Here is a 196647-nt window from a genome sequence, read left to right on the forward strand (position 1 = left end):
GCTGTAGCTCAGTTGGATAGAGTACTTGGCTACGAACCAAGGGGTCGTGGGTTCGAATCCTGCCAGCCGCGCCACCTCAGAAGGGCCTTCCTCCGGGAAGGCCCTTTTTTCTTTTCCGCCCCCCCCTCTTTTGTTCGGCCACCGCCCGCTCGAGTCGGGTTGCCACTTCATGACATCGCCCGACGCGCTGCACACATGAAAACGGCGGCCCGTGGCCGCCGTCGCATCCCGCCGCAAACCACCGCGCGACGTCAGTAATCCTGCCGCTCGCGCTCGATGCGCATGCCGCCGTCGTGACGCGCATGCACGCTGTCGTCGGTCGAGCGCTCGCGCATGATCCGCATCACGTCCGGATTGGTCCGCACGCGCCGCATCACGTTCGCGAGATGCACGCGATCGCTGACCTGGATCACGAACCGCAGCACCGTCGATTCGTGCGTCAGATCCTCGTCCATCGCGATGTGAACGATGTTCGCGTCGGCCGACGTGATGTCCGCCGCGACGCGCGCGAAGATGCCCTTCGTGTTCTTCACGAGCGCCTTCACCGCGACGTCGAACAGACGACCCGGCTGCGGCGCCCACTCGACGTCGATCCAGCGGCCCGGATCGCGACGATGGATGCGCTGCGCGACCCGGCAATCGGTCGTATGAATCGCCATCCCGAGGCCGATGCCGATATAGCCCATGATCGCATCGCCCGGAATCGGCCGGCAGCACGCCGACAGTTGCACGGACATCCCTTCGGTGCCGGTGATCACGACCGGCGGCGCATTGTGCGCGGGATGCCGCTCGGACTTCGGCAGATCGTCGTCCGCATCGCGGCCGGTCATCAGCACCTCGATGCGCTTGGCCATCACCGCGGCGACGCGGCGGCCGAGGCCGATGTCCGCGAAGATTTCCTGGCGGCTCTTGTTGCCCGTCCACTGAACGAGCTTCTCCCACACCTCCGGCGCGACATCGGCGAGCGCGAGCCCGTAACCCTTCAGGCTCTGATCGACGAGCCGCTCGCCGAGCTGCACCGACTCGTTCAGGCGCATCGTCTTCAGGTAGTGACGAATCGCCGAACGCGCCTTGCCGGTGCGCACGAAACCGAGCCACGCGGGGTTCGGCTTCGAATACGGCGCGGTGATGACCTCGACGATGTCGCCGCTCTTCAGCTCGGTGCGCAGCGGCAGCAACTCGTTGTTGATCTTCACGGCCACGCACTGGTTGCCGAGATCGCTATGGATCGAATACGCGAAATCGAGCGCCGTCGCGCCGCGCGGCAACGCCATGATCTTCGACTTCGGCGTGAACACGTAGACCGCATCCGGGAACAGGTCGATCTTCACGTGCTCGAGGAATTCGCTCGAATCGCCGGCTTCGCTCTGGATGTCGAGCAGCGACTTCAGCCACTGATGCGCGCGCTTCTGCACGTCGTTCAGATCCGCGCCGCCGTTCTTGTACAGCCAGTGCGCGGCCACGCCGGCCTCGGCGATCTCGTGCATCTTGCGCGTGCGCACCTGGAACTCGATCGGCGCGCCGAACGGGCCGACGAGCGTCGTGTGCAGCGACTGATAGCCGTTGATCTTCGGGATCGCGATGTAGTCCTTGAACTTGCCGGGCACGGGCTTGTACAACGCGTGCAACGCACCGATGCATGTGTAGCAGTCGAGCGGACTCTCGACGACGACGCGAAAGCCGTATACGTCGAGCACCTGCGAGAACGATAGCTGCTTGTCGCGCATCTTGCGATAGATGCTGTAGATCGTCTTCTCGCGGCCGGTGATCTCCGCGTCGAGCTTCGCGTCGCTCATCGCGCGCTGAGCAGCCTCGAGGATCTTGCTGATCACTTCGCGGCGGTTGCCGCGCGCAGCCTTCACGGCCTTCTCGAGCGTCGCGTAGCGATGCGGGTTGAAGTTCGCGAAGCTCATGTCCTGCAGCTCGCGATACGTGTTGTTCAACCCGAGGCGGTGCGCGATCGGCGCGTAGATGTCGAGCGTCTCGCGTGCGACGCGCCGGCGCTTTTCCATCGGCACCGCGCCGAGCGTGCGCATGTTGTGCAGACGGTCGGCGAGCTTGACGAGGATGACCCGCACGTCGCGCGCCATCGCGAGCAGCATCTTGCGGAAGTTTTCCGCCTGCGCTTCCTCGCGGCTGCGGAACTCCATCTTGTCGAGCTTGGACAGGCCGTCGACCAGTTCGGCGACCTTCGGGCCGAACCGTTCGGCCAGTTCGCTCTTGGTCACGCCCTGGTCTTCCATCACGTCGTGCAGGAGCGCGGCCATCACCGCTTGCGCGTCGAGCTTCCAGCCGGCACAGATTTCCGCGACGGCGACGGGATGGGTGATGTAGGGTTCGCCGCTCTGGCGATATTGACCGAGGTGGGCTTCGTCACTGAAGTGGAACGCCGCCTTGACCTCTTTGATTTCTTCCGGAGGGAGATACTCGGCAAGCGCGGCCGTCAGTTTCGCGATCGAAACGACGCCGTGCTTGCGCGGCTGCTCCGGCGTGGCGGTCGGCCCGAACAGATGCCGGAAGGACTGTTCGAGGACCGCGTCGATGTACTGGCGCGCAGGCGACTGGGCCGTGGCTTCGGTGGTCGAATCCGCGGAGGCGGACGATGGGGTGGTGCTCATATTCGCCTCCAGGTCGAGTCGTTGCGCGCGTGGACTACATGGCTGGAACGGGCCGGATGCGCGTTACACCGGCACCTTCTTCAGCATCTCGACGCCGACCTGGCCGGCAGCGATCTCGCGCAGCGCGACGACGGTCGGCTTGTCGCGGCTCTCGATCTTCGGCGTATGGCCTTGCGCGAGCTGCCGCGCGCGGTAAGTGGCGGCGAGCGCCAGTTCGAAGCGGTTGGGGATTTGCTTCAGGCAGTCTTCGACGGTAATGCGAGCCATGTTGGTAATTCCTTCTGAATATAGTCCCTATTCTACCTTATGTCCCTCTACCCCCGCGTCATTCCGCGTGGGGCAAATGGATGCCGAGCTCGATGAACAGCTCGGTATGTCGCGCGTACTGCGAAGCAAAGCGCAGGCGCGTCGCCGCGACGATGCATTCGAGCTCGGCCAGTGCACGATCGAAATTTTCGTTGATCACCACGTATTCCGCTTCCGACGCGTGCGCCATCTCGCTGCCCGCGGCGAGCAGGCGTCGCGTGATCACGTTCGGCTCGTCCTGGCCGCGCTTCTTCAGACGTTCCTCGAGCGCGTCGAGCGACGGCGGCAGAATGAAGATGCCGACCGCGTTGCGGAACTGCTTCTTCACCTGCTGCGCGCCCTGCCAGTCGATCTCGAGCAGCACGTCGTGGCCGCTCATCATCTGCTCCTCGATCCAGACGCGCGACGTACCGTAGTAGTTGCCGTGCACTTCCGCGCTTTCGAGGAATTCGTGCGCGGCGTGGCGCGCGCGGAAATCCTCGACGGTCGTGAAGTGGTAGTGCTGGCCGTCCTGCTCGCCCGGGCGCGGCTTGCGCGTCGTGTACGAAATCGACAGGCAGATGTCGCTGTCCTTCGACAGCAGCGCGTTCACGAGCGTCGACTTGCCGGCGCCCGACGGCGCGATGACCATGAACAGGTTGCCGGGATAGACGCCGCCGTGCAGCGCATGCGACGCGTGGCCGTCGTGAGTGGGATGGGTCATGTTGCGTTACTCCAGGTTTTGCACTTGCTCACGCATCTGCTCGATCAACAGCTTGAGCGCCATCGATGCGTCGGCCAGTTCCTTCGCCGCCGCCTTCGAGCCGAGCGTGTTTGCTTCTCGATTCAGTTCTTGCATCATGAAGTCGAGACGCTTGCCGACGCGGCCGCCCTTCTCGATCACGTGACGCGTTTCGTTCAGGTGCGCGGTGAGTCGCGACAGCTCTTCCGCGATGTCGATCCGGATCCCGTACATCGTCACTTCCTGACGAATGCGTTCCGCGGCTTCCTCGCGCGTGACGATCGGCGCGCTGCCTTCGGGCGCCGCGATGCCGAGCGCCTCCTGCAGCCTCTCGACGATCTTCTGCTGATGCTTCGCGATCAGCTCCGGCACGAGCGGCGTGATGCGCGCGACGATCGCCTCCATCTCGGTGACGTTCGACAGCAGCATCGTCGCCAGCTGCGCGCCTTCGCGCGAACGCACGACGACGAGTTCACCGATCGCTTCCTTGCCGCACGCGAGCACCGCGTCGCGGATCGCTTCCGCCGACACGCCGCTCTCGGCGAGCACGCCTGGCCAGCGCAGGATCTCGCCCGCACGCAGGCGACCGACACCCGGGAACGAATCGAGCACCGAGCGCTCGAGCTCGGCAAGCTGGCCGAGCGCCGTCTGGTTCAGCGCACCGGCACCGATGCTCTGCTCGCCGCGCTGCAGGTTGATGCGCACGTCGACCTTGCCGCGCGACAGCTTGTTCATCAGCATTTCGCGCAGCGCGGGCTCGCACGCGCGCACGTCGTCCGGCATGCGGAAATTCAGGTCGAGGAAGCGCGAGTTCACGGTGCGCAGTTCGACCGACACGCTGGTGCCGCCGTTGCCGGTGCCCGTCGCGAGTTCGCGCGTCGCGCTCGCGTAGCCCGTCATGCTGTAGATCATGGTTCGTCTCGCCGTCTGGGTGCCCTTCTCGGGCGGGAATATGTCGAGGCGCCCGGCGCATTGCAAGGCGCGGGGCGGGAAGCGCGCATTATCCCATTTTTGCGCCCCACCCCGCCGGGCAACGCAGCCGTTCGGCGCTAAAATCGGGGTTTCCTCTTCCGTCCACGATTCCCCCATGACGTCTTCCCTGTCCCGCCCGAGCGGCCGCCGCGCCGACGAACTGCGCAAGGTCGCCCTCACGCGCCATTACACGAAACACGCCGAAGGCTCGGTACTCGTCGAATTCGGCGATACCAAGGTGATCTGCACCGCGAGCGTCGCCGAACGCGTGCCCGAATTCCTGCGCGATCGCGGCCAGGGCTGGCTGACGGCGGAATACGGGATGCTGCCGCGCGCGACGCACACGCGCAGCGACCGTGAAGCCGCGCGCGGCAAGCAGACGGGCCGCACGCAGGAAATTCAGCGCCTGATCGGCCGCGCGCTGCGCGCGGTGTTCGATCTCGAAGCGCTCGGCCCGCGCACGATCCACATCGACTGCGACGTGATCCAGGCCGACGGCGGCACGCGCACGGCCAGCATCACCGGCGCCTTCGTCGCCGCGCACGACGCCGTGTCGAAGCTGATCGCGGCCGGCAAGCTCGCGCGCTCGCCGATCACCGACCACGTCGCCGCGATCTCGGTCGGCGTGTACGAAGGCGCACCCGTGCTCGACCTCGACTACGCGGAAGATTCGCGCTGCGACACCGACATGAACGTCGTGATGACGGGCGCCGGCGGCTTCGTCGAAGTCCAGGGCACCGCCGAAGGCGTGCCGTTCTCGCGCGCCGAGATGAACGCGCTGCTCGACCTCGCGCAAAGCGGGATCGGCCAGCTCGTGCAGTTGCAGAAGGACGTGCTGGGCGCCGGCCATGTCTGACGATCGCACCCTCGCGCCGCTGTCGCGCATCGTGCTCGCGTCGAACAACGCCGGCAAGCTGCGCGAGTTCACCGCGCTGTTTTCGACGGTCGGCATCGAGATCGTGCCGCAGGGCGACCTGGCCGTGCCGGAGGCGGACGAGCCGTTCAGCACGTTCATCGAGAACGCGCTGACGAAAGCACGGCACGCGTCGCGGCTCACCGGCCTACCGGCGATCGCCGACGATTCGGGCCTGTGCGTGCGCGCGCTGCGCGGCGCACCGGGCGTCTATTCCGCACGCTACGCGCAGCGCGCGGGCGGCGACAAGGGCGACGCGGCGAACAATGCGTACCTCGTCGAGCAGCTGCGCGGCGTCGCCGACCGGCGCGCATACTATTGCTGCGTGCTCGCGCTGGTGCGCCACGCGGACGATCCCGAGCCGCTGTTCGCCGAAGGTCGCTGGGAAGGCGAGATCGTCGACACGCCGCGCGGCGAGCACGGATTCGGCTACGACCCGTATTTCCACCTGCCGTCGCTCGGCGCGACGGCGGCCGAACTCGAGCCGGCCGTGAAGAACACGCACAGCCATCGCGCGCTCGCGCTGAAGGCACTGCTCGCGCGGCTCGCGGAGGAACCGGCATGATCGTCTTCGTCACGCATTCGCAACCGGAGGCCGCATGAGCCAGGCGGCGGAAACCGGCGCGCGCGTCGTCGCGGCCTTCACGTCGCCCGGGCAGGTGCGGCTCACGTCGCTGCCGCCGCTCGCGCTGTACGTGCATTTTCCGTGGTGCGTGCGCAAGTGCCCGTACTGCGATTTCAACTCGCACGAGTGGAAGGGCGAGCGGTTTCCGGAAACCGAGTACCTCGACGCGCTGCGCGCCGATCTCGAACAGGCGCTGCCGCTCGTCTGGGGCCGGCAGGTGCATACGGTGTTCATCGGCGGCGGCACGCCGAGCCTGCTGTCCGCGGCCGGCCTCGACCGGCTGCTGTCCGACGTGCGCGCGCTGCTGCCGCTCGATGCCGACGCCGAGATCACGCTCGAGGCGAACCCGGGCACGTTCGAGGCCGCGAAGTTCGCGCAGTTTCGCGCGAGCGGCGTGAACCGCCTGTCCGTCGGCATCCAGAGCTTCAACGAAGGCCATCTGAAAGCGCTCGGCCGCATTCACGACACCGCGCAGGCGCGCGCGGCCGTCGAGATCGCCGCGAAGACGTTCGACAACTTCAACCTCGACCTGATGTTCGCGCTGCCGAACCAGACGCTCGACGAATGCCGGGCCGACATCGAGACCGCGCTGTCGTTCGCGCCGCCGCATCTGTCGCTGTATCACCTGACGCTCGAACCGAACACGCTGTTCGCGAAGTTTCCGCCCGTGGTACCCGACGACGACGCGTCGGCCGACATGCAGGAATGGATCCACGCGCGCACGGCCGAGGCCGGTTACGGCCGCTACGAAGTGTCCGCTTACGCGAAGCCGAATCATCAGTGCAAGCACAACCTGAACTACTGGCGCTTCGGCGACTATCTCGGGATCGGCGCGGGCGCGCACACGAAGCTGTCGTTCCCGAACCGGATCCTGCGGCAGGCACGCTACAAGCATCCGGCTACCTTCATCGAACAGGCGATGGCCGGCACGCCGGTGCAGGAAGAACGTGAAGTCGGCGCGCGCGACCTGCCGTTCGAGTTCATGCTGAACACGCTGCGGCTCGTCGAGGGCTTCCCCGTGCACAGCTTCGTCGAACGCACGGGTTTGCCGATCGGCACGATCGAGCAGGCACTCAAGGATGCGGAGCAGCGCGGACTGATCACGCGCGATTTTGCGCAGATCGCGCCGACGCCGCTTGGTCAACGGTTCCTCAACGACCTGCAGGAATTGTTCCTGCGCGACGATTGAGGCGGAACGAGGCGGCATTTCGGTTACAATGCCGCCTCGTGTGGAAGCGTGGCCGAGCGGTTTAAGGCACCGGTCTTGAAAACCGGCGACGGGAAACTGTCCGTGAGTTCGAATCTCACCGCTTCCGCCAGGAAGTTCGCCAAACCCCGTCCATTCATCGAATGACGGGGTTTTTGTTTGTTCGACGCGCGCCGCGCACGGTGCCCGCCCCGCGTGCCGACGCATCTCGCCCGATGCCGTTACAATCCGGCGCTCCGATTCGCGAAACGGGAAACCACGTCATGAAGTCCTTCATCGCCTCGTCGCTCGTCGCCCTGGCCGCCGTCGGCACGCACGCCGCGGCCGCCGATTCCGCCTCCGGCACCGACGCGCAAACGCCGTCATGCGCGATTGCGTACGTGAAGGGTGTCGGCGGCTCGCCGCGCAGCCTGCGCGAATATCTCGCGAGCCCGACGCCGTACAACTATCTGAAGGAAAACGAGATCCAGTGCAAGGTGTCGGATGACGGGCGCGCATCGAACTGCACCGGCGTGACCTATATCCGCAACGAACAGGTCAGCGTGTACGAGGATTCCGACCCGGCGACGCTGACGGTCGTCGCGCCGGTGGAACTCGAGCACGGCCAGAAGTATCCCGTGATCCTCGTGGTGCAGCGCAAGGACGCGCGCTGCACGCGGTAACGCGCGCCACGGCACGCCCGCCGTCCGCCGACGACGCGCGCGAGCCTCACGGGCCGGGCCGCCATCACCTAGAATTCGATCAGCACGGCGACACGACCGCCGCCGCGACTCGATGCCGCCCGCGCCATCCGTGCGTGCGGCCCAGGGAGACCGCCATGACCGAATTGTCGACAGCGACGGATCACGTCGATTACGAAGGCTTCGAGATCCATGTGGTGCCGGGCATCGCCCCGGGCAGCGACACGCGTTACACCTACACCGGCTATGTCTGCCATCCTGGCGCGAATCCCGCGCTGCCCGATCATGCGGTGCCCTTCCACGCGGACGGCGAGGAAAGCTTCGCGAGCGTCGACGAAGCGGTTCGGGAAGCCGTGCACATCGGCAAGAGCATCATCGACGGCACGCATCCGGACCTGTCCGTTCTGTCGCTCGTAACACACGGCTACTAAGCGGGCAGATCGGGCCACGCCCACCGCCACTGCGTGCGACGCGCGTGCGCATATCGCGCCCGCGCCGTCACATGTCACGTCACATCGGAACACATGCCGGTCGGCCCGCCGATCGCCATCATCCGCGAATCGCTACGTCGCGCTTCGCGCACTATGCGTTTCTCCCGATAACAGGTCGCGGCCGGACGCCTATCATTTTTTTATCGTCACCCTCCGGCAGTCCGCCATGTCTCATCTTCCCCACCCGGGCGCCAGCCGGCTGCGTGTTCCCTGGCTGGTCGCCGCCTCGTTGCTTGCCGCCTGCACGATCACGCCGCCGCCATCGCTGCGCTCGGTGCAGACGATCCCGTCCGTCATCCGCAACGCGAATCGCGACCAGTACCGCGTGGAAGTCGCGCGGTGCGTCACCGAGCACAATCCGTCCGGCGTCGCGCGCGGGACGCCGCAGGCGATGCTGCGCTCGCTCGTCGTCGTCGCGTTCACCGTCGATGGCAGCGGCCGCCTCGTCAACGCATCCGTTTATCGCAGCAACGGCGACAGCGAAGCGGAAGGGCTCGCGCTCGCGTCGCTGCGTCGCTCGGCGCCGCTGCCGCCACCACCGTCGAAACTGCTGGACGGCAATGGCCGGCTCGAGATGATGGAAGGCTGGCTGTTCAACGACGACGGACGTTTCCAGTTGCAAAGCACCGCATCCGCACAGGCGCAATCGCTCGACTGAGCCCGCGCCGGCCCGCGATTGCCGCTATGTCGCGGCGCTGGCTATAATTTTCCGCAATCGCGCGGCCACCCTCCCGCGCGCGTTCGCGCGCCGCACCCGGCATGCGAGCCGACCATGCCGGCACTGGGCGGCGGCGACCTATCCGTCTCCATCGTCGACCGGCGGGTGACGTCAGCGCCACGACGCGCGTTCACGCCGCTACCGCATCATCCGCCCGGCTGCGCTCTCCCGGCAGGCGTCCACCTGCCTGCCCGAGCGCACGCTCAGGCGAATGCCCCAACGACAAAACGGAGACATCCATGTCCGCATCTCCCCCGGCCGTTGCACACGCAACCGGTTCGGCCGGCGCCGTCAGCCACCGGCGCATCGTGTTCGCGAGCTTCATCGGCACCGCGATCGAGTTCTACGACTTCTACGTCTACGCGACTGCCGCCGCACTCGTCATCGGCCCCGTGTTCTTTCCGCACGGCTCCGCGACCGCACAGGCGCTGTCCGCATTCGTCACGTTCGGCATCGCATTCATCGCGCGGCCGATCGGCTCGTTCCTGTTCGGCCACTTCGGTGACCGCATCGGTCGCAAGTCGACGCTCGTCGCGTCGCTGCTCGTCATGGGCGTGTCCACCACCGCGATCGGCTTCGTGCCCGGCTACGACAAGATCGGCACACTCGCGCCGGTGCTGCTGTGCGTGCTGCGCTTCGGCCAGGGGATCGGCCTCGGCGGCGAATGGGGCGGCGCGGCGCTGCTCGCGACCGAGCACGCGCCGCAAGGCAAGCGCGGCTGGTTCGGGATGTTCCCGCAGCTGGGCCCGTCGGTGGGCTTCCTGATGTCGAACGGGCTGTTCTTCGCACTCGCGCTGTCGCTGTCCGACGAACAATTCCGCAGCTGGGGCTGGCGCATCCCGTTCCTCGTCAGCGCGGTGCTCGTCGCGCTCGGCCTGTACGTGCGGCTGAAGATCACCGAGACGCCGGCGTTCCAGGCCGCACTCGACCGCAACGAACGCGTGCGCGTGCCGGTCGCGACGCTCGTCTCGCAACATTGGCGCCCAACATTGCTCGGCGCACTCGCGATGGTGGTCTGCTACACGCTGTTCTATATCTCGACGGTGTTCTCGCTGTCGTATGGCGTGTCGACGCTGCACATTCCGCGTCAGAGCTTCCTCGGCCTGTTGTGCTTCGCTGTCGTGTTCATGGGGCTCGCCACGCCGCTGTCGGCGTGGGCGTCGGATCGCTTCGGCCGCAAGCCGGTGCTGGTCGTCGGCGCGATCGCCGCACTGCTGTCCGGCTTCGCGATGGAGCCGCTGCTCGGCAGCGGCTCGATGCCGCTCGTCGCGTTGTTCCTGACGCTCGAGCTGTTCCTGATGGGCGTGACGTTCGCGCCGATGGGCGCGCTGCTGCCCGAGTTGTTCCCGACCAACGTCCGCTATACGGGCGCGGGCGTCGCGTACAACCTCGGCGGGATCCTCGGCGCGTCGATCGCGCCGTACATCGCGCAGTTGCTCGCCGCGCGCGGCGGCCTGTCGTGGGTCGGCGGCTACGTGTCGGTCGCGGCAGCGATCAGCCTGATCGGCGTGCTGCTGATGCGCGAAACCCGCGACGCATCGCTCGTCTGAGCCTCAGGGGCGCCTCGGGTTGTGTGGCGGGCGGCGCTGACTATACTCGATCCGGGGGCGCCGTCGCGCGCCCCCGGATCCTCGAAGGAGCCGCCGCGATGAACATCCGCCTCGACAACGCCGACCTCGTCCTGATCCTGGCGCTCGCGCTGGGTGGCGCCCTGCTGCTCGCGGCACGCTTCCGGCCGAAAACCTGGCGCGGCCTCCTGTTCGAGGCGCTGCTCGCCAACCTGGCCGCCGTCGCCGCGGTGCTCACGGTCGAAGCACTGCTCGCCTGAACCGGCCGGCCCCGTTTCCGCGGCGCCCATTCACGACGATAGCGGCCCTGTGCAGGCCCTAGGCCGTCAGCCGCTCGCGCTGGGCGCCGTAGGCCGACCCGACCGCATCGATCGCATCGAGTGCCTGCGCCACCGACGGCGGCGCGCCGGGCTCGCCGATCGACAGTGCATTCGGTGCGCCGCCGATGCCGCAATGGTGGCGCGAGGTCGCGACGAAAATCATCACGGTCGGCCGCTGCAGCGCATGCGCCATGTGCACGAACCCGGTATCGACCCCCACCACGAGCGCAGCCCGGCCGATGGCCGCGCCCAGTTCGCGCACCGACATCGCGGGCAGCACGACCGCGCCCGGCGCGCGCGCGGCGATGTCCTGCGCGTCGTCGTGCTCGGCGGCCGATCCCCACGGCAACAACACGCGCACGCCACGCGCCATCATCCGGGTGGCTAGCGCGGCCCAGTCGTCGGCCGGCCATTTCTTGTCCGGATTGGACGTCGCGTGGAACAGCAGCATGAACGGCGCGCCGTCGGTCACGGCGGGCGGCAGGCTCGCATCCTGCGGCGGGACGATTCCGTACTCGGCGATGCCTTCGGGGACATAGCCGAGCGCCTCGCCGGCGCTCACGCGCATCCCGTGCCACGCGTCGCAATCCGGCCGCGGGCCGAAGCGATGCGAGTACGCGAAACGGGCGCCCGTCTCGCCAAGATCCTGCGTCTGGTAGCCGACACGGCGTGCGGCGCGCGCGAGTGCCGAGATGATCGCGCTCTTGTAGACGCCGTGCAGATCGATGACGGCATCGTAGCGGTGCGCGCGCAGCGCGCCGATCGACGCGGAGATCGCCTTCAGGTCACCGCCGTTGCGGAGCTTCTTGAACCGCCGCAGCGGCGCGCAGAGCACGTTGCTTACGCCCGGGTGCCAGCGCACGACCTCCGCGCACGATTCATCCACGGCCCAATCGACCCTCACGCCCGGGAAGGCGCGATGGAGGTCCGCGACGACGGGCAGCGTCTGGACGACGTCGCCGAGCGACGTCACTTTCACGATGAGGATGCGTTTCACGTTCGTTATGAGGAATGGCTGGCCATTTCGCCATGCTATCGACGCTTGCGGTGCGCGGATATTACACCGACATTACATTTGCAACAAAATGCGACGCATTTGTGAATATTTGTCGAGCCCCGCCGCATCGGGTTCTTTTTATAATGCGTTCTTTGCCCTCCCGGCCCGCCGCCGATGCAACGCCCCGCCCTTCCTGCCCTGTTCCCTGCCCTCACCCGCCGCTCGCTGCGGATCTGGCGCCAGTACGGCGTGTTCTGGCTCGGCGCGATCGCCGTCGGCCTCGCGGCCGTGCTGTACGCGCGGCTGATCGACTGGGGCTACGACACCTTCCGCACGATGCGCGACCACGCCGCGTGGCTGCCGCTGCTGCTGACGCCGTCGATCGCCGCCGCGTCGGCATGGCTCACGCGCCGCTTCTTCCGCGGCGCGGAGGGCAGCGGGATCCCGCAAGTCATTGCGACACTGCACGCGAGCCCGAGCGCATTCGGTGCGCGGCTGCTGACGCTGCGCATCCTGTTCGGCAAGGTCCTGATCTCGTTCCTGGGAATCCTCGGCGGCTTCACGATCGGCCGCGAAGGCCCGACCGTGCAGGTCGGCGCGGCGCTGATGTTCAACCTGCGGCGCTTCTACCCGCGCTCGAACGCGCAGATCGAACGGCAACTGGTGCTCGCCGGCGCGGCGGCCGGCCTGTCGGCGGCATTCAATACGCCGCTCGCCGGGATCGTGTTCGCGATCGAGGAGCTGACCCGCAGTTTCTCCGCCCGCGCAAGCGGCGTGCTCATCACCGCGATCATCCTCGCCGGTGTCGTCGCATTGGGACTGAACGGCAACTACACGTACTTCGGCACGATCGACGCCGGCCAGCATTTTCCGAAGATGCTTGCCGTCGCCGTGCTCGTCACCGCGATCGTGACGGGCATCGCGGGCGGTCTTTTCAGCTGGCTGCTGCTCAATACGGGCCGCTGGCTGCCCGCGCGCCTGCTCGGCCTGTATCGCGAGCGCCCGATCGCGTTCGCGGCGCTGTGCGGCTTCGTGATCGCGGTCGTCGGCCTCGTGTCGGGCGGGACGACGTTCGGCAGCGGCTATGCCGAGGCACGCGGCCTGCTCGACGGCCATGAACGGCTGTCGGTGCTGTATCCGTTCCTGAAGATGGTGTCGATGGTCGCGTCGTACCTGCCCGGCATCCCGGGCGGGATCTTCGCGCCTTCGCTGTCGATCGGCGCCGGGTTCGGCAACCTGCTGCACATCGTGTTCGGCAACATGAGCCTGCCGATGCTGATCGCGCTCGCGATGGTCGGCTACCTCGCGGCGGTCACGCAGTCGCCGATCACGTCGTTCGTGATCGTGATGGAGATGATCAACGGTCACGCGCTCGTGATTTCGCTGATGGCGACCGCGCTGGTATCGAGCCGCATGGCGCGCTTCTTCGCACCGCCCCTCTACGAAACGCTCGCCGAGCGCTATCTCGCGCCGCCCGCGGCCACCGCGGAACCCGCCGCGGCACCGGCGGCTGCGGCCGCGGTCGTCGAGCCGCAGGATGCGGCCGCCGCGCCCGCCGATCCGCTCGACACGCTGCGCGAGCAGGACGGTGGCGAGCCGGAGGCCCCAGTGGCCGCCAACGTCGCCACGCACACGCCGGCGACGTCGCACGAGCCCGGCCCGTCCGCATCCGGTGCGAGCGGCCCGGCGCCGGCGGACCCGCGTGACCCTCAGTAGATCACCACCGGCGCCGGCCGATAGTAGACGGGCCGGGCCGGCACGACGATACAGCCGGCGAGCGTGATCGCGACGAGCGCGATGGCAATGGCGGTTCGTTTCATCGCATGCCCCCGTCAGGCCCAGTGGCCGCGGGTCCAGAACCAGTTCGGGCCGCGCTGATCCCAGTGGCCCGGCACCCAGTGCATGCCGATGCGCTCGGTTTCCCAGTGGCCGCCGATCCAGACGTAGCGGCCATGGTCCCAGTGCCAGTGCCCGCGCTCCCACACATAGCCGACGCGCGCGTCGGGCACGACTTCGTAGCGCACGGGCGGCGGCGCGTTCGGCGCGACGACGACGATTTCCTCGACGGGCGCGGCCACCGGTTCGGCGACGACCATCCGGCCCGACTGCACCATTACCGGGGCACCGACGAGGATTTCGTCCGCGCGCGCGGCGAGCGGCGCGGCGATGGCTGACAGGCCCGCGGCGAACAGCGCGAGCGAAACGATACGACGTCGAACGGTAGAGACAGCCATGACAACCTCCTGATTAACAAATGACGCGAGCGTATTCGTTCAATGCGGGAGGTCGACCAACGGCCGACAGACGCCGTGTTACGGCGAGCCCGAAAGTGCAACAGGGCGTAAGACGCGCACGACGGCATGCGCCGCCGTGCGGGGGGACATGCAAGCGTCAGGCTTGCGGGATCTCGATCTTCACTTCGAGGACCTCGAGATCGTCCTGGCGCTCGAGGCTCACGCGGATGTCATCGTTCGAAATATGGACGTACTTCGAGATGACCGCGACCAGCTCCTTCTGCAGCGCCGGCAGGTAATCGGCCGGCGGCCGGCCGCCAACCCGCTCGTGCGCGATGATGAGCTGAAGGCGCTCCTTCGCGACCGATGCGGACTTCTTCTTCTCGCCGAGGAGAAACGAAAGGATGGACATGGGCGGCCTCCGTTACTTGCTGCCGAAGAGGCGCTGCAGCAGGCCCGGCTTCTGATAATCGGTGAAGCGCAGCGGCTTGTCCTCGCCGAGGAAGCGAGCGACGACGTCCTTGTACGCTTCGGCAACGTCGGTACCGTCGATATGCACCGCCGGCAGACCCTGGTTCGATGCGTGCAGCACGGCTTCCGATTCCGGAACCACGCCGATCAGCTTGATGCGCAGGATCTCGCTGATGTCCTCGAGGGACAGCATTTCGCCTTCGCTCACGCGCTTCGGGCTGTAGCGCGTGATCAGCAGGTGTTCCTTGATCGGATCCTTGCCCTCGGTCGCGCGCTTCGTCTTCGACGACAGGATGCCGAGAATGCGGTCCGAGTCGCGCACCGACGACACTTCCGGGTTCGTGACGATCAGCGCTTCGTCCGCGAAGTACATCGCGTGCAGCGCGCCCGCCTCGATACCGGCCGGCGAATCGCAGACGATGTATTCGAAGTCCATCGCGACCAGGTCGTTCAGCACCTTCTCGACGCCGTCACGCGTGAGCGCATCCTTGTCGCGCGTCTGCGACGCCGGCAGGATGAACAGGTTCTCGCACTTCTTGTCCTTGATCAGCGCCTGGTTCAGGTTCGCTTCGCCCTGGATCACGTTGACGAGGTCATACACCACGCGACGCTCGCAGCCCATGATGAGATCGAGGTTGCGCAGGCCGACGTCGAAGTCGATCACGGCCGTCTTGTGGCCGCGCAGTGCGATACCGGACGCAAAGCTCGCGCTCGTCGTCGTCTTGCCCACGCCGCCCTTGCCCGAGGTCACCACGATGATTTTTGCCATTTACCCAATACCCTGTGTTCGTCAATGAGAGCCGATCGATCCGGCGTGCGCCGCGTGAATCACGTCAGGCGCAGCGGTTCGATCATCAGTTTTTCCTCTTCGAGCCGGATCTGCACCGATTTGCCCAGTATGTCGGCGGGCAACGGGTTCTCGGTCGTTCGATAGATACCCGCGATCGAAATCAGTTCCGGCTCCAGACACGTGCAGAAAATGCGCGCGTCGTGATTACCGTGCACGCCCGCCAGTGCGCGGCCGCGCAACGGCGCGTAGATGTGGATGTTGCCTTCCGCGATGATCTCGGCGCCGTGACTGACCGGCGCAAGCACCACGAGGTCCCCTTTCGCGTAAATCTGCTGTCCCGAACGCAGCGGCCGATCGATCACCAGCGTCTGGCCGCCCGCCGGAATCGGCGTCGGGCCAGGCTCCGGCGCCGGTTCGGCCGCCACGGCAGCCGCCGCGGCAACGACAGGCGCCGGCTCCGCTTCCTCGGCCGGCTTCGCGGTCGACACGCGGCGGTCGCGCGCCTCGAGCAGCGGCAGGCCGGCTTCCCCCGCCCAACCCTGCGTGGCGAGCGCCACGACGCCCACCGGGCGCATCCGCACGTCGTTCAGCATCTGGCGGATGTCGGCAAGCGCGACGCGTTCGCCGTCCGCGAGGCGGCGAACGTCGATCACGACGACATCATCGGCGAAAAACTCGGGAGTCGCTTCGAAGCGCTTGACCAGTTCGGTACGCAACGCATCGAGATCGGTCGTCTTCACGGTGAACAGCAACGTATCGACCGATCCGCTGCGCAGCTCGAAGAATGGCGATTTTTTAAGCGACATGGACACTCTGCAAAAAATTTTTGCGTATTTTACAGGCGTCCACGCGTGCGGCCATTATTTTTGGGGAACCGGGCGGCGACGGTCGCGGCGAGCGCGCAACCGGCAAGCCGGTAGTCGGACGGGCGGCCGGGCCTTCATCGCACCGTGCGGCCCGCGCATTCATGCGTCAGGGCGTGTTGAAGTGCGACACGAACAACGACTTCATCGCGCCGGGCATCCGCGCGATCGGCGCATGCTCGCCCGTGTTGGCGAAACCCGCGCGTTCGTAGAAACGAATCGCGTTACGGTTCGCATCGGCGATCCATGCGTAGACGTCCTGCGCACCGCGTTCGGCCAGCCACGCGGTGGCCGTTTCGAGCAACAGCACGCCGCCGCGCAGGTGGCGGACCGCGTGCGCGACCCACAGCTCGCTGACGAACGCGCGCCGCTCGGGCGTGTTGTCGAAATACGCGCCAATCATGCCGGCCGGATGACCTTCGGTATACAGCAGGAAAGTCGTCGACTCGTCGGACGCGGCGCGCAGCGCGGCGACGGCCGCCGCCGCGTCGGAATCGACGTTCAGCAATTCGGCCTCCGGCGCTTCACCGGGCGCGTAGGGCTCGCGCAGCGATGCGGCGCGGAGTTCGCGATACACGCGGCCTTGGTCGGCAGCGATACGACGAACGGTCAAGGTCGAACTCATGCAGGCACAGCCCCCTTCGGACAGCAAGCTATTAGCTTCAACCGAAAGCGGGGCATGAGTCAAATCGTAATTTTCAAACGGCAGCGCCGATCGAAAGGCAACAGATGTCGCGCACACGCCGGTGTGCAGGTGCAGCATCGATGCGTCGACGCGCGGCAACGCATGAAACCCGAACTGCGGGACCGGAAGTGTCGCCTCGCTCGCCTTGTCATGCATGGCACGCATGCGGCGAGCGTCCGGCATTTCATCATCGATGCCGTAATGATTCGTTACATGTGTATGCAAAAGAACCGCGCAGCCGGGCGACGTCGCGCCAGACCTGCTGCATCGCAACATTCGTTGCGGACTTCGCCGATGGATGCACGTATGCGTCACGCCAGGCATTCATCTGACAAGAACGCCGGTCGCGCCAGCGGATCGGCCCAAGACTGCGTGTTTCAATCACCCCGTGCCGGCCCTTCCCGACCGTCGTCATGCACGGCCCACCGTTTGGAGTTGCGCGCCTAGCGCCAGGGTTTGGAAAGCGTGCGTGACGGTCGTATAACTGGCACAACCGGACGACCGATCCGGTGCCGCGGACCCGCGACGATTCGAACGACGACAAACGCGTCACTCGGCCGCTGCTCCCGCACACGCGGGAGCCGGCCCCACAAGGAGGGAGACAATGGCAATGACCGACACATCGGCCTCGGGCTGGTCGGATGGCAAACGTTATCTATGGCTGCTCGGCGCGGTGACGATCACGCTGCCCATCCTCTCGGCCCAGCTCGCACTGTCGACGGGCCTTCACGTGTTCTGGTGGTTTGGCCCGCTGTTCGCGTTCGGCGTGATCCCGGTCCTCGACACCCTGATTGGCGACGATCGCGACAATCCGCCCGAAGCCGCCGTCCCGCACCTCGAACGCGAGCGCTACTACCGCTACATCGTCTATCTCGCGACACTGGTCGAATACATCGCGTTCTTCATGTGCGTATGGATCGTCGGTACGCATGCGCTCGCGTGGTACGACTACGTCGGCTTCGCGCTGTCGCTCGGCGCCGCGACGGGCATCTCGATCAACACCGCGCACGAACTCGGGCACAAGACCAACCGCTTCGAGCGCTGGCTCGCGAAAGTCACGCTCGCGCCGGTCGCGTACGGGCACTTCTTCGTCGAACACAATCGCGGCCATCACGTGCGCGTCGCGACGGCCGAGGATCCGGCGAGCGCGCGCTACGGCGAATCGTTCTGGGCATTCCTGCCGCGCACCGTGACGGGCAGCATCCGCTCGGCGTGGCGGCTCGAGACGACGCGCCTCGAGCGCCTCGGGCATTCGCCGTGGACCTGGCGCAACGAGGTGCTGCACGCGTGGGCGATGACCGTCGTCGTGTGGGGCATCGCGATCGCGATGGCCGGCAAGGTCGTGATTCCGTTCCTCGTGATCCAGGCCGTGTACGGCGCGTCGCTGCTCGAAGTCGTCAACTACGTCGAACACTACGGGCTCGGCCGCCGCAAGCTGCCGAGCGGCCGCTACGAACGCTGCACGCCGCAGCATTCGTGGAACAGCAATCACGTCGTCACGAACCTGTTCCTGTATCAGTTGCAGCGGCACGCCGACCATCACGCGAACCCGACGCGCTCGTACCAGGCGCTGCGCCACTTCGACGACTCGCCGCAACTGCCGGCCGGCTATGCGACGATGATCCTGTTCGCGTACGTGCCGCCGCTCTGGTTTCGCGTGATGAATCCGCGTGTCGTCGCGCACTATGGCGGCAACATGGCGCAGTCGAACATCAAGCCGTCAATCCGCGCTCGCGTGCTCGCGCAGTATTCGACCGCGGCCTGATACGCGACGGTGTGGTCCGTTCGCGATCGGCAATATCGTCACGCGGCCTGCGGCAGCCTGAACACGGCGACCGCGTGTCGCAGCGCGCTCGCCTGCTCGGCCAGCGCCTGCGTCGCGGCAGACGCCTGTTCGACCAGCGCCGCGTTGCGCTGCGTCGCCTCGTCCATCTGCGTGACCGCGACGTTCACCTGCTGGATGCCGCCGCTCTGCTCCTGCGATGCCGACGAGATCTCGCCGACGATCGACGTGACTCGCTGAACCGCGCCGACGATCTCGTGGATCGATTCGCCCGCGCGGCCGATCAACACCGCGCCCTCGTCGACCCGCCGCGTCGATTGCTCGATCAGCACTTTGATCTCCTTCGCGGCGGCCGCGCTGCGCTGCGCGAGCATGCGTACTTCCGACGCGACGACCGCGAAGCCGCGCCCCTGCTCGCCCGCGCGCGCCGCCTCGACGGCCGCGTTCAGCGCGAGGATGTTGGTCTGGAACGCAATGCCGTCGATGACCGCGATGATCTCGCCGACCTTCGCCGCGCTGGCGGCAATCCCGCTCATCGTGTCGACGGCGTCGGACATCACGCCACCGCCGGCGGACGCAATGTCCGATGCGTCCCGCGCCAGCTGCGCCGCGTGCTGCGCGTGTTCGGCCGACTGGCGCACGATGCCCGTCAGTTCGGTCATGCTGGCGGCGGTTTCCTCGAGCGACGCAGCTTGCGCCTCGGTTCGCGACGACAGGTCGTGATTGCCCGCCGCGATCTGCGCGCTCGCGGACGCGACCGCTTCGGCGTGCGTCCGTACCTCGAGCACGACGCCCGACAGGCTTGCCTGCATCGTCCGCAACGCGCGCAGCAGATCGGCGATCTCGTCGCGACCGACCGCATCGACGTGGCGCGTCAGGTCGCCGTCGGCCACCGCCTGCGCACAGGCGACGGCGCGATCGAGCGGCCGCAGGATCGCGCGGCTGAACAGGTACGCACCGATCATCGCGATGCCGAGCACGATCAGCATCAGCACGACGCTCGCCGCGGTGGCGTGGCTCGCATCGCGGCTCGCTTGCGCTGACACGGCGGCGCTCTCGTCGGCAATCGCCTTCGCCGCGCGCTCGAGCAGCGCGGCGGGTGCACGGTCGACGCCCGCGACGGCCGCATCCCCGGCCGTCGGCTCGAAGCCAGCGGCCTTGAATGCGTCGAACCCGCGCCGGTAGCCGTCACCCATCGCCGCATGCGCGCGCATGAACTGCTCGACGAGCGTGCGGCTCTCGCCGGGCGGCAACTGGTTCACGAGCTGCGCGGCGAGCGTATCGACCGTGCGCTCGCGCGTCTGGAATGCCTGCCAGTACTTGTCGAGCTTGTCGGGCTGCTTGCCGCGCAGCAGTGTGTCCTTCCATTCCTGGACCTGCAGCTTGAACTGCACGAGTGTCGCCGACACGAGCCGCTCGTCGGCGACCCGGGTCTGCACGTCGTTCGCGAACGTATCGATCGAGCGATTGAGAATGCGGATGCCGTACAGCGCGCCGCAGAACATCAGCAGCAGCGCAATGGCGAATGCGAAGGGAATCTTGTAGCTCAGCTTCATTGGACCTTGAATCGACGGGAAACGGCGACGATGCAAAAGACGCTTGCCGCCGCCCTCTGTTAACGGCACGCGAAGCCAAGGCTGAAGCAGGACATCGACAGCGGGAATCCGGTGCACCGGCCGCGAGGAAGACGGCGATCCGGCGACAGTGAGAACCGGGCCGCCTGCAAGCGAGGGAGCATTGCGACTCTGGCGTCGCGCGATCAGGTCGGGCTTGCCGCGTGCGGTCCGGCCGCCTCGATCGCGTGTCGACCGGCCATCCAGCGCCGTACTGCGGCGATCGACAGCGCGCCGCACACGATCCCGGCGATCGCGTCGGCGAGATAGTGACCGCCCTGCGTCGGCGTCGGCGTCGACGCGATCATCACCGCATTCAGCACGATCGCAGCCGGAAACACGTAGCGAACATGCCGCACCGCATACGCGAACAGCAGCGCCAGCATCACGTGAAACGACGGCAACGACACGAGCCCCTGCGCGTCGGCCAGATTCAGTTGACGGAGCTGCCCGCTGCGCAACAGGTCGTAGTGCGTCACCGTCGATGCGGTGCCCGGGTCGGTGATGCCGAAATGGATGAATGCGCTGGCGGCGGGGAGCGGCACGGAGACGAGCACGACCACGATCACCGCGAACATGAACTGCGCGATGAACTCGGCAAGATCGTCGACGCGGCGGACCGCCGCGAGGATGAACGGCACCGCAAACAGTTGCGGCATGCCGCTGCGATAGGCGAGGTCGAGCATACGGTGCAGGCCGGCGTGCGCCGTCACCCATCGGTACAGGTCCGGCCAATGGAAACCGAGCATCGCATCGAAGCGAACGAGATGGTTTTCGATCGACGGCGGGGCGATCGCCACGCAAAGATAGTCGAGCACGGCGACGGCCGCGCTGAGCGTTGCGAGCAGTGCCACGCTCAGTAGCGCGAATGCGAATTCGCGACAGCGCAGCGTTCGCGTGATGTCGCGATAGCGGCGCACACGAGACAGCACGGCAAGGAACGCGCTTGCGGCGAACCCGAGCGCGACGTGCTGCGCGAACTCGACGATGCTGCCAGGATTCACGACCCAATCCGCGTGCATGACGCACAGGCCGGCGGCAAGCACCGTCAGCAATACCGCGCCGGTCAGCATCCCCCAGATTCGCGTGCTCGCTCTCATCGTGGCTTTTGTGTGGTTCGTGTGGCCGGCCCGCACGCCTGCGCGCTATCGTACACCGCCATCGACGCAGCGTTCACTCACGCGCGACCCAAACGAAAAACCCCGCGATCCTTTCGGATCACGGGGCTTCGTATTTTGGCGGAGAGGGTGGGATTCGAACCCACGGTACGGGGAAACCGTACGCCTGATTTCGAGTCAGGTACATTCGACCACTCTGCCACCTCTCCTTCCTTGCTGCTTCATTCCCGGTTGGTCGTGTCCGGGAAAGAAAAGATTATAGAACGATCTCTTTGAAACTCACAAGCCCTTTTTGCAAATTTTTTTCGGGCCTTCGAAGACCGATCGCGGAGCGATCTCACGACGCCTGCACAGGTGCTTCGATTCGCTCCATGCCGCCCATGTACGGACGCAGTGCCTCCGGCACCGTGACCGAACCGTCGGCATTCTGGTAGTTCTCCAGCACGGCGACGAGCGTGCGGCCGACCGCGAGGCCGGAACCGTTCAGCGTATGCACGAGTTCCGGCTTGCCCTGCGCGTTGCGGAAACGTGCCTGCATGCGGCGCGCCTGGAACGCCTCGGTGTTCGAGCAGCTCGAGATCTCGCGATAGGTGTTCTGCGCGGGCAGCCACACTTCGAGGTCGAACGTCTTCGCAGCCGAGAAGCCCATGTCGCCCGTGCAAAGCGTGATCACGCGGTACGGCAGGCCAAGCTTCTGCAGGATCGCTTCCGCGTGGCCGACCATCTCGTCGAGTGCCGCGTAAGAAGTGTCCGGCGCGACCACCTGCACCATCTCGACCTTGTCGAACTGGTGCTGACGGATCATGCCGCGCGTGTCGCGGCCGTACGAACCGGCTTCCGAACGGAAGCACGGCGAATGCGCGGTCAGCTTGATCGGCAGCGCGGCGCCTTCGACGATCGATTCGCGCACGGTGTTCGTCAGCGAAATCTCGGACGTGGAGATCAGGTACTGCGTGATCGTGTTTTCGGCGCCGCCCTTCTCGACGCGGAACATGTCGTCGGCGAACTTCGGCAGCTGGCCCGTGCCGTAAAGGATTTCGGGGTTCACGATGTACGGCGTGTACGTCTCGCTGTAGCCGTGCTGCAGCGTGTGCGTGTCGATCATGAACTGTGCGAGCGCGCGGTGCAGCCGTGCGATCGAGCCGCGCAGCATCGTGAAACGCGCACCGGCGAGCTTCGCGCCGGTTTCGAAATCGAGGCCGAGCGGCGTGCCGACGTCGACGTGATCCTTCACCTCGAAGTCGAACTCGCGCGGCGTGCCCCAGCGGCGCACCTCGACGTTGTCGGCCTCGTCCTTGCCGACCGGCACGCTTTCGTGCGCGATGTTCGGCATGCCCAGCATCAGGTCGGACAGGCGCGCCTGAATCTCGCCGAGCTTGGCCTCCGACGCTTTCATCTCGTCGCCGATCCCGCCGACTTCGGCCATGACGGCCGACGTGTCCTCGCCCTTCCCCTTCATCGCGCCGATCTGCTTCGACAGGCTGTTACGGCGCGCCTGGAGCTCTTCGGTACGGGTCTGGATCGCACGGCGTTCCGCTTCGAGCGCGGAGAACGCGGCGACGTCGAGGGTGTAGCCGCGATCGGCGAGGCGCTTCGCGACGCCGTCGAGGTCTTTGCGCAGCAACTGGATGTCGAGCATGGGAGGACTTGGAAAATCGTTGTGTAAGACCGGAATTCTAACGCACCGCAGGGCCGCCACGGCACTGGCCGGATGGACAGTGCCGCAAACGCGCGACGGGCGCAGGCATGTCGCTTCGCCGGCTGCGCGTGTGCAGCCGGCAATGCGCGTTGCGCGGCGCCGCTGCGCGGCTTGCGGCGGCAGCCCCCGCAAGCGCTGACGCGCCCCCGGGCCGCGCGCAGCCGGTCAGTCCTTCTTGCCGGCCTCGCGATCGAGTTCGCGCAGCCACGCGAGCTTGTCGGCGATCTTCGATTCGAGCCCGCGCGGCACCGGCTTGTACCAGCGCGGCTCGCGCATCCCTTCCGGCAGGTACGACTCGCCGGCCGCATAGGCATTCGGCTCGTCGTGCGCGTAGCGATACGCGTGACCGTAGCCGAGTTCCTTCATCAGCTTGGTCGGCGCATTGCGCAGATGCACGGGGACCTCGCGCGACTTGTCCTGCTTCACGAACGCCATCGCCTGGTTGAACGCGTTGTAGCCCGCGTTGCTCTTCGCCGCGCACGCGAGATAGATCACCGCCTGCCCGAGCGCCAGCTCGCCTTCCGGCGAGCCGAGCCGCTCGTAGGTCTCGGCCGCGTCGTTCGCCACCTGCAGCGCGCGCGGGTCGGCGAGGCCGATGTCTTCCCACGCCATCCGCACGATCCGGCGCGCGAGATATTTCGGATCCGCGCCGCCGTCGATCATCCGGCAGAACCAGTACAGCGCGCCGTCCGGGCTCGAACCGCGCACCGACTTGTGCAGCGCCGAGATCTGGTCATAGAAGTTGTCGCCGCCCTTGTCGAAGCGCCGCGCGTTCAGCGTCATCGCGCTGCTGACGAAATCGGCATCGATGGTCGTGACTCTGGCGGACGATGCGGCCGTCTGCGCCTGCTCGAGCAGGTTCAGGAAACGCCGCGCGTCGCCGTCCGCATAACCAATGAGCGTGTCGATCGCCTTGTCGTCGAACGCGAGGCCGTCGAGCGCGATTTCCTGCGCGCGCTTGAGCAGCTGACGCATCTCGTCGTCGCTCAGCGACTGCAGCACGTACACTTGCGCCCGCGACAGCAGCGCCGAGTTGACTTCGAAACTCGGGTTTTCGGTCGTCGCGCCAATGAAGGTCACGAGCCCCGACTCGACGAACGGCAGCAGCGCATCCTGCTGCCCCTTGTTGAAGCGGTGAATTTCGTCGACGAACAGGATCGTGTGGCGACCGGTGCGGTTCAGCGTGTCCCTCGCCTGCTCCATCGACTCGCGGATGTCCTTCACGCCGCCGAGCACCGCGGACAGCGCGATGAACTCGCAGTCGAACGCGAGCGCGGTGAGGCGAGCGAGCGTCGTCTTGCCGACGCCGGGCGGCCCCCACAGGATCATCGAATGCGGCTTGCCGGATTCGAACGCGAGCCGCAGCGGCTTGCCTTCGCCCAGCAGATGCGTCTGGCCGATCACCTCGGCGAGCGTTTTCGGCCGCAGCGCCTCGGCGAGCGGCCGGCGCGGCTCGACTTGAAACAGGTCGGACATGAACCCTCGCTCCAGATCAAACGATGGCGGCCGAACCGGCCGCCGGACCCGACATTATGACAGCCGCACGACGGCACCGCCGGGCCCGGTGCCCGCGCCGGATGCCCGCACGGGGTGCACGCGCCGGGTGCCCGCGCCGGAAAACAAAACGGGCCTGCCGTCGCCGGCAGGCCCGTGTCGGGAAAAGGGCGCGGTGCCGTTCAGCCCGCGATCACGTCCGCGCCCTTCGGCACGACGAACTTGAATGCATCGCTCTTCAGCGGCGGGTTCGTCTGGATGTTCGTGAAGGTGAGCAGCGTGACGTTGCCGAACACGTCATGCAGCTCCATCGCGGCGAGCGTGCCATTGCGAAAACCAATGCCGATCCGCTGGAACTGCGTGTCCTGCGCCTTCGGCAGCATCTCCAGCCACTCGATGCCGCCCTTCTCGCCGGCGTCGCGCAGCGTGTAGTTCTTGTCGAGATCGTTGCTGCCGAACAGGATCGCGGCCGGGCTCGCGCCCAGCGCGCCGTTCAGCTTGCGCTCGGTGACCTGGTTCAGGTCGTGGTCGTACACGTAGAGCTTGTCGCCGTCGGCCTGCAGCACCTGCTGGTACGGCTTCTGGTACGTCCAGATGAACTTGCCCGGACGCGAGAACACGAACGTGCCGCTCGAGTTGTCATTCGGCTTCGGCGCGGCCTGTGCGGCGCTCGCGCCCTTGGCCGGCGCCTTGACGATCTGCTGCGTGAAATCGCCTTTCGCCGAATGCACCTGCGACACGAAAGCCTTCAGTTGCTCGGTGCCGCCCGCGAACGCGTGCGTCGCCGCGAGCATCAGCGATGCACCTGCGAGCGCCGCGCCGAGCCAGCGCCGCGTCGAACGAAGGGAAGGGACGAACGAAAGTTGCTGCATGTTGCGGTTTTCTCCCTGGGTGGCCGGCGCTGCGTGCGCCGCGGACTCATTCCGCGTCGCGCGCCGGCACAAGAATTTCGCGGTTGCCGCTCGACGACATCGCCGACACGAGCCCCGACTGTTCCATCTGCTCGAGCAGCCGCGCCGCGCGGTTGTAGCCGATCCGCAAATGGCGCTGCACGAGCGAAATCGACGCGCGGTGGTTCTTGATGACGATCTCGACCGCCTGGTCGTACAGCGGATCAGACTCGCCGCCGCCTTCGCCGGTTCCCGCGCCGGCCGAACCCTCGTCGCCGTCGGCGGTGCCGCCCTCGAGCAGCCCTTCGACGTAGTTCGGCTCGCCCTGCTCCTTGAGCTTCTCGACGACGCGATGCACTTCGTCGTCGGCGACGAACGCGCCGTGCACGCGCACCGGCAGCCCGGAGCCCGGCGGCAGGTACAGCATGTCGCCCATCCCGAGCAGCGATTCGGCGCCCATCTGGTCGAGAATCGTGCGCGAATCGATCTTCGACGACACCTGGAACGCGATCCGCGTCGGCACGTTCGCCTTGATCAGGCCCGTGATCACGTCGACGGACGGACGCTGCGTCGCGAGGATCAGGTGGATGCCGGCCGCGCGCGCTTTCTGCGCGATCCGCGCGATCAGCTCCTCGACCTTCTTGCCGACGACCATCATCAGGTCGGCCAGCTCGTCGATCACGACGACGATGTTCGGCAGGCGGCCGAGCGGTTCGGGATCGTCCGGCGTCAGGCTGAACGGATTCGGGATCTTTTCCTCGCGCTTTGCCGCTTCGTCGATCTTGTTGTTGTAGCCCGCCAGGTTGCGCACACCGAGCTTGCTCATCAGCTTGTAGCGGCGTTCCATCTCGGCGACCGTCCAGTTCAGCGCATGGCCGGCCTGGCGCATGTCGGTGACGACCGGGCACAGCAGGTGCGGAATGCCCTCGTAGACGCTCATTTCGAGCATCTTCGGATCGATCAGGATCAGGCGCACCTGCTCGGCGGTGGCCTTGTAGAGCAGCGACAGGATCATCGCGTTGATCCCGACCGACTTGCCGGACCCGGTCGTGCCGGCCACCAGCAGGTGCGGCATCTTCGCGAGATCCGCGCACACCGGCTTGCCGCCGATGTCCTTGCCGAGGCTCAGCGTCAGCGCCGACGACGCGGCCGCATAGACTTCCGAGCCGATGATCTCGGACAGGTGGACCGTCTGGCGGCGCTGGTTCGGCAGTTCGAGCGCCATGTAGTTCTTGCCGGGGATCGTCTCGACCACGCGGATCGACACGAGCGACAGCGAGCGAGCAAGATCCTTCGCGAGGTTGACGATCTGGCTGCCCTTCACGCCGGTGGCCGGCTCGATCTCATAGCGCGTGACGACCGGGCCCGGATACGCGGCGACGACGCTCGCCTCGACGCCGAAGTCCTTCAGCTTCTTCTCGATCAGGCGCGACGTGAATTCGAGCGTATCGGCGGAAATCGCTTCCTGTGTCTGCGGCGCCGGATCGAGCAGCGACACAGGCGGCAGCGTCGAATCGCCCGGCAGGTCGGTGAACAGCGGCACCTGGCGCTCACGCTCGACGCGCTCGGACTTCGCCGGCGTGACGACCGGCGGCACGATCGTCACGGGCTCGTGATCCTCGATGCGCACGCGCTCCTCTTCGACCTTCCCCTCGCGGCGCACGGCCGCGGCCTCGCCGAGCTTGCGGTCGCGTTCGGCCTCGCGGCGCAGCTTCGCGACGTTCACGGCGGACAGGATCGCGCCGCCGACGCGCTCGGCGACCGACAGCCACGAGAAGCGGAAATACAGCGACAGGCCGATCGCGAGCAGGATCAGGAGCAGCAGCGTGCCGCCGGTGAAGCCGAACGCGTGCGACATCGCGCCCGCCACGGCCTCGCCGATCACACCGCCCGGCGCGCGCGGCAGTTGCACCTTCAGCGACCACATCCTCAGCGCCTCGATGCCGTCGCACGCGAGCACGACGAGCACGAACGCGAAGATCTCGGTGAGCCAGCCGATCGGCCGCTCCGGTTCGTCGGCGACGGCCTCGTGACGCGTGATGCGCCGGTAGTTGACCGCGATGCGCCGCCCGAGCGGCACGATCAGCCAGTAGGCCGACAGGCCGAACAGCAGCAGGATGATGTCGGCCGTCCACGCACCGACGCGGCCGGCCCAGTTCGAGATGTGGTCCACCTGCGCGGCGTGCGTCCAGCTCGGATCGTGCCGGCTGTAGCTCAACAGGGCCATCACCAGAAAAGCGCAGAGCGCGACCTGGAGAATCCAGCGGATCTCCGTGAGGAGCTTCGACATCCGGTGCGGCAACGCCTGTGCCTGGGCGGAATAAGGAGCTTTTGCCATGAATCCGTATAAAGAGGACGGGCCGCGCGCCCGCCTGTCGTTCGATCGCGCTTATTGTAAACGCTGCATCGGGCCGCCAAGTGTAAATGACGGTTACATAACAGGGACGGGGTGCCAAACCGGGCGCCTCAAGCGACCGCAAGCCGGACGGACGCGCCCTTGCCGGGGCCTGCGACATCGCGCCGCCGCCCGCCCGGCCCGCCGCGCCGGCACGGGAGGCGCGCCGCGAAACGCTATCGCCACGATTGAAACTCTCGTTCGGCAGCGCAGCAACGGGGCCTTTATAATGCGCGTCTGATACCCATCTATGACGGCATCCCGGTCAACCCGGATCGTACGGCGGGGCCTACCCCACCCGCCGCAGCCGCCTTTTACGGATTCGCACATGTCCACGCCCAAACACGCCAAAGTCCTGATTCTCGGTTCCGGCCCCGCCGGCTACACGGCTGCCGTCTACGCGGCACGCGCCAACCTGTCCCCGGTGCTGATCACCGGCATCGCGCAGGGCGGCCAGCTGATGACCACGACCGACGTCGAAAACTGGCCGGCGGACGCGAAGGGCGTGCAAGGCCCGGAACTGATGGCACGCTTCCAGGAGCACGCCGAGCGCTTCAACACCGAAATCGTATTCGACCACATCCACACCGCGAAACTGCACGAAAAGCCGATCCGGCTGATCGGCGACTCGGGCGAATACACGTGCGACTCGCTGATCATCGCGACCGGCGCGTCCGCGCAGTATCTCGGCCTGGCTTCCGAGGAAGCGTTCATGGGCAAGGGCGTGTCGGCCTGCGCGACCTGCGACGGCTTCTTCTATCGCAACCAGGAAGTCGCGGTGATCGGCGGCGGCAACACGGCCGTCGAGGAAGCGCTCTACCTGACGGGCATCGCGAAGAAGGTCACGGTGATCCACCGCCGCGACAAGTTCCGCGCCGAGCCGATCCTGATCGACCGCCTGCTGGAGAAGCAAAAGGAAGGCGTCGTCGACATCAAGTGGGATCACGTGCTCGACGAGGTGACGGGCGAGGAGTCGGGCGTCACGGGCCTGCGCATCAAGAACGTGAAGACCGGCGCGACGGAAGACCTGCACGTGCAAGGCGTGTTCGTCGCGATCGGCCACAAGCCGAACACCGACCTGTTCCAGGGCCAGCTGGAGATGAAGGACGGCTACATCCTGACGAAGAGCGGCCTGCACGGCAACGCGACGTCGACGAGCGTGCCGGGCGTGTTCGCCGCGGGCGACGTGCAGGACAACGTGTACCGCCAGGCGATCACCAGCGCGGGCACGGGCTGCATGGCCGCGCTCGACGCGCAGCGCTACCTCGAAAGCCTGCACGACAAGAAGTAAGCCGGGAGCCTTGCCGCGGCGGGCGCTACAATGGCGTCCGCTGCCGCGAAGCGGGCTCGACCGGAAAGCCGCTGCCGCCGCGCAGCGGCTTTTTTGTGCCCGCGCGCCCGAACGCGCCTGCCCTGTTACCGAATCATGGCAAAGAACCAGCCCCATCCGAGCGATCCCGCGAAGCGGCAGGTCGCCGCCCGTCCCGCGAACCCCGCGCCCGCCGCGCCGCCGCCCGCGCCCGATCCCGCCGCGTTGCGCGGCCAGGGGCTCGCCGGCCTCGGCGCACTGCGCAAGTCGCTGCAAGGCGAAGCCGATCGCCGCGACCGCGAGCGCATCGAAACGGCCAAGGCCGAGCGCAAGGCGGAAGCCGACGCGAACCTGTTCCGCAACGAGATCGGCGCCGTCCGGCCGCTGAACGCACCGCCGCGCGCGGCGGCCGGCCGCACGCCGCCCGATCCGGTGCCGAAGCAGACGCAGCGCGACGAGGAAGCCGTGCTGAACGCGACGCTGTCCGACGAGTTCGATCCCGAGACGCTGCTCGACAGCGATGACTCGCTGTACTACCACCGCCCCGGCATCAGCCGCGACGTCGTGCGCAAGCTGAGGAGCGGCGCGTGGATCGTCCAGGCGCAGATCGACCTGCACGGCATGCGGCGCGACGAAGCGCGCGATGCGCTCGCCGAATTCATCCGCGAAGCCGGCAAGAAAGGGCTGCGCTGCCTGCGCGTGATCCACGGCAAGGGGCTCGGCTCGATCGGCAAGGAGCCGGTGCTGAAAGGCAAGGTCCGTGCGTGGCTCGTCCAGAAGGAAGAAGTGATCGCATTCTGCGAGGCGCGCGGCCACGACGGCGGCGCGGGCGCGGTGCTGGTGCTGCTGCAGCCGTTCGCGGCGCCGGGCGACCGGGGGCCGCGTGCCGCATCCTAGGCTGACGCTCGCGATCGCGATACTGGAGGCAATCGCCACGCTGGCCTTTGCGATCTCGGGCTTCATCGAGGCGCGCAAGAACCGCCTCGACTCGGTCGGCACGTTCGTGGTGGCGCTCGCCACTGCGTTCGGCGGCGGCACGCTGCGCGACATCCTGCTCGAGCGCCGGCCGTTCTACTGGGTCGTGCACGACGACTACGTGATCGCGATCTTCGTGCTCGCGCTGTTCGCGCCGTTCGTGCTGCGCATGCTGTCGCGGCTGTCGGCCGAGCGGTTGCTGCTCGTCGCCGATGCGATCGGGCTCGGCATCTTCAGCATCTCGGGCACGTCGATCGCGCTCGACGCCGAGATGCCGCGCTTCATCGCGGTGATGATGGGCGTGATTACGGGCGTGGTCGGCGGGATCGTCCGCGACGTGCTGTGCAACGACATCCCGCTGATCCTGCGCGATTCGCGGCCGTACGCGACCTGCGCGTTCGTCGGTTGCTGGTTCTATCTGCTGCTCGTGTGGCTGCAGTTCGATTCGGTGTACAGCGTGCTGCTCGCGACCGGCTTCATCCTCGTCGCACGGCTCGCGACGTTCAAGTTCGACGTGCGGTTGCCGCACTGACGCCGCCGTGCCGCCGCGCCGCAATGCCGTGCCTGGCCGGGACGCCAGAACAAAAGGGGCCGTTCAAGACGGCCCCTTCACGTTCGTTCAGCGCATTCGCGTCCTCACGCGATCCGCTCTTCCGACACCGGATCGAACAGCACCGCCTTCGACACGTCGAACAGCAGCGACTGCGTCTGCCCCGGCTGCGGATTCGCGGCCGGATGCACGCGGCTCACGATCCGCTTGCCGTTGACCTGCGCGAACACGTGCGTGTCCGGCCCGGTCGGCTCCGTCACGTCGACGCGCACGTCGATCGGCTGCAGCTGCGACGTCTCGCCGTGGTGCGCGTTGCGCACGTCGGTGATGCGCTCCGGGCGCAGGCCGAGGATCACCTCGCGGCCGATATGACCGTTCATTCGCTTCGCGTCGAACGGCAGGTTCAGCGCGCCGCGCGCGAGGCCCGTGTCGATTTCGAGCGCGATCCCGCTGCCCTGCTCGACCAGCTTGCCGTTGATGAAGTTCATCGGCGGCGCGCCGATGAAGCCCGCGACGAACAGGTTCGACGGCGAATCGTAGATCTCCTGCGGCGCGCCGAACTGCTGGACCACGCCGTCCTTCATCACCGCGATCCGGTCGCCGAGCGTCATTGCCTCAATCTGGTCGTGCGTCACGTAGACGATCGTCGTGCCGAGGCGCTGGTGCAGCAGCTTGATTTCCGCGCGCATCTCGATGCGCAGCTTCGCGTCGAGGTTCGACAGCGGTTCGTCGAACAGGAACAGCGACGGATCGCGTGCGAGCGCACGGCCCATCGCGACGCGCTGGCGCTGGCCGCCCGACAGCTGGCCCGGCTTGCGGTCAAGCAGATGCTGGATCTGCAGCATCGCCGACACGCGCTCGACGATCTGCTGCTGCTCGCTCTTCGGCACCTTGCGGATGTTCAGGCCGAACGAGATGTTCTCGCGCACCGTCATCGACGGATACAGCGCGTACGACTGGAACACCATCGCGATGTCGCGATCCTTCGGCGACAGGTCGTTCACGACCTTGCCGTCGATGCAGATCTCGCCGCTCGTCACGGTTTCGAGCCCGGCAATCATGTTGAGCAGCGTCGACTTCCCGCAGCCCGACCCGCCGACCAGGATCAGGAACTGTCCGTCCTCGATCTCGATGTCGACACCCTTCAGGACCGGCACCCCGTTCGGGTAGGTCTTGTACACGTCACGGATGGAAAGGCTTGCCATGCTGTGAATCCTCTGTCTCGTCTCGCGCGGCGCACTGCGGCGCCGCGTCGGGTTCGTTTCGATGCGCCGCGCGTCGTGCGCGGCCGGTTCGTCGTTTCGGATGAAACCGCGCTTACCCCTTCACCGCGCCCGCCGTCAGCCCGCGCACGAAGTAGCGGCCGGCGACCACGTAGACGAGCAGCGTCGGCAGCGCGGCGATGATCGCGCCGGCCATGTCGACGTTGTATTCCTTCACGCCCGTCGACGTGTTGACGAGGTTGTTCAGCGCGACCGTGATCGGCATCGAATCGACGCCGGAGAACACGATGCCGAACAGGAAGTCGTTCCAGATCTGCGTGAATTGCCAGATCAGGCACACCATGAAGATCGGCAGCGACACGGGCATCAGGATCTTCGTGAAGATCGTGAAGAAGCCCGCGCCGTCGATGCGCGCGGCCTTCACGAGCTCGGCCGGCACGCTCACATAGAAGTTGCGGAAGAACATCGTCGTGAACGCGATCCCGTACACGACGTGCACGAACACGAGGCCCGGAATCGTGTTGGCGAGGCCGAACATCCCCTGCACGCGCGCCATCGGCAGCAGGATCACCTGGAACGGAATGAAGCAGCCGACCAGCATCATCGTGAACAGCGCATCCGCGCCGCGAAAGCGCCAGTGCGTGAGCACGTAGCCGTTGAACGCGCCGATCAGCGACGAGATCAGCACGGCCGGGATCACCATCTGCAGCGAGTTCAGGAAGAACGGCTTCATGCCGTCGCAGCGCACGCCGGTACACGCGCCGCTCCACGCCTTCACCCACGGATCGATGGTCCAGTGCGTCGGCGGCGTCAGCAGGTTGCCGGTGCGCAGTTGGTCGAGATCCTTGAAGGACGTCGACAGCATCACGTAGATCGGGAACAGGAAATACAGCGCGAACAGGATCAGCGCCGCATAGATCACTGCCCGGCTGATCGTCATCTTAGGCTGCATTGCGGGTGCTCCTCGATTCCATATACATCAGCGGCACCAGCACGGCGACCACGGTCGCGAGCATCATCACCGACGACGCCGCGCCGAGCCCGAGCTGGCCGCGGTTGAACGAAAACGTGTACATGAACATGGCCGGCAGCGACGACGACGTGCCGGGGCCGCCCGCCGTCAACGCGACCACCAGGTCGAAGGTCTTGATCGTGATGTGGCAGAGAATCAGCAGCACCGAGAAGAACACCGGGCGCATGCTCGGGATCACGATCTTGCGGTAGATGGTCGGCAGCGTCGCGCCGTCGACCTGCGCGGCCTTGAAGATCTCGGCGTCGACGCCGCGCAACCCGGCGAGGAACAGCGCCATCACGAAGCCGGTCGACTGCCACACGGCGGCGATCACGATACAGAAGATCGCCTTGTCCGGATCGTCGAGCCAGCCGAACGAGAAGCTCGTCCAGCCCCAGTCGTGCATCACTTTCTCCAGGCCGAGGCCCGGGTTCAGGATCCACTGCCATGCGGTACCCGTGACGATGAACGACAGCGCCATCGGATACAGGAAGATCGCGCGCAGCGCGCCTTCGTTGCGGATCCGCTGGTCGAGCAGGATCGCGAGGAACAGCCCGAGCGCGACGCAGATCGCGATGAACGGTATCCCGAACCAGCCGAGGTTCGCGGCGGAGGTCCACCACACGTCGTTCTGGAACAGGTCCGTGTAACGGCCGAAGCCGTCGAATTCGTAGTTCGGCAACAGCCGCGAGTTGGTCAGCGACAGATAGCCGGTGATCAGAATGAAGCCGTAGATGAACACCACGGCGATCGCGAGGCTCGGCGCGAGCACGAGCTTCGGGATCCAGCGATCGGCGAAGGCCGACATCGGCGACGTGCGCCGTGCGGCGGCAGCGCCGGATCCGTTTCCGCTAAGAGGGGCAGCCACTTGATTCGACTCCTGGAACGAGGGTGACGCAGGCCGGGCCGGCGCCGGGTACGGCACGGGCTTCGCGGGCGAGCCCGTTTGCTGCACTTGCAAAAACGCCCGGCCGGCGAAGTGCTTCCGGCCGGGCGCCTATCGCGTTTTACTTCACCTTCGCGGCTTTCGCGAGCGCGGCGACCGCGCTCTTCGAATCCTGCTGCGAGTTCATGAACTTCGTCACGACGTCGGTGATCGCGCCGGCCGTTGCGTCGCCCTGCGCCATCCCGTGCGCGAGCGACGGCACGAAGCCGCCCGACTTGATCGCGGTCTGCTCGTCGGCGTACGACTTCTTCGCGCAGTCGTCGAACTTGTCCATCTTCACGCCGAGACGCACCGGCACCGAACCCTTCAGCAGGCTGAACTGCTCCTGGAAGGCCGGCGTCATGATCGTCTTCGCGAGTGCGAGCTGGCCCGGCGTCGCTTCCTTCTGGCCCTTCTGCTGGAAGAACACGAACGAGTCGACGTTGAACGTGTACGAATTCGCCGTACCCGGCACCGCCGCGCAGATGTAGTCCTTGCCCGCCTTCTTGCCCGCGTTCTCGAACTCGCCCTTCGCCCAGTCGCCCATGAACTGCATGCCGGCCTTGCCGTTGATGACCATCGCGGTCGCGAGGTTCCAGTCGCGGCCGTTACGGCCGGTATCGAAGTAGCCCTGGATCTTGCGCACCGTGTCGAACACGGACAGCATCTGCGGCGAGGTCAGCGTCGCCTGATCGAGATCCACCAGCGCCTTCTTGTAGAACGCCGGGCCCTGCGACAGCACGACGTCTTCCCACAGCGTCAGGTCCTGCCACGGCTGGCCGCCCATCGCGACCGGCTGGATGCCCGCGGCCTTCAGCTTGTCGGCGACCGCGAAGAATTCCGGCCAGGTGGTCGGCACCTTCGCGCCGACCTTGTCGAGCGCGGCCTTGTTGATATAGAGCCAGTTCACGCGGTGCACCGAGAACGGCGCCGCGACGGTGTGGCCCTTGTACTTGATGATCTTGTCGATTTCCGGCGGCAGGTTCTGCTTCCAGTCGCCAGCGGCGGAATCGATGTTGACGAGCACGCCCTGGTCGGCCCAGTCCTGGATCAGCGGGCCCTTGATCTGCGCGGCCGACGGTGCGTCGCCGCTGATCACCTTGGTCTTCAGCGCGGTCATCGCCGCGGCGCCGGCGCCGCCCGCGACCGCGAAATCCTTCCACACGTAGCCCTGCTTCTGCAAGTCGTCCTTCAGCACGCCGACGGCCTTCGACTCGCCGCCCGAGGTCCACCAGTGCAGCACGGTTACATTCTCGGCCGCCTGCGCCGCCACGGCGCCAGCCATCAGACCCGCGGCGCAGAGCGCGCCCATGATCGAGCGAACTTTCATTACTTATCTCCTCCAGACTGAATCAACTCGTGAGGTTCCCCGACGGGGAACCGGCTTCTTGATAAACGACGGGGAAATCGAGCCGCGGGACGCATGCAGCGTACGGGGCCGATGACCGGCCGGGCTCTTACAGAAAGCGTGAATCGAGATTCAACGGCGTGTCTCCTCTTTGTGTTTCTGGCCCGCCGCGATGCCGCGGCGCGAGCCCGGGGGCGACGGCGCGCGGACGATGCGCACCGTCAATGTCCGATAACATTCGGCACAAGGCGTTCCCGAAGGCGAAGCTCGCGCAGTTCATCGACCGCACTTCTTTTTTTCTTCACCCAGGTGCTACCCCTTGCGGCGGATTGTAGTTAAACTACAATTCAGTGTCAAAAATATTTTTATCGCACTACGGATCGCTTCCCAGCACCCCAACCGGCGGAGACACATGCATACCGATTCCAGCTTTACCTTCGTACTTTTCGGCGGCACCGGCGACCTGTCGATGCGCAAGATCCTGCCCGCGCTGTTCGAAGCGCACCGCGGCAACATGCTCGCGGAAAGCGGCCGGATCGTTGCCGTCGCGCGGCACGAATCGGATCGGGCCGGCTATCTCGAGTGGGTCGACACGCACGTGAAGCCGCACGCGGCGAAAGCCGCCGGCAAGGCCTTCGACGAAACCGCGTGGAAATCCTTCCTCGAACGCATCGAATACGTAAAGCTCGACCTCGGTCGCGCGGAGGACTACGTCGTGCTGCGCGACGCGGTCGCGCAGCTTCCCGGCATCCGCGTGTTCTATCTCGCGACGGGGCCGTCGCTGTTCGTGCCGATCTGCAAGGCACTCGCGTCGGTCGGCCTGAACGAAGGCGCGCGCATCGTGCTCGAGAAGCCGCTCGGCTACGACTTGCGCTCGTCGAACGCGATCAACGACGCGGTCGGCGAGATCTTCGCGGAAGACCAGATCTACCGGATCGACCACTACCTCGGGAAGGAGCCGGTGCAGAACCTGCTCGCGCTGCGCTTCGGCAATGCGCTGTTCGAGCCGCTGTGGCGCCGCGAATGGGTCGAGAGCATCCAGATCACGATCGCCGAGGAGCTCGGCGTCGAGGCGCGCGGCGATTTCTACGACAATACGGGCGCGCTGCGCGACATGGTGCAGAACCACCTGCTGCAGCTGCTGTCGATCGTCGCCATGGAGCCGCCGCACTCGATGGACTCCGACTCGGTGCGCGACGAAAAGCTGCGCGTGCTGCGCGCGCTGAAACCCGTCGATTCGCGCGACATCGGCAAGGTCGCGGTGCGCGGCCAGTATCATGCGGGCGTGATCAAGGGCGCGCAGGTCCCGGCCTACGCGACCGAGCCTGGCGTGAAGCCGGACAGCCCGACCGAAACCTTCGTCGCGCTGAAGGTCGAGATCGAAAACTGGCGCTGGGCCGGCGTGCCGTTCTTCCTGCGCACCGGCAAGCGTCTCGCCGATCGCGTCGCGGAGATCGTCGTCAACTTCCGGCCGGTGCCGCACTCGGCCCTCGGGCCGACCGCGCTGCGCGCCGGATCGAACCGCCTCGTGATCCGGCTGCAGCCGAACGAGACGATTCGCCTGTACTGCCTCGCGAAGCAGCCCGGCGAAGGGATGAACCTCGCGAGCGTGCACCTCGACCTCGCGTTCGACCGTTTCTTCAAGGAAGGGCAGATGGAGGCGTATCAGCGCCTCTTACTCGACGTGATCAACGGCCGCCTCGCCCTGTTCGTGCGTCGCGACGAACAGGAAGCCGCGTGGCGCTGGGTCGAGCCGATCCTGAACGAATGGGCCCGCTCGCTGAAGCCGCCGAAGCCGTATGCGGCAGGCACGTGGGGGCCGGCCGCGGCGAGCGCGATGCTTGCGCAGCACGGCACCTGCTGGCTCGAAGAAGAAAACTGATGCAAACCGTTGCCGTGTGCACACGACAACGTGCCCCATGATTCGCACGAATTGAACAGACAAAGCAGTCCGGAGGAGATGTGATCGAGATTCACGCTTTCGACACCCAGGAAGCGCAAAGCGAAGCGCTCGCGCGCGCCGTCGGCGATGCGCTGCGCGCCGCGCTCGGCGGCCCCGCGCGCCCGACGCTCGCGGTGTCCGGCGGCACGAGCCCGCGCCCGTTCCTGCAAACGCTGTCGCACGCGGCGCTCGACTGGGCCGGCGTCGACGTCACGCTGGTCGACGACCGCTGGGTGCCGGAAGACGACGCGGCCAGCAACGCGCAGCTCGTGCGCGACGCGCTGCTGCAGCACGCGGCGGCCCCTGCCCGCTTCCTGCCGCTCGTCGACACGCGCGCGGCGCTCGACGCGCACGTCGCTTCCCTCAACGCGAACGCCGACTACCGCGTGCCGACCGTCGCCGTGCTCGGCATGGGCGAGGACGGCCACACCGCGTCGATCTTCGCCGATGCGCCCGAATGGGATCGCGCGATCACGACGCCCGAGCGCTTCGTCGCCGTGCATCCCGGTGCCGCGCCGCATGCGCGTGTGAGCTTCTCGCTCGATGCGCTCAAGCGCGTCGAGCGGCTGTTCCTGCTGATCGCGGGCGAACGCAAGCGCGCGGTGCTCGACGCAGCAGCCGCATCGCTGCAGAAGAACGCGATTTCCCAACTGGCCAACGACAAGGGGACCAAGCTCGATGTCTACTGGTGCGCAAAGTAAGGCTGTCGTCGCGGCCCAGCATGCCGACGGCCCGCGCCTGCTCGCGGACGTCGGCGGCACCAACGCGCGTTTCGCGCTGGAAACCGGCCCCGGCGAGATCACGCAGATCCGCGTCTACCCCGGCGCCGACTATCCGACGCTCACCGACGCGATCCGCAAGTATCTGAAGGACGTGAAGATCAGCCGCGTGAACCACGCGGCGATCGCGATCGCGAACCCGGTCGACGGCGACCAGATCACGATGACCAATCACGACTGGAGCTTCTCGATCGAGGCCACGCGCCGCGCGCTCGGCTTCGACACGCTGCTCGTCGTGAACGACTTCACCGCGCTCGCGATGGCGCTGCCGGGCCTGACCGATGCGCAGCGCGTGCAGATCGGTGGCGGCACGCGCCGCCAGAACAGCGTGATCGGGCTGCTCGGGCCCGGCACCGGGCTCGGGGTCTCCGGCCTGATTCCCGCGGACGACCGCTGGATCGCGCTCGGCAGCGAAGGCGGTCACGCATCGTTCGCGCCGCAGGACGAGCGCGAGGATCTCGTGCTGCAGTACGCGCGCAAGAAGTTTCCGCACGTGTCCTTCGAACGCGTGTGCGCGGGACCGGGCATCGAGGTCATCTACCGCGCGCTCGCCGCGCGCGACAAGAAGCGCGTGGCCGCGACCGTCGACACGGCGGACATCGTCGAGCGCGCGCATGCGGGCGACGATCTCGCCCTCGAGGCGGTCGAATGCTTCTGCGGCATCCTCGGCTCGTTCGCGGGCAGCCTCGCGCTGACGCTCGGCGCGCTCGGCGGCGTGTACATTGGCGGCGGCGTCGCGCTGAAGCTCGGCGATCTGTTCACGCGCTCGTCGTTCCGCGCGCGCTTCGAGGCGAAGGGCCGCTTCACGCAGTATCTCCAGAACATCCCGACCTACCTGATCACCGCCGAATATCCGGCCTTCCTCGGCGTGTCGGCGATCCTCGCGGAGCAGTTGTCGAACCGGTCGGGCGGCGCATCGTCGGCCGTGTTCGAGCGGATCCGCCAGATGCGCGACGCGCTGACGCCGGCCGAGCGCCGCGTCGCCGATCTCGCGCTGAACCATCCGCGCTCGATCATCAACGACCCGATCGTCGACATCGCACGCAAGGCGGACGTGAGCCAGCCGACGGTGATCCGCTTCTGCCGCTCGCTCGGCTGCCAGGGGCTGTCGGATTTCAAGCTGAAGCTCGCGACCGGCCTCACAGGCACGATTCCGATGAGCCACAGCCAGGTGCATCTCGGCGACACCGCCACCGACTTCGGCGCGAAGGTGCTCGACAACACGGTGTCCGCGATCCTGCAGTTGCGCGAACACCTGAACTTCGAGCACGTCGAGAACGCGATCGAGATCCTGAACGGCGCGCGCCGCATCGAGTTCTACGGGCTCGGCAACTCGAACATCGTCGCGCAGGACGCGCATTACAAGTTCTTCCGCTTCGGGATTCCGACGATCGCGTACGGCGACCTGTACATGCAGGCCGCATCGGCCGCGCTGCTCGGCAAGGGCGACGTGATCGTCGCGGTGTCGAAATCGGGACGCGCGCCGGAATTGCTGCGCGTGCTCGAGGTCGCGATGCAGGCTGGCGCGAAGGTGATCGCGATCACGTCGAGCAACACGCCGCTCGCGAAGCGCGCGACCGTCGCGCTCGAGACCGACCACATCGAGATGCGCGAATCGCAGCTGTCGATGATCTCGCGGGTCCTGCATCTGCTGATGATCGACGTCCTCGCGGTCGGCGTCGCGATTCGTCGCGCGTCCACCAACGGCGAACTGCCGGAGGCCGTCGCGCAGGCGCGCGCACGGGCGAGCGACGACGAGACGGCCGACGTGCTCGACTGGCTGAGCCACGGCGCCTCGCCGGCGGCGAAGGACGTCGCGCGGGACTGACGCCCGACACGGCACGGCGACCGCTTTCCGCCCGCCCGAAAAAAACGCCACCGACGCATCGCGCGGTGGCGTTTTTTCATGCCGGGGCGGCGGCTGCCGCGCCGGCTCAGGCGCCCGCTTTCACCGGCCGGCCATGCCAGCGCAGCACGAGGGAGCGGCCGACGAAACACAGCACGCCGGTGACGCCGATCGTCACGCCCATCGCGAACGGCGTGCCGTCCGCGAGTGCGCCGATCGCAACGCTCGCGATCGCGCCAAGCGCGAGCTGCATCGCGCCGAACACGGCCGCCGACGCGCCCGCATTGTGCGGATAGCGATGCATCAGGTCGGTCGTGCAGTTCGCGGACAGGATCCCGACCACGCCGACCACGAAGAACAGGCACACGACGATCGACCACAACCCGCCCCACCCGGTCAGCGCGACGAGCGCGACCGCCAGCGACGCGATGCAGCTCACGAGCGACGCGGCCGAGATGATGCGCAGCGATCCGATGCGGCCGACGAGCCGCGTGTTCGCGAAGTTACCGATCATGATCCCGACGACGTTCAGGCCGAACAGCAGCCCGTAGTGCTGCGGCGACACGTGGAAATACTCGATGTACACGAACGGCGTCGCGGTGATGTACGAGAACATCGACGCGAACGCCATCCCGCCGCACAGCATGTGCCCCCACGCGACCGGATCGGACAGGATGCGCCCGTACGATGCGAACGACGCGAGCACGGCCGCGCTCTTGCGCCGCTCCTTCGGCCAGGTTTCCGGCACGCGCAGGTACGCGGTCGCCGCGCACACCGCGCCGAACACGGCGAGCACGACGAACACGCCGCGCCAGCCCGAGAAGCGCAGGATCTGCCCGCCGATCAGCGGCGCGAGCAGCGGCCCGACCGCAGTGACGATCGCAACCATCGACAGCACCTTCGCCGCATCGGTCGGCTCGTGCGCATCGCGCGCGATCGCACGCGACAGCACCGACGCCGCGCCGGCGCCGAGCGCCTGCAGGAACCGCACGAGGATCAGCATGTCGATCGAGTTCGACACGAAGCAGCCGACGCTCGCGAGCGTGAACAGCGCGATGCCACCGAGCAGCACGGGCCGGCGGCCCCACGTGTCGGACATCGGACCGTACAGCAGCATGCCGATCGAGAAGCCAGCCATGAAGCTCGTCAGCGTGCGCTGCGCGGCGCCGGGGCTGACGGAAAAGCCGTCGGCAATCGACGGCAGGCTCGGCAGGTACATGTCGGTGGCGATCGGCCCGCAGGCCGCGAGCGCGCCGAGCAACAGGATCAGCCGGGCATCGGGCCGGCGTCGGATGACGTGAGACATGGGTATCCGGAATGGAGGCCCGCGCGCATCGGGGCGCGCGTGGCGGTGAAGACGGGAGGCCGCGCCGCGAACGGCGCGCCCAGGCCCATGATTGTACGCGCAACTTTTTTACGTGCTGGCGGCCGAGTGGGCGGCTGGCGGGAAAACACCGGCGCGACGCCCACCGCGCGGGATCGAGCGCCGGGATTCGATTAAGCTTGCAACTCCTCGCCCCTCTTGTCTGACCAATACGACACACGATCGAACCGATGACCGCCTTCCTGTTGATCTGGAGCCCCAAGAAATGGCCGTGGCCCGAACTGCCCGACGTCGCCGCGCGCGTGAAAGCCGGCGAGGCCGTGCATGACGTGTGGGGCTGCGGCTTCGCGCGCGGCATCCTGCCGGGCGATCGTGTGTTCCTGCACCGCGTCGCGAAGGAGCCGAAGGGCGTGTTCGGCTCGGGCTACGTGACGCGCGCGCCGTACGAGGTGCACGATCCGTCGACGAAGCGCGGCTACCGGCTATGCATCGACTTCGTGTACGACTGGCTGGTCGACGCCCACCAGGACGTCGTGATCCCGCGCGACGCGCTGCGCGTCCATCCGTACTCGGTGCAGACCTGGGACGCGCAGAGCTCCGGCACGGTGATCAAGCCGATGGTCGAAGGCCCGCTCGAGAAGCGCTGGGCCGAGCTGACCGGCAAGCGCAAGCCGCCACCGTTGCCGGATCGATAACGGGGCCGAATCACACCCTCGTCCCGCCCGGCCCGCGCCATCCCTCACGCGCCGAAAGGCCGCAGACCGCCCGGCGGGCCCGTCATGCGCGTCTCCGGTACAATCAGACGATCGTTCCGCCCAGGCGCCGCGGCCCGTGCACAGGCCCCCGCGCCCTTCTCTCGCAGGTTTCGTCCATGTCCAACAATCAGATCCTCTTCGAACGCGCCCAGAAGACCATTCCGGGCGGCGTCAACTCGCCGGTGCGCGCCTTCCGTTCGGTCGGCGGCACGCCGCGTTTCGTCTCGCGCGCGCAGGGCCCGTACTTCTGGGATGCCGACGGCAAGCAGTACATCGACTACATCGGCTCATGGGGCCCGATGATCGTCGGCCACGTCCATCCGGAAGTGCTGTCGGCCGTGCAGAACGTGCTCGCCGACGGCTTCTCGTTCGGCGCGCCGACCGAAGCCGAGATCGAAATCGCCGAGGAAATCTGCAAGCTCGTCCCGTCGATCGAGCAAGTGCGGATGGTATCGAGCGGCACCGAGGCCACGATGAGCGCGCTGCGTCTCGCGCGCGGCTTCACGGGCCGCAGCCGCATCGTCAAGTTCGAGGGCTGCTATCACGGTCACGCGGACAGCCTGCTGGTCAAGGCCGGCTCCGGCCTGCTGACGTTCGGCAACCCGACGTCGGCCGGCGTGCCGGCCGACATCGCGAAACACACGACCGTCCTGGAATACAACAACGTCGCCGCGCTCGAAGAAGCGTTCGGCGCGTTCGGCGACGAGATCGCCGCGGTGATCGTCGAGCCCGTCGCGGGCAACATGAACCTCGTGCGCGGCACGCCCGAATTCCTGAACGCGCTGCGCGCGCTGTGCACGAAGCACGGCGCCGTGCTGATCTTCGACGAAGTGATGTGCGGCTTCCGCGTCGCGCTCGGCGGCGCGCAGGCGTACTACGGGATCACGGCCGACCTCACCTGCCTCGGCAAGGTGATTGGCGGCGGGATGCCGGCCGCCGCGTTCGGCGGCCGCCGCGACATCATGGCCCACCTCGCGCCGCTCGGCGGCGTCTATCAGGCCGGCACGCTGTCGGGCAACCCGATCGCGGTCGCCGCGGGCCTGAAGACGCTGCAACTGATCCAGGCGCCCGGCTTCTACGACGCGCTCACCGCGCAGACGAAACGCCTCGCCGACGGCCTCGCGGCCGAAGCGCGCGCGGCCGGCGTGCCGTTCGCCGCCGACTCGATCGGCGCGATGTTCGGCCTCTACTTCGCGGAGCGTGTGCCGACCAGCTTCGCGGAAGTCACGAAGAGCGATACCGAGCGCTTCAACCGCTTCTTCCACCTGATGCTCGACGAGGGCGTGTATTTCGCGCCGTCCGCGTACGAGGCCGGCTTCGTGTCGAGCACGCACGACGACGCGGTGATCGACGCGACGCTCGCGGCCGCACGCCGCGCATTCGCAGCCCTTGCCGCCTGACCCGGGTCCGCACGCATGTTCTCGGATACCGATTTCGCCCACATGCAGCGCGCGCTGACGCTCGCGGCGCGCGGCATGTATACGACCGCGCCGAACCCGCGCGTCGGCTGCGTGATCGTCAAGGACGGCGACGTGATCGGCGAAGGCTTCACGCAGCCGGCCGGCCAGGACCACGCGGAAGTGCAGGCGCTGAAGGACGCGCGTGCGCGCGGCCATGACGTCGCCGGCTCCACCGTGTACGTGACGCTCGAGCCGTGCAGCCACTTCGGCCGCACGCCGCCGTGCGCGAACGCGCTGATCGACGCGCGCGTCGCGAAGGTCGTCGCCGCGATGGAAGACCCGAATCCGCAGGTGTCGGGGCGCGGCCTCGGAATGCTGCGCGACGCGGGCATCGACGTGCGCTGCGGGCTGCTCGCGAACGAAGCGGGTGAACTGAACATCGGCTTCGTGTCGCGGATGACGCGCGGCCGCCCATGGGTGCGGATGAAGACGGCCGCGTCGCTCGATGCACGCACGGCGCTGCCGTCCGGCGAAAGCCAGTGGATCACCGGCGAGGCCGCGCGCCTCGACGGCCACGCCTGGCGCGCGCGCGCGTGCGCGATCCTCACCGGGATCGGCACCGTGCGCGAGGACAACCCGCTCCTGACCGTTCGCGGCATCGACACGCCGCGCCAGCCGCAGCGCGTGCTGGTCGACAGCCGCCTCGACCTGCCGCTCGATGCGCGCCTGCTCGAAGGCGCGCCGCTGCTGATCTTCTGCGGCCGGCTCGATGCCGCCGGCGAAGTGCGCGCGAACGTGCTGAAGTCGCGCGGCGCGGAAATCGTGCCGCTCGCGAATGCGTACGGCAAGGTCGACCTGCCCGCGATGCTGGCGGCGCTCGGCGCGCGCGGCGTCAACGAGTTGCACGTCGAGGCCGGCCACAAGCTGAACGGCTCGCTGCTGCGCGAGCAGTGCGTCGACGAGTTGCTGGTCTATCTCGCGCCGAGCCTGCTCGGCAGCGACGCGGCCGGCATGTTCGACCTCGCCGCGCCGGCGAGCCTCGACGCCCGCGTGCGGCTCGCGTTCCACAGCGTCGAGCGGATCGGCGACGATCTGCGAATCCTGGCGCGTGTCGCGCCGCCCCCCGCCACTCTTTGAACGGAGCCGTCAGGATGTTTACCGGAATTGTCGCGGCCGTCGGCCGCATCGAGGCGATCAACCCGCTCGGCGCGTCGCCCGAGGCGGGCGTGCGGCTGACCGTGCAGGCCGGCGGGCTCGACCTTGCCGATGTCGCGCTCGGCGACAGCATCGCGATCCAGGGCGCGTGCATGACGGTGATCGAAAAGACCGACACTGGTTTCGACGTCGACGTGTCTCGCGAAAGCCTGAACCGCACGGTCGGTCTCGCGCAGCCGGGCGAAGTGAACCTCGAGAAGGCGCTGCGCGCGCACGACCGCCTCGGCGGGCACATCGTGTCGGGCCACGTCGACGGCCTCGGCACCGTGACGCGCTTCGCGCCGGTCGGCGAATCGCACGAGTTGCGGATCGTCGCGCCGCGCGAGCTCGGCCGCTATCTCGCGTACAAGGGCTCGATCACGGTCAACGGCGTGAGCCTGACCGTCAACACGGTCGACGATCGCGCCGACGGCTGCGAGTTCTCGATCAACCTGATCCCGCATACGGTCGAGGTCACGACACTGCGTCACGTGAAGGCCGGCGACAAGGTCAATCTCGAAATCGACATGATCGCGCGGTATGTGGAGCGGATGATGTCGGCATCGCAGGGCGTGCATCAGAACTGACCAGACTGTTCCGCCCCCTGGATGGTAAATGGCAGCCGCCGGTGCGGCCAGGCACCTGACCTGATGGCCAACGACGCGCACGGGTCATCCCGTCGCGCTAAGATGCAACGGCAGCGGTTTCGGCGCCGCGACGCACGGTGCGCCGCGTACCGGCTGCCCCCTTTTCCTCCAGGAGTCGTCCCATGTCCATCTCGATGTACCAGGCTTCGCTGCCCGTCCTGATCCGCGGCCTCACCAACCTGCAGCACATCCTCGGCAAGGCGCAGGCGCATGCGGCCGAGAAGCAGATCGACCCGTCGGTGTTCATCGGCGCACGCCTCTATCCGGACATGCTGCCGCTCGTCCGCCAGGTGTATATCGCGACCGACACGGCCAAGGGCTGCGCCGCGCGGCTCGCCGGCGTCGACATCCCGAGCTATCCCGACGTCGAGCAGACATTCGACGAACTGCACGCGCGCATCCAGAAGACGATCGACTATCTGAAAGGCTTCGACGCCGCGCAGATCGATGGCAGCGAAGCGCGCCAGGTCGTGCTCAAGATGCGCGTCGGCCCGATCGAGTTCACCGGCCAATCGTATCTGCTGAACTTCGTGCTGCCCAACTTCTTCTTCCACGTGACGACGGCATACGACATCCTGCGCCACAGCGGCGTCGAACTTGGCAAGCTCGATTACCTCGGCGGCCGTAACGAACAAGCGTGACGCACGGCCGGGGCTCGGCCGGCCTGCGGTGGCCCGTCTTCGGGCGGGCCGCGACGGCCCGGGCAGGCCCGGCCCGACGGCCGGTCGCACCGCTTTCCGGCGCGCTCGCCGGCCGCGCGCAGCCGGTGCCAGCCGAAACGTCGCCCGGCTGGCGTAAAATACGCACTTTCCTCTTTCTCGCCCCCTTATGACGCTCGCCTCCACGCTCGACATCATCGCGGAGTTGAAAGCCGGCCGGATGGTGATCCTGGTCGACGAAGAAGACCGCGAAAATGAAGGCGACCTCGTGATCGCCGCCGAATTCGTCACGCCGGAAGCGATCAACTTCATGGCCAAGTACGGCCGCGGCCTGGTTTGTCTGACGTTGACGCAGGAACGCTGCAAGCAGCTGCACCTGCCGCTGATGACCTACCGCAACGGCACGCAGTACGGCACCGCGTTCACGGTCAGCATCGAAGCGGCCGAAGGCGTGACGACCGGCATCTCGGCCGCCGACCGCGCGCACACGATCGCCACGGCGGTCGCGCACGACGTCCGCCCCGAGCACATCGTTCAGCCGGGGCACGTGTTCCCGATCATGGCGCAGCCGGGCGGCGTGCTCGTGCGCGCCGGCCACACCGAGGCCGGCTGCGACTTCACCGCGCTCGCGGGCCTCACGCCGGCCGCGGTGATCTGCGAGATCATCAAGGACGACGGCACGATGGCGCGCCTGCCCGACCTGATCGAATTCGCGAAGGAACACGGTCTGAAGATCGGCACGATCGCCGACCTGATCCACTATCGCAGCCGCACCGAATCGATCATCGAGCGGATCGCCGAGCGCACGATGCAGACCGCGCACGGCACGTTCCGCGCGGTGCTGTACCGCGACCAGCCGAGCGGCTCGCCGCACATCGCGCTGGTGCGCGGCACGCCGTCGCCCGACGTCGATACGCCCGTGCGCGTGCACGAGCCGCTGTCGGTCCTCGATCTGCTCGAGACGAGCATCTCGACGCACTCGTGGACGCTCGACGCGGCGATGCGCGAGATCGCGGAACGCGACCTCGGCGTGATCGTGCTGCTCAACTGCGGCGACACGAAGGAACATCTGATCGACGTCTTCAAGGCGTTCGACGAGGAAGAAAAGGCCGCTGCGCTGAAGCGCCGGCCGGTCGATTTCAAGACGTTCGGCATCGGCGCGCAGATCCTGCGCGATGTCGGCGTCAGCAAGATGCAGGTGCTGTCGAATCCGCGCAAGCTGGGCAGCATGTCCGGCTACGGCCTCGAAGTCACGGGCTTCATTCCGATGCCCGGCGGCGAAGCCAAGTCCTGCCCGGCGTCCCACGCGTAACCCGCCACGACGCTTTCGCCCTATAACCGTTCATCCACACCACGGACCAGATCATGGAAATCGGACAATACCAACCGAATCTCGAAGGCGACGGCCTGCGTATCGGCATCGTGCAATCCCGCTTCAACGAACCCGTCTGCAACGGCCTCGCCGATGCGTGCGTCGAGGAACTCGAGCGCCTCGGCGTCTCCGGTGAAGATGTGCTGCTCGTGTCGGTGCCCGGCGCGCTGGAAATCCCGCTCGCGCTGCAGAAACTCGCGGAAAGCGGCCAGTTCGACGCGCTGATCGCGCTCGGCGCGGTGATCCGTGGCGAGACATACCACTTCGAACTCGTGTCGAACGAAAGCGGCGCGGGCATCACCCGCATCGGCCTCGACTTCAACCTGCCGATCGCCAACGCGGTCCTGACGACCGAAAACGACGAGCAGGCCGTCGCGCGCATGACCGAAAAGGGTCGTGACGCCGCGCGCGTCGCAGTCGAGATGGCCAACCTGACGATGGCACTCGACCAGCTCGGCGACGACGACGAGGACGACGAAGAGGAAGAAGACGAAGAGGAGCGCGCATGAAGAAGAGCGCCCGCCGACAATCGCGCGAGCTGGCGACGCAGGGCCTGTATCAGTGGCTGCTGTCGAACGCGGCCTCCGGCGAGATCGACGCGCAGCTGCGCGGCGCGCTCGGTTACGACAAGGCTGACAAGGAACTGCTCGAAGCCATCCTGCACGGCGTGATCCGCGAGCACGCGACGCTCGTCGAAGCGCTGACGCCGTCGCTGGACCGCCCGATCGACCAGTTGTCGCCGGTCGAACGCGCGGTGCTGCTGATCGCGACGTTCGAGCTCACGCACCATGTCGAAACGCCGTACCGCGTGATCATCAACGAAGCGGTCGAACTCGCGAAGACGTTCGGCGGCTCCGACGGCTACAAGTACGTCAACGGCGTGCTCGACAAGCTCGCCGCGAAACTGCGCCCCGCCGAAACGCAGGCGCGCCGCAACGGCTGATACCGTTTGTTTGTCCACGGGCGCGCAAGCGCCCGTTTTTCATTCTCTCCCCCGCCCCGCCCGACCGATGAATACCACCGCCGATTCGCTCGTCACGCTCGCCGCACGCGTCGACGCGATCCAGCCCTTCTACGTGATGGAACTGATGAAGGAGGCACAGCGGCTCGAGTCCTCCGGGCGCGATGTTATCCACATGGGCATCGGCGAACCGGATTTCACCGCGCCGGAGCCCGTCGTCGAGGCGGCCGCTGCCGCGTTGCGCCGCGGCGTCACGCAGTACACGAGCGCGCTCGGCATCGCGCCGCTGCGTGAAGCGATCGCCGCGCACTATGCGCGCGCCTACGGCCTCACGATCAGCCCCGAGCGGATCGTCGTGACGGCCGGCGCCTCCGCCGCGCTGCTGCTCGCGTGCCTCGCGCTCGTCGGCCGTGACGACGAGGTGCTGATGCCCGACCCGTCGTATCCGTGCAACCGACACTTCGTCGCGGCGGCCGAAGGTCGGCCGGTGCTCGTGCCGAGCGGCCCGGAAGCGCGCTTCCAGCTCACCGCGGACGACGTCCGCACGCGCTGGGGCAGCCACACGCGCGGCGTGCTGCTCGCGTCGCCGTCGAACCCGACCGGCACGTCGCTCGAGCCGGACGAACTGAAGCGGATCGTCGAAGCCGTGCGCGCACGCGGCGGCTTCACGATCGTCGACGAAATCTACCAGGGGCTCAGCTACGACGCGGCGCCCGTGTCGGCGCTGTCGTTCGGCGACGATGTCGTCACCGTGAACAGCTTCTCGAAGTACTTCAGCATGACCGGCTGGCGGCTCGGCTGGCTCGTCGTGCCGCCCGCGCTCGTCGGCACCTTCGAAAAGCTGTCGCAGAACCTGTTCATCTGTCCGTCCGCGCTCGCGCAGCACGCGGCGCTCGCATGCTTCGAACCGGCAGCACTCGACATCTACGAGGCGCGCCGCCTCGAATTCAAGCGTCGCCGCGATTTCATCGCGCCAGCGCTCGAGAAGCTCGGCTTCACGGTGCCCGTGATGCCGGACGGCGCGTTCTACGTATATGCGCACTGCGGCGGCGTCGCCCATCCCGCGGCCGGCGACAGCGCGGCGCTCACGCACGCGATGCTGCACGATGCGGGCGTCGTGCTGGTGCCGGGCATGGATTTCGGCGTGCATGCGCCGCGCGACTATATCCGGCTGTCCTATGCGACCGCCTACTCGCGCCTCGAAGAGGCCGTCGAGCGGCTCGCGGCACTGTTTGGCCAGCACTGACCGCCGATCCGCCGATCCGCTTTCCCGGCCGGCACACCGGCCGTTGCCCCGCGCAAAAAAAGAAAAAGGCACCCGAATCGGGTGCCTTTTTGCTGGAGTCTGGCCGGAGCCGCGGGACGTTACGCGCCGAGTTCCGAGTGGTCGCCGTGCGACTGCTTCGCGGTGTCGACGCTTGCGTCGTCCTGCTGCGGTGCGCCCTTCGGCGCGGCAGCCGCTTTCGCGGTGATCGGCTGCGCGCCGTCGAGCGTCGCATGCACGCGCTTGGCGCCGCCGGCTGCCGCCGTCACGGCCGCGGTCACGATCGGCTTCGACGGCTGAGCCGGCGCCTGCGGCGCATTGACCGGCACGCTGCGGCCATGCGCGACATCGCGCAGGCGGCCGCGCTCGGCCATGACCTTCGAGCCGTAGGCGGTGTCGTCCGGGTTGGTCGAGCCGTTGTACAGACGCAGCCCGTTCGCGAGCGAGCCTCCGCGGGCGATGCAGTCCTTCAGCACGAGCGCGCCGACTTGCAGGTTCGCGAGCGGTTGCAGCGCGGTGTCCGTGCCGCCGAAATACTCGAACTTGTCGGAATGAACCTTCGACATGACCTGCATCAGGCCTTGCGCGCCGACACCGCTTTCCGCGTACGGGTTGAAGCCCGATTCGATCGCCATCACGGACAGCAGCAGCAGCGGATCGAGGCCGACGTCGCGGCCGGTCTGGAACGCAGCCTTGACGAGCTGGCCGAGCGGCTCCTGCGCGACCCTGTAACGGCGCGACAGGTAGGTGGCGACGAGCGCCTGTTCGCGGTTCGACGCGAGCGCACGATCGTCGCGCGCATCGGCCGGGACCCGCTGGGTCGGGATCAGTTTCGCCAGCGCGACGGGCGACGGGCCGCTACGGGACGGATCGGACGCATCGTTCTGCGCCGCGGTTTCCGGCGTGACGTCGAGACCGACGGCGAGCGCATCCGTTTCCGGGGCGTCTTCCTGCTGCGGCTGCGCGCCAGCGGGCGCGAAGTTCGGCAGCGGATGGCCGGTCAGCAGACGGGCCGGACCGGCCTGCACGGCCGCGGATACGACCGGCATCAGCTTCGCGGCGAGATTCCCGCGCACGGTCGGCAGCAACCACAGGGCAAGTGCGACCGCGACAGCGAGACAGCCGACAACGCTGAATAGATGGTGACTGACACGCGTCCCGCGACGCAGCATGTTGCGCACGATTTGTGCATGCTGCTCACTAGGACGCCACGATAACCAAGCGTTCATTCAGATCATCTCCCATGAACATGACTCGTGCGGCTCGCTCAGCTCGATGGCGAGACGGAAAACGCGCCGCGGAATCACGACGCCGCACGCCTTGGTTGGGACGCGCAAGCATCGGGGAAACGGTATAAGTACCGTTCGAGGCCACGGTGTAAGAGGGCCGGCACCTTCGCACAATGGGCGAGGCGGGCATACGCGGTGGCACCCACGCAAAAAAACCAGCGTCTCGTGGCGCTGGCTGGGACTACGACAAAGGCCGTCGAATACGCCGTGCAGGTTTCGGCGGACGGTGACGCGCTGCGTCAAAGATCGGTGATTGGCGGCTCGAAGCCTTTTACCCTGCAACCAATGTGAGCGGATTCTAGCAGGGTTTTATAGATCGTCAACACTATAAAACCGCAAAATCATAACAAAAAGTAATTTTGAGCCGCCCTTCAGATCGCAAGCCCGCTGCCGTAGGGGCTCTGCGCGCCGTCGACTTTTTTCTCCGCCGGGCGTGCGAGCGGCCGCCCGGGTAAAATCGTCGGTCGATTCGGGGCCGCAGCCGGCCGCTGCGCCCGCCCATCGCTGCCCGCTTTGCGGGTGGCTCGGACCTTCTTCATGAAATACAAAGACTTACGCGATTTCATCCAGCGCCTCGAGGCGCTCGGCGAGCTGCGGCGCGTCACGCAGCCCGTGTCGCCCGTGCTCGAAATGACCGAACTGTGCGACCGCGTCCTGCGCGCCGGCGGCCCGGCGCTGCTGTTCGCAGCGCCGCCCGGCAATGCGTTCCCGGTGCTCGGCAACCTGTTCGGCACGCCGCGCCGCGTGGCGCTCGGGATGGGTGTCGATGCGGGCGACGACGCCGCGCTCGGCTCGCTGCGCGACCTCGGGCGGCTGCTGTCCGCGCTGAAGGAGCCGGATCCGCCGAAGAGCCTGAAGGACGCCGGCAAGCTGCTGTCGCTCGCGAAGGCCGTATGGGACATGGCGCCGAAATCGGTGTCGTCGCCGCCGTGCCAGGAGATCGTCTGGGAAGGTGCCGACGTCGACCTGAACAAGCTGCCGATCCAGACCTGCTGGCCCGGCGACGCAGGGCCGCTCGTCACGTGGGGCCTCACGGTCACGCGCGGGCCGAACAAGCCACGCCAGAACCTCGGCATCTACCGCCAGCAACTGATCAGCCGCAACAAGCTGATCATGCGCTGGCTCGCGCATCGCGGCGGTGCGCTGGACTTCCGCGAATTCGCGCTGAAGAACCCCGGCAAGCCGTATCCGGTCGCGGTCGTGCTCGGCGCCGATCCGGCCACGACGCTCGGCGCGGTGACGCCCGTGCCCGATTCACTGTCCGAGTATCAGTTCGCCGGCCTGCTGCGCGGCAGCCGCACCGAGCTCGCGAAATGCCTGACGCCCGGCGTCGATACGCTGCAGGTGCCCGCCCGCGCGGAGATCGTGCTCGAAGGCTTCATCCATCCGCAGGAAGGCGCACCCGCCCCTGCCCCGGCCGGCGCGCCGCCGCGGCCGGCCGGCAACGCGGCCGCCGCATACGAACACGCGCTCGAAGGCCCGTACGGCGACCACACCGGCTACTACAACGAGCAGGAGTGGTTTCCGGTGTTCACCGTCGAGCGGATCACGATGCGCCGCGACGCGATCTATCACTCGACCTATACGGGCAAGCCGCCCGACGAGCCGGCCGTGCTCGGCGTCGCGCTCAACGAGGTGTTCGTGCCGCTGCTGCAGAAGCAGTTCACCGAGATCACCGACTTCTACCTGCCGCCGGAAGGCTGCAGCTACCGGATGGCCATCGTCCAGATGAAGAAGAGCTACGCCGGCCATGCGAAGCGCGTGATGTTCGGCGTGTGGAGTTTCCTGCGACAGTTCATGTATACGAAGTTCATCGTGGTCGTCGACGAGGACGTCAACATCCGCGACTGGAACGAGGTGATCTGGGCGATCACGACGCGCGTCGACCCCGTGCGCGACACCGTGATGGTCGACAGCACGCCGATCGACTATCTCGATTTCGCGTCGCCCGTCGCGGGCCTCGGCTCGAAGATGGGGCTCGACGCGACCAACAAGTGGCCGGGCGAGACGAACCGCGAATGGGGTCGCCCGATCGAGATGGATGCGGCCGTGAAGGCGCGTGTCGACCGTCTCTGGCAGGAAATCGGACTGTAAGTCCGCGCCTTGAACGCACCCGACAAGAACGACGATGAGCTTTCCCCCCACCTCGATGCTGTCCGACGGGTTCTTCCTGTCGCTGTCGCTGTGTCTCGACATCGGCCTCGTCAACGTCGCGATGCTGTCGCTGACGCTGTCGCACGGCTTCCGGCCGGGCTTCTGGCTCGGCGTCGGCTCGTGCGTCGGCGATCTCGTCTACGCGGCGCTCGCACTCGCGGGCATGGCCGTGCTGCTGCAGTTCGAGGCCGTGCGCTGGATCGTCTGGATCGGCGGCGGTGCGGTGCTGCTGTTCCTCACGTGGAAGATGGCGCGTGAAGCGCTCGCGCCGGCCGGCAGCGGCCACGACGGCACGGCGGACGACACGCCGCAGCCGCGTGCCAGCGCGCGGCGCAGCTTCGTGCGCGGAATGCTGCTGGCGATGTCGTCGCCGAGTGCGATTCTGTGGTTCGCGGCGGTCGGCGGCGCGCTGATCGCGAAAGCCGGTGCGACCACGCCGGCGACGGCGTCGGTGTTCCTGTCCGGCTTCTTCCTCGGCGGCCTCGCGTGGACGCTCTTCATGTGCACGCTCGCGAGCCAGGGCCGCAAGCGCGCGGGCGCCGGGATGATGCGCGCGTGCCACGTCGCGTCGGCGCTGCTGTTCGCGTATTTCTCGTACAGCGTGATCGTCGGCGGCTACCGCGACCTGATTGCCCACGCGGCGTAACCGCCGCACGCACACCCGCGCCCCAAATGAAAAACGGCGCAACGCCCCGCGAGGGACGTTGCGCCGTTTTGCCGCGCGCGGTCAGGCCGCCGCGCGGAATTCGTCAACGACGCCAGCCGTGGTGACCCCAGCCGCCGTAGCCGTGACGCCAGTACGGACGGCCGTAGTAGCCGCCGTAGCCGCCGACGACCACGGCGGGCGGTGCATAGTAGGCCGGCGCCGGCGCGTAATACACCGGCGGGGGCGGTGCGTAATAAACGGGCGGAGGCGGTGCATACACGGGATACGCAGGTGCGATCGGGACCCCGATGCCGACCCCGATCGACACGTGAGCCTGAGCGGCGCTTGCGGCCCCCAGGGCCAGCGCGGCGGCGGCGATGAACGGAATGAGCTTTTTCACTTCGATTCTCCTGCTGGAGCGGTAATTTGTACGCTCCTGTCGGCAACGGCGGGCATGCACGTCGCATGGATGCAATGTAGCGAAAACCCACCGCTCGCGTATGGCGCATTTGTTGCAAATTGCAATTCCACGCGGCGGCGGCGACCGTGCAGCAGGGCGCCGAGGCCCGGCAATCCCCCTCGCGAGTCCCGCGATTCCGTCCGAGCAGCCAAACCGCGACGCGCCGGCCGGTCAGTCTTACCGGATCCGGTAAGCGCGGCCGGCACGCTTCCGTAATGAACGATTACAAATTTGAAACAGGACGCCGACAATCCAGGCGGGGACACAGCTCCCGCGCGATTTGGGGCCTGATTAGGCCATCTTCGACGGAGGCGAAACCGCGGCGCGAATTTACCTTGTCCGCACCGAACGCTGCCGTCCAGGCCGTCCCCGTTCGGCATCGCCGCCGATCCGCGACCGCCCCGTCATTCCTGCGATACTGACGTCTGCTCCGTTTTCGCTGCGTGACCCGCCATGCCCCTCCCCGCTCTCCCCCGCCTCGGCTTCATCGGCGCCGGCCGCCTGGCGCGCTGCCTCGCCCTGCGCTTCGCGGCGGCCGGCTTTCCGGTCATCGCGATCGCGAGTCGCACGACGGCATCGGCCGCGGCACTTGCCGCGCGCATCGACGGCTGCCGGGCGGTCGACACGCCGCAGCAGGTTGTCGACGCCGCCGACCTGATCTTCCTGACCGTGCCCGACGACCATCTCGCATCGACCGCCGCCGCGCTGCGGTTCGACGCGGCGCGCGCGGCAGGCCAGGCGCTCGTCCACTGCAGCGGCGCGTCGGCGGTCGAGTTGCTCGATCCGGCAAAGCGCCAAGGCGCGGCCACGGGCGGCTTCCACCCGCTCTACCTGTTCGGCGGCACGGACGCCGATCTCTCCCGCATCGACGGCTGCTCGGTCACGCTCGAAGCCGACGGCGCGCTGCACGCGACGCTGCTGCGACTTGCTGCCGCACTCGGTTGCCATCCGCTGTCGATTCCGGCCGGCGGCCGAATGCTGTATCACGCGGCCGCGCATTACGCGGCGAGCTTCGCGCTGTGCGGGCTGTCGGAAGCGGTCGAGCTGTGGCGCGGCCTCGGCTTCGACGAGGAAGCGGCGTTGCGCGCGCTGCTGCCGATGCTCGCCGGCACGATCGCCACCGCGCGCGACAAGGGCCTCGCGAACGCACTGGCAGGCCCGGTGTCGCGCGGCGACACCGGCATCGTCAAGCGTCAGCTCGCGCTGCTCGAAGCGCGCGGCGGCGACCACGCGACCCTGTATGCGCTGATGACCCGCCGCGCAGTCGCGCTCGCGGCGAAGCGCGCGGCGCCGCCGGCCGCGCTGCCGGCGCTTGCGCAGGCCGTCGAAACGTCGCTCGAGCGCACGACCGGGCACCCCTCCCCGCCGCGAGACGAGGCGTGATAAGGTGTCGGCCGATGCGCCGCCATCCGGCGTTGGCGGCCGCACGCTACCCGACTGTATAAAAAGGATGCCAACGATGTTCGGCGAGATCGCCCGTTTTCTGCTCAATACCGTCTTCACACTGTTCGGCGCGGCGCTGATTCTGCGCGTCTGGATGCAGGCCGTCCGCGTGCCGCCGTACAACCCCGTCACGCAGGCCGTGCTGCAGGCGACCAACTGGCTCGTGCTGCCGTTGCGCCGCGTGATCGCGGGCGTGCGCGGCATCGACTGGGCAAGCGTCGTCGCCGCCCTCCTCACCGCGCTCGTCTATGTGGTGCTGATGGTCGTGATGGCCGGCCTGGATCCGGCCTCGGTGATCGCGACGCTCGTCGTGGTCGCGCTGCTCACCGTCGTGAAGTGGGCGCTCAATCTCGTGATCTGGATGACGATCCTGATGGCGCTGCTGTCGTGGCTCAATCCGCGCTCGCCGGCGATGCCGATCCTCTACCAGCTCACCGCGCCGTTCCTGAACCCGCTGCGCCGCGTGATCCCGAACCTGGGCGGCATCGACCTGTCGCCGATCCTGCTGTTCGTGATCGTGCAGGTGCTGCTGATGATCGTCACGCGCGCCGCCGTGTCGCTGACGATGTTCGGCATCTGACGCGTTGCGCTATGCTGCCGGCCCCTGCGCCGGCGACACCTCGAGCGTGTCGATCACCCCGAAGCGCGCGGGAATCATCGCGTAGCACACGCGCACCTTCTCGCGCGCAAGCCGCTCGAGCAGTTGCTGCGCCTCGTCCTCGGTGACGATGAACTCGACCTCGATCGCGAGCGAGCCCTGCAGCTCGAAAAAGCGGTCCTCGTGCAGCACCCGATGCCGGCCGAAGCCGGCCATCGCCCGAAACGCGGAACCGCCCGCGACGCCCATCCGGTTTCCTTCCTCCAGCAACCACTCCCACAGCGGCTTCCAGTGCAGCCGGTGCTGCTCGTGCACGTAGAAGCGCAAGAAAACCCTGTCCATCGCGTCCTCCCGATGCCGGCGCGCTCAGGCAGCCGCGAACCACACGCGCGCGGTCCACATGCCGAGCGCCGTCAGCGTGAACGATCCAGTCAAGTGTAGGGCAGCCACCGCGAACGCCCATCCCAATTCGCCCTGCACCGCGTGCGTCATCACTTCGACCGAATAGGTCGAGAACGTCGTCAGGCCGCCGAGGAAGCCCGTGATCACGAACAGCCGCCACTCGGGCGGCAGCCCGACGCGGGTGGTAAACGCGACGGCCGCGATGCCGATCACGTAGCCGCCGATCAGGTTTGCGGCGAGCGTACCGAGCGGCACGGCGGGAAAGAACGCGTTGAGCGCAAGGCTCAGGAACCAGCGCAGCAATGCGCCGAGCCCGGCGCCGACGAAGATCGCGACGATCGAATAGAACAAGGGAGCTCCTCGCTGACGAGGCCGCATCGCGGGCGCGGCCTACGCCGAACTGTATGCGGAATCGCGCCGCGACGGCAATGCCGGCCGGCACCCCAGCGCGCACCGGATGGTGTCGCGCCGGAATCGTGCATTTCATTATTTCCACGCACCGCCGAGCTCGATATTTTCCAATGCATTACGCAGGTCATTACAAATCGCCGGAAACGAATCGATTATTCATCAGATTTTCCAGAATTCGAAAAGTCAGCCCCGCGCCAGCCATGTAAGCCTTTCTTCATGGGCATTTCGCGTGTTTTCCCTAATCCAGACATTCCCGAATCGGGTCGATATTCAATGCAATTCGCTCTGCTGATTTCGTAAAATCATTTCGCTCCCCCACTCCATCGACATGGAAGCTCGAAAAATGAACAATTACCGCCTGTCATCCATGTTGATTCCGGCACTGTGCGCGTCGCTGCTCGCGTCGAGCGTCGCGCTCGCCGAGGACAACGGCCCCCCGTCCTACGTCGAAGGCAACCGCGCGCCGAAAGGCTATGCGCGCCCGCCTTTCCACACGAAACAGCGCGCAAGCACGGCCACGGTGGCCGGCCTCACACCCGTGCTCGTACGCCATGCGTACGGGTTCGATTCGATCGCCAACCAGGGCGACGGGATGGTCGTCGCGATCGTCGACGCGTACGACGATCCGAAGATCGAAGCCGATCTCGGCGTGTTCAGCAACGCGTTCTCGCTGCCGGCATGCACTTCGTCGAACGGCTGCTTCTCCAAGGTCTACGCGCGCGGCACGCGGCCCAAGACCGACGCAGGCTGGTCGCTCGAGATGTCGCTCGACGTCGAATGGGTGCATGCGATCGCACCGAAGGCGAAGATCGTGCTCGTCGAGGCCGCGTCGGCCAGCTTCAGTGACCTGATGGCCGCGGTCGACGTAGCGGTCAAGCGCGGCGCATCGGTCGTGTCGATGAGCTTCGGCGGCAACGAGTTCGGCAGCGAGACCGGCTTCGACAGCCATTTCAACGCATCGGGCGTCACGTTCGTCGCGTCGTCCGGCGACAGCGGCACCGGCACCGAGTACCCGGCGGCGTCGCCGTACGTGGTGGCGGTGGGCGGCACGACGTTGTCCACCGACGCATCCGGCACTTACGTCAGCGAGGCCGCGTGGAGCGGCAGCGGCGGCGGCGTCAGCTCGATCGAGGCCGAGCCGGCCGGGCAGACCGGCTGGCCGGTGCCGGTGGCCGGCAAGCGCGGCGTGCCCGACGTCAGCTACGACGCGAATCCGTCAAGCGGCTTCGCGGTGTACGACTCCGTCACCTATCAGGGGCAGGCCGGCTGGTTCCAGGTCGGCGGCACGAGCGCGGGCGCGCCGCAATGGTCGGCGCTCGTCGCCATCGCGAATTCGCTGCGCACGGCGGCCGGCAAACACGCGCTGAGCGGCACCTACGACACGCTCTATACGATCGGGAAAAACGCCTACGGCAGCGACTATCACGACGTCACGACCGGATCCAACGGCACTTGCGGCAGCATCTGCAATGCAGCGGGCGGCTACGACTACGTGACGGGCCTCGGCTCGCCGATCGCGCCGGCGCTCGTCCAGGCGCTCGTCGCACAGCCGTGATCGCGCGGCCGCGGCCGGCCGATTCGTCCCGCGCCGCTCAGCTGCCGTGCCATGCACGGTCGAGCGCCACGAGCGTCGCGAGCGCGCTGCCCTTCAGCCCGATCACGTCCGCGCGGCGGGCATGGGCCTCGCGTGCATTGATGCGGATCACGTCGGCACCGAGCCGTTCGCTTGAGAGACGCACGGTCGGAATCGCGGTGCCCGCGCCGATCTCGACGACGGTCACCCATCCCGCCTGCGCGATCCAGTCCTGCAGGGCCCGCTCCTGCGCGTCGTAGCGTTCGCCGAGCCAGCCGTTGTCGCCGAACATCAGGATGTTCGGTCGCGCGAGGCCGCCGCAACGCGGGCAGCGCGGCAGCTCGCCGACCAGCCGGCACGCGGCCGCGTCGACATCGGGCGTGAACGGCGCGGCGTCCCACGTGTCGTCCGAGCAGGGTCGCAGGCACTGCATCGAATGAATCGAACCGTGAATCTCGGCGACACGCGCCGGATCGAAACCGGCCTTCTGAAACTGGCCGTCGACGTTGCTCGTCAGCACGAAGCCGCCGTTCGGCATCGCGTCCATCCAGCGCCGCAGGATCGCGAAGCCCGCGTGCGGCACCGTCTGCCGGTAGAGTCCGAGACGGTGTCCGTAAAAGCCCCACGCAAGCTGCGGATGTGCGCGGAACGCCTGCGGCGAGGCGATCTCGTGGAATTCGAAACGCTCGTGGCGCAGCGCCGGGTACGCGCGCCAGAAGCCGTCCGTGCCGCGGAAATCGGGCAGCCCCGAATCGACGCCGATGCCCGCGCCGGCCGTCACGAGCAGCGCATCGGCGCGCGCGAGCGCCTCGACGGCGGACGCGACCAGATGAGCCGGCAGTGGCTCGGCAGCGGCGCTGGAATCGGTGGAATCAGTGGAATCGGACGAGTCGGAAATCGGCATGATGGAGCAGCGGAAGCGTCGAACGGTGCGCGAGTGGCGTCGCGCGATCATACGCCGGTTCGGGCGCCGTGCCGCGACATCACGCAGCCGCGGCGCGCACGCCCGCGGGTTCCCGCAGCGCGACGTACTGCAGCAGCATGATCGTCTTCGCGTCGACGATCTCGCCACGCTCGACGGCATCCAGCGCCGCGTGCAGCGGCATCTCGACGACCTCGAGATCCTCGCCCTCCTCCGCGATGCCGCCGCCGTCGCCCGTGCGCAGCGACGCATCGTATTCGCCGACGAAGAAATGCAGCTTTTCCGTCACCGAGCCGGGACTCATGAACGCCTCGAACACCTTGCGCACGCCGCGCACGCGATAGCCGGTTTCCTCTTCGGCCTCCGCGCGAATGCGTGCATCGGGCGTCGCGTCGTCGAGCAGGCCGGCGGCGGCTTCGAGCAGCATCCCGTCGTGTCCGTTGACGAACGCCGGCATCCGGAACTGCCGCGTGAGCAGCACGTCGCCCGTCGTCGCGTTGCGCAGCAGGATGGTCGCGCCGTTGCCGCGGTCGTACGTTTCGCGGCTCAGGCGCTGCCACGTGCCGTCGCGGCGCAGGAAATCGAACGTCACCTTCTTCAGCACATACCAGTCATTGGACAGCACCGTCGTATCGACGATACGGACGCGGTCCCGCGTTGCGGCCATGGTGGTCTCCCATTCGACAAGTGACGGCACTCATGGTAGCGTGCATGTTCGTGCAATTTCAAGAAATTTCGTGCAAACCCGATGCTGACGACCCAACGCAAGAAAGCGATCCTCGACGCGCTCGCCCGCGACGGCCAGGTGCTGGCCGTCGAACTGAGCGCGCAATTCGGCGTGTCCGAGGACACGATCCGGCGCGACCTGCGCGAACTGGCGGCCGAGGGCCTGCTGCAGCGCGTGCACGGCGGCGCGCTGCCGGCGTCGCCGGCGGTCGCGCCGTTCGCGCAGCGCGAGCTGCTCGAAACCGCGGAGAAACGGCGCATCGCGCGCCGGGCCGCGCAGATGATCGCGCCCGGACAGGTCGCGATCGTCGACGGTGGCACGACGTCGGCACTGCTCGTCAGCGAGCTGCCGCCCGACCTGCGCGCGACGATCGTCACGCACAGCCCGAGCGTCGCCGTCGCACTGGCCGCGCATCCGTCGATCGACGTGATCCTGATCGGCGGACGGCTGTACAAGCATTCGATCGTCGCGGTGGGCGCCGCGGCGATGGAAAGCATCTCGCGCATCCACGCGGACCTGTATTTCATGGGTGTGACCGGCGTTCATCCAGTCGCGGGGCTGAGCACCGGCGACTTCGAGGAAGCGGCGATCAAGCGCGCACTCGCGGGGCGCGCCGGCGAGACGATCGTGCTGGCTTCGCAATCCAAGCTGCGAGCGGCGTCGCAGTTCGCGATCGGCGAACTCACGCTCGCACAAGCGATCGTGGTCGAACGGGAAACCGATGCAGCGCTGACCGAGCCGATCGAGGCCGCGGGCGTGACGGTCGTGCGCGCGTAGCCGAGCCGCGGCTTCGACGTCTGCACGTCGGTGGGGCGGCACCGACATCGTCGTCGGCGCGATGTCAGCGTGCCGACAGGTGCCGCTTGCTACGATGGGCGACTGCCCACCCGCCGCGCCCCGTCCGCCCGATGTCTTCACCCTGCAACCCGATCACACCCGCGCCATCCGACGGCCCTGCCCCGCCGCCCGGCGTCCTCGCACTGTTCATCGCGTTCGCGCAGATCGGCCTGACCAGCTTCGGCGGCGGGCTGAGCGGGCGCATGATGCGCGACTTCGTTCACGAGCGGCGCTGGCTCGACGAGGAAGCGTTCCTCAACGGCCTTGCGCTGTCGCAGGCGCTGCCGGGCGTCAACGTGAAGAACCTCGCGATCTGGATCGGCTACCGGCTGGCCGGATGGCGCGGCGCGGTGGCTGGCTTCACCGGCATCATCGCGCCGCCGGCCGTGCTGATCGTGCTGTTCGGCGTCGCGTTCTCGACGCTGACGCGCTTCACGCTCACGCACGTCGCGCTCGCGGGCGCGGCCGCCGCGGCGATCGGGCTGTCGATCTCGATGGCGATCACCGCGGTGCGCCGGCTGCCGCGCCGCGCGCTGCCGTTCGCGGTGGCGGCGCTCACGTTCGTGTCGGTGGCGGTGCTGCACTGGCCGCTCGTATGGACCGTACTTATCGCCGGCGCGCTGAGCGTCGCGCTCGAATACCGGCGCGCGGCCGCATCCATCGTCGGGAGCGACGAACGATGACTGCCTCGTCACGCTACGCCGCCCTGTTCGGCGTATTCGCACCGCTGTCGATCGCGACGATCGGCGGTGGTCAGGCGATCATCGCGGACATCCAGCGGCAGGTCGTCGACGTGCATCGCTGGATGACGGCCTCGCAGTTCGTGAACGACTTCGCGATCGCGCGAATGGCGCCGGGCCCCGGCTCGCTGCTCGCGACGCTGATCGGCTGGCAGGTGGCGGGCTTCTGGGGCGCGGTCATCGCGACGCTCGCGCTGTTCGGGCCGACCGCGTTCCTGATCTACGGCGCAGCGCATCTGTGGCGGCGCCACCAGGGCGCACGCTGGCAGGTCGCGCTGGAGGCAGGCCTGCGCCCGGTCGCGGCCGGCATGATCCTCGCGTCCGTCTGGGTGCTGCTGCAGGCGCTCGACGGCGGCTGGCCCGCGCGGGCGATCGCGGTCGTGTCGACGATATGCGTGATGGTCACGCGCATTCACACGCTGCTGCTGATCGTCGTCGGCGCGTTGCTGCTGGTCGGCGCGCACGCGATCGGGTGACGGCGGCTCGCCCATGGCGTACGGGCATGCCGCACATTGTTCGACCGCGTGCTCACGTAGTGTGTGCGCGAACGGTTCGTCGCCGCGATGATGCTCGGGTTCGCGGTCCGCTTCGCGATCGACGCGCGCCGAGACCGGCCGCGCAGTTCACAAGCCGGCTACCGCGCGAAACGTGCGGTACGCATCGGCATGACGCTCGAAGCCGATGCCCGGCGCCTGTGGCACGGCCGCGTAGCCGGCGTCGACCGATTCGCCGTCCGCCAGCCCGTTGAACGGGCGGAACGCGAACGGGCTCACTTCGGCGCCGCCGAGCCCGAGCGCCGACACGACGTGCAACGAGAACAGATGACCACCGTGCGGCCAGAACGCATCGCGCCGCCAGCCGTTCGACACGAAATGGTCGACGATCTGCAGATAGCCCGGCAGGCCATAGCAATGCACCGGATCGAACACAAGGACGTCGCGGTCCGGGCGCAGGCCGCCGTAGCGTTCGATCAGCTTCGCTTCCGCGAGCGAGAACAACGCCTCACCGGCCGCGACCGGCGGCGCGTATTGCGCGGTCAGGTCCGCATGAAGCGGCAGGTCAAGCGGATCGCAAAGGTCCTCGAACCACCAGAGTTTGAACGGTGCCAGCATCGCGACGGCTGCGCGGCCGCTCGTCGCGTCGTACGTGTTCATCGCATCGACCGCGAGATGCGAACTGTCGGCCAGACACGCCGCGGCCGCTTCGATGCGTCTTTTGTCGTCATCGACATCCGCGCCGCCGATCTTGATCTTCGCGTGCGTGTAGCCGAGATCGGCGATGCGGCGCATCTCGTCCGACAGGTGCGCGAGATCGTCGTGCGGATAGCGGTAACCGCCGCCCGCATAGACACGCACGCGAGGTACCACGTTGCGCGCGAGCCCATCGGCGACGAAGCGATGGAGGGGCAGCCCCGCGATCTTCGCGGCGGCATCCCAGATCGCCATGTCGAGCACGCCGACCGCGACACAGCGTTCGCCGTGCCCGCCGGGCTTCTCGCCTGCCATCATCGCGCGCCATGCGCGAAACGGATCGAGGTTCGTGCCGGCGTCGTCGGCGATGGCGTCCGCGGCGGCCAGCAGACGCGGCGCGAACCGTTCGCGAATCAGCCCGCCCTGTGCATGACGACCGACCGAAGCGTAGCCATAACCCGTGATCGGCCGGCCATCGCGCACGACATCGGTGACGATCGCGACGACGCTCGTCGTCAGGTCGCCCGACGGAAGCGCCGGATCTGCATGGCGGGAAACGGGGATCGCCTGCTCGCGGATGTCGATGATGCGCATGGTCGGGGTTCCGGGAAAACGTTCGGCGTTTGCGGACCATGCGCGCATTTCGGGACAGCGCGAATGGCGAATCGCTGCATCATAGGCGCCTGCGCGATGTCGTGCAGACGCGCGACCGTCGCGATGCGGCGAAGGGATCCGACTCGCTCGACATCACCCGAATCGCGCCGTGCCGCGTCGACGTGCGGACGACCGCCGCATCACGTGCGAGGCGCGTCGCGAGCCTCGACGCCGATCATCGCACCCCACTGGCACGGCCGCGAATTAGATAGACATCCAACGCGAAGCGCGTATGATGATTTTTGTCCGAGCCCGCGTCACTCCACTCGCCGCTCGCCCCGCCGTCTACCCTCTCGCTGCGTCGCGCCGTTACCCTCCGTTACCCGCGCGCATTGCTGTCCTTTTCACCCCACCCGTCACACCGCGCCGCGGTGATACCGGTCGGATGCGTTCGTCCACGCGATTTGTCGCGCCCGAACCCAGGAGTTCATCATGAGCATGCATCTCTATCGTGGCTTCGAAATCTATCCGCTGATCTACCCGCACACTCCGTCGCTGAACGGTAATACGCACAACTACGACGCCGGCTTCGACGCGGCCGTGAAGATCTGCCTGCGCGGCACCACCGACACGCTGACCCGCAGCGAAACATTCCGGCTGATCGACAACGCACCGTTCGAATCGGCGGGCGAAGCGCGCCGCGCGTCCGTTCGCTACGCGGAGCAGATCATCGACGGCAATCGCGACAAGCAGCCGCTCTTCGCTGATTCCCATTGACGCTTCCTGTCGCGGCAGCGCGGCCGCACCCTGATTCGGATGACGAAATGATTATCGATGAACTCCTCCGCCTGATCGAACGGCGAGAGATTTCCACTACCGACGCAGTCCCGCACGACGGCCTCGCCGGTTCTGCGTTGCGTCACCAACCCGAGTTGCAGATGTTCGCTGCAGTGCGCGCGTTGACGATCAGCGCCGGATATTCCGAATTCGAATCCGACGAGATCGCGAGTGCCGTCATGACCCGGCTCGGCTAGTGTTCCGCCACGCGTGTCTTGAAACAGCACCTGCAGACGACGATCATCCGCAAGCCCGACGAACCTGTCGATGTCGCGCTCCGGCGCTTCCGGTGAAACATCGAGAAGATGGGCCTGATCCGCGAGTTGCGTGGTCGCACCGGCTATGAAAAGCCAACTACCGAGCGCAAGCGCAAGAATGCCAGCGCCGTCGCGAGACAGCGCCTGCTCGCGAAACGCATGCTGCCGCCTCGCAAGCTCTATTAGGAGAACGCCGTGTATCAGCCGACCGTCGAGGACCCTCCATTCTTCCCGTTGACGAAGTGCGAGGTCGATTTCGATCGACAGAAGGATGCGATCACGCTTCTGCCTAGCTTCTACGCGTTCGGCTGCGAGTACACCAGTCGCGGCCTCCTGATCGGCCGAGACGATGCATTCAGATTGATTGCCGCAATCGAAAAAGCCCTGAGCATCGAGCAGTGAACGTCGCCCCGACGTTGTCGAATCGCGTCGTGCCGGGCGGTGCTGCGCGGACATCGCGATGCACGCGAGCGCTCTGATCGACTCCGGACTGGCCGCGCTTCTTTGCCCATCGCCTAACCCCCGCAAGGCCGTTCGCCCCCCCCCCCGATCACCACCGTTCTGCCGCGGATCACGAAACGATTGATCTACTCGCGGGACATGCTCGCGGAACGACGGCTGTTCAAGGAAGCGCCCGGCAGCATGGATGCTGATGTATCCGGACAAGAGCATTTTGGAGATCGCGTCGACCTGCCGATTTGCCCATGCGTCGCACCTCGGGCGCGCGCTTCGGCGGGCGTACGGGATGGCGCCGAGCGCCTATCGTGAGCGGCAGACACCCCGCGCGATCGGTGAGATCGACGGGATAGCGGAACCGGCCGAGCGTGCGGCCACGCTCGGCGAGTTGTTTCCGAACCGGAGCGAGTTTGTTGAGCCGGAATCCCCTGCTTGCGATCCCGACTGAACCCTTGCTCGTCGGCACGGGTGCGTTTCAACGCATCGATTCAACCGGCGCTGGTACGCGAGTCGAATCGACAGGCCCGCTCAGGCAAACACGAAGTACTTGCGCACCGTCTCCACCACTTCCCACGTCCCTTTCATGCCGGGTTCGATCACGAACACGTCGCCGGCCTTCAGGTGCACCGGCTCCTCGCCTTCCGGCGTGATGATGCAGTAGCCGTCGAGAAAGTGGCAGTACTCCCATTTCTCGTAGTTCACTTCGAACTTGCCCGGCGTGCAGATCCAGGTGCCCATGATCTTGCTGCCATCCTTCGAGAGGTAGGCGTTGAGGTTCACGGTGTGCGGATCGCCGCCGATGCGCTTCCACTTGGTCGCGTCGACGACCGGGGTCGGGCAGGTTTTGCGCAGAACGGTGATGAAATCGGACATGTCGGCTCCAGACTAACGATCGGGTAGAAGGTCTGTCACGTTAGTTCGAAAGCTTCACCCGGGCTTGTATGCGTCCGACACCGACTCGTCTATTTTCGACACGGGCTTGCGTGCTGGCGCGCCGCCTGCGTGTTCCGGTCGGCCTTGCGATGACCGACCGCTTCCGGCCGATCCTTGACGCCCGTTCCCGGCGATCCGTCGCCCAACCACCGAGCCCATGCGTGCTTCGAGGCAGGCGGCCAAAAACGCCTTGCTTGCAACATCTGGGCCAAACCCTGTAGAATTACGCGTTCTGCGGGCGTCGTATAATGGCCATTACCTCAGCTTCCCAAGCTGATGACGTGGGTTCGATTCCCATCGCCCGCTCCACCTTCGGCTGCTCGGCAGCCTGCGCAAGAGCCGCCTCGTCGAAGGCGGCTTTTTTGTACCGTCTGCCGGTTCATCTGGCAGCACCGTTGCGCATGACGGGCCCGCGCCCGAACCAAGCCTTTCTCTGTCACCGATGATGCACGACGATCCGAACGAAGCCGGCCTGCCGCCGGACGACGCCGCCCTTCCCGACGATGCCGCCGACGGCGCCGACGAAGTCAACCCGCTGCACCGCCGCCGCATCCGCAGCTTCGTGACGCGCGCCGGCCGCGTGTCGACCGGCCAGCGCCGCGCGCTCGACGATCTCGGCCCGCGCTTCGTCGTCCCGTACGCGGCGGAAATCCCGGACTGGGACGCCGTGTTCGGCCGCCGCGCGCCGCGCATCCTGGAGATCGGCTTCGGGATGGGCGCATCGACCGCGGAAATCGCCGCGCACCGCCCGGGCGACGACTTCCTCGGCGTCGAAGTGCACGAACCGGGTGTCGGCGCGCTGCTGAAACTGATCGGCGAGCAGGACCTGCCGAACATCCGCATCATCCAGCACGACGCGGTGGAGGTGCTCGAGCACATGCTCGCGCCGGAAAGCCTCGACGGCGTGCACATCTTCTTCCCCGATCCGTGGCACAAGGCGCGCCATCACAAGCGCCGACTGATCCAGCCGCCGCTCGTCGCGCACCTCGCATCGCGCCTGAAGCCCGGCGCGTACCTGCACTGCGCGACCGACTGGCAAAACTACGCGGAACAGATGCTGGAAGTGCTCGGCGCCGAACCGACGCTCGAAAACACGGCTGCCGACTACGCGCCGCGCCCCGACTACCGCCCCGTCACGAAGTTCGAACGGCGCGGGCTGCGGCTCGGCCACGGCGTGTGGGACCTGGTGTTCCGCAAACGCGCCGGCTGAACACAACGCGCGGCGCGCGCAACGCACGCTGCGCGTCGCGCAATGACAAACGGCCCGACCGGCATCTGCTACCGGTCGGGCCGTTCTCTATTGGATGCGCCCTCGCCCCCGCACGGGCATCACGCCCAGTTCAGCCACCCGCTATACCCCACCAACAGCACGAACAGGCCGAACGCGATCCGGTACCACGCGAACACGGTGAAGTCGTGCGTCGCGACGAAACGCAGCAGCCAGCGCACGCACACGAACGCGCTGACGAAGGCGGCAACGAGCCCGAGCGCGAACAGGCCGAGCGAATCGACCGTGAACGCCTGCCAGTCCTTGACGGTTTCATAGAGCGTCGCGCCGAAGATGATCGGAATCGCGAGGAAGAACGAGAATTCGGTCGCGACGCGCCGGTCGAGGCCGAACAGCATCCCGCCGATGATCGTCGAGCCCGAGCGCGACATGCCCGGCACCAGCGCGAAACATTGCGCGATGCCGACCTTCAGCGCGTCGAGCGGCGTGAGCGCATCGACCGACTGCACGCGCGGCGGCTCGAGGCGTTCGCGCTGCCGCGCCTCGGCCCACAGGATGATCGCGCCGCCGACGACGAGTGCGAACGCGACCGGCACCGGCGAGAACAGCACGGCCTTGATCTTCTTCTCGAACAGCAGGCCGAGCGCGATCGCGGGAATCGTCGCGATCACGACGTTCAGTGTGAAGCGCTGCGCGTCGGGCCGGCTCGGCAGCCCGGACACGATGGAGACGATCCGCTGCCGGTATTCCCAGCAGACCGCGAGGATCGCGCCGAACTGGATCACGACGTCGAAGGTCTTCGCGTGCGCGTCGTTGAAATTCAGGAAGCTGCCCGCGACGATCAGGTGGCCGGTGCTCGACACCGGGAGGAATTCCGTCAGCCCCTCGACGACGCCGAGGATCAATGCCTTGCAGATCAGGATCCAGTCCATCCGTGGCCCAACTCCGAAGTAGTCGAAAGAAAGGGCCGCGTCACCGTCGCGGCCCGCCCGGCCGCGCGCGGTGCGCCGTCACTTTTCGACGATCGCTACGCGTATGCCGTTTGTAAGAATCGTAATTGTACCGGGTTCGTAGTTCACGCCGGCAAATTGCAGTTGTTCGGGCTTGAACGTGTAGATCGGATAGTTGGTCAGCACCTGCGTCGCGAGCAGGCCGGCGGCCGCGCCGACCTGTTGCGCGTACATCTGCGCGTTGCCGTCGAGCACGAGGCTGTCGACGGCCGGCGCCTTCAGCACGACCGAGCGGCTCGGCGCGTCGTAAGCCAGCTGGCCCGACACGATGAACTTGCCGCTCACCGGTTCGCTCAGGAACGGACTCGCGAAATGCGCGTCCAGCTGCACGGCGACGCGGTTCTGGTCGGGCAGCAGGTTGACGGCCGGATTGGCGAGCGACACGTCGACGACCTGCGCGACCGTCTTCTGGTACGGAAACTTGCGCGCGACGGCTTTCTGCACATCGCCGCGCGAGAACGTGTAGTGATCGGGGATGAACGGGAAAGTCGACGCGCAGGCGGCGAGCGATACCGACACGCCGATGGCGCCGGCGCAAGCGGCGAGGAAGCGGCGCCGGCCGGGCGTGCAAGATGCGGTCATGCTGAACAATCTCCTGTATCGGGCGAAGCGTCCGTCGGGTTACCGGCTCGGCCGCAAGCAGGGCCGTGGACCGAAGTTAGTGCTTCGGCGGATGTCGCCGGTTCCATGCGCGTGCCGGTGACGGGCAGCGCGGGCAATGCGTCAGCGGGCCGCGCCGGCGCCCGGCGCCGGCTGCGTCGCGACCTCGAGGCGCGTCAGCCACGCGAGCGCGTCGTCGCGCGACGCACCGCACATCTCGGCGGACGGCTGCAGTCCGGAACAGCACGCGGGACGCTCGGGCCGGCCGAAGATCCGGCAGCGCAGGTCGTCGCCGAGCTGCACGCAACGCACGCCGGCCGGCTTGCCGTCGGGCATCCCCGGAATCGGCGAGGAAATCGACGGCGCGATGCAGCATGCGCCGCACCCCTCGCGGCACGCATGCGGCGGCGGGACATCGGCGGGCGCCGGACGGACAGGCATTTCGACGGACACTCGGCTCTCTCACGAACAACAAAAAACGGTGCGGCAACCGGACGCAGCGTGCGGCAGCCCACTGCGCATTGTGCCACCGCCGGCTGCGACGTTATTACACAATGCAGCCGAAACGCGCGTTTATATACTCGAAAGCATCTAAAAAGCGCGAGACCATCATGAGTTCCGGTTCTGCCGACACAATGTTCCGTCCCGATTTGCTCGCGAAGTACGGCGCGAACGGGCCGCGCTATACGTCCTACCCCACCGCGCTGCAATTCCGCGACGATTTCGACCCGGCCGACTACGTGCGCGCCGCGGGCGATCCCGGCGCGTCGTCGAGCGACCTGTCGCTGTACTTCCACATCCCGTTCTGCAACACGGCCTGCTTCTACTGCGGCTGCAACAAGATCGCGACCAACAACCGCCGCCGCGCGCGCCCGTATCTCGAGCAACTGAAGCGCGAGCTGGCGCTGCAGGCCGCGCTGTTCGATCCCGCGCGCCCGGTCACGCAGCTGCACTGGGGCGGCGGCACGCCGACCTTCCTGTCCGACGACGAAACGGCCGAGCTGATGGTGGCCACCCGCGAACACTTCGCGCTTGCGCCGGACGCCGACGCGGAGTTCTCGATCGAGATCGACCCGCGCACGGTCACGCCCGCGACGCTCGTCCACCTGCGCAACATCGGCTTCAACCGGCTGAGCCTGGGCGTGCAGGATTTCGATCCGATCGTGCAGCAGGCGATCAACCGGATCCAGCCGCTCGCGATGACGGCCGACCTGCTGTCGGCAGCACGCACGACGGGCTTCCATTCGGTCAGCGTCGACCTGATCTACGGACTGCCGCACCAGACGGTCGCCGTATTCGCGCGCACGCTCGAGACAATCATCGAACTCGCGCCCGACCGCCTCTCGGTATTCGGCTACGCGCACATGCCGCACCTGTTCAAGATGCAGCGGCAGATCGACGACGCGACGCTGCCGCCGCCCGCAACGCGCGTCGCGCTGCTCGGCCTCGCGATCGACATGCTGACTCAGGCCGGCTACGTGTACATCGGGATGGATCACTTCGCGCGGCCGACCGACGAGCTCGTGCGCGCGCAGCGCAACGGCACGCTGCAGCGCAATTTCCAGGGCTACAGCACGCGTGCGGATACCGATCTGGTCGGCTTCGGTGTGTCGTCGATCGGGAAGGTCGGCGACGTCTACGCGCAGAACGCGAAGGACCTGCCGGCCTATGGCGCCGCGCTCGACGCGGGCCGGCTGCCGATCACGCGCGGCGTGCGGATCACGCCCGACGACCGGCTGCGCCGGGACGTGATCACCCAGCTGATGTGCAACCTCGAACTGCCGTTCTCGCATATCGAGGCCGCGCACGGGATCCGCTTCGCCGATCACTTCGCGCGCGAGCTCGACGCGCTGCGCACGTTCGAGCAGGACGGGTTGCTGACCATCGCCGGCGACCGCCTGACGATCCACCCGGCCGGCCGGATGGTCGTGCGCAACATCGCGATGGCGTTCGACGCCTACCTCGGCCAGACGCCGCGGCAACGCTACTCGCGCACCGTCTGACGCTGCACGGCCGCATGCGGGCGGCCGGTTTGATAAAGTACGGGGCTCAACGCCCCTGCAAGAATCCGCACGATGCGCACCACCAAAGCAACCAACGCGGTCGAACGCCTGAAAACGCGTTCCGGCAATCCGCAGTTCGCGGCCGTCGCGATGGCGGGCGGCCTGTTCTATCTGGTCGACCGCTCCGGCGGCACCGCCGAGAAGCGCAGCGAGCCGCTGCCGCTCGACGAATTCGTCAGGTTCGTCGACGACTTCGGCCCCAAAAAGCCGCGCAAGGCGAGCAAGCTCGACCTCGCATTCGAGGCGCAGATCAAGAAGAGCAAGGGATAAAGGTCTGTTGCAGGCCGTCTGAAGGCTTAGCGGCCGCCCCCTTTGGTACAATCACGAAGTTTCTCTATCCCCGCTGATGGCCGACCTGGCTGCGTGACCACACCATGAATATCGAAAACGCGCGTTTCAACATGATCGAACAACAGATCCGGCCGTGGGATGTGCTGGATCTGGACGTCCTGGGCCTGCTGTCGATCGTCAAGCGTGAAAACTACGTGTTGCCCGAACACCGCGATCTCGCGTTCGCCGACCTCGAGCTGCCGCTGCCCGGCGGCACCAGCAAGATGCTGTTCCCGCGCGTCGAAGCGCGCGTGCTGCAGGAACTGTCGGTCAAGAAGCACGAGAACGTGCTCGTGATCGGCGCGGGTTCGGGCTACCTGGCCGCACTGTTCGCGCATCGCGCACAGCACGTGACGGCTGTCGATATCGATCCGACCATCGCAAAGTTCGCGGCGGACAACCTGCGCAACGACGGCGTGACGAACGCGGAAGTCGTGCTCGGCGACGGCTCGCTCGGCTGGCCCGACAAGGCGCCGTATGACGTGATCTGCGTCGCGGGCGGCCTGCCGGTCGTGCCGCAGCAGATGCTCGAACAGCTGAAGATCGGCGGCCGCCTGTCGGCGTTCGTCGGCGGCCGTCCGGTGATGAAGGCGCAGATCATCACGCGCATCGACGACAAGCAGTACCGTGTCGCCGACGTGTTCGAAACCTACGTCAATCACCTCGTCAACGCGATGGAGCCGTCGCGCTTCAAGTTCTGAGCGGCGGAGCTTCCATGCAGATCCTGACACCCGCGATGCTCGCGGAATGGCTTCGCGATCCGGCGCGTCCCGCGCCGCTCGTGCTCGACGTGCGCGAGCCCTGGGAAATCTCGACCGCGCAGATCGCCGGCAGCGTGTCGATCCCGATGCAACAGATCCCCGCGCGCAGCGAGGAGCTCGACGACGAAGCGGAAATCGTCTGCGTGTGCCATCACGGGATGCGCAGCGCCCAGGTCGCGATGTTCCTCGAATCGCGCGGCTTCACGAAGCTGTACAACCTGCAGGGCGGGATCGACGCGTGGTCGCGTGACGTCGATCCGTCCGTGCCGCGTTACTGAGTGACTGACCTTCCCGGCGGCGCATCGCGCGCCGCCACGGCGACCGGCACGTTGCAGCCGATCGCCCCGATCCGCCGAACGGGCGCGCATGGCGCGCCCGTTTGCATTTCCGCTTCTGTGTTCCCCCTCCCCCGATCGCTTCAGCCCGTCGGCTATCCGCGTCCGTTCGATGTCGAACGGCGGCGAGCACCCGAGCATGGCACCCGTCGAACGGATCGCTTCGCGCTTCCCGTCGTACTCCACTTCCCCCCCGTGCACTGCGACGCCGACACGACACGACGCGGCTGAATGCATGCGCATCGATCACGTTCCGCACGTCCCTCAACGCGTGACGTGCGCGCTCGCACACGGGCGCACGCCGTGCACCATTTGCGCCCGCGCGACTGCACCGCAACGGATCGCGCATGCTGCACGACGCGTCACGCGCACCACGCCGACGCCCCACGCCACCCCGCACAGGCACGCCCGGCGTGCATCCGTGCGACTGGCACATGCCTTGCGTTAGTCGGATGCCGGCGCCGTCATGGCGCACGCCTACCAAACACGTCAAGGGGAACTCGATGAAACGTCGCAGTCTGCTGAAGTTCGGTTCGATGGCCGGTGCACTCGCGCTGGCGGGCAAGAGTCCGTTTGCGCACGCGGCCGATGCGGGCACGGGTCCGATCAAGGTCGGTATCCTGCATTCGCTGTCGGGCACGATGGCGATCTCCGAAACGTCGCTGAAGGACACGGCGCTGATGACGATCGCCGACATCAACAAGAGCGGCGGCGTGATGGGCCGCAAGCTCGAGCCCGTGGTCGTCGACCCCGCATCGAACTGGCCGCTGTTCGCGGAGAAGGCGCGCCAGCTGCTCACGCAGGACAAGGTCGCATGCGTGTTCGGCTGCTGGACGTCGGTGTCGCGCAAGTCGGTGCTGCCGGTGTTCGAGGAACTGAACGGCCTGCTCTACTACCCGGTGCAATATGAAGGCGAGGAAATGTCGCGCAACGTGTTCTACACGGGCGCCGCGCCGAATCAGCAGGCGATCCCCGCCGTCGAGTACCTGATGAGCGCGGAAGGCGGCGGCGCCAAACGATTCTTCCTGCTCGGCACCGACTATGTGTATCCGCGCACGACCAACAAGATCCTGCGCGCGTTCCTGAAATCGAAAGGCGTCAAGGACGCCGACATTCAGGAGGTCTACACGCCGTTCGGACACAGCGACTACCAGACGATCGTCGCGAACATCAAGAACTTCGCGCAGGGCGGCAAGACGACCGTGGTCTCGACGATCAACGGCGATTCGAACGTGCCGTTCTACAAGGAGCTCGGCAACCAGGGGATCAAGGCGACCGACGTGCCGGTGGTCGCGTTCTCGGTCGGCGAGGAAGAGCTGCGCGGGATCGACACGAAGCCGCTCGTCGGCCATCTCGCCGCCTGGAACTACTTCATGTCGGTGAAGAACCCGACGAACACGAAGTTCAAGGACCAGTTCGCCGCGTGGGTGAAGGCGAACAATCTGCCAGGCGGCGCGAAGCGCGTGACCAACGATCCGATGGAAGCGACCTACGTCGGCATCCACATGTGGAAGCAGGCGGTCGAGAAGGCGAAGAGCACCGACGTCGACAAGGTGCGCGTCGCGATGATCGGACAGACGGTTGCCGCGCCGTCGGGCTTCACGCTCTCGATGGACGGCAACCATCACCTGCACAAGCCGGTGATGATCGGCGAGATCCGCGGCGACGGGCAGTTCAACGTCGTGTGGAAGACGAAGACGGTCGTGCGCGCGCAGCCGTGGAGCCCGTTCATCGCGGGCAACCAGGGCAAGCCGGACATCGTCAGCTCGATCCCGGCGTTCCTGCGCCGGCAGCGCGCGGCGCTCGCCTGATGCGATGCGGAGCGCCGCGCACCGGCGTGGCGCTCCGTTCGCAGGCCGGTGCAGGCACGCCGCCGCGATTGCGGTAACGCGCCGCACTCGCTCGCGCGCCGCCGCACGCGTTCGCTTTCCCACGCCCGACAGGATTTCTCGATGCCTACACGCTTTCGCCGCGCCGCCGTCGCGGTCGTCGCCTGTGCCGCGCTGACGGGCGCGCTGCCGCACGCCGCGTTCGCCCTGACGGCGGCCGATACCGCCGCGCTTGCCGGCGACGACTTCGACGCGAAAACGGCCGCGATCGAACATCTCGCCGCCGATGCCGATCCGCGCGCCGTCGCGTTGCTCAATGCGCTGTCGACCGGCGACGCGCTCGCGACCGGCGACGGACACCTGCTGATCCAGACCGGCGACACCGCGCACGACGCGCTCACGCAGGCCGCGACGCCGGCCGGCGACGCGCAGCCCGTGATGCTGAACAACCTGCTGCGCACGAAGATCGCGGGCGCGCTGTCGGGTCTCGCTCTCGCGTCGCCGGATGTCGCCGCGCGCCGCGACGCGATCGACGCGCTGCTGAAGTCGCCCGACCCGGCGCTCAAGCCGATGATCGAGCGCGCCCGCGCCAAGGAAACCGATCCGGCATTGAAACGCCGTCTCGACGCACTGTGGGCGATCGCCGCGCTGCACGACGCCGATCCGGCGAAGCGTCTCGAAGCCGTGCAGGTGGTGGCCGCGCGCCACGATCTCGACATGATCGAGCAATTGCGCCCGCTCGTCGCGCAGAACGCCGACGGCAGCCATGCGGAGCCCGACGCGCGCGTGCGCGACGCCGCGCAGCAAGGACTCGATGCATTGCACACGCTGCAGCGCCGCGGCGAGATCGCGGGCACCGTGTTCGCGGGCCTGTCGCTCGGCAGCGTGCTGCTGCTCGCGGCGCTCGGCCTCGCGATCACGTACGGGCTGATCGGCGTGATCAACATGGCGCACGGCGAATTCCTGATGATCGGTGCGTACGCAACCTATGTCGTGCAGACGCTGATCCAGCGCTATGCGCCGGCCGCGTTCGACTGGTATCCGCTCGTTGCGGTGCCGGTGTCGTTCGCGGCGGCGGCGCTGGTGGGCATCGTGCTCGAGCGGCTCGTGCTGCGGCACCTGTACGGCCGCCCGCTCGAGACGCTGCTCGCGACGTTCGGCGTGAGCCTGATCCTGATCCAGGCCACGCGCATGCTGTTCGGCGCGCAGAACGTGCAGGTCGTGAACCCGTCGTGGATGAGCGGCGGCGTGACCGTGATGCAGAACCTGATCCTGCCGTACAACCGGCTCGCGATCCTCGCGTTCGCGCTCGCGGTCGTGTGCGTCGCCTGGGGCGTGCTGACGAAGACCCGGCTCGGCCTGTTCGTGCGCGCGGTCACGCAGAACCGCCGGATGGCCGCGTGCGTCGGCGTGAAGACCGCTCGCGTCGACGCGTATGCGTTCGCGTTCGGCGCGGGCATCGCGGGCCTCGGCGGGTGCGCGCTGTCGCAGATCGGCAACGTGGGCCCGGACCTCGGGCAAAACTACATCATCGATTCGTTCATGGCGGTCGTGCTCGGCGGCGTCGGCCAGATCGCCGGCACCGTGCTCGGCGGCTTCGGGCTCGGCCTCGTCAGCAAGGCGATCGAGCCGTTCTGGGGCGCGGTGCTCGCGAAGATCGCGGTGCTCGTGATGATCGTGCTGTTCATCCAGAAACGTCCGCAGGGCATGTTCGCCCCGAAGGGACGCAGCGCGGAGGCCTGACATGACTTCAATCACCGATTCGTTGTCGAATCCGGTCGCCGGCGCGCCGAAGCCCGCCGCAACCGCGCGTGCCGAGGACGGTTTCGCGCTCGGCCTGCCGCCCCGCCCCGCGCTGCTGTCGCGCCGCGCATGGCTTGCGCTCGTCGCGCTGTGCATCGCGATCGGCATCGGCGTGCCGCTCGCCGCGCTGGTCGCGCCCGAGTCGAGCGCGTTCCACCTGTCCGCGTATGCGATGACGCTCGCCGGCAAGCTGATGTGCTACGCGATCGCCGCGCTCGCGCTCGATCTCGTGTGGGGCTACTGCGGAATCCTGAGCCTCGGCCATGGCCTGTTCTTCGCGCTCGGCGGTTATGCGATCGGCATGTACCTGATGCGCGAGATCGGCCGCGACGGCAAATACGGCAGCGACCTGCCCGACTTCATGGTGTTCCTCGACTGGCATCAGCTGCCCTGGTACTGGAGCGGCACGCAGCATCTCGCGTGGGCGCTCGCGCTGGTCGTGCTCGTGCCGGCCGTGCTCGCATGGGTGTTCGGCTTCTTCACGTTCCGCTCGCGCGTGAAGGGCGTGTACCTGTCGATCATCACGCAAGCGCTGACGTTCGCCGCGATGCTGCTGTTCTTTCGCAACGAGACGGGCTTCGGCGGCAACAACGGCTTCACCGACTTCAAGCGCATCGCAGGCTTTTCCGTCACGTCGCCCGGCACGCGCACGGTGCTGTTGCTGCTGACCTTCGCGACGCTCGTACTCGCGTTCATCGCCGCGCGCGCGATCGTCACCAGCAAGCTCGGACGCGTGGTCACCGCGGTGCGCGACGGCGAGACGCGGCTGATGTTCCTCGGTTACAGCCCGCTCGCGTACAAACTGTTCGTATGGACGCTGTCGGCCGTGCTGTGCGGTATCGCGGGCGCGTTGTACGTGCCGCAGGTCGGCATCATCAACCCCGGCGAGATGTCGCCCGGCAACTCGATCGAAATGGCGATCTGGGTCGCGGTGGGCGGGCGCGGCACGCTGATCGGTCCGATCGTCGGCGCTTTCGCGGTGAACGGCGCGAAGAGCCTCTTTACCGCGTACTTCGCCGAATACTGGCTGTTCTTTCTCGGGCTGATCTTCGTGCTCGTGCCGCTCTTGCTGCCGCGCGGCATCATGGGCCTCGTGGACACGCTGCTCGCAAAGGGGAAACGCGCATGAACGGCACGGCCCTCTACCAGTTCACGCCACCGGCCGAGGACGAGCTGCTGGCCGTCAGCGGCACCGCATCGATGGGCCGCGTGGTGCCGCCCGGCATCGACACGTCGCACGGCACGATCCTCTATCTCGAGGACATCGAGGTGAGCTTCGACGGCTTTCGCGCGCTGAACAAGCTGTCGCTCGCGATCGACGCGGGCGAACTGCGCTGCGTGATCGGCCCGAACGGCGCGGGCAAGACGACGATGATGGACGTGATCACCGGCAAGACGCGCCCCGATGCGGGCAAGGTTTTTCTCGGCCAGACCATCGACCTCGCGAGGATGAACGAACCCGAGATCGCACGTGCGGGGATCGGCCGCAAGTTCCAGAAGCCGACCGTGTTCGAACAGCATCCGGTGTGGGAAAACCTCGAACTGGCGGTGCAGACCGACAAGGGCTGGCTCGCGTCGCTGCGCGCGCGGCTCGATCGCACCGCACAGGCGAAGATCGAGGAGACGCTCGCGCTGATCGGCCTCGAAAGCGACGCGTATCGCGCGGCCGGCGAGCTGTCGCACGGGCAGAAGCAGCGGCTCGAGATCGGCATGCTGCTGATGCAGCGCCCGGCTCTGTTGCTGCTCGACGAGCCGGCCGCCGGGATGACCGACCACGAGACGATGGAACTCGCGAAGCTGCTGAACACGCTGCGCGGCACCTGCTCGATGATGGTCGTCGAACACGACATGGAATTCGTCGCGGCGCTCGCGGGCGACACGGGCCGCGTGACGGTGATGTCCGAAGGCGCGGTGCTCGCGCAAGGCACGCTCGACCAGGTCAAGCGCGACGACGCGGTGATCGAGTCCTACCTCGGACGGTAATCCAATGCTGAAGATCGATGCACTGAACCAGTACTACGGCGGCAGCCATATCCTGCGCAACGTGACGCTGGCCGCCGACGACGGCAAGCTCACCGTGCTGCTCGGCCGCAACGGCGTCGGCAAGAGCACGCTGCTGCGCTGCCTGATGGGCGTGGTCGCCGCGAAAAGCGGCAGCGTGTCGTGGCGCGGCACGGCGCTCGGCACGCTGCCGCCGTATGCGCGCGTCGCGGCTGGCCTCGCGTACGTGCCGCAGGGTCGCGACATCTTTCCGCGGCTGACCGTCGAGGAAAACCTGCTCGTCGGCGCGGCGAGCCGCAAGGCGCCGTCGAAAGTGCCCGACCGCATCTACGACCTGTTCCCGGTGCTGAAGGACATGCGCGCACGACGCGGCGGCGACCTGTCGGGCGGCCAGCAGCAGCAGCTCGCGATCGGCCGCGCGCTGATGAGCGAGCCGCAACTGCTGATCCTCGACGAGCCGACCGAGGGCATCCAGCCGTCGATCATCCAGGACATCGGCCGCACGCTGCGCCAGCTCGTCGACGAATCGAAAATGACCGTGCTGCTCGTCGAGCAGTATTACGACTTCGCGCGCTCGATCGCGGACCATTACTGGGTGATGAGCCGCGGCGAGGTCATCGCGGGCGGCGATGCGCGCGACATGGAAACGAACGGTGTCCGCGAACTGATCGCGGTGTGAGCGGCGGCACGGCAGCGCGCACGGGCGGCCGGTTCGCGGTGCGGCCGCACGCCGCGCTTCCAACGAACGCGGCATCTGCATTATTGTTCCGGTAGCATCCACGTTCTTCGCGCCCGTTTCCGTCGTTTCCCGCTCGCCGCCGATGTCCGCCCTCGACTCCCACGCCCCGCTGTCCCGCCCCGCCATCGCCAAGTCGTGGCGCGGCCGTCTCGAACTCGGCTTCGAACGGTACCGCGCGCGCACGACGCTCGTCCACCGGCTGCACGACGGCCCGTTGCGCGTCCAGCGGCCGCTGTATCCGGAGGGCGACGCGATCTGTCACGCGGTCATCGTTCACCCGCCGGGCGGCGTCGCGGGCGGCGACCGACTCGACATCGACATCACACTCGGCGACGGCACGCACGCGGTGCTGACGACACCCGGCGCGACCAAGTGGTACAAGTCGAACGGGCTCGACGCGACGCAGCGCATCGGCATCACGGTCGGCGAGCACGCGAAGCTCGACTGGCTGCCGCAGAACAACCTGTTCTTCGACGCGGCCCACGCCGCGCTCGACTTCACGGTAACGCTCGGCGCCGGCGCGAGCGCGATCGGCTGGGACGCGACGCAGCTCGGCCGGCAGGCGGCCGGCGAAACGTGGTCGGCGGGCCGCATCGCATCGGGTTCGGCACTCGTCGATGCCGATGGACGGCCGCTATGGACCGAGCGCGGGCTGCTCGACGCGCACGATCCGCTGCGCAGCGCACTGCAGGGTCTCGCCGGCTTTCCCGTGTACGGCACGCTGTGGGCGGTTGGCACCGCGTGCGATGCCGCGCTCGCCGAAGCGCTCGCCGTGCGGATGCCGTTCGACGACACCCTGCGCGCGGGCGCGACCTGCGTGACGCCGGGCGTCGTGCTGGTGCGCGCGGTATCGACGTCGATGGAAGCACTGCAGCATCACTTCGCCGACTGCTGGCTTTACCTGCGGCCGCTCGTGCACGGCGTCGACGCACGGCCGCTGCGCCTCTGGCAGACCTGAGCGCCCGGCCCGGCACGCACCGTTTCGGCGCAGTCGCGCCGCCCACCCTGCCCACGATTCATGCATCGCGCACCACGATCGCGCATCGAGACGCGTTCCATCGACATGGCACGCGCCTTGCTGCTTACATAACGGCTACACAACGCACGAAAAGTGGCGCGGTGCTACGATGACCCGCGCCCCGGCCGGAACCCCGCGCACCGATAAAAATTACGTTTTCCTGAACGATTGCCTTCATGAAACTGACTCCCCGAGAAAAGGACAAGCTGCTGATCTTCACGGCGGCGCTGCTGGCCGAGCGCCGCCGCGCGCGCGGGCTGAAGCTCAACTATCCGGAAGCGGTCGCGTTCATCACCGCCGCGTTGATGGAAGCCGCGCGCGACGGCAAGACCGTCGCCGAGGTGATGCACTACGGCACGACGCTGCTCACGCGCGACGACGTGATGGAAGGCGTGCCGGAGATGATCCCCGACATCCAGGTCGAGGCGACCTTCCCCGACGGCACCAAGCTCGTCACCGTCCACCACCCGATTCCGTGACCGAGGTAGCACGCATGATCCCCGGCGAAATCCTCACCGACGACGGCGAGCACGAACTGAATGCAGGCCGCGCGACGCGCTCGCTCGTCATCGCGAACACCGGCGACCGCCCGGTCCAGGTCGGCTCGCATTACCACTTCTTCGAAGTCAACGACGCGCTGTCGTTCGACCGCGCGGCCGCGCGCGGCTTCCGGCTCAACATCGCAGCCGGCACCGCCGTGCGCTTCGAGCCGGGCCAGACGCGCACCGTCGAGCTGGTCGAGCTGGCCGGCGAACGCGCCGTCTACGGTTTTCAGGGCAAGGTGATGGGGCCGCTGTAAGCCGCGCCCCGCTCTTCAGGAACAGCACATGACATTACGCTTGAGCCGCCGCGCATACGCGGAAATGTTCGGGCCGACGACGGGCGACCGCGTGCGGCTCGCCGATACCGAACTGCTGATCGAGATCGAACGCGACTTCACGACCTACGGCGAGGAAGTGAAATTCGGCGGCGGGAAGGTGATCCGCGACGGCATGGGCCAGTCGCAGCGCGTGGCCGCCGACGTGCCCGACACGATCATCACGAACGCGGTGATCCTCGATCATTGGGGCATCGTGAAGGCCGACATCGCGATCAAGCACGGCCGCATCGCCGCGATCGGCAAGGCCGGCAATCCGGACATCCAGCCGGGCGTGACGATCGCCATTGGCGCGGCGACCGAAGTGATCGCCGGCGAAGGGCTGATCGTGACCGCGGGCGGCATCGACACGCACATTCACTTCATCAGCCCGCAGCAGATCGACGAGGCGCTCGCGTCGGGCGTCACGACGATGCTCGGCGGCGGCACGGGGCCGGCCACCGGCACCAATGCGACGACCTGCACGCCGGGCCCGTGGCACATGGAGCGGATGCTGCAGGCCGCCGACGGCTGGCCGATCAACCTCGGCTTTCTCGGCAAGGGCAACGCGAGCCTGCCGCAGCCGCTCGTCGAACAGATCGCAGCCGGCGCGATCGGGCTGAAGCTGCACGAGGACTGGGGCACGACGCCCGCCGCGATCGACAACTGCCTTTCCGTCGCCGACGACACCGACACGCAGGTCGCGATCCACACCGACACGCTGAACGAAGCCGGCTTCGTCGAATCGACGGTCGCCGCGTTCAAGGGCCGCACGATCCACACGTATCACACCGAAGGCGCGGGCGGCGGCCATGCGCCCGACATCCTGAAGGTGTGCGGCGAGGCGAACGTGCTGCCGTCGTCGACCAACCCGACGCGCCCGTACACGATCAACACGCTCGACGAGCATCTCGACATGCTGATGGTATGCCATCACCTCGATCCGTCGATCGCCGAGGATCTCGCGTTCGCGGAATCGCGGATCCGCCGCGAGACGATCGCGGCCGAGGACATCCTGCACGATCTCGGCGCGCTGTCGATGCTGTCGTCCGATTCGCAGGCGATGGGCCGCGTCGGCGAAGTGATCATCCGCACCTGGCAGACCGCGCACAAGATGAAAGTGCAGCGCGGCGCGCTGCCCGAAGACGGCGCGCGCAACGACAACTTCCGCGCGAAGCGCTACGTCGCGAAATACACGATCAACCCGGCGATCACGCACGGGATCGCGCATGAAGTCGGTTCGATCGAGCCCGGCAAGTGGGCCGACCTCGTGCTGTGGGAGCCGGCGTTCTTCGGGATCAAGCCGTCGATGATCCTGAAGGGCGGGATGATCGCGGTCGCGCAGATGGGCGACCCGAACGCGTCGATCCCGACGCCGCAGCCCGTCCATTATCGCGAGATGTTCGCGACGCGTGGCGGCGCACTCGCGCGCACGTCGCTGACCTTCGTGTCGCAGATGGCCGCCGATGCCGGCATCGCCGAACGCTACGGACTCGCGAAGCGCATCGTGCCGGTGCGCAACTGCCGCAACGTGACGAAGGCCGACATGATCCACAACGCGTGGCGTCCGTCGATCAGCGTCGATCCCGAAACCTACGACGTGATCGCCGACGGCCAGCTGCTCACCTGCGAGCCGGCGTCGGTGCTGCCGATGGCGCAGCGCTATTTCCTGTTCTGATTTCCGGTTTTCGCTCCATGCGCACCCTCGACAAACGCATTGCCCCGAACGTGAAGCTTGCCGCGTCGCTCGTCGCGCGTGCGCCGACGCTCACGCTCGCCTATGACGCCCGCTGCAAGAGCCGCCTCGCGGCGACGCTCGACACGGGCGAGGACGTCGCGGTCCTGCTGCCGCGCGGCACCGTGCTGCGCGACGGCGACGTGCTCGTCGCCGACGACGGCGCGCTCGTGCGAATCGCCGCGGCGCCCGAGACCGTGCTGCTCGTGCGCGCGGCCGACCCGCTCACGCTGATGCGCGCCGCGTATCACCTCGGCAATCGTCACACGCCGGTCGAGATCGGCGACGGCTATCTGAAGCTCGAAGCCGATCCGGTGCTCGCCGACATGCTGCGCCGGCTCGGCACGCAGGTCGACGAAGCGAGCGCACCGTTCCAGCCGGAAGCCGGTGCGTACGGCGGCGGCCACAAGCACGGGCACGATGCCACGTTCGCCGAGGATTACGCGCTCGCGCAGCAGGTATTCGGCGAACACCACGGCCACCCGCACGATCACGATCACGATCACCAGCATGGTCCGGGCTGCTCGCACGGCCACCACGGTCATGACCACCACTGAACTCGTCGCGCTGCTGCATCTCGCGTCGCCCGCGCTGCCGATCGGTGCGTACAGCTATTCGCAGGGACTCGAAGCCGCGCTCGACGCGAACCTGATCCGCGACGCCGACACCGCGCGCGACTGGATCGCCAGCGGGCTGACCGACGTGCTCGCGCACGGCGAGCTGCCGTTCCTCGCACATCAGCTCGCGCGCTGGCAGGCGCACGACGCCGACGCGCTCGCGCGCGAAAACGCATGGTTCGTCGCGAGCCGCGAATCGGCGGAATTGCGCCGCGAGACCGAGCAGATGGGCTGGTCGCTCGGGCAGCTTTGCGCGTCGCTCGAATGGGGCGATGCCGCGCGCCGCGCGACGCTCGCGTCGCTGTCGCCGGTCGCACTGCCGACCGCGTTCGCCTACGCGGCCGCCGCGCACGACGCCGGTGCCGACGCCACGCTCGCCGCGTACGCATTCGGCTGGGTCGAGAACCAGACGTCGGCCGCGCTGAAGGCCGTGCCGCTCGGCCAGCTCGCGGGCCAGCGCATCATCGTCGCGCTGCGCGGCGCGATCGACGCGGCCGTACGCCGCGCGCTCGCGACACCACCCGACGCCATCAACACGTTCGCGCCGCAGCTCGGCATCCTGTCCGCGCGGCACGAAACCCAGTATTCGCGGTTGTTCCGCTCCTGAACCCGATCCACACCATGAACGCACCCGCTCCCTCCTCCGCCCGCCGCACGAAGAAACTGCCGCCGCTGCGCGTCGGCATCGGCGGCCCCGTCGGCTCCGGCAAGACCACACTGCTCGAAATGCTGTGCAAGGCGATGCGCGAGCGCTACGACCTCGTCGCGATCACGAACGACATCTATACGAAGGAAGACCAGCGCCTGCTGACGGTCGCGGGCGCGCTGCCCGAGGAACGCATCATGGGCGTCGAGACGGGCGGCTGCCCGCATACGGCGATCCGCGAGGATGCGTCGATCAACCTCGAGGCCGTCGACCGCATGCTGTCGCGCTTTCCGGACGCCGACATCGTGTTCATCGAGTCGGGCGGCGACAATCTCGCGGCGACGTTCAGCCCCGAGTTGTCGGACCTGACGATCTACGTGATCGACGTCGCCGGCGGCGAGAAGATTCCGCGCAAGGGCGGCCCCGGCATCACGAAATCCGACCTGCTCGTGATCAACAAGACCGATCTCGCGCCGCTCGTCGGGGCGAACCTCGACGTGATGGCCTCGGACACGAAGAAGATGCGTGGCGAGCGGCCTTACGTGATGACGAACCTGAAGGCGCTCGAAGGCCTCGCGGACGTCGTCGCGTTCATCGAGAAGAAGGGATTGTTGACGGTGTGAACGGCGGCGCGGCGGCCCGCTGCCGCCTCGCCTGCCTTGGGCGGCCTTGCGCCGCCCGCTCAGTCGCCGGATGCTTCCGACGCGTCGGTTGCGCCGGGCATCGCGCCGCTGCCGCGCTCGGCCGGCGGCAACAACGCCGCGAGCACGTCGACCGAGCGCGCGGTCGCGCCGCGATGACGCGACGCGAACGCGGCACCGGCCGCGCCCATCGCGATACGGCGCGCGTAATCGGCGAACAGCGCGTCGAGCACATGCGCGAGATCGAGCGGATCGGCGACCTGCATCGCCGCGCCGGCCGCGACCGCATCGGCGGTCGCCTGCGTGAAGTTGAACACGTGCGGGCCGATCAGCACCGGCACGCCGACCGCACACGCCTCGATGAGATTCTGCCCGCCGAGCGGCAGCAGGCTGCCGCCAATGAACGCGACGTCGCTGGCCGCGTAGTACGCGCCGAGTTCACCCATCGAATCGCCGAGCAGCACCGTCACGTCGGCCGGCAGCGGTTCCGCCGCGGCGGGCCGGCCGGCCGCGAGCGCCACCGCGTCCGCGCCCCACACCGAACGCCGCACGCACTTGAATCCGTTGCGCGCGACGAGCGCCTCGACTTCGGCGAAACGCTGCGGATGACGCGGCACGAGAATCAGCAGCGCACCGGGCGTCTTCATCGCCGCGAATGCCTGCAGCACCAGCGCCTCTTCGTTCTCGCGCGTGCTTGCTGCGACCCACACGGGCCGCGTGCCGATCGCGTCGCGCCATGCGTGGCCGCGCGCCGCCAGCTCCGGCGGCGTCGTCATGTCGAACTTCAGGTTGCCCAGCACCGTCACGTTACGCGCGCCGAGCGACGTCAGCCGCTCCGCGTCGGCCGGGCTCTGCGCGAGCACGCGCGAGAAACCGCCGAACACGTCGCGCGTCGCCGCGCCGAACTTCGCCGCGCGCCGATGCGAGCGCGCGGACATCCGCGCGTTGGTCAGCACGAGCGGCACGTCCGCGCGGCGGCACTCGTCGATCAGCGTCGGCCACACCTCGGTTTCCATCACGAGGCCGAGCGTCGGCCGCCATGCACGCAGGAAGCGCCGCACCGCGCCCGGCATGTCGTACGGCAGGTAGCAGCGCAGCACGCGGTCGCCGAAGATCTGCTCGCCGGTCGCCCGGCCGCTCGGCGTCATGTGCGTGAGCAGGATGCGCGCGTCGGGACGTGCGCGCATCAGCGCGTCGATCAGCGGCTGCGCGGCGCGCGTCTCGCCGACCGACACCGCATGCACCCAGATCAGCGGCGCGCGATCGTCCGGTGAACGGCCGGCGACGCAGCCGAAGCGCTCGCCGATGTGCTCGCGATAGCCGCGCTCCTTGCGCGAGCGCACGCAGAGCCGGATGACCGCGATCGGTGCGACGAGCCACCACAGCGCGCGATAGATCGCCCTCAGCATGAGCGGACTCCGTCACCGCGGAGGATGCGGTGCGCGCTCAAACCAGCGCCCTGCCCTGCAGGCGCTCGAGAATCCCGAGCGGCGCGCATTCGCGACGCACCATCGCGTCGACCGGCAGGAAGAAGGTCTGCTCGAGCATGAACTGGCCGGACATCACAGCGTGCGAAGTCTGATCCGAGAAACATATCCACACGCTGCCCGGCGGAAACGGCATCGTCTGCTGCGGGCACGTCTTCTGGTAGTCGAGATCGGCCTTCATGCTGTCGTGCAGGTTCAGCATCAGGTGGTCGTACGCGCTGCGCGGCGACTTCGTCACGTGCAGCAGGTTCAGCAGCCACGCCGAACCCGGGAACTGCGGCCGGATCTTCGGCAGGAAGCGCTTCGCGACGTCCTCGAACGGCTCGCCGACGCGCCATACGCGCGGCTGGCCGGCCGGGTTCACGTTCGTGAACACGCGCAGGATCCGCTCGCCGTAGTTCGGCCGCGACGGGAACGCGTCGACGTGCAGCCGGCTGTCGTCCTTGCGCCACGACGTCTGGCGCGTCTCGACCTGCATCAGCCGCAGGCTCGTCGGCGCGACGCGCAGCTTGCCGCGATATTCGGGAAAGAGGCCGTCGACGAGCGTGCCGGCCTGCTGCTGGAAGCGCGCGACCAGCGCGCGTACGGCCGACTGCGTGACACTGTCGCCGAGCACGCCGGCGAGCGCACCGCCGTTCGGCGCGAGGCTGATGTTCTTGCGTTTGGGATCGGCGAGCGCCGGATCGAGCAGCGCTTCCTCGCCGCCTTCGATCGCGAAGCGCAGGTGCGGGAAATACAGCACCTTGCCTTCCTCGACCGCGGCGAGCAGTTGCTCGCGCGGCGCCGACAGGTTGTATCCGCTCCAGTCGGCGGACGGGACTTCGATGATCTGGGATTCGCTCATGATCGGTTCGCGTGCGTGACGGGCAGGGCAGGCATGACGGGCATCACAGCAGACCGAAGCCCGCGAGCACCGCCTTCACCTGCGAGATCGACGGCGGCTGCCCCGCCGTGCCGAGATTGACGACGTTCGGCGACCAGTAACCGCCGGTGCGCCAGGCCGTCGCGAAATTGTACAGTTCGACCGTCGGACGCTTCAGCGCGGCCGCGATGTGAACCAGACCTGTATCAACCCCGACCGTCGCGGCTGCGCCGTCGATCAGGCCGACGACGGCCGGCAGCGACAGTTTCGGCGGCACGATCGCCGCCGCGCCGAACTCCTTCGCGAGCCGCTCGCTCGTCGCGCGCTCCGCGTCGTTGCCCCACGGCAGCACGAGCGACGCGCCGCGCCGCACGAGCGCCTGGCCGAGCTCGATCCAGGCGGCGTCCGGCCACTGCTTGTCGGCGCGCGACGTCGCATGCACGAACACCACGTACGGCACCGGCAGGTTCAGGCCGAGCGCCGCGACCGCGAGCGCCGCCGCACGCGTATCGAGGCCGAAGTCGACCGGATCCGCCGGCGTCGGCGCCGGGTCGCCCAGCGCGGCCGCGACCAGCTGGCGCGAACGTTCGACCACGTGCGTGCGCGGTGCGATCGGCACGCGCTTGCGATAGAAGAAGCGCACCGGCCATTCGTAGCCCGCGCCGTCGGTGCGGTTGCCGAGGCCCGCGAGCGGGCCGCGCGCCCAGCTCGCGACCCAGGCCGTCTTGATGAGACCCTGGCAGTCGATCACGAGGTCGTACTGCTCGGCCGCGAGGCGCTTGCGGAACGCGCGGATCTCGCGCCACGTCGCACCCGAGAGCGGCTTCTTGCGCCAGCGGCGCAGCGAGAACGGCAGCACGTCGCGCACGCCGTCGACGAGCCGCACGAGGTCGACGAAGCTCTCCTCGACGAGCCAGTCGATCTGCGCGTCGGGGTGGCGGCGCCGGATATCGGCGATCACGGGCATGTTGTGCACGACGTCGCCCAGCGACGACACGCGCACGATCAGAATCTTTTGCACGCTGAAAAAACGCCGGCGGACGGCCGGCGACAGGCATAAAGACGCGATTTTATCGCGCCCGGGGGACCACACAGGCAAAAAGCGGCCGCACGCCGTCGGCGTGCGCCGCTTTTCGGGAATGGCGCGACGATCCTTCGACCCTCATCGCGCCGGCGGCGGCCCGCAGGCCGCCCAGGCTCAGAACGGCAGCTTGACGTCCGGCTTCGCGGCCGTCAGCACGCGGCGGAAGTCCGCCTGGATGCGCGCGAGCCCTTCCTGCGTCTCCGATTCGAAACGCATCACGACGACCGGCGTCGTGTTCGACGAACGCGCGAGGCCGAAGCCGTCCGGGTACTCGACACGCAGGCCGTCGATCGTCACGACTTCGTCGGCGCCGTCGAACTTCGCTTCCTTCTGCAGCTTCTCGATCAGGCGGAAGTTCTCGCCTTCGTCGAGCCAGAGCTGCAGCTCCGGCGTGCTCATCGCATCCGGCAGCGCGTTCAGCACCGCGCTCGGATCGGCCGTCTTCGCGAGGATCTCGAGCAGGCGCGCGCCCGTGTAGAGACCGTCGTCGAAGCCGTACCAGCGATCCTTGAAGAACACGTGGCCGCTCATCTCGCCCGCGAGCGGTGCGCCCGTCTCGCGCAGCTTCGCCTTGACCAGCGAATGGCCCGTCTTCCACATCAGCGGCTCGCCGCCCTTCGCCTTCACCCACTGCGCGAGATGGCGCGTGCACTTCACGTCGTAGATGATCTGCGCGCCCGGGTTGCGCGACAGCACTTCTTCCGCGAACAGCATCAGCTGGCGGTCCGGGAAAATGATCTGGCCGTCCTTCGTGACGACGCCCAGGCGGTCGCCGTCGCCGTCGAACGCGAAGCCGAGCTCGGCGTCGGTGTCCTTCAGCGCCTGGATCACGTCCTGCAGGTTTTCCGGGTGCGCCGGATCGGGATGGTGGTTCGGGAACGTGCCGTCGATGTCGGTGAAGCGCTCGACGAGCGTGCAGCCGAGCGCCTTGAACAGGCGCGTCGCGAGCGGGCCGGCGACGCCGTTGCCGGCGTCGACGACGAGCTTCAGCGGGCGCGCGAGCTTCACGTCGCCGACGATGCGCTCGATGTACTGGTCGGCGACGTCGAATGCCTCGTACGAGCCGCTGCCCGTCTCATAGCGCTCGTCCACGATGCGACGGTACAGCGCCTGGATCTGCTCGCCGTAGATCGCCGCGCCGCGCAGCACCATCTTGAAGCCGTTGTAGTCGGGCGGGTTGTGGCTGCCCGTGACGACGATGCACGAATCGACGCGACGCTCGCCGCCCTTCAGCGGAAGCGGCACGCTCGCCGCGAAATAGCCGACCGGCGTGGGCACCATGCCGACGTCGACGACGTCGACGCCCGCCGCACGCAGGCCATCGGCGAGTGCGCCGACGAGCTCGGGCCCCGACAGGCGGCCGTCGCGCGCGACGACGACCGCGTCACCGCCCTGTGCGCGCACTTCGCTGCCGAATGCCCGGCCGATCCCGCGCGCCGTGTCGGCGTCGAGCGTCTTGCCGACCACACCGCGAATGTCATATGCCTTGAAGATGGATTGGGAGATCATCGATTCTCTCTCGGTTGCGTGCATGGAAAATAATCTGGCCGCCTTTCGCGCATGCCCGGCATCATACATGCGGGCCCGGCGCTGCAAGGAACGGGACGGCTGGAGCGGCCCCGATCCAACTTATAATCGCGGGTTTTGATGACGCGGATTCCGTCCATTTTAATGCCTAGCCGTTCCGCCGCCGCCACCCTGCCGCCTCCGGGCGCCCTGCCGGCCGCCTCGCGCGCGCGCGGCTGCCCCGCATGCTGAAGCGATTCGGCAACCCGGACGTCGCGAAGGCCGTCGCGAATCTCGTCTGGCTGGGGCTCGAGCGGCTCACGCAGATCGGCGTCGCGATCGCGATCAGCGGTCTTCTGGCCCGTTATTTCGGGCCGGACGTGTTCGGCAAATGGCAGTATGCGAATACGCTTCTCCTCGTACTGGCACCGCTCACCTGGGTGTGCGGCGCCGAAATCCTGGTTCCGACCATCGTCCACCGACCGCCCGCGCAACTCGGCGCGGTGCTCGGCAGCGCATTCGCGCTGCGCATCGGCGTGTCCGCCGCAGCGCTCGTCGCGACCTGGATCGCGATCGGCGCCGGTGCGTTCGACCCGCTCGTCGGCGCGATGCTCGCGGGCCTCGCGGTCACGATGGTGTTCCGCGAGCCGTTCGTCGGCGTGATCAACGCGTGGCTGCAGAGCATGACCTACAGCAAGCCGCAGCTCGTGACCAGCATGCTCACCGCGCTGGCGAAGGCGCTGCTCGTCTGGCTGCTGGTCCGCGCGGCCGCCGGCCCCGCCCGCTTCGCATGGCTGTGGGCGCTGGAGGCCGCCGCGATCGGCTTCGCGCTGCTGCTCTACTACCGCCATCGTAACGGCGGCACGCTCGGCTGGACGTTCGACAAACCGCTGTTCGGGCACTTTGCCACCGCCGGCACCGTGTTCTGGCTCGGCCTGATCTGCATGTATCTGTTCCTGAAGCTCGACCGCCTGATGCTCGAGCGTCACGTGTCGTTCGCCGACCTCGGCCGCTATTCCGCGGCCCAGCAGCTCAACGAGAACTGGATCACGCTCGCACTGATGCTCGCGCAGACCATCGCGCCCGCGTTCGTGTACCGCGTGCAGGACATCGCGCGGCTGCGCCGCAACATCGTCCGGCTGATCGCGATGACCGCCGGCCTGATGACGGCCGGCGCGCTGGTGCTGGACGCAGCCGCGCCGCTCATCGTCGGCAAGGTGTTCGGCCGCGGCTACGAGGCGTCGGTCGACATCTTCCGCTGGGCCGTCTGGCTGTCCGTGCCGGCCGGCATCGAGGCGATAGGCAATCTTATCGTTCTCAAATATCAAGCAAAATTCGTGTTGCTGGCGAAATGGGTGCTCGCGCTCGCGATCGCCGCGCTCGTCAACGTGTTCGCGATCCCCCGGCTCGGCCTGTACGGCGCGCTCGTCGGGCTGGCGGCCGGCTATGTTGCCGCCGCCGCCGTTAATTTTTATTACATTCGTTTCAAGCTGCGCCCATGACGCCTCCCGCTTGCCCGCCCCCGCTCGACGACGTGGCCGTGCTGATGCCGGCCTACAACGGCCACGACGACGTCGTCCGCACCCTCGCGTCGTTTCGCGAGGACGCGCCGGTGCACGTGCTGATCGTCGACGACGGCAGCACGCCGCCGATCGCGGCGCCCGACCTGCCCGGCCTCGTGGTCGAGGTGCTGCGCATGCCGCAGAACGGCGGCATCGAGCGCGCGCTCGAGGCCGGCATCGACGCGCTCGCGGCGCGCGGCTTCCGCTATGCCGCACGGATCGACGCCGGCGACCTCGCCGCGCCGCAGCGCCTCGCCAAAGAGCGCGCCTATCTCGATGCGCATCCGCGCGTGGCCTGCGTCGGCATGTGGACGCAGGTCGTGTCGCGTGCCGGCGAGCCGCGCTTCATGCTGACGCCGCCCGCCGATCCGCGCACGCTGCGCCGCACGCGCTTCCTGCGCTCGCCACTCGTGCATCCATCGGTCATGTTGCGCATCGACGCGGTGCGCGAAGTCGGCAACTATCGGGCGAAGTACCGCGCGGCCGAGGATCTCGATCTTTTTTTACGGTTAATGCAACGCTACGATTGCGCGAACCTGCCCGAGCTCGGCCTCTATTACGAGCTCAACGAGGGCGGGATCAGCGCGACCAAGCGCCGCCGCCAGCTGATATCGACGCTTTCGCTGCTGCTGCGACACTTCAACGTTCTGAACCCGTACGACTGGGCCGGCCTCGCCAAGAACCTGCTGCATTTCGTGACGCCGTACCGTACGTTGCAGCGGATCAAGCGGACGCTGTTCGCGGCGCGCCCGTCCGCCTAGCCCGCATCCGGCATTTTCGACGCTTTATTTTTTCTTTTTTTTCATGTCCGCTACCTCCTCGCTGCGCATCGCGCTCGTCTGCAACACGGCCTGGGCGATCTACACGTACCGCCACGGGCTGATCCGTGCGCTCGTCGCGCGCGGCGCCGAGGTCATCGTGATCGCGCCGCACGACCGCACGGTGCCGCTGCTCGAGCAGATGGGCTGCCGCTACGTCGCGCTCGCCGTCGCGTCGAAAGGCACGAGCCCGCGCGAGGATCTCGGCACGCTTGCCGCGCTGGTGCGCCATTACCGCGCGCTCAAGCCCGATCTCGTGTTCCATTACACGATCAAGCCGAACATCTACGGGTCGATCGCGGCGTGGCTCGCGCGCGTGCCGTCGATCGCGGTCACCACGGGCCTCGGCTACGTGTTCATCCAGAAAAGCCGCGCGGCCAGTGTCGCGAAGCGCCTGTACCGGTTCGCGTTCCGCTTTCCGCGTGAAGTCTGGTTCCTGAACCGCGACGACCTCGCGACCTTCACCGACGAGCAACTGCTTGCGCACCCCGACCGGGCGCGGCTGCTGCACGGCGAAGGCGTCGACCTCGAACAGTTCGCACCGGCTCCGCTGCCCGCCGGCCGTGGCCCGGTGTTCATCCTGATCGGCCGGCTGCTGTGGGACAAGGGCGTGCGCGAATATGTCGAGGCCGCGCGCGTCGTGCGGGCCCGCTACCCGGACGCGCGCTTCCAGTTGCTCGGGCCGCTCGGCGTCGACAATCCGAGCGCGATCGGCCGCGCGGACGTCGACGCGTGGGTCGGCGAAGGCGTCGTCGAGTATCTCGGCGAGGCGCACGACGTGCGCCCGCACATCGCGGCGGCCGACTGCGTCGTGCTGCCGTCGTACCGCGAGGGCGTGCCGCGCACGCTGATGGAAGCGTCCGCGATGGGCCGCCCGATCGTCGCGACCGACGTGCCGGGCTGCCGCGACGTCGTGGCCGATGGCGAAACGGGCTTCCTGTGCCGCGTGCGCGACAGCGCGAGCCTCGCCGAGCAGCTGATCCGCATGATCGAACTCGGGACTGCCGGGCGCGATGCGATGGGCACGCACGGCCGCCGCAAGGTGGCCGCTGAATTCGACGAGCAGCAGGTCGTCGAACGCTACCGGCAGACCATTCATACATTGACCGGCATCACACTCTGAAGGAGCGCATCAGCATGACCGCTAAAGGCACCATCCTCGTTACCGGCGGTGCGGGCTACATCGGCTCGCACACGGCCGTCGAGCTGCTCGACAACGGCTACGATGTCGTGATCGTCGACAACCTCGTCAACAGCAAGGCCGAGTCCGTGCGGCGCATCGAGCGGATCACGGGCAGGACGCCGGCGTTCCACCAGGTCGACGTGTGCGACGAAGCCGCGCTCGCGAAGGTGTTCGACGCGCATCCGATCACGGGCACGATCCATTTCGCGGCGCTCAAGGCGGTCGGCGAATCGGTCGCGAAGCCGCTCGAGTACTACCAGAACAACCTCGGCGGGCTGCTCGCCGTGCTCAAGATCATGCGCGAGCGCAACGTCCGGCAGTTCGTGTTCAGCTCGTCGGCAACCGTGTACGGCGTGCCGGAGCGCTCGCCGATCGACGAATCGTTCCCGCTGTCCGCGACCAACCCATACGGCCAGTCCAAGCTGATCGCCGAGCAGATCCTTCGCGATCTCGAGGTATCGGACCCGTCGTGGCGCATCGCGACGCTGCGCTACTTCAACCCGGTCGGCGCGCATGCGAGCGGGCTGATCGGCGAGGATCCGGCCGGCATCCCGAACAACCTGATGCCGTACGTCGCGCAGGTGGCGGTCGGCAAGCTCGAGAAGCTGCGCGTGTTCGGCTCCGACTACCCGACGCCGGACGGCACCGGCGTGCGCGACTACATCCACGTCGTCGATCTCGCGAAGGGGCACATCGCCGCGCTCGACGCGCTCGCGAAGCGCGATGCGAGCTTCGTCGTCAACCTCGGCACGGGCCAGGGCTACAGCGTGCTGGAGGTCGTGCGCGCGTTCGAGAAGGCGTCGGGCCGCCCGGTGCCGTACGAACTCGTCGCGCGCCGCCCCGGCGACATCGCCGAGTGCTACGCGAATCCGCAGGCCGCCGCCGACCTGATCGGCTGGCGTGCGACGCTCGGGATCGAGGAGATGTGCGCCGACCACTGGAAATGGCAGGAGGGGAACCCCCGCGGTTTTGTATAATCCGCTGTCCATTTTTCGAGCGATCCCATGCTCAGCTTCGCATCCGGCTTCATCGTCTCCCTGCTCGTCACCTTGTTCATCGTGCGCTATGCGCATCTGCACGAGAAATTCTCGATCGACAGCGACCTGGCCGGCGTGCAGAAATTCCACGTGCGGCCGGTGCCGCGCGTCGGGGGCATCGGGATCCTCGCCGGCGTCGTCATTGCCGCGCTGCTCCTGACCCGGCGCTATCCGACGATCGCCGGCAGCATTCTCGGCATCGTGGCCTGCGGGCTGCCGGCGTTCCTGTCCGGGCTCGTCGAGGACCTGACCAAGCGCGTGTCGCCGCGCGCGCGGCTGCTGTGCACGATGGGCGCGGCCGCGCTGGCGTTCTGGCTGCTGAACATCGCGGTCACGCGCATCAGTGTGCCGCCGCTCGACTTCCTGCTCCACTACGTGGCCATTTCGGCGTTCATCACGGTGCTCGCCGTCGCGGCACTGGCCAACGCGATCAACATCATCGACGGCTTCAACGGCCTCGCGTCGATGGTCAGCTTCATGATGTTCGCGTCGCTCGCCTACGTCGCATTCCACGTCAACGACCCGGTCGTGATGTCCGCGTCGATCATCATGATGGGCGCCGTGCTCGGCTTCTTCCTGTGGAATTTCCCGGCCGGCCTGATCTTCCTCGGCGACGGCGGCGCGTATTTCATCGGCTTCATGCTCGCCGAACTCGCGATCATGCTGGTGATGCGCAATCACGAGGTGTCGGCGTGGTACCCGGTACTGCTGTTCATGTATCCGATCTTCGAGACCTGCTTCTCGATCTACCGGAAGAAGTTCATCCGCGGGATGTCGCCGGGGATTCCGGACGGCGTGCACCTGCACATGCTCGTGTACAAGCGGCTGATGCGATGGGCCGTCGGGACGAAACATGCGCATGACCTCACGCGGCGGAATTCGCTGACGTCGCCGTATCTGTGGCTGCTTTGCCTCGTCGCGGTGATTCCGGCGACGCTGTTCTGGCGGCACACGGTGCACCTGTTCGTGTTCGTGGTGCTGTTCGCGCTGACCTATGTTTGGCTGTATATCAGCATCGTCAGGTTCAGGGCGCCGAGGTGGATGGTGGTGAGGAAGGAAAAGCGGGGGCGTTGAGGGGCGCGGGTCGGCCAACGTGTCACCGAGTCGCACAGCCCGCCGTTGGTGACGGGGCCGTGACGACGCGACCGTGAATCGACGAGCGGAATACTAGGTCCCGGCTGTATTCGTGCTCCAACGCGGCAGTTGCGTATAGATCACGACGTTACCGTCGTCCTGAACGTAAGCGACTGCACCGGGATACCCACTCGTGCGGGAATACCAGAGCGGCACCCATGTCGAACTGTAGACGACCAAATTGCCGTCCGTTTGCATCACCGCAACGGCGCCCGGATGATTGTAGGTACCCGAACTCCACTGCGCAACGCCTTGGCGGAGCAGCACCAAATTCCCGTCTCCCTGCATGACCAGCACGTTCGCGCCATTGCCTGAAGTAAAGCTTTGGCCGCTGCTGAGGGTGACGCCGCCATTCCAGACTGCCGGGCCGCTCGTGGAGTTCGTATATCCGCTGGTAGCGGTCGATGTGAAAAATACCGGGACGGACGATCCGTAGATCACCATGTTGCCGTCGTCCTGCACGGCAAAATACTGGCTGTAGGACGCGCCGTTGGTCGCCGAGTACCACAGCGCGTTGCCGCTCGCGCTGTAGACCACGAAGTTGCCATCGGTCTGAAACACGGCATACGCCCCAGCGTTTCCGTGCGTGCGGGAATTCCACACCGCGGCACCATTGGTCGTGTTGTAAAGCACGAGGTTGCCATCATTCTGCATGACCAGCGCATGGCTTTTGGAAGCCGAATACACGATTTGCCCCGGCTTGAGCGTCGTACCCTCGTTGATCACGCCGCCGTAGATCGGGGCCGCCGGAACGCATATCGCGGAATACAGCACGCTGACGTTCGGCGTGCCCCAGCCGGTCACGAAATCCCATCCCGAACCCGCACTGTATGCGCCATTCGAACCGTTGGTGATATCGCGAAAGATCGATGGGGTCGTGGCTTTAGCGCTATACAGTGTGGGCGCCGCGAAACCGAGATTCGTCGCGCAGGCACCGGACAGCATGCGCGCCCAGGTCGCGGCAAACAGCGGCGCGGACAGGCTCGTCCCGCCTACTATCTCGAGTTGTCCTCCCACGATGACTGCTTCGCCGCTGTTCGGATCGGCATCGAACGCAAGATCCGGCAGGCCCCGGAACGCCCGCCCCTTGAGCGCCGGAACGTTCGACTGCCACGATGGAATCGGCTCGATGCCACTGATGCCGCCCCCGCTGGAGTCCCAGGCCGTCTCACCCGCGTAGCTGCCGTTCCCGTTCGTATAGAGCGTGGTGCCCCCAACGGCCACGACATACGGGGACGTCGCTGGGTATTGCACCGACGTGCCGGTGCAACCGTATGCCACGCTGCCTGAATCCCCGGAACTGACCGCGAAAGTCTGCCCCTGCGCGACGGCGAGCTGGAACAGCGTGTCGATGGCCGCCGTCGGTGCCCAGTTCTCGCAACCGCCGATCGACATGTTGATGACCCGGGCGGTGTTGTCGATCACGGCGCGATTGATTGCAAGCGCCATATCGCTCCAGGCAAGCGATGACGCAACGTAGAAATTGAGCTGCTTGACGCCGCCGGACATCCCGATGATGGTCTGGCTATCGAGCGACCATTCGACGTTCGCGCTCGTGTCCGCGCTCGGCAGTCCGGATTGGATTACCGAAACGGGTACGGCGGGCAGATGGTTGTTGCTCTCGAACGTCGCCAAGTCGATGACAGGCTGCGTCACGTCTCCTTCGGCAATGATGCCGACCGTGACGTTCGCCGCCGTCGGGGTGCTGCCGACAGAATAGATGCCGGGAAAGTCCGTCGGGTTGTGACCCACCGTGACTGCGGAAGTAGTCGGCGACGCATTTGCGGTCGGCGCAGCGCCGGCATTGGAAGCGCGCACGAAATTCGGATGCAGGCGGGTCGCGGTATCGAGCCCGAGAATCCCTTGAACGACCCCGCTGATCGCATCGGGCATCGTCTCCGGGGCGGTATTGATATGCGTGCTGGTGCCGTCCGCCATCGCTACCGGGACGAGCGACGTCTGGAACACGCCGGATATCACGCCGGCCGGGGCATCGGCTTCAACGATCATGTTGTTGTCGGCGACCTTGATGTTCGTGAAGCCCTTACTTCCCAAATAGGCCTTCACGGTGGCGACCTGGCCTGCGGTGGGCGCGTACTGCGCGGCAATCTGCGCCGGCGTCAGCACGACCCCGAAGCTGGCGCTGCCGGGCGTTCGCGCTTGCTGCAGAAAGCGGCTCAACCCGGCTTCGTCATTCAGTTTGAGCACCAGTGCAACATGGACCGGCGCCGTTGCGCTCATCGGCGCCGCGCTCACCGCGTTGCCTGTGGCTCGCAGCGCCAACAGTTTGCCGGCCTGCGCCATAGCCACCGCCGGACTTGCGTCGTCGCCGCCGCAGCCTGCAAGCGCGAGCACCATGAGTGCCGCGCTCATTCCCCTAGCAATATGTTCCGCTTTCATCGGATTGGTATCGAACGTAGATTTTTTATTCAGTTTTTTCACATCGTTCTTTACGGCAATCACACGGCTATCTTGAGGAAACCATATGCAGAAATCGGCCGACAGTCAAATGACGCTGACGTATCGAGCCATGCGCCCGTTCAGCGCGGCGCGCGTCCGACCACACCCGATAGACGCCACATTGTTATAAAACTGAAAGCATTACACTCGGCATTCGCCGCGCTCAAACCCGACTTTGTTCGTGGCGATTCCACCAATAAAAATGCCGTTCAGTACGCTACTGAACGGCATGAATTTCGCGATCGTCTGTTATCTCAGCGCCATCAACCGACGGCCCGATTACTCGCTGGCAACGGCCCGTCTCGACACGCTCTGCAGCACCGGTGCAATCGCTGTCTGATATTCCGGCACCCAGCGCCGCAAATCGCGCCGCACCTCGTCGTCGGACAGCACGCGGTGCTGCATCAGCCACGGCAGCAATTCATCGAGCAGGTTGTCCGGCACTTCGCGCGCCCGCGCGATCCGCAGTTTCGGATGAGGCGTGCGCGTCGTCGCCTCGTCGTCCGCCAGCAGCTCCTCGTAGAGCTTCTCGCCGGGCCGCAGCCCAGTGAACTCGATACGGATCTGTTCTCCCGAGAAACCATACAGGCGGATCAGGTCGCGCGCGAGATCGACGATCTTCACCGGTTCGCCCATGTCGAGAATGAAGATCTCGCCGCCGTGCCCCATGCTCGACGCCTGCAGCACGAGCTGCGACGCTTCCGGGATCGTCATGAAGAAACGCGTGATCTCCGGGTGCGTAACCGTCACCGGGCCGCCCTTCGCGATCTGCTGCTGGAACTTCGGGATCACGCTGCCCGCGCTACCGAGCACGTTGCCGAAGCGCACGGTCTCGAACTGCGTGCGCCCGCTCGTCTGCTGCAACGCCTGGCATGCCATTTCGGCCAGGCGCTTGCTCGCGCCCATCACGTTGGTCGGATTGACGGCCTTGTCAGTCGAAATCAGCACGAAGTGACGCACGTCGTGGCGGATCGCCGCGCGGGCTACGCGATACGTGCCGAGCACGTTGTTGCGCAGCGCCTGCCAGGCGTTGTGCTCCTCCATCAGCGGCACGTGCTTGTAGGCGGCTGCATGGAACACGATATGCGGTGCATGGCGCGACATCACCTGGTCGAGCAGCAGCGCATCCTTCGCGTCGCCGATAATTGGCAGGACCGGCAGGTCGGGGAAGCGTTCCCGCAGCTCCTCGGTCAGCCGGTACATCGCGTACTCGGACAGGTCGAACGCGACAAGCTGCGCCGGCGCGAAGCGCAGGATCTGCCGGCACAGCTCGGAGCCGATCGAGCCGCCCGCGCCCGTCACCATCACGACGCGGCCGCGCAGCAGCGCCTCGACGTGCGGCGTGTCGATCGTCACGGCGTCGCGGCCGAGGAGGTCTTCGAGGTCGATCTGGCGAATGTGCGACAGGAAACCTTGGCCGGGCGGCAATTCGGTCAACGACGGCAGCACCATTGCCCGCACGCCAGCGCGAACACAAAGGGTTGCAGCGCGACGCTGTGCCTCGACCGGAGCTGACGGAATCGCGATGATTGCATACTCGATCTTCAGCGCCGCAGCGAAATGAGACAGTTCATCGATACTGCCAAGCACTTTGTATCCGTAGACCTCCCTTGCCCGCTTGGCAGGGTCATCGTCGAGCAAGCCTACCAACCGCCATTTCCCGGAACGCGACAACTCACGCGCCAAGCTAGCCCCCGCAGTGCCAGCGCCCAAGACTAGGACGGGTCTGCCTTGACCGACCAGGCCGCCATATAGATAGAACTCCTTGACTGCTCGATACAGCGCACGCGCACCTCCCATCGTCACGAACAACAACAATGGGGACAGCAACAGTACGGAACGAGGAATGATCGGCGTCGGCTGCAACATGACGGCGCCAACCATTACGATCACACCGCCGCAACTCACGGCCTTAGATATCCGAAGCAGATCAGGTAGGCTCGCGAATACCCAAAGTCCTCGATAAAGTCCGAAAACATGGAACATCAGGCCGTAGATGGTGAGCACCCAGGTGAGCGCAAGGAGACCGCCCATCCAGAACTCCGTCGGTACGGAACCGTTGAATCTAATCACGTACGCGACCAGCCACGCACATGCGACCGCCATCAGATCATAGAAGAATGCGCTCAACGACAGCCACGAACCCTTCGGCTTGAACATGGGTGTCATGCCTCATCCTTTTCGGTTGTAAGTTTCAGGAATCGTTGCCATCGCACATCAATTGCACCACCTACGCATATGAGTATGCAGGCCCACACGGCAACGACAATCCATTGAATCAACGGTGAACGATCGAGCCCCCACAACGCTACGCCGGCGCCGATGGCCATCACGAAGTACCATGAAACCGCGGTCAACGCGTGTCCCAGCCCGGAACGAACCATTCTTTGATAGTAATGTTCACGATGAGCTTGCCAGAACTTCTCCCCTCGAAGAAGCCGCTTGAACAGCGTCGCGGATGCATCTGCGATGAACGGAGAAAAAATTAAGGGCGGGAACCACAAAGGCCATACTCCGCGAATCCACCCCCAATACCCCATTGCCCCAGCCAGAAAACCCAGCGATATGGACCCGGCATCACCAAGAAAAATTCGTGCCGGATGAAAATTGAATATCAGAAACCCGAGGCTGGCCCCCGCTACAGTCGCGGCTGCGATAGCCAACGACGGTGATGGATGAGCGCTGATGACAGCTCCCGCGGCATAAGCCGAAAAGCCGAACAGCGTCATACCGCCTGCCAGCCCGTCCGCGCCATCCATGAAGTTATACAAGTTGATCAGCCACACCAGCACGAAGGCGATCACGAGGAATACCCACCATGGCTGAACACTCGGATAGAGACTCAGGAGCACGGCAACGGCAGCGACATGGGCGCTGAAGCGCACTCGTGCCGGCAACCCGCGTCGGTCGTCTACTAGGGACACAATGGCCAGAAAGGCCACGAGTGCCACGATCCAGTGAAATTCGGAGTCCGCCATCCATATGCCAACCCCGGCAACCGGAACCACTCCCCAAGCCCCCGCCCTTGGCGTGGGCAACGTATGCAAAGAACGATCGTTCGGAACATCCGTCGCAAGTTGCCATGCGAGACCGGTTTTTAGCAGTCCCCAGAGAATCGCCGCGCAAGCCAACGCGGCACATAGCGCCCAACTTGCCGCGACGAGGAAAGGACTAGATGTAATCGTACTGGTCAACATTGCATTTACTGCGTGGAGCGATACCAAATCGCCGTTTGTCTCAACCCGTCTTCTACGTCGTGCGGAGGGCACCAGTCGAGCACCTCTCGAATCCGACGAGTGTCGAGTTGCAGCGGCCCGACAAGTCGCTCGACCTCAGGGAGGCGCCCTGTCAGCCGCCCCGCGATACGCAGCCAGGTCGCAGGCACTGGAAGCAGTCGAGCGGGAGCATCCAGGTACGTGGCCAAGCTACGCGCCAACTCGGTCACAGTAAGATCCCGGCCATCGGCGACGTGAAAAACCTGCCCGGCGGCGCGGGAATCGCTCGCACACACCAACAGCGCATTCGCAAGATTCTCAACGTAGATCAAGCTGCGGCGCGCCGAAATCGCCCCGATAGGCAAAGGGATTTGCTTGGATAACGCTCGCATCAGGCTTTGGAAATTGGCACGCACGCCTGGACCATATACCAGCGGTGGCCTGACGATCACAATTTCCATCCCCGATTCGCGTCCGAATGCGACAAGTCCCCTTTCCGCCTCCAGTTTGGATATGCCGTACGGGTCTAGCGGAGTCGGCTCGTCGACTTCGCCAAGTGGCGCGCGGCCAGCACTGCTTTCCCCTACGGCCTTGATGCTGCTCACGTAAACAAACCGACGTGCGCCGATCGCATGCGCTGCTCGAGCCACGCGAAGCGTGCCCTCCACATTGGTTTCACGGTATGCAGCCGCAGGATCCACCGCCGAGTCGCGCATGACATGAACCCGCGCGGCGAGGTGAATTACGGAATCGCATCGTACCCAGTCGGGCCACATTTGCTCGATGCCGGCGAAATCCGCCTGATCGTGCACCCATTCGGGGCCGAGGTCAGGTTGACCAGTCGGGCGCCGGACCAGCCTGACGACGCGCTCCCCACGCTCCAGCAACGCGCGACACGTCACTTGGCCCACGAACCCGCTGGCTCCTGTTACTAGAATCATTCGATAGATTTCATCGTGAATCCGCCGTCCGGACCAAACACGTCTGTGCAGCCTTGTCGGCAGGTATTGTCGGTGGGTCGGATCGTCGTCTTGGCAGCAGGCATTCTATCAGGCAGCCGATTACCAAGCTCGTATCGAACATTCGTGTAGCAAGGCTGTTCATCCGGTCGCCTCACCATTTCTAGTGGATCGTGCCACCCGTCAAGCACGCGCAGCGCCGACGTCCCGACGGCATCAGAAACGAAAGCGCCGGTACGCGTTCAGCCAGCGGCCTGCGCACGGCGCCAAGCAAGCGTGCGCCCTCCCCGAAACCGCGTTACGCCACGATCTGCTGATACAACTCGTCAAAGCAGGTTTCCCAAGTCTGCCTAGAGAATTTCGTGGGAATCTGCGCTTCATACTCCGCGAGCGTGTCCGGCTCCTCGATCAACATCCGAACCACTTCGAACGCCTGCTTGTGATCGTAAGGATCGAACATCAGCTGCGGAAATGGATTGATTTCGGGAAGACTCGCCGTATTCGACGATGCGCAGACCTTGCCATAGAACAAGCTCTCCCAAGCGGGCAAGCCCCACCCCTCATAGAACGATGGGAAGACACTAAACAAGCAATCGCTGAACAAGGTCACCAGTTCACGATTTGACACGTCGTGACGAATTTCCACGAGGTCTGCCGTCAAGGGATCGTTCAAGAACAAGTAGACAACATCACCGCTCAACCAACCTGGCCGCCCCACAAGAACAAGCTTTGGACATGACGATCCTAGGCGCTCTGCCAACCTGCGCCAGACGTAATACAGCAGAATATGATTCTTGCGGATCTCCAGTGTCCCTACACATAGAACAAACGGACGAGCGACACTTGAAGGCGAATCCACTGGCGCCTTACTCGCATCGTCGATATCGCCGCCAATCAAAATCACACGAGTATCGGCGTCCGCCTTCAACAAGGCCCGCACATCGGACGCAGTGCTTTGCGAAATACACATGAACCGATCACACACGAGCGGCAACGCACGAAGAAAGTCCTGCACCCGCCCACCAAATTCACGCGTGAAAAACTGCGGATACTTGATAGCGATAAGATCGTAGACAACGAACTGTATTGCGAAATCTGGACGACAGCGCCTCAGTTCGGCAAGCTGCCCGAAATAACCGGGATGATCCCAACCTACTGCAGAAAACAGCCCCCGCGCGTGGCTGCTCAGTGTATCCGTGAACAATGGCCCGTCAGGTAGCTCAGCCGGATCGAATCTCCGTTCGCCTTTCGCTAAGGCGACAAAGTAAGCCGGATCTTCTGTGACGATGAACTGTTCGCGTGTCGGATGATAGTAAAAGTATTGCAAGCCAGTTCTCTTCAGACTCTCGATGAAGATGTTCTGAGTGACGCGAGGAATACCATGAGGCTTTGGGCCCCAATGGTCAAACACCGATATTTCAATCCAGACAGGTAAAGCACTCACCTCTCGCCCCTTTTTCTGTGCACATGCGCAAGTACTGCTGCTACTGCTGTATTTTCCGATTTGGCGAACACATGATCCCTGCTTCGAAAAAAACCTCGCTCAACCGGACACGCTGTCCGTCCGACCGCCGCCCAAGACCTCTTCATACAGGTCCTTGTAAGCTCCACCCAATGCAGGAGCAGAAAACAAGCGCTCGTAACGCGCGCGCGCAGCCTTGCCCATACACTCCGATGCATACTCGTCATCAAGCAACGCATTAACGGCAACCGCCAACGCACGCGGCGACTCCGGCTCCACGACGTAGCCAGTCACACCATGCTCGTTGACATACGAGGTGCCTGAACCGATTTCGCAGCACACCATCGGCTTCCCGAACATTGATGCCTCGACCAACACCATGCCGAACGCCTCCGAACGCAATTGAGACGGCAACACCAACCCGCGGCACCCTTTTAGGAGCGCCACCTTCTCTTCGTTCGTAACTTGCCCTGCGAATATCACGTTTGACGCCCCAACCGCGGCGGCCAGTGCCTTCAGGCGATTCAACTCAGGACCGGATCCGGCTATGACCAAATCGGCCGGAATAGAAGGTGCAGCTTCGATCAGCGTGTGAAGCCCCTTGTAGTAACGCAGCACGCCCAGCGACAGGAAATACGGCCTGTTGCGCAACGAAAGTCGCGCCAGCGTGTCCGGTCCGCACTGCCGCGCAATATCATCAGTCGCATAATCCGCGATGCCGAGCGGAATCACGCGTACCCGATCCGGACGTACGAACGACGTCAGGACCGGGCTTGAATGTGCGTAGGCAGGAGACGTTGCGACAACGGCTGACATCGAGCTCAGCATCCAGCGCATCAGCGGCCCGTACACATATCCGAGATACCGTTGCCGGACAACATCAGAGTGGTACGTCATTACCGCCGGCTTGTTCCTCATTCCGGAAAGCCGCAGCACGTCGCCAAACGGCCAAGGAAAATGAAAGTGGAGAACATCAGCCCAATTCGCAAGCTCACGAAACCGCAAGAACGCATCCGGTCCGCCGATGTCGCAAGAGGCCGGCGCCATCCACGACTTCGACCGGATCACGTTTCCTTCGGCGAACTGCAATTCGCGCGGCGCTGGCGTGGGCGACAGCGTGAATATCCGCGACTCGACACCACAGTCCCGCGTGGCGAGGCTAATCTGCCGGATCGCCTCCTGCAATCCCCCCGGTGGATCGGGGAAATACGTACGATAAATATGAAGCGCCTTTAACATGCTCGCCTTTACGCTTCATACATCCACTGCAGGGTTTCCTTGAGCGAGATCGCCTTCAATTCGCCGATCCGGCTTCGCAGCTTTTCGTTGCTGCCGCGGAGGTACTTTACCTCCCCCGCGCGCACGAACGCAGGATTGACCTTCACATCGATCTGATAGCCGGCGACTCGCTCGAGGATCGAAATCGCGTCCCGCAAGGTGACCGCGTCGCCCGAGCATACATTGAAAACATCACCCGCGGGCTCGACTTCGAGCAGGCGCGCATAAGCATCCACAACTGTCCTGACATCGGAAAAATCGCGGGCGACATCGAGATTTCCAAGTTCGATTTCGCGTGCGCCTCGCTTGAAATGGTCGACGATCTTCGGCAAGAGGAAGTTCACCGACTGACCAATTCCGGTGTAGTTGAACGGACGCACGAGCGTGACAGGCAAACGCGAAACCCAGAGGCTCGCCATGTACTCCATTGCAACCTTGCTGACTGCGTAATCATTGGCAGGCGAAGGCGCGACAGTCTCGACCAACGGGTCGATAGCAGTATTGCCGTAAATGTTTGCACTGCTGGCCAGCAACACCGAGCGAGGAATGTGGCCAGCCGCCGCCACTGCTTCCAGCAAGTTGCGCGTGCCGACCACGTTAGTGCGATACATGGCATCCGCATCGCCGTGGGCTACGAACGCAATAGCAGCCAGGTGAACCACGTAGTCGGGTTTCACTTCGCGCACCACGTTCGCAAGACCACTCCGGTCCAGCAGGTCGCACTGGTAAATGTGCTCCTCCTCGGAGCACACGTTGTGTGCGATTCCGCTGACGCCGTAACCACGCATACGCAACAGGTCCGCGAGATACTTGCCCGTGAACCCCGCGATTCCTGTTATCAGGACGCTCGGCATGTCAGAACGACTTCCCTTGTTCATTGCGGCGCAGATCCGCCTCTACCATCATCGCGCACAGTTGCTCGAGCGTAGTCTGAGGTTGCCAGCCGAGTTCGCTTTTTGCCTTCTCCGGGTTCCCGATCAGCAGTTCCACTTCAGCCGGGCGATAGTACTTCGGGTTGATGCGCACCACGGCCTTACCCGTAGCTTCATCGACGCCGATCTCGTTCTCCGCCTCTCCCTTCCACGCGACTTGCGTACCGGCTGCCTTGAACGCCATCGCCACGAAATCACGGACCGTCTCGGTGCGATTCGTCGCCAAAACGTATGTATCAGGCTTGTCGGACTGCAGCATCAACCACATCCCCTCGACATATTCCTTCGCGAAACCCCAGTCGCGCTTCGCATCGAGGTTTCCCAACTCCAAAACGTCGAGCATGCCAAGCTTGATCTTCGCCACTGAGTCCGTGATCTTGCGCGTCACGAACTCGCGCCCACGCAGCGGGGACTCGTGGTTGAACAAAATTCCGCTACATCCAAAGATGCCATAGGATTCGCGATAGTTGACGGTAATCCAGTGTGCGTAAAGCTTCGCAACGCCATATGGGCTTCGCGGATAGAACGGCGTGCTCTCGATTTGCGGCACCGCCTGAACCTTGCCGAACATTTCCGACGTCGATGCCTGATAGAAGCGGATCGCCGGATTGACGATGCGGATGGCCTCGAGCAGGTTCAGCGGTCCGATACCCGTGATTTCGGCCGTGGTGACAGGTTGATCGAACGAAACGCCGACAAAGCTCTGCGCAGCAAGGTTGTAGACCTCGGTCGCGCCGGTTTGCTGCAACAACCGGATACTGGCCGACAAGTCAGTCAGATCGTATTCGACGAGATGCAGGTTCGGGTGCTTGTCGATACCGAGTTCCTCGATCCGCCAGAAATTCACCGAGCTCGTGCGGCGATACGTCCCATGTACGACATAGCCTTTCTCGAGCAAAAGCTCCGCGAGATACGCACCGTCTTGGCCTGTGATGCCGGTAACGATTGCAATCTTTTCCATCTTGTTTCTCACTGTTCAATAAGTTTGCGCAGAATGGTTCGTGCGCATGCGTCCCAAGTACTTCCGACGTAAGTCGATCGAATGAGCTCGTTTTCGGATGCGAGCTTTATCGGATTGCTCGTCAGCTCAAAAATGTGGCAGGCCCATTCGTCTGGCTTCAAGGGGTGCGCCAACCGGACGAGGTCGGGCGCGATTTCTACCATGCTCGAAGTCGACGAAGCAACGCACTGTTTTCCATATCGCAAGCTCTCGGCTATCGGCAATCCCCAACCTTCGTACAAGGAAGGAAATGCCGTAAACTGGCACTTCCGATACAAATAATCGAGTTCGCCATCCGAAATATCGGAAAGCACGAAAACCTTGCCTTTGATGGCTGGATCGTGCTGGCATTGGAATTCGAGCGAATTATTCAGCCATCCGGGCCGGCCGACGATGACGAGATTCGGGAGTTCTCTCTTGCCATCAGCATTCAGCAGTCGATACGCATTCATGAGCGCCACATGATTCTTGCGCAGCTCGAGCGTGCCAACCGACAAAATGAAATCTCCGAGGTAACCGAATTTTCCTTCAGCGTCCCCTGCGTCGACAGACTCGGGGACATCTAGCTCATCGCCGAGCCTGACAACTGCGATCTCTTTTGCCTCTTCCGTCACCCCCGTCCAGGCGTATACGTCGTGCCGCGTGGCCTCGGAAATCGCGAACGAAGATTTCACAAGATCCAGCGTTTCCCGCGTCCAGTTCCCCATATAGTTGCCGTAGCCTTCCGCCTGCTCATAAAAGTGCGGAAACAACGTGGGAATCATGTCGTAAAACAGTTGATGAAAGTCGACGCCCGCTGCGACCAGCCCTCGGACGACGGGGTTGTAGCAAGCAAACGCCCAGTTAGCGCCACACGAAAATACCCTGTCTCCGCGCACGAATTCAACCGCGGCGCCAGCTTGACGCGTCTCCAGATCGAAATTGCGGAAGCCTTGCAGTTCCTCGTCCATCGCAATAAAGATCGTCTCAGGATAGATCGCCTTGAACGAATGCGCGAGACGTTCGACCGTCCTGGGGATACCCGTGGGACGGCCATGCCACCGAACCATCGTCGAATAGTCAAAAAATAGTCGTCCCATGGCGCTCATCCATTGAATACCGTCTTATCGGAGCGGAGCCCGGTCAACACCTGCTCGGCACTTTGCATCCAGGACGTCCCGCGGTAGCTGGTCACAACACGAGCGGTCTCCTCCGACAGTTGAGCTGGATTCAGATAAAGCTCCTCAATTTGCCGCGCCCATTGCTCCACCTTCAACGGGTGCGCGAAGCGCGTCAATTCGGGGGCAATCTCCGTCATGCTCGACGTCGACGAAGTCACGCACTGCTTCCCATAGCGCAGGCTCTCCGCGACCGGCAGGCCCCACCCCTCGTAAAGCGCGGGGTAGAGCGTGAACATTGCGTTCGCATAAAGATAGTCCAGCTCCGCATCAGAAACATCGGACATCACAAAAATGCTGCCAGAGACTGCCGGATCGTTTTCAACCTGAAACTTGATCGAGTAGTCGAGCCATCCCTGTCGACCAACAATCACCAGTTTCGGCAGGTCGCTCGTCCCCTCGCTCGCAAGCAAGCGATACGCATTCAATAGTGCGATATGATTTTTTCGACATTCAACCGTACCGACCGACAGGACATACTTACCCAGGCCCGAAATCTCAGGACGGGGCACTACCGAATTCGCCTCGCCGCGATGGATTTCATCGCCCAGCCGAATCACCTTGATCTCTGGTGCCGACAAGCCACTTCTTTCCGCGAACTCAATAACATCCCGCTTCGTGTTTTCCGATATCGAAAATGAAAAATCAGCAAGCGACAACGTCTCTCGCAGCCACGCGCGATAAATATCCGGAAATCCTGGACCATAAAAATAGGGGAATTTATCCGGAATCGTGTCATAGAAAAGAATGGACACTTTCGCGCCCTCCTTTCGCACTTTCCTCAGACACTCATTGAACCCTGGAATATCCCAATTTGCGCCAGCCGAAAAAATGACGTCATGCGGCGAGAGATGCACACGATCGCCCATCGCCTTGGCGCTTGGATCATAGTAACGCAACTCTTCCTGCTCAGAGAAACTAACAGGCACGACATCACCATCAAGTTTCACAAGCTCGGCACCAATCAGATGCACCACGCGACTTATTCCCGTGGGATTACCCGTCCAGCGCGCCAATGTGGTGTAGTCAAAATAAATTGCCATATTCCACTCAGTTATCCCGCAACGCTTTTTTTCAAGAAATATTCTTCAATCTTTTCCGGAAGATCACCCAACAGATTCTCCCATTTCAATTCCTGCTCGACGCTCGGTCGAACATATGATTCCTCCACCCGCACTGAATCCATCCCTGCCACCAGTTCGGCAGGTGAATCGAACAGAAAGACACCATGCTCGCGCATATAATTCTCGAACCCGCGGAACGAATACTTCGACCCAACAACCGTTTTACCCGAGAGAAGTGCCTGCGCAGTCTTCAAGTTACTCCCACCTCCCCCCCATACCGGCAACACGACACCAGCAGCGGCGGCGATCGCCGAATTTATTTCGTCCGTTTCAGCAAGCCCCTGAATGCTAAAATTTGGGAGGTCCGATTCCTTAAGGCCATACGTCGCCATCAAGCCCGGCCCAGCGTTCCCAAACACCCAAACCTTGAGCCTGCCACTCGGCAGATCATTAATTCCGCCTCCAATCAGTGCATGCAAACCGTCAATATTAGGCGGGTGCCAGCTACCGACGAAAACCCAATTTCGCTCGTAATCTTTAAATTTTTGCAACCAGCGTGACTTCGCTGGTGCGTCATTGATCCCTTGATGGCCGTTTCGGTAAAGTAGAACATCTGTCGCCGGCGCCATCGATTTCAGATACTCGACGTCTCCCTCCGTAACCGCCAATGACAGATCAGCACGCCGGGCGATACCACGCTCGATTTCAGCGACGCGCGCAAGATTCGATTCAAGATCAGCTCCTCGAAAAATACCCTCATAAACATCTTTCTTGAGCGCATATTCATTATTATGAGAGCTATAAACAACAAGAGCATCACCGATAGCGCGATCACGAAGCATCTCCTCGATCAAAGGCCACATAAATGGCTGCTCAATCAGGACAATATCCGGCGAAAACTCTTTCACAGCGCTCACGACTCGCGCCCTCAACTCCGGCCGACTTCCAAGATAATCATTTATCCCCCAATCTGCCAGGTATCCATTTTTGATGACCTGCATGCAGCCGTCATGATCAAGATTGACGCTCAGCCCCGCAATCGAATCCCCCTGACTCAGCGAGAACGAAAGCGTCTCGACGCGAAATTTTTCCCGAAGTGATTTTCTAATATAAAAAGATCGCAGCTTCCCACCATGATCCGGGTGATCAATGGGGTACGTCGTAACTTGAAGTATTTTCGCGATCATGATTTACATCCAATCCGCAGCCAAAATAATCTCCTATCGCCCCAATCACCCACACCCAAGGACGATAATATATATCTCATCAGGCAAATCAATGGGCTAGCGCAGACATCAAATGATCTCGCAGCCCACTCAATTTCACCCCCGCACCCATCCAGTAATTTATAGCATCAGCGTCCGCAGGCTTACCCAAAATAATACGGTAAGCAAAATTAATTGATGCTGGCGTTACCGTATTATCCGCATCAAGAAGCACCCCGAATACCAAGTGGTCGCGCAGATAGCCCAAGCTGGCCTTCGACCCCATCCAGTAATTTACTGCGTCGGCGTCCGCTGCTCGGCCCAGGATGATTTCATATGCAAGCTTAATGGACTCTGGAGACAGGACGCCGTCCGATTCGAGCAACCCAGCCTGCAGCTCACCTTTGAGATCAGCAAGGGTCGGGCAGCGCTCCTGCCAGAACTTTAGCGTCTCGTCGCTATCGATTTCTCGATCAAGAAGAATTCGATACGCCCATCGGATAGCCTCTTGATCAAGCGGGCTTTCGAAGTTCCGGAGTTCACCGTGAAGCGCCGTCGCGAGACTCGGAATCACCGGGCACTGTTCAACCCATCGTTGCGCTATCTCGACGTCGTCCAATTCACGTCCAAGAATCAGTCGATAGGCCCACGCAACGGCTTCGATCGAAGTCTGTTGCTTGAACGGCGGCAGTCCGAATGCGTATTGCGGCGCGACCTGACGAACCAGTGCCGATAGTTCCTTGGCCGATTCCGCCCAACCCGCGAATTCGAGTTGCGAATGATCAACCACCGAACATCCGGCCCGCTCACCAATAAGACGCGCGAGATCTCCCGGCTTACTGACGTCAAAATAAAACGGATAGCTGCCAGCAAACTCGCCGAAAACCGGCAAGCGATTTGCGTAGACCGGCTTGCCATAGTTCAGCGCCTCTGCGAGCGGCAAACCGAAGCCTTCGGCATGCGAAGGGCAAATGACGGCCGTCGCCCGCTCGTACAACACCTTGAGTTCGCTATCCGACACATTTGACCGCCATGATATCGGTCGCCCTATCTCCATGAGCGAATCGATGCGCGCGACTATCTCGTCCGCACCGGCTCCGCGCTTCCCTACCAGCACGAGCGGCATATCGTCGTTACGCGACCAGACAGTCTCCAGTTCGTCGAGCAATCGCATGATGCCCTTGCGGGGCTCCACCGTCCCGACGGTCAGCATATATGCCGCGGGCGTCTCTACATCACCGTGCGTAGCCCGCACCGCGTCGGGCCGCAAGCCAGGTGCCAGGGCAAATACGCCGGTGCAAGGTGCGACTTTTCCGCACGATTTCTCTTCCAAATACTTCCGCAAATCTGCCTGCGTCGCCCGCGAAATGCATGGCAGAAGATCCGCGTTTTTGATTACGGCGTCAAGCGCATGGCGAAAACCATCGATGTCACTCGGCTCGAAAAACTGCGAATGTGTAAGCGGAATAAGGTCATACACGACATTTACTACTGTCGCGCCGCGGCTGCGGATAAACGGCAACCACTCCGTCATACCCATGGTCCAGAAAGCGTCCGCGCATAAGTAAATATCGCGATAACCAAACGAGATCTTCGAGCATGACGGATCTGTACGGTCAGCCTCCGCCATCTTCAGCGCATCATCCAACCGATAGTACCAGTCAAACTGATGACAGATCGGCACAAACTCCGCTGCGAGTTCGCGCTCGAATACATCTTTCTGCTCGAGCAAGCCACGCACTACGCGCTGAACACCAGTGTTCAGCCCTCCACGAATCGTAGAAGTGCAGTCGAAATAAATTTTCGGATCGTCATTCATAGCAGTCATGACGCGTCTGCGCGCCCCGCAATATCAAGTTCATTCCGATAGACTTCACGAAGATCATTCGCGATTGTTCGCCATGTGAAATTTCGTTCGATTCGGTTCTTGAGTTCCGAACTACCGGTCGACTGAAGCGTTCGCTCGATGGCTTCCGAAATTGATTGGGTAGAATCCGGAGAAACGTACTCAGCTTGGTCAGCGAAGTACTCGACAGTGGACCCAACACTTGTAATCACGATCTTTGCCCCGGTGGCGGCTGCCTCAAGCGCAGCGATACTCGGAGTTTCCAGCGTGCTTGGCATAACGAACGCTTCACACCCCGCATATGCAGAACGCAACAAAGGCGATCCATATGGCAGTTCGCCAACAAATAAGAGTTGATCGCCCGCGAGTTCGAAACATTTGTCGCGATAAACTTCATCACGGGCCAAACCAACGACGACGAGCTTCATATCCGGAAACGATTTGATCGCATCGATGAGCCGAAGCTGGTTCTTCCGAGACTCGATGTTCGCCACGTTCAACAGATATCGCTGGTTCTCTAGCCCATAACGAGATTTGAAATCGCGACCATCCGCGGTGCCGAGGAACATGTCTTCGACACCGTTGTACACGACCGAAAAGCGCTCGAGCGGCAATTCGTAAACACGCGCAAGACTCTCGGCCTCTAATTTCGAATTGACAACCACACGATCGGCAATTGCAAGGAGTCGCTTGATCTCGTCGTGCGGGTACCAATATTTAGTTTCTTCAGTAACCCAAAGGTTCGGGCTGATCACGAGCCGTAAACCTTGCTTCTTAGCGTGCTCGCACAACTGAAATGACCCCGGCATCACCGAAAAAAAATGGAACACATCGTGCTCTCTAAACTCGGGCTTCCATTGGTCGAAAAGATTGACCGAAACGCCAAGCGCACGCAAGTGCTCGTAGTAGGCACATAGCTGGCGCTCCCCCCCACCGGGGCAGTCAAAGGCCCAAGGATAGCTTCCGATCAGAACTCTCAAGATTCCCACTCGCTACAGATAGATTTCTAAACCATCGGACAATATGCGCTCGTCGCCACTGGCCTTGCCGGGCGTCCGCGCCGCGAAATATCCTTCATGTGCCGATGTCGTCGGCACGACGCGAAATTCGATCGACTACTACTGTTGATTCCAAATCGTATGCATCAGCCAATCTCGCCCCGTCACGCCCGATGCTTCGTCTGACAATAGAAACGCGACCAAGTTGGCCACCTCAACCGGAGTATTGAAGCGCTTCAATTCGAGTGGTGCACACGTATCCTGGTAGAACTGCTCCGAGCCCATGCCAAGGTCAGCAGCCATACGATCAACATCCTTGAATGACATCTCGGTACCAACCCAACCTGGGCAGACCGCGTTGACCGTCACACCTTCCGCTCCAAGCTCCTTCGCCCAACATTTCGTCATGCCAATCAAGCCGAATTTGGATGCACAGTAAGCAGAGTATCCGGCCCGCCCCTCCTGACCGAGCTGTGATGCAATGTTGACGATCCGACCGGGCCGGCTCAAGCGCGGCAGCAACCCTTTTGTCAGGAGATATGGGCCGGTCAGATTGGTGCTCAGTACCTCATTTAAAGGATCATCACCTTCATCGAGCATACCGAACGTCTTGCAAATGCCCGCATTGTTCACGATACCCCAAAACGACTCTCGCCAGCCGGCCACAAACTGACCAATCTGCTCGCTGCTCGCCAGATCAACCGCAAACACGTTCGCACCCGATTCTTTCACGAAATCAGCGCATCGCAGCTCTTCTGCCGACGCCTCGCTGCTGACCATGAGATCGAGGTCGTATTGCTTGAGTGTTAGCACCTCGGCAATCGCACGACCGATGCCACGACTTGCCCCAGTTACGATGACGCGTTTACGCATTAGTCAGCATCCCAGAAAGATTCGTTGTTTCGCATTCTTCCGATAGCCGCCATCAACTGCGTGGCGGAATCCGGCCAAGTGAGCACCTCCATACCGTCGGGCGACATACGTTGTCCAGCGTTCCACTTGGCAAGCCACTCGACAAGCAGGCCTTTCAAGTCCTCGCTCGACACGCCGTAAAAGTAGCTTGCCGCATTGCCGCAAATTTCCTGAAATACCGGAATGTCGCGAACGATCAATGGTAGTTTGAAATGCGCCGCTTCAACGAGCGGCAAGCCAAAGCCCTCCGCCAGAGAAAGGGCAAACAGCGCAGATGACGCCATGTATACCTCTCGCAGGTACTCGTCGCTGATGCCGTCCAGCCAAAACAGCCGCCTGTTCAGTTCGGGATGACGCTCGATGCGCTCGGTCAGATGCCCGATTTTCCAACCCGCTCTCCCGACAAACACGAGCTTCACGTCTCGGCCCTCCGCCCAGAGCATCTCTATCGCATCGAGTGCGAGTTCGTGCCCCTTTCTAGGTTCGAGCGTGCCGACCATGAGAAATGTCGTCGACGAACTGAGTTGCTCCAGGACGTCCCGTGCGTTGGCCGGCAATCCGTGGGAAGGGAGACTCTCGGTGATGTCCGAACCGAGATGGAAATACTCGAGCTTCGGTCGATCTTGGCGAGCCGGAGGAAACCGCTCCAGCCAGGAAGCAACGTCCTTGCGTACGGCATCTGAGATGCAGATCATTCCATCGCTTTCTTCACTGACGCACTCAAACCAGAAATTGAATAGCTTGAGATAGTCGTTCCCTTCGAACCACGCGTTGGTTCCTTCGAACCATTCCGGATACATCAACGGAATGAGGTCGTACACAACGAAATACACGCCGACTCCGTGCGCACGGAATCGGACGAGTTCCTGACGCAGCGAAGGCGTGATGTTGTACGCAAGATCAACGCTGAGGAAAATATCGCCCTTCGCCGGTTCGATCGCAATTTCAACAGACGGATCGAGATTTCCCGCCAGTTGACGCTCGGCTAGCGCGGTGGCAGTTACAAAATGGCCCTTTGCCCCGTCCCCTCGTACCGGAATGACCTTCCAGTCCGCAGGCGTTTTTCGCCTCAACGCATGAAGCAACGCACGCGTGACACGCTGGATGCCGGTCCCTTTGTCAAACCCGGCCAGTTCGGTCACGTCGAAGAATAAACGGTGGCGCATGAACTTCAATCTCAAAATAAACAGACACCGCCGCTCGACATCAGCGGCGGTGCAAACAAACAGCCAAAACGAGTATTCGTGAGCCATGCAGCCTCAGATGAGGCTGCCCGCCACAAACCCCGCTAAGCTCCGATCAACTGACCCGCAGGGCGTCGCGCTGTCCTTGGCGACGGTTCCTTTCGATCGCCTCAAATATCACCGATTGCTCGATGTAATGCCCGAAGTTCCCGTTGTTAGTCGGCGCCATGACACCTGCCGTACGCACAAGGCCCATGTAGGCCTTTCCACTGAGGAAATGCTTGTCATAGCGAATCTTTTCCCACAAATCGGACAGCGAAAATGCCTCGGGCACCGTAGTAGGCAGGCCGACCCTGCGAAACACGTCGTAGTGCATCGCAACGGTCTCCTCATCCGACAATCCAAGCAGCAAGGCGACTTCCGCGGAAACACACATGCCGATCGAAATCGCCTCGCCGTGGTACACCTCTCCCTCCGAGAGGTGCTCGACCGCGTGACCGATCGCATGACCGTATTGCTTCAGCGTTTCATCGTAATCCGAATCAAGATCGCCGCTCATCACCTCGAGTTTCAGTTCGATCGATTTCGTCACGACATCAGATAGGAAGTCCGGATCGACGAGATGCTCACTGTTCGAACAGATGTAATCGAGGAATTTCGTATCCTGGCAGATCGCGTGCTTGATCGCCTCGGCCAGCCCGTCCCGGATGAGACGAACGTCCAGCGTACGCAACACCAGCGGGTCGACCACAATCTTGGAGGCCGGGTAATAGCTCCCGATCAGATTCTTGCCATGATCGTAATTGATCGCCTGCTTAAAATCGATAGCCGCGTCTACCTGCGACAGCAGACTGGTCGGAAAATGCACGAGACCGATACCACGGTAAAGCGTCGAAGCCAAGAAACCCGCGAGGTTGTTCACCACCCCGCCGCCGAGACTGAAGATCACCGAATATTTGTCGAAACCGTAATCGAGTGCCTTCTCGACCAGCTGCGAGTACCACTTGAAGCTCTTCGAGCCTTCGCTTGACGGAACGACCAACGTGCGGACCGAACGGCCCGAACGCTCGATACATTCCAGCACGCGACGCAGGTAAAGTTTCTCCACATTTTTGTCGGTTACCAACAGGTGTTTCGACTCCTTTCGGATATGGTCGAAAATCCCCATCGTATCCAGATGGCGGAGGGCATCTTTCTTCACGATGACTTCGCTTTCCAGCTTGCGATCAGCATGGAAGTTGAAGGTTCGCGGTACTGTATGTTCGCTCATATATTTCCAAAGGACCACTCAACGTGTCGCAATGAGTATCGAATTGGGTCAGACTCGCACGCGCAGCATGCGAACCAGAGGCTCAAGACATTGCGGCATCAGGTACTGGTTGTGGACGTTGCGCTGCAGTTGCGGCGAGACCGGTGTCTCGAGAGCGGCTTTGACTCCCGCCTGAATCGAAGCCGGCGACATTGGATCGACCTGATGCACCAATTCACCAAAATGCTCCTGTGCCCACGCCCCCTCTGAGAGAACCATCGGCACGCGAGCCAGCGCAGCCTCAAACGCAGAGAAACCGGCCGGCTCGAGCGAGACCTCAACGAACGCCTTACAGCCTTGCAAGGCCGATCGCAAAATTTCCGACTTTGGCTGTATATACGGCAAAAATTTGAAGTGCGATGGAGCCGCCTTCACGCAAGCTTCGTAATAAGCACGGTCACGATAGTCCCCGACGAACACAAGGGGAATCTTCGAGTCACGCAGCGCGTGGATCGCCGCCAATTGATTCTTGCGTTCCTCAATGATTCCAACCGACAACAGGTATTCGTCAAGCTTGTAGGTTTCCTTGAACAGGCCCCCGTCGACCAGTTCCTCGAAACACGAATCGACACCCCACCGGCAATACACCACTTTCGCTTCGTCTAGCGAAACGTGCTGCGCGATGTTCGCGTACTCAGATTTCGACTTGAATACAACCACGTCGGCGAGGTCGAGGAACGCCGCGACCGAGTCCTTCTCGCCCTGCGCCGGTGCTTTCGACCACCACACTGCGGGCAACAGGACCAGCTTCTTGCCAGCGGCCTTCACTTCACGGACGAACTCCATACCCGTTGGCACAACCGAGTAATGCAGGACGACGTCGTACCGGTTGAGCGGCTGGCAGCCCGGCCCGTAAAGATCCGCGCGAACGCCAAGTTGCCGCAGATTCGCCAGCAGATCCACCAGCTCAAGCTCCCCACCGCCGCGATGCAGAAATGCAGCAGGATAGGTCGTGATCAAGACACGCGAATCGCTCATTCAACACTCCAGTTTAATGTTCGGAAGCAAGCGGCTGCGGCCTTTCCCGGCCGGCCTGCCGCCACACGTGATTCAGCATTTTAACGGTTCGGGCTTCCCAAGTATTGTCACCCACGCCGGCCTGCGCCTCTGCCGGCGTCAGTCTACCGCGTTGCAGCTGCCGTTCGATCGCCTCCACGAAGCGCTCGGGCGTGTCGCCGACATCCAGACCATCCAGCCGCTCGCGGGTAAAATCCAGCGGGGTCGAAACAACCGGCACCCCTGCTGCCAAATACTCAAAAAACTTCATCGGGAACATCGAACGCGTGTAGTCGTTCAGCAGGGTCGGCAGCAACCCGACGTCCATGCCTCGCAGATAGTCAGGCAACTCTTCATAGCGCCGATACCCCAGGAAATGCACGTTCGGCAATCGCTTCAGCTGTGTGATCAGCTCGCTGCGCTGCCCTTCCCGCTCCTCTCCGATGAAGATCCATTGCCAATCCGGCCTCGCACGCGCGGCGGCCAGAACAAGCGGGAAATCGACCTTGAAATCGGACAAGACACCGTGGTACACGAGTCGCACGCCCGAAATATCGGCCACGTCGCGTGGCAATGGCCCGGGCTCCAATGCCCTCCCGAAATGGTCGGCGTCGACTACGTTGGAGAAAAAGTGCGTATTCGGATTAAATGGCAAGCACTGGTCTCGCAACGCGGCAGCCGTTGTGAATACCGAATCGCACTGCTTGAGCAAGTCCTGCTGGGCGCTTCGGAAGGCAGGGACATCGACGCCCGGAATAGCAGCGAGATCGTCTACACAGTGATAGACAAGTGCGCCACTCTCCAGATTTCGCACGGCATCAAGCATGAATGGGTGGTAAGTCCAAATAATCGGCTGCTGAAACGAACGCCGGCGCGCAAACCGAGTGATGCTCCACCGCAGCAACGTCTGGTTGAAGCGACGCACCAGCGGCCAATGGTGCTTTGCCGGAATCATCAGCGGCGACAGCACCCAGACATTGGACTCCCGCTGCGGCGGTGCAACGAAATTGGACCGCACACCTTGCCACAAACGGCGCCAGATACGCCCCCAATCCTTGCCGCTTGTGAGCTTTGGCGAGCGCAAGCCTACGCTCTCAACATACAGTACGCGCCAGCCGCTCTTCGCGAGTACCCGCGCAGTATGTTGCTTGTTCGTCCAGTATGGCTCGTCCCAGTCAGCTGTCGAAAAGAGCACACAATCGCCACGCGAGCCAGGCCGCCCTTTCACTTCAGCCACCAAACACCTCCTGTGGCTGGTCAAGCAGGTTCGCAACGATACGCTGCGACGCCCGACCGTCTCCATATGGGTTCGGGCGATCGCGCAGCGCCCCGCGTCGTTCCGCGTCATCGAGCCACGACGACGCTGCCGCCTCGATCCGATCGGCAGCCTGTCCGGCCAACGTGGCGAATCCTGCTTTGACGCCTTCCTCTCGTTCGGTGTGATTGCGCATGACGACCACCGGAACACCGAAGCTCGGCGCCTCTTCCTGAATACCCCCGGAATCGCTGATGACAAGCGCGCTGCGGCTGATCAGATAAAGGCTGGACGGATAATCGACGGGCTCAATCAATGCGAGATTCCGCACCCCCGTCAGTTCGCGCATGACGGGCTCCCGAATCGAAGGATTAAGGTGGACCGGGAAAATCCATTGGTACTGCGTGTAACGCTCGCACAAGCGCCGCAGAACCTGGCAGATACCCAACAGGGTTTCGCCGAAGTTCTCGCGACGGTGACAAGTCACCAGAACGAATGGCCGTGTCACGTTGCACGACTCGGGCAAACGGAGGGACGCAGGCGCATCGAGCCATTCATGTTTCGCCAGCGCAATCGCATCCACGACCGTATTACCGGTCACAACAATGGACGCGTCGTCGATCCCCTCGCGCAGCAGGTTCTGGCGGGCGGATTCGGTCGGCGCAAAGTGGCGAGTTGCAATCCGTCCCAGCAGGCTGCGATTGGCTTCTTCGGGAAATGGGCTGGAGAGATCGCCAGTTCGAAGTCCCGCCTCGACGTGACCGACCGCGATACCGCGATGAAATGCAGCGAGGCCGGCGCACATTGCAGTCGTCGTATCCCCTTGTACGAGCACCCAGTCCGGTTTCTCTCGCGCGAGAACACCATCCATCTCGGTCAGGATGCGCGCCGACAAGACGTTCAACGACTGCCCAGGGCTCATCGTATCGACGCCGATGTCCGGTTCGATGCCGAAATAGGCAAGCGCCTGAGCGAGCATCTCCCGGTGCTGGCCGCTCGTGCACGCTATCAAGTCGACGTTACCACGCAATGCCGCAACGACGGGCGCCAACTTGATCACTTCGGGCCGGGTGCCCATTATGACCATGACTCTCATTGCAACCGCCCGCTATCATTGACCTCAAGAAGTTCACCACGATATTCGACCGCAAGCGGAAATGGCGATGTAACGCCACGCATCGGCGTCACGACGTAAGCATCGCCGACCTCATTCAGGTCATACATCGACTTTGCAAGCAGGAAATCCATTGCGACTTCTTCGTTGATGAAGAGCGGTCGTTTGGCACGAGCGCGCATGTAGTGAACGAACTCCTCGTGAGCCGAAATCCGTTCGTCCTCGGTCCGCCAGCCGTATTGATATCGCTCGGAAAACGGATGATCAAGATAGCCGAACAGCGTCTTCGTCTCATAGGCGAGGTCGAATGCGGCCTTGAACACGGCGAGCGGATCGCCCTCCGCCAGCATGCAATCGCCGTGAAGCATACATTGCTGGCTATGTCCTACGAACCCCTCCGGCATCCCAGCCAGGATGCCGCCGCGAGCCAACAGGAACTCCGGATCGTTTCGGATGATTCCGCCGATACATCCGGCATAACCCGCATCGGCCAACCCCTCGAGCGCATAGTGCGGCGTTTGGTGAAAAGGGGATACCGCGTATCGCACCGGTCGAGCAATGACCGACTCGAGCAGGTGCGCGGATTCACGACCTTCCGCAAGCGCGGCCGCGTAGCTCCCTCCCCAGTTTGGCGCGTGCGTCGCAGTGTGGGAAAGTATCGCCGCGCTCGGATCGGCGGCCAACTCCTTCAGGATCACGTGATGCGTCGTGTTCCCGAGGTTGGCGGTATGCACCGCCAGCGAAAACGGCACCCCAAGTCGGCGATATGCGTCCCAAAGCGGGCGGGCAGATTCGACGTCCTCGTCGCAATCAAGGCGCGAGGTAATCACGGCGTCATAGCCCCACGGGACTTCGCTCAACACAGGTTGACAGTGCAATTCATCTGCCCTGTAACCCGACAGGAAGTTCTCGACGACGCGCCATTCGAACGAATCACAAGGCCCGACTGGCCGATTGAACCACAGCACGCTCGTCGCTTCGTCGTCCCACAAGGCCGCATAAGCAAACTGGCGGTCTTGCTCTATATACACGGACGCGACTCGAGCGGACTCCGGGACATCCAGCGGAGCACCGACCGACCAGATTGAATCATCCGATCGAATCGCACCAAAACCCAGGTTGTTCCATTCATCAGCGAAATCGAAACGCTCGAATGGCCGCACCCACTCCCGCCCGCCGACAGAAGCGGTGAACCTCGTATAACGCACTGTTGCGCTACTCTGACTAGTGCAACGGCTTGCCGCCGGCGCACTACGTGCTGCATCGGCAAAGCCTTCCACATGCTCGATCTGCCGACAATTTAAGCGAATTGCAAGCGCATGCGGCATTCGCCCAAACACTATCAATTTGCGCCCAGACGTCCCAAGCCAGCTAATCAACGCGTTGCCAAACTCATCTGGCACATCGACAGCAACCAGCACCGATGCGGAGCAGGTGCTCAGCGCGCTAAAACTAAGTGCGCGCGCTTGCCCCAACCCGACGGAACGACGGAGAGACGCCAGCACCAATTGCCCCGCAACCGCCGATGCAGCTGAATAGATAACGCCGATCATGCGGTCACCACATGGCGGAATTTGGCACGGCTCCCTACCCGCACCAGCGCATCATGACCGACAAACTCGATTGCGAATGCGTCACCCCAATAGCCGCGCAGCTTACGTGTCGTGTCCTCTTCGGTCGCCCACGGCTCAAGCACGATGCGTAGTGTAGGCGGCACGGTACGTAGATCGATCTGAAATTCCTGAATGCCGCCCACCCGATGATCGAGCATGTCCTGAATGTGATGCGTCGCGTGAGCCACACCGTTGATCGGTACGACGTCGTGAATCCGGCCAACCACGTCGCTCAGATACATTGCGCCATTGCGCTCCGCGACACGAGCGAGGTCACCCGTTGCGTAGCGAATCAACGGCATGAGGTGATTGCGGAATCCCGTGAATACCAGCTCGCTGGCGCCGTCTTCGTCCGCATCGAGATGGCGACTTTCGGGCCACCCTTCGGATTCGAGAATCTGAAATCCTGCGTCATGGCCGTCGAGTTCGTACGCCATCACTCCAAGTTCGGCGAGGCCGTAGCGATTGATCACGCGACACTGCAGCGCACGCTCGATGATCAAGCGCGCCTGGGGCTCAAGCAATTCGCCGCTCGACTCGAAAATTTCGAATGCCTTGCCGCTCCCGTATTTTCTTTCGACGTAACATGCGAGCGCATACATGGTCGATGGATGCCCGTGCGCGAGAAACGGTCGCCGTGCCTTGAGCGTTTGCCAGATCTCTTCGAGGCCCTTGTCGTCGATGCTGTCAAAAAAGATGTTGCTTCGATTCATCGCGAAGCATTTGAAGTCTTCGCGGGATGGCCAATTCGGAGTAACCTCGTCAGGAAAGCGGCAGGCAAAATGCAACTCCGGCTGGTAACCGCGCTTACCGATCCGTTGACGCGCGTAGAACGTCACGGCCGACGAATAATCGGCAGCCTCCTGATCGTAGTAAATCGTACAAGAGAGTCCGGTAGACCCCCCCGTCTTGCACGCATGATGCCGCACCGCTTCCAGTGGCTTTGAAAGCAGGCGTACCCCCTGCTCCCGTATGATGTCTTTGGTCAGATACGGTAAAGACTCGAGATAGCGCGGATCCAGTCCGGCTTTCAGCGGATCGAAATTCCTTTCGCGGAATAGATCTCGGTAGTAAGGCACGTGCTCGCCGGCGAACTGCAGGATTTGCACCAAGCGGGCCAGCACAATCCGCCTGCGTTGCTCGACCGGTAGCGCATAGTGGCGGTGCAATTCCGCGACCTTGGGACGGACGTTGCGCTTTTCGCGACTCTCCGCGATCGGGTATGCGATGTACGCTCCCGCAGCGCCTTTCAGAAAGCGGAAAGGCTGGTGCCTAAACAACGATCCGCCATAGCGAATCAAAGGATGGTCTGAACGCATGTTTGATGCCTTTCCCGGCTCACCGGGTGAGCCGCCGTTTGATATTCGATCGCCTGCAGCGTAGGAGCGCTTTCAGGAAAGCGACAATGTGGTGGGCGGTGCTTGCACCGCGGGGGTGATCGGCTCGTCCGCCACGATCTTCCCGTGCTCAAGGCTGATTCTTCGGGTACACACGCGCGCGACCAACGTCGGATCATGGGACGCGATCACGACAATGGATGCATTCCCCACCAAGGTTTCAAGACGGCGCGCTGCCTTAGCACTGAACTCCGCGTCGCCGACGCTGAGCCACTCGTCCATGATCAGAATGTCCGCCTCAACACTCGTCGAGATCGCGAACGCTAGGCGCAGCATCATCCCGCTCGAATAAGTCCGGACCGGCAGGTTCAAGTACTCTCCGAGATCGCTGAAATCAGCAATTTCGTCGATCTTGCTGCGAATTCTGCTTGGCGACAGGCCGTCAAGAATGCCACGCAGGTAGATATTCTCGAACCCAGTGGCATCCGGATCCAGCCCCATGGACACGTCCAGCAGCGACGCAACCTTACCATGCACCTTCAGTTTGCCTCGGACCGGCTCGTAGACCCCGGAAAGCGTACGCAACAGCGTAGTCTTTCCGGAGCCGTTATGCCCGACAAGGCCGACACGCGCACCGTCGGCGAACTCGAAACTCAGGTCATCGAGCGCACGGACAATCGTATGTTTTCCCGCATCCTGACCGATACGACCACCGGTCGTCAGGTTCAGTACCGCCTTCTTCAGCGAGCGATGGGAATTTTCGTAAATAGGGAACTCGACAAATATTCCCTCTGCAACAATAGATGAGCTCACGGTATCAAAGCCAGTATGGAACCCGATTACGGGTGCGTCGCATCAAGAATTGCGAGAATGCAAGCCCTGCGACAAGCATTGCCACCGACCATACCCAAGACTCCCAATGCATCGGTCGACCGGTAATCGGTGCACGCACAATTTCCATCAAGTGATAGAGCGGATTGTATTCAGCCACCCAAGCGCGGTCCTTCAGAATTTCAGGCGACCACATCACCGGAGTGAAAAAAAACACCACTTGAATCAAATTGGTAACGATCGGCGGAATATCGCGAAAACGGGCACACAGTATTCCGAGCGTTACACTGATCCATACTCCGTGCAGCAGCAGCAGAAACAATCCAAGCGGCACCAACAGAAATTCCCATGTGGGCCAGTGTCCGAACACGATAAGCAACACCACGACGACGGGGAAACTGTGAAGCATGATCACGAAGTTGCGCCATACGATCCGACACGCATGAATCGTAAGCGGAATCCGTATCTGCTTGATCATGAAGGCGGAACCAATGAAAGCGTTACACCCTTCGTTCGCGACGGTCGACAAGTACTGCCAGAGAACCAGCCCTACCGCCAGATACGGTAGGTAGTCCTTGATCTCCTGGTGCAGGAGGGTCGAGTACAGTGCGCCAAGCACGATGACCATGATCGCCGTGCTGAGCGTAAACCAGAACGGCCCTATCACTGACCGGCGATATCGCTGGCGAATGTCATGCCACCCCAAGGTTCCCCACACGCGCGCCGACTTCACGCCAACCAAAATGTCGTCGCGTCCGCTGTGAGAGCCAAGGTCGCTGCCTCCGCGGTCGATTGCCGCAGCTTCAGTGCTGTTAAGCACGCCCATAGACATCCTCAAACCTGACGATATCGTCCTCGCCGAGATATTCCCCGCTCTGCACCTCGATCATCACAAGATCGACAACACCAGGATTTTCGAGTCGATGCTTGTGGCCAGCCGGAATGTACGTTGATTCGTTTGTCGAAACGAACAGTTCCCGATCACCATTCACGACTTTCGCCATTCCGCTTACGACAATCCAGTGCTCGCTGCGATGGTGATGCATCTGCAGGCTAAGACTTGCACCAGGCTTGACCTCGATGCGCTTGATTTTGAAGCGGGCACCCTCTTCCAGCACCGTATACGTCCCCCACGGACGATGAACGGTACGATGCAATTTATGCGCTTCGTGACCGCGCGCCTTCAATTCCGAATAGATGTGCCGAACGTCCTGCGCCCGATCGCGATTGACGACAAGCAGCGCGTCTGGCGTATCGATCACGATGAGATTATCGACGCCAACCGCGCCGATAATTCGATCGTTGCTCATCAGGTAGCAATTTCCGACATCGTGCAGCAACGCCTCGCCCTCAACCCGATTACCGTTGCCGTCCGGCTTGCAAAGCTCGCTAATGGCGGTCCAGGATCCGATGTCGCTCCATCCGATGGTGCACGGGACGACAGCAACATTCGTCGATTTTTCCATGACCGCATAGTCAATGGAGTCATCGCGTACGGCACCAAAGCGCTTGGGTTCCAGTTGAACCTGCGTCCAACCGCTTCCTTCCGAAATTCGGGACGCCTCCATGCACGCCTGAGTGGCTCGCAGGATGTCCGGACAGTGCGCTTCCAGTTCGCGCAGCATGGCGCCGGCCGTAAAGCAGAAGAGCCCCGAGTTCCAGAGGAATCGTCCAGATTCGACGTATTCTCGCGCCTTTGCAAGTGCCGGCTTCTCGACAAACCGCAACACTTTATTACCGTCGGCTTCGATGTAGCCATACCCAGTTTCGGGCGTTTCGGGACGGATACCAAACGTGACTATCTTGCCCTGCTCGGCCAACTTGACGGCCTCATCGACGGCCTTTGCGAACGCGTCCTGATCGGAGACCAAGTGGTCCGCAGCCAAGACAAGCATCGTTGTTTCAGGACCGGATACCTGCGCAACGTGCGAGGCTGCCGCAGCAATCGCAGCCGCCGTATTGCGGCCGAACGGTTCACAGATGAACGACGTTGCGACGTTGCCTGTATTGACCTCCCGAAACTCGTCTTCCGCCTTGAAGAACAGATCCCGGTTCGTCACCGTGAGGACCTGCTCGACACCCGGCAAGCCAGTCGCGCGAAGGAAAGCCTTCTGAAGGAGACTCTGCCCGTCGGAAAGGCGAATGAAGGGCTTGGGATGCATTTCTCGCGACACCGGCCATAACCGCGAACCGGCACCACCACACAGGATGATAGGGATCAAACTCACAAATTCCTCGCTGCACAGACTTTACTGAAAGATTATCGATCGTCCTGCGCCGCCCCTGCGGCTATGCCCGAACCAGCGCTTGCTGATCGAAGCGGAACAATCCTGCCGCCCTTAAAAATGGGGCGCTATCGGAGACTACTGTGAACAAATTTTAACGTATGACGTCGCCCCTGAATATTGCTCCCTCGGATTCTAGACACACTATTGCCACGCGCGCCCCGTAGGGAGTGCTACGAATTGCAACGGGTGAAAGAGGATTTTTCAGTGCCAGACTCGATCAGTTCGCTGCACTGCCGCGAAACATGTCATCCAGCACGAGCCCAAGCGCCTGATCCCAGGAGGGTCGAGCGAGTTCGAATGCAGCATCAAACCGACTGCAGTCGAGAACCGAATACGTCGGGCGTCGTGCGGCTCTCGTCAGATCTGACGAGGTTATCTCGTCGACACGGGTTGCGCGCACGCCGTGAACGCCCCGCGCCCTCATCCCACTGACGATCGCTTGTGCGAATCCGTGCCATGTCGTTTCGCCTCGCAACGTGAGATGGTACAGCCCGAGCTTTGACAGGTCACGGGTACGGCGCAACTGAATGACAGTTCGCAGCGCCTGCACACTCAGGTCGGCAAGAACGCGTACCGCTGTAGGCGTGCCGTACTGGTCGGCAACGACACGCAACACTTCTTGCTCGCGCGCCGCTTTCGTGATCGCTCGTAGAAAATTGTGCCCACCCGGGCCGTAAACCCAGGAGGTCCTGAACACAAGCCAGTCAGCGCCGGAATCGGCGATTGCCTGCTCACCTGCAAGCTTGCTTCGCCCATAGGTCGTTTGCGGGTCTGGCCGGATGTCCTCTCGATAGGGCACCTCCGCCAGACCGTCAAAGACATAGTCCGTCGAATAGTGCAGCAACAATGCGTTTAGCTTCCTTGCTGCAATGGCCAGCTCACCCACTGCGGTTGCATTGACCACCGCCGCGAACTCATGATGAGTTTCCGCTTCGTCGACCGCCGTGTACGCCGCCGCATTGACGATCACGTCAGGACGAATCGCCGCGATCGCTGGCCCTATCGTCGATGGAGAACTCAAATCAAGGGCCTGCCGGTCAACTGCGATCACCTCACCCAACGGTATCAGCGATCGTTGCAGCTCCCAGCCCAGTTGCCCACGCTTTCCGACCAGCAAGATCCTCATGCATACACCTCTGCATCCACCAAACGCACACCCGCCGCATCCTTGACGGCAAGAACAGGTGGAGCGTCGAGAGGCCATGTGATCCCTATGTCGGGATCATTCCATTGCAGGCAGCGCTCGCACTCCGGGTACCAAAAATCAGTCGTCTTGTACAGAAACTCGCAAGAGGCCGAAAGTGTCAGAAATCCATGTGCGAAGCCTGCCGGCACCCAGAGCTGCCTGTGATTGCCCGCGGACAGGTGTACCCCCACCCATTTGCCAAAGGTGGGTGAACTCCTGCGAATATCGACCGCGACGTCAAACACCTCACCTTGGATGACGCGAACCAGCTTTCCCTGCGCATGCTGGATTTGATAGTGAAGGCCGCGCAGCACCCCCTTCTCCGATCGCGAGTGATTGTCCTGCACGAACTCGACACCCGGGGCGACCTGCTCCGCAAACTCGCGGGCATTGAAGCTCTCGTAGAAATACCCACGCGCGTCGCCGAATACCTTCGGCTCGATGATCTTGACTTCCGGCAGCGCCGTCGCGGTTACTTGGATTGCCATGCGACCTGATCCGAAAGAATGTGTTCGAGATAGCGCCCGTAGCTGTTCTTTGCCAGCGGCACGGCAAGCTTGCGCAATTGATCCGCGTCGATCCACCGCCTACGATAGGCGATCTCCTCGGGGCAGGCGACGACGAGCCCCTGCCGCTTCTGCAACGTTGCGATGAACGTCGCCGCATCGATCAGCGAATCGTGCGTACCGGTATCGAGCCATGCATAGCCGCGCCCCATGATCTCGACGTCGAGCTTCCCGTCGGCGAGATAACGCGAATTCACGTCGGTGATCTCAAGCTCGCCACGCGCGGACGGCTTGATATCGGCGGCGATGTCGCACACCCGGTTGTCGTAGAAGTACAGGCCGGTCACTGCATAGTTCGAGCGCGGTATGGCCGGCTTCTCCTCGATCGACAGCGCGCGAAACTCCTTGTCGAATTCGACGACGCCGTAACGCTCGGGATCGTTCACGTGATACGCAAACACCGTTGCGCCGGTTTCCTGCACGTGAGCACGCTCGAGCTGCTTCGCCAGGTCGTGGCCATAGAAGATGTTGTCACCGAGGATCAGCGCCGACGGATCGTTGCCGACGAACTCCTTGCCGATGATGAAGGCCTGCGCGAGACCGTCGGGAGACGGCTGCACCGCGTACTGGATGTTCATCCCCCACTGGCTGCCGTCGCCGAGCATCGCTTCGAAGCGCGGCGTGTCCTGCGGCGTCGAGATGATCAGCACATCTCGGATGCCCGAGATCATCAGCGTCGACAGCGGATAGTAGATCATCGGCTTGTCGTACACCGGCAAAAGCTGCTTCGATACGACGTGCGTGATCGGATACAGACGCGTGCCGGAACCGCCGGCGAGAATGATGCCCTTACGTGCCATCGATGAACTCCTCAAGCGCGCTCTGCGTAGTTGGTTTCCACCCACTTGCGGTATTCACCCGAGGCCACCTCGTTGACCCACACCTGGTTGTCGAGATACCACGCGACCGTCTTCGCCAGACCGGTCTCGAACGTCTCCACGGGCTTCCAGCCGAGTTCGCGCTCGAGCTTGCGCGCATCGATCGCATAACGACGATCATGGCCGGGCCGATCCGTTACATAGGTGATCTGGTCGCGGTACGAACCCGCCGCCTTCGGGCGGGCCTTGTCGAGCAAATCGCACAGCGTATGCACGACTTCGAGGTTCTTCTTCTCGTTCCAGCCGCCGACGTTGTAAGTCTCGCCGGGCACGGCGCGCGCGAGCACTTCTCGAATCGCGCTGCAGTGGTCGCCGACGTACAACCAGTCGCGCACGTTCTGCCCGTCACCATAGACGGGCAGCGGCTTACCGGCGAGCGCATTCGCAATCATCAGCGGAATGAGCTTCTCGGGAAACTGGTACGGACCGTAGTTGTTCGAGCAGTTCGTGGTAAGCGTGGGCAGGCCGTACGTATGATGATAGGCGCGCACGAGATGATCGGAGCCGGCCTTCGTTGCCGAATACGGACTGTTGGGCGCGTACGGTGTGGTTTCCGAGAACTGCGAATCGGTGGCCGACAGCGAGCCGAACACTTCGTCCGTCGATACGTGCAGAAAACGGAAGGCCGATTTGTCTGCTTCGCTCAGGCTGCTCCAGTATGTCCGTGCGGCTTCGAGCAGCGTAAACGTGCCCACCACATTGGTCTGAACAAAATCCGCCGGCCCGTGAATCGAGCGATCGACGTGGCTTTCAGCGGCGAAATGCAGGACCGCGCGAGGCTGGTATTCGGCGAACAGCGCATCGAGCGCGGCGCGATCGCAAATGTCGGCGCGTACGAACACGTGTTTCGGGCTCCCGTCCAGCGATTGCAGCGTGCGAAGGTTGCCAGCGTAGGTCAGCTTATCGACATTGAGCACAGCCTCGTCGGAATGACGCAGCCAGTCGAGTACAAAATTTGCGCCGATAAAACCCGCGCCACCCGTCACCAGGATCATGAGGCTCCCTTTAGTCGTCCGCGGCAGACCCCGAGCACGAGCCGCCCCCATTTCGAACAGCGACAACGCCAAGGTGCGCGTCGCTCAAGGCGGGCATTCTAACTTCTCACCGAGACCGTCAAAGTCATGAAATGCTAATTTTGTCGAGGAAGCGGTAATTATAGGAAGCAAGCCGCTGCAAAAGCCATGTTGCTAACAACTTGAAACACGGAGACGCATTCGGCAACACGGATAAAATTATGTTTTAAATCAATATGTTAAGCTGGCACAATATTGTGCCTGAGCACGCTGTCGCAATCATGCTTTTCCCATTCAGCATCAGGACTTGCACAACGACCACCACTCATGCCGCCCATCCCCATCGCCATCGGCGACATCCAAGGCTGTCATTCAGCTTTCCAGTCGCTGTTCGAAAAGCTTTCAGCCCCCGCCGACACCCCACTCTGGATCGCCGGCGACATCGTCAACCGCGGCCCTGACTCTCTCGCCGCGCTGCGTGCGATGGTCGACCTCGGCCCGCGCGCGACCGTAGTCCTCGGCAACCACGACCTCCACCTGCTCGCCGTCTCGGCCGGCATCCGCACGGAACGTCCGGGCGACACGATTGGCGAGATTGTCGACGCCCCCGACGCCGATGCACTGCTCGACTGGGTACGTCACCGCCCGTTCGCGCACTTCGAGCACGGGATGCTGCTCGTCCACGCAGGCGTGTTGCCGCAATGGGACACCACGCTCGCACTGGAACTCGCGGACGAGCTGCAACGCGCGCTGCGCGCCCCTGATTGGCGCGACACACTGCAAGGCCTGTACGGCAACGAGCCGAACCAATGGAGTCCGAACCTAAAAAAACGCGACCGGATGCGCGTCGCATTCAACGCGTTCACGCGCCTGCGCTTCTGCACGTCCGACGGCACGATGGAGTTCAAGGCGAACGGCGGCCCCGACAGCGCGCCGCCCGGCTATCTGCCATGGTTCGACGCACCGGAGCGCCGCACCGAAAACGTGACCGTCGTATTCGGGCACTGGGCCGCGCTCGGCCTGATGCTGCGCGACAATATCGTCGCGCTCGATTCCGGATGCGTGTGGGGAAATCGGTTGTCGGCCGTACGACTGACGGCCGACCCGGCGCAACGCACGGTCACGCAGGTGCAGTGCGAAGCATGCCGTGCGCCGGGCGGCGAATAGCCTGCCCGCGTCGCACCGGGGCGCAATGAAGCCTTACCCCTCGCGCCCCGCCACCGGCTCTTCGGCCGCCGCATCGCCCGTCGCCCCGGCACCGACTTCGGTTACCGGATACGCATGCTTCTCGAGCTCCGCAAGCGCGTCGGGCGACGGCTTGCCGACCTTCGCCTGCATCGCTTCGAGTGCAGCGGCGATCGCGTCACGCGCGGCGGCAGAGGTCGCGCGACGGTCGCCACCCGGCGCAATGGGCTCGCACACGTACAGATGCGCGACCAGCGGGCCGCCGCGCAACACCATGTCGAGCGACTTGCCGAGCGACAGTTCGCCCGTATAGGCCGGCGTGACCGACTGCCGCCCCTGTGCATCCTCGTACATCAGGCAGATCGGCTGCACCGCGCAGCCTGCCGACACCGCCGCCTGGAACAGGTTCGCGTGAAACGGCAGCAGCTCCTGCCCGTCCGACGTCGTGCCTTCCGGAAACACGCACATCACGCCGCCGTTGCGCAGCCGCTCCGCCATCTCGTGCATGACACGCATGGCCTCGGTACGCTTCTCGCGCTGCAGGAACACGGTGTCGAGCTTCTCGGCCAGCCAGCCGACCACCGGCCACTGCCGCACCTCGGCCTTCGACACGAACGGCGTCGGCCGCCACGCATTGACGGTGTAGATGTCGAGCCACGACACATGGTTGCCGACGACGAGCGCGCCCGCGTCGAGGCGCGCGCCGTCGTTGTGGACGACGAGCCGCATCCCGCAGATCCGCAACAGCTTGAGCGACCAGCGGCGCGTGAGCTCGAGGCGCCGCGGGGCGCTCACGTGCGAGAAGCGCAGCGCGACGGTCGCCATGCCGCGCAGCAGGTGAAAGACGAGACGCAGCTTGCGAAGTGCGATCATGGCGAAGATCTGGCGTGGTTCAGTGGCGCTCGAACGCGACCTGCCCGGCCACGAGCGTCGCACGCACGCAAGCCGGCAGTTCGTAGCCGAGGAACGGCGAATTGTGACCCTGGCTCTTCAGCGCGCGCGGCTCGACACGCCAGTGCGCGCGCGGATCGAACACGCACAGATCGGCCGCGCCGCCTTCGGCAAGACGCCCGGCCGGCAGCTGCAGCACGTCGGCCGGCGCCGCGGTGATGCGGCGCAGCGCCTGCGCGAGCGGCGTCCTGGTTTCGTCGGCCCACTTCACCGTCAGCGACAGCAACAGTTCGAGCCCCGTCGCACCGGGCGTCGCTTCGGCGAACGGCAGCAGCTTCTCGTCGTCGTCGACCGGCGTGTGATCGGAGCAGATCGCATCGATCGTGCCGTCGGCGAGCGCCGCGCGGATCGCTTCGCGATCGCGCTCGCCGCGCAGCGGCGGATCGAGCCGGAACTGCGAATCGAAATAGCCGATGTCGACGTCGATCAGGTGCAGGTGATTCACGCCGACGTCGCAGGTCACGGGCAGCCCCTCGGCCTTCGCCTCGCGCACGAGCGCGAGGCCCGCCGCCGACGACAGCCGCGCGAGGTGCACGCGCGCGCCCGTCACGCGCATCAGTTCGAAGATCGTGTGCAGCGCGATCGTCTCGGCCGCGACCGGCACGCCGGACAGCCCGAGCCGCGACGCGAGCGCACCGCTCGCCGCGACACCGCCACGGCCGATGAACGCGTCGAGCGGACGCAGCCACGTCGTGTAACCGTAGGTGCTCGCGTACTGCAGCGCACGCAGCAACACCTGCGTGTCGCGCACCGGCACGTTCGCGTGCGTGAAACCGACGCAGCCCGACTCGGTCAGCGCGACCATCTCGGTGATCACTTCGCCCTTGAGGCCGACGGTGAGCGCGCCGAGCGGATGGACGTTGGCCTGGTGGAGGTTGCGGGCGCGGAACTTGAGCATCTCGACGAGGCCCGGCTCGTCGAGCACGGGGTCGGTGTCCGGCGGGCACACGAGGGTCGTAACGCCGCCGGCGACGGCCGCGGCCATCTCGGACGCGAGCGTCGCCTTGTGCTCGTAGCCGGGCTCGCGCAGCCGCGCGCACAGGTCGACGAGACCGGGGGCGACGATCAGGCCGGACGCGTCGATCGTCTTGTCCGCGTTGAAACCGGCCGGCGCCGCACCGGCCGCCGCGATCGCGGCGATCTTGCCGTCCGCGACGAATACGTCGGCCTGCCGTTCGGTGCCGGCGACCGGGTCGATCAGCGTGCCGCCTTGGATATGAATCTTCATGCGCTGTCTGTGAATGCGTTGAATGCGTTGAATGCCTGGATAAGGATGCGCGTAGACGGGCTCAGTCGCTGTTGCCGGCAACGATGCCCATCACCGCCATCCGCACGGCGATGCCGAACGTGACCTGGTTGAGGATCACCGACTGCGGACCGTCGGCGACCTGCGAGTCGATCTCGACGCCGCGGTTCATCGGGCCCGGGTGCATCACGATCGCGTCGGGCGCGGCGAGCGCGAGGCGGTCCGGCGTCAGGCCCCAGGTCTTGAAGTATTCCTGCGCGGACGGCAGCAGCGCGCCGCTCATCCGCTCGTTCTGCAGGCGCAGCATGATGATCACGTCGACGCCCTTCAGCCCTTCGTCGAGGTTGTGGAACACCTTCACGCCCATCTGTTCGAGGCCGCCCGGCAGCAGCGTGCGCGGGCCGATCGCGCGCACTTCCGGCACGCCGAGCGTGGTGAGCGCGTGAATATCGGAGCGCGCGACGCGCGAATGCAGGATGTCGCCGACGATCGCCACGCGCAGCTTCGTGAAGTCGCGCTTGTAGTGACGGATCGTGTACATGTCGAGCAGGCCCTGCGTCGGGTGCGCATGACGGCCGTCGCCGGCGTTGATCACGTGCACGTGCGGCGCGCAGTGCTCGGCGATCAGATACGGTGCGCCGCTCGACGCATGGCGCACGACGAACAGGTCGGCATGCATCGCCGACAGGTTGTTGATCGTGTCGAGCAGCGACTCGCCCTTGCTCGTCGACGACGCGTTGATGTTCAGGTTCAGCACGTCGGCCGACAGGCGCGTCGCGGCGATCTCGAAGGTCGTGCGCGTGCGCGTCGAGTTCTCGAAGAACAGGTTGAACACCGACTTGCCGCGCAGGAGCGGCACCTTCTTCACCTCGCGGTCCGTCACGCTGACGAACTGCTCGGCCGTATCGAGAATGTGGTTGACGATCGAGCGCGGCAGCCCCTCGATCGACAGCAGGTGTTTCAGCTCGCCGTTTTTCGTGAGCTGCGGGTTGCCCTTCAGGAAACCGTAGCGGAACCGCTCGGGGCTCGCGGTCGCAGCGGGATTGCCGGTGCGGCCAGTGGTGTCGGTAGTCATGGTGTGCGTGATTCCAACTATGCAAACGGGCCGCGGTACGAACCGGCGGCCCGGGATACGGTTTCGCGGTTCGGTCAGGCGCCGTGCGCCTCGATGCGCAGCGTCAGCTGCGCGGCTTCGTCGCGCGCGAGCACGAGCGTCGCATCGGCCGGCACGTCGAGCGTGCCGCCCGCGAAGCGCGCGGCGACCGGCAGCTCGCGGCCGCCGCGATCGGCGAGCACCGCGAGCTCGACCGCGGCCGGACGGCCGTAGTCGAACAGTTCGTTGAGCGCGGCGCGCACGGTGCGTCCGGTGGACAGCACGTCGTCGACGAGCACGATGCGCGCGCCGTCGACGTCGAACGGCAGCGACGTCGGGCTGGCCTGGCTGTGCAGCCCCTTCTTCGCGTAGTCGTCGCGATGCAGCGCGACGTTCACGACGCCGAACGCCGGCGCGCCGAGATCGCGCGCGAGGCGCTCGGCGAGCCACGCGCCGCCGCTGTAAATGCCTGCGAGCCGCGGGCCGCCCGGCTCGGCGAAGGCCGTGCCGTATGCGTCGCGGATCTGGTCGAGCAGGACGCGGTAGAGCGCGTCGGCGTCAATGGTGCTCATGGTCGGACAATTGATCGAGATACTGTTGAAGGATCACGCGCGCGGCCTCGGCGTCGAGCATCTCGGCACGTGCGCGCCCGCGCACGTTGCGCTCGCGCAGCCCGGCCTCGGCCTCGACCGACGAATAGCGTTCGTCGACCCACGTGACGGGCAGCCCGAAGCGGCCGTTCAGCTGGTTGCCGAAGCGCTTCGCCTGCTGCGTCATCTCGTGCGGCGTGCCGTCCGGATGCATCGGCAGGCCGACGACGAGCGCGTCGGGCCGCCATTCGGCCAGCAGTTCGCCGACCGCCTTGAAGCGGTGCTCGCGGTTCAGGTTGGGAATCACGACGAGGGCACGGGCCGAGCGCGTCAGCGCATTGCCGATCGCGACGCCGATTCGCTTTTCGCCGTAGTCGAACGCCAGGAGCGTCGCATCGCGCGCGCTCGCGCCACTCATGCGTGCCCTGCTTCGCCGGACAGCATCGACGAGCTGACGCCGAGCAGGCCCAGTGCGGCTTCGAAGCGTTCCTCGGCCGGCGTGTCGAACACGATGCGGGGATCGGCGGCCACGGTCAGCCAGCCGTTGCGGGAAATTTCTTCCTCGAGCTGACCGGCGCCCCAGCCTGCATGGCCGAGCGTCAGCAGGAAGCGTTTCGGGCCGGTGCCCGTCGCGACCGCCTCGAGCACATCCTTCGACGTCGTCATCTCGAGCCCGCCCTCGACCGACATGGACGAGTTGTAGTTCGCGCCCTCGACCGGCTCGTGCAGCACGAAGCCGCGCTCGGTCTGGACCGGGCCGCCGAAGTACACGGGGATGTGCAGCAGCGGCTCGATGTCGAGCTTCAGGTCGATGCGGTTGAACAGCGATTCGAGGTCGATGTCGGTGGGACGATTGATGACGAGGCCGAGCGCGCCGCGCTCGCTGTGATCGCAAAGATAGACCACCGTTCCCGAAAACGTCGGATCCGCCATGTTCGGCATGGCGATCAGGAACTGGTTGGTGAGATTGATGCGATCGGAAGGCTTTGACATGGTTTGAATTTTAGCAAAGACGCCGCGACCTGACCGGGCCGCGATCAACAAGCAACGCCGCGCGACGCTGGCAACGACGCGCGCGGATCACACGGCACTCTAACACGCGCGCGGGCGCTGTCGGCAGCGTGTTGCCGGCCCGCGCGACAAGGGCTGCCGCTGCGGTCGCGCCCCGTTGTGCGTCAGGTCCGGCCGAGCGCCGCGCCGAGCGCCCCGGACGCCGCGGTCAGGTCCGGCGGCGCCACCCCCGCGGCGATCTTCAGCAGCGCGGCGCGCAGCATGTCGGACGCGCGGGCGTGTGCATCGAGCCCGCCGTCGGCGAGCGGCATGCCGTGCGCTGCGCGGCGCCACGCGAGCCCGAGCGTGTCGGCCAGCAGCGCCGCATGACCGAGCCCGAGCGCGCACGCGGCCGTACCGACCCGGTAGGCGGCCGCGGATGCGCGCCATGCAGCCCCCGCATCGGCCGCGGCCGGATCGACGGCCAGATCGGCCATCGACGCGTCGGCCGTCTGCAGGAAATCCTCATACGCATGCGCGTTGACGGTCACGACGCCGAGCGCACGGGTCGGCGCGACGGCAACCGCGTCGTGCTCGGCCCGCGCGGCGTCGGCCTCCCACAGCGCCTCGGACGCGGGCGTGCCGGCGACATGCCAGTCCACGGTCAACCCATAGTCGTGCAGCACGTCGACGAGCGCGACGTCTTCCGCGGCTGCGCCGAACAGCGCGAAATCGCGCCACAACAGCGCGACCGTCTCGCGCACGAGCTCGGGCGGCGCGCTGCGCCGCCGGCCCTGCGCCTGCTCGCCGAGCAGCAGGTTCGTCCGCGCGAGAAAGCGCTTCAGTTCGGGCGCGCCGGTTACGCGCAGCGCACGCTGGCACGCTGCCGCGAGCCGCCAGAAATCGTACGGGCCATCGTCGGCCAGCGCAGCCTGCATCGCATCGAGTTCGTCGAGCGCGGCGTCGGGCGCGCCGTGCTGCGCACGCAGCACGGCGAGCAGCGCCTGCTCGTAGCGGGCGCGTACCCGGGTCGCGATCTCCTCGGGCAGTACGCGCAGCGTGGCCTGCGGCACCGCGCGACCGACGAGCGCGAGCGCGTCGAGCGGCGTGCTCGCACGCAGGTCGGCGGCGCTTTGCGCACGCAATGCACGGAAATGATCGAAGAGAACGGACGAACAGGCGAGTTCGCGCAGGTTGTGGCGGCCGACGGCCGCGCGGAAGTCGCGCAGCGCGGCCTGCCAGCCGGCCGAAGTCGGCTCGGCGGCGACGAGCGGCACGGCGGCCGACAGTTGCCCGGCGAAACGGGCGGCCGGCAGCCAGCCGGCCTCCGCCAGCACGGCGGCGGCGGCTGACAGCGGCGCGGCCGCGTCGTCCCGGTGCTCGAATGCGTCGGCGGCTGCCGCGAGCCACGCGTCGGCGGCGCGCACGGCCCCGCCACGCGGGTTGGGCAGTGCGTCAGGGTGAGAAACGTTGGCCGGATCGGACGTCATGGACACGCGCGCCTGTCATCGTCAAGTCGCTCGCGCCGGCCGCGGCGCAAGAGCGCCGGGCAACCGCGAGGCCGAAGCGGTGTGTCCGTGGGCCAAGGGTCCGGTCAGATCTGGACCATCTCGAAGTCTTCCTTGCGAGCGCCGCATTCGGGGCACGTCCAGTTGATCGGGACGTCTTCCCAGCGCGTGCCCGGGGCGATGCCCTCTTCGGGCAGCCCGGCTTCTTCGTCATAAATCCAGCCACAAATCAGGCACATCCAGCTCTTGTGTTCCATCTTAAGCCGCGTCGGGAAAAGTCGGTAAATTCGGGAGCCATGATGGTACCGTGTCGGGGCCGGACTGCCTAGCAATCGCGCTGGAGTACGGCGACTACGTTGCGCTGCGCTAAAAATTCCGTCGTGCGGGCCGGATTCCGCCGCATAATGACTGAAAAGTGCGGCCTGCCGGGCAACACGGGGCCGAAATGCCCACTTCGCCTCGCCGTCCGCAGTTCTGTCGCTTCCCCGTTTTTTTCTTGCCCCATTTCTACATGTCCAGCAACGCCCCTCCGATCGTCCTCACCTTCGGCCTGTCCGATCCCACCGGCGGCTCCGGCCTCCAAGCCGATCTGATGACCCTGGCGAGCATGGGCTGTCACGGCGTGTCCGTCCTGACGGGCTACACCGTGCGCGACTCCGCCGCCTGCGACGAAGTGACCGGCCTCGATCCCGATGTCGTCGCCGCCCAGGCGCGCATGCTGCTCGAGGACATGCCGGTTGCCGCGTTCAAGATCGGCGCCGCGACGCGCGCGGAAGTCGTGAGCGCGATCGCGGAAGTGGTCGCCGACTACGACGGCGTGCCGCTCGTGCTCGCACCGGACTTCACGCTCGACGACGAGCACGTGCTCGCCGCCGACGACCTGCGCGAATCGATCGCCGACCTGCTCGCACCGCAGACGACACTGCTGGTCGCCGACCACGCGACGCTGATCGCGCTCGCGCAGCCGGACGGCGATGCCGAGGCGCCGAATCTCGACGCGGCCGTATCGCACCTGCTGTCGCAGGGCTGCGAGTACATCCTGTCGTCGGAGACGGGTTCGCACCGGCTCGTCAACACGCTGTACGGCGAGGAAGGCCAGCTTCGCGAAGACATGTGGGATCGCTCGCCGCACCGGCTGATGGGCATCACCGACACGCTCGGCGCGGCGATCGCGGCACTGCTCGCGAACGGCCAGGAGCCGCCCGAAGCGGTGCGCGAGGCGCAGGAATACCTGTACCAGGCCGTCCGCGACGCGTTCCGGCCCGGCATGGGCGCGTACCTGCCCGACCGGTTCTTCTGGGCGCGCAGCAACGATGAGGAAGGCGGGCGTCCGGTGACGGACAGCAGCAAAACCTCGCCGCGAATCGCCCGGCATTGACGTCCGCGCGGCGGCCCTGCGCCGCCGTTGCGCGCCTGCTCTCGCTTAGGAGCCGCATGTCAGCCCCTTTCGCGTGCGCATAAAAAAAGACCCGCATCGCTGCGGGTCTTTTCTTTTGGCTGGAACGCGCATCGCTGCGCGTTCCGGACACCATCGACCGAAGTCGATTACATGTCCATGCCCATGCCGCCCATGCCGCCCGGCATGCCGCCCGGCATCGGTGCATCTTCCTTCGGCAGTTCTGCGACAGCTGCGTCCGTCGTCAGCAGCAGGCCTGCGACCGAAGCTGCGTTCTGCAGTGCGGTACGCGTGACCTTGGTCGGGTCGACGACACCGGCTTCGACCATGTCGACGTACTCGCCCGTCGCTGCGTTGTAGCCGTAGTTGCCCTTGCCTGCTGCAACTGCTGCGACCACGACGCTCGCTTCTTCGCCGCCGTTCGTGACGATCTGGCGCAGCGGCTCTTCCATTGCGCGCAGCACGATCTTGATGCCTGCGTTCTGATCGGCGTTCGCGCCGGTCACGCCTGCGATCGCGGTACGTGCACGGATCAGCGCAACGCCGCCGCCCGGGACGATGCCTTCTTCAACGGCAGCGCGGGTTGCGTGCAGCGCGTCTTCGACGCGTGCCTTCTTTTCCTTCATTTCGACTTCGGTCGCAGCGCCGACCTTGATCACTGCCACGCCGCCGGCCAGCTTGGCCACGCGCTCTTGCAGCTTTTCACGGTCGTAGTCCGACGTCGCTTCTTCGATTTGCGTGCGGATCTGCTTGACGCGCGCTTCGATGTTCACGGCTTCGCCTGCGCCGTCGATGATCGTCGTGTTTTCCTTGCCCACTTCGATGCGCTTCGCCTGGCCCAGTTCAGCCAGCGTTGCCTTCTCGAGCGTCAGGCCGGTTTCTTCCGCGACGACTTGACCGCCGGTCAGGATCGCGATGTCTTCCAGCATCGCCTTGCGACGATCGCCGAAGCCCGGCGCCTTGACCGCAACGGTCTTCAGGATGCCGCGGATGTTGTTGACGACCAGCGTTGCGAGCGCTTCGCCTTCGACGTCTTCGGCGATGATCAGCAGCGGACGGCCTGCCTTCGCGACTTGTTCGAGCACCGGCAGCAGATCGCGGATGTTCGACACCTTCTTGTCGTGCAGCAGCACGAACGGGTTTTCGAGGACGGCGACTTGCTTGTCCGGGTTGTTGATGAAGTACGGCGACAGGTAGCCGCGATCGAATTGCATGCCTTCGACGACGTCGAGTTCGTCGGCCAGCGACTTGCCGTCTTCGACGGTGATCACGCCTTCCTTACCGACCTTGTCCATCGCTTCAGCAATGCGATCGCCGATCGACGAGTCGCTGTTCGCCGAGATCGAGCCGACCTGTGCGATTTCCTTGTTCGTCGTGCACGGCTTGCTGATCTTCTTCAGCTCTTCGACAGCCGCTGCGACTGCCTTGTCGATGCCGCGCTTCAGGTCCATCGGGTTCATGCCCGATGCGACGTACTTCATGCCTTCGCGAACGATCGATTGCGCGAGGACGGTTGCCGTCGTCGTGCCGTCGCCTGCGTTGTCGCTGGTCTTGGAAGCGACTTCCTTGACCATTTGCGCGCCCATGTTCTGGAGCTTGTCCTTCAGCTCGATTTCCTTCGCGACCGACACACCGTCCTTGGTGACCGTCGGGCCGCCGAAGCTGCGCTCGAGCACCACGTTGCGGCCCTTCGGACCCAGCGTGACCTTGACTGCGTTGGCGAGAATGTTCACGCCTTCGACCATCTTCGAACGGGCGGAATCGCCGAATACGACGTCTTTAGCTGCCATCTTCTAACTCCTTGAATTCTTGGGAATATGTACCGTCAGTGGACGCTTACTTCGCGTTGACCACGGCCATGATGTCTTCTTCGCGCATGACCAGCAGTTCCTGGCCGTCGACCTTGACGGTCTGGCCTGCGTACTTGCCGAACAGGACGCGATCGCCGACCTTCACGTCGAGCGCGATCGGAGCGCCCTTGTCGTCACGCTTGCCCGGGCCGACCGCGAGGATCTCGCCTTGATCCGGCTTTTCAGCAGCGGCTTCGGGGATGACGATGCCCGAGGCGGTCTTGGTTTCTTGATCCAGACGCTTGACGATCACGCGATCGTGCAAAGGACGAAGGTTCATATTCACTCCTCTCTTGACTGAGATTGAAGAACGCTTGGGGAATCTGCCCGGCGAATCGCCCGGCAGAGAATTGTTAGCACTCTCGTGCAGCGAGTGCTAATTATATGGACGGGTTTTGACAAATTCAAGAAGGGGAGCCGGAGGTTTTTTCGTGCGAGGCGGAACGACGGAAAAACGGGGGTGAATCACAAAAATTCAGTTAAAACAATTACATAAGCATCAATCTCGCACACCGGGAGCGGACGGGATACGGGAAATCCCGACCCTCGCCCCAATTTGACACGGGGCGAGCACCGAGTTCCCGCGGTCGTCCGGCATCGCGTGAAAAAGGCTGCTCGGACGCCACAGTGGCCCAAACGGCGGCCACGGGATCGTCACATGTCCGGACAGCCCGCCACTGGCTGGAACGTCCGGCCGTCGGTCACGACCGTCGCGCCGAGCAGTCGCGCGAGGCCTTTCGCGCCTTCGCGCATCACGACGTCGTGATTCCAGGCGAACAGCGGGCGCGCGATCGGCTCCAGCCAGTTCATCCAGCGCTCGCGCGTGCGGATGTGCCAGTCGTAGCGCACGACGGTGCGCGCACCGTCGCCGGCGAACGACCAGCGGCCGTCACCTTCGATCGCGCCGCTCGCGCGGCCTTCGAGCACATGCGGCCGCTCGACGCGCAGCACACGCATGTCGAAGGTCAGCCGGTACGGCAACGCGCCTTTCCACGTGTATCGCTGCAGCGCGCCGACGCCGCGCGCGTCGCCGCGCTCGATCTCGGCGGTCTGCACGGCACTCTTCCACCAGTCGGGCCAGCGATCGACCTGGTAGATCGCGTCCCAGACAGCCGCGAGGGGCGCGTCCACGCGCCACGTCGTCGAAAACCGGTATTCCGCCATGCTGCCTCCGGCGCGAATCAGAATCGGGATCAAGCGCGCGATCAGGGCGCGAAAAAGCGGGCGGGAAACGCGACGTCGATCTCGACGTCGTCGAGCGTCACCGTTTCGAGCGGCGCGCCGTCGTCATCCGCGAAGCTGACGACCTTCAGCGGAAAACCGTCCTCGGCGTCCAGCCACAACAGATAGCGATGCACGCCGTCAACCACGTGTGCGGGCGCGCCCGTCACCGATACGCGCAGCGTGGTACGGCCGCCGATGGTTTCCTTGCCTTCCGTCACGGTCGCACCGCCCTGCTGCAGCGCGTGTACGTTACGCAGCAGCACGCCGACATCCGACCGGTCGACGCGATGGCCGCTGCGGTCGCGCAGGAGCGGATTCGACGGCGACAGCGTCAGCGCGGGCAGCGCATGCTCGCCGAACGGGCGCAGCCGCACCTTGCCCGCGTCGGGGTCGTACGCGAGCACCGCGCCGTGATGCGGCGACACGAAGTCCATCCGGACGAAACCGGGTTTCCGGTATGCATAGTGGAATTCGGCGTGCTCGCCGCTTCGCACGGACGAGCGGATCGTCGCGCGGTACGAATGGACCTGGTCGAAATGCGACTGCGCGATGGTAACGGGATCGGCTGTCATGCTCGCTCCTATCAGGCTCGCGGCCAGCAATGCGGTGATCACGGCGCCGCCTCGACGTCGAGCACGCCTTCCATTCCGCGCTCGCGATGGCTGCGCAGGAACAGCAGCCGATGCGTGCAATAGTAGGCGAAGCGGCCGGGCGCCGTCGGCGTGAAGCGCAACGTGCGCGGCGTCGTGCCCAGTTCGGTGTGCACCGCGATCCCGGCCTGCGGCGCATCGATCTCGAAACTGTGCGGCACGACGCCCGGTTCGGCCGATACGGTGAGTTCGACCGGCACGTGCGCGCGGACGATCACGTGGTTCGGGCGAAAGAAATAGCTGCCGCCGACGATCGCCACCCGCTGCACGCCGTCGGCATCGACCGGCACGCGCACGGGCGCATCGCCGTCCGCCCGCGCGAGCCCGGCGCCCGCCACGAGCGCCACCGCCGCCATCACCGCCTTCGTGTTCATGTTGGCTCCCTGCCGACGTCGCGCGCGTCAACCCTTCCACGCGTCGGTCGGTCCGCCGAGCGCGCCGCATGCTTCGATCGCGAGCTCGCGCAGCCGTCGTTCGTCGGCGCGTCCGGAGAGCGCATAACCCATGCCGCGATCGGACCAGAAATACGTGTCGCGGCCGCCGGCCGACATCGACTGCGGCGCGAAGCGCCGCGCATCGTACGCCGTCATGTAGAGCGTCACGCGCTTGCCGTCCGCACGCTGGTACATCAGTTGCGCGGCCGGCCCCGCGTCGCCCGGCAGCAGCCGGCCGCCCAGCAATGCATATCCGTATTCGTCGAGCGACGGCGCGCGCACGGGCCGCCCGAGACGCGCGGACAGCCACGCGGCAAGGCGCGCCGGATCGCGTGCGTCGACCTCGACCGGATGCTCCCGATCGGCCGCGTACACGGCGTACGCGACGTCCGCGCGCGCGGCGAAGGCCGGCTCGGCACCGAACGTCGTCCAGCCCGCGTGCAGCGCGACGCCGATCACCAGCCCGGCCGCCAGTCCCGCGAATGCATACGCGACGCCGCGCCAGCGCGGTGCGCGCCGCTGCACAAACAGCGCGGGTGCGGCGGCAGGCAGCGGGAACAGCGCGTGCAACGCGTCGCGCTGCGCGCCGTAATGCGCAAACCGGTCGGCTTCGCGCGGATCGGACTGCAGCCGTTCGAGCACCTCGCGGCGCTCCTGTCCGGACAGTTCGCCGTCGAGCAGCGCCGACAGCAATTGCGCCGATGCATCGGCTCCGCCGTCTCGATCATTCGAAGATTTGCGCGGATCGTCGTCCATCATGTCTTCCCGATCACCCGTAACGCGGCCGCGCCGCGCGCCGGCGACTCGCCGGACAGCAGCGCACGCATCTGTTCACGCGCCCGCGACAACCGCGACATCACCGTCCCCACCGGCACGCCAAGCACCTGTGCGGCTTCGCGGTAACTCAATTCCTCGAGCGCGACCAGGAGCAGCACCTCGCGCTGCTCGACGGGCAGCCGATACAGCGCGCGCTGCACGTCGCGCAGCAGCAGGCCGCCGATCTCGTCGGTCGGCGCGGCCATCGTCTGCCATGGCGCGGTCGCATCGTCGACCGCAATCTCGTGCCGCGCGCGCAACTGGTCGATGAAGCGGTGGCGCAGCAGCGTCAGCAGCCACGCACGCAGGTTTCCGCCGTCGCGCGGCGGCCGGTTCAGCGCGCGCTCGAGCGTGTCCTGCACGAGATCGTCCGCCCAGGCCCGCTCGCCCGTCAGCGCGCGCGCATATCGCGTGAGATGCGGCAGCCACACCAGCAGGTCCGATTCGTAGCTCATCCGGATGCCTCGCGCATCGCCGCGCCGTCAGTCCGTCATTCGGTCCGTCGGTTCTCAGGGGCGCGCGACGTGCCACATGCCGCCGATCCCGTCGCCGCCGGCATCGCCTGCCTTGCGGTCCATCTTCCAGCGATACAGCGGACGGCCGTGGTAAGCCCATTGCTTCCGACCGTCGTCGCGCGTGACGAGGCTCAGTGCACCCGTCGCCTTGTCGTATCCGTCGGCGAGCGCCGGCGGCCAGTTGGCCGCACAGGTGCCGGTGCAGGTGCTCTTGCCCGGCGCGTCGTGATCGAACACGTACAGCGTCATGTGATCTTCGTCGACCAGTTTCCCGTCACCGGCCTGCGGCGGCTCGGCGGCCGCGGGCCGCGCGATCGCGGCCGTCATCGCGATGGCGAACAGCATCGTCTTCATTCCCGTTCTCCTTGACATGGCATCGCGGCACGGTGGCGCCGGACGGGACGTCGACTTCGTCATGACCATTATCCCGCTGTCCGGCCGCGCCGAGACTCGGTATGTAAACGGACGAAACCGGCCGGTTATTCCATGCCACCCCACAAAGCGACGCCATTCCTCACGGGAAACACATCGGGAACCCAAAGAAAACGCGGCATGACATTGCTGTCATGCCGCGATGTACGACCCGTTGCGCGCGGCGGGCGATGCGCCGCCGCCGCGCGTTCCGGCCGGTTACTTCGGCAATGCGCCAGTCACCGCCTGCAGCAGCGTCGACACCGGCGCGAGCGGGTTGTTCGCGGAGCCGTTGCCCGAGTGCGGCGTGACCGACAGGCTCGGCGTGGAACCCAGCGCCGCGCCCAGCGTCGTGCCGACAGCATTGACGACCGTTGCCGTCGCGTTGCCGGTCGTGGACACCAGCGAACCGGTCGCGCCCGCCGTGCTGCCGGCCGCGCTCGCGCCGGAGCCGAGCAGGCTGCCGCCCGCCGCAGCCGTCGAACCCGCCGCGCCCGACAGCGCGCCGGCCGCCTGCCCGAGGGCTGCCGGACCGTTCGCGAGGGCGCCCGTCACCGAACCGAGTGCACCGGTCAGTGCGCCGGCCGGGTTGCTGCCGCCGGTCAGACCGCTGACGAGGTTCGTGATCGGCGCGATCGGGCTGCCGCCTGCGCCCGACAGCGTGCCAACGACCTGGTTCACGACACCCTGCACCGGGGCCAGCGGGTTCGTGCCGCCGAGGTTGCCGAGCGCGCCCGTCACCGAGCTCACGGCCCCCGTCAGTGCGCCGGCCGGATTGCTGCCGCCGAGCGTGCCGACCACCTGGTTCACGACGCCTTGCACCGGCGCCAGCGGGTTCGTACCGCCGAGGTTGCCGAGTGCACCCGTCACCGAACTGACCGCGTTGCTCAGTGCGGCTGCCGGGTTGCCGCTGCCGAGCGTGCCGACGACCTGGTTCACAACGCCCTGGACCGGGGCCAGCGGGTTTGTGCTACCGAGGTTGCCGAGCGCGCTCGTGACCGAACCGAGTGCGCCGGTCAGCGCGCCGGCCGCGTTGCCACCCGTCGGCAGTGCGTTCTGCAGGCCGCTGACGAGGTTCGTGATCGGCGCGATCGGGCTGCCGCCGCCGGCGCCCGACAACGTGCCGACGACCTGGTTCACGACGCCCTGCACCGGCGCCAGCGGGTTCGTGCCGCCGAGGTTGCCGAGCGCGCCCGTCATCGAGTTCACGGCGTCCGTCAGCGCACCGGCCGGGTTGCCGTTGCCAAGCGTGCCGGCGAGTTGCGTGACGGCGCCTTGCACCGGTGCCAACGGGCTCGACGCGCCGCCGATGTTGCCGAGCGTCCCGGTGATCGTATTGACCGCGTTGCCCAGCGCACCGGCCGGATTGCCGCTGCCCACCGTGCCCGTGACCTGGTCGACAATGTTCTGGATCGGTGTCAGCGGGTTCGTGCCGCCGACGTTCCCCAGTGCACCCGTGACCGTGCCGAGGGCACCGGTCAACGCACCTGCCGGATTGCCGCCACCGAGCGCGCCCGTCACTTGATTGACGACGCCTTGAACCGGCGCCAGCGGGTTTGAACCGCCACCCACGCTACCCAGTGCGCCCGTGACCGTACCGAGTGCACCGGTCAACGCACCTGCCGGATTGCCGCCGCCGAGCGCCCCCGTCACTTGATTGACGACACCTTGAACCGGCGCCAGCGGGTTTGAACCGCCACCCACGTTACCCAGTGCACCCGTGACCGTGCCCAGCGCACCGGTCAACGCACCTGCCGGATTGCCGCCGCCGAGCGCCCCCGTCACTTGATTGACGACACCCTGAACCGGCGCCAGCGGATTCGCACCGCCACCCACGTTACCCAGCGCACCCGTCACCGTGCCCAGCGCACCGGTCAACGCACCTGCCGGATTGCCGCCACCGAGCGCCCCCGTCACTTGATTGACGACACCTTGAACCGGCGCCAGCGGATTCGCACCGCCGCCCACGTTACCCAGTGCACCCGTGACCGTACCAACCGCATTGCTCAACGTCCCCGTCGCCGTGCCCAGCGCGCCGGTCAATGCGCCGGCCGGATTGCCGCCGGCGAGCGCCCCCGTCACCTGGTTCACCACGCCTTGAACCGGCGCGAGCGGCGTCACCGTGCCGCCAGCGCCGCCGAGCGCGCCTTGCAGCGCGTTCACCGCGCCAGACAACGCCTGCGCCGGATCGCCCAGCGACATCTGAATCGCGCCCGACCCGCCCGCCGCCACGGTGATCGAACCCAGCGGTGACGTGCCGGTCGCGGCCAGCCCGATCGAGACGCTGTTCGTCGGCGGATTCACGATTACCTGCGGAAGCGGCAGCGCATCGAGCGTCCCCGCGATTGCCGAACCGGAAGCCAGTACCCCGAACACCGTCGCGACCGACAGCGCCACACCCGTCAATTCAATCTTTTGTCCCATCTTTACCCCATCTCGGTTGGCACTACGTTGATAAAGCATGGGGACGGATTGCACGAAGTGTGCCACCCGGATAAAACGGATTGATTCGTTGGCCTATTGCGGGCCAATAACGGTTTTATATGGATTTCCGGGCAAATAAATGGGTCGCACGGCCACAATAATCTGACGAATGAGACGTCCGGCGCGCGGATGTAACGTAACGTTTGCGAGGCCCGAAGTAACGTGTTCCGGTACATTCCGTGCCACATCGGGACGTCCGTTGTGAAAGCGCCGCCGGATTGCCCTGGCAGATCGCCTGCTCCGCATTTCATTTTCATGAAAATGCATTAATAAATCACTTGTTTACCGTTTTTCTTATTTCGTGATTTCTTTCCAATCAATTACGCAGATCATTTCCATTTTCGCGACTGCGGATAATACGGATAACCAAATGAAAAAATGTGACGGCCGCACTGCGACGGCCGTCGTATCGAAACGCGCTCAGCCGAAGCGCGCGGGTCGGTACGGATGGGGATCGATGTAGGTCGGCTCGCCCGTCATCATCTCGGCGAGCAGACGCCCGGTCGCGGGGCCGAGCGTCAGCCCGTGGTGGCAATGGCCGAACGCGAACCAAAGATGACGATGGCGCGGCGCAGGCCCGATCACCGGCCGCATGTCGGGCGTGCACGGCCGCATCCCGAGCCATGGTGCCGGATCGAGCCGCTCGCCGATGCCGAACGCGTCGCGCGCCAGCGGCTCGGCGCGCGCGAGCTGCACGCCGGTCGGCGGCGCGCCGCGCAACGCGATCTCGACGCCGGTCGTGAGCCGCAGGCGGCCGCCCTCCATCGGAGCGACGACGAACCCCTCCTCGGTATCGCACACGGGCACGTTCAGCTGCGCGCGGGTCGGCCGGTAATGCATGTGATAGCCGCGCTTGGCGCGCAGCGGAATCCGGTAGCCGAGCGGCGCGAACACGTGATCGGACCACGGCCCGAGCGCGACCACGGCCGAGCGGGCCGCGATCGGCCCATGCTCGGTATTGACCAGCCAGCCGTCGTCCACCTGCGCGAGCGTCGCCGCGTCGCCGCGCACGAACGTGCCGCCGTCACGCTCGAACAGCCGCGCGTACGCCTTCGTCAGGCCCCCGGGGCTCGACACGGTCTTCGGGTCCCGCCAGTGGAATGCGCCGCAGAATGCGTCGCCGATGCCGGGCTCGCGTTCGCGCAACGCGCGCGCGTCGAGGACGCTCATCCGCAACCCGTGCGCGTCGGCCACCCGCTGCTGCGCGCGCGTTTCCGCGTCGAACAGCGCCGGTGAACGGAACGCCTCGATCCACCCGCCGTCATGCACGAGCGGTTGCGCGTCGGTGCGCGCAAGCAGCGCGTCGTGCTCGACGACGCTCGCCGCGACGAGCGGCAGCATGTCGCGCGCGGCGGCCGCGAGCCGCTGCGGCGACGATTCGCGCCAGAAGCGCGCGAGCCAGCCCGCATACGCGGGCAATGCCTTGTAGTCCCAATAGAGATCGACCGAGCGGTTGCGTGCGTAGCGCAGCAGCGTGCCGAGCCGGCGCGGGAACGCGTACGGCACGACCGACGAGCGCTCGATCAGCCCGGCATTGCCGTGGCTCGTTTCCTCGCCGGGCGCGCGCCGGTCGACGAGCGCGACGCGCAGCCCGCGATCCTGCAGATGCAGCGCCGACGACACGCCGACGATGCCGGCCCCCAGAACGATGACGTCGAAATCCATGCTTCCCCGTACTGCGTCGAGATTCGGTGCGACGCGCGCCGGCACCGCGGCCGGCGCGCGGCCAGGCTTACTTCGCGACGATGTCGCGCTTGAAGTACTTCTGCGACAGCGCACTCAGCGTGCCGTCCTTCTTCAGCGCGTCGAGCGCGCCGACGATCTTCGCCTGCAGCGCCTTGTCGCCCTTGCGCATCCCGAAGCCGGTGCCTTCGCCGAGCGTCGCGGGATCCTTCAGCGCGTCGCCGACGATCTGGTAGTCGCGGCCGGCCGGCTTGTCGAGGAAACCGTCCTGCGCGGTCTGCGCTTCCTGCACGGCCGCGTCGAGACGTCCGGCGACGAGATCGGCATAGATCTGGTCCTGGTCCTGATACGACACGACTGCCACGCCCGCATTCGCCCAGTGCGCCTTGAGGAAATCCTCCTGCGACGAGCCCTGCAGCACGCCGACGTGCTTGCCGCGCAGGCTGGCGGCATCGGGCCGCAGCGGCGAGCCGCGGTGCGCGACCATCACGATCGGCACCACGTAGATCGCCGGCGTGAAGTCGATGCTCTGCTTGCGCTTCGCGGTGATGTTCATCGCCGAATTGATCGCGTCGAACTTGCGCGCCTGCAGCGCCGGGATCAGCCCGTCGAACGCATTCTCGACCCACACGCACTTCATGTTCAGCTTCGCGCACACCGCGTTGCCGATGTCGACGTCGAAACCCTGCAGCTGGCCGGCCGGCGTCTTGCTCTCGAACGGCGGATACGCTGCTTCGATCCCGAAGCGCAGCGTGGTCTGTTCCGCGTGGGCCGAGACGGCCGCGCACGCAAGCGCCGCGACGGCGCAGAGGGAAAGCTTCCAGTTCATGACGGATGTCCTTCGATTCCGGATTGAGGCGATGAAGACCGGTCATCGTGCGACGGCACGCCGGTCCGCACGCAAAATATAGACTCTTAGTCTACTATAGACTATAGGGGATACGATAATCGCAAGCGCGATGCAGTGATCGAATCGTTACCGCCCGCGCTCCACGCCATTGATTTAGCGACGTTTTTACCGTGACGCATAGCGCAACCCGGTCCGAAAAAGAAAAACTCACCAGAATTCTATTGTCTATATTAGACTTTTAGTCCACAACGAACACCGCCGGACACGCTATTTCGAGACTGTCCTGTCCGGCCCCGACCGGAGAAGTCCCATGACGCAACCCGCCCCGACCCTGCCGCTGGTCGTCGACGAAGCCGCGGTGCGCGCGGCGCTGCCGTCGCTCGACGTGCTCGGCACGCTGCGCCGCATGTTCGCGTCGCTCGCGTCGGCCCGCGCGGTGCAGCCGCCGCAGACCCTCACGCTGTTCCCCGAGCAGGCCGGCGATTTCATCACGTATCTCGGCGCGCTCGCCGACGAGCAGGTGTTCGGCGCGAAGCTGTCTCCGTACGTCGTGACGGGCGGCAAACCCGACGGGAAACCCATCGTCACCGCATGGACGGCGCTGATGTCGATGCGCACCGGCCAGCCGCTGATGTGGTGCGACGCGGGGCTGCTGACGGTCGAGCGCACGGCCGGCACGACGGCGCTCGCGGTCGACTGCCTCGCACCGCGCGACGCGCGCCGGCTCGCCGTGATCGGCACGGGCGCGGTCGGCCTCGCGCATCTGCGCCACACCGCGGCGTTGCGCGACTGGGCATCGATCGGCGTCCATTCGCCCGCGCTCGCCGGCGACCCGACGCTACAGGCGACGCTTGCGCGGATCGATCCGCGGGCCCGTGCGGCCGCCAGCGTCGAGGCGTGCGTGCGCGACGCGGACGTCGTGATGCTGTGCACGTCGTCGGGCACGCCGGTGCTCGCGGACGGCATGCTCACGCGCCCCGCGCTCGTCACGTCGATCAGCACCAACGTCGCGCGCGCGCACGAGATCCCGCCCGCGTGGTTGCCCGACATGGACGTGTACTGCGACTACCGGCACACGACGCCCGCGAGCGCGGGCGAGATGCAGATCGCGGCGGCCGGGCACGGCTGGACGCCCGAGCGGATCGTCGGCGACCTGCCCGCGCTCGTCGCCGGCACGTGCGCGGCGCCGTCTCGCACGCGTCATGCGTTCTTCCGCTCGATCGGCCTTGGGCTCGAGGACATCGCGATCGCACACGCGCTGTACACGCATCTGACGCGCGCATGAGCAGCACGCGCGCGCGGGGCCGATACAATGGCGCAACCGCCGCGGCGGCAGCGCGCGGGCGCACGGACCAGCCGGTCGACGGCACGCCGGCGCGCCGTGCCGACGCACCGCCCGGCCCCCGCTCACCCGAGATGGCGATTCCGATGCGCAAGAAGCAATCCCCCGTCAAAGACCTGCTGCTCACCCGCTATGCACCGATCGCCGACGGCATCGCGGCGCTGTTCTTCCCGTATGCGGAAGTCGTGATCCACGACCTGCACGACCAGACCGTGCTGTATCTCGCGAACAACCTGTCGAAGCGCGAGGTCGGCGACGACTCCGCGCTCGAGGAAATCGATCATTCGGCGCGCGAGCGCGTGATCGGTCCGTACGAAAAGCTGAACTGGGACGGCCGGCGGATGCGTTGCGTGAGCAACGTGCTGTTCGACGACGAAGGCCGCCCGGCCGGGATGATGTGCATCAACTTCAACATCGCGGTGTTCGACGACGTCCGCGCGACGCTCGACGTCTTCATCAAGGGCGCGGGCATCGTCGCGCAACCGGACGAGCTGTTCCGCGACGACTGGCAGGAGCGTATCAACACGTTCCTGCACGGCTGGCTGCGCGAGCGGCAGGTCGGCTTGAACGGGCTCACGCGCGAGCACCGGCGCGAACTCGTCGAAGCGCTGTACGCGGAAGGCGCGTTCCGTGGCAAGAGCGCCGCGAACTACGTCGCGAACGTGCTCGGGATGGGGCGCGCGACCGTCTACAAGCACCTGAAGCATCTGAAGGAAACGCAGGGCGACGCGTAAGCAGCGCGTGCGGCGAGCGGCGGCGCCGGGCATGCCGTCATCGCCATCGACAATCGCTACCGGTACACACCATGCGTGTCTATGCTTCGTGAAGCGTCCGGGCCGGCCCGTTCCACCTGGGCGAGACGCCGACGAAGCATCGAAGCATAAAATGATATAGTCCCGGTTACATTTATTTGCCGTCCCGGACCGCCCATGACGACCACCCCTGCCCCGACTGCCCGCCCGACCCTGACCGTCGAAATCTGGTCCGACCTGATCTGCCCATGGTGCTGGATCGGCAAGCGCCGCTTCGACGAGGCGCTCGCCGCATTTGCGCACGCCGAGCACGTCGACGTCGCGCTGCGCGCGTACCGGCTGATGCCGGGCCAGCCGGTCGAACCGGTCGAGGCGATGCTCGCCGGCAAGTACCGGATGTCGCCCGCGCAGGTCGACCAGATGCTGCGCCAGGTGACCGATGCGGCCGCGAGTGTCGGGCTCCGCTACGACCTGCCCGGCACGTTCGTCGGCGACACGCTCGACGGTCACCGGCTCGTGAAGCTCGCGGAAACGACCGGCCGTGCGCATGCGCTGACCGAGCGGCTGTACCGCGCGTATTTCTGCGAGCACGGCTCGCTGTTCGACCACGCGGCGCTGATCGACTTCGCGGTCGAAGCGGGGCTCGAGCGCTCGGCCGTCGAAGCCGTGCTGCGCAGCGACGCATACCGTGACGAAGTCGAGGCCGACATCGCGCACGCGGCGCAGATCGGCGGACGCGGCGTGCCGCTGTTCGTGTTCGGCGGCCGTTACGCGGTATCGGGCGCGCAGCCGACCGACGTGTTCGCGCAGGCACTCGAGCAGGCGTGGCGCGATAGCGCCATCGTCGAATTCGCCGGCGACGCCGCCGCATGCGGCCCCGACGGCTGCGAACTGCCGCCGCGCGGATAACCTCCCGGCGCCGCGCGACGCGCGCCGCCGCTACGCGTCGCTCCTGCCATAAACCGGCAGGAAGCGCGCGCGAATGACGTCTACAATGCAGCCTTTCAAATAACTATCAGAGAGAAGGCGGCCAGCCCATGACCCACGGGATCCACGGCGAGAAGCGCTGGTACGCGCTGATCGTCCTCTGCCTCGGCGTGCTGATGATCGTGCTCGACAGCACGATCGTCAACGTTGCGCTGCCGTCGATCAGCACCGACCTCCATTTCACCGAGACGGCCCTCGTGTGGGTCGTCAACGCATACCTGTTGACGTTCGGCGGCTGCCTGCTGCTCGGCGGCCGGCTCGGCGACCTGTACGGCCAGCGGCGCATGTTCCTCGCCGGCCTCGTCGTGTTCACGCTCGCATCGCTCGCCTGCGGCCTCGCGCAGTCGCAGACGATGCTGATCGCCGCGCGCGCGGTGCAGGGCTTCGGCGGCGCGATCGTGTCGGCCGTGTCGCTGTCGCTGATCATGAACCTCTTCACCGAACCGGGCGAACGGGCGCGCGCGATGGGCGTCTACGGCTTCGTCTGCGCGGGCGGCGGCAGCATCGGCGTGCTGCTCGGCGGGCTCTTGACGAGCACGCTGTCGTGGCACTGGATCTTCCTCGTCAACCTGCCGATCGGCTTCGCGGTCTATGCGATGTGCGTCGCGCTGCTGCCGAGCATGCGCGCGCCGGCCGGCGCCGCGCGGCTCGACGTCGCGGGCGCGATCACCGTGACCGCGTCGTTGATGCTCGCGGTCTACGGGATCGTCGGCGGCAACGAGGCCGGCTGGCTGTCGACGCAGACCGTCGTGCTGATCGGCGCGGCCGTCGTGCTGCTCGCGCTGTTCATCGCGATCGAGGCGCGCGTCGCGCATCCGCTGATGCCGCTCACGCTGTTCGCCGCGCGCAACGTCGCGCTCGCGAACGTGATCGGCGTGCTGTGGGCGGCGGCCATGTTCGCGTGGTTTTTCCTGTCCGCGCTCTACATGCAGCGCGTGCTCGGCTACGGGCCGCTGCAGGTCGGGCTTGCGTTCCTGCCGGCGAACCTGATCATGGCCGCGTTCTCGCTCGGGCTGTCGGCGCGGATCGTGATGCGCTTCGGAATCCGCGGCCCGATCGCGGCCGGCCTGCTTGTCGCGGCGTGCGGCCTCGCGCTGTTCTCGCGCGCGCCGGCGGACGGCAGCTTCGTCTGGCACGTGCTACCGGGCATGACGCTGCTCGGCATCGGCGCCGGCGTCGCGTTCAATCCGGTGCTGCTCGCCGCGATGAGCGACGTCGACCCGGCCGATTCGGGGCTCGCGTCAGGCATCGTCAACACCGCGTTCATGATGGGCGGCGCACTCGGCCTCGCCGTGCTCGCGAGCCTTGCGGCCGCCCGCACCGATGCGCTCGCGGCCACGCACGCCGCGCCACTCGACGCGCTGAACGGCGGCTACCACGCGGCCTTCGCGTTCGGCGCGGTGTTCGCCGCCGCCGCCGCGCTGATCGGCCTTGCGCTGCGCATCCGGCCGCAGAACGGCGTCGAAGGCGTCGGCCCCGCGATGCACTGACCGTCGGCGGGCGGCACCGGTCGCCGGCATCGCAACGGGGCGCGCACTGTCGCGCCCTTTTTTGCGCGCGCCGGGGTACGGCACGCATGCCCGATTCGTCATACCTTTCTGGCCGATCGCGTAATCGGCCTCTCCGTCGATCGAACGCCCGTTTCACGCCCGTCCGGCCGCCCGCCGCACGGGCCTTCCCGGCCGATTTTTAACGCAGTCGTACATCGAACCGCCACATTTGCGACAATGGCGGACTTTGACGCGCGCGCAGCGGCCGCGCGCCGCCGCCGAACGCCGCATAACCGCCTGCTTCCGATGTCGCTTCCCCATATCGATCTGCTGTACTCCCTGTCCGGCCTGTTCGTCGGCATCCTCGTCGGCCTGACGGGCGTCGGCGGTGGTTCGCTGATGACACCGATCCTCGTGCTGCTGTTCGGCGTCCACCCGGCGACAGCGGTCGGCACCGACCTGCTGTACGCGGCCGCGACCAAGGCGACCGGCACGCTCGTCCACGGCCTGAAGGGGTCGATCGACTGGCGTATCACGGGCCGGCTCGCGGCCGGCAGCGTCCCGGCCGCGGCGCTCACGCTGTGGTGGCTGCACACGCACGGGATGAACACGCCGGGCACCGCGCGCATGATCCAGCTCGTGCTCGGCATCGCGCTGCTGCTCACGTCGCTTGCGCTGATCTTCCGTCCGCAATTGACCGCGTTCGCCGCGCGCAACCCGCTCGCGCCGAGCCCTGCGCGCACGCTGTGGTCGACCGTGCTGACGGGCGCCGTGCTCGGCGTGCTCGTGTCGATGACGTCGGTCGGCGCCGGCGCGATCGGCGTCACCGTGCTGCTGCTGCTGTACCCGACGCTCGCGACCACGCGCATCGTCGGCTCCGACATCGCGCACGCGGTGCCGCTCACGCTCGTCGCGGGCATGGGCCACTGGCTGCTCGGCTCGGTCGACTGGTCGATGCTGCTGTCGCTTCTGCTCGGCTCGCTGCCCGGCATCGTTATCGGCAGCCTGCTGTCGGCGCGCGCGCCCGAGCGGCTGCTGCGCAACCTGCTCGCCGCGACGCTCGTCGCGGTCGGCGTGCGGCTCGTGCTCGCGTAGGCGCCGCCGCCGGGCGCCTCCTTCAGCCGCCGGCATCGCCATGCGCTGAAAAAAACAGCCCGACCGGCCTGCGCCGATCGGGCTGTCGTCCATCCGGGGCCTCGCGAACCCGCACCGCCCGGCGCAAGGCCGGACCGTGCGGGCCGCAACGCGATGCTTACTGCCCCTGCTGCTTCAACTGTTGCTGCTTGAGCTGCTGCGTGCGCGCCTGCAGCTTCAGCACGCGCTGCAGTGCGGTGCGGTTCGCGAGGATGCCGTCGTAGAAGTTGGCGAGATCGCCCTTCAGCGCGGTCCGCGACGCGTCGTTCAGGTAGATCATGTGGCCCGACGGGTAGTTCTTGATCGTCAGGTTCTGCGCCTTGAGCGTCGGATCGAGCGCCATCTGCGCGAGCGTCAGCTCGGTCTGGTGGAACGGCGTGACCGCATCGAAATAACCGTTCGCCGACAGCACCTTCAGGTCCGGGTTCACGCTCATCGTCGCCGCCAGGTCGCCGGCCGTGTACAGCGTGTTGCCGCCGCCCTTGTTCGCGCCGGTCGGGTCCGTGTGGCTGAAGTCCCAGTTGTTGAACACCTGGTCGTTCAGGTCCACGAACGACGACGTCGACGTGTACTTGAGGTCGGTGTTGATGTAGCTGTTCCACAGCACCGTGTACGCGCCGCCGACGTTCGTGATCGACGGATCGTTGCTGCCCGAGTTCGGCAGGATGTACGGCGCGATGCCCTTGCCCGTGAAGTTCGCGCGACCGTCGTACTGGCCGATCTGCGTGCCCGGAACGAGCGTCAGGAAGAACGTGTACGGCGGGTTGTCGTCCGACGACGGCACGTTGCCGAGCGCGGCCGGGTTGCCGAACGTCTGGATCAGCGACGTCGGATCCGTGCCGATGTACGAGCCCATCTGCTGCGCGGTCTGCAGGTTCAGGTTAAGCCGCACGTTCACGAAGCCGCCGTCCTGCGGATTCGGCTTCTGCGCGAGCGGCGCGAGCGTGTTGTCCGCATAGTTGCGGGCCTGCACCATGTACGCGTCGAGATCCGTCGGCGTCGGGTTGAGCGTCGTCTTTTTCCAGTAGAACGCGTCGGCCGCGAGCGTCGGGAAGGTGCCCGGCGCGGACAGCGCGTTCGCGTAGTCGAGAATCGACGATTGCAGCGTGATCCCGTTCAGGTCGATGCCGTCCTCGTGCAGCACCCACGATACGACCGCGCTGCGCGCCGTGCCGTACGACTCGCCATACAGGAACTTCGGCGAGTTCCAGCGCGAGTACTTGGTCAGGTAGCGCTGGATGAAGCGGTCGATCGAGTGCGCGTCCTGGTCAGTGCCCCAGAAGTCCTTGTTCTTCGCCGGGGCGATCGCCGCCGAGTAGCCGGTGCCGACCGGGTTGATGAACACGAGGTCGGTGCGGTCGAGCAGGCTGTCCGGGTTGTCGAGCAGCTTGTACGGGGCCGGCGGCGTGAAGTTCGGGAACGACGACTGCAGGCGCTTCGGCCCGTACGAGCCGAGCAGCAGGTAGACCGACGACGAGCCGGGGCCGCCGTTGTAGAAGAACGTGACCGGGCGCGGTTTCGACGGGTCCGGGTTGTCCTGGGTGTACGCGACGTAGAACATCTTCGCGTTCGGCGCCGACGTGACCGGATCGATCGTGGTCAGGTGGCCCGTGGTGGCCGTGTACTGAACGGTCTTGCCGCCGATTGTGACCTGGCGGTGCACGACCGCGGCCCCTTCGGTCGAATCCGTGACCGCGTCGTTCGGCCCGGTGCCGTATACGTCGTTGTCGACGTACGGCTGGTCGGCCGGGACGGCGGCCGTTGCATTGGCGGTGGCCGCCGTGCTGCCGTTCGACGTCGTCGCGGCCGCCGCGGTGGCGGCGGTCGGGCCGGACCCGTCGTCGCCGCCGCACCCCGTGACGAGCAGCGCCGCGGCCGCGGCTGCGGCGAGCGGCAAGCTCAGTGTCGTTCCAAATAGCGCGAAACCGTCTTTCAAGGACTTCAGTGTCGTCATTATTGCCTCTCGAACAGAACGATAAATACCGCCGGTCGCAAAGGATCATTTGCGCCGGCGCTCCGCACCGGGAGCGCATTCGTTTTGCGATGCACTCCGAGTTTTTTACCGGATCGGCGAATACCGACCGGCACGATTTACCCCACCCATATTCCTCGACCGCACAATGGAATCAATTCCATTGCAAACGACGATTCAATAATGCTCGGCAATGCGAATTCCGCCCTGTCATCCGCATGCGCCAGAAACAGCAAGCAAAAGCATTCCCCGTGAAGCCCGCCAGAAAAGGCGCCTTCGCTTCCAAGAGACGAACGACCCCCTCGGCGAAATGCCGATCAATCGCAAAGCGGCGACCAATCGCAGCTCGAGCCGATTTAATAAAATCGAAAGGATCGATTAACTATACGGAAAGGAATATTGTCTTTGCGGTAATTTATTAAATTAAGTGAAAATATCGGCGCATAATAGATTCCGGGTTTTACGTCGTAAAGTAATAATTTGTTACAGAGCGTGCCATTCCGATAAAGGCCAGTGCGGGACCGATTCCAGGTGCCGAAAAGAAAAAAGCCGGACGACTGTCCGGCTTCCGTATCGCGGCGCGGCGGCGCCGTCAGAGCGGCACGTCGATCGCGCCAGCGCCGGTCGTGATCGTGTTCGCGCCGGGGGACGCCGAGATCGGCGGCAGGTTCGCGCTCGTCAGCGCCGGCGCGGCGCCCGGCGTGCCGCCGCGCGGCACCGTGCGGATCACCTGCGACGGCGGCAGCGCGGCACCGCCCTTCAGGTGCCGCCACATCAGGTTCAGCGCCTGCAGGTTGTAGTAGTGGACCGGCACGAAGCGCGTGTCGAAGCCCGCGACGGGCAGGAACGCATCGAAGTGCTGTCCGTTCGTCACCTCGTAGAACACGAGCTGGCTGCGGCCGCCTTCGCTGATGCCGTTCTGCGCGACGTATGCGCGCGACGCATGATTCACGGGCACGAGCGCGTCGCTGCGGCCCTGCACGATGATCGCGGGCTTGCCCTGCAGGTTCGCGTTCACGCGCACTGCGTCGACGTTCGCCGGCATGTCGAGCATCCCGTTGGTCCACAGCTGCCGCAGGCACAGCGCGCCCGCGAAACTCGCGTCGGGCGTCGCGAGCCGGTGGTCGACACCCGCGCCGGTGTTGAACACGAGACTGACGCCGGCGGTCGGCGGTACGCCGTTGCCGAGACCGAACACGGCCGGCATCGGCGACGTAGCGGGCGGCGCGACCGCGCCCGTCGCCGCGCTGGTGGTCGCGAAGCTGAAATTGCACAGGTTGTCGGTCACGCGCGAGCGCGTGTACGCGTTCGCATAGGTGACCGCGATCGCCGGAATCGCCTGCGAATCCCACATCGGCGCCTGCAGCAGGTCGGAATCGGCGAGATAGCCGGCCGCATGCAGTTGCGCGAGCGCGTCGGCGGCCTGGCTTTGCGTATCGGCGCCCGACACGAGCCCCGCCGCGGCGAGCGTCGCGCAGCGCTGCGTGCGGATCGACTGCGTGGTGGCGGCCGGCAGCGCGCTCAGGTACGGCGCGCCCGCGAGCGACGCCGATGCGGCCGCGCACGGCTCCAGCAGGTTCGCGAGCGTCGCGTAGTCGGCCAGCGGCCGGCCGAACGACGGCACCGGCTGGCCGCCCTCGCGCACGACCGCGTTCGGCGCCATCCGCACGTTGACCTGCGGCTCGCCGACCACGACCGCGGTGATCCAGCGACGCGTGTCCTGCTCGGCCGCCGCGAGCGCCGCGCCGCCGCCGTTGCTGACGGACGCGGCGATCGTCGTGATGTCGCCCGGGCGGTAGCGCACGCCGTGATGCGAGCTGTCGAGCAGCGGCCCGAACTGCTCGTTGAGTGCCCAGTACGCGAATTCGACCGACTGCAGCGTCACATGCCCCCAGTCCTGCTCGGGATTCTGCTGCGAATGCGCGTGCTTGAACGCGTAGCGGTTCGGGAAGCGGCTGTTGAAGGCGGCCAGGTCGCCGCTCGTCACGTTGGCGGTAAAGAGACTGGCGTTGCCGGCGAGCACGGCGTCGGCGAGCGCGCCGTCGATCAGCGTGATCGTGTCGGAGCCGAGTTCGTGCGCGCCGTTGCCGCCACCCTTGTCGTTGTATGCGACCGCGCAGCCGCGCTTGAGGCCCCACTCGCCGGCCGCCGAAATCGCGCCGTACACGCCGCGCGAACCGGACGACGTCGCCGTGACGATGCACGGCTGCGCGGGATCGAAACTCGCGGGCACCTGCACGAGCAGCGTCACGTTCTTGCGGCCGCTGCCGTCGTCGGAATACGCGAGATATTCGGTGCCGGGGATCTTGCCTTCGCCGAGCGTGTCGTTGCCGTCGAGATCGACGTTCGGCCCCCAGAAACGGCCGTAGCCGCCATTGGCGCTCATGTCGACGAGCGCGCGGTAGTTCGACCAGATCGCGACCCGGCGCAGCTCGGCGCTCGTCGGTCGGGACGGATTCGCGAACGCGGGCGCAGTGGCAGTGGCGAGCCCGGTCTTGCCCAGGCCGGCCGTCAGCAGATCGTCGCTCGTGCCGTCATAGGCGGTCGTGCGCACGCTGCCGGACACGAAACCCGGCAACCGGTTGCGCTCGCCCGAATCGTCACCGTTGCAGGCACCGAGCATCGCAACCGCGACCAGCGCCGCGACCAAGAGAATCCGACTGCCCCACCCGTGCGTCGTCATTGCCGCCCTCTCGATATCGTTATCGGTCCGCCGCTACGTCGTGCGCGGCTCACGGCCTCTGAAGAACGCGGGGCCGTCCAGCGTTTTCCGTCCCGAAGGAAGTCCCTTGGGGATACCCGTTCGGGGGGCCTGGCGCAAAGCGGCAGGCCCGAGGCATTCTAAAGCGCAAACGGGCCCCGGTACGCCGGGGCCCGCCGCAAGCGGGCGCGCGGCGCTGGCGCGCCGCCGCCCGGCATCATTGCTGCTGAACCGTCAGCTTGTTCGTGACCGACGTCACGCCCTTCACGCTCTTCGCTACCTCTTCCGCCTTGTCGATCTGTGCCTGGTCGGGCACCGTGCCCTCCAGCGAGATCGCGCCGCCCTTCGAGCGCACGACGAGGTTCGCCACGTCGATGCCGCCTGCCTTCGCAATTGCCTTGCGCACCGCGTAGCCGAGCTTGCGGTTCGCCTTCTTCGCGGTCTTGGCCGCGGCCTTCGGCGAGCTCGCTGCCGCAGCCGGCGCCCCGGTTGCCGCCGCATCGCTCGACTGCGCATATACGCTGCCCGACAGACAGGCAGCCACGGCCGCAACACCCAACGCTCTCAACACGATCGACTTCATGCTATCTCCTTATGACTTCGGAACGGCCGCGCACAGTACGGCCGGATACCCCCAAAGGCAGCCGGCCCGCGCGCGAACGGGCGGGACGGCCGATGATTTCCACGGCGATGCGAGAGAGGCGACACGGGCCGGCGACCGGCGCACGCGAATGCGGGCCGGCCGGGCCGGACAGCCGCCGGCCGGACGCGCCCGGTCTCATTGCGTGCCGGGTCGCGCGCGAATCGGTCGCGGCTGCGACGCACAATGTAATCCAGCGCCCGCCGAAGCGCAAAGCTTTTGACGCGCGAGCCCCCGGCGGCCGCGGGCTCGCGCGCCCGTGCCCGCCGCCGCGCCACGGCGCCGGACTCGCGCATGCCGGGCGAAACCGGGTACCATCGCCGCCAGAACCTGCATCGCGTACATCGTCCGTGACGCGCGTCATCGGCGCGTCACGCCCGTGTCATCCGTCGACTCCATGAAGCCAGCCAGCCCTCGCCCGCCCCGCCGCATCCTCGCCCGCTTCGTCGCGGTGTCGTGGCGCGACCTCGCGCTGTCGATCGGCCCCACCGTGCTGCTCGCGGTCGCGGCGGTCTGGCTCGCGGTCAAGCTGATCCAGCCGGCGCCGCCGTCCACGCTCGTGATTTCGTCCGGCCCGCCCGGCAGCACCTACTGGAACGCCGCGCAGAAATACAAGGCGATCCTCGCGAAGAACGGCGTCACGCTCGACGTCCAGTCATCCGAAGGATCCGCGCAGAACCTCGCGCGGCTGTCGAACCCGAACGCGCCGGTCGACGTCGGCTTCGTGCAGAGCGGCATCGGCCCGAAGGAGCGCGACGAGCACCTGGTATCGCTCGGCAGCATCGGCTACGTGCCGCTCGCGATCATGTACCGCGGCCCGGTGGTCGCGCGCCTGTCCGACTTCAAGGGCAAGCGGCTCGCGCTCGGCGCCGAAGGCAGCGGCGCGCGCGAATTGAGCCTCGCGCTGCTGAAGATGAACGGCATCGTGCCGGGCGGCTCGACCGAGCTGCTGCCGACGGCCGGCGAGGACGCGGCGACCGCGCTGCTCGACGGCAGGATCGACGCCGCATTCCTGTCCGGCGACTCGACGCAGATCCCGGTCATGGCGAAACTGTTCCGCGCGCCCGGCGTGCACGTGTACTCGTTCACGCAGGCCGAGGCGTACGCACGGCGCTTCCCGTACCTGACCGCGATCACGCTGCCGATGGGCGTCTACGATCTCGGCCGCAACCTGCCGCCCGCCGATATCCATACGGTCGCGCCGACGATCGAGCTGGTCGCGCGCGACTCGCTGCACCCTGCGTTGTCCGACCTGCTGATCGAGGCCGCGCGCGAGGTGCACGGCCACGCGACAATCCTGCAGCACGCGGGCGAATTCCCGTCGGCCGTCACGCGCGGCTTCCCGCTGTCCGACGACGCGGCGCGCTATTACAAGTCGGGCAAGACCTTCCTGTACCGGCGGCTGCCGTTCTGGGTCGCGAGTCTCGTCGACCGGCTGCTGGTCGTGGTGGTGCCGCTGATCGTCGTGCTGATCCCCGGGCTGCGGCTGGTGCCGTCGCTGTACGGCTGGCGCGTGCGTTCGCGCATCTACCGCTGGTACGGCGCGCTGATCGCGCTCGAGCGCCGCGCGCTCGGCGAGCATACGGCCGAGGAGCGCGTCCATCTGCTCGACGAGCTCGACGACATCGAGGAAGCCGTGAACCGGATGAAGATGCCGCTCGCGTATGCGGGGCAGTTCTACGTGCTGCGCGAGCACATCGGCTTCGTGCGCGAGCGGCTCACCGCGCACGACCACGACGCCGCGTCGGGCACACCCGGCGCCGGCGGCCTCGCGGCGGCGCGCGGCGGCGCGGCCGCGTCGCCGGCCGGCGAGCCCCCTCGGGCGACTCCCGGTTCCGCATGAGCGGACGATCCACGATCATTGCTGCATCCGCGCGGCTGCATCCGCGCGCCGCCGCTTAACTTGAAGGCCGCCGCGAGGCGCACACGCCCCATTCTCTGGAGATCGCCATGACAACCGGCCTCGACACTGCCCAACCCGCCTGGTTCTTCGACTTCGTGTCGCCGTTCTCCTACCTGCTGCTCGAACAGCACGACAAGTGGCCGGACGTGCCGTTCGACCCCGTCGCCGTGTCGCTGCCCGACCTGCAGCGCCACTGGGGACAGCGTCCGAGCGCCGACGTGCCGGCCAAGCGCATGTTCACGTACCGCCATGCGCTGTTTCGCGCCGAACAGCTCGGCATCCGCTTCAAGATGCCGCCCGCGCATCCGTTCGACACCGACAAGGTGCTGCGCCTCGCGATCGCGCTGCGCGCCGACATCGCGACCGTGCTCGAAATGTTCCGCTTCATCTGGCACGACGGCAACGATCCGTCGACGCCGGACGGGTTCGCCGCGCTGTGCGAGCGCGTCGGCGTCGGGCACGGTGACGAGTTGATCGAATTCGAGGAAACGAGCGCGCAGTTGCGCCGCAACACCGACGACGCGATCGCGCTCGGCGTGTTCGGCGTGCCGACGTTCTGGATGAACCAGCAGCTGTTCTGGGGCGAGGACGCGCTGCCAATGGTGCTGTACTGCGCGCGCACGCCGAACTGGCTCGAATCGCGCGAGGTCAAGCGGATCAGCACGCTGCCGAAGGGGCGCGCGTGATGGCCGGTATCACGCACCGCGACACGTGGCTGCGGTAAGGTTACGCTTCTCCCGAATCACCGCGCACCGATGGAAGACGACGACCGTACCGCCTCGCTCGATATCTGGCTCGTGCGCGTATTGCGCACGCTGCTGCTCGAGCGCAGCGTCACGCAGACCGCACTGCGGCTGAACCAGACCCAGCCCGCGATCAGCACCGCGCTGCGCAAGCTGCGCGAGACGCTGAACGACCCGATTCTCGTGCGCGGCAAGTCCGGAATGGTGCCGACCGAGTACGGCGCGTCGCTGCTCGGCGCGGCGTCGCGCGCGCTGCGCGAGGTCGACTTCATCGCAACGCCGCACGGCGACTTCGACCCGTCGTCGGCGCGGCGCACGTTCCGCGTCGCCGCGCCCGACTACCTGAACGATTTCTTCATGCCGACGCTGATCGAACGCTTTCGCGACGCGGCGCCGCATGCACATCTGGAAATCGACTCGCTGAATCCCGCGCTCGATCACGCGGAGGCGCTCGAATCGGGCGCGCTCGATCTCGTGATCGGCAACTGGCCGAAGCCCGACCCGCGGTTCGCGCGCCAGGACCTGTTCTCCGACACGATCGTGTGCCTGATGCGCGATGCGCATCCGCTCGCCCGTGCACCGCTGACGCGCGAAGCGTACGCGTCGGCCGCGCACGTCGCGCCGACGCCCTACACCGGCGACAAGCGCAACGCGATCGAGATCGGCCTCGCACGCGCGCGCCTCACGCGGCGGATCGTGACGACGCTGCCGTATTTCGGGATCGTGCCGCAGGTGCTGCTGCAGTCGGACCTGATCTTCACGACGACGCGCCGCTTCGCGACGCACTATGCGCAGCTGCTGCCGCTCGTCGTCGTCACGCCGCCCGTGCCGTTCCCGCGCATCAAGAGCTACCTGCTCACGCACCCGCACCCCGATCGCCCGACCGACATCGCGTGGCTGTGCGCGCTGATGCAGAGCGTGTCCGACGAGCTGACCGCCGCACGCGGCCGCAAGCGGTGACGCCGCGCGGCACGGCCTGCGCGCGACGACGCAGTCCCGCCGCTCAGGCCGTGCAGAAGGTTTCCTGCAGATGCGTCCAGCGCACGATGCCTGCCGCGTCGCGCGCGAACACGGCGGTGGCGCGACGCGCGGGCAGTTCGCCCGATGCCGCATGCTGCGCTTCGAGATAGGTGAGCACCGCATGCGATGCGTCGGCCGCGAGCACGCGGATGTCCGACAGCGCGATGCGCAGCCCCGGCTTCGCGCCGCCGAGCCTCGCGAACAGTGCACGCGTGCCGTCGCGGTCGAGCGCGCGGCCGTCGGTCATGATCATCGTGAAATCGGCGGAAAAAGGCGCGATCAGCGCCTCGAGCGCCGCGGGTGAAGTATCGGTGCCGGACAGCCAGCGCTCGATGTCGACGACGCTTGCATCGAGTGCGTCGAGATAGACCTGGGGATCGGACATGGTGCCTGCACGAAAAGGCGCGCGGCCCGATGCCGCGCGATCCGTGCAGTGTAGGCAAAAACCGGCGGACGTGCGTCGGGCGTGCCGGCCCGCGTCGTTACCGCGCGCAGCTCACGTCGTCGCGCACGCGCCCCGCCGCGGCCGCCTTCGCATCGGCCACCGGCATGCCCGAGCGGGCCTGCAGCAGTTCCGCGCAGACGGCCACCGCGATCGCGCCGGGCGCCTTGTCGACGATGCCCGCGATGCCGATCGGGCACACCATCTCCGCGAGCCGCGCCGGATCGACGCCGCGCGCCGCGAGCCGGCGCTCGAACTTCACGCGCTTGGTGCGCGAACCGATCATCCCGAAGTACGCGAAGTCGCACCGCCGCATGATCTGCGCGGCGAGCGAGAAATCGAGCGCATGATTGTGCGTCATCACCAGAAAGTACGCGCCGGGCGGCGCCGCGTCGACAACGGCCTCCGGCGTGTCGGTCGACTCCGGCTGCACGTTCGGCGGACATTCGTCCGGGAACAGCTCGTCGCGCGTGTCGACCCACTGCACGACGCACGGCAGTGCGCCGAGCAGCGTGACGAGCGCATGACCGACGTGCCCCGCGCCGAACAGCACGATGTGCATCGGCGGCTGCGCCGCGCTCGCGCGGTTGCGCCGGCCGGTGCCCGGTGCGAACGTCCCGATCGACGGCGCGTTGTCGCACGCGCCGTTGCAACCGGCGGCGGGCGCATGCGACGCGGCATGCAGCGAGCGCAGTGAGCCTGGGGGCCGGTTCATATCAGCCTGCCCGCGCGGCGCCCGCCGCGCGCACCGCATTCACCGCACGCAGGATCGATTCGCCGGTGGCCGGCGCGTCGAGCGGCGGATTCACCCGGTAGTCGCCAACCGCGGCAATCGCGTCGCGCACCGCGAAGAACACCGAGAACGGCAGCAGCAGCGGCGGCTCGCCGACGGCCTTCGACCGGTGGATGCTGTCCTCGACGTTGCGGTTCTGGAACAGCCGCACGTTGAACTCGGGCGGCGTGTCGTTGACGGTCGGAATCTTGTACGTGGACGGCGCGTGCGTCATCAGCTTGCCGCCCGCGTTCCACCACAGCTCCTCGGTCGTGAGCCAGCCCATCCCCTGGATGAATGCGCCTTCGACCTGGCCGATGTCGAGCGCAGGGTTCAGCGAAGCGCCCACGTCGTGCAACGCGTCGACGCGCAGCGTGCGCATCTCGCCCGTCAGCGTGTCGATCACGACTTCCGACACGGCCGCGCCGTACGAGTAGTAGTAGAACGGCCGGCCCTGCAGCTTCGACTGATCCCAGTGCAGCTTCGGCGTCGCGTAGAAACCGTCGGACCACAACTGCACACGCGCAAGGTAGGCCTTCGCGATCACTTCGCCGAACGGCACGCCGTGGCCGCCGACCCACACGACATCGTTGCCGAACTTCACGTCGGCCGCATCGATCTTGCCGTCGCCGAACTGCTTCGCCGCGAATGCCGCGAGGCGCTCGCGCAGCTGGCGCGCCGCATCCTGCGCGGCCTTGCCGTTCAGGTCGGAGCCCGTCGACGCGGCCGTCGCGGACGTGTTCGCGACCTTGCTCGTGTCGGTCGCCGTCACGCGGATCCGGCCGAAGCGGATGCCGAGCTCGTGCGCGACCACTTGCGCGACCTTCGTGTTGAGCCCCTGCCCCATCTCCGTGCCGCCGTGGTTCACGAGCACCGAGCCGTCGGTGTAGATGTGCACCAGCGCGCCGGCCTGGTTGAAGTGCGTGACGTTGAACGCGATGCCGAACTTCACCGGCGTGAGCGCGATGCCCTTCTTCAGCACCGCGTTGCGTGCGTTGAATTCGCGCACGCCCGCGCGCCGTGCGCGGTAGTCGCTCGTCGTCTCGAGTTCGCCGAGCAGTTCATGCAGCACGTTGTCCTCGACCGTCTGCCCGTAAGGCGTCACGTTGCGTTCGGTCTTGCCGTACAGGTTCGCGTAGCGCACGTCGAGCGGATCGCGGCCGAGCGTGCGCGCGACGTCGTCGAGGATGTACTCGATCGCGAACGCGCCCTGCGGGCCGCCGAAGCCGCGGAACGCGGTGTTCGACTGCGTGTTGGTCTTGCCGCAGTAGCCGGCGATGTCGACGTCGCCGAGCCAGTACGCGTTGTCGAAGTGGCACACCGCGCGCGTCATCACCGGGCCCGACAGGTCCGCCGAGAAGCCGCAGCGCGACGTCATGTCGAGGGCGACGCCGTCGAGGCGGCCGTCGTCGTCGTAGCCGACGTCGAAGCGGTAATGGAAATCGTGCCGCTTGCCGGTGATCATCATGTCGTCGTCGCGGTCCGGACGCAGCTTCACCGGGCACAGCAGCTTCCAGGCGGCGAGCGCCGCGCAGCACGCGAACAGGCCCGACTGCGATTCCTTGCCGCCGAACCCGCCGCCCATCCGGCGGCATTCGACCAGCACGTTGTGCGACGCGACGCCGAGCACGTGCGCGACGAGATGCTGCATCTCGCTCGGGTGCTGCGTCGAGCAATACACATGCATCCCGTCGTCGTCCTTCGGCACCGCGTAGGCGATCTGGCCTTCCAGGTAGAACTGCTCCTGGCCGCCGAGCAGCATCTCGCCCGACTCGCGATGCGGCGCGGCGGCGAGCCGCGCGGCCGCGTCGCCGCGTGCGAGCTTCAGCGGCGGGATCACGTAGGTTTCGGCCTTGCGCGCATCCTGCGCGGTCAGGATCGCGGGCAGCTCCTCGTAGTCGACCTGCGCGCGGCGCGCGGCGAGCCGCGCGATTTCGTGCGACGTCGCGACGACGATGAACATCGGCTGGCCGACGAACTGCACGATGCCCTTGGCGAGCACCGGGTCGTCGTGGATGATCGGGCCGCAATCGTTGACGCCCGGGATGTCGTCGGCCGTGAACACGGCGACCACGCCGGGCGTCGCGCGCACCGCGTCGAAGTTCATCGACACGATCTTCGCGTGCGGCTTCGCGGACAACCCGAGCGCCGCGTGCAGCGTGCCCGCGACGAGCGGGATGTCGTCGGTGTAGGTCGCGCGCCCGCTCACGTGCAGGTGGGCCGATTCGTGCGCGCGCGAGACGTGCACCTGCGCGGCGTCGGCCTGCGGGTCGAGGGTGTTCAGGAACGGTTCTGCTTGCTGGTTCATCTTCGGTGTTCTCCGTCTTCAGACGCGCGCCGCGACATCGGCAACGTCGGCGCCGGCTTCGGCGGCCACTTCACGCACATTCAGGGCTTGCGGCGGCAGCGGGTCGTGCGGACGCGTCTCCAGCCAGAATCGATACATCAGGTTCTTCGCGGTATCGAGGCGATACGCGCTCGTCGCACGCATGTCGGTGAGCGGCTGGTAGTCGCGCTCGAGCGCCTGCATCGCGGCCTGCGCGGTGGCTTCGTGCCATTGCGCGCCGTCGAGCAGGCTTTCCGTGTGGGTCGCGCGCTTCGGCGTCGCGGCCATCCCGCCGAACGCGATGCGCGGCTCGCGGATCAGCTCGCCGTCCGCGATGAACGCGAACGCCGCGCACACCGCCGAAATGTCGGAGTCGAAGCGCTTCGACAGCTTGTACGTCCGGAACTGCAGCTTCGCACGCGCGCCGGTGCGGGTCGGCACCTTCAGGCCGACGACGAATTCGTGCGGCGCCATGTCCTTTTGCTGATAGCCGGTGTAGAGCGCCTCGAGCGGCAGCTCGCGCACCGTGTCGCCGCCCCGCAGCACGACCCGCGCGCCGAGCGCGATCAGGCCCGGCATCGAGTCGCCGATCGGCGAACCGTTCGCGACGTTGCCGCCGATCGTCCCTGCGTTGCGGATCGGCAGCGACGCGAAGCGCTTCCACATTTCCGTCAGTTCCGGATACGTGTCGGCGAGCGCCGCATACCCGTTCTCGACCGTCACGCCCGCGCCGATCTCGATCCAGTCGTCGCCGCGCACGACGTTCTGCAGTTCGGCGATCTGGCCGACGTAGATCAGGTCGTCCAGACGGCGCATCTGCTTGGTGACCCACAGGCCGATGTCGGTGCTGCCGGCGAGGATCCGCGCAGCGGGACGCTCGGCCTTCAGCGCGGCCAGCGCGTCGAGCGTGCGCGGCGCCGCGAAGCGCGCGCCGTCGGCTGTCGTGTAGTCGAACGTGTCGTCGCGCTTGAGCGTTGCGAGCGTACGGGCGAGCGTGGCCGTGTCGACCGGCGCGGCAGACGCCGGCGCACCTTCGCCGGTTGCGTCGAACATCTGCACGGCCGCGTCGACGATCGGGCGATAGCCGGTGCAGCGGCACAGGTTGCCGGTCAGCGCATCGGCGATCTCGGTGCGCGTCGGCACGTCCTTCGCCTTTGCACACGCACTGCCGCAGCCTTCGTGGCCATGCTTCTCGTACAGCGCCCACATCGACATCACGAAACCGGGTGTGCAGAACCCGCATTGCGACCCGTGGCAATCGACCATCGCCTGCTGCACCGGGTGCAGCGAACCGTCCGGCTGGCGCAGGTCTTCCACCGTGAGCAGCGCCTTGCCGTCGAGCGTCGGCAGGAACTGGATGCAGGCGTTGACGGCCTTGAACGCGACGGTGCCCGCGTCGGTCAGCTCGCCGACGACGACCGTGCACGCGCCGCAGTCGCCTTCCGCGCAGCCTTCCTTGGTGCCGGTGCAGTGCGCGTCCTCGCGCAGGTATTGCAGCACGGTGCGGGTGACGTCCGCGCCGCTGACTTCGCGGACCGCGTGACGATGGTAGAAGCGGATCGGCTCACTCATGTCTCTATCGTTCTTCAAGTGGGGGCAAGGCGGCCTGCGCGGGGCGCTCGACCGACGTTTCTCTGACAGTTTGCACGCTATCACCATCAAATTCCGCAACCCATAGCCCATCACGCATGGGGCCCATATAACTGCCGCGATATGGGCGCCGAGGCCGCACGGCGGGCGTCGAGCACCTTGCCCCATCTGGGTTCCAGGCCTGCCGGCGCCGTTCCGTCAGCGATTCTTCGGCAACGGAAACGGGTCGCGATTAACTAAATGGTACCTGCGTGAAAACCGGTTCCATGGGAAAATCCCGATTCCCTTTTTCGCCGTCTTCCGCCCGTTTCGCCCATTCGTTCCGACCCCATGTCAACCGATTCCGCCACACCGCCGCGCAGCGGGTTCGCGGTCACGCTGCAAATCGTGTCCGTCGTCTGCTTCACGTTCATCTGCTACCTGACCATCGGCCTGCCGCTCGCGGTGCTGCCGGGCTTCGTCCACGACGACCTCGGCTTTTCCGCCATCGTCGCGGGCGGCGCAATCAGCGTCCAGTATTTCGCGACCCTCGCGTCGCGCCCGCTCGCCGGGCGCTTCGCCGACACACTCGGGCCGAAGCAGACAGTGCTGCGCGGGCTGATCGGCTGCGGCGTGTCGGGCGTGCTGCTGCTCGTCGCGCTGCTGCTGGCCCACTGGCCGATCGCGAGCCTCGTGCTGCTGGTCGCGAGCCGGCTCGTGCTCGGCGTCGGCGAGAGCCTGTGCGGCACCGGCGCGATCCTCTGGGGCATCGGGCGGGTCGGCGTCGCGCACAACGCGAAAGTGATTTCGTGGAACGGCATCGCGACCTACGGCGCACTCGCACTCGGCGCGCCCGTCGGCGTCGCGATCGCGCATACGTTGAATCCGGCGCTGATCGGCGTGATCGTGATCGCGCTCGCCGCGACCGGCTTCTACCTTGCACGCCTGATCGATTCCGTGCCGCTCGTGCACGGCGAACGGATGTCGTATGCGAGCGTGTTCACGCGCGTGCTGCCGCACGGCCTCGGTCTCGCGCTCGGCTCCGCCGGCTTCGGCTCGATCGCGACCTTCGTCACGCTGTACTACGCGGCGCGCCACTGGCCGAACGCCGCGCTGTCGCTGACCGTGTTCGGCACGCTGTTCATCGGCGCGCGCCTGCTGTTCGCGAACACGATCAAGACTTACGGCGGCTTCCGCGTCGCGATCGTGTCGTTCGCGTTCGAATGCTCGGGCCTCGTGCTGCTGTGGCTCGCGCCCGTGCCACACGTCGCGCTCGTCGGCGCGGCGCTGACGGGCTTCGGCTTCGCGCTGATCTTCCCGGCGCTCGGCGTCGAGGCCGTCGGGCTCGTGCCGCCGGCAAGCCGCGGCGCGGCGCTGTCCGCGTATTCGGTGTTCCTCGACCTCTCGCTCGGCATCACGGGCCCGCTCGCCGGCTATGTGGCTGGTGAGTTCGGCTATCCGCAGGTGTTCCTGTTCGCGGCGGTGGCCGCGGCGGCAGGCGTCGCGCTGTCGATGGTGCTGTATCAGCGGCAGGCGCGGGTCGCGGGGAGCGGCGCGGCGGCTTGAGCGAGCCGCTCGCCGGACGCGCAGGCAGCCGCTGCCCTGGCGCCCAAAGGAAAACGCCCGCATCGCGCGGGCGTTTTTTGTTTCCGGCGGCCGTCGCGACGGCCGCCCCGGTCAGGCCGTGCGCAGGAACAACCGTCGCGTCAGGTCGAACGCGACAAGGTTGCCGGCCACCACGAGCAACAACCCGACCACCGCGAGCGGCGACCACTGGTAGCCCTCGAAGACCGTCGACACGGCAAGCGCGACGATCGGGAACAGCACCGTGCAGTATGCGGCGCGCTCGGGCCCGATCCGGCCGACGAGGGTCAGGTAAGCAGTGAACCCGATCACCGAGCCCGGCACGGCCAGATAGAGGAGCGCGCCGAGATAGCGCGGGCTCGGGTCGATCATGAACGGCAGCCCGGCCATCGCGCTGCCGACCGTCAGGATCGCCGCGCCGATCAGCATCGCCCAGCCGTTGGTCACGAGCGGGTGCAGGCCCATCGACTGCATCCGGCTCGACAGCAGGTTGCCCGCCGAGAAGCACATCGTGCCCGCGAACGCGATCGCGAGGCCCGTCCAGGTCGCGTGATCGTCGAGATGGCTGGCCATCTGCTGCCAGAACAGGCATGCGATGCCGGTCAGCCCGAGCAGCGCGCCGGCGATCGCGGACGGCCGCAGCGGGCGGCCCATGAACAGCCGGCCGTTGATCGAGTTCAGCAGCGGAGCGGTCGAGAAGATCACGGCGACGAGGCCGCTCGGCACGACCTGCTCCGAATAGTAGAAGCACAGGAAATTCAGGCAGAACAGCGCGAAGCCCTGCGCGACGAGGTAGCGCCACGCCTCGCGCGGCGGACGCACCGGCCGGCGCATCACGCGCAGCAGCGCGAACAGCACGGCGGCCGCGAGCCAGAAGCGCCACGCGATCGACACGGGCGGCGGCACGGCGCCGAGCTGCCATTTGATCGCGATCCAGGTGGTGCCCCAGATCAGCACGGTAACGAAATAGAGCGACAGGTTCATGGCGGCAACGAAGCGGAACGAGTGAAGCGGACTCCGACTGTGCCGCCACCCTGCCCGCGCGGATTGTCCGGAATTGCGGTCTTTTTCGGGCAGCCGCACGGCGCGCTTCGCGCGCGCTTATACTCGCCCCATCATGAGTTCGCCCCTGTACGCCCCGCCCATCGACCACGCGGCTGCCCTTGCCGGCGGTGCGATGCCGTTCGGCCTGCAGTCGGTATGCCGCACGCTCGCCGAGGCGAACGCGACGCTCGAGCGCTTCACCTGGCTCGGCGACCATCTCGCGATCGCCGAATGGACGCGCATCACCGACGAAAGCGAAACGATCTACGAACAGCCCGGCCACCACACGCTGTCGTGCTATCTGGACGGCGGCTACCGGACGGAGCGCGAACGCGTGCCGCGCTACGGCGCGCCGAGCCTGCTGTGCGCGCTGCCGGGCGACCATGAGTCGCGCTGGTGGGTGCGCGGCGAGATGCACTTCATCCACCTTTACTTCCTGCCCGAGCACTTCACGCAGCGCGCGATCCGCGAGCTCGATCGCGAGCCGCGCGAGCTGAAGCTCGCCGACCGCACCTATTTCGAGGATGCACGCGTCGCGGCGCAGTTCCGTTCGCTTGCGCTCGAACGCTGGGACGATGCCGACGGACGGCTGCGCGTCAACGAAGCCGCGCACGACGTGCTGAGCCTGCTGCTGCGCGGCCAGAGCACGACGCGCACCGATGTGCCGTTCCGCGGCGGACTCGCGCCGGCCGTGCGCCGCCGCGTGCGCGACTACATCGACAGCTACCTGTCGCAGCCGCTGACGCTCGGCGAGCTGGCGAACGTCGCCGCGCTGTCCGAATACCATTTCTCGCGGATGTTCAGGCTGTCGTTCGGCCGCGCGCCGCACGCGTGGGTGGCCGAGCAGCGGCTCGCGCGGGCGCGCCTGCTGCTGCGCACGACGGCGCTACCGCTCGCGCAGGTCGCGGCCGAATGCGGCTACGCGAACGCCGGCCACTTCAGCCACCGCTTTCGCGACGCGCACGGCACGACGCCGAACGCGTACCGGCGCGCGATGCAGGGCGGCTGAACGCCGCACCCCGGCTGTCGACGAGGCGGTTTCGTGCAGCGCACCCGCCTCGCGTCTCTCCGCTTACGTACCGCGCCGCGACAGTTCCTGCTCGAGCGCAGCCACGCCGGCCGGCAGGTCGACCGGCACCTTCAGGTCGACCATCGTGCGGCCGAACGCGTGCAGCGTGCGGAACAGGTTGTGTTCGCGGCACTGTTCGCCCATCTGCCCGATCCGCACGATCGGCAGCCCGAACGAGCCCGAAATCTCGACCTGGTACTGCTTCGAGATATGGCCGCACACCATCCCGGGCGTGAGCCCTTCGGGCGTCTCGATCCCGACCACCGAGTTGAGCCGGCAGTCCTTCGGCGCATAGAGCGCGAGCCCCATCGCCTCGACGCCCGCCTGCAGCGCGAGCGAGCAGCGCAGGTGGCGCGCGAAGCGACTTTCGAGCGTCTCCGCGCAGACGAGCCGCAGCGCCTCGTGCAGCGCGAGCACGCCCGACACCGGCGCCGTGTAGTGATAGCCCGCGTTGTGCCAGAAGTTCTCCGCGAGCGCCATGTCGAGGCACCAGTGCGCGTTCGGTTCCGGACGATGCTTCATGCGCTCCCACGCGGCGTCGGAGAATGCGATCAGCGACACACCGGGGATCGACGACAGCCCCTTCTGGCCCCCCGTGATCACCGCGTCGATGCCCCACGCGTCCATTTCGAGCGGCATCGTCGACAGCGTGCACACCGCGTCGACCACGACCAGCGCACCGGCCGCCTTCGCGAGCGCCGCGATGTCGCGCAGATCGCGATTCCACACGGTGTTCGACGTCTCGCCCTGCACGATCGTGACGATCTCGGGCCGCTCCCGCGCGATCGCGTCCGCGATTTCGTCGAGGCTCGCGACCGAGCGGTCGGCCACCTCGAGCGTGGCGACGTCGGCGCCGACGCGCGTGGCCATCTCGGCCATCCGCGCGCTGAAGAACCCGTTGCGGATCGACAGCACGCGCGTACCGCGCCACGCGAGGTTCGAAATCGCCATCTCCATCGCGGCCGAGCCGGGGCCGGCAACGCCGAGCACCCACTTCGTGCGGGTCTGGAACACGTAGCGCGCCATCTCCTTCACCTGCTCGATGATCTTCGCCATCGTCGCGCCGAGGTGGTTGATCACGATCGTGTTCGCCTTCGCGACGGCGGCCGGGATCGGGACCGGGCCGGCCCCCATCATCAGCAGCGGTTCTTCGGGCAGGATCGCGTCGAGCGGCACGACGACGGGACAGGGAATCGGCGAGTAATCGATGGACATGGCAGGCAAGGGAGGTAGGAAGAAAACGCTCGGACGTCGTTCGCCGCACGGCACGGCCAACTGATCGATCATTCCGCGTTCCGCGCTCGCGCGCAAGAGGCACGCGCGGCCGGACAGCGTGACGCTGGCCCGGTCGACGGACCGGGCCAGCCAGCCGGGCCTGCGTCGCACGACCGGGTTGCGCAATCCCGCAGCATGGCCGTGCGCATGCAAAACGGTTCCATCCGCGGTTCGATGTCCGCGATTTTCTCGCGCAGTATTGCGATGCGCTCCGGATGCCCGCGTTCTGCACGATACATGCATCCACCGGAATACCGGCCATCACGATGAAAATCGTGCAGGGTGGAATCGGCCCACGAAAACCAGACCCCGGGAAAAAACATCCATTATCGCGGCATCAATTGGTGAGCGATTTCACCCATTACCGCACCCCGCCACACACGATCACGCACAATGCATTGATTTACATGACAAATATTCGAACCGTCGGCAGTTTCACTCAATACACTTCCGGCTATCCCCCGCACATACACACGACACTTCCCCGCTAAATCGATACCCGCTATTTCGATTTTACGCAACCCGCCCTTTTTCTCAGGTTGACGGATATCGGTTCTGTAATGAACAATCGTCTGCAGAATCGAAATCCGATTTTTCGATATGGGCCAGAACCTGGTGTCACGCGACGTTTTTCCAGGTCGCGCAACGAAAAATCACAACCAAAATCAATCAACCGGGCCAGAAATTCGCGAGCCATGAACCAGATTCAGACCATGCGTGTGTTCGTCTGCGTCGCCGAACAGCAGAGCTTCCGGCGCGCGGCGCACCATCTAGGCGTATCCAATGCGCTCGTCACGCGCTCGATCGCGATGCTCGAGTCTCACCTGAACACGCGGTTGATCCACCGCACCACGCGCAACCTGTCGCTGACCGAGGCCGGCCTGCGCTACCTCGACGGCTGCCGTGCGCTGCTCGAGGAATTCGATCATCTCGAGGCGTCCGTCGCGCACGCCGTGCGCGAGCCGGCCGGCACGTTGCGCGTGGTCGCGTCCGGCCTGCTGTCGCCGCTTGCGCTCACCCCGCTCGTCAGCAGTTTCCGGCACCGCTACCCCGAACTGCGCGTGCAGCTTACCGTCGCCGAAGGGCCGCTCGACGTGCTCGAATCCGGCTACGACGTCGGCATCGCGACGGGCAACCTGCTCGACGGCAACCCGACCCTGATCGGCCACGCACTCGCACCGAACCCGTTCGTCGCCTGCGCGGCGCCCGCGTATCTCGAACGGCGCGGCGAGCCGCGCGCACCCGACGACCTGCCGGGCCACGACTGGGTCGCGCTCGCGCCGCACCAGCATGCGCCCGCGTGGCGGCTGGTCGGCCACGACGGCGTCACGCATTCGATCACGGTGCGCCCGACCTGCACGGTCAACCAGCTGGCGCTCGTGCAGTTGGCGGCCGTCGCCGGGTCCGGCATCGCGGTGCTGCCCGAGGCGAGCATCGTCGACGCGCTCGCCACCGGCACGCTCGTGCGGCTACTGCCCGCCTACCGGATCGACGACACGGACACGCAGCTGTCCCTCGTCTACCCGAACCGCCAGTACGTGCCGGCCCGCACGCGAAGCTTCGTCGAGCACGCGCTCGAGCATTTCGGCGCACAGGCGGCCCGCGAGCGGACCGGCTACGGCTTCCTGCGCACGCCCGATCGCACCGACATCGCCACCGGCCGGCAGACGGGCCTGCAGTAAACTGCACGCGACAGCCATCGGAGGTGCAGCGTGCGCGTGATCCTGTTCAGCAGCCGGCAGTACGACGACGAATCGTTTACCGCCGCCAACCGGCAATTCGGCTATCGGCTGCACTTCCAGCCGTCGCACCTCGACGCGGAGACCGCGATCCTCGCGCACGGCTTCGAGGTCGTCTGTCCGTTCGTCAACGACACCGTCGACGCGGCCGTGCTCCAACGGCTCGCTGACGGCGGCACGCGCCTGATCGCGCTGCGCTCGGCGGGTTTCAACCACGTCGACCTGGCGGCCGCGGAGCGGCTCGGCATCGCCGTCGTGCGCGTGCCGGCGTATTCGCCGCATGCGGTTGCCGAACACGCGGTCGCATTGATCCTTGCACTCAACCGCCGGCTGCCGCGCGCGGTCGCACGCACGCGCGAAGGCGACTTCTCGCTGAACGGCCTGCTCGGCTTCGACCTGCACGGCAAGACCGTCGGCGTGGTTGGCACCGGCCTGATCGGCAGTGTGTTCGCGAAGATCATGATGGGCTTCGGGATGCACGTGCTCGCGCACTCGATGCCGCCGTACGACGACGAATTGATCGCGTTCGGCGCGCGCTACGTCGAACTCGACGAGTTGCTGCACCATTCGGACATCGTCAGCCTGCACTGCCCCCTGCTGCCGTCGACGCACCATCTGATCAACGCGCAGACGCTCGCGCGGATGAAGCACGGCGCGATGCTGATCAATACCGGCCGCGGCGGCCTCGTCGACGCGCAGGCGCTGGTCGACGCGCTCAAGAGCGGCCAGCTCGGCCATCTCGGGCTCGACGTGTACGAGGAGGAGAGCGGTCTGTTCTTCGAGGATCACTCCGACCTGCCGCTGCAGGACGACGTCCTCGCGCGCCTGCTGACGTTCCCGAACGTGATCGTCACGTCGCACCAGGCGTTCTTCACGCGCGAGGCGCTCGCCGAGATCGCGCACACGACGCTGCTGAACATCGAGGCGTGGCACGCCGGCACACCGACCAACGTCGTCACGACGGGGCGCTGATCCTCGGCGCTCGGCGCACGTGATCCGTCAACGATTCATCATTTTGTTTTGACTGATGTAACGCCGCCCGTCCGGCGTCTGCTATCGTTGCGCCGACTTCCCCCTTGCTTCTGCCGCTCATGCGTTTCGACGACTCCGCCATTGCCGCGGTCTACCGCGCGATCTTCGAACGGCGCGACATGCGCCACTTCACGCCGGCGCCCGTCGATCCGGCCACGCTCGCGCGGCTGCTGCGCGCCGCGCACCACGCGCCGAGCGTCGGCTTCATGCAGCCATGGCGCTTCATCCGCATCACCGATCCCGCGCTGCGCACCGCGATCCACGCGCTGGTCGAGGCCGAGCGCCGCGCGACCGCCGACGCACTCGGCGAGCGGCAGGACGAATTCATGCGGCTGAAGGTCGAAGGGGTGCGCGAATGCGGCGAGCTGCTGGTCGTCGCGCTGACCGACGATCGCGAGCGCCACGTGTTCGGCCGCCGCACGCTGCCGGAGATGGACCTCGCGTCCGCCGCCTGCGCGATTCAGAACATGTGGCTCGCCGCGCGCGCGGAAGGGCTCGGGATGGGCTGGGTGTCGCTGTTCGACGTCGACGCGCTGCGCACGCTGCTCGGCATGCCGGCCGGCGCGAAGCCGATCGCCGTGCTGTGCGTCGGGCATGTCGATGCGTTCTACGCGAAGCCGATGCTCGAGGAGGAGCGCTGGGCCGCGCGGATGCCGATCGAGGCATGCCTGTTCGAAAACGGCTGGGACGCACCGGTGATGCAGGCCGCCGGTTGCACGGCAAACGCCGGCGCGACAGCCGGATCGTCGCCATCGCCGTCGCCCGCAGTTGCCGAACCGGACGACCGCTCAGACTCGGCACCAGCCGGCGCCCTGCCCGCACGCTGACCGAACCCACGGCGCGCGCAAGGCGCCGCTCCACCGGCGTCGCTCCGGCCCGAATTTCGCCGCGCCGCCGCGGGACCCGCCTAATCCCACACTGTGACGCACCCCTGCCGTTACCGCGTCGCGCGCCGGCAACATCCGTTTTGGCCCCGAGCATAGGGGTTTTCACTGAAGTAGAATCGCGGCTGATGCCTCTCCGCCCCGCCCGCCCCGCGCATCCCGCGCCGACCTCGGGCCGCGGCCTTTCCGTAGCCCACCGCGATGCCGTTACCTCTCTTCGCCCTTGCCGTTGCCGCATTTGGAATCGGTACCACCGAGTTCGTGATCATGGGGCTGCTGCCCAACGTCGCCCGCGACCTCGGCGTGTCGATCCCGGCCGCCGGCATGCTCGTGTCGGGCTACGCGCTCGGCGTGACGATCGGCGCGCCGATCCTCGCGATCGTCACCGCGAAGATGCCGCGCAAGCGCGCGTTGATGGGCCTGATCGGGCTGTTCATCGCGGGCAACCTGTTCTGCGCGATCGCGCCCGGCTACGCGGTGCTGATGGCCGCGCGCGTCGTCACCGCGTTCTGCCATGGCGCATTCTTCGGGATCGGCTCGGTGGTCGCGAGCAACCTGGTCGCGCCGAACCGGCGCGCGCAGGCGATCGCGCTGATGTTCACCGGCCTTACGCTCGCGAACGTGCTCGGCGTGCCGCTCGGCACCGCGCTCGGCCAGGCGTTCGGCTGGCGCGCGACGTTCTGGGCCGTCACCGGCATCGGCGTCGCCGCGGCCGCCGCGCTCGCGGTCTGCCTGCCGAAGAACCTCGCGATGCCCGACACCAGCATCACGCGGGAATTCAGCGTGCTGAAGCACCCGCAGGTGCTGATGGTGCTCGGCATCAGCGTGCTTGCGTCCGCGAGCCTGTTCAGCGTGTTCACGTACATCACGCCGATCCTCGAGGACGTGACGGGCTTCTCGCCGCGTCAGGTGACTTACGTGCTGCTGCTGTTCGGCCTCGGCCTGACGGTCGGCGGCACGCTCGGCGGCAAGCTCGCCGACTGGCGCCGGATGCCGTCGCTGATCGCGACGCTCGCGCTGATCGGCATCGTCCTCGCGCTGTTCCCGGGCACGATGCATTTGCCGTTCGCGGCGCTCGCGACGATCTTCGTGTGGGGCATCCTCGCGTTCGCGATCGTGCCGCCGCTGCAGATCCTGATCGTCGATCGCGCAAGCGACGCGCCGAACCTCGCGTCGACGCTGAACCAGGGCGCGTTCAACCTCGGCAATGCGACGGGCGCCTGGCTCGGCGGCATGGCGATCGGCTCCGGCGTGTCGCTCGTGAACCTGCCGTGGGTCGGCGTCGCGATGGCGGTCGCGGCACTGGCGCTCACGCTGTGGTCGGCGTCGCTCGAACGCCGCCCGGTCGCCGTGCCGACCGAGTACGTGTAACGCAACCCTGCTGCAATCGTTGCGCGCACAACTCCACGCGAACCTGATGGCCTTCATGGACCTTTCAAGGTCCGCGGTGTAGCATCGCGCCCGATGAAAGCCATTCTCAACCGTGATTTCCTTGCGCTGATCCTGAGCGTCGCGGTCGTCGGTCTCGGCACCGGCGCCACACTGCCGCTCACTGCGCTCGCGCTGACCGAGGCCGGACACGGCACCAACGTCGTCGGCATGCTGACGGCCGCGCAGGCCCTGGGGGGCCTCGCGATCGTCCCGTTCGTCACCGCGCTCGCGCGACACATCGGCTCGCGCCGCGCGATCGTCGTGTCGGTCGTACTGCTTGCTGCAGCCACCGCGCTGATGCAGGTCACGTCGCACCTGATCGTATGGGGCGTGCTGCGCGTGCTGTGCGGCGCGGCGCTGATGCTGCTGTTCACGATCGGCGAGGCGTGGGTCAACCAGCTCGCCGACGATTCGACGCGCGGCCGCGTGGTCGCGATCTACGCGACGAATTTCACGCTGTTCCAGATGGCGGGCCCCGTGCTCGTCAGCCAGATCGCCGGCGCGACGAGCATCCGCTTCGCGCTGTGCGGCGCACTTTTCCTGCTCGCACTGCCGACGCTCGCGACGATCCGCCGCGCGCCGCTCGCCGGCGACGACGCGCATCACGCAGCGCACGACAGCTGGCTCGCCGTGCTGCCGCGCATGCCCGCGCTGATCATCGGCACCGGCTTCTTCGCGCTGTTCGATACGCTCGCGCTGTCGCTGCTGCCGCTCTATGCGATGGATCACGGCGTCGCGAGCGCGACCGCCGTGCTGCTCGCGTCGATCATGCTGTTCGGCGATACGGCGATGCAGTTCCCGATCGGCTGGCTCGCGGACAAGCTCGGCCGCGAACGCGTGCACCTCGGCGCCGGCTGGATCGTGCTCGCCGGCCTGCCGCTGCTGCCGCTCGTGATCGCCGATCCGTGGCTGTGCTGGCCGCTGCTGTTCGTGCTCGGCGCGGCGGCCGGCAGCATCTACACGCTGTCGCTGGTCGCATGCGGCGAACGCTTCCGTGGCGCAGCGCTCGTCACCGCGAGTTCGCTCGTGTCGGCATCGTGGAGCGCCGCGAGCTTCGGCGGCCCGCTGGTTGCCGGCGCGTTGATGGAGCAACTGGGCAGCAACGCGCTGATCGGCGTGCTGGTCGTCTGCGTCGCCGCGTTCGTCGCGGCCGCGCTGTGGGAACGACGCGCCGCGTTGCAGCGCGCGGTCTGACATTGGCGCGCACGCCGCAGCGCGCCGCCCGGACGACGACGGCGCGAACACGCGCCGCCGGGCCACGGATACGCCGGTCACACGCCGAAAACGACGACGGCCCGCGCAATGCGGGCCGTCGTGCTCATGATCGCTACGTTGCGCGTTACGCCTTCAACGCCGGCAAGATCTTGCCGGCACACGTGCCGAAGCCGACGCGATAGCCGTCGCCCTGGCACCATCCGGCGAGCGTGAGCTCGTCGCCGTCCTCGATGAACGCGCGGCTGCCGCCGCCGTTCAGCGCGAGCGGCTCCTTGCCGTTCCACGTCAGTTCGAGCAGGCTGCCGAACGAATCCTTCGTCGGCCCGCTGATCGTGCCCGATCCCATCAGGTCGCCGACGCGCGTGTTGCAGCCCGCGACCGTGTGATGCGCGAGTTGCTGCGCCATCGTCCAGTACATGTGCTTGAAGTTGGTGCGGCAGATCGACGTCGCTTCGGCGGCACCCTCCGCGCGCAGCGTCACTTCGAGCGCGATGTCGAACGCATGCTTGCCCGCGTGCCGCAGATACGCGAGCGGCTGCGGCGACTGTTCGGGCTGCTCGACGCGAAACGGTTCGAGCGCGTCGAGCGTGACGATCCACGGCGAGATCGTCGTCGCGAAGGTCTTCGCGTTGAACGGGCCGAGCGGCACGTATTCCCACTGCTGGATATCGCGCGCGCTCCAGTCGTTCAGCAGCACCATCCCGAAGATATGCGCTTCGGCATCCTCACACGCGATCGGCTCGCCGAGCGCGTTGCCGCGGCCGACGATGAAGCCCGTTTCCAGTTCGATGTCGAGCTTGCGGCATGCGCCGAACACCGGACGCTCCTGGTCGGGCAGCTTCAATTGGCCGTTCGGGCGCCGCACCGGCGTGCCGCTCACGACCACCGACGACGCTCGGCCGTTGTAGCCGATCGGCATCTCCGACCAGTTCGGCAGCAGCGCATTCTTCGGATCGCGGAACATCGAGCCGACGTTGGTCGCGTGCTCCTTCGACGAATAGAAATCGGTGTAGCCGGGAATGTCGACCGGCAGGTGAAGCGTCGCTTCGCGCTGCGCGACGAGCACCTGCGCGCGCAGCGCCGCATCGTCACGCAGCCGCACGTTCTCGCGCGAGAACAGGTCCGACAGTTGCACGCGCACGCTGCGCCATGCGTCGCGGCCGAGCGCGATGAATGCGTTGAGCGTCGGTGCAGCGAACGCATCGGCACCGGCGGGCAGCGTCAAGAGGCCCGCACGCGCGAGCGCCGCGAGGTCGACGATCTGGTCGCCGAGCGCGACGCCCGCGCGGCGCGCCGGTTGCTTCGCATCGCTGAAGACACCGAACGGCAGGTTCTGGATCGGGAAATCGCAGGCGGGATCGTTCGCCGTCTCGACCCAGCTCTTGCGGGCCGGGTCGAGCGTCGCGCGCCAGTCTTGGGTATCGCTCATCGTTGCTCCGGATTGAAGTGTTTCTTGATGCCTTGCCAGCATTCGAAGTAGTCGGCCTGCAGCTGCGCGGTGTCGAGCGCGTAGCGCGTCGGCCGGATCAGCGTGCGGGTTTCGAACATGAACGCCATCGTCGCGTCGACCTTGTGCGGCTTCGTCGTGTCGCTCGCCGATGCCTTCTCGAACGTATCCGCATCCGGCCCGTGGCCCGACATGCAGTTGTGCAGGCTCGCGCCACCCGGCACGAAGCCTTCGGCCTTCGCGTCGTACGCGCCGTGCACGAGCCCCATGAACTCGCTCGCGACGTTGCGGTGGAACCAGGGCGGGCGGAACGTATCCTCGGCCGCGAGCCAGCGCGGCGGGAAGATCACGAAGTCGATCGAGTCGACGCCGGGCGTGTCGCTCGGCGACTGCAGCACGAGGAAGATCGACGGATCGGGATGGTCGAAGCTGATCGAGCCGATCGTGTTGAACAGGCGCAGGTCGTATTTGTACGGCGCGTAGTTGCCGTGCCACGCAACGACGTCGAACGGCGAATGTCCGATATCCGCGCGCCACAGGCGCCCGTTCAGCTTCGCGACCAGCTCGAATGCGCCCTCGCGATCCTCGTACGCGGCCTGCGGCGTGAGGAAATCGCGCGGGTTCGCGAGCCCGTTCGAGCCGATGGGGCCGAGGTCCGGCAGGCGCAGCAGCGCGCCGAAGTTCTCGCAGATGTAACCGCGCGCATCGCCGTCCGGCAGCGCGACGGAAAACCGCACGCCGCGCGGGATCACCGCGATCTCGAACGGCTCGACGTCGAGCTGGCCGAACTCGGTCGCGATGAAGAGCCGCCCCTGCTGCGGCACGATCAGCAGTTCGCCGTCGGCGCTGTAGAAGAAGCGGTCCTGCATCGAGCGGTTCGCGGCGTACAGGTGGATCGCGCAGCCGTTCATCGCGGCCGCCGAGCCGTTGCCGGCCATGGTCACGAGCCCTTCGACGAAATCGGTCGGTTCGGCCGGCATCGGCAGCGGATCCCAGCGCAGCTGGTTCGGCGGCGTCGGCGGCACGTCGGCCGAGTCGCCGAATTCCGACACGAGCCGCTGCGTGCCCGTGAACGGCTCGAACGGCCGGTGCACGGCCGCGGGCCGGATCCGGTACAGCCACGAGCGGCGGTTGTGGCTGCGTGGCGCGGTAAACGCGGTGCCCGACAGTTGCTCCGCATACAGCCCGTACGGCGCGCGCTGCGGCGAGTTGCGGCCATGCGGCAGCGCGCCGGGCAGTGCCTCGGTCGCGAATTCGTTCGCGAAACCGCTCAAGTAGCCGGCGTTCGCCGGTTTCGACAGGTCAAGCGTCATCGTTTCCTTTCTCCATCAATTCATGGCGGCGTTCGGCGCCTGCGCACCGCTGCGCCGCGTTACGCCGGCCAGTCCCAGCACGAACAGCGCCGAGCACAGCACGGGTACCGCGGCTGCATGGAACAGCGCGCCGTTGGTCCAGTTGAGCGCAATCAGTTGTCCGCCGACGAGCGGCCCGAGCACCGAGCCGATCCGGCCGATGCCGAGGCTCCAGCCGATGCCGGTCGAGCGCAGCGACGTCGGGTAATACTGGCCCGCGAGCGCATTCACGGCTGGCTGCCCGCCGACCACGCAGAATCCGCCCGCGAACACGACAATCAGCAGCCACGGCAGCGCATGGGCGACCGAGCCGATCAGTCCGACCGAGACGGCCGCGCACGCGAAGCACGCGAACAGCACGCGCACGAAGCCGTGGCGTTCGATGAACCAGCCGAGCGACAGCGTGCCGATCACGCCGCCCGTCTGCAGCACCGTGCCGACGATCACCGCCGTGCCCGGCGAATAGCCCGCGTCGCGCATCACGGTCGGCAGCCAGTTCGACAGGAAGTACAGGTCGATCAGGTTCATGAAGCTGATGGCCCACAGCAGCAGCGTGACCGGCAGGCGGCCATGGCGGAACAGCTCGGCGACCGGCGCGCCGCTCGCCGCGCGCTCGCGCACGACGAGGCGCGTGCTCGCGTCGATGCCGGCCTGCGGCGCGAAGCGCGCGAGCCAGGCGCGGGCCTGCGCGTCGCGCCCTTTCAGCACCAGGAACTGCAGCGACTCGGGCAGCCGCGCGAGCATCGCGAGCGTCAGCACGAGCGGCACCGCGCCGCCGACGAAGAACACCGAGCGCCAGCCGAGCGCCGGAATCAGCGCGGCGCTGATGAAGCCGCCGATCGCGGCGCCGAGCGTGAAGCCGCACGACACGATCATCATCCGCTTCACGCGATGCGCGGCCGGGCTGAATTCGCCGACCAGCGCCATCGCGTTCGGCATGATGCAGCCGAGGCCGAGGCCCGTGACGAAGCGCAGCGCCATCAGCACGGGAATCGAGCTTGCGAACGGCGTCGCGAGCATCGTCACCGCGAAGAACAGCGTCGAGCCGATCAGCACCGGGCGCCGCCCGATCCGGTCGGCCAGCACCGACAGCCCGAGCGCGCCGAGCAGCATCCCGAACAGGCTCGCGCTGAACACCGGGCCGAGCGCCTGCTTCGGCACGCCCCATTCGGCGATCACGCTCGGCGCGACGTAGCCCATCGCCTGCGCATCGAAGCCGTCGATCACGAGACACAGCCCGCACAACGCGAGCAGCATCCAGTGAAAGCCAGGGCGATGAGTCTCGTCGATCACGCGCTCGACTTCGAGCACGCGCGCGTCGGCCGGCGCCGCGCTCATTGCGCCACCTCGGCGGCCGGATGCACGGGCGGCGTCACGCCCTGGCGCGCGAGCGCCATCGCTTCGCGCAGCACGTCGGCATCACCGATCTGGTTCGCGAGCAGCAGGATCAGCTTCGCGTTGACGATCTGGCTGTCGGCGTCGGACAGGTCGCGATGCATGTCGATCAACGCTTCGTAGAACGCGTCCGGATCGGCGAGGCGCGGGCGGGTATCGAGTCGGGGCATGACGGGTGTCTCCGGTATCGTTGTCGTGTTCAATGCGGTGTTCCGCGCGCGCAGGTCGCGCGCGCCAGCGCGTCGGCGATCGCCTGGCGCTCGAGCGAGCGCATCCGCGCGCAGACGTGCTGGTCGGGGCGCAGCAGGTAGAACGTGCCGGGCTTCGCGTCGTAGCGTTGCGCGGCGAAACCGTCGACGTCCTCCACGACGTCGACGCCAGCCACCGGTTGCGCGTGTCCGGCCGGCACGATCAGCACCGGCCGCACCGGCAGCGCCAGGCCGTCGAGTGCCTGCGCGAGCGCGGCGGCGTCGCCCGGCAGGCCGAACAGCATGCCCGCGAAGCCGTCGCCCAGGTGCCGCAGCAGCCAGCCCGACGCGCCGTGCGCGCGCACCGGCGCATCGGCCGCCGCCGCGCCCGGCCGCATCGCGCACGCGAACGCGTCACCGTTGCGGTCCGGCGTATTCAGCGGCGAATCGGCCAGCACGGCCGGCACTGACAGGCGGCCGCTGTTCACGAGCTTGCGCGCGAACTCGCAGTCACGCGCGAGCTTCAGCGTCGCGTCGCGGAACACGCGCGACACCGCGCTCTTCGGCGTGATGAAGTCGGTCGAGCGCGTCGAGTTGCGGATGTTCTCGTCAGCCGCAAACTCGCGCTCGCTCGCATAGGTGTCGAGCAGGCGGTCGTCCGCGCGGCCGTCGAGCACGAGCTTCAGTTTCCACGCGAGGTTGTCCGCGTCCTGCACGCCGCTGTTCGCGCCGCGCGCGCCGAACGGCGACACGCCGTGCGCGGAATCGCCCGCGAACAGCACGCGGCCGTGCCGGAACGTATCCATCCGCTGGCAGCGGAACGTATAGACGCTCACCCATTCCAGCTCGAACTCGGCGTCCGGCCCGAGCAGCGCGCGCACGCGCGGGATCACGCGCTCCGGCTGCTTCTCGGCGACCGGATCGGCGTCCCAGCCGAGCTGGAAGTCGATGCGCCAGACGTTGTCGGGCTGGCGGTGCAGCAGCACCGACTGGTTGCGGTGGAACGGCGGATCGAACCAGAACCAGCGCTCGGTCGGGAATTCCGCCTTCATCTTCACGTCGGCGATCAGGAAGCGGTCCTTGAACGTGCGGCCGCGGCTCTCGAGGCCCATTGCCGCGCGCATCGGGCTGCGCGAGCCGTCGGCCGCGATCACGTACTGCGCGCGCAGCGTCTCGATGCCTTCCGGCGTCTCGACGGTGAGCGTGGCGTGTTCCGCCGATTGCGCGACACCCGTCACCTTGTGCTTCCAGCGGATGTCGATATTCGGCAGCGCGAACGCGCGCTCGGCCAGATAGCCTTCGACGTAGTACTGCTGCAGGTTGATGAATGCGGGACGCGCATGGCCTTCCTCCGGCAGCAGGTCGAACGCATACAGCTGTTCGTCCTGCAGGAACACCTTGCCGACATGCCAGCTCACGCCCTTGTCGACGAAACGCTCGCCGCAGCCGAGCCGATCGAAGATCTCGAGCGTGCGCTTCGCGAAGCAGATCGCGCGCGAGCCCGTCGACAGCGTGTCGTCGTCGTCGAGCAGCACGACCGGCACCCCCTGCTGCGCGAGGTCGATCGCGGCCGACAGGCCTACCGGGCCCGCACCGACCACCACCACCGGGTGGATGGCGGCGTCATCGCCGGCGCCGCGCGTCGCGCGCGGCCGGTAGTCGAACTTCAGCGTCTGGTAATCGATGCTCATGGTCGCCATCCGCTCCTCAGCCCTGCCGTCCGCGCGCCGACGCGCGCCGCGTCGTCCCGCTCATGCCCGTTGCCCGCCGCTGCCGCGGCCCGCCCTGCCTCGCCCACTTGCTGTCAACCGCCACGTCTCGCTCCTTGCTTCCTGTTGATTCGATTCGGGAAACGGCGCCGCTCCGGGCGCCCGAACGCCGCTTTTCTTGATCGGCGACAAATCTTTGGATTTACGAATAGTAAAACCAATTACGAATAGTGAAATCAACGTAAACCCTAGCCATTGGCTCGAGGACGGGATAACCATATGAGCGAAACGCCAAGCCGAGCCGGGCGCGCGCTGCTAATATCAAGGCACGAGGCGGCCCTTTCGGCCGCCATTTTTCCTTCCTACGCCGATGATTCCGCCCAACATTCCCGAGCTGATCGTCCGTGCCGGGCAATTGCCGTATCTGCGGGAACACCTCGCGCTCGCCGAGGGCGGCACCGCGTGCGCAATCCTGCCGGAGCGCACGCTCGCGAGCGCCTATGAACCGATCTACGACGTGACGATGCCCGGCGCGCCGCAGTCGACGTCGTTTGCTGACGCGATCGAGCGCTACGGCGACGAACTCGGCTTCCAGGCCGTCACGCTGGTCACGGGCACGCCGCACGACCCGGTCGACTCCGCTGTCGACGACCAGACGCTCGTCGCGATCGACCGGCTGTCGCGCGCGCTGCACGCGATCAACTTCTTCGGCGCGCAACGACACGGGCTGCTGTTCCTGCGCGTGCACGAACGGCTGCTCAAGAGCGTGAAGTACGACCACGGCAAGCATTTTTCGTCGGTGCTGCAGCGCTTCGGGCTGCCGACCGAGCGAATCGTGATCGAGCTGCCGGCGGTCGCGGTCGCGCACAAGACCTTCCTCGGCTACCTGACGCGCAGCTACCAGCATCACGGCTTCAAGGTCGCGGACAAGCTGCCCGACCCGGGCCGGATCCTCGCGGTCGAATCGGAGATGGCGCGGCCCGACTACATCAAGATGGATGCGGGCATCGCGCTGCGCGACGGGATGGTGAAGGCGCTGGTCGCGTATGCGCAGCGCGTGCGGATTCCGCTGATTTTCGACGGCGTCGTCGACGAGACGCAGTGCGAGCTGCTGCGCCAGCACGACGTGCGGTTCATGCAGGGGCCGGTGTTCGCGAAGGTCGTCCCGGCCTGAGCGGGCGGGTGCCCGGTCCGCGCGGGGCGCGGCACGCCGGATGGCGGAATCCGACGCCCGGATTGCTTCGGGAATCGGGGGCGGCGGGCATCGCCGCCCGAAACCGGCCGGTTCCTCTTCCGTTCATGCGTGAAAGGTAGAACGCACTTGCGCGCGGATTCATGCCGGCACGGCGACGGCCGCAGCCTATGCCGTTCCGCCATCGTCGAATTTCGGCAGATCGTCGTCGATCTCGATGCCCGGGAAGCGATCCCCGTACCAGACGTGCCACGCGGGACGCAGCCGCGCCGGCTCGTCGAGCGTTGCATAGTTGATTTCCACGGTCGTCGGCGCATCGGTCAGGCGGTACTCCAACTGCGCGCCGCAGCGGCCGCAAAAGCGCCGCTCGCCCCATGCGCTCGACGCATAGACCGTCGGCTCACCCCGCAGGTATTCGAATGCGTCGAGCGGCACCGATGCCGACGCGACGACCGCCGCCCCCGTCGTGCGCTGACAGAGCCGGCAATGGCAAAAGCCTGCGTCGGCCGGAATGCCGGCGATCCGGTAGCGGATCGCCCCGCATGCGCAACCGCCTTCCATGGTTTCCGGGTGGGACATCGCGAACCTCGTCATCGTCGGGGAACCGGTGGACGATGATGAGCGCGGTTCGCACGCGGTGCAACCGGCTGCGGCGCCCACTCCGGTGCCCGATCGGCCCGGCGACGCGCCGCTTGCGGCGACCGTTTCAGACCGTCTGCCCGAGCCGCTGCGCGAGCGCCTTCAGCTTCGGCCCGACCTGCGTGCGGAATACGTCCTCGTCCATCGACGACGCAGGCCCGCTGCAGCTCAGGATCAGCCAGCGCCCCTCGCGCGGTTCGCGAAACGGCACGGCCGCCGCGTTCACGTCCATGTGCCACGCGCGGAACGAATAGCAGCATCCGCCCGCGGAGAACTCGGCCACCGCGTCCCGCGCGGCCGCGACGAGCGCATCCGCGTCGGCCGCGCCGCCGGCGGCCCGGTGCAGATCCGCATAGAGCGCGCGGCGCACGTCCTCCGGCTGCACGGCCAGGTACGCACGCCCCATCGAGCTCGTCAGCATCGACAGCCGCGAGCCAGGCGCAAGCCCGAGCGTCAGCGCGGTTTCGCTGCGGATCGTCTCCAGATAGATCATGTCGAGCCCGTCGCGGCAACCGAGCGACACGGCCGCGCCGATCTCGCGCGCAAGCGCCTGCATGTGCGGCCGGGCGAGATCGAGCGTCCCCGAGCCGGACAGCAGCGCGTAGCCGAGCGACAGCACGCCGGCGTCGAGCGCATACTTTCCGAGCGTCTCGTCATAGCGCAGGTAGCCGAGCACGGTCAGCGTATAGGCGAGCCGGTTCACCGTCGCCTTGGGCAGCCCGGTGCGCTCCGCGAAGTCGCGATTGCCGAGCATCGTCTCGCCGGGCCGGAATGCGCGCAGCAGGTCGAGCCCGCGCGCGAGCGCAACGACGAACTTGCGCTCGTCGATCGTGGTTTCGTCGATGGTTGAAAGCGTCATGTGATGCTACACTGGGTTCGTTTTGCAAAACATTGTTCCGCACAGCGGAACTATAGTCAAGCGAACGTTAGATATCGGGGCAGGCCGCGAAGCGCCAACCCGGGACCGACCGCAAAGCATGGGATCAGGGCAAGTGCTGAAGCGCCCACCCTGGCCAACAGGAGATGACACGATGAGCGCTGCAACTTTTCATTGGGACGATCCGCTGTTGCTGGACCAGCAACTGACCGAAGAAGAGCGGATGGTGCGCGATGCCGCGCACGCGTATGCGCGGGACAAGCTCGCGCCGCGCGTCACCGAGGCGTTCCGCCATGAACGCACCGACGCCGAGATCTTCCGCGAGATGGGGGAGATCGGCCTGCTCGGCCCGACGATTCCGGAAGAGTACGGCGGCCCCGGCCTCAATTACGTGAGTTACGGGCTGATCGCGCGCGAAGTCGAGCGCGTCGACTCCGGCTACCGCTCGATGATGTCCGTTCAGTCGTCGCTCGTGATGGTGCCGATCCACGAATTCGGCTCGGACGCGCAGAAGCAGAAATACTTGCCGAAGCTCGCGACCGGCGAATGGATCGGCTGCTTCGGCCTGACCGAGCCGAACCATGGCTCCGACCCGGGCAGCATGGTCACGCGCGCGACGAAGGTGGCCGGCGGTTATTCCCTATCCGGCTCGAAGATGTGGATCACCAACTCGCCGATCGCCGACGTGTTCGTCGTGTGGGCGAAACTGGAAGAAAACGGCAAGGACGCGATCCGCGGCTTCATCCTCGAGAAGGGCTGGAAGGGCCTGTCAGCGCCGGCGATCCACGGTAAGGTCGGGCTGCGCGCGTCGATCACCGGCGAGATCGTCCTCGACGAAGTGTTCGTGCCCGAAGAGAACCTGATGCCGAACGTGAGCGGCCTGCGCGGCCCGTTCACGTGCCTGAACTCGGCGCGCTACGGCATTGCCTGGGGCGCGCTCGGCGCGGCCGAGTCGTGCTGGCACACCGCGCGGCAGTATGTGCTCGACCGCAAGCAGTTCGGCCGGCCGCTCGCCGCGAACCAGCTGATCCAGAAGAAGCTCGCCGACATGCAGACCGAAATCACGCTCGGCCTGCAAGGCGTGCTGCGTCTCGGCCGGATGAAGGACGAAGGCACGGCGGCCGTCGAGATCACGTCGATCATGAAGCGCAACTCGTGCGGCAAGGCGCTCGACATCGCGAGGCTCGCGCGCGACATGCTCGGCGGCAACGGCATCTCGGACGAATTCGGCGTCGCGCGCCATCTCGTGAACCTCGAAGTGGTGAACACGTACGAAGGCACGCACGACATCCACGCGCTGATCCTCGGCCGTGCGCAGACGGGCATCCAGGCGTTCTTCTGATCGTCCGGATGCGGCGTCGTACGCGGCAGTGCCGCGGCGTACGCGCAAAAAGATACGGCCCGCCCGGCATGACTGCCGGACGGGCCGTTTTTCATCGGATCCGCGCTTCGGGCCGCCGGCCCGGTACCGCGTTCACCCGCCGCTGCTTACTTGTTCGGCTGCGGCGTGAGGCGCAGGTACGGACGCACGGCGTTGAAGCCCTTCGGGAAACGCTTCTTCAGCTCTTCCGGATCCTGCAGCGACGGCACGATCACGACGTCGTCGCCGTCCTTCCAGTTGCCAGGCGTCGCGACCTTGTAGTTGTCGGTCAACTGCAGCGAGTCGATCACGCGCAGCACTTCGTCGAAGTTGCGGCCGGTGCTGGCCGGATAGGTGATGGTGAGCCGCACCTTCTTGTTCGGGTCGATCACGAACAGCGAGCGCACCGTCAGCGTTTCGTTCGCGTTCGGGTGGATCATGTCGTACAGCTGCGACACCTTGCGGTCCGCGTCGGCGATGATCGGGAACCCGACGACGGTCGACTGCGTTTCGTTGATGTCGTTGATCCAGCCCTTGTGCGATTCGACGCCGTCGACCGACAGCGCGATCACCTTCACGTTGCGTTTCTCGAATTCGCCCTTCAGCTTCGAGGTCAGCCCGAGTTCAGTCGTGCACACCGGCGTGTAGTCGGCCGGGTGCGAGAACAGGACGCCCCAGCTGTCGCCCAGCCACTCGTGAAACTTGATGGGGCCCAGGCTCGATTCCTGCTCGAAATCCGGTGCGATGTCACCAAGACGCAGACTCATGATGTTCCCTCCTCGAACGATGCTGATTGAAACCGCGCCTTGGACGGCGCGGGACAGTCCATCAGCTTACGGGAAGCAATGGGCGACGCGAACGATTATTCTGTTTGATATTCATACTTTTTTGTCATTTTTACCCGGTATCGGGACACGACCGACGGCCACAAGGGAAACTTTTCGCAGCATTTGTGGCTCTGTCAATGCTTACGAGTCATTTACCATGTGGTCTTGCACCGCCGCCGCGTGTCTTCCCGGCTCGCCAGCAGGCAAGGGTTTCGCTACGATGTGAACCTGCAGCATGACAGCATGAAGGGAGTTGCAATGTCGGAAATCAACAAGGAGAAGCTGATGTCGGATATCAAAACCGTTCTCGCGGACGCCGAGGATCTGCTCAAGCAGGCAGCGAGCAGCACGGGCGACCGTGCGGCCGAGCTGCGCGAGAAAGCCATGTCGCGCCTGAAACAGGCCAAGGAAAAGGCAACCGACGTCCAGGTCGTGGTGGTCGAGAAAGGCAAGAAGGCCGCGCGCGCGACCGACGACTACGTGCACGAGCATCCGTGGACGTCGATCGGCGTCGCTGCCGGCGTCGGCGTGCTGATCGGCCTGCTGATCAACCGCAAGTAACGCGCTCAACGCCGTTCCGCCCCATGTGCCGCCCGGTGCGGCGTATGGGTGCCGAAGCCAGCCGGCGGTCCGCCCCCGGCCGGCTTTGCCCTAGCCGCTCATTGCGCGCACAAGCGCCTCATCCATGACGACAGACACCCACCCGCAGCCGTCCGGCCAGGGACCGCTGCGCCGCCTCGTCGGCTCCGCGATCGGCCTCCTGCAAACGCGCCTCGAACTGGTCGGCATCGAGCTCGCCGAGGAGAAGGAACGCCTGATGGGCGTGCTGTTCCTCGGGCTCGCGGCCATGATGCTCGCGACGATGGCGCTCATCAGCCTGACCGTGCTCGTCACGATCGCGTTCTGGGACACCTATCGCTGGCAGTCGCTCGCGGCCATCACCGCGCTGTACGCGATCGCGGGCATCGGATGTGCATTGAAAGCGCGTTCGGGCCTGCGCGACGCGCCGACCGTGTTCGAGGCGACGCTCGCCGAGCTCGATAAAGATCGCGAAATTTTCCGCGGCAAGCCGTGAACGCAGTCGCGTTCCCCTCCCTCACCTACTTCGCCGACGCGCCATGAGCCAGAACGTCACGGGCCATTCAACCCGCCCCCATTCGTCGCGATCGAACTGGAGCGCGTCGCAGCATCGCGCACTCCGCAAGGAATTGCTGATCCTGCGATCCGAGGTCGAACGGCTCGAGCTTGCCGAAGCCGCCGCCGAAATGCGCCACGCCGTCACGCGCTTCAGTTGGCTCAAGGTATTCGTCCCCGGCCTGTCGGGCACCGGCTTCAGCCAGTCCGCCAAGAACCTGAACGCGAGCCTCGGCCAACTCGTCAACCAGTACCCGATGTTGAGTTCGCTCGCGTCGCTCGTGCTGGCGAAACCCATACGCTCGCTGCTACGCGCGAGCGCTGGCCCCGCGCTGAAATGGGGCTCCGTCGGCTTCGCTGCATGGGAGATCTACCGGATCTGGAAACAGTCGCGCGACGAGCGCAACCCTGCCACGAACGACGACTGACACGCAATGACAGGCGCGCATGGGCCCGGCGCCGTTGCGCGTTTTCCGTGCGTGATCGCGTGATCAACGCACGCTCCAGCATGTCCGCTCCCGTGCGTCGGCGTCCGCGTCGTTCGATCCCGCATTGCCTTTCGTCCCGTCCGCGCGCAGCGTGAAAGCACCGCATGCGTCGTCGCGCATCGGGCCTGCATCGAGCGGGCGTGCAATGAGTTCGTAGGCCACCGGTGCATCGTCGCCGGCTGCTCGCCGCAGCGCGATGTCGTAGACCGCCTGCCCGTCCGGGGGCGCCTGCGAATATGCGTCTGGCAGCGTCCGTGGCGGCGCGCCGTCGAGCGTTTCGAGATACTGAGCCGCGCGGTAGAGCGCAGCGACCGCGGATGCGCGATGCACACGCGCGACGTGCTCGCGATACGACGGGATACCCCACCCGGCAAGCGCGGCGACGATCGCGAGCACGATCATCAGTTCGAGCAACGTGAACGCCACCGATCGGCGCAGCAATGGAGGCCGTTTCATCGATGAACCGCCGCGACGCGACGCCAGCGCTGTGCAACGATGCGTCCGTGTCGCACCGCGACCTGGCTCTGCAGCCAGACCACGCTTGACGCGTGGCCACCGACACCACGCGCGGTGACGAGGTAAGCACGACTCCCTCGAGGGCCGACACCTCGCCAGGCTTCGATCAGGCAACGCGGCGGCTGGGCCGCCATCGGCCAGGATGCGAACGGCGCGAATGCTTCGGCGACACCCAGCGCGGTCACACGCCGCCACGCGTCCGGCTCGGCGGATGACGCGAGCTCGTCGATGTACGGCGCCCCGCCTCGAAGCAATCGCGCCGTGCAGGCTGCGACCGCCGCATCGGCCGCGTGAAATGCAATCAGCCGGTCCGACAATGCACGTGTGCGGCGCGATTCCGTCAATGCGGATTCGAACCATGTGCCGGTCAGCGCGGCGACCGCCGCGCCAACCGCGATCACGGCAGGCAGTGCAAGGCCTGCGTCGCGACGCCAGTGGCGGCTGGTGGACGGAAAGCGTGTGCGTGATGTTGTTCCGCTCAGCATGGGGACCTCACCGCGTGCCGCATGTCGCGGAACGCCACGGCGCGCTGCCTTGCAAGACCAGCCGCGATTCGCATTGCGAGCTGGTCGACGAATCGGTTCGCGTCGATCATCGCAACACCTCATGATCCTGCGCCGCATCACCCACGGGATCGGTGGATGCGACCGCGGCATTGCGCAACGCGACGATTCGATGCAGCGCCAGATGCGCGCGACCGTCCGACGAAACGGCCGTGCGGCCGTCGCAATCGACATGACGCGCGGGCCCGTGCGTCGGTTCGCCACGCGCACGCACGCATACATGCACGGCAACGACATCGCGCCAGTCGCCGCTGCCCATCGCCCCCGCGTCGACGAACTGCGCGGCTTCGCGACGGAGGTAACGCACGCGCAGTTGATCGATGCCGGACACGACGGGTTGCGGCGTACCCGGGCGCCCGCTTCCCTCGCAGTACAACTCGGGCTCACCCGTCGATGGGCTGACATGCGCGTCGAAACGATTTTCCACGAGCGGTCGCTCACCAGGAACGCCAACACCCTGCCCGAGACAATCCGACACCTGTGCCCCAGTCGTCGGCCACGTCGACACGGCATCGCCGACATACCGAACCAGCAATGCGTCCGACGCTGCGCGCATCGCTTCGCAGCGCACCTGCGCTCCATTGCCTCGCACGCGCCCCGCGGAACAGCCGAACACGGGCGGTAACGATGGCGGCCCTTCGACATCGAGCGGGCGAAACCCGGCCATCTGGATCTGCTCGCCGATCAGCATCAGTGCGGTCGCGGCCGCATCGCGCATCCGGAACCCGTCTTCCGCTCGCCGCTGCGCGACGCGCTGGGCGTGATACAGCGCACCGGCAGCGGCAAGCACCAGCAGACCGACCGTCATCGCGATCATCACTTCGAGCAGCGTATGCGCGCGGCTGCGGCGTTCACCGTTCATCGGCATTGACCTCGGCCTCCCGAAACGGAATCCGCACGCACGACGGTGGCCCAACCGTTGCCCGCGCACTTTCACAGCGCGCCGATGTCAGCGCGTGGGCGTGAGCGTCACGCCAGCCGACCGTCACGTAGCGGACACCCGCCGGCCCATCGTCGAGCGCCGTCGTGCCGCCGGGCAACGATGCGGACGCGAGCGCCGCGATGCCGTCGTCGGCGCCTGCCACTGCGTGCCGGCGCTCAATGCGAGCATCGGCCAGCCACAGCGCGCGTTCACGCCAGATCGTCGCCCGCTGCGCGCGCGTCATCGCAAGCTGGCTGCCGGCCACGGCCAGCATCACGGTTGCAAGTAGCGCGACAGCCAGCACCGCTTCGAGCAGCGACGTGCCGTCCATCGATTTGCGCGCGCGCTTCATGCCGCTTCGCAACGACCGGTGACGACGCGCGCCCGGCCGCCTGCCGCGATCCGGACGCAGCGCGACACGCGTGTGTCGTCACCGGACAGCGTGCGCTGCGGACGCAACTCGAAACGTCTGATCCCGCCAAGCACCTGACCCGCCGGCGGAGCAAATGCCAGATCGTGCGCCGCCCCCGCGACAGCGATGTCGGCATCGCGCGGATAGCGCCGCAGCACGCGCGACCGTCCGTCGAACTGCCCGCTGACGATCCATCCGCACGACCATCCCGGCAGGTCGCACCGCTCGCCTGAACGCACGCAACCGCCGTCGCGCCCGGCCCTGCACAGCGTGACGCGCACGCCGAGACGTGTTGCTTCGGTGCGCGCGAACGACAGCGCGCCGAGCAACGCACGCGTGCGTGCATCCACACGTTCACGCATGTGCCACTGATCGAATGCAGGTGTTGCGTATAGCCCGATCGCGGCTGCGAGCGCGATCGCGATCGCGACCATCAGCTCGACGAGCGTAAAGCCGCCGCAGCGTCGCACGCGTTGTTCAACGCCCTGTCGGTGCAGTCCCATCGCCATCACCCTCCGTCAACGTGATGCGACGACTGTAGCGACGCAAGCAGACACGCGCCATTAGCCGAACGGCCGACTGGCGACATGCGATCGCGGCCGACACAATCGGCGCGAACTGAACCCACGGAGAAGACGATGAACGGACGCAGCGCGTCAGCGCTTACGCGGAGGTTTGGAGGGGGACGCGCGACGGAACTCTTCGATCACGTCGGCAAATTCGGAAACATCCTCGAACCGGCGGTAAACCGATGCGAAACGGACATAGGCGATCGTATCGAGGCCGCGCAACTCGTTCATCACGAGTTCGCCAAGCTTCTCGCTACGCACTTCACGCTCGCCGGTCGCGAGCAGTTGATATTCGATGCGGGCAACCGCCGCGTCGATCGCGTCAGCCGCAACCGGCCGCTTGCGCAGCGCGAGTTGCATGCTGGCGACGATCTTGCGACGGTCGAATTCCGTGCGGCTGCCGTCCTTCTTCACGACGGCCGGCAGGTTCAGCTCGACCCGCTCGTACGTCGTGAAGCGCTTGTCGCAAGCCGAGCAACGACGGCGCCGACGAATCGCGGCGCCATCTTCGGACACACGCGAGTCGACGACCTGCGTGTCCTCGTGCCGGCAGAACGGGCAGCGCATGCTGGATCAGCGATAAACCGGGAAACGCTTGGTCAGCTCGGCTACTTGCGCGCGCACGCGCTCGATCGTCGCTGCGTCTTCCGGGTTCTCGAGCACGTCGGCGATCAGGTTGCCGACCGTCTCCGCTTCCGCCGGGCCGAAGCCGCGCGTCGTCATCGCCGGCGAACCCAGACGGATCCCGCTCGTCACGAACGGCTTTTCCGGATCGTTCGGAATCGCGTTCTTGTTCACCGTGATGTGTGCCGCGCCCAACGCCGCTTCCGCCGCCTTGCCCGTGATCTTCTTCGCGCGCAGGTCCACCAGCATCACGTGGCTTTCCGTACGGCCCGACACGATCCGCAGCCCGCGCTTGACCAACGTTTCAGCCAGCACGCGTGCGTTCTCGACCACCTTCTCCTGGTAGGCCTTGAACTCCGGCGACAGCGCTTCCTTGAACGCCACCGCCTTCGCCGCGATCACGTGCATCAGCGGGCCGCCCTG

General features: G+C 65.9%; 188 protein-coding genes, 3 tRNA genes and 1 pseudogene. 84 read left to right on the forward strand and 108 right to left on the reverse strand.

Translation table 11 applies throughout. The annotated features are described in order from the left end of the window. Positions 1-251: 251 nt before the first annotated feature. The 4 genes from BTE28158_RS16475 to BTE28158_RS16490 form a co-directional block, all read right to left on the reverse strand. Positions 252-2618 (reverse strand): RelA/SpoT family protein, encoded by a 2367-nt coding sequence (locus tag BTE28158_RS16475; RefSeq protein WP_151050521.1) that lies wholly within the window; start codon positions 2616-2618, stop codon positions 252-254. Positions 2619-2681: 63 nt separating this feature from the next. Next, positions 2682-2885, reverse strand: coding sequence for a DNA-directed RNA polymerase subunit omega (rpoZ, locus tag BTE28158_RS16480; RefSeq protein WP_006025620.1), 204 nt, complete (start codon positions 2883-2885; stop codon positions 2682-2684). A 58-nt stretch (positions 2886-2943) separates the two neighbouring features. Next, entirely contained in the window at positions 2944-3627 is a 684-nt protein-coding gene (gmk, locus tag BTE28158_RS16485; RefSeq protein ID WP_059598968.1) for a guanylate kinase, read from the reverse strand. 6 nt (positions 3628-3633) lie between these two features. After that, positions 3634-4557 carry a YicC/YloC family endoribonuclease gene (locus tag BTE28158_RS16490; protein WP_151050519.1) on the reverse strand — a complete coding sequence of 308 codons (924 nt, stop codon included), beginning with the start codon at positions 4555-4557 and terminating at the stop codon, positions 3634-3636. Between the two features lie 175 nt (positions 4558-4732). Here BTE28158_RS16490 and rph point away from each other — a divergent pair, with 175 nt between their 5' ends. The 9 genes from rph to BTE28158_RS16535 all read left to right on the forward strand — a co-directional run bounded on the left by rph (position 4733) and on the right by BTE28158_RS16535 (position 11079). Beyond that, positions 4733-5473 (forward strand): ribonuclease PH, encoded by a 741-nt coding sequence (gene rph, locus BTE28158_RS16495; protein ID WP_059530129.1) that lies wholly within the window; start codon positions 4733-4735, stop codon positions 5471-5473. Continuing rightward, positions 5466-6095: an RdgB/HAM1 family non-canonical purine NTP pyrophosphatase gene (gene rdgB / locus BTE28158_RS16500; protein ID WP_151050517.1), complete on the forward strand. Its 630-nt coding sequence runs from the start codon at positions 5466-5468 to the stop codon at positions 6093-6095. Before rph ends, rdgB begins: the two co-directional genes overlap by 8 nt. 34 nt (positions 6096-6129) lie before the next feature. Then, entirely contained in the window at positions 6130-7344 is a 1215-nt protein-coding gene (hemW, locus tag BTE28158_RS16505) for a radical SAM family heme chaperone HemW (protein WP_124904361.1), read from the forward strand. Between the two features lie 42 nt (positions 7345-7386). Next, positions 7387-7474, forward strand: a tRNA-Ser gene (locus BTE28158_RS16510). A 151-nt stretch (positions 7475-7625) separates the two neighbouring features. After that, positions 7626-8024 carry a hypothetical protein gene (locus tag BTE28158_RS16515; protein ID WP_151050516.1) on the forward strand — a complete coding sequence of 133 codons (399 nt, stop codon included), beginning with the start codon at positions 7626-7628 and terminating at the stop codon, positions 8022-8024. Between the two features lie 155 nt (positions 8025-8179). Then, the gene (locus BTE28158_RS16520) at positions 8180-8473 is read left to right on the forward strand and encodes a hypothetical protein (RefSeq protein ID WP_124623503.1); all 294 of its coding nucleotides are present in this window, start codon (positions 8180-8182) and stop codon (positions 8471-8473) included. Between the two features lie 226 nt (positions 8474-8699). Further along, a complete protein-coding gene (locus BTE28158_RS16525) occupies positions 8700-9191 on the forward strand; it encodes an energy transducer TonB family protein (protein ID WP_151050514.1) in 492 nt (163 codons plus the stop codon). A gap of 299 nt (positions 9192-9490) precedes the next feature. Then, complete coding sequence (locus BTE28158_RS16530; protein ID WP_151050512.1) at positions 9491-10801, forward strand: MFS transporter; 1311 nt, start codon at positions 9491-9493, stop codon at positions 10799-10801. 98 nt (positions 10802-10899) lie between these two features. Beyond that, the gene (locus BTE28158_RS16535) at positions 10900-11079 is read left to right on the forward strand and encodes a hypothetical protein (RefSeq protein WP_059605294.1); all 180 of its coding nucleotides are present in this window, start codon (positions 10900-10902) and stop codon (positions 11077-11079) included. 58 nt (positions 11080-11137) lie between these two features. On the opposite strand, the gene waaC (BTE28158_RS16540) is transcribed toward BTE28158_RS16535, so the two are convergent. Then, positions 11138-12136, reverse strand: a complete 999-nt coding sequence (waaC, locus tag BTE28158_RS16540) for a lipopolysaccharide heptosyltransferase I (RefSeq protein ID WP_151050510.1) — start codon at positions 12134-12136, stop codon at positions 11138-11140. 174 nt (positions 12137-12310) lie between these two features. Here waaC (BTE28158_RS16540) and BTE28158_RS16545 point away from each other — a divergent pair, with 174 nt between their 5' ends. Next, positions 12311-13852 carry a chloride channel protein gene (locus tag BTE28158_RS16545; protein ID WP_174919963.1) on the forward strand — a complete coding sequence of 514 codons (1542 nt, stop codon included), beginning with the start codon at positions 12311-12313 and terminating at the stop codon, positions 13850-13852. A gap of 116 nt (positions 13853-13968) precedes the next feature. Here the strand turns inward: BTE28158_RS16545 and BTE28158_RS16550 are convergent, their stop codons facing one another. From BTE28158_RS16550 to BTE28158_RS16570, 5 genes are all read right to left on the reverse strand, one after another. Beyond that, positions 13969-14370 (reverse strand): YXWGXW repeat-containing protein, encoded by a 402-nt coding sequence (locus BTE28158_RS16550; protein ID WP_151051002.1) that lies wholly within the window; start codon positions 14368-14370, stop codon positions 13969-13971. Positions 14371-14527: 157 nt separating this feature from the next. Continuing rightward, the gene (minE, locus tag BTE28158_RS16555) at positions 14528-14782 is read right to left on the reverse strand and encodes a cell division topological specificity factor MinE (protein ID WP_006486661.1); all 255 of its coding nucleotides are present in this window, start codon (positions 14780-14782) and stop codon (positions 14528-14530) included. Between the two features lie 12 nt (positions 14783-14794). Next, a complete protein-coding gene (minD, locus tag BTE28158_RS16560; protein ID WP_034182973.1) occupies positions 14795-15610 on the reverse strand; it encodes a septum site-determining protein MinD in 816 nt (271 codons plus the stop codon). 59 nt (positions 15611-15669) lie between these two features. Further along, on the reverse strand, positions 15670-16437 hold the full coding sequence (minC, locus tag BTE28158_RS16565) for a septum site-determining protein MinC (RefSeq protein WP_151051000.1): 768 nt from the start codon (positions 16435-16437) through the stop codon (positions 15670-15672). A gap of 166 nt (positions 16438-16603) precedes the next feature. After that, on the reverse strand, positions 16604-17257 hold the full coding sequence (locus BTE28158_RS16570; RefSeq protein WP_226114236.1) for a GNAT family N-acetyltransferase: 654 nt from the start codon (positions 17255-17257) through the stop codon (positions 16604-16606). Positions 17258-17783: 526 nt separating this feature from the next. Between BTE28158_RS16570 and BTE28158_RS16575 the strand changes: the two genes are divergently transcribed. Beyond that, entirely contained in the window at positions 17784-18944 is a 1161-nt protein-coding gene (locus BTE28158_RS16575; RefSeq protein WP_151050998.1) for an alkane 1-monooxygenase, read from the forward strand. Positions 18945-18982: 38 nt separating this feature from the next. Here BTE28158_RS16575 and BTE28158_RS16580 read toward each other — a convergent pair whose 3' ends face one another. The 7 genes from BTE28158_RS16580 to BTE28158_RS16610 all read right to left on the reverse strand — a co-directional run bounded on the left by BTE28158_RS16580 (position 18983) and on the right by BTE28158_RS16610 (position 28114). After that, on the reverse strand, positions 18983-20518 hold the full coding sequence (locus BTE28158_RS16580; RefSeq protein ID WP_151050996.1) for a methyl-accepting chemotaxis protein: 1536 nt from the start codon (positions 20516-20518) through the stop codon (positions 18983-18985). A 203-nt stretch (positions 20519-20721) separates the two neighbouring features. Next, on the reverse strand, positions 20722-21675 hold the full coding sequence (locus tag BTE28158_RS16585) for a phosphatase PAP2 family protein (protein ID WP_239007107.1): 954 nt from the start codon (positions 21673-21675) through the stop codon (positions 20722-20724). Between the two features lie 136 nt (positions 21676-21811). Beyond that, positions 21812-21902, reverse strand: a tRNA-Ser gene (locus tag BTE28158_RS16590). A gap of 128 nt (positions 21903-22030) precedes the next feature. After that, positions 22031-23332 carry a serine--tRNA ligase gene (gene serS / locus BTE28158_RS16595; protein WP_124623528.1) on the reverse strand — a complete coding sequence of 434 codons (1302 nt, stop codon included), beginning with the start codon at positions 23330-23332 and terminating at the stop codon, positions 22031-22033. A 225-nt stretch (positions 23333-23557) separates the two neighbouring features. Next, a complete protein-coding gene (locus BTE28158_RS16600; RefSeq protein ID WP_059605319.1) occupies positions 23558-24868 on the reverse strand; it encodes a replication-associated recombination protein A in 1311 nt (436 codons plus the stop codon). A gap of 200 nt (positions 24869-25068) precedes the next feature. Next, positions 25069-25758, reverse strand: coding sequence for an outer membrane lipoprotein chaperone LolA (gene lolA / locus BTE28158_RS16605; protein ID WP_124623532.1), 690 nt, complete (start codon positions 25756-25758; stop codon positions 25069-25071). A 46-nt stretch (positions 25759-25804) separates the two neighbouring features. After that, entirely contained in the window at positions 25805-28114 is a 2310-nt protein-coding gene (locus tag BTE28158_RS16610) for a DNA translocase FtsK (protein WP_151050994.1), read from the reverse strand. A gap of 385 nt (positions 28115-28499) precedes the next feature. Here BTE28158_RS16610 and trxB point away from each other — a divergent pair, with 385 nt between their 5' ends. The 3 genes from trxB (at position 28500) to BTE28158_RS16625 (ending at position 30987) form a co-directional block, all read left to right on the forward strand. Then, the gene (gene trxB, locus BTE28158_RS16615; RefSeq protein WP_059605329.1) at positions 28500-29462 is read left to right on the forward strand and encodes a thioredoxin-disulfide reductase; all 963 of its coding nucleotides are present in this window, start codon (positions 28500-28502) and stop codon (positions 29460-29462) included. A gap of 135 nt (positions 29463-29597) precedes the next feature. After that, the gene (locus tag BTE28158_RS16620; protein WP_174919966.1) at positions 29598-30377 is read left to right on the forward strand and encodes a Smr/MutS family protein; all 780 of its coding nucleotides are present in this window, start codon (positions 29598-29600) and stop codon (positions 30375-30377) included. Then, positions 30364-30987 carry a trimeric intracellular cation channel family protein gene (locus BTE28158_RS16625; RefSeq protein WP_059605334.1) on the forward strand — a complete coding sequence of 208 codons (624 nt, stop codon included), beginning with the start codon at positions 30364-30366 and terminating at the stop codon, positions 30985-30987. Before BTE28158_RS16620 ends, BTE28158_RS16625 begins: the two co-directional genes overlap by 14 nt. Before the next feature lie 104 nt (positions 30988-31091). Here BTE28158_RS16625 and BTE28158_RS16630 read toward each other — a convergent pair whose 3' ends face one another. The 4 genes from BTE28158_RS16630 to BTE28158_RS16645 form a co-directional block, all read right to left on the reverse strand. After that, positions 31092-32210, reverse strand: coding sequence for an ABC transporter ATP-binding protein (locus BTE28158_RS16630; protein WP_151052073.1), 1119 nt, complete (start codon positions 32208-32210; stop codon positions 31092-31094). 112 nt (positions 32211-32322) lie between these two features. Then, the gene (locus BTE28158_RS16635; protein WP_108064722.1) at positions 32323-33180 is read right to left on the reverse strand and encodes a carbohydrate ABC transporter permease; all 858 of its coding nucleotides are present in this window, start codon (positions 33178-33180) and stop codon (positions 32323-32325) included. Then, positions 33170-34108 (reverse strand): carbohydrate ABC transporter permease, encoded by a 939-nt coding sequence (locus BTE28158_RS16640; RefSeq protein WP_059509685.1) that lies wholly within the window; start codon positions 34106-34108, stop codon positions 33170-33172. The genes BTE28158_RS16635 and BTE28158_RS16640 overlap by 11 nt, the downstream gene beginning before the upstream one ends. A gap of 139 nt (positions 34109-34247) precedes the next feature. Next, positions 34248-35495 (reverse strand): ABC transporter substrate-binding protein, encoded by a 1248-nt coding sequence (locus BTE28158_RS16645; RefSeq protein ID WP_059605341.1) that lies wholly within the window; start codon positions 35493-35495, stop codon positions 34248-34250. A 430-nt stretch (positions 35496-35925) separates the two neighbouring features. On the opposite strand from BTE28158_RS16645, the gene zwf reads away from it, so the two are divergent. The 3 genes from zwf to BTE28158_RS16660 all read left to right on the forward strand — a co-directional run bounded on the left by zwf (position 35926) and on the right by BTE28158_RS16660 (position 40062). Further along, positions 35926-37395 (forward strand): glucose-6-phosphate dehydrogenase, encoded by a 1470-nt coding sequence (gene zwf, locus BTE28158_RS16650; RefSeq protein ID WP_124904341.1) that lies wholly within the window; start codon positions 35926-35928, stop codon positions 37393-37395. An 80-nt stretch (positions 37396-37475) separates the two neighbouring features. Then, entirely contained in the window at positions 37476-38156 is a 681-nt protein-coding gene (gene pgl, locus BTE28158_RS16655) for a 6-phosphogluconolactonase (RefSeq protein WP_174919968.1), read from the forward strand. Beyond that, the gene (locus tag BTE28158_RS16660; protein ID WP_124623552.1) at positions 38134-40062 is read left to right on the forward strand and encodes a bifunctional transcriptional regulator/glucokinase; all 1929 of its coding nucleotides are present in this window, start codon (positions 38134-38136) and stop codon (positions 40060-40062) included. The genes pgl and BTE28158_RS16660 overlap by 23 nt, the downstream gene beginning before the upstream one ends. A gap of 106 nt (positions 40063-40168) precedes the next feature. On the opposite strand, the gene BTE28158_RS16665 is transcribed toward BTE28158_RS16660, so the two are convergent. Then, complete coding sequence (locus BTE28158_RS16665) at positions 40169-41386, reverse strand: Bcr/CflA family multidrug efflux MFS transporter (protein ID WP_059605354.1); 1218 nt, start codon at positions 41384-41386, stop codon at positions 40169-40171. A 248-nt stretch (positions 41387-41634) separates the two neighbouring features. Between BTE28158_RS16665 and BTE28158_RS16670 the strand changes: the two genes are divergently transcribed. The 9 genes from BTE28158_RS16670 (at position 41635) to BTE28158_RS16710 (ending at position 49638) form a co-directional block, all read left to right on the forward strand. Continuing rightward, positions 41635-42099 carry a hypothetical protein gene (locus BTE28158_RS16670; RefSeq protein WP_151051969.1) on the forward strand — a complete coding sequence of 155 codons (465 nt, stop codon included), beginning with the start codon at positions 41635-41637 and terminating at the stop codon, positions 42097-42099. 176 nt (positions 42100-42275) lie between these two features. Then, entirely contained in the window at positions 42276-43559 is a 1284-nt protein-coding gene (gene hemL / locus BTE28158_RS16675) for a glutamate-1-semialdehyde 2,1-aminomutase (protein WP_059605360.1), read from the forward strand. Between the two features lie 15 nt (positions 43560-43574). Further along, positions 43575-44696, forward strand: a complete 1122-nt coding sequence (gene ribD, locus BTE28158_RS16680; RefSeq protein WP_124623558.1) for a bifunctional diaminohydroxyphosphoribosylaminopyrimidine deaminase/5-amino-6-(5-phosphoribosylamino)uracil reductase RibD — start codon at positions 43575-43577, stop codon at positions 44694-44696. Between the two features lie 14 nt (positions 44697-44710). After that, positions 44711-45340, forward strand: a complete 630-nt coding sequence (locus BTE28158_RS16685) for a riboflavin synthase (protein WP_151051967.1) — start codon at positions 44711-44713, stop codon at positions 45338-45340. A 182-nt stretch (positions 45341-45522) separates the two neighbouring features. Next, the gene (locus BTE28158_RS16690; protein WP_059605368.1) at positions 45523-46041 is read left to right on the forward strand and encodes a DUF1993 domain-containing protein; all 519 of its coding nucleotides are present in this window, start codon (positions 45523-45525) and stop codon (positions 46039-46041) included. Positions 46042-46228: 187 nt separating this feature from the next. Beyond that, entirely contained in the window at positions 46229-47371 is a 1143-nt protein-coding gene (gene ribBA, locus BTE28158_RS16695; RefSeq protein ID WP_059605371.1) for a bifunctional 3,4-dihydroxy-2-butanone-4-phosphate synthase/GTP cyclohydrolase II, read from the forward strand. Positions 47372-47424: 53 nt separating this feature from the next. After that, positions 47425-47940 carry a 6,7-dimethyl-8-ribityllumazine synthase gene (gene ribH, locus BTE28158_RS16700; RefSeq protein ID WP_059680803.1) on the forward strand — a complete coding sequence of 172 codons (516 nt, stop codon included), beginning with the start codon at positions 47425-47427 and terminating at the stop codon, positions 47938-47940. Then, positions 47937-48374: a transcription antitermination factor NusB gene (nusB, locus tag BTE28158_RS16705; protein WP_059605377.1), complete on the forward strand. Its 438-nt coding sequence runs from the start codon at positions 47937-47939 to the stop codon at positions 48372-48374. Before ribH ends, nusB begins: the two co-directional genes overlap by 4 nt. Before the next feature lie 67 nt (positions 48375-48441). Further along, entirely contained in the window at positions 48442-49638 is a 1197-nt protein-coding gene (locus BTE28158_RS16710) for a pyridoxal phosphate-dependent aminotransferase (RefSeq protein ID WP_059605381.1), read from the forward strand. Positions 49639-49757: 119 nt separating this feature from the next. On the opposite strand, the gene BTE28158_RS16715 is transcribed toward BTE28158_RS16710, so the two are convergent. After that, complete coding sequence (locus BTE28158_RS16715) at positions 49758-50885, reverse strand: lytic transglycosylase domain-containing protein (protein WP_124629665.1); 1128 nt, start codon at positions 50883-50885, stop codon at positions 49758-49760. 597 nt (positions 50886-51482) lie between these two features. Between BTE28158_RS16715 and BTE28158_RS16720 the strand changes: the two genes are divergently transcribed. Further along, the gene (locus tag BTE28158_RS16720; protein ID WP_151048873.1) at positions 51483-53039 is read left to right on the forward strand and encodes a UbiD family decarboxylase; all 1557 of its coding nucleotides are present in this window, start codon (positions 51483-51485) and stop codon (positions 53037-53039) included. 34 nt (positions 53040-53073) lie between these two features. Further along, on the forward strand, positions 53074-53745 hold the full coding sequence (locus tag BTE28158_RS16725; protein ID WP_059605390.1) for a LysE family translocator: 672 nt from the start codon (positions 53074-53076) through the stop codon (positions 53743-53745). Between the two features lie 103 nt (positions 53746-53848). Here BTE28158_RS16725 and BTE28158_RS16730 read toward each other — a convergent pair whose 3' ends face one another. Continuing rightward, positions 53849-54145, reverse strand: coding sequence for a hypothetical protein (locus BTE28158_RS16730; RefSeq protein ID WP_124629662.1), 297 nt, complete (start codon positions 54143-54145; stop codon positions 53849-53851). Positions 54146-54658: 513 nt separating this feature from the next. On the opposite strand from BTE28158_RS16730, the gene BTE28158_RS16735 reads away from it, so the two are divergent. Continuing rightward, positions 54659-55588 carry a Rossmann-like and DUF2520 domain-containing protein gene (locus BTE28158_RS16735; RefSeq protein ID WP_151048871.1) on the forward strand — a complete coding sequence of 310 codons (930 nt, stop codon included), beginning with the start codon at positions 54659-54661 and terminating at the stop codon, positions 55586-55588. A gap of 76 nt (positions 55589-55664) precedes the next feature. Beyond that, complete coding sequence (locus BTE28158_RS16740) at positions 55665-56228, forward strand: YggT family protein (RefSeq protein WP_059530230.1); 564 nt, start codon at positions 55665-55667, stop codon at positions 56226-56228. Between the two features lie 9 nt (positions 56229-56237). Here BTE28158_RS16740 and BTE28158_RS16745 read toward each other — a convergent pair whose 3' ends face one another. Continuing rightward, positions 56238-56588 carry a DUF190 domain-containing protein gene (locus tag BTE28158_RS16745; protein WP_124629659.1) on the reverse strand — a complete coding sequence of 117 codons (351 nt, stop codon included), beginning with the start codon at positions 56586-56588 and terminating at the stop codon, positions 56238-56240. Positions 56589-56612: 24 nt separating this feature from the next. After that, positions 56613-56999 carry a fluoride efflux transporter CrcB gene (gene crcB, locus BTE28158_RS16750; RefSeq protein ID WP_151048870.1) on the reverse strand — a complete coding sequence of 129 codons (387 nt, stop codon included), beginning with the start codon at positions 56997-56999 and terminating at the stop codon, positions 56613-56615. Positions 57000-57402: 403 nt separating this feature from the next. Between crcB and BTE28158_RS16755 the strand changes: the two genes are divergently transcribed. After that, positions 57403-58614, forward strand: a complete 1212-nt coding sequence (locus BTE28158_RS16755; protein ID WP_151048869.1) for a S53 family peptidase — start codon at positions 57403-57405, stop codon at positions 58612-58614. A gap of 37 nt (positions 58615-58651) precedes the next feature. On the opposite strand, the gene BTE28158_RS16760 is transcribed toward BTE28158_RS16755, so the two are convergent. Together BTE28158_RS16760 and BTE28158_RS16765 are read right to left on the reverse strand one after the other, a co-directional pair. Then, positions 58652-59536, reverse strand: coding sequence for an SIR2 family NAD-dependent protein deacylase (locus tag BTE28158_RS16760; RefSeq protein WP_151048868.1), 885 nt, complete (start codon positions 59534-59536; stop codon positions 58652-58654). Between the two features lie 79 nt (positions 59537-59615). Further along, complete coding sequence (locus tag BTE28158_RS16765; RefSeq protein WP_151048867.1) at positions 59616-60221, reverse strand: NUDIX domain-containing protein; 606 nt, start codon at positions 60219-60221, stop codon at positions 59616-59618. Between the two features lie 81 nt (positions 60222-60302). Here BTE28158_RS16765 and BTE28158_RS16770 point away from each other — a divergent pair, with 81 nt between their 5' ends. The 3 genes from BTE28158_RS16770 to BTE28158_RS16780 all read left to right on the forward strand — a co-directional run bounded on the left by BTE28158_RS16770 (position 60303) and on the right by BTE28158_RS16780 (position 62334). Beyond that, on the forward strand, positions 60303-61058 hold the full coding sequence (locus BTE28158_RS16770) for a DeoR/GlpR family DNA-binding transcription regulator (protein WP_151048866.1): 756 nt from the start codon (positions 60303-60305) through the stop codon (positions 61056-61058). 131 nt (positions 61059-61189) lie between these two features. Continuing rightward, the gene (locus BTE28158_RS16775) at positions 61190-61801 is read left to right on the forward strand and encodes a chromate transporter (RefSeq protein WP_124629655.1); all 612 of its coding nucleotides are present in this window, start codon (positions 61190-61192) and stop codon (positions 61799-61801) included. Continuing rightward, the gene (locus BTE28158_RS16780) at positions 61798-62334 is read left to right on the forward strand and encodes a chromate transporter (protein WP_151048865.1); all 537 of its coding nucleotides are present in this window, start codon (positions 61798-61800) and stop codon (positions 62332-62334) included. Before BTE28158_RS16775 ends, BTE28158_RS16780 begins: the two co-directional genes overlap by 4 nt. Positions 62335-62481: 147 nt before the next feature. Here the strand turns inward: BTE28158_RS16780 and BTE28158_RS16785 are convergent, their stop codons facing one another. Further along, on the reverse strand, positions 62482-63642 hold the full coding sequence (locus tag BTE28158_RS16785; RefSeq protein ID WP_151048864.1) for an enolase C-terminal domain-like protein: 1161 nt from the start codon (positions 63640-63642) through the stop codon (positions 62482-62484). A gap of 492 nt (positions 63643-64134) precedes the next feature. Here BTE28158_RS16785 and BTE28158_RS16790 point away from each other — a divergent pair, with 492 nt between their 5' ends. The 5 genes and pseudogenes from BTE28158_RS16790 to BTE28158_RS16810 all read left to right on the forward strand — a co-directional run bounded on the left by BTE28158_RS16790 (position 64135) and on the right by BTE28158_RS16810 (position 65640). Further along, the gene (locus BTE28158_RS16790; protein ID WP_059605424.1) at positions 64135-64419 is read left to right on the forward strand and encodes a hypothetical protein; all 285 of its coding nucleotides are present in this window, start codon (positions 64135-64137) and stop codon (positions 64417-64419) included. Positions 64420-64466: 47 nt separating this feature from the next. Next, the gene (locus BTE28158_RS16795; protein WP_151048863.1) at positions 64467-64676 is read left to right on the forward strand and encodes a hypothetical protein; all 210 of its coding nucleotides are present in this window, start codon (positions 64467-64469) and stop codon (positions 64674-64676) included. 30 nt (positions 64677-64706) lie between these two features. After that, positions 64707-64922 (forward strand): annotated as a pseudogene (gene rpsU, locus BTE28158_RS16800) (30S ribosomal protein S21). A gap of 9 nt (positions 64923-64931) precedes the next feature. Further along, the gene (locus BTE28158_RS16805; RefSeq protein ID WP_059605430.1) at positions 64932-65138 is read left to right on the forward strand and encodes a hypothetical protein; all 207 of its coding nucleotides are present in this window, start codon (positions 64932-64934) and stop codon (positions 65136-65138) included. Positions 65139-65382: 244 nt separating this feature from the next. Beyond that, the gene (locus tag BTE28158_RS16810) at positions 65383-65640 is read left to right on the forward strand and encodes a helix-turn-helix domain-containing protein (RefSeq protein WP_239007106.1); all 258 of its coding nucleotides are present in this window, start codon (positions 65383-65385) and stop codon (positions 65638-65640) included. An 80-nt stretch (positions 65641-65720) separates the two neighbouring features. On the opposite strand, the gene BTE28158_RS16815 is transcribed toward BTE28158_RS16810, so the two are convergent. Continuing rightward, a complete protein-coding gene (locus BTE28158_RS16815; RefSeq protein WP_059466993.1) occupies positions 65721-66065 on the reverse strand; it encodes a cupin domain-containing protein in 345 nt (114 codons plus the stop codon). 294 nt (positions 66066-66359) lie between these two features. Here BTE28158_RS16815 and BTE28158_RS16820 point away from each other — a divergent pair. Both BTE28158_RS16820 and trmB read left to right on the forward strand, forming a co-directional pair. Next, positions 66360-66434 (forward strand) — tRNA-Gly (locus BTE28158_RS16820). A gap of 133 nt (positions 66435-66567) precedes the next feature. After that, positions 66568-67335, forward strand: coding sequence for a tRNA (guanosine(46)-N7)-methyltransferase TrmB (gene trmB / locus BTE28158_RS16825; RefSeq protein WP_151048862.1), 768 nt, complete (start codon positions 66568-66570; stop codon positions 67333-67335). A 119-nt stretch (positions 67336-67454) separates the two neighbouring features. Here the strand turns inward: trmB and BTE28158_RS16830 are convergent, their stop codons facing one another. The 3 genes from BTE28158_RS16830 to BTE28158_RS16840 form a co-directional block, all read right to left on the reverse strand. Next, a complete protein-coding gene (locus BTE28158_RS16830; RefSeq protein ID WP_151048861.1) occupies positions 67455-68285 on the reverse strand; it encodes an undecaprenyl-diphosphate phosphatase in 831 nt (276 codons plus the stop codon). Between the two features lie 78 nt (positions 68286-68363). Next, a complete protein-coding gene (locus BTE28158_RS16835; RefSeq protein ID WP_151048860.1) occupies positions 68364-68945 on the reverse strand; it encodes a DUF1439 domain-containing protein in 582 nt (193 codons plus the stop codon). 141 nt (positions 68946-69086) lie between these two features. Next, positions 69087-69404, reverse strand: a complete 318-nt coding sequence (locus BTE28158_RS16840; RefSeq protein ID WP_059680838.1) for a YkgJ family cysteine cluster protein — start codon at positions 69402-69404, stop codon at positions 69087-69089. Between the two features lie 170 nt (positions 69405-69574). On the opposite strand from BTE28158_RS16840, the gene hemN reads away from it, so the two are divergent. The 16 genes from hemN (at position 69575) to ureG (ending at position 84319) form a co-directional block, all read left to right on the forward strand. After that, positions 69575-70966 (forward strand): oxygen-independent coproporphyrinogen III oxidase, encoded by a 1392-nt coding sequence (gene hemN / locus BTE28158_RS16845; RefSeq protein ID WP_151048859.1) that lies wholly within the window; start codon positions 69575-69577, stop codon positions 70964-70966. A gap of 72 nt (positions 70967-71038) precedes the next feature. Continuing rightward, positions 71039-71296: a hypothetical protein gene (locus BTE28158_RS16850; protein WP_151048858.1), complete on the forward strand. Its 258-nt coding sequence runs from the start codon at positions 71039-71041 to the stop codon at positions 71294-71296. A 104-nt stretch (positions 71297-71400) separates the two neighbouring features. Beyond that, complete coding sequence (locus BTE28158_RS16855) at positions 71401-72057, forward strand: protein-L-isoaspartate O-methyltransferase family protein (protein WP_059605621.1); 657 nt, start codon at positions 71401-71403, stop codon at positions 72055-72057. Positions 72058-72071: 14 nt separating this feature from the next. Then, positions 72072-72395, forward strand: a complete 324-nt coding sequence (locus BTE28158_RS16860) for a rhodanese-like domain-containing protein (protein WP_059605618.1) — start codon at positions 72072-72074, stop codon at positions 72393-72395. 560 nt (positions 72396-72955) lie between these two features. After that, positions 72956-74263 carry an urea ABC transporter substrate-binding protein gene (urtA, locus tag BTE28158_RS16865; RefSeq protein ID WP_059605640.1) on the forward strand — a complete coding sequence of 436 codons (1308 nt, stop codon included), beginning with the start codon at positions 72956-72958 and terminating at the stop codon, positions 74261-74263. A 141-nt stretch (positions 74264-74404) separates the two neighbouring features. Beyond that, a complete protein-coding gene (urtB, locus tag BTE28158_RS16870; protein WP_151048857.1) occupies positions 74405-76024 on the forward strand; it encodes an urea ABC transporter permease subunit UrtB in 1620 nt (539 codons plus the stop codon). A gap of 1 nt (position 76025) precedes the next feature. Then, entirely contained in the window at positions 76026-77213 is a 1188-nt protein-coding gene (urtC, locus tag BTE28158_RS16875) for an urea ABC transporter permease subunit UrtC (protein WP_151048856.1), read from the forward strand. Beyond that, positions 77210-78067, forward strand: coding sequence for an urea ABC transporter ATP-binding protein UrtD (urtD, locus tag BTE28158_RS16880; protein ID WP_151048855.1), 858 nt, complete (start codon positions 77210-77212; stop codon positions 78065-78067). Before urtC ends, urtD begins: the two co-directional genes overlap by 4 nt. A gap of 4 nt (positions 78068-78071) precedes the next feature. After that, complete coding sequence (gene urtE / locus BTE28158_RS16885; RefSeq protein ID WP_059605608.1) at positions 78072-78764, forward strand: urea ABC transporter ATP-binding subunit UrtE; 693 nt, start codon at positions 78072-78074, stop codon at positions 78762-78764. A 142-nt stretch (positions 78765-78906) separates the two neighbouring features. Then, on the forward strand, positions 78907-79782 hold the full coding sequence (locus BTE28158_RS16890) for an urease accessory protein UreD (RefSeq protein ID WP_151048854.1): 876 nt from the start codon (positions 78907-78909) through the stop codon (positions 79780-79782). A gap of 236 nt (positions 79783-80018) precedes the next feature. Further along, the gene (gene ureA, locus BTE28158_RS16895; protein ID WP_006048588.1) at positions 80019-80321 is read left to right on the forward strand and encodes an urease subunit gamma; all 303 of its coding nucleotides are present in this window, start codon (positions 80019-80021) and stop codon (positions 80319-80321) included. Between the two features lie 14 nt (positions 80322-80335). Beyond that, positions 80336-80641, forward strand: a complete 306-nt coding sequence (locus tag BTE28158_RS16900) for an urease subunit beta (protein ID WP_151048853.1) — start codon at positions 80336-80338, stop codon at positions 80639-80641. Between the two features lie 28 nt (positions 80642-80669). Continuing rightward, positions 80670-82376, forward strand: coding sequence for an urease subunit alpha (ureC, locus tag BTE28158_RS16905; RefSeq protein WP_124903023.1), 1707 nt, complete (start codon positions 80670-80672; stop codon positions 82374-82376). A 17-nt stretch (positions 82377-82393) separates the two neighbouring features. Continuing rightward, positions 82394-82990, forward strand: a complete 597-nt coding sequence (ureE, locus tag BTE28158_RS16910) for an urease accessory protein UreE (RefSeq protein WP_151048852.1) — start codon at positions 82394-82396, stop codon at positions 82988-82990. After that, on the forward strand, positions 82977-83657 hold the full coding sequence (locus BTE28158_RS16915) for an urease accessory protein UreF (protein WP_124629644.1): 681 nt from the start codon (positions 82977-82979) through the stop codon (positions 83655-83657). The genes ureE and BTE28158_RS16915 overlap by 14 nt, the downstream gene beginning before the upstream one ends. A gap of 14 nt (positions 83658-83671) precedes the next feature. After that, complete coding sequence (gene ureG, locus BTE28158_RS16920) at positions 83672-84319, forward strand: urease accessory protein UreG (RefSeq protein ID WP_059605594.1); 648 nt, start codon at positions 83672-83674, stop codon at positions 84317-84319. Positions 84320-84378: 59 nt separating this feature from the next. Here the strand turns inward: ureG and waaA are convergent, their stop codons facing one another. The 4 genes from waaA to BTE28158_RS16940 form a co-directional block, all read right to left on the reverse strand. Next, positions 84379-85746 (reverse strand): lipid IV(A) 3-deoxy-D-manno-octulosonic acid transferase, encoded by a 1368-nt coding sequence (gene waaA, locus BTE28158_RS16925; protein WP_174919971.1) that lies wholly within the window; start codon positions 85744-85746, stop codon positions 84379-84381. 37 nt (positions 85747-85783) lie between these two features. After that, a complete protein-coding gene (gene kdoO, locus BTE28158_RS16930; RefSeq protein WP_151048429.1) occupies positions 85784-86668 on the reverse strand; it encodes a Kdo hydroxylase KdoO in 885 nt (294 codons plus the stop codon). A 43-nt stretch (positions 86669-86711) separates the two neighbouring features. Further along, positions 86712-87707, reverse strand: coding sequence for a lipopolysaccharide heptosyltransferase I (gene waaC / locus BTE28158_RS16935; RefSeq protein ID WP_059605585.1), 996 nt, complete (start codon positions 87705-87707; stop codon positions 86712-86714). Between the two features lie 177 nt (positions 87708-87884). After that, on the reverse strand, positions 87885-89279 hold the full coding sequence (locus tag BTE28158_RS16940) for a phosphomannomutase/phosphoglucomutase (protein ID WP_151048430.1): 1395 nt from the start codon (positions 89277-89279) through the stop codon (positions 87885-87887). Positions 89280-89521: 242 nt separating this feature from the next. Between BTE28158_RS16940 and BTE28158_RS16945 the strand changes: the two genes are divergently transcribed. Genes BTE28158_RS16945 through BTE28158_RS16965 form a run of 5 tightly spaced genes read left to right on the forward strand, consistent with a single transcriptional unit; the run spans position 89522 to position 94950 of the window. Then, the gene (locus BTE28158_RS16945; RefSeq protein ID WP_151048431.1) at positions 89522-90778 is read left to right on the forward strand and encodes a lipopolysaccharide biosynthesis protein; all 1257 of its coding nucleotides are present in this window, start codon (positions 89522-89524) and stop codon (positions 90776-90778) included. Beyond that, positions 90775-91599, forward strand: a complete 825-nt coding sequence (locus BTE28158_RS16950; RefSeq protein WP_151048432.1) for a glycosyltransferase — start codon at positions 90775-90777, stop codon at positions 91597-91599. The genes BTE28158_RS16945 and BTE28158_RS16950 overlap by 4 nt, the downstream gene beginning before the upstream one ends. Positions 91600-91642: 43 nt before the next feature. After that, the gene (locus tag BTE28158_RS16955; protein WP_151048433.1) at positions 91643-92779 is read left to right on the forward strand and encodes a glycosyltransferase family 4 protein; all 1137 of its coding nucleotides are present in this window, start codon (positions 91643-91645) and stop codon (positions 92777-92779) included. Positions 92780-92793: 14 nt separating this feature from the next. Beyond that, on the forward strand, positions 92794-93816 hold the full coding sequence (gene galE / locus BTE28158_RS16960; protein WP_151048434.1) for a UDP-glucose 4-epimerase GalE: 1023 nt from the start codon (positions 92794-92796) through the stop codon (positions 93814-93816). 27 nt (positions 93817-93843) lie between these two features. Then, a complete protein-coding gene (locus tag BTE28158_RS16965) occupies positions 93844-94950 on the forward strand; it encodes an MraY family glycosyltransferase (RefSeq protein WP_151048435.1) in 1107 nt (368 codons plus the stop codon). 93 nt (positions 94951-95043) lie between these two features. On the opposite strand, the gene BTE28158_RS16970 is transcribed toward BTE28158_RS16965, so the two are convergent. From BTE28158_RS16970 to rfbB, 28 genes are all read right to left on the reverse strand, one after another. Beyond that, a complete protein-coding gene (locus tag BTE28158_RS16970) occupies positions 95044-97473 on the reverse strand; it encodes a protease pro-enzyme activation domain-containing protein (RefSeq protein ID WP_244107986.1) in 2430 nt (809 codons plus the stop codon). A gap of 276 nt (positions 97474-97749) precedes the next feature. Then, complete coding sequence (locus BTE28158_RS16975; protein ID WP_151048436.1) at positions 97750-99639, reverse strand: polysaccharide biosynthesis protein; 1890 nt, start codon at positions 99637-99639, stop codon at positions 97750-97752. Then, a complete protein-coding gene (locus BTE28158_RS16980) occupies positions 99636-100667 on the reverse strand; it encodes an MraY family glycosyltransferase (RefSeq protein WP_151048437.1) in 1032 nt (343 codons plus the stop codon). The genes BTE28158_RS16975 and BTE28158_RS16980 overlap by 4 nt, the downstream gene beginning before the upstream one ends. A gap of 5 nt (positions 100668-100672) precedes the next feature. Then, positions 100673-101626, reverse strand: a complete 954-nt coding sequence (locus tag BTE28158_RS16985) for a UDP-glucose 4-epimerase family protein (RefSeq protein WP_174919973.1) — start codon at positions 101624-101626, stop codon at positions 100673-100675. Between the two features lie 316 nt (positions 101627-101942). Then, positions 101943-103088 carry a glycosyltransferase gene (locus BTE28158_RS16990; protein WP_151048439.1) on the reverse strand — a complete coding sequence of 382 codons (1146 nt, stop codon included), beginning with the start codon at positions 103086-103088 and terminating at the stop codon, positions 101943-101945. A 99-nt stretch (positions 103089-103187) separates the two neighbouring features. Next, positions 103188-104345 (reverse strand): glycosyltransferase, encoded by a 1158-nt coding sequence (locus BTE28158_RS16995; RefSeq protein ID WP_151048440.1) that lies wholly within the window; start codon positions 104343-104345, stop codon positions 103188-103190. Positions 104346-104353: 8 nt separating this feature from the next. Continuing rightward, positions 104354-105262, reverse strand: coding sequence for a GDP-mannose 4,6-dehydratase (locus BTE28158_RS17000; protein WP_170296406.1), 909 nt, complete (start codon positions 105260-105262; stop codon positions 104354-104356). Next, positions 105240-106277, reverse strand: coding sequence for a GDP-mannose 4,6-dehydratase (gmd, locus tag BTE28158_RS17005; RefSeq protein ID WP_151048441.1), 1038 nt, complete (start codon positions 106275-106277; stop codon positions 105240-105242). The genes BTE28158_RS17000 and gmd overlap by 23 nt, the downstream gene beginning before the upstream one ends. Before the next feature lie 8 nt (positions 106278-106285). Further along, a complete protein-coding gene (locus tag BTE28158_RS17010; RefSeq protein ID WP_239007105.1) occupies positions 106286-107395 on the reverse strand; it encodes a glycosyltransferase family 4 protein in 1110 nt (369 codons plus the stop codon). Between the two features lie 5 nt (positions 107396-107400). Further along, positions 107401-108516 carry a glycosyltransferase family 4 protein gene (locus BTE28158_RS17015; RefSeq protein ID WP_239007104.1) on the reverse strand — a complete coding sequence of 372 codons (1116 nt, stop codon included), beginning with the start codon at positions 108514-108516 and terminating at the stop codon, positions 107401-107403. Positions 108517-108527: 11 nt separating this feature from the next. After that, on the reverse strand, positions 108528-109724 hold the full coding sequence (locus BTE28158_RS17020) for a glycosyltransferase (protein WP_151048442.1): 1197 nt from the start codon (positions 109722-109724) through the stop codon (positions 108528-108530). 88 nt (positions 109725-109812) lie between these two features. Then, on the reverse strand, positions 109813-111570 hold the full coding sequence (locus BTE28158_RS17025; RefSeq protein ID WP_151048443.1) for a glycosyltransferase family 4 protein: 1758 nt from the start codon (positions 111568-111570) through the stop codon (positions 109813-109815). Next, positions 111567-112568, reverse strand: coding sequence for a glycosyltransferase (locus tag BTE28158_RS17030; protein ID WP_151048444.1), 1002 nt, complete (start codon positions 112566-112568; stop codon positions 111567-111569). The genes BTE28158_RS17025 and BTE28158_RS17030 overlap by 4 nt, the downstream gene beginning before the upstream one ends. Before the next feature lie 138 nt (positions 112569-112706). Continuing rightward, a complete protein-coding gene (locus BTE28158_RS17035) occupies positions 112707-113459 on the reverse strand; it encodes an SDR family NAD(P)-dependent oxidoreductase (protein WP_151048445.1) in 753 nt (250 codons plus the stop codon). After that, a complete protein-coding gene (locus BTE28158_RS17040; RefSeq protein ID WP_239007103.1) occupies positions 113459-114751 on the reverse strand; it encodes a glycosyltransferase family 4 protein in 1293 nt (430 codons plus the stop codon). The genes BTE28158_RS17035 and BTE28158_RS17040 overlap by 1 nt, the downstream gene beginning before the upstream one ends. Before the next feature lie 46 nt (positions 114752-114797). After that, complete coding sequence (locus BTE28158_RS17045) at positions 114798-115952, reverse strand: 2-deoxy-scyllo-inosose synthase (protein ID WP_151048446.1); 1155 nt, start codon at positions 115950-115952, stop codon at positions 114798-114800. A 48-nt stretch (positions 115953-116000) separates the two neighbouring features. Continuing rightward, positions 116001-116969 carry a glycosyltransferase gene (locus BTE28158_RS17050; RefSeq protein WP_151048447.1) on the reverse strand — a complete coding sequence of 323 codons (969 nt, stop codon included), beginning with the start codon at positions 116967-116969 and terminating at the stop codon, positions 116001-116003. Between the two features lie 13 nt (positions 116970-116982). Continuing rightward, on the reverse strand, positions 116983-118224 hold the full coding sequence (locus tag BTE28158_RS17055) for a glycosyltransferase (protein ID WP_151048448.1): 1242 nt from the start codon (positions 118222-118224) through the stop codon (positions 116983-116985). Continuing rightward, entirely contained in the window at positions 118217-119338 is a 1122-nt protein-coding gene (wecB, locus tag BTE28158_RS17060; RefSeq protein WP_151048449.1) for a non-hydrolyzing UDP-N-acetylglucosamine 2-epimerase, read from the reverse strand. Before wecB ends, BTE28158_RS17055 begins: the two co-directional genes overlap by 8 nt. Beyond that, positions 119335-120909 (reverse strand): polysaccharide deacetylase family protein, encoded by a 1575-nt coding sequence (locus BTE28158_RS17065; protein ID WP_151048450.1) that lies wholly within the window; start codon positions 120907-120909, stop codon positions 119335-119337. Before BTE28158_RS17065 ends, wecB begins: the two co-directional genes overlap by 4 nt. Further along, entirely contained in the window at positions 120906-122288 is a 1383-nt protein-coding gene (locus tag BTE28158_RS17070; protein WP_151048451.1) for a phenylacetate--CoA ligase family protein, read from the reverse strand. Before BTE28158_RS17070 ends, BTE28158_RS17065 begins: the two co-directional genes overlap by 4 nt. Positions 122289-122360: 72 nt before the next feature. Beyond that, positions 122361-123119, reverse strand: a complete 759-nt coding sequence (locus BTE28158_RS17075) for an ABC transporter ATP-binding protein (protein WP_151048452.1) — start codon at positions 123117-123119, stop codon at positions 122361-122363. 4 nt (positions 123120-123123) lie between these two features. Beyond that, positions 123124-123963 (reverse strand): ABC transporter permease, encoded by an 840-nt coding sequence (locus BTE28158_RS17080; RefSeq protein WP_059888999.1) that lies wholly within the window; start codon positions 123961-123963, stop codon positions 123124-123126. Then, the gene (locus BTE28158_RS17085) at positions 123950-125365 is read right to left on the reverse strand and encodes a mannose-1-phosphate guanylyltransferase/mannose-6-phosphate isomerase (protein ID WP_151048453.1); all 1416 of its coding nucleotides are present in this window, start codon (positions 125363-125365) and stop codon (positions 123950-123952) included. The genes BTE28158_RS17080 and BTE28158_RS17085 overlap by 14 nt, the downstream gene beginning before the upstream one ends. 277 nt (positions 125366-125642) lie before the next feature. Then, on the reverse strand, positions 125643-126551 hold the full coding sequence (gene rfbD, locus BTE28158_RS17090) for a dTDP-4-dehydrorhamnose reductase (RefSeq protein ID WP_151048454.1): 909 nt from the start codon (positions 126549-126551) through the stop codon (positions 125643-125645). Then, positions 126548-127099, reverse strand: coding sequence for a dTDP-4-dehydrorhamnose 3,5-epimerase (gene rfbC, locus BTE28158_RS17095; protein ID WP_151048455.1), 552 nt, complete (start codon positions 127097-127099; stop codon positions 126548-126550). The genes rfbD and rfbC overlap by 4 nt, the downstream gene beginning before the upstream one ends. After that, positions 127084-127977, reverse strand: a complete 894-nt coding sequence (gene rfbA, locus BTE28158_RS17100; protein ID WP_151048456.1) for a glucose-1-phosphate thymidylyltransferase RfbA — start codon at positions 127975-127977, stop codon at positions 127084-127086. The genes rfbC and rfbA overlap by 16 nt, the downstream gene beginning before the upstream one ends. Before the next feature lie 11 nt (positions 127978-127988). After that, positions 127989-129050, reverse strand: a complete 1062-nt coding sequence (rfbB, locus tag BTE28158_RS17105) for a dTDP-glucose 4,6-dehydratase (RefSeq protein ID WP_151048466.1) — start codon at positions 129048-129050, stop codon at positions 127989-127991. A 345-nt stretch (positions 129051-129395) separates the two neighbouring features. On the opposite strand from rfbB, the gene BTE28158_RS17110 reads away from it, so the two are divergent. Beyond that, positions 129396-130235, forward strand: a complete 840-nt coding sequence (locus BTE28158_RS17110; RefSeq protein ID WP_151048457.1) for a symmetrical bis(5'-nucleosyl)-tetraphosphatase — start codon at positions 129396-129398, stop codon at positions 130233-130235. A gap of 33 nt (positions 130236-130268) precedes the next feature. On the opposite strand, the gene BTE28158_RS17115 is transcribed toward BTE28158_RS17110, so the two are convergent. The 8 genes from BTE28158_RS17115 to BTE28158_RS17150 all read right to left on the reverse strand — a co-directional run bounded on the left by BTE28158_RS17115 (position 130269) and on the right by BTE28158_RS17150 (position 136888). Beyond that, the gene (locus BTE28158_RS17115) at positions 130269-131126 is read right to left on the reverse strand and encodes a lysophospholipid acyltransferase family protein (protein ID WP_151048458.1); all 858 of its coding nucleotides are present in this window, start codon (positions 131124-131126) and stop codon (positions 130269-130271) included. A gap of 19 nt (positions 131127-131145) precedes the next feature. Then, positions 131146-132432, reverse strand: coding sequence for a dihydroorotase (locus BTE28158_RS17120; protein ID WP_151048459.1), 1287 nt, complete (start codon positions 132430-132432; stop codon positions 131146-131148). Positions 132433-132493: 61 nt separating this feature from the next. Further along, on the reverse strand, positions 132494-133525 hold the full coding sequence (locus BTE28158_RS17125) for an aspartate carbamoyltransferase catalytic subunit (protein WP_151048460.1): 1032 nt from the start codon (positions 133523-133525) through the stop codon (positions 132494-132496). A 74-nt stretch (positions 133526-133599) separates the two neighbouring features. After that, entirely contained in the window at positions 133600-134115 is a 516-nt protein-coding gene (pyrR, locus tag BTE28158_RS17130; RefSeq protein ID WP_059608133.1) for a bifunctional pyr operon transcriptional regulator/uracil phosphoribosyltransferase PyrR, read from the reverse strand. Continuing rightward, positions 134102-134551, reverse strand: coding sequence for a Holliday junction resolvase RuvX (gene ruvX, locus BTE28158_RS17135; RefSeq protein WP_059530402.1), 450 nt, complete (start codon positions 134549-134551; stop codon positions 134102-134104). The genes pyrR and ruvX overlap by 14 nt, the downstream gene beginning before the upstream one ends. Continuing rightward, the gene (locus BTE28158_RS17140; RefSeq protein ID WP_006751106.1) at positions 134548-135126 is read right to left on the reverse strand and encodes a YqgE/AlgH family protein; all 579 of its coding nucleotides are present in this window, start codon (positions 135124-135126) and stop codon (positions 134548-134550) included. The genes ruvX and BTE28158_RS17140 overlap by 4 nt, the downstream gene beginning before the upstream one ends. A gap of 182 nt (positions 135127-135308) precedes the next feature. Next, complete coding sequence (locus BTE28158_RS17145; protein WP_174919975.1) at positions 135309-136613, reverse strand: hypothetical protein; 1305 nt, start codon at positions 136611-136613, stop codon at positions 135309-135311. A 104-nt stretch (positions 136614-136717) separates the two neighbouring features. After that, on the reverse strand, positions 136718-136888 hold the full coding sequence (locus tag BTE28158_RS17150) for a rubredoxin (protein WP_069233938.1): 171 nt from the start codon (positions 136886-136888) through the stop codon (positions 136718-136720). A gap of 254 nt (positions 136889-137142) precedes the next feature. On the opposite strand from BTE28158_RS17150, the gene BTE28158_RS17155 reads away from it, so the two are divergent. Continuing rightward, entirely contained in the window at positions 137143-138009 is an 867-nt protein-coding gene (locus tag BTE28158_RS17155) for a hydroxymethylpyrimidine/phosphomethylpyrimidine kinase (RefSeq protein WP_059608131.1), read from the forward strand. Between the two features lie 167 nt (positions 138010-138176). Here BTE28158_RS17155 and groL read toward each other — a convergent pair whose 3' ends face one another. The 11 genes from groL to BTE28158_RS17210 all read right to left on the reverse strand — a co-directional run bounded on the left by groL (position 138177) and on the right by BTE28158_RS17210 (position 148923). Then, positions 138177-139817, reverse strand: a complete 1641-nt coding sequence (groL, locus tag BTE28158_RS17160; protein ID WP_059611329.1) for a chaperonin GroEL — start codon at positions 139815-139817, stop codon at positions 138177-138179. Between the two features lie 46 nt (positions 139818-139863). Then, positions 139864-140157 (reverse strand): co-chaperone GroES, encoded by a 294-nt coding sequence (locus BTE28158_RS17165; RefSeq protein ID WP_011544732.1) that lies wholly within the window; start codon positions 140155-140157, stop codon positions 139864-139866. Positions 140158-140531: 374 nt separating this feature from the next. Next, positions 140532-141041, reverse strand: a complete 510-nt coding sequence (locus tag BTE28158_RS17170) for an SRPBCC family protein (RefSeq protein ID WP_059608129.1) — start codon at positions 141039-141041, stop codon at positions 140532-140534. 41 nt (positions 141042-141082) lie between these two features. Next, positions 141083-141715, reverse strand: coding sequence for a LolA family protein (locus tag BTE28158_RS17175; RefSeq protein ID WP_151052049.1), 633 nt, complete (start codon positions 141713-141715; stop codon positions 141083-141085). Beyond that, a complete protein-coding gene (locus BTE28158_RS17180) occupies positions 141712-142125 on the reverse strand; it encodes a cupredoxin domain-containing protein (protein ID WP_059608127.1) in 414 nt (137 codons plus the stop codon). Before BTE28158_RS17180 ends, BTE28158_RS17175 begins: the two co-directional genes overlap by 4 nt. A gap of 27 nt (positions 142126-142152) precedes the next feature. After that, positions 142153-142941: an anti-sigma factor family protein gene (locus BTE28158_RS17185; protein WP_151052051.1), complete on the reverse strand. Its 789-nt coding sequence runs from the start codon at positions 142939-142941 to the stop codon at positions 142153-142155. Next, entirely contained in the window at positions 142941-143456 is a 516-nt protein-coding gene (locus BTE28158_RS17190) for a sigma-70 family RNA polymerase sigma factor (protein ID WP_059608125.1), read from the reverse strand. Before BTE28158_RS17190 ends, BTE28158_RS17185 begins: the two co-directional genes overlap by 1 nt. A 54-nt stretch (positions 143457-143510) precedes the next feature. Then, positions 143511-143870: a COG4315 family predicted lipoprotein gene (locus tag BTE28158_RS17195; RefSeq protein ID WP_151052053.1), complete on the reverse strand. Its 360-nt coding sequence runs from the start codon at positions 143868-143870 to the stop codon at positions 143511-143513. Between the two features lie 276 nt (positions 143871-144146). After that, entirely contained in the window at positions 144147-146351 is a 2205-nt protein-coding gene (locus BTE28158_RS17200) for a beta strand repeat-containing protein (protein WP_174919977.1), read from the reverse strand. A 480-nt stretch (positions 146352-146831) separates the two neighbouring features. Beyond that, positions 146832-148076: an NAD(P)/FAD-dependent oxidoreductase gene (locus BTE28158_RS17205; RefSeq protein ID WP_151052252.1), complete on the reverse strand. Its 1245-nt coding sequence runs from the start codon at positions 148074-148076 to the stop codon at positions 146832-146834. A gap of 67 nt (positions 148077-148143) precedes the next feature. Then, positions 148144-148923, reverse strand: coding sequence for an ABC transporter substrate-binding protein (locus BTE28158_RS17210; RefSeq protein ID WP_059604546.1), 780 nt, complete (start codon positions 148921-148923; stop codon positions 148144-148146). A 331-nt stretch (positions 148924-149254) separates the two neighbouring features. On the opposite strand from BTE28158_RS17210, the gene BTE28158_RS17215 reads away from it, so the two are divergent. The 5 genes from BTE28158_RS17215 (at position 149255) to BTE28158_RS17235 (ending at position 154610) form a co-directional block, all read left to right on the forward strand. Further along, the gene (locus tag BTE28158_RS17215) at positions 149255-150229 is read left to right on the forward strand and encodes an ornithine cyclodeaminase family protein (protein WP_151052250.1); all 975 of its coding nucleotides are present in this window, start codon (positions 149255-149257) and stop codon (positions 150227-150229) included. Continuing rightward, positions 150226-151020, forward strand: coding sequence for a helix-turn-helix transcriptional regulator (locus tag BTE28158_RS17220; protein WP_059604541.1), 795 nt, complete (start codon positions 150226-150228; stop codon positions 151018-151020). Before BTE28158_RS17215 ends, BTE28158_RS17220 begins: the two co-directional genes overlap by 4 nt. 195 nt (positions 151021-151215) lie before the next feature. Then, entirely contained in the window at positions 151216-151947 is a 732-nt protein-coding gene (locus BTE28158_RS17225) for a DsbA family oxidoreductase (RefSeq protein WP_151052242.1), read from the forward strand. Positions 151948-152075: 128 nt separating this feature from the next. Beyond that, positions 152076-153515 carry a DHA2 family efflux MFS transporter permease subunit gene (locus BTE28158_RS17230; RefSeq protein WP_151052240.1) on the forward strand — a complete coding sequence of 480 codons (1440 nt, stop codon included), beginning with the start codon at positions 152076-152078 and terminating at the stop codon, positions 153513-153515. Between the two features lie 306 nt (positions 153516-153821). After that, positions 153822-154610, forward strand: a complete 789-nt coding sequence (locus BTE28158_RS17235) for a sulfite exporter TauE/SafE family protein (protein WP_124629565.1) — start codon at positions 153822-153824, stop codon at positions 154608-154610. A gap of 157 nt (positions 154611-154767) precedes the next feature. Here BTE28158_RS17235 and BTE28158_RS17240 read toward each other — a convergent pair whose 3' ends face one another. The 3 genes from BTE28158_RS17240 to BTE28158_RS17250 all read right to left on the reverse strand — a co-directional run bounded on the left by BTE28158_RS17240 (position 154768) and on the right by BTE28158_RS17250 (position 159905). Continuing rightward, entirely contained in the window at positions 154768-156603 is a 1836-nt protein-coding gene (locus tag BTE28158_RS17240) for a S10 family peptidase (protein WP_174919979.1), read from the reverse strand. Positions 156604-157213: 610 nt separating this feature from the next. After that, positions 157214-159304, reverse strand: a complete 2091-nt coding sequence (locus BTE28158_RS17245) for a D-(-)-3-hydroxybutyrate oligomer hydrolase (protein WP_174919981.1) — start codon at positions 159302-159304, stop codon at positions 157214-157216. A gap of 235 nt (positions 159305-159539) precedes the next feature. Beyond that, positions 159540-159905 (reverse strand): BON domain-containing protein, encoded by a 366-nt coding sequence (locus tag BTE28158_RS17250; RefSeq protein ID WP_059604528.1) that lies wholly within the window; start codon positions 159903-159905, stop codon positions 159540-159542. 454 nt (positions 159906-160359) lie between these two features. On the opposite strand from BTE28158_RS17250, the gene BTE28158_RS17255 reads away from it, so the two are divergent. From BTE28158_RS17255 to BTE28158_RS17265, 3 genes are all read left to right on the forward strand, one after another. After that, positions 160360-161805, forward strand: a complete 1446-nt coding sequence (locus BTE28158_RS17255; protein WP_059604525.1) for a TAXI family TRAP transporter solute-binding subunit — start codon at positions 160360-160362, stop codon at positions 161803-161805. A 107-nt stretch (positions 161806-161912) separates the two neighbouring features. Next, complete coding sequence (locus tag BTE28158_RS17260) at positions 161913-162551, forward strand: 2-hydroxychromene-2-carboxylate isomerase (protein WP_059604522.1); 639 nt, start codon at positions 161913-161915, stop codon at positions 162549-162551. 69 nt (positions 162552-162620) lie between these two features. Then, positions 162621-163568, forward strand: a complete 948-nt coding sequence (locus BTE28158_RS17265; RefSeq protein ID WP_059604519.1) for a LysR family transcriptional regulator — start codon at positions 162621-162623, stop codon at positions 163566-163568. A gap of 43 nt (positions 163569-163611) precedes the next feature. Here the strand turns inward: BTE28158_RS17265 and BTE28158_RS17270 are convergent, their stop codons facing one another. The 4 genes from BTE28158_RS17270 to xdhA form a co-directional block, all read right to left on the reverse strand. Then, positions 163612-164013: a polyketide cyclase gene (locus tag BTE28158_RS17270; RefSeq protein WP_124903104.1), complete on the reverse strand. Its 402-nt coding sequence runs from the start codon at positions 164011-164013 to the stop codon at positions 163612-163614. A 97-nt stretch (positions 164014-164110) separates the two neighbouring features. After that, a complete protein-coding gene (xdhC, locus tag BTE28158_RS17275) occupies positions 164111-164785 on the reverse strand; it encodes a xanthine dehydrogenase accessory protein XdhC (RefSeq protein WP_151050397.1) in 675 nt (224 codons plus the stop codon). 1 nt (position 164786) lies between these two features. Next, positions 164787-167150, reverse strand: coding sequence for a xanthine dehydrogenase molybdopterin binding subunit (xdhB, locus tag BTE28158_RS17280; protein ID WP_059604513.1), 2364 nt, complete (start codon positions 167148-167150; stop codon positions 164787-164789). A gap of 18 nt (positions 167151-167168) precedes the next feature. After that, positions 167169-168740 carry a xanthine dehydrogenase small subunit gene (xdhA, locus tag BTE28158_RS17285; RefSeq protein WP_151050395.1) on the reverse strand — a complete coding sequence of 524 codons (1572 nt, stop codon included), beginning with the start codon at positions 168738-168740 and terminating at the stop codon, positions 167169-167171. Between the two features lie 348 nt (positions 168741-169088). Between xdhA and BTE28158_RS17290 the strand changes: the two genes are divergently transcribed. Continuing rightward, a complete protein-coding gene (locus BTE28158_RS17290) occupies positions 169089-170303 on the forward strand; it encodes an MFS transporter (protein ID WP_059604506.1) in 1215 nt (404 codons plus the stop codon). Between the two features lie 111 nt (positions 170304-170414). Here the strand turns inward: BTE28158_RS17290 and BTE28158_RS17295 are convergent, their stop codons facing one another. Further along, positions 170415-171305, reverse strand: a complete 891-nt coding sequence (locus BTE28158_RS17295; RefSeq protein WP_151050392.1) for a DMT family transporter — start codon at positions 171303-171305, stop codon at positions 170415-170417. Between the two features lie 133 nt (positions 171306-171438). On the opposite strand from BTE28158_RS17295, the gene BTE28158_RS17300 reads away from it, so the two are divergent. Next, on the forward strand, positions 171439-172374 hold the full coding sequence (locus BTE28158_RS17300; protein ID WP_059604501.1) for an AraC family transcriptional regulator: 936 nt from the start codon (positions 171439-171441) through the stop codon (positions 172372-172374). A gap of 63 nt (positions 172375-172437) precedes the next feature. Here the strand turns inward: BTE28158_RS17300 and BTE28158_RS17305 are convergent, their stop codons facing one another. Further along, positions 172438-173649 (reverse strand): pyridoxal-phosphate-dependent aminotransferase family protein, encoded by a 1212-nt coding sequence (locus BTE28158_RS17305; protein ID WP_059604498.1) that lies wholly within the window; start codon positions 173647-173649, stop codon positions 172438-172440. Positions 173650-174404: 755 nt separating this feature from the next. On the opposite strand from BTE28158_RS17305, the gene BTE28158_RS17310 reads away from it, so the two are divergent. From BTE28158_RS17310 to BTE28158_RS17330, 5 genes are all read left to right on the forward strand, one after another. Further along, positions 174405-175391: a LysR family transcriptional regulator gene (locus BTE28158_RS17310; RefSeq protein WP_151050390.1), complete on the forward strand. Its 987-nt coding sequence runs from the start codon at positions 174405-174407 to the stop codon at positions 175389-175391. Positions 175392-175421: 30 nt separating this feature from the next. Then, on the forward strand, positions 175422-176420 hold the full coding sequence (locus BTE28158_RS17315) for a 2-hydroxyacid dehydrogenase (protein WP_124903120.1): 999 nt from the start codon (positions 175422-175424) through the stop codon (positions 176418-176420). Between the two features lie 119 nt (positions 176421-176539). Then, a complete protein-coding gene (bluB, locus tag BTE28158_RS17320) occupies positions 176540-177307 on the forward strand; it encodes a 5,6-dimethylbenzimidazole synthase (protein ID WP_151050399.1) in 768 nt (255 codons plus the stop codon). A gap of 258 nt (positions 177308-177565) precedes the next feature. Further along, positions 177566-178735 (forward strand): MFS transporter, encoded by a 1170-nt coding sequence (locus tag BTE28158_RS17325; protein ID WP_151050389.1) that lies wholly within the window; start codon positions 177566-177568, stop codon positions 178733-178735. 93 nt (positions 178736-178828) lie between these two features. Beyond that, a complete protein-coding gene (locus BTE28158_RS17330; protein ID WP_151050387.1) occupies positions 178829-179989 on the forward strand; it encodes an MFS transporter in 1161 nt (386 codons plus the stop codon). Between the two features lie 145 nt (positions 179990-180134). On the opposite strand, the gene fahA is transcribed toward BTE28158_RS17330, so the two are convergent. The 5 genes from fahA to BTE28158_RS17355 are packed head-to-tail and all read right to left on the reverse strand — an operon-like array spanning position 180135 to position 186092. Beyond that, positions 180135-181439, reverse strand: a complete 1305-nt coding sequence (fahA, locus tag BTE28158_RS17335) for a fumarylacetoacetase (protein ID WP_151050385.1) — start codon at positions 181437-181439, stop codon at positions 180135-180137. After that, positions 181436-182770 carry a homogentisate 1,2-dioxygenase gene (hmgA, locus tag BTE28158_RS17340; RefSeq protein WP_059604477.1) on the reverse strand — a complete coding sequence of 445 codons (1335 nt, stop codon included), beginning with the start codon at positions 182768-182770 and terminating at the stop codon, positions 181436-181438. Before hmgA ends, fahA begins: the two co-directional genes overlap by 4 nt. 15 nt (positions 182771-182785) lie before the next feature. Further along, complete coding sequence (locus BTE28158_RS17345; protein ID WP_124903130.1) at positions 182786-184147, reverse strand: MFS transporter; 1362 nt, start codon at positions 184145-184147, stop codon at positions 182786-182788. Beyond that, positions 184144-184374, reverse strand: coding sequence for a DUF2783 domain-containing protein (locus BTE28158_RS17350; protein WP_151052752.1), 231 nt, complete (start codon positions 184372-184374; stop codon positions 184144-184146). The genes BTE28158_RS17345 and BTE28158_RS17350 overlap by 4 nt, the downstream gene beginning before the upstream one ends. A 29-nt stretch (positions 184375-184403) precedes the next feature. Next, the gene (locus BTE28158_RS17355; RefSeq protein WP_174919983.1) at positions 184404-186092 is read right to left on the reverse strand and encodes an FAD-dependent oxidoreductase; all 1689 of its coding nucleotides are present in this window, start codon (positions 186090-186092) and stop codon (positions 184404-184406) included. A gap of 379 nt (positions 186093-186471) precedes the next feature. On the opposite strand from BTE28158_RS17355, the gene BTE28158_RS17360 reads away from it, so the two are divergent. Then, a complete protein-coding gene (locus BTE28158_RS17360) occupies positions 186472-187275 on the forward strand; it encodes an EAL domain-containing protein (protein WP_124629547.1) in 804 nt (267 codons plus the stop codon). Between the two features lie 186 nt (positions 187276-187461). On the opposite strand, the gene BTE28158_RS17365 is transcribed toward BTE28158_RS17360, so the two are convergent. Together BTE28158_RS17365 and BTE28158_RS17370 are read right to left on the reverse strand one after the other, a co-directional pair. Next, the gene (locus BTE28158_RS17365) at positions 187462-187872 is read right to left on the reverse strand and encodes a GFA family protein (RefSeq protein ID WP_059604558.1); all 411 of its coding nucleotides are present in this window, start codon (positions 187870-187872) and stop codon (positions 187462-187464) included. Positions 187873-187999: 127 nt separating this feature from the next. Beyond that, complete coding sequence (locus BTE28158_RS17370) at positions 188000-188791, reverse strand: IclR family transcriptional regulator (protein WP_059604464.1); 792 nt, start codon at positions 188789-188791, stop codon at positions 188000-188002. 172 nt (positions 188792-188963) lie between these two features. Between BTE28158_RS17370 and BTE28158_RS17375 the strand changes: the two genes are divergently transcribed. After that, positions 188964-190151, forward strand: a complete 1188-nt coding sequence (locus BTE28158_RS17375; protein ID WP_124629546.1) for an acyl-CoA dehydrogenase — start codon at positions 188964-188966, stop codon at positions 190149-190151. A 146-nt stretch (positions 190152-190297) separates the two neighbouring features. On the opposite strand, the gene BTE28158_RS17380 is transcribed toward BTE28158_RS17375, so the two are convergent. Then, positions 190298-190936, reverse strand: coding sequence for a peroxiredoxin (locus BTE28158_RS17380; RefSeq protein WP_034182833.1), 639 nt, complete (start codon positions 190934-190936; stop codon positions 190298-190300). Positions 190937-191254: 318 nt separating this feature from the next. On the opposite strand from BTE28158_RS17380, the gene BTE28158_RS17385 reads away from it, so the two are divergent. The 3 genes from BTE28158_RS17385 (at position 191255) to BTE28158_RS17395 (ending at position 192558) form a co-directional block, all read left to right on the forward strand. Further along, positions 191255-191557: an ElaB/YgaM/YqjD family protein gene (locus tag BTE28158_RS17385; RefSeq protein ID WP_006754606.1), complete on the forward strand. Its 303-nt coding sequence runs from the start codon at positions 191255-191257 to the stop codon at positions 191555-191557. A gap of 124 nt (positions 191558-191681) precedes the next feature. After that, positions 191682-192071 (forward strand): phage holin family protein, encoded by a 390-nt coding sequence (locus BTE28158_RS17390; protein ID WP_059604455.1) that lies wholly within the window; start codon positions 191682-191684, stop codon positions 192069-192071. A 43-nt stretch (positions 192072-192114) separates the two neighbouring features. After that, positions 192115-192558, forward strand: a complete 444-nt coding sequence (locus BTE28158_RS17395) for a DUF3318 domain-containing protein (RefSeq protein ID WP_124629545.1) — start codon at positions 192115-192117, stop codon at positions 192556-192558. Between the two features lie 63 nt (positions 192559-192621). Here BTE28158_RS17395 and BTE28158_RS17400 read toward each other — a convergent pair whose 3' ends face one another. The 7 genes from BTE28158_RS17400 to BTE28158_RS17430 form a co-directional block, all read right to left on the reverse strand. Beyond that, the gene (locus tag BTE28158_RS17400) at positions 192622-193074 is read right to left on the reverse strand and encodes a type IV pilin protein (RefSeq protein WP_151051505.1); all 453 of its coding nucleotides are present in this window, start codon (positions 193072-193074) and stop codon (positions 192622-192624) included. After that, positions 193071-193619 carry a pilus assembly PilX family protein gene (locus tag BTE28158_RS17405; RefSeq protein WP_082728991.1) on the reverse strand — a complete coding sequence of 183 codons (549 nt, stop codon included), beginning with the start codon at positions 193617-193619 and terminating at the stop codon, positions 193071-193073. Before BTE28158_RS17405 ends, BTE28158_RS17400 begins: the two co-directional genes overlap by 4 nt. A gap of 106 nt (positions 193620-193725) precedes the next feature. Continuing rightward, positions 193726-194565 (reverse strand): PilW family protein, encoded by an 840-nt coding sequence (locus BTE28158_RS17410; RefSeq protein WP_151051507.1) that lies wholly within the window; start codon positions 194563-194565, stop codon positions 193726-193728. Next, on the reverse strand, positions 194549-194971 hold the full coding sequence (locus BTE28158_RS17415; protein ID WP_151051509.1) for a type IV pilus modification PilV family protein: 423 nt from the start codon (positions 194969-194971) through the stop codon (positions 194549-194551). Before BTE28158_RS17415 ends, BTE28158_RS17410 begins: the two co-directional genes overlap by 17 nt. After that, on the reverse strand, positions 194968-195534 hold the full coding sequence (locus BTE28158_RS17420; RefSeq protein WP_151051511.1) for a GspH/FimT family pseudopilin: 567 nt from the start codon (positions 195532-195534) through the stop codon (positions 194968-194970). Before BTE28158_RS17420 ends, BTE28158_RS17415 begins: the two co-directional genes overlap by 4 nt. 153 nt (positions 195535-195687) lie before the next feature. Next, entirely contained in the window at positions 195688-196167 is a 480-nt protein-coding gene (nrdR, locus tag BTE28158_RS17425; RefSeq protein ID WP_006760615.1) for a transcriptional regulator NrdR, read from the reverse strand. A gap of 6 nt (positions 196168-196173) precedes the next feature. Further along, positions 196174-196647 (reverse strand): PLP-dependent aminotransferase family protein (locus BTE28158_RS17430; RefSeq protein ID WP_496349944.1); only part of this gene is annotated, 474 nt, incomplete at its 5' end.

The organism is Burkholderia diffusa, assembly GCF_902499115.1.
In the GTDB taxonomy this organism is placed as follows: domain Bacteria; phylum Pseudomonadota; class Gammaproteobacteria; order Burkholderiales; family Burkholderiaceae; genus Burkholderia; species Burkholderia diffusa.

Bases quoted from the DNA above. Each gene is read 5' to 3' on its own strand.
- BTE28158_RS16545 (WP_174919963.1), top strand. From the start codon at position 12,311: ATGCAACGCCCCGCCCTTCCTGCCCTGTTCCCTGCCCTCACCCGCCGC.
- BTE28158_RS16780 (WP_151048865.1), top strand. From the start codon at position 61,798: ATGACTGCCTCGTCACGCTACGCCGCCCTGTTCGGCGTATTCGCACCG.
- BTE28158_RS16795 (WP_151048863.1), top strand. From the start codon at position 64,467: ATGATTATCGATGAACTCCTCCGCCTGATCGAACGGCGAGAGATTTCC.
- BTE28158_RS17325 (WP_151050389.1), top strand. From the start codon at position 177,566: ATGCCGTTACCTCTCTTCGCCCTTGCCGTTGCCGCATTTGGAATCGGT.
- BTE28158_RS16815 (WP_059466993.1), bottom strand. From the start codon at position 66,065: ATGTCCGATTTCATCACCGTTCTGCGCAAAACCTGCCCGACCCCGGTC.
- trmB (WP_151048862.1), top strand. From the start codon at position 66,568: ATGATGCACGACGATCCGAACGAAGCCGGCCTGCCGCCGGACGACGCC.
- BTE28158_RS17370 (WP_059604464.1), bottom strand. From the start codon at position 188,791: ATGACGCTTTCAACCATCGACGAAACCACGATCGACGAGCGCAAGTTC.
- BTE28158_RS17170 (WP_059608129.1), bottom strand. From the start codon at position 141,041: ATGGCGGAATACCGGTTTTCGACGACGTGGCGCGTGGACGCGCCCCTC.
- BTE28158_RS17110 (WP_151048457.1), top strand. From the start codon at position 129,396: ATGCCGCCCATCCCCATCGCCATCGGCGACATCCAAGGCTGTCATTCA.
- ruvX (WP_059530402.1), bottom strand. From the start codon at position 134,551: ATGAGTGGCGCGAGCGCGCGCGATGCGACGCTCCTGGCGTTCGACTAC.
- BTE28158_RS16725 (WP_059605390.1), top strand. From the start codon at position 53,074: ATGAGCTTTCCCCCCACCTCGATGCTGTCCGACGGGTTCTTCCTGTCG.
- BTE28158_RS17025 (WP_151048443.1), bottom strand. From the start codon at position 111,570: ATGACTGCTATGAATGACGATCCGAAAATTTATTTCGACTGCACTTCT.
- BTE28158_RS16525 (WP_151050514.1), top strand. From the start codon at position 8,700: ATGTCTCATCTTCCCCACCCGGGCGCCAGCCGGCTGCGTGTTCCCTGG.
- nusB (WP_059605377.1), top strand. From the start codon at position 47,937: ATGAAGAAGAGCGCCCGCCGACAATCGCGCGAGCTGGCGACGCAGGGC.
- BTE28158_RS16665 (WP_059605354.1), bottom strand. From the start codon at position 41,386: ATGTCTCACGTCATCCGACGCCGGCCCGATGCCCGGCTGATCCTGTTG.
- BTE28158_RS16975 (WP_151048436.1), bottom strand. From the start codon at position 99,639: ATGACACCCATGTTCAAGCCGAAGGGTTCGTGGCTGTCGTTGAGCGCA.
- ureG (WP_059605594.1), top strand. From the start codon at position 83,672: ATGAACGCACCCGCTCCCTCCTCCGCCCGCCGCACGAAGAAACTGCCG.
- BTE28158_RS17390 (WP_059604455.1), top strand. From the start codon at position 191,682: ATGACGACAGACACCCACCCGCAGCCGTCCGGCCAGGGACCGCTGCGC.
- BTE28158_RS17200 (WP_174919977.1), bottom strand. From the start codon at position 146,351: ATGGGACAAAAGATTGAATTGACGGGTGTGGCGCTGTCGGTCGCGACG.
- BTE28158_RS16940 (WP_151048430.1), bottom strand. From the start codon at position 89,279: ATGATCTCCCAATCCATCTTCAAGGCATATGACATTCGCGGTGTGGTC.
- hemN (WP_151048859.1), top strand. From the start codon at position 69,575: ATGAGTTCCGGTTCTGCCGACACAATGTTCCGTCCCGATTTGCTCGCG.
- BTE28158_RS17140 (WP_006751106.1), bottom strand. From the start codon at position 135,126: ATGTCAAAGCCTTCCGATCGCATCAATCTCACCAACCAGTTCCTGATC.
- BTE28158_RS16755 (WP_151048869.1), top strand. From the start codon at position 57,403: ATGAACAATTACCGCCTGTCATCCATGTTGATTCCGGCACTGTGCGCG.
- BTE28158_RS17265 (WP_059604519.1), top strand. From the start codon at position 162,621: ATGGAAGACGACGACCGTACCGCCTCGCTCGATATCTGGCTCGTGCGC.
- waaA (WP_174919971.1), bottom strand. From the start codon at position 85,746: ATGCTGAGGGCGATCTATCGCGCGCTGTGGTGGCTCGTCGCACCGATC.
- ribD (WP_124623558.1), top strand. From the start codon at position 43,575: ATGTTCTCGGATACCGATTTCGCCCACATGCAGCGCGCGCTGACGCTC.
- BTE28158_RS17350 (WP_151052752.1), bottom strand. From the start codon at position 184,374: ATGCCCCGACTCGATACCCGCCCGCGCCTCGCCGATCCGGACGCGTTC.
- BTE28158_RS16600 (WP_059605319.1), bottom strand. From the start codon at position 24,868: ATGTCCGACCTGTTTCAAGTCGAGCCGCGCCGGCCGCTCGCCGAGGCG.
- BTE28158_RS16690 (WP_059605368.1), top strand. From the start codon at position 45,523: ATGTCCATCTCGATGTACCAGGCTTCGCTGCCCGTCCTGATCCGCGGC.
- BTE28158_RS17185 (WP_151052051.1), bottom strand. From the start codon at position 142,941: ATGGACGACGATCCGCGCAAATCTTCGAATGATCGAGACGGCGGAGCC.
- BTE28158_RS17195 (WP_151052053.1), bottom strand. From the start codon at position 143,870: ATGAAGACGATGCTGTTCGCCATCGCGATGACGGCCGCGATCGCGCGG.
- BTE28158_RS17355 (WP_174919983.1), bottom strand. From the start codon at position 186,092: ATGGCGACCATGAGCATCGATTACCAGACGCTGAAGTTCGACTACCGG.
- BTE28158_RS16610 (WP_151050994.1), bottom strand. From the start codon at position 28,114: ATGGCAAAAGCTCCTTATTCCGCCCAGGCACAGGCGTTGCCGCACCGG.
- gmk (WP_059598968.1), bottom strand. From the start codon at position 3,627: ATGACCCATCCCACTCACGACGGCCACGCGTCGCATGCGCTGCACGGC.
- BTE28158_RS17410 (WP_151051507.1), bottom strand. From the start codon at position 194,565: ATGCCGATGAACGGTGAACGCCGCAGCCGCGCGCATACGCTGCTCGAA.
- BTE28158_RS16765 (WP_151048867.1), bottom strand. From the start codon at position 60,221: ATGGCCGCAACGCGGGACCGCGTCCGTATCGTCGATACGACGGTGCTG.
- BTE28158_RS16475 (WP_151050521.1), bottom strand. From the start codon at position 2,618: ATGAGCACCACCCCATCGTCCGCCTCCGCGGATTCGACCACCGAAGCC.
- fahA (WP_151050385.1), bottom strand. From the start codon at position 181,439: ATGAGCGATACCCAAGACTGGCGCGCGACGCTCGACCCGGCCCGCAAG.
- BTE28158_RS16835 (WP_151048860.1), bottom strand. From the start codon at position 68,945: ATGACCGCATCTTGCACGCCCGGCCGGCGCCGCTTCCTCGCCGCTTGC.
- wecB (WP_151048449.1), bottom strand. From the start codon at position 119,338: ATGAGAGTCATGGTCATAATGGGCACCCGGCCCGAAGTGATCAAGTTG.
- BTE28158_RS17000 (WP_170296406.1), bottom strand. From the start codon at position 105,262: ATGAACAAGGGAAGTCGTTCTGACATGCCGAGCGTCCTGATAACAGGA.
- BTE28158_RS17145 (WP_174919975.1), bottom strand. From the start codon at position 136,613: ATGACGTCCGATCCGGCCAACGTTTCTCACCCTGACGCACTGCCCAAC.
- BTE28158_RS16955 (WP_151048433.1), top strand. From the start codon at position 91,643: ATGTCCGCTACCTCCTCGCTGCGCATCGCGCTCGTCTGCAACACGGCC.
- BTE28158_RS17225 (WP_151052242.1), top strand. From the start codon at position 151,216: ATGACGACCACCCCTGCCCCGACTGCCCGCCCGACCCTGACCGTCGAA.
- trxB (WP_059605329.1), top strand. From the start codon at position 28,500: ATGTCCACGCCCAAACACGCCAAAGTCCTGATTCTCGGTTCCGGCCCC.
- BTE28158_RS17385 (WP_006754606.1), top strand. From the start codon at position 191,255: ATGTCGGAAATCAACAAGGAGAAGCTGATGTCGGATATCAAAACCGTT.
- BTE28158_RS16915 (WP_124629644.1), top strand. From the start codon at position 82,977: ATGACCACCACTGAACTCGTCGCGCTGCTGCATCTCGCGTCGCCCGCG.
- BTE28158_RS17380 (WP_034182833.1), bottom strand. From the start codon at position 190,936: ATGAGTCTGCGTCTTGGTGACATCGCACCGGATTTCGAGCAGGAATCG.
- rfbC (WP_151048455.1), bottom strand. From the start codon at position 127,099: ATGGCAATCCAAGTAACCGCGACGGCGCTGCCGGAAGTCAAGATCATC.
- BTE28158_RS16840 (WP_059680838.1), bottom strand. From the start codon at position 69,404: ATGCCTGTCCGTCCGGCGCCCGCCGATGTCCCGCCGCCGCATGCGTGC.
- kdoO (WP_151048429.1), bottom strand. From the start codon at position 86,668: ATGAGCGAATCCCAGATCATCGAAGTCCCGTCCGCCGACTGGAGCGGA.
- BTE28158_RS17010 (WP_239007105.1), bottom strand. From the start codon at position 107,395: ATGGGACGACTATTTTTTGACTATTCGACGATGGTTCGGTGGCATGGC.
- BTE28158_RS16860 (WP_059605618.1), top strand. From the start codon at position 72,072: ATGCAGATCCTGACACCCGCGATGCTCGCGGAATGGCTTCGCGATCCG.
- ureC (WP_124903023.1), top strand. From the start codon at position 80,670: ATGACATTACGCTTGAGCCGCCGCGCATACGCGGAAATGTTCGGGCCG.
- BTE28158_RS16890 (WP_151048854.1), top strand. From the start codon at position 78,907: ATGTCCGCCCTCGACTCCCACGCCCCGCTGTCCCGCCCCGCCATCGCC.
- gmd (WP_151048441.1), bottom strand. From the start codon at position 106,277: ATGGAAAAGATTGCAATCGTTACCGGCATCACAGGCCAAGACGGTGCG.
- BTE28158_RS16620 (WP_174919966.1), top strand. From the start codon at position 29,598: ATGGCAAAGAACCAGCCCCATCCGAGCGATCCCGCGAAGCGGCAGGTC.
- rpoZ (WP_006025620.1), bottom strand. From the start codon at position 2,885: ATGGCTCGCATTACCGTCGAAGACTGCCTGAAGCAAATCCCCAACCGC.
- BTE28158_RS17300 (WP_059604501.1), top strand. From the start codon at position 171,439: ATGAGTTCGCCCCTGTACGCCCCGCCCATCGACCACGCGGCTGCCCTT.
- BTE28158_RS16585 (WP_239007107.1), bottom strand. From the start codon at position 21,675: ATGAGAGCGAGCACGCGAATCTGGGGGATGCTGACCGGCGCGGTATTG.
- BTE28158_RS17250 (WP_059604528.1), bottom strand. From the start codon at position 159,905: ATGAAGTCGATCGTGTTGAGAGCGTTGGGTGTTGCGGCCGTGGCTGCC.
- BTE28158_RS16710 (WP_059605381.1), top strand. From the start codon at position 48,442: ATGAATACCACCGCCGATTCGCTCGTCACGCTCGCCGCACGCGTCGAC.
- BTE28158_RS17165 (WP_011544732.1), bottom strand. From the start codon at position 140,157: ATGAACCTTCGTCCTTTGCACGATCGCGTGATCGTCAAGCGTCTGGAT.
- minE (WP_006486661.1), bottom strand. From the start codon at position 14,782: ATGTCCATCCTTTCGTTTCTCCTCGGCGAGAAGAAGAAGTCCGCATCG.
- BTE28158_RS16790 (WP_059605424.1), top strand. From the start codon at position 64,135: ATGAGCATGCATCTCTATCGTGGCTTCGAAATCTATCCGCTGATCTAC.
- BTE28158_RS17260 (WP_059604522.1), top strand. From the start codon at position 161,913: ATGACAACCGGCCTCGACACTGCCCAACCCGCCTGGTTCTTCGACTTC.
- BTE28158_RS17245 (WP_174919981.1), bottom strand. From the start codon at position 159,304: ATGACGACGCACGGGTGGGGCAGTCGGATTCTCTTGGTCGCGGCGCTG.
- BTE28158_RS16950 (WP_151048432.1), top strand. From the start codon at position 90,775: ATGACGCCTCCCGCTTGCCCGCCCCCGCTCGACGACGTGGCCGTGCTG.
- BTE28158_RS16635 (WP_108064722.1), bottom strand. From the start codon at position 33,180: ATGCAGCCTAAGATGACGATCAGCCGGGCAGTGATCTATGCGGCGCTG.
- BTE28158_RS17360 (WP_124629547.1), top strand. From the start codon at position 186,472: ATGATTCCGCCCAACATTCCCGAGCTGATCGTCCGTGCCGGGCAATTG.
- BTE28158_RS17215 (WP_151052250.1), top strand. From the start codon at position 149,255: ATGACGCAACCCGCCCCGACCCTGCCGCTGGTCGTCGACGAAGCCGCG.
- xdhB (WP_059604513.1), bottom strand. From the start codon at position 167,150: ATGAACCAGCAAGCAGAACCGTTCCTGAACACCCTCGACCCGCAGGCC.
- BTE28158_RS16570 (WP_226114236.1), bottom strand. From the start codon at position 17,257: ATGCTGCACCTGCACACCGGCGTGTGCGCGACATCTGTTGCCTTTCGA.
- ribH (WP_059680803.1), top strand. From the start codon at position 47,425: ATGGAAATCGGACAATACCAACCGAATCTCGAAGGCGACGGCCTGCGT.
- BTE28158_RS17020 (WP_151048442.1), bottom strand. From the start codon at position 109,724: ATGATCGCGAAAATACTTCAAGTTACGACGTACCCCATTGATCACCCG.
- BTE28158_RS16720 (WP_151048873.1), top strand. From the start codon at position 51,483: ATGAAATACAAAGACTTACGCGATTTCATCCAGCGCCTCGAGGCGCTC.
- BTE28158_RS16965 (WP_151048435.1), top strand. From the start codon at position 93,844: ATGCTCAGCTTCGCATCCGGCTTCATCGTCTCCCTGCTCGTCACCTTG.
- BTE28158_RS17295 (WP_151050392.1), bottom strand. From the start codon at position 171,305: ATGAACCTGTCGCTCTATTTCGTTACCGTGCTGATCTGGGGCACCACC.
- BTE28158_RS16985 (WP_174919973.1), bottom strand. From the start codon at position 101,626: ATGATTCTAGTAACAGGAGCCAGCGGGTTCGTGGGCCAAGTGACGTGT.
- groL (WP_059611329.1), bottom strand. From the start codon at position 139,817: ATGGCAGCTAAAGACGTCGTATTCGGCGATTCCGCCCGTTCGAAGATG.
- BTE28158_RS17255 (WP_059604525.1), top strand. From the start codon at position 160,360: ATGAAGCCAGCCAGCCCTCGCCCGCCCCGCCGCATCCTCGCCCGCTTC.
- BTE28158_RS17365 (WP_059604558.1), bottom strand. From the start codon at position 187,872: ATGTCCCACCCGGAAACCATGGAAGGCGGTTGCGCATGCGGGGCGATC.
- BTE28158_RS16735 (WP_151048871.1), top strand. From the start codon at position 54,659: ATGCCCCTCCCCGCTCTCCCCCGCCTCGGCTTCATCGGCGCCGGCCGC.
- BTE28158_RS16945 (WP_151048431.1), top strand. From the start codon at position 89,522: ATGCTGAAGCGATTCGGCAACCCGGACGTCGCGAAGGCCGTCGCGAAT.
- urtE (WP_059605608.1), top strand. From the start codon at position 78,072: ATGCTGAAGATCGATGCACTGAACCAGTACTACGGCGGCAGCCATATC.
- BTE28158_RS16785 (WP_151048864.1), bottom strand. From the start codon at position 63,642: ATGCGCATCATCGACATCCGCGAGCAGGCGATCCCCGTTTCCCGCCAT.
- BTE28158_RS16530 (WP_151050512.1), top strand. From the start codon at position 9,491: ATGTCCGCATCTCCCCCGGCCGTTGCACACGCAACCGGTTCGGCCGGC.
- urtB (WP_151048857.1), top strand. From the start codon at position 74,405: ATGCCTACACGCTTTCGCCGCGCCGCCGTCGCGGTCGTCGCCTGTGCC.
- BTE28158_RS17420 (WP_151051511.1), bottom strand. From the start codon at position 195,534: ATGGGACTGCACCGACAGGGCGTTGAACAACGCGTGCGACGCTGCGGC.
- BTE28158_RS16745 (WP_124629659.1), bottom strand. From the start codon at position 56,588: ATGGACAGGGTTTTCTTGCGCTTCTACGTGCACGAGCAGCACCGGCTG.
- hemL (WP_059605360.1), top strand. From the start codon at position 42,276: ATGTCCAACAATCAGATCCTCTTCGAACGCGCCCAGAAGACCATTCCG.
- BTE28158_RS16775 (WP_124629655.1), top strand. From the start codon at position 61,190: ATGTCTTCACCCTGCAACCCGATCACACCCGCGCCATCCGACGGCCCT.
- rph (WP_059530129.1), top strand. From the start codon at position 4,733: ATGACGTCTTCCCTGTCCCGCCCGAGCGGCCGCCGCGCCGACGAACTG.
- BTE28158_RS16490 (WP_151050519.1), bottom strand. From the start codon at position 4,557: ATGATCTACAGCATGACGGGCTACGCGAGCGCGACGCGCGAACTCGCG.
- BTE28158_RS17045 (WP_151048446.1), bottom strand. From the start codon at position 115,952: ATGAGCGAACATACAGTACCGCGAACCTTCAACTTCCATGCTGATCGC.
- BTE28158_RS17400 (WP_151051505.1), bottom strand. From the start codon at position 193,074: ATGAAACGGCCTCCATTGCTGCGCCGATCGGTGGCGTTCACGTTGCTC.
- ureE (WP_151048852.1), top strand. From the start codon at position 82,394: ATGCGCACCCTCGACAAACGCATTGCCCCGAACGTGAAGCTTGCCGCG.
- BTE28158_RS16580 (WP_151050996.1), bottom strand. From the start codon at position 20,518: ATGAAGCTGAGCTACAAGATTCCCTTCGCATTCGCCATTGCGCTGCTG.
- BTE28158_RS16760 (WP_151048868.1), bottom strand. From the start codon at position 59,536: ATGCCGATTTCCGACTCGTCCGATTCCACTGATTCCACCGATTCCAGC.
- BTE28158_RS17290 (WP_059604506.1), top strand. From the start codon at position 169,089: ATGTCAACCGATTCCGCCACACCGCCGCGCAGCGGGTTCGCGGTCACG.
- BTE28158_RS17395 (WP_124629545.1), top strand. From the start codon at position 192,115: ATGAGCCAGAACGTCACGGGCCATTCAACCCGCCCCCATTCGTCGCGA.
- BTE28158_RS17015 (WP_239007104.1), bottom strand. From the start codon at position 108,516: ATGGCAATTTATTTTGACTACACCACATTGGCGCGCTGGACGGGTAAT.
- BTE28158_RS16810 (WP_239007106.1), top strand. From the start codon at position 65,383: ATGCTGATGTATCCGGACAAGAGCATTTTGGAGATCGCGTCGACCTGC.
- hmgA (WP_059604477.1), bottom strand. From the start codon at position 182,770: ATGACGCTTGACCTGTCGAAACCGGCGAACGCCGGCTACTTGAGCGGT.
- BTE28158_RS17415 (WP_151051509.1), bottom strand. From the start codon at position 194,971: ATGAAGCGCGCGCGCAAATCGATGGACGGCACGTCGCTGCTCGAAGCG.
- BTE28158_RS16740 (WP_059530230.1), top strand. From the start codon at position 55,665: ATGTTCGGCGAGATCGCCCGTTTTCTGCTCAATACCGTCTTCACACTG.
- BTE28158_RS16685 (WP_151051967.1), top strand. From the start codon at position 44,711: ATGTTTACCGGAATTGTCGCGGCCGTCGGCCGCATCGAGGCGATCAAC.
- BTE28158_RS16515 (WP_151050516.1), top strand. From the start codon at position 7,626: ATGAAGTCCTTCATCGCCTCGTCGCTCGTCGCCCTGGCCGCCGTCGGC.
- minC (WP_151051000.1), bottom strand. From the start codon at position 16,437: ATGTCGCTTAAAAAATCGCCATTCTTCGAGCTGCGCAGCGGATCGGTC.
- BTE28158_RS17180 (WP_059608127.1), bottom strand. From the start codon at position 142,125: ATGAACACGAAGGCGGTGATGGCGGCGGTGGCGCTCGTGGCGGGCGCC.
- BTE28158_RS17125 (WP_151048460.1), bottom strand. From the start codon at position 133,525: ATGACTACCGACACCACTGGCCGCACCGGCAATCCCGCTGCGACCGCG.
- BTE28158_RS16645 (WP_059605341.1), bottom strand. From the start codon at position 35,495: ATGAAAGTTCGCTCGATCATGGGCGCGCTCTGCGCCGCGGGTCTGATG.
- BTE28158_RS17065 (WP_151048450.1), bottom strand. From the start codon at position 120,909: ATGATCGGCGTTATCTATTCAGCTGCATCGGCGGTTGCGGGGCAATTG.
- urtC (WP_151048856.1), top strand. From the start codon at position 76,026: ATGACTTCAATCACCGATTCGTTGTCGAATCCGGTCGCCGGCGCGCCG.
- bluB (WP_151050399.1), top strand. From the start codon at position 176,540: ATGCGTTTCGACGACTCCGCCATTGCCGCGGTCTACCGCGCGATCTTC.
- rfbB (WP_151048466.1), bottom strand. From the start codon at position 129,050: ATGATCCTGGTGACGGGTGGCGCGGGTTTTATCGGCGCAAATTTTGTA.
- rdgB (WP_151050517.1), top strand. From the start codon at position 5,466: ATGTCTGACGATCGCACCCTCGCGCCGCTGTCGCGCATCGTGCTCGCG.
- BTE28158_RS16995 (WP_151048440.1), bottom strand. From the start codon at position 104,345: ATGTTAAAGGCGCTTCATATTTATCGTACGTATTTCCCCGATCCACCG.
- ureA (WP_006048588.1), top strand. From the start codon at position 80,019: ATGAAACTGACTCCCCGAGAAAAGGACAAGCTGCTGATCTTCACGGCG.
- BTE28158_RS16980 (WP_151048437.1), bottom strand. From the start codon at position 100,667: ATGTTGACCAGTACGATTACATCTAGTCCTTTCCTCGTCGCGGCAAGT.
- BTE28158_RS16520 (WP_124623503.1), top strand. From the start codon at position 8,180: ATGACCGAATTGTCGACAGCGACGGATCACGTCGATTACGAAGGCTTC.
- lolA (WP_124623532.1), bottom strand. From the start codon at position 25,758: ATGCAGCAACTTTCGTTCGTCCCTTCCCTTCGTTCGACGCGGCGCTGG.
- BTE28158_RS17375 (WP_124629546.1), top strand. From the start codon at position 188,964: ATGAGCGCTGCAACTTTTCATTGGGACGATCCGCTGTTGCTGGACCAG.
- BTE28158_RS17345 (WP_124903130.1), bottom strand. From the start codon at position 184,147: ATGAGCGCGGCGCCGGCCGACGCGCGCGTGCTCGAAGTCGAGCGCGTG.
- BTE28158_RS17305 (WP_059604498.1), bottom strand. From the start codon at position 173,649: ATGTCCATCGATTACTCGCCGATTCCCTGTCCCGTCGTCGTGCCGCTC.
- galE (WP_151048434.1), top strand. From the start codon at position 92,794: ATGACCGCTAAAGGCACCATCCTCGTTACCGGCGGTGCGGGCTACATC.
- BTE28158_RS17050 (WP_151048447.1), bottom strand. From the start codon at position 116,969: ATGAGCGATTCGCGTGTCTTGATCACGACCTATCCTGCTGCATTTCTG.
- xdhC (WP_151050397.1), bottom strand. From the start codon at position 164,785: ATGAACCGGCCCCCAGGCTCACTGCGCTCGCTGCATGCCGCGTCGCAT.
- BTE28158_RS17155 (WP_059608131.1), top strand. From the start codon at position 137,143: ATGTCCAGCAACGCCCCTCCGATCGTCCTCACCTTCGGCCTGTCCGAT.
- BTE28158_RS17205 (WP_151052252.1), bottom strand. From the start codon at position 148,076: ATGGATTTCGACGTCATCGTTCTGGGGGCCGGCATCGTCGGCGTGTCG.
- urtD (WP_151048855.1), top strand. From the start codon at position 77,210: ATGAACGGCACGGCCCTCTACCAGTTCACGCCACCGGCCGAGGACGAG.
- BTE28158_RS17235 (WP_124629565.1), top strand. From the start codon at position 153,822: ATGTCGCTTCCCCATATCGATCTGCTGTACTCCCTGTCCGGCCTGTTC.
- pyrR (WP_059608133.1), bottom strand. From the start codon at position 134,115: ATGAGCACCATTGACGCCGACGCGCTCTACCGCGTCCTGCTCGACCAG.
- xdhA (WP_151050395.1), bottom strand. From the start codon at position 168,740: ATGAGTGAGCCGATCCGCTTCTACCATCGTCACGCGGTCCGCGAAGTC.
- ribBA (WP_059605371.1), top strand. From the start codon at position 46,229: ATGACGCTCGCCTCCACGCTCGACATCATCGCGGAGTTGAAAGCCGGC.
- BTE28158_RS17310 (WP_151050390.1), top strand. From the start codon at position 174,405: ATGAACCAGATTCAGACCATGCGTGTGTTCGTCTGCGTCGCCGAACAG.
- BTE28158_RS16770 (WP_151048866.1), top strand. From the start codon at position 60,303: ATGCTGACGACCCAACGCAAGAAAGCGATCCTCGACGCGCTCGCCCGC.
- BTE28158_RS17035 (WP_151048445.1), bottom strand. From the start codon at position 113,459: ATGCGTAAACGCGTCATCGTAACTGGGGCAAGTCGTGGCATCGGTCGT.
- BTE28158_RS17040 (WP_239007103.1), bottom strand. From the start codon at position 114,751: ATGGCTCACGAATACTCGTTTTGGCTGTTTGTTTGCACCGCCGCTGAT.
- BTE28158_RS17080 (WP_059888999.1), bottom strand. From the start codon at position 123,963: ATGGGCGTGCTTAACAGCACTGAAGCTGCGGCAATCGACCGCGGAGGC.
- BTE28158_RS16660 (WP_124623552.1), top strand. From the start codon at position 38,134: ATGTCTACTGGTGCGCAAAGTAAGGCTGTCGTCGCGGCCCAGCATGCC.
- BTE28158_RS17150 (WP_069233938.1), bottom strand. From the start codon at position 136,888: ATGGAACACAAGAGCTGGATGTGCCTGATTTGTGGCTGGATTTATGAC.
- BTE28158_RS16535 (WP_059605294.1), top strand. From the start codon at position 10,900: ATGAACATCCGCCTCGACAACGCCGACCTCGTCCTGATCCTGGCGCTC.
- urtA (WP_059605640.1), top strand. From the start codon at position 72,956: ATGAAACGTCGCAGTCTGCTGAAGTTCGGTTCGATGGCCGGTGCACTC.
- BTE28158_RS16850 (WP_151048858.1), top strand. From the start codon at position 71,039: ATGCGCACCACCAAAGCAACCAACGCGGTCGAACGCCTGAAAACGCGT.
- rfbA (WP_151048456.1), bottom strand. From the start codon at position 127,977: ATGGCACGTAAGGGCATCATTCTCGCCGGCGGTTCCGGCACGCGTCTG.
- BTE28158_RS17070 (WP_151048451.1), bottom strand. From the start codon at position 122,288: ATGCGTTCAGACCATCCTTTGATTCGCTATGGCGGATCGTTGTTTAGG.
- BTE28158_RS17240 (WP_174919979.1), bottom strand. From the start codon at position 156,603: ATGACGACACTGAAGTCCTTGAAAGACGGTTTCGCGCTATTTGGAACG.
- BTE28158_RS17270 (WP_124903104.1), bottom strand. From the start codon at position 164,013: ATGTCCGATCCCCAGGTCTATCTCGACGCACTCGATGCAAGCGTCGTC.
- BTE28158_RS16550 (WP_151051002.1), bottom strand. From the start codon at position 14,370: ATGGCTGTCTCTACCGTTCGACGTCGTATCGTTTCGCTCGCGCTGTTC.
- nrdR (WP_006760615.1), bottom strand. From the start codon at position 196,167: ATGCGCTGCCCGTTCTGCCGGCACGAGGACACGCAGGTCGTCGACTCG.
- BTE28158_RS16670 (WP_151051969.1), top strand. From the start codon at position 41,635: ATGACCGCCTTCCTGTTGATCTGGAGCCCCAAGAAATGGCCGTGGCCC.
- BTE28158_RS16830 (WP_151048861.1), bottom strand. From the start codon at position 68,285: ATGGACTGGATCCTGATCTGCAAGGCATTGATCCTCGGCGTCGTCGAG.
- BTE28158_RS17190 (WP_059608125.1), bottom strand. From the start codon at position 143,456: ATGAGCTACGAATCGGACCTGCTGGTGTGGCTGCCGCATCTCACGCGA.
- BTE28158_RS16715 (WP_124629665.1), bottom strand. From the start codon at position 50,885: ATGAACGCTTGGTTATCGTGGCGTCCTAGTGAGCAGCATGCACAAATC.
- BTE28158_RS16900 (WP_151048853.1), top strand. From the start codon at position 80,336: ATGATCCCCGGCGAAATCCTCACCGACGACGGCGAGCACGAACTGAAT.
- BTE28158_RS16855 (WP_059605621.1), top strand. From the start codon at position 71,401: ATGAATATCGAAAACGCGCGTTTCAACATGATCGAACAACAGATCCGG.
- BTE28158_RS17120 (WP_151048459.1), bottom strand. From the start codon at position 132,432: ATGAAGATTCATATCCAAGGCGGCACGCTGATCGACCCGGTCGCCGGC.
- zwf (WP_124904341.1), top strand. From the start codon at position 35,926: ATGCATACCGATTCCAGCTTTACCTTCGTACTTTTCGGCGGCACCGGC.
- BTE28158_RS17330 (WP_151050387.1), top strand. From the start codon at position 178,829: ATGAAAGCCATTCTCAACCGTGATTTCCTTGCGCTGATCCTGAGCGTC.
- BTE28158_RS16630 (WP_151052073.1), bottom strand. From the start codon at position 32,210: ATGGCAAGCCTTTCCATCCGTGACGTGTACAAGACCTACCCGAACGGG.
- BTE28158_RS17220 (WP_059604541.1), top strand. From the start codon at position 150,226: ATGAGCAGCACGCGCGCGCGGGGCCGATACAATGGCGCAACCGCCGCG.
- BTE28158_RS16575 (WP_151050998.1), top strand. From the start codon at position 17,784: ATGGCAATGACCGACACATCGGCCTCGGGCTGGTCGGATGGCAAACGT.
- BTE28158_RS17210 (WP_059604546.1), bottom strand. From the start codon at position 148,923: ATGAACTGGAAGCTTTCCCTCTGCGCCGTCGCGGCGCTTGCGTGCGCG.
- minD (WP_034182973.1), bottom strand. From the start codon at position 15,610: ATGGCAAAAATCATCGTGGTGACCTCGGGCAAGGGCGGCGTGGGCAAG.
- BTE28158_RS17405 (WP_082728991.1), bottom strand. From the start codon at position 193,619: ATGCTGAGCGGAACAACATCACGCACACGCTTTCCGTCCACCAGCCGC.
- hemW (WP_124904361.1), top strand. From the start codon at position 6,130: ATGAGCCAGGCGGCGGAAACCGGCGCGCGCGTCGTCGCGGCCTTCACG.
- BTE28158_RS17230 (WP_151052240.1), top strand. From the start codon at position 152,076: ATGACCCACGGGATCCACGGCGAGAAGCGCTGGTACGCGCTGATCGTC.
- serS (WP_124623528.1), bottom strand. From the start codon at position 23,332: ATGCTCGACATCCAGTTGCTGCGCAAAGACCTCGACGGCGTCGCGAAG.
- BTE28158_RS17115 (WP_151048458.1), bottom strand. From the start codon at position 131,126: ATGATCGCACTTCGCAAGCTGCGTCTCGTCTTTCACCTGCTGCGCGGC.
- rfbD (WP_151048454.1), bottom strand. From the start codon at position 126,551: ATGAGGATCTTGCTGGTCGGAAAGCGTGGGCAACTGGGCTGGGAGCTG.